The organism is Halomicrobium urmianum, assembly GCF_020217425.1.
Lineage (GTDB): Archaea > Halobacteriota > Halobacteria > Halobacteriales > Haloarculaceae > Halomicrobium > Halomicrobium urmianum.
Genome location: NZ_CP084090.1, coordinates 2,440,827 through 2,667,146 on the forward strand (window position 1 = coordinate 2,440,827; position 226,320 = coordinate 2,667,146).

Below are 226,320 nucleotides of genomic sequence, written 5' to 3' on the forward strand. Positions count from 1 at the left end.
GTTCCGAGGGTCTCGACGGCCTCGGCCTCCAGTTCGGCGACCCGCTCGTACGTGCCGGGGTCGCCCGGGTTGGTGGCGAGGAACCGCTCCGCGGCCTCGCGGGCCGCCGGGTGCGGTTCGGTACACATCGAGGAGAGGACCCGCTCGAACTCCTGGGGCTCGGCCCGCTGCATTCGTTCACGAACTCGTCCCGGATTCGTTTATCCGTTGCGCTCCGGCCGGACGCGCTGTTCTGGACGAACGATCGGGATAAATATCGCAGTACGGCGCTCGAACGCAACAGTGAAACGACCGAGTCCCCCTGGATCGGGTATGCCTGGTATCGCCGTCACCATCGGACTGCTGCTCGTCAATCTCGGGCTCCTCGGGGCGGTCTTCGCGTTCGGTCGGACGGACGGCCTGGCGTCGTCCGATCGGTGTTACGTCTGCTCGACGGCCGACCCGGGGACGGCAGTGAGCGGCGTGCCGGTCTGTCCTGCCTGCAGGGACGAGTACTTCGCCGCCGTGGCCTGATCCCGGTGTCCGTCGGCAGCGAAACGGGGCAGCGGCCTATTCCCGAACCGATTCGAGCAGGAGTCGCTGCTCGACGCGCTTGACCTCCTGCTGGACGTCGCGGACGGCGTCGACGTTGGCCGAGATGGAGGTGACGCCCTCGTCGACGAGGAACTGGACCATCTCCGGCTTCGAGCCGGCCTGGCCGCAGATGCTCGTGGCCACGTCGTGGTCGTTGCAGACGTCGATGGTCCGCTCGATGAGGTCCAGCACGGCCGGGTGCAGTTCGTCGAAACGGCCGGCGACCCGCTCGTTGTTCCGGTCGACGGCGAGGGTGTACTGCGTGAGGTCGTTCGTTCCGAACGAGGCGAAGTCGATGCCCGTCTCGCACAGCTCCTCGACGCCGAGCGCACTGGCGGGCGTCTCGACCATGACGCCCCAGGTCCGCTTGTCGGGGTCGATGCCCGCCTCTTCCATGAGCGACTTCGCGCGGACGACGTCCTCCGCGTCGGTGACCAGCGGGAGCATCAGCTCGACGTTGTCGTAGCCCATGTCGTAGAGCTTCCGGACGGCCGACAGCTCCAGTCGGAACGGGTCGGGCTGGTCGAGGCTCCGCCTGATCCCCCGGTAGCCCAGCATGGGGTTGTGCTCGTCGGGCTCGTCGGCGCCGCCGTCGAGCTGGCGGAACTCGTCGGTCGGGGCGTCCAGCGTCCGGACGCGGACCGGCCGCGGGTAGAACGCCTCGGCGACCTCCCGGATGCCGTCGACGAGCTCCTCGACGTAGGCGTCCTCGCCGTGGTCCTCGACGTAGCGCCGCGGCGTCTTGCCCGTCGAGAGCACCATGTGCTCGATGCGCAGGAGACCGACGCCGTCGGCCCCGGTGGCCGCCGCCCGCTCGGCCGCCTCCGGGATGGAGACGTTGACCTTGATCTCCGTGCCCGTCATGGGCTTGGGGGTCGGCGACGGTCCGGCGGCCGCGCCGGCCCCGGCGTCGGCGGCCGTCTGGTCCGTCGCTGCGTCGTCCCCGGTCGCCGGATCGGACTCGCCGCCGGCCGCCTCGTCGCCGGCCCGGACCGTGCCGGTGTCGCCGTCGACGGTGACCCGCTGGCCGTCGCGCAGGCGGTCCGAAGCGCCGTCGGTTCCAACGACGGCGGGGACGCCCAGTTCTCGGGAGACGATGGCGGCGTGGCTGGTCATCCCGCCCTCGTCGGTGACGATGGCGGCGGCCCGCTTCATCGCCGGTACCATGTCCGGGGTCGTCATCTCCGTGACGATGACGTCGCCCCCTTCGACCTTGTCCAGCTGGTCGAGCTTCCGGACGAGCCTGACCGTGCCCGTCGCGGCGTTGGGGCTGGCGCCGACGCCGGACGCGAGGACGCCCGTCTCCCCCTGGGCGGTCATCGCGCCGCCGTCTGCCACGCCGCCCGCCTCGCCATCTGCCGCGCCGTCGGCGTCGGCCGCGACGGCGTCGTCGATGGTCGTGATCGGCCGGGACTGGAGGAGGTAGACCCGGGGGTCGTCACCGCCCTCGCTCGCGGGGTCGCCGGTGATGGCCCACTCGACGTCCTGGGGTTCGCCGTAGTGGTCCTCGACGCGCTCGCCGACGGCGAGCAGGCGGTCCAGCAGGTCCTCGGTGAGGACGCGCTCCTCGCGGCGGTCGTCCGGGACGGCCCGTTCGACCGTCTCGCCGCCGTCGCGGACGAACTTCGTCTTCTTGTCGGCGACAGTCACCTCGGCGACCTCGCCGGCCTGGCGGTCGACGACGTAGTTGTCCGGTGAGACGGACCCGGAGACGACGCCCTCGCCCAGCCCCCAGGCGGCCTCGATGACGGCCTGCGGCGCGCCGGTCGAGGGATGGCTCGTGAACATCACGCCGCTCGCGTCCGCGTCGACCATCGCCTGAACGACGACGGCGACGTCGACCGTGTGGTGGTCGAACCCCTGCTCCGCCCGGTAGTAGATGGCCCGCTGGGTGAACAGCGACGCCCAGCACTCCCGGACGCGGTCCAGCAGGTCGGCCCGCTCGACGTTGAGGAACGTCTCCTGCTGACCGGCGAAGGAGGCGTCGGGGAGGTCCTCCGCGGTGGCCGACGAGCGGACGGCGACGGCCTCGTGATCGAGGTCCTCGTGCGCCGAGAGAATCTCCTCGCGTACCGACTCCGGGAGGTCAGTGCCGGTGATCAGTTCCCGGGCGCGCTCGGCGGCCTCGGCCAGCGCCTGGGAGTCCTCGGGATCGACGTCGACCGCGTCGAACAGTTCCTCGTCGATCCCGGTGGACTCGACGAACGTGCGGTAGGTGTCGGCGGTGACCACGAAGGCCGGCGGGACCGGCAGGCCCGCGCCGGCGAGTTCGCCGAGCGAGGCCGCCTTGCCACCGACGGACGCGAGGTCGTCGGCCGTGATGTCTTCGAGCCAGCGTACTGGCATGCAACCCGACGTTCACGCACCGACAGCAAGCCCGTGTCGGTTCCGGCACTTTCGGGTGGGGAGTAACTCGGATTCGAGTACTCTATCTCGAAACGAACGGCGAAAACTGGACGGGCTTGAGCCGGTCACGCGACGACGATGTCGTCGTCGTCGTTCTCCGGGACCGTGATCTCCCCGTCCATCGCGGTGACCGCGCGGCCGCCGACCCGGACGTCGTGGCCGTCGGTCTCGACGCGGACCGTGCCCGGGCGGTCCAGCAGGTGGCCCTGCTCGACGGCGATCTCGTCGAACTCGCCGTCGAGCGCGCCGTGGCGCCGGAGGTAGGCCCCGCAGGCGCCCGCTCCCGTCCCCGTGACCGGGTCCTCCGGGATGCCCGCCAGCGGAGCGAACGCCCGCGCGTGCAGCGTCGACTCGCGGTCGAGGGCGTCGAAGGTGAAGGCGTACAGCCCCCTGGCGTCGGCCCGCTCGCAGAGGTCGGCGATCGCCCCCTGGTCCGGGCTCGCGTCGCGCAGGTGCTCGAAGTAGTTGACGGGCACTACCAGGAAGGGAAAGCCCGTCGACGCCCGGGCCAGCGGGAGGTCGGCCCCGACGTCCCGCAGGGCCGCCACGTCGATCCCCAGCGCGTCGGCCGCGTCGGCGTGGTCGACGTCGACGGCCGCCACCTCCGCCGCGGCCTGCTCCATCCAGACCTCGTCGTCCTCGCCGACGTCGACGGCCAGGTCACCCGCGGCCGTCTGCGCGGTGTGCGTCCCGGCGTCGATCTCGCCCCGCTCGAAGAGGGCCGCGTAGGTCGCAATCGTCGCGTGGCCGCAGAGATCGACCTCCTCCTCGGGCGTGAAGTAGCGGACCTCGCGGCCCTCGCCCTCGTCGCCCGGCCGGACGAACGCCGTCTCGCTGGCACCCAGTTCGCTCGCGACCGCGCGCATCTGGTCCTCGGTCAGCCCGGCCGCGTCGGGAACCACGCCGGCGGGGTTGCCCGAGAGCGGCTCGTCGGCGAAGGCGTCCACCAGCAGCGCCCGTCGTGTCTCCATGCCCGCCCGTTCGGTCACTCCCGGGAAAACGCTTTCCCGGCGCGGCCCACCTCCTCCGTCCCAGAAGACACGTCTATCTGACACGCCGTGAGGCGTTCCGGAAACGTTGTATCCCGGGCGCGTTCAGACCTCGGCGTGTCGCTGCTGAGCATCTTCGCCTCGTCCATCCTCCCAGTGGTCGCGATGGCCGCGACGGGCTACGCCCTCGCGCGGATCACCGACGTCGAGGCGGACGCGCTGAACACGGTCACGGTGTACGTCCTCGCGCCGGCGCTGGTCGTCCACAGCCTGACCACGTCGGCGCTGGGCGGTGGGACCATCGTCCGGGTCGTCGGCGTCGTCGGCGCGTTCACGCTCGCGATGCTCGTCGTCTCGGAGGGGTTCGGTCGCCTCTCCGGGCGCTCCGAGCCGCTGCTGGGCGCGTTCGTCCTCGTAACGATTTTCCCGAACACCGGCAACTACGGCATCCCGCTGGCCGACTTCGCCTTCGGCCCGGAGGGCCGGAGCACGGCCGTCCTCGTCACGGCGCTACAGGGGGTCATGTTGTACACGCTCGGGATCTACGTCGCCGCGCGCGGCGGCGAGGGCGACGCGCTGTCGAGCATGCGCCGCGTGTTCAGCGTCCCGCTGGTGTACGCCGTCGTCGTCGCGCTGGCGGCCCGCTGGCTCGGCCTCGTCCCGCCGACGGAGGGGACGCTGATGTCGACGCTGGAACTGCTGGGCAACGCCTCCATCCCGATCATGCTGCTCATCCTCGGGATTCAACTGGCCAACGCAGACGTGAGCGGCGCCCTCCGGCCCGTCGCCGGCGCGTCGGCCATGCGGCTCCTGATCGCCCCCGTCGTCGCGCTGGCCGTGACGCTGGGAACGGCCTCCCTGATCGGCTTCGAGAATCAAGTCGTCGCGCGCGTGGTCGTCCTCTTGCTGGGGACGCCCACCGGCGTGACTCCGATCATCCTCGTCGGCGCCTTCAGTAGCATCGGCGCTGACGACGGCCTCTCGCCCAGTGCGTTCGTCAGCGCGACCGTGCTCGTGACGACCGTCGCCAGCGTCGTCACGGTGACGGCGCTGGTCGCTCTCCTCCAGTCCGGAGCCGTCCTCTAGAAGAGCGTTTTCAGCGGCCGCTCCCGACTCGCCCCGTCCGCGCTCCGCCGACGGTCACCGGCGGTGACTGCGGCCGTCGTCGCGGACGTACTGGAGCGCCTCCAGAAACTGCTCCGTGTCCATCCGGTCCCGCCGTTCCTCCAGGCGCTCCCGGAACTTTGTCGGAGTCATGCCTATGGCCAGATATGTAATGAACGATCATAATAGTTTCGCGGACGTGCGTCCAGCGGGTGGGCCGGGCCGACGCCTCTCCGGTCGGTGACACCGCTATCGCGTCCGGTCCGTTGGCAGAAGCCGCTGCCGGCGCACACCGGAGTCCGTCAGTCCGCGACGGCCTCGTCGGAGCCCGTCGCCGCGTCGGGGTTCCGGATCCACAGGTCGCCGAACAGGTCGTCCTGACGGAGTTCGACGCGGCCGCGGTGGGCCAGAAAGAGCAGGCCGAGGAACGTCTCGACGCGCGACCCGCCGACCTCCTCGACTTCGCGGTACAGCACCTCGTCGCGGCCGGCGTCGAACTGCTCGCGGACCGCCGCCATGACGTCGTCGACGATGGCGTCCATGTCCTCGCCGTGGGTGTTGGCGGTCACCTCGTCGGCCGTCGGCTCGTCGTCCATCCGCAGGTCGTCGGCCCCGCGGTAGTCCAGCTCCTGTGTCCCCCGCCGGAAGCCCGAGGGAGAGTCGCTGGTGTCGTAGCTCCGGGACTCCTTCCACCAGGAGTCGCGCTCGGCCTCCCGGAGGTCGTGAACCAGTTCGTCCAGCGTCTGGGGCATCCCGCGGGCGCGCTTGCGCTCCAGCCGCCGGTCCATCTCCCGGTCGAGCGCGGAGAAGGGGTCGGGCTGGTCCAGCGACTCCTCGCCCCGCATCGCCGCCTCCCAGGGCTCTTCGGGCTCCTCCTCGTCCTCGTCGTCGCCGAGCATCGCGTCGCTCTTCATCCGGATCAGCACCGACGCGTAGAACAGCGCCCGACCGGACGTCTGGAGGTCCGACTCGTCGATGACCTCGAGGAACTTGTCGGTGACCTGCACCACGTCGATGTCCCACGGATCGATCTCGCCCTCCTCGGCCAGCTGGACGAGGACCTCGACGGGTTCGACCTCCTCGTCGCCGTCCGCGTCGTCAGCGGCTTCGGCGGCTGCGGGCGTCTCGCCGTTCTCAGAGGAGTCGTCGGAGCCTGAATCAGCCGACGCGTCGTCGCCGAACAGGTCGCCGGCGTCGGATTCTCCGGGCGGGTCGCGATCCTCGTGGCCTGCGATGTTCAGAGGAATGTTGTCGCCAGATTCCCCATCGTCCCGCTCGCGGGTCGCTTCGCTCCCCGCTCGCGTTTCCGAGGGCTCCGGCTCACTCCGTTCGCGGGTCGTGCCTCCCCGCTCACTATCCGAGGCCTCACTACGCTCGGCCTCGCTCTCGCCGGACCCCTCGCTATCTCGCGGGTCGCTCCGCTCCCCGCTCGATGTTGTCGAGCCCCCCTCGTCCCGTTGGTCCTCGGGCGACTCGCTAGTCATCAGCGGCCACCTCCGGCTCACCCGAATCGCCCGACAGGTCGATCCCGGTGACCGCGGAGACGTTGTCGTTCTGCATGGTGACGCCGATGGCCCGCTCGGAGCGGTCCAGCATGGCCGAGCGGTGGGAGACGACGACGAACTGGGCCTCGCCGGCGAGTTCGTCGACCATCTCGCCGACGAGCTCGGCGTTCGCGGCGTCGAGGAAGGCGTCGACCTCGTCCAGCGCGTAGAACGGTGCCGGGTTGTGCCGCTGGATGGCGAAGATGAAGGCCAGCGCCGTCAGGGACTTCTCTCCGCCGGACATGGCGTCGAGCCGCTGGATCGGCTTGTCGCCGGGCTGGGCCTTCATCGTCAGCCCGCCGTCGAAGGGGTCCTCCTCGTCCTCCAGGTGGAGGTGGCCGGAGCCGTCCGAGAGGCGCTCGAAGATGTCCTGGAAGTGGGCGTCGATGGCCTCGTAGGCCTCCATGAAGGTGTCCTTCTTCCGCTGCTCGTAGCTGTCGATCCGGTCGCGGATGCCGTCAGCCTCCTCCTCCAGGGTGGCCTTCTTGTCCTCGAGGTCGGCGAGGTCGTCGGCCACGGCGTCGTACTCGTCGATGGCCCGCATGTTCACGGGTTCGAGCGTCTCCATCTCCGCCTCGAGGCGACCGATCTCGGACTCGACCTCGTGGTGGTCCGGGATCTCCTCGGGGTCGTAGTCGCCGACCTCGGCCTCCAGTTCGTCGATCTCCCAGTCGAGGCGCTCGTACTCCTCGCGCAGGTCGTCGAGGTCGCGCTCGACCTCGTCGACTTCGGACTGCTGCTCGTCGCGGGCCGCCTTCGCCGCCTTCAGCTCCTCGCGGCGGTCCTCGCGCTCGCTCTTGAGGTCGGCCAGTTCCTCCTCGAGCTCGGCGACCTCCGCTTCCTTCTCGGTCTTCTTCTCCCGCTGGGCCTCGATCTCGTCCTCGAGCTCGGCCATCTGCTCTTGGGCCTCGGCCTTGCGGTTCTGCGCGTCCTCGATGTCCTCGTGGAGCTCCTCGATGGCCTCCTCGGCGTACTGCTTCTCCAGTTGCAGTTCGTTGAGGTCGGCGTCGAGGTCGTCCTCGCGGTCCTCCAGACCGTCGATCTCGGCCTTCAGCGAGTCGGCCTGCTCGGTCAGGTCCGGCAGCTCGGAGTCGGCGACCTCGGCCTCCAGCTCGTCGATGTCCGACTGCAGCGCGTCGATCTCGTCGTCTTTCTCGGCGATCTCGGCCTCCAGCTCGTCCATCTCGTCGGAGACCTCCTCGCGCTCGGCCTCGATCTCCGCCAGTTCCGCTTCGAGTCGTTCAACCTTCTCCTCGGCGTCCTCGATGGCCGACCGCTTGCGCCCCATCGCGCTCTGGATCTCGCGGACCTGGTCTGCGGCGTCGGTCTGCCGGTCGCGGGCGTCGTCCAGGCGCTCCTCGACGTCGCGCAGCTCCTCGCGGAGGTCGGCGCGTTCGTCCTCCAGGTCGTTGATCCGCTGGGCCACGCGTTCGAGCTTGCCCTGGCCGCCGGAGAAGGAGTAGCGCGTCCCAGACGAGGACCCGCCGGTCATGGCGCCGGACTTCTCGACGAGGTCGCCGTCGAGGGTCACCATCCGGCAGTCGCCCATGAGGTCCCGGGCGGTGCTCATGTCGTCGACGACCAGCGTGTCGCCCAGCACGTAGGCGAACACGCCCGCGTACCGGGAGTCGAAGTCCACCAGGTTGTACGCGAAGTCGATCACGCCCTCGTGGCTCGGCAGCGACGGCAGCGACCGCTGGTGCATCTCCGTGATGGGCAGGAACGTGGCGCGGCCGGCGTTGCGCGACTTGAGGTACTCGATGCCCCGCTGGCCGACGCTGTCGTCGTCCACGACGACGTGGGCCAGCCGGCCGCCGGCGGCGGTCTCCGCGGCGGTGGCGTACTCGGCGTCGACGGCGCCCAGCTGGCCCACGGTGCCGTGGACGCCGTCCATGTCCGCGTTGAGGACGGTCGTCACCGCGCGGCCGTACGAGGAGTCGCCGTCCTGCCCGGCCTTGGCCTCCAGCTCGGCGTACTCCTGCTGGAGGCCCGAGATCTCGTCCTCGAGGTCGTCGATATCGGCCTGTAGCTCGCGCCTCTCCTCCTTGAGGTCCTCGACGACGTCGGTGATCGTCGCCTTGTTCTTCTTCGCCTTCTCCTGCTCGATCTCGAGGTCGTCGATATCGGCCTCCAGTTCGGGAATCTCGGCCTCGGCCTCCTCGATGGCCTCCCGCTTCTCGCGCTGCTCGTTGGAGCGCCGGCGGGCCTCGTCGAGCAGACGGTCCTGCTCGCGCTGGAGGTCGTTCTTCTCCGATTTGAGCGTCTCGAGGCGATCGCGCTTGTCCTCGAGTTCCTCCTTGACCTCCTCGAACTCCTCGCCGACCTCGTCGATGCGCTCCTGGACTTCCGCCAGGTCGGCCTCCTTTCCCTGGATCTCGGCCCTGACGTTGGACTTCTCGACCTTGGTCTCGCGGATGTCCGACTCCAGGCCGTCGATGGTCTCCTGCTTGCGGTCGACCTGGACGAACGCCTGCCGGCGCTCGTTCTCGGCGTCCTCGACCTGCTCCTCGGCGGCCGCGACCTTGTCTTCGAGCCGGCTGATCTCGCCTTTGATCTCCTCGATCTCGCGCTTGATGGCCAGCTGCTCGTCCTCGCCCTTGCGCTCGATCTCGGCGTTGAGGTCCTCCAGGTCCTCCTCCAGGCGGACGACCTTGCCCTGGCGCTCGTCGAGTTCGACCTGTAGCTCCTCGAGCTCGTCCTCGAGGTCGTCGATATCGGCCTGCACCTCGTCGCGCTCCTCGCGCTTGTCCTCGAGTTCGGCGGCCTTGCGGTAGCCCTCGTACTCCTCCTTCTGTTCGCGCAGCTCCTGATATTCGAGGGCGGTCTCGCGCTCGTCCTCCAGTTGATCGAGGCGGGTCTGTTTCTCCTCGATGCGCAGTTCCGCCTCGTCGATGCGCTGCTGGACGACCTCCAGTTCGTCGAAGGCGTCGGCCTTCTTGGCGTCGAACTGCGCGACGCCGGCAATCTCGTCGATGATCTCCCGGCGGGAGCCGGGCGTCATGTTGATGATCTCGGTGACGTCGCCCTGCATGACGACGTTGTACCCCTCCGGCGTGACGCCGGCCTGGGCCAGCAGGTCCTGGATGTCCGAGAGGTTGACCGAGCGGCCGTTGATGTAGTAGTACGAGTAGTAGTTGTCCTCGGTCTGCTTGACCCGGCGGCGGATCGAGATCTCGTCGACGTCGCCGACGTCCTCGCTGCCGGCGGCGTTGACGACCTGCGACCGCTCGAGGGTCCGGTCGGCGTTGTCGAGTATCACCTCGACGACGGCCTCCCGCTCGCCGCCCACGTCGGTCTCCTCGTCGGCGTGGCCGGGGTTGTAGATGAGGTCGGTCAGCTTCTCTGCGCGGATGCCCGAGGTGCGAGCGAGCCCCAGCGCGAAGAGCACGGAGTCGATGATGTTCGACTTCCCCGACCCGTTCGGCCCGGTGACCACAGTGAAGTCCTCGTAGAAGGGGATGCGAGTCTTCCGGCCGAAGCTCTTGAAGTTGTCGAGGACGAGCTCTTTGATGTGCATGGGGCGCTCGTGGAGGGAGCGCTACGCGACGATGATGTCGTCGTCGGCGTCGCTCTCCTCCGTGTCGTCTCCTTTCTGGGTTCCCGCCGGCTTAGACCCTTCGGCTTCCGACGGCGAGGGCTCGACGATGTCCGAGCCGGTGTCCTCGTCGGTATCGCCGGCGCCGCTCTCGAACCCGAGGTCGTCGTCGACCGCGTCCTCCATCTCGCGGAGGCGGACCTTGCACTCGACGAGTTCGTCGGTCAGCCCCTCGATGGAGGCTTCGAGTTCCTTGACGCGCGCTTCGAGCTCCTCGACGCGGTTGCCGCACATACTGTACGAGGCCGGCTCCTGTCACTTAACCCTACGTCAGACATCGGAAGGTTTTCTGATAGGTGCGCCGGGCGGAGAGACGACTGCGACCGGACTCGTCTCGGAGGAATCGGCCGAGAGAGACGACGCTACCGGTGATACGTCTCGGCGAGGTAGGCGGCGATCCGGTCGACGGTCTCCGGATCGAACATCCAGACGCCAGTCCACTCGTTCGGTCCACTCTCCTCGGCCACGAGCGCGGCCTTCACGTCGGGCGGGCAGTCCGCGTTGACGACGAACCACGTGCGTCGAATCTCCTCAGCGTCGTTCGCGTGGACGTGTGCGTCTCCCGGTAGATCCGGTACCGCGTCCGGAACGCCGTAGAGGTGCACGTCGACGCCCGCCTCGACCAGTCGCTCGTAGACGCGCCGCGTCCCCCGCTCGTCGTCGATCCGCGAGAGGGACTGGAACCCCGCGTGAATCGTGCTCCCGGCCGACCGGTGGGCGAGCGCCTCGACGTGGCGCGACAGCTCGATCAACAGCATCTTCTGCTTGCCCGCAACGGTGAACGTCGTCCCGTGCAGGCCCGCCAGCACGTCGGGCGTGTCCACCTCGTCGAGCGACCGGGTGCCCGTCACGTACAGGTCCGAGTTGACCATCAGGACGCTGTCCCCCACGTCCGCGATAGTCGAGACGGCCAAGCGCTGCTCGTCCGCGTCGCCTTCCAGGAGCACGAAGTTCGCCGGGCCGCACTCTGGCGGTTCTGCCTCTCGGACGGTCACGTCGGGCGCGTCGACCATCCGCTTCAGCATCCGGACGACGGGCTCGGGTTCGTCGCGGTTGACGACCGTCAGCGTGGGCTCCCGGGTGCCGATCTCGTCGATGACCTCCGACAGTGTCACGGGCGCGCTTGGCGGCGGTCACTGATATACCCGTCTCCGATCTCACACGTCTGGTAGTGAAGGGGTCAGTGGCGGACGAACGGACGGTGACGGGATCGGGTGTTACGAACTGGCGGTGTCACCCTCGTCGTCGCTGTCCGACGGATCGTACCGCGACTGCGCGGCCGCGACCAGCCCGCCCACAAGCGCTCCGAGGGGGACCGTGAGGGCGCCCAGGAGCGCGATGCCGACCGCCGAGTAGGCGGCGATCTGGAGGACGTCCGACGACCGCGGGCCCCAGGCCCGGAACGGGCGCGCGCCCCACAGCAGCAAGAGCGACCAGTACGTGACGTGGGTCACCAGCCCCGTGAACCCGCCGGCCAGGAGGCCGCGGCGGACGGTGCTCCCCTCGTCGGTCGTCGCGACCCACCAGACCGCGGTCCCGGTGAGGAACGCCGCAACGGCCAGGAACGGTGGAACGACGCCCGGGAGCAGCAGTCCGAACAGCGCCGCCGCCGCTGCCATCGCGGTGCCGGCGACGAGCGACCAGCGAACGCGCGCCCGTTGCAGCGTAGTCACGGTGAGTCGTAGCTCCCGGTTCGGTATCGTGTTTCGGGTTCCCGGTCAGGTCGTTCCGGACCACGGGAACAGCGGCGAGTCGAACGACTCGAGGACGGTCTCCGCGGAGAGGGCGTCGCCGTCCTCGGCGTGCGCGATCGTCGGATGCGACTGCGGCGTGATCCCGGGGGTGTCCGCGTCCCAGTTCTCCTCGTACGCCCCGGGCAAGTGCGGCGAGAACGGTTCGTGCCCGGTCGCCAGCGTCGACTGATTGACCCAGGGGACGAACCGCTCCAGGTTCATGTTCTGGTTGCGGACCCAGTTGCCGTCTTCGACCGTCCTCGTCAGATCGAGGCCGTCGCCGCGGACGAATCCGTTGTCCATTCCGTCCGGTTCCCGCTTCCCGTTCACGTACAGGAAGTGCTGCGGATAGGGGCTCGAGTCCCACACGCGCGCGGCGACGGCCCCGTCGGCCGTGACGATCAGGTCGAGGAACGTGTACATCGTGGGCGGCGTCTGGACGAACGAGGGCACGTCCTCGGGCCCGGAGTCGGGGAACTCCCGCTGGAAGCGGACGGGGTCCCGGTAGAACAGTTCGTTGAGCTTCCTGATGTACGAGTCCTGTCCGCCCACGATGGCCGAGACGCGCACGCCCTCCACGCGCTCCCCGTCGGGACTCTCGACGGAGACGCGGTTCAGGTCCTCGCTCCGGGGCGCGTAGCCGTCCCCGTCCTCCACGACGTCGCCGTCGTACCGTATCACGTGAGCCCGTGCCTTCTCCCGCCCGTCGAACCAGGACCAGAAGTCGCTCGGCGGCCGCTCGATCAGCGTCCGCATCGCGTTCCCCTCGCCGTGTTCCGTCTCTCCTTCGACGCAGACGTAGGACGGTTCCTCCTCGTCGAGGGCGACGTCGACGGACTCCCAGTCGTCGATCGTTCGCCCGTCGCTCGACCTGAAGGACACCGCCAGGCGGTTCTTCATCCGGTAGGCCCTGAACTCCTCGCCGGGGTACTCGGGGAACGTCTTGGTGACGGCCAGCGCCTCGTCGAGGTCCGTCGGGAGGTCCGACCGCTGGTCCCCGAGGAACCACGCGTCGAGGCCCATCCCCCAGTAGTCCGGCATGGCGCTGTCGAGATCGTCGGTCTCGCCCTCGGGACAGCCGTCGCGATGGTCCGTGCAGGCGTCGCCGCTCCACTCGGAACTGCCCTCGCCGTCGCCGGGAATGAGCGTCAGCGTCGTCGCCGATCCGGACACGGTCCCGCGCTCGCGTTCGGCTGATTCGGGCGCGCTCACGCCCACTCACCCCCGAACCGGTAGACCGTCTCGCCGATCACCTGTCGCGTCTCCTCACCGGGGTGGGTCTCGTACGCGTACGGGACCGTCGACCCGTCCTCGAACACGAACTCGCCCGTCTCGCCGTGCTCGTCCCGGTCGATCACGTTCGTCCGCCGGTACGGCCCGCGGGACCGCTTGAGGGACTCCCACTGGCCAGCCATCCGGACGACTTCGGTCCGCTCCCGGTCGTCGCTGAGGTGGACGTCGTCGAACACGACCGACTCCTCGAAGCCGGGTCCCGAATCGCGACCCCGGGGACTCGTCTCCGGCGGCCGCCCCTCGGGATACCAGACGATTTCGAGGCGCTTCGCGCTGGCTCGCTTCGCCTCGTCGACGGCGCTCGTGTCCCAGGTGAGCACGCTGGAGACGTGCGGCGGGACGGTGATCTCCTCCGACTCCACGACGGGCGCGCCGCGGTCCCGGCTATCGGGTTTACGGCCAGCACGCCCGTCGCCGCCGGAACGGCCGTCGCCTGCACGTCCGTCGCCGCCGGTACGCCTCTCGTGGTCGGAACTCCCGCCGCCGGACCGCCCTTCCCGAGAGTAGCGCAGTCGGAACCGGAAAGTGACGCTCGAACCCGCGTCGGCGACGCGGCCGGGCGTGACCCCCGCGAAGAGGTACGGGTACTCGACGAGGTCGCTGTCGGCCACGCGCCGCTCGTTGGCGATCATCGGAACGACGTCGCCGTTCGCCGTCACCTGCAGCGCGCGCTCGCCGCTCCTGACGGCCGTCGGCCGCGATGCCCGGCCGACGCGTTCCAGCGTCGCCCCGCCGTTCGTCCGCCAGCCGTCGAGCCCCGACTCGAAGTCGCCCAGCACGGTGACCTCGCCGGCGTCCGCGCTCGCACTCGCCGGGAGCGCGCTCCCGAGCAGCGTCCCGATACCGGTCGCTCCGATCCCTCGCAGTACGTCCCGTCGCGTGCTCGACACATCTTGTTCCCCGTTATCTACCATTCTCTCGTCGTATCGATACGTCCCTCAATAAAGGAACGGGGGAGCGCCCGACGTCCTCGACCGCCCGTCAGCGGGGAGGGAGGGCCAGCACGCCCCGACGGGGGTCGTTACCCTTTAGCCGGCGGCTCCCGAATCCCGGTCCAATGAGCCAGCGAGCCCAGCAGGACGCGGACCTCGAGACGGTCATCGGCCTGGAGGTCCACGTCCAGCTCGAGACGGAGACGAAGATCTTCTGCGGGTGCTCGACGGAGTCCGCGGCGGAGCCCAACACGAACACCTGCCCGGTGTGCCTGGGCCTGCCCGGCGCCCTCCCGGTGGTCAACGAGGCGGCCGTCGAGGCCGCGGTGAAGGTGGGGAAGGCCATCGACGCCGACATTCCGGCGGAGACGACCTTCCACCGGAAGAACTACTACTACCCGGACCTGCCGAAGAACTTCCAGATCACCCAGTACGACGCGCCGATCTGTCAGGACGGGCAACTGGAGTTCGCCCACGAGGGGCAGCGCCGCAGCGTCGGCATCCGCCGCGCCCATCTGGAAGAGGATCCCGGCTCGATCAAGCACGTCCGCGAGGGCACCGGGCCGCTCGAATCGAGGACCTGCTCGATCGACCGCGCGGACTACACCCTGATCGACTACAACCGCGCCGGCACGCCCCTGATGGAGGTCGTCACCCGGCCGGACTTCCGCGACCCCGGCGAGGTGCGGGCCTTCCTGGAGAAACTGGAGGAGGTCCTGGAGTACCTCGGCGTGTTCGACCCCGCGCGAGACGGCAGCCTCCGCATCGACGCGAACCTCTCGCTGGTCGACGCCGCCGACGTGAACGAGGACGGCAGCATCGACGAGGACGTGCTGGCGGACGCCAACCGCACCGAGGTCAAGAACATCTCCAGCCACAGGGGCGCGGAGGACGCGCTCGCCTACGAGGCCTCCCGGCAGAAGAAGCTGATCCAGTCCGGCCGCGAGGTCGAGCAGGAGACCCGCCACTTCAACGAGACCCACGGCAACACCGTCGGGATGCGCTCGAAGGAGGAGGAGAAGGACTACCGCTACTTCCGCGAGGCCGACCTCCCGCCCCTGCAGGTCTCCGACTGGAAGCAGGAGATCGCCATCCCCGAGCTGCCCGACGCCCGCCGCGAGCGCTTCGTCGAGGAGTACGGCCTCAGCGAGGAGGCCGCGTCGAAGCTCACCAGCACCAAGCAGGTCGCCGACTTCTTCGAGGACGTCGCCGAGCGCTTCGACGCCGACCTCGCGGCCACCTGGGTCGCCGACGAGCTACTGGGCGAGCTCAACTACCGCGACATGCGGATCACGGACGTCTCGGACCGCTTCGACGAGGTGACCCGCCTCGTCGAACTCGTCGCCGAGGACGAGATCACGGCCAAGAACGCCCGCGAGACCGTCCTCCGGGACATGCTCGACGAGGGCGACGCGCCCGACGACGTCGTCGAGCGCGAGGACCTCGGCAAGACCAGCGGCGACGAGGTCCAGCAGGCCGTCGTGGCCGCCATCGACGAGAACCCCGACGCCGTCGAGGACTTCCACGACGGCGAGGGCGGCGCCATCAACTTCCTGGTGGGGCAGGTCATGCAGAAGACCGGCGGTTCGGCGGACCCCGGCGAGGTCAACGGCCTGCTGCGCGAGGAACTCGAAGGGTAGCCGCGGTCACGACAGTCGTTTTCGCCGGATTTCTCCGCGGGGAATCGCCCGCCGCTCTGGAAGACGGAGTACCGATCCCGTCCGGTTCCCGCTCAGAAGAAGAGCAGTCGGACCGTCCAGAGCGCCCCCATGCCGACGGCGATCGTCGCGAAGACGTCCTCCGTGCGCCACGCGACCACGCCGGCGAGCGCCCCGGCGAACAGTCTGTCGACTGCGAGCGTTCCCGACGCCGGATCGACGGCGACGATCGACGGCAGGACGAGCGCCGCGAGGACGGCGGGCGGGACGTACCGGAGGACGCGGCGGACGCGCGGCGGGATCTCGTCCAGCCGGCCGAACAGCGCGATGAAGGAGAACCGGATGGCGAACGTCACCGCGGCGATCGCGGCGATCGCGCCCACGACGGCGGGATCGGAGTAGCTAGTCGGCATCGGCACCTCCCAGCGTCTCCGTCCCGACGCCGGCGACGACGCCCAGCGACGCGCCCACGAGTAGTCCGACGTCCAGCGGGAGACCCCCGCTCACGGTAGCGGCCGGCCCGCCTACGACGGCCGCGACGGCGGTCGGCCGGTCCTCGACGGCCGACGTCGTGAGCGCGAGGAAGACGAGCGGGACCGTGAAGTCGAGGGCGAGCGCGTCGGGGACCTCCGCCCCGAGAACCACGCCGGCGACGGTCGTCACCTGCCAGATCACCCAGAGCGTGACGGCGGCCCCGAGGTAGTAAGCGCGCCGGTCGATCGACTCGTCGGTCCGAAACGCGGCGATCGAGAGCGCGTAGGCGGGATCGGTGAGGAGGAAGGCGAGACCGGCCCGCCACCGCATCGAGAACGCCCGGAAGTAGGTGGCGATCGAGGCCGAGTACATCAGCATCCGCAGGTTGACGACCCCCGCCGTCACGACGACCACGGCGAGCGGAGCGTCCGACGCCAGCAGGTCCAGCGCGGCCAGTTGCGATGCGCCCGCGAAGACGACGGCGGACATGCCGACGGCCTGCACGAGGTCCAGGCCGGCGTTCGCGGCGGCGATCCCGACGACGAAGCCGAAGGGGATCATCCCGAGCAACAGCGGGGCGACGTCGCGAACGCCTCGGCGCAGGTCGGCAGCGTCCATGCCCGGGGTTGGGCGGGCGGTTCTAATACCGTCTTCGGCGGTGCCCTACTCAGCCGTCCGCTCTCGCGCGTCCGGGTCTGCGCTGAGCAGGACCGCGAACACCGCCACGGCGGTCAGTTCGACCGTCTTGATGACCCCCTCGATCGGTTCGGTCACGTAGTGATCGTAGATAGTGTACAGCACGGACCCGCCGTGGCTGTGACCCGAGTCCGTCTCGGGGGCCGGGAGGTCGGCGAACAGCGCCCCGTGGCCCGTCTCGTGCCAGACGACCCAGGCGAGGAAGGACAGTATCATCAGCGCGAGGCCGGCCTGGTAGGCCCGACGCAGGGAGACCACGTCCCTCGTGACGAGGTACGGGCCGGCCAGCACCGCGACGGCGAACGCGACGAACAGGAACGGCCGGGGATCCGGCGGGATGCCCTGCCCGGCCAGCGCGGCCGTCGCCTGCAGGTAGACCAGCATGCGCGGGAACCCCCACCAGAGGTGGTAGGCCGCGGTGGCGAAGACCAGCGCCGCGGCGGCCCCTCGGAGCCAGCGGACGGTGCGGTCGTCCATACGCCGAGAATACGACGGAGCACGTATGAGTGCGTCGAAGCGCTCTCGCGACCACACAGACAGCAGCGGAGACGTTCGGCACACGGCCGTCGGCAGCAGCGGGCAGACGAGTCGAAGGCCGACGTCGCGGCGATCCAGTCGCCTGAAGCGCCGGGACCGACATCCGTGCGTTTGCCTCACTCCACCGGCCGGGCTTCGGGGAACTGATAGCGCCCGTCGAGAACCGGCTCGCGTGGCCGGTAGAGTCGGACGATGTACTGCCAGTCCTCCGGCGTGTAGATGAAGTTCGGCTGGTCGGTGTCGCCGCCGAAGTGGATGGTGACGCTGCCGTCGTCGTCCCGCTCGGCGGTCACGTTGCTGATCGAGTACGCCTCGTACTCGTTCGGCTCGAGTAACCAGTCGCTATTGTAGACGGTGACCGGCCAGAACCCGTCGACGGGGACGCTGTTCGGATCGTCGATGGTGAGCGTGTACGGCGTTTCACCGTCGTTCTGTTCGGGATAGCGCATCACGAGCAACGCCTCCGACGGTTCCGGAATTCCACCCGGTCCAAACGCCACGGAGCCGACGTAATGCTTGACGGGGTCGACTTCGTCGACGTCGCCGTAGACGCCTGCCAAGTCATCCATCGTTTCCCCGACTGTGACGAGCGCTTCGCGGAGTTCTCCGAGCGATTCTCGGTCCCAGTTGGGAACCTCGAACGTTCCTGACGATTGTTGGCTTACCGTCGTCGCGTCCTGTAGTCGATGGGCCTCCTCCATATCGTCTGGATCGCTACGGTCCACGAACGTACGCATGAGGGCACTGACGTACCGGGTTCCGACCTCGTCCTGCGTCAACGTGTACTCGCCAGAATCGTAGAGAACTCCCTTCACGTACTGGTCTTGGTTGGTGAGAACGATCGACTAGTATCGGTCACCGGTGTCTGGTTTCGTGATGGTGAGCGGTTCGGTGAGGTCGAATATACCCCACGAATACAGCGCGTCAGCAATCGGGGCCTTGGGTTGGGTTTGTTGCTCCTCGGCGGGTGGGAAATCACGGTAGTGCTCGAACGCGCCTAGTCCATCGCTTTCGACATGTGACTCGAAGTAGGTGTCCGTCTGGGCGCGAACGACGTTCTCCCACGTCACCGGAATCGACTCGTCATCGTCTATCGTCCCGGTTTCACTCTGGTGGTCGTCTCCGGGGAGTCCTTGCTGGCAGTGACGCTGCCAACACCGAGTGCAAGTAATCCTGCGAGGCCCGCCCCGCGAAGCGCGGTTCGGCGGGTCGCCCGTAGCAGTTCGGCGTTGGATTCAGCTGTCGTATCGTGTGTATCGTCGCTCATGACTATCGATTATCTCTTTGATTGGAATCTGTTCGCACGAACCTGCGGCATGCCGAGGATGCAGCAGGCCACCTCTCCGGTTGAAGACGATGGTTGCACTCATCACTCCTCCACGGGGGTGACCTCCGGCATATCGTAGGAGCCGTCGACCAACGACCAGCGGGGGCCGTAGAACCGGGCTGCGAAGCGCATGCCCCCTTCGGGGGCCGGCAGCCAGTTCCTCATCTGCTCGGGAGCGGCCGGTCGCTCGTGCTGGACGTAGATGACGAGTTCGCCGCTTTCAGTGTGCAACTGGCCCGATTCGAGCATGTAGCTGTTGATGGTGTAGCGGTCAAGTTCGTTGTCGACGAAGTAGCCCTGCGCGTCGTAGATGGGAATCGACCAGAACTCGGTGACCGGCGGGAGGTCGTCGAGGTCGAACGTGATGGTGTATCGCTCCGACCCGTCGAGTTGCTCGCCGTTCGCGTCGGTGAATCGGAGCGCGCCGACGTGGGAGCTGGGCGAGTCGGGGCCCGCATAGCCGAAGTCGGCCAGGATGGCCCGCTTCAGCCAGTCGGTCCTGAAGTCCCCCGTCGGCGCAAAGATCTGCCAGCCGTTCATGTCGATCAGGCTCTCCTGAGCAGCGCCTCTTACGCGCTCGAACCCGCTCTCGAATCCGGTGGTCAGCGCCTCTTGCACGTCGGTATCGAGGCTAGACCAGTCGAACTCCATTCCAGGGCCGATGCCGACCCGTTCCAACCGGTCGAGCATCGCGGCCTCCTTGCGAGAATCGTCGATGAGCGACAGGCTCGGGTCGTTCAGGACGAGGTCAAGCAGGGTGAAGAAGTCCGCTGCGGTCTGGGTTTCGACCTGCCTGGTCGTGAGTTCCTCCATCCGCGGGAATGTCTCGTAGTCGCCGGCGGCGACCGGCCTCTCCGACCGAGGGACCCCAGAGTAGCCGTTTTCGAGCCACTGGCTGAGCGGGGTGATAGTGGTCTGCTCGTGGAGGTCGTTGATGTGAGCTATTTCGGATTCGTCCGTTTGATCTTTTAGCGCGTACCGGACGATGATGAACAGACTCTTCGTCTCTGCCTGAGCGACGTCGGTCGCAGGGAACTCGCTCGGAATCTCGCCGTCGTAGCCGTCCGGTAGTATCAGGTACGACCGCGCGTCGGTGCCGTTGAACTGGTTCCCGGCGTAGAGGGGAAAGATGCCGTACTGATTCATCAACTGCAGGGAGAAGTACCGGTCGGTGACCTCGGGCATCTCGATGACGACGGGTTCGTCCTGGAGGTCGAGGAACCCCGCACCGTACAGGGTGGTGGCGTTCGGGGTGACGATAGCCGTGAAGTCGGCCGTTATCGGTCGGCCCTCGTTGGGACGGTGGAACCGATTGACGCCCGCGAAGTCGTCGCTGTCCTCGTTCTGCGTGAAGTTGAAGCGGGTCTCGTAGAAGATGACCTGCTGGAGGCCGTAGCGGTACGCGTCTTCTGCGATCGATGCCACTTCGGTATCCGTACCGGCGTCCTGACTCTTTTTGGACTCCCGATCGGCGGCGACTGTCCGCGTCACCGGTGGTCCGCCGAGCGCGAGTGCTGCGATTCCGCCTCTCCGGAGCGTCTGTCGGCGTGTCAGTCGATCCATGTTATCGATCCCGTGTTGTGGCCTCGTCCCACTGCTTCGATCTACGTTAGGCTGCCCGGAGTCACATTGTTATGAACCGTTCCCGGGGCCGTATTCTGGTCTTTCCACGGAGGGATTGACGCTGACTGGCCGCGGTGGGCGGTGATCGATATTCCGCTCCTCCCCACCACGGCAGTACGCTCTCCGAATACTCGGTAGCGTGTCCGTTGTGAGCGAGTGTCCGTGTCGAACCCGTCGGCAAACCCTCCAGTTGAGCCGCTCGCCCGGAGGACGAGAGTCAACTGCAGTCTACCGGAACGGTCGTGCGGGACGGGCACCCGCTGTCCAGCACGGCTGGTGAACCCCTCCATCGATCGAGGAGTCTAACAGCGCCAAACCCTTCGTTTTCGCGACTGCGAGAGCGGAGTTCGCTCGAACGACGCTACTCACTCCGTCGCGGTGCTCGCGTCTCCCGGGAGATTTCGGTGTCCTCACCGCCGTCGCGCCTGCAGCGCATCCGACCGTGAGAGAGGGAGGGAAAAGCCGGGAATCCTAGTGGCCCACCGCACGCCCGCGCACACGAGCGAACGCGCCCGCCCGCAAGTGCCCGCGAGCGTCCGCACACCCGCGCTATCCGCCGATTTCGCGCCGAAAGGCTTTAGGAGCGAGTCGGACCTATCTGGGGGTGATGACCGAACGGACGGGTGATGAGCCGTGGAACTGATCATCACCGAGAAGGAGAACGCGGCCCGGCGCATCGCCGAGATCCTCAGCGAGGGGACCGCGGAGGCCGAGCGACGCAACGGCGTCAACGTCTACCGCTGGGGCGGCAAGCGCTGCGTCGGCCTGTCGGGCCACGTCGTCGGCGTCGACTTCCCGCCGGAGTACGCCAACTGGCGGGACGTCGAGCCGGTGGAACTGGTCGACGCCGACGTGACCAAGGAGCCGACCCAGGAGAACATCGTCGCGACGCTGCGCGAGCAGGCGCGCAAGGCGGAGTCGGTCACCATCGCGACCGACTACGACCGCGAGGGCGAGCTCATCGGCAAGGAGGCCTACGAGCTGGTCCGCGAGGAGACCGACGCGCCCGTGGATCGGGTGCGGTTCTCCTCGATCACCGAGCGCGAGGTGCGGGAGGCCTTCGCCGACCCCGACGAGATCGACTTCGACCTCGCGGCGGCCGGCGAGGCCCGCCAGACGATCGACCTGGTGTGGGGCGCCGCGCTCACGCGCTTTCTCTCGCTGTCGGCGCGGCAACTGGGCGACGACTTCATCTCCGTCGGCCGGGTGCAGTCGCCGACGCTGAAGCTCATCGTCGACCGCGAGCGGGAGATCCAGGCGTTCGAGCCCGACGACTACTGGGAGATCTTCGCGGACCTGACCAAGGACGGAACGGCCTTCGAGGCCCAGTACTTCTACGACGACGACGGCAGCGAGGCCGAGCGCGTCTGGGACGAGGACGCCGCCGACGCGGCCTTCGAGGACCTGCGGAGCGCCGACAGAGCGACCGTCACCTCCGTCCGCCGGCGGACCCGCACCGACGCGCCGCCGGAGCCGTTCAACACCACGGCCTTCATCTCCGCCGCGGGGTCGCTGGGCTACTCCGCCCAGCGCGCCATGTCGCTGGCCGAGGAGCTGTACACCGCCGGCTACATCACCTACCCGCGGACCGACAACACCGTCTACCCGGAGGACCTCGACCCCGAGGCGCTGCTGGACTCGTTCGTCGGCAGCCGCCAGTTCGGCGACGACGCCGAGGCGCTGCTGGAGCAGGAGGAGGTCGTCCCCACCGAGGGCGACGAGGAGACGACCGACCACCCGCCGATCCACCCGACCGGCGAACTTCCCTCCAGCAACGAACTGGACGAGGACGCCGCGGAGGTGTTCGAACTCGTGGTGCGGCGGTTCTTCGCGACCGTGGCCGAGCCCGCGACTTGGGCGCACCTGCGCGTCGTCGCGGAGGCCGAGGGCCGGACGATGAAGGCCAACGGCAAGCGCCTCCTCGAGGAGGGGTACCACGCCGTCTACCCCTACTCCAGCGCGGACGAGACGTTCGTCCCCGAGGTCGAGGAGGGCGAGGACCTCGCCATGAGCGACGTCGAACTCGAGGCCAAGCAGACCCAGCCGCCGCGCCGGTACGGCCAGTCGCGACTCATCCGCAAGATGGAGGAGATGGGGCTGGGGACGAAGGCGACCCGCCACAACACCATCGAGAAGCTCTACGACCGCGGGTACATCGAGGGCGACCCGCCCCGGCCGACCGCGCTGGCCGACGCCGTCGTCGAGGCCGCCGAGGAGTACGCCGATCGCGTCGTCAGCGAGGAGATGACCGCCCAGCTGGAGCGGGACATGACCGCCATCGCCGAGGGCGAGGAGACCCTCGACGAGGTCACCGACGAGTCCCGCGAGATGTTAGAGCGGGTGTTCGAGGAGCTGCGGGCCTCCCGCGAGGAGATCGGCGACTTCCTCCAGGAGTCGCTGAAGGCCGACAAGACCCTCGGCCCCTGCCCCGACTGCGGCGAGGACCTCCTCGTACGCAGCTCCCGCCACGGCTCCTATTTCGTCGGCTGCGACGGCTTCCCGGACTGCCGGTACACGCTCCCGCTGCCCTCGACCGGCGAGCCCCTCGTGCTGGACGAGGTCTGCGACGAGCACGACATGCACCACGTCAAGATGCTCGCCGGCCGGGACACCTTCGTCCACGGCTGCCCACGCTGCGAGGCCGAGAAGGCCGACGAGACCGACGACGAGGTGATCGGGACCTGTCCCGAATGCGGTGAAGAGCACGGCGGGGAACTCGCCATCAAGCGCCTCCGCTCGGGCTCCCGACTGGTCGGCTGTACGCGCTACCCCGACTGCGACTACTCGCTGCCGCTCCCGCGCAACGGCGACGTCGTCGTCACCGACGAGGTCTGCGACGAGCACGACCTGCCCGCGCTGGAGATCCACGACGAGGAGGACGACGACGACCCGTGGGAACTGGGCTGTCCCATCTGCAACTACGCCGAGTATCAGGCCCGCAACGCCGTCGACGACCTCGAGGACCTCTCCGGCATCGGCTCCGCCACCGCCGAGAAACTCGAAGCCGTCGGCGTCGAGGACCCCGAGGACCTGACCGAGGTCGACCCCGGCGACGTCGCCGCCAACGTCCAGGGCGTCAGCGCCGACCAGATCGAGGACTGGCAGGCGGAACTCGCCGACTGAGCTGAACTCTTTTCCGGGGACGTCTGTTGCCACTCCGGCACATCTTCAGTTGAGAACCAGTGGTGGTGACAGCATCAGTTGTTCCTAGAACCCGATGTGTGAGGTAGAGCTCGGGCCGTCGTCCTCGTCGTCGCCCGCCTCGCGCTCGCCCTCGTGCAGGAAGTCGTAGTCGCCGTCGACGAGGTAGACGGTCCCTTCGTCCGTCTCGATGTCGACGTCGGGCAGGGTGGTGTCCGCGGCCGGACCGTTGTCGCAGTAACCCGAGCAGCCGTCGAACAGGGACCCGTGGCGGGGGCAGATGATCTTGCCGTCGCGCATCGCCGCCCCGCGACCCGTATCCAGGCGCTGGTTCTGGTGGGTACAGCGGTTGAGCCACGCCTCGACGCCGTCCTCGCAGGGCACCAGCAGCGCCTCCTCGGCGTCGCCGCGCTCGTTCGTCGCAGTGAACAGCCACGACCCCTCCTCGCGGACCGTCTCGACGCTCGTGAGTTCCGTGCGGCCGGCCATACCCGTTGCAAGCGCCGTCCCGGACAAAGAGCTTCCGTCGGGTTCGAGCAGACCGTTGCCCGCTATCGTACTTCTGAGTATGATACTCTAGAGTATCATTCTCGCAGTTCCCGACCTCGCCAGGGTGCGAACTGGAGACCCCGAACGGCGGATCCATCATCGGTCGACAGGGATTCGACGCCCGAATTCTCGACGTATAGGCGCTCAACGACCATTATAATTGATATCGGTGTCGAAAATATTTGCGTTCTGGTAGGTCGTAGTGTAGAGTAGACACCGCCCGGTCGCGACCGCGCCGTCGAACGTCGTCGCGGCCGCGCGGGCACCTCCCACCATGTCCGTAGAGACCCCATCCGCACAGGCACAGACCGGAGCCGTCGACCGCGTGGTCGCCGCGGCGGCCAGCGAGGACGAGGCCGCCGTGCTGAGCGAGACCGTCAGCGCCGTCGCCCCCGGCGCGACCGTCCACGCGCTGTACGTCGTCGACACCGCCGCAGAGATGGACCACTTCGACCCGGTCGTCGAGCGCGCCGAGCGCCGCGGCGAGGCCGCCGTCGACGCGCTGGCCGAGGCGCTGGCACCCGACCACGACGTGGTCCGGCACTTCCGCTACGGCGGGCCGGGCGAGGAGATCACCGCCTACGCCGCCGACCACGACGCCGACATGGTCGTGGTCGGCAATTACCGGCGGACCGGACTGGACCAGCTGAAACACGGGGCCAGCGTCGTGGGGACGGTTCGGCGGCGCGCCGACGTACCCGTGCTGGCCGTTCCCGTTGGAAGTGACAGTACAGAAGAGCAGAAACGTTCTCTTACACGCTCTCAGCGTCGGACGACCTTTTTGCTTCGACCATCTCGCTCTACAGTGACATCTGGGAGAACAGTCAGCCACTGAACGACTGTACTCGCCCGACGCTGGACACTCGATTCAGAGAGCGTCGTCTCCGAAGCCATAATCCCACGGACGTCGTCGTAGCCCAGTTCGCCGTTTTCACCGAGATCCGCGTAAATTCGCTGCACGATCTCGACGTTTCGAATCGCGTCCGCCAGGAGTGCCGTCGCTGAGGTCTCGTCCCCACTGTCGTGGAGCGCTAGATACTCGACGCCGCCTCTCGTCAGTCCCCAGCGCCGAACCTCGCGATTGTCTACGATTTTCGGTGTATCTTTGTGAACAAATCCCAGTAGCCAGCCCGCTGTGCCGTACAGGTCAGCGTGACGGGCAGCGAACGATTCGCCGAGTTCAGTATTGACGTAGGACGTGATCTTCTCTTTCGACCCGTCCGTGGCATCGATAGCCCGAAGGAAGAGCCGGAGCGTCTCGAAGCTATTGGCTAGCGGGACTTCGTTAGACGGGACCACGTCCTCCTGTTCTGGTTTCTCGAACGCCTGCCAGAATTCCGGCGCTGTTTCCAGGCCGGCACTCGTCTCCGTGATCCCGATACCGCTGTCCACCATGATCCCAGCGAGCGTTCCGCCATCTACGAGACAAAGTTGAGCGTCATCGGCCTCCTCAACCGCTGGGCCGGTAAAAGAACTCGACGTGATGTACGTGCCAATTTGGTGGTCGCCGCGTGCGAGAGCCCCTCGAAATCTCTGTAGCGAACCGAGTCCAACGGTGTTTCCCTCCGAATATTGCTTGACCTGCACACCGAGCCACGCTCGGATAATTCCCTCATCGATAATCCCCTCGATGTCGATCCCCTCGTCTTGCCGGAACGCGGTGACCTCCAGAGACTCCGTGTCCAGACGACGAACCAGAACCATCTTGCAGAGAACTTCGAACTGGTCCGGCGACACCTCGTAGATCCGGTCCTGGAGGTGATCGTGCATCGCGGCTGCCTGCATAGCGCACGCGTCAATACGCGGCCGCATAAGCGTTCGTCTGAACTCCGGCCGGACCGCAATCGCGCTGCAAGTGCTTGGCTACCCTTCCGAAGCGGTTATACGCCCCCGCCAGAGTCACTCCGTTATGAGCACGTGGGCGGACTGGGATCACGTCGTGAAGATCGACCCGGACAAGAGCCTGGTCGAGGGCGAGACGTTCGAGGACGTCTGCGAGACCGGGACGGACGCGCTGGAGATCGGCGGGACGCTGGACGTCACCAGCGAGAAGATGGAGCGGGTGATCGACGCCTGCGCGAAGTACGACGTCCCGCTGTACCAGGAACCGTCCAACCCCTCGGTCGTCGTGGAGGACGAGGCCGTGGACGGCTACCTCGTCCCGACCGTCCTCAACGCCGGCGACCTCGCCTGGACGACGGGCTTCCACAAGGAGTGGGTCAAGACCAGCGACGTCGACTGGGACCGGACGACGACGGAGGCGTACGTCATCCTCAACCCCGACTGCAGCGCCGCCCAGCTGACCCAGGCCGACACCGATCAGGACGCCGACGACGTGGCGGCCTACGCCGAGATGGCCGAGCAGATGCTGGGCCAGGAGATCGTCTACGTCGAGTACTCGGGTACGCTGGGCGACCCCGAGAAGGTCCGGGCCGCCCACGAGGCGCTGGAGGAGTCGACCCTGTTCTACGGCGGCGGCATCCGCGACTACGAGTCCGCCCGCCAGATGGGCGAGGTCTCGGACGTCGTCGTGGTCGGTGACCTCGTCCACGACGAGGGCGTCAACGCCGTCCGCGAGACCGTCGAGGGGGCGGCCGACGCGGCGGCGACGGCCGAGCGCTGAGCAGCCCCGTTCGTCACAACGGCGGACGAGCAGTTTCCGTCTGACGCACTCCACCAGAGGTGTGCGCGGATAATTTTACCTACATTTGGACAGAACCATCCTCTAGAGACCGGGCACTGGGGTCGGGGGTCGGCCGTGCGCTCGGCGAGGACAATGACGCGCGAGACCGGAGACAGATCGCGAACGGGGGAATCGGAGACGAACGGCGGGGGGACGCCACACCGCACGGGGCGGCGGGCGTTCCTGAAGGCCGGACTGGTCGGCCTGGGCACCGTCGCCGCGGGCGGCCGGGCCGTCGGCCGCGCGGCGGCCGTCGCGAAGGACGACTACAACCTGGCCCACGCGCTCCAGCAGTCGCTGTACTTCTTCGACGCGAACGAGTGTACACCTACTACGGCGAGGGCGACGAATCGGTCGAGGGCTTCCCGCCGGACGAGGAGCCCATCGACCCCTACTTCGTCGAGGCCCGGGTCGAGACCGACTCCTCCGAGATCGCCGAGATCGAGGCCTTCGTCGACAACGTCGCGATCCACCCGCCGCGCTTCGAGGACGGCCTGAGCGTCCGGTACTACTTCGACGCGAGCGGCATCGACGAGCCGGAGGGACTGACGGTGGACGTCTACTACGACCAGACCGACGCGCAACCCGGACAGGCCGCTGAGGTCGTCGGGCCGGGACCCTACGACGAGTCCGGGGACGTCTACTACGTCGAGTTCGACTACTCGGGGATCCAGATCGCCGGCTAATACGGACTGACCGTCGCGCTCAGCGACTACGCGAACGCCAGCCTCGACGCCAGTAGCGACTGGAGCTTCCAGGGGCTCGACGACGAGCGCGCGAAGACGGAGTACGTGCCGGTCTACGTCGACGGCGAACTCGCGTTCGGCCGCGAACCCGGCGGTGACGCGCCCGACGAGACCGCACCCGCACCTCCGACGCCGCTCTCGGTGACCGGCATCGGCCCGACCGCGATCGGTCTCTCCTGGAGCGCGGTCACCGACGACGGCTCCGGCATCGAGCACTACGCCATCTCCGGCGACGGAATCCAGCGGACCACCGTGCCCGCGGGCACGACCTCGACGACGCTGGAGATGCTCTCGCCGGCGACCGACTACGAGGTCGCCGTCCGGGCCGTCGATGGCGCCGGCAACGGCTCCGAGCTGGCGACGGGGTCCGCGACGACCGCCACAGTCGAGGACGGCCCCGACCCGCTCGACGGGACCGAGCCGACCGACCCCGACGAAGACGGCGTCTACGAGGACCTCAACGGCAACGGCGAGACCGACTACTCCGACGTCGTGCGCTACTTCGACGAGATCGACGGCGAGTACTTCGCGGAGAACGCCGAGTACTTCGACTTCAACGGCAACGGCGAGGCCGACTACAGCGACCTCGTCGCCCTGTTCCAGGCGGTGTAGGCGGGACGACGGTGGGGGAGACCGGACGCGGACCGCGTTCGGAGCCCGGTTGCGACCTGGCCGCCGTTCCGCCCCGTCAGAACACGAACCGCTCGACGATTCGGCGGAGGGGTCCGGGCCGTTCCGATTCCCGGGGCTGGATCTGGATCGCGGTGCAGTCGACGGTGTCGACGATCCGGTCGGCGGGGCGGCCGAACAGGCGGCCCCGGAGCCGGCCGCCGTCGGTGCCGATGACCAGCACGTCGGCGGGGTCGGTCAGGTCGACGAAGTCGCTCGCCCGGTCGTCGGACTCGACGACCGATCGCTCGACCGGGACCGAGCACAGCCCCTCCAGCTCCGCCAGGTACTCGTCGATCGTCGCCCGCTGGGCCTCGGTCGCGTCGGCGTCGACCCGGTAGACGAGGTCGATCGGCGAGCCCGTCTCGCTGGCCAGCGCGTTCGCGACGGCGATCTTCTGGGGGTCGAAGGGCCCCCGGTCGGCGACGACCGAGACTGACTCGACCTCGGCGAGGTCCCGTTCCTCGACGAGCAGGACGTCGCAGGGCGCGTTCCGGGTGATCCACTCAGTGGTCGATCCGAACAGGGAGGCGTACAGCGGTTCGTCGGTCCGCTCGACGACGAGGAAGTCGGCGTCCTCGTGGGCGGCGAAGTTGACGACGGCGTGTTTCGTGTCGTGGCTGACGATCTCCCCGTAGTGGACGGGAACGTCGAACTCCTCGGTGAGGTCCGCCGTCCGGCGCTCGAACTCGACGTCGGCGGCCGACTGCACCTCGGAGGCGTGTTCCAGCGGCTCCTGGTCTGGCACTTCGTCGAACTGGACGACGGTGACAGAGCCGTCGTTCTCGCGGGCGATGTCGGCCGCGATCCGCAGGAGCGACCGCTCGCGGGCCTCGCTCGTGTCCTCGGTGATCGCGACCAGCACCTCGTATCCGTCGACGTCCTCGAACAGCGACCGGGTGCGCTCGACGGCCTGCCGGCCGACCGAGCGGCGGACGACGTCCGTGGCGGCCCCCTCACGCTCGACGCGGTCGCGGGCGTAGTAGAAGTACCACAGGACGGAGCCGACGGTGATGACGGCCGCCCCCACGAGCGGGACGGTCCCCATGAAGCCGATCAGCAGCAGGCCGCCGAGGATGCCGAGGATCTGCGTCCACGGGTACAGCGGCGACTCGAAGCTCGGATCGTAGTCGGCCGCCCCCTCGCGGAAGGCGATCACGGCACCGTTGACCAGCGCGAACACGACGATCTGGAAGGCGCTGGCCAGTTTGGCGATGTCGGAGACGGGGACGAAGGCGATCAGGAAGAGCATGACCGCGCCCGTGAGCGTGATGGCCCGCGCGGGCGTCCCGAACCGGTCGTGGACCTCGGTCAGCGACTCCGGGGCGAGGGCGTCGCGGGCCATCGCGAAGGGGTACCGCGACGAGGAGAGGATGCCGGCGTTGGCCGTGCTGATCAGCGCCAGCACCGCGGCCAGGATGATGGCGACGACGCCCGGCCACGCCAGCGCCGCCTCCGCCGCGTCGATCATCGGGACCGACTCGCTGAGGCCGCCGGGCTCGGTCACGCCGACCATCACGACGACGATCAGCACGTACAGCAGCGTCGTGACACCCAGCGACGCGAGGATCCCCAGCGGGAGGTTGCGGTCCGGGTTCTCGACCTCCTCGGCGACGCTGGCCACCTTGGTCACGCCGGCGTAGGAGACGAACACGAAGCCCGTCGCCGCCAGCAGGCCGGTCGGCCCCTCCGCGAAGAAGTTCCCGTAGCTCGCTGCGTTCGTCGCCGGGAGGCCGCCGACCACGAACCACGCCATCGCCGCGAGCATGACGACGACGATGCCGACCTGCAGGCGGCCGGTCTGCTTGGCGCCGACGATGTTCACGACGATCAACAGCGCCGCCAGCGCCAGCGCGACGGGCGTCTCCGGCAGGTCCGTCAGGTACAGCAGGTAGGGGATCCCGCCGACCAGCGCCAGCGCGCCCTTGAAAGAGAGCGAGAACCAGGTGCCGACGCCGGCGATCGTGCCCAGAAGCGGCCCCATCCCGCGCTCGATGTAGATGTACGTCCCCCCGGCCTCTGGCATCGCAGTGGCCATCTCCGACTTCGAGAGCGCCGCCGGGAGCACGAGCAGGCCGGCCAGCAGGTACGCCACGATGACGGCCGGGCCCGCCATCTTCAGGGCCAGCCCCGGGAGGATGAAGATGCCGCTCCCGATCATCGCGCCGATCGAGATGGCGATCACCGCCGGCAGGCCGAGGTCCCGTTCGAGTTCCTTCCCCATCGTTACCTCCGCCGCCGGCGGTCGCCGTCGCTACCGGGTCGCTCCGGTGGTCCGATTCCGCCGGCGGCTCCGTCGAGAGGTGTCGTATAGCAGGTCATGGTGGGTGGAGCGTCGGTCGCGGACAGTCGAGTCCGGCGACGCCCGGACGCCGAGCGGTGGCCGTCGATCGCCGTTGGCCGTCCAGTGGTCGCCGCTGCCCGTCGCTATCTGAACTCTTCTTCCGGAACGGGATAAAGAGTGCTATTGTAGTCCGGATCCGGAAATGAACGAATGGTATATTCCTGTATCGGAAGTATAGCTAGTCGGCCTCGCCCTCGGCGTCGACCTCGGTCGCCGTCGGGCCGAACAGGTGGAGGGGCTGCTCGTACTCGTTGCGGATCAGGTCCTCGTCGACGACTTCGAGGCCGACGTCGTTGAGCTCTCGCCCGATGCGGCTGAGGTCGTTGCCGTCGACCCCGACGACCTCGACCTGCACGTTCTCCGCCCCGGTCATCACCTCCCGGACGGCGACGACGCCGGGCACCTCCAGGGCGCGCCTGGCGATCTCCTCGCGCTCGTGGATCGGCGCGGTGCAGACGATCAGGGTGTGTAACTGGTAGCCAGCGGCCTCGTAGTTGACCTGCGCGCCGTACCCCTCGATGATGCCCGCCTCCTCCAAGCGCTCGATCCGGTTGCGGACGGTCCGCGGCGAGACGTCCGCCGACTCGGCCACGTCGCTGGCGGCCGTCTTGCGCGAGTTGTGCTGGAGCGCGTGGAGGATGCGCCTGTCCAGGTCGTCTATCGGACGGTCGACCATACCGGCCGGCTTCGTCATCCCCCCACCTAAGCGTACTGTCGGCCGCTGGCCCGGCCGGCGGGCTCGAAAGACTGTTCTTAAGTCACGTCCTCCAGAACGGACGCCCATGGACGAGCGAACCTACACCGCGGACGCCGAGCCCGGCAAGACAGTCACCGTGGCCGGCTGGGTCCACGAGATCCGGGACCTCGGCGGCATCGCCTTCCTGATCCTCCGGGACAAGTCCGGGAAGATTCAGGTCAAGTTCGAGAAGGACGAGATGGACGAGGACCTCGTGGAGACGGGGCTGAACGTCCACCGGGAGTCCGTGCTCACCGTCACTGGCGACGTCGAGGAGGAGCCCCGCGCGCCCACCGGCGTCGAGGTCACGCCCGACTCGCTGGAGGTCGTCTCCGAGGCCGACCCCGAACTGCCGCTCGACCCCTCCGGCAAGGTCGACGCGGAACTCTCAACGCGGCTGGACAACCGCACGCTGGACCTCCGCAAGGACGAGGTCAAGGCTATCTTCGAGATCCGCGCCGAGGTCCTGCGCGCCGTCCGCGAGCAGTTCCGCGAGCTGGGCTGCACGGAGATCAACACGCCGAAGATCGTCGCTACCGGCACCGAAGGCGGCACGGAGCTGTTCCCGATCACCTACTTCGGCCAGGAGGCCTTCATGAACCAGAGCCCCCAGCTGTTCAAGCAGCTGATGGTCGGCTCCGGCCTGGAGCGGGTGTTCGAGATCGGCCCGATCTTCCGCGCCGAGGAGCACAACACGCCGCGGCACCTCAACGAGGCCACCTCCATCGACTTCGAGTCGGCCTTCTACGACCACGAGGACGCCATGGACGCCTGCGAGTCGGTCGTCCGCGCCGCCTACGAGGTCGTCGAGGCAAACTGCCAGGAGCAGCTGGAAGCCCTCGACCTGCAGGACGACTTTTCGGCCCCCGCCGAGAGCTTCCCCCGGCTCACCTACGAGGAGGCCATCGACCGCATCAACGCCACCGGCGAACTCGACGAGCCGCTCGTGTGGGGCGACGACCTCTCCACCGAGGCCGAGCACGCCCTCGGCCAGGACGTCGGCCAGCACTACTTCATCACCGACTGGCCCAGCGAGATCAAGCCCTTCTACATCATGGACAAGGACGACGAGGTCTCCACCGGCTTCGACATGATGCACCCCGAGATGGAGCTGGTCTCCGGCGGCCAGCGTGAGCACCGCCACGACCAGCTCGTCCAGGGCTTCGAACAGCAGGGCCTGGACCCCGAGGCCTTCGAGTACTACACCAAGATGTTCAAGTACGGCATGCCGCCCCACGCCGGCTGGGGCCTCGGCGGCGAGCGCCTCATCATGACGATGCTCGGCCTCGGCAACATCCGCGAGGCGGTGCTGTTCCCGCGAGACCGACAGCGACTCAGTCCGTAGGACTGGTCGCTGGCCGTCGAGCGGGAGCTCGGGAGAGCTTTGCTCTCTCGGTGTTCCCGCGGGATCGCCAGCGTTTGTCGCCGTAAGCGACAAACCTTGGAGCCAGCGAGACGAGCGGTGCGTGGTTCGAGCGGAGCGAGAACCACGAGTGCGAACGGCGAAGCCGTGAGCGGAGCCAGTCTCGCAGGACCGCCAGCGTCTGAGCCCGCAGGCGAGGACTCCGACACTGCGATTCGCACGGACCGCGACCGAACCTTCTTTCTCCCGTCGCTGCGACGCGCCGAGCGAGCCGCCCTGGCTCCCTGATACCATGGACATCGAAGACTTCGCCTCCGAGAACGAACCGACCGAGACCGACGCGCCCTTCGAACTGGAGAACAGCTACACCCTTGACGTGGACGTCGACGGGACCGTCCTGGCCAAGGCCGGGTCGATGGTCGCCTACACGGGCGATCTGTCCTTCACCGGCAAGGCCTCCGCGGAGGGCGGGATCACCGGCTTCCTCAAGGAGGCCGCAACCGGCGAGGGAACGCCCGTGATGACCGTCGAGGGCGACGGCCACGTCTACCTCGCGGACCGCCAGAAGAAGGTGCAGGTCCTCGAACTCGACGCCGACGACGCCATCACGGTCAACGGCGAGGACGTCCTGGCCTTCGAGTCGGACCTCTCCTACGAGATCAGCACCATCGACAGCCTCGCGGGCTCCTTCGCCGGCGGCCTCACCAACGTCTACCTCGAGGGCCCGGGGTACGTCGCGCTGACCACCCACGGCGACCCGCTGGTGCTGGAGCCGCCCGTCTCCACCGACCCCAGCGCCACGGTCGCCTGGAGCGGGACGTCGCCGGACGTCGAGGTCAACAAGAACCTCTCGGACATGATCGGCCAGGAGTCCGGCGAGCGATTCCAGATGAACTTCGACGGCGACGGCGGCTTCGTCGTCGTCCAGCCCTACGAGGAACACGGCGGGGCCTGACTCCCTGCCGGAACCGCCGCGGACAGTCGCGCCAGTCCTTTCTTCCTGCCCGGCCAACCGCGAGTGATGGAGTGGACGGTGTACAACTTCGAGTGCGCCGACGCGGACGCGCGGGAGTCACTGCTCGAGTGGTTCGAGGCGACCAGCCCGGTCGAGATTCCCGAAGACGACGACAGCGTCCATGGCGTGCTCACCGACGCCGGCGGCGAGGAGATCAGGGCGGATCTGGCGTGGATCGCCGAGTACGTCTACGTCCTGACGAATCCGCGGGTCGACGGCCTGCTCGACGACTCCGCCGACCGCTGGGAGCGGGCCGTCGTCGCCGAGTTCGACAGCACGACCGAGACCTGTGAGGAAGCGACGCTGTACCGCAGCGAGGGCGGTGAGGCCGTCGAACAGGCCCGCTACGAGGGCGTCGAGGAACTGGGCGGGCAGGGGATGGTCTACCGCTTCGCCATGGACCACCAGTTCCGCTTCCGGGCGTTCGCGCACGCGCCGCCGGCCCCCACGATCACGAAGCACTTCGGCGCGTTCGACGCCGTCGTCGGACTGGGCTGGGGCAGCGACGGGACGGACGTCTTCGAGCGCGAAACCGGCGTCTCACCGACGGCGCAGGGCGTGGCGTTCCTGGAGGACGACCCGGTTCTCGACGAGGGCGAGTTCTACGAGGCGGACGGTTCGAGGTGAGTCCACCGTTCAGTCACTCGGCGACTTCTCCCACTGCCCGCTCCCGGAGTTCGCCGGTCATGTGGAGGCCGTGCTGGTCGATCCGGCGGACGATGCGCTTGGCCTGGCTGGGCTTGAGGTACTTGTCCTCGATGGTCGCCCGGACGACGACGCCGAAGCTACTGGAGACCTCGGCGCCCAGGCCCTGTGCCAGCCGGCGGACGGTGCGGTCCTGCGAGAGGACGGCGACGGCCGTCCGGTCCTCGGGGTCGCGGTGGGCGAGCACGCCGGCGATCACGGCGACGCTGGCTCCCAGCGGGCGGCCGAGCAGCGAGCGGGCTTGCTCGGCGTGCTCCCCGTCCGCGGTCGTCTCGACGTCGCCGGCGTCGAGGTATCCTTCGAGGTTCGTCGCCGCGGGCTCGACGTCCACGGCGTCGGCGACGGCCTCGGGGATCACCACGTCGCCGTCGAACGCGTCCAGCAGCGAGAGCTCCCCCACCTGGCCGAGGTCGTACAGCGTCGTCGGGCCGACGTAGATGCGCGTCATAGTTCAGTCGCGGTGTCGGCGTCGATCTCCAGATCGGAGAGGTCCAGTTGCGTCGTGAGGTTGCGCTCGCGGGCCACGTCCAGCCACTCGGCGATCGAGAGATCGGCGATCTCGGCCGCCTCCGCCGCGGAGACGTCGCCCGACTGGTACCGCTCGACGGCGACCCGCACCCGCAGCGTCTCCAGGCCCTCCCGCAGGGCCTTCCGGATGGTGGTCGATCGGTCCTCCGAGAGCATGTCCGCGACCGCGTCCAGTTCCTCCTTCTCCTCGGCCGGCAGCCGCGCGCTGATCGTCGGCATGTGTGCGTCCGATTACGGCGTCACACATAAGCGCACCGGGGGACCGTCCGGGCGACGTGTCGGGACCGTCAGCGCTTAATCGCCGCGGCGGCAGGAGTGAGCCATGACCGAGGCCACGGCGTTCGTCCCGGGACACGTCACCGGCTTCTTCACCGCGGAACCGGCCGAGGACCCGATCGAGGCGGGCTCGCGCGGGGGCGGCCTCGCGCTGGGAGACGGCGTGAGGGTGACCGTCAGCCCCGCCGACGAGCGGTCGGTCCGGCTGAACGGCGAGGCGATCGAGGTCGGCGCCGTCGAGCGCGTCCTCTCGGCGCTCGACGCGACCGTCGCGGTCCGGGCGGAGACGGACCTGCCGCTCGGATCGGGGTTCGGCGTCTCCGGGGCGACGGCGCTGGGCGCGGCCCTCGCGGCCAACGCCGCGCTCGATCGGGGCCTCTCGGAGAACGAACTCGTCGCCGTCGCCCACGGCGCCGAGGTCCAGGCCGGGACCGGACTGGGCGACGTGGTCGCGCAGGCCCGCGGCGGCGTCCCGCTCCGGCTCGAGCCCGGCGGACCGGAGTACAACTACGTCGACGCCGTGCCCGCCCGCGGGCGCGTCGAGTACCTCGTCCGCGGCGAACTCGATACGGAGGACGTCATCACCGGCGACACGGAAGAGCTGACCGCGGCCGGCGAGCGGGCGCTCTCGCGGGTAGTCCGCGAGCCCACGATGGACGGGTTCATGCGCGCCTCGCGGCGGTTCGCCCGCGAGGCCGATCTGCTGACGCCCGCGGTCCGCTCGGTCGTCGAGGACGTCATCGAGGCCGGCGGCGACGCCTCGATGGCGATGCTCGGCGAGACCGTCTTCGCGCTCGGCACGGGGCTGACCGACGCCGGCTACGACGCCGGCGTCACCGAGATCCACCCCGGCGGCGCGACGCTGGAACCGTGAGAATCGGAGGGGTCGTCAGTCGTCCGCCTCGTCGCCGACCGCGCCGGCGGGCGTCGACCCGACGCTCGCGCGGAGGTCGGCCTCGATGGCCTCCAGCGAGCGGCCCTTCGTCTCCGGGACGTACCGGTAACTGAAGACCAGTGCGACGACGCTGCAGGCGCCGAACAGCCAGAAGGTCCACGACTGGCCGACGCTGGACCGCAGCATCGGGAAGGCCAGCGAGACGATCAGGTTCGCCAGCCAGTTGGCGACGGTCACCAGCCCCATCGCGCTGCCCCGGACGGACAGCGGGTAGATCTCCGAGGCCAGCAGCCAGAACACCGGTCCGAGGCCGATGGCGAAGAAGGCGACGAACAGCATCAGGCTACCCGTGGCGGCCCAGCCGAGAACGCCGTCGAAGCCCGGAAGGTAGAAGACGGCGCCGAGGATCCCCAGGGTCGCGACCATGCCGCCGATGCCGACCAGAAGCAGCGCGCGGCGGCCGACGCGGTCGATCAGCGCGATGGCGACGATCGTCATGATCACGTTGACGGCGCCGATGCCGACCGTCGCGAGGATCGAGGTGACGTCGCCGAAGCCGGTCGACTCGAGGACGGTCGGCGCGTAGTACATGACGGCGTTGATGCCGGTCACCTGCTGGAAGACGGCGAGCCCGAGGCCGACGATCAGAGCCGGGCGGAGCCACGACTCGAACAGGTCGCTCAGTCCCGTCCCGGACTGCTTTGCGACCGTCTCCTCGATCTCCGCGAGTTCCTCCTCGACGCCGCTCTGGCGAGTGCGCCGGAGGACCGCCCGGGCCTCGTCCTCGCGCCCGCGCTCGTAGAGCCAGCGGGGGCTCTCGGGCATCTTGGCCATTCCGACGGCGAGGACGACGGCCGGGACCATCCCGGCACCGAGCATCCACCGCCAGGCGCCCGCGCCGGCGAAGGCGTAGTTGACGAAGTACGACGCCAGGATGCCCACGGTAACCATCAGCTGGTTCAGCGACGTGAGCGCGCCGCGGATCCGCGGCGGTGCGATCTCCGAGATGTACAGCGGCCCAACGATCGACGCGAACCCGATGGCGAGCCCGTCGATCAGCCGCCCTGCGACGAGCACGGGGACGTTCGGGGCGACGGCCATCAGGAACGACCCGACGAAGAACACGCCCGCGCCCAGCAGGATCAGCCGCCGGCGACCGAGGCGGTCGGACAGGCGACCGCCGACGGCCGCCCCGAGTGCCGCTCCCGCCATCGCGCCGCTGACGACGATTCCCTCCACCAGCGGGGACATGGTGAACGTGTCCTGAATGTAGAGGAACGCGCCGGAGATGATTCCGGTGTCGAACCCGAACAGGAGCCCGTTGAGCGCCGCCAGCGCCGCGGCGAGGTAGATGAACCGCCCACCCTCGCCGTCGACGAGACGGCGTACGTCTGCCATTGACATAGTTGCGAACGGGATAATTCTATCTAACGTTGGTAAAGAAGGGTTACGGTTTTGTTGTGGATAATCTTTGCTAGAAAATAGCCGGACGGCGCCGTGGTCGTGGGTGATAGAATGAGATAGTTAGCGGCGGTCGAACGAGAGAGTTGACGGCACGGGTCGGAACGATTCCGGCGCTCTGTCCGGGCGCGACTGGACTACCCGGACGCCGAGACGGACACGTTCGCCGACGCTTCGGCCGTTCCGCCCTCGCCGACGTTCACGGCCTCGACGGTTACGTCGTTTCCAACGTTAACTGCTCCTGAGGTCGCGTTCTCCCCGACGGTAACGTCGTCGGAGGTCGCGACGCCGGCGTCGCCGGCGTCGGCCGTCACGTCGCCGCCGGTCGAGGCGTCGATCGTGACGCTGCTCGTCGCGTCGTCCGAGGTGGCCTCGAGGTCGACGGACGCACTACCGTCCGTCGCAGTCACGTAGAGGTCGTTGACGGCGACGCCGTCAGCGACGGACTCGTCCGCCGAGGTTCGCAGCGCGGCGTCGGTGACGGTGCCGCTGACGGTCGTCCCGTCGATCCTGACGGTCTCGAGGACGTTGCCGGTTGACTCGTTCGTCGCGTGGATCGCCCACGCCGAGTTGCCGGTCAGCGTCACGTTCCGGTACTCGCCCTCGCTGGCGTCGTCGAGGTTGATCCCCGCCGGCTCGGCGTACGGGGCCGGGACCTCGGCGAGGGACTCCGGCACGTCGCCGGTCGTGTTCGCCACCGTGCTGTCCGTTACGGCGACGCGGTCGGAGCCGAACACGCCGAGACCGGTGTGGGCGCTGTCGGTGACCGTGGCGTTGCGGACCTGGCTGTCGTTCGAGACGAGCAGTTCGATCCCGACCGGGGAGCCCGAGACCGTGGCCCCGTCGATCGTCAGCCCCGGCGCGTACACCGCACCGACGGCGTTGACGCCGTTCGACTCCGCGGTGACGTTCGTGACGTCGCTCTCTGTCACGTTCACCGCCCAGAGCCCCCACTGGTTGTCGACCAGTCGGCTGTCCGCTGCGGTCACGTTCGTCGAGTCGAAGACGTCCATCCCGTCGGCGTTGGCCTCCGCGGTGACGTTCTCCATCCGAACGTCGGAGACGCCGTCCAGATAGACGCCGAAGTATAGCCCCGTGACGGTGACGTCGCGGACAGTGACGTTCTCCGAACCGGCGGCGGCGACGCCGACGTTCGCCCACCGCTCGTCCGTGGCTACCGGGTAGTTCGCCAGCACCTCCGCGACGAGCGTCTCGTCGGCGGCCGTCTCGTTCTCGCTGAAGACGACCGACGGGGCCAGCGAGGCCGCCCGGAAAGCGGCGACGTCGCTCTCGTTCTGGCCGCCAGCGATCGCGTGTCCGTTCCCGTCCAGGACGACGTCGTCGGACGCGATCTCGATGCAGGTCCCGTTCGCGCCCTCGAGATCCGCGGCGAGGACGTAACTGCCCGGTTCAGTGATCGTCGTGCAGGCGTCGATCTCCGTCGGGCCCTGGGCGGCCTCCGTCTCCTGCGCTGCGGCCGCGCCCGTCGCCGCCCACCCGAGGCCGACGACCGACGCGACCAGCAGCACCGATGCGACGACTGTAGCTACCCGCGTGCTGTCTCGTGGCATGCCCGGATCCACCGACGGCGACGCCTTTGCTATGACGCGGATAGTCGGCGACAACGACCGGTTACCGATCCGCCCCGGGCGCGGCGGGCGGGTTCGGTCGGTCGACGGGCGGGCGGAACCTCCGGCACTGGCGATTTCGGGGAGTTCCCCGGCGTTCCGAGCACGACCCGCTAACGCCGACGTAAACGACGCGCTATCCGGATCAAATCGGCGATTGAATGCGGGGTGAGCCGGTCGGCAGGTCCGGTCCGGCACGGTTCTCCACGATCGTCGCGGATAGCGGGCCGTTTTTTACCCCTCGCGCGGAGGTGAGACCATGAGCGACGTGGACGTTCCGGAGAGTCACCCTCGCTACGAGTCGCTGCTGACGCGACACCGGATCGAGGCGGGGGTCGAGAAGGGCATCACGTCCCGGCAGGGGCTGATCGCCCAGGGCCGGGGTGAGGCCTTCGACTACCTACTGGGGGAGGAGACCGTCGAGAGCGCCGACCGGGCGGCGCGAGCCGCGGCGGCGCACCTGCTGCTGGCCGACCACCCAGTAATCTCGGTCAACGGCAACGCGGCCGCGCTGGTGCCCGGGGAACTGGTCGAACTGGCCGACGCGACCGGCGCCGACCTCGAGGTTAACCTGTTCAACCGCACCGAGGAGCGCATGGAGGCCATCGCCGACCACCTCCGCGAGCACGGCGCCGAGGACGTGAAGGGACTCGCCGCGGACGGGCGCATCCCCGGCCTCGACCACGAGCGCGCGACGGTCGACGCCGACGGCATCGGCGACGCCGACGTGGTCGTGGTCCCGCTCGAGGACGGCGACCGCGCCGAGGCGCTGGCCGAGATGGGCAAGACAGAGGTCGTGATCGACCTGAACCCGATGTCGCGGTCGGCGCGGAGCGCCGCCGTCCCCATCGTGGACAACATCGTCCGGGCCGTCCCGAACGTGACCGAACACGCCCGCGACCTGGCGGGCGATACTGCCGCCCAGCGCGACGCCGTCGAGGCCTTCGACGCCGAGGACGCGCTCGCGGCCGCCGAGCGAGCCATCAGAGAATCATGAGCCTGCCGCCGTACGTCTACGCCGACCGTCGCCTGCCCGACGCCGACGAGGTCCGCGCGGCGCTCCGGCGGCGCGACCTGACGAAGTTCGGCGGCGACGAGCGACTGGAGCGGCTCCACCGCGTGTTCTACCCCGTCTTCCGCGTCGAGTACGAGTACGAGACCGGCCGCGGGAAGCTCTTCGGGACGGACACCAAGCAGGCGGTCGCGCTGCTGGACGGCCTGTGGGACGACAACGACGAGCCCCTCTCGCAGTACGCCGGGGGCACCGACGACGTCGTCCGCCGGGCCACCGACGACTACGACTTCGGGACGGACCACCCCGGGCTGGGGCGGTCGGTGCTCCTGCAGTTCCAGGTGCCCACCGAGGAGGCCGAGTCGCTGCTCCCCCGCCGGATCACGGAGTACCGCGAGCAGTCCGGCGACGCCGCGAACGTCTTCCACCGGAAGCTCCGGGAGTCCTACGGGCTACCGGCCGACTTCGACCCCGCGGGCTTCGAGGACGTCGTCGACGTCGAGCGGTTCTACCTCCCGTTCTGGCTGGCCGAGTACCACTCGCCCCACAGCGACGACGTCGTGATGCTCTCGCTGCGCGACCCCGATCAGGACGAGGCGGCGTTCCACCGGGACGCCTGGCTCGCCGAGTTCGTCAGCGCCGACCCGCGGCGGCTCGCCGAGTACGGCTACGAGGTCGACCGCGACCGGATCGAACAGAACATCCGGGAACGCATCGGCGGCGGGGACGGTGACGAGCGCGGGGGCGGTGAGGCCGTCGAGGACGGCAGGCGCGACCGGGATCGGTCGGCCGACGACGGGGCACCGACGATAAACCTCGAGTCACCCGACGACGGCGGCGTCGTCCAGCCCGACGGCGTCGACATGGAGGCCGAGGGGCTGGTCGAGCCGAGCCCGGAGCGGAGCTTCGCCGACGTCGGTGGCATGAGCGGCCTGAAGGAGACGCTCAACCACAAGGTCGTCCGGCCGCTGGAGGACCCCGACGCCTTCGAGGAGTACGGCATCGGCGTCGTCAACGGCGTCCTGCTGCACGGCCCGCCGGGCTGTGGCAAGACCCACGTCGCCGGCGCGCTCGCCGGCGAGGTCGACCGCGCGTTCGTGGAGGTGTCGCCCGCCGACGTCACGAGCAAGTACATGGGCGAGCCCGCCCAGAAGGTGAAAGACCTGTTCGCCATCGCGCGGGCCAACGCGCCCTGCGTCCTCTTCATCGACGAGATCGACGGTATCGCCGGCTCCCGTGACGGCGACGAGAACATGAACGCCAGCGAGCAGCAGCTGGTCAACCAACTCCTGACCGAACTGGAGGGCATCGCCGACGAGGACGTCGTCGTCGTCGGCGCGACGAACCTCGTCGAGGACGTCGATGACGCCATCCGCCGCTCGGGCCGGTTCGACGAGCGCGTCGAGGTGCCCCCGCCGGACGCCGCGGCCCGCCGGGAGATCCTCCGGATCCACCTCGCCGGGCGGCCCACGGCCGGGGACCTCGAACTCGATCCCGTCGTGGAGGCGACCGCGGGCTACGCCGCCAGCGACCTCGAACTGATCGCCGAGGACGCCGCCCGGAAGGCGCTCCGCGAGGACGCCCCCATCGGGACCGACCACCTGCGCCGGGCCGCCGAGGAGACGGAGACGAGCATCGAGGATTGGGTCGACCCGGCCGAACTCGCCGGCGAGGATGGCGTCGTCCAGCCCGAGGGCGTCGACCTCCGGGCGAACTCGCTGGTCGACCCCGACCCCGACCGGGACTTCGCGGACGTCGGTGGGATGGCCGACCTGAAAGAGCGCCTCCGGGAGACGGTGCTCGACCCGATCGACAACGCCGAGACCTACGAGGAGTACGGCATCGACGTGCTCTCGGGCCTGCTGCTCTACGGCCCGCCGGGCTGTGGCAAGACCCACCTCGCCGGGGCGCTCGCGGGGGAGCTGGGCCACAGCTTCGTCGAGGTGTCGCCGGCCGACGTGGCCAGCAAGTGGATGGGCGAGCCCGCCCAGAACGTCGCCGAAATCTTCGAGGTCGCGCGGGCGAACGCCCCCTGCATCCTCTTCTTCGACGAAATCGACGGCATCGCGGGCTCGCGCCGCGGCGGGATGAACACCAGCGAGCAGCAGCTTGTCAACCAGCTCCTGACCGAACTGGAGGGGGCGGCCGACGACGACGTGGTCGTCGTGGGCGCGACCAACTTCGTCGAGGACGTCGACGACGCCATCCGCCGCTCGGGCCGGTTCGACGAGCGCGTCGAGGTGCCCCCGCCGGACGCCACGGCCCGTCGCCAGATCCTGGAGCTCCACCTCCGGGACCGGCCCGTCTCCGACGACATCGACTGGGACGCCGTCGTCGAACCAACCGCGGGCTACGCGGCCAGCGACCTCGAACTGCTGGCCGAGGACGCCGCCCGTAACGCGCTGCGAGACGGCTCGCCCGTCGGCCAGGTACACCTCGAGGCCGCAGTCCGAGAGACGCAGTCCAGCGTCGAGAACTGGGACGGCAAGGAACGGTACGCGACGGCCGACGGGACGAGCGACCTCGGCGTCGGCAGGTAGCGAACGACACCGGAAGCCGACCGCAGCCCTACGCCAAGTCGCCCCCCACCGCCGCGTCGACCCGCTCGACGAACTCCGGCGAGCGCGCGACCGCGGCCCCCCGTTCGACGTCCTCGTGGATCGGCCGGTCGGCCGTCAACTCGAGGACGACCTCCCTGATCGCCGCGTAGGCCTCGCCGGTGCCGCTGCCCAGCGCGAGGTCGTCGTCGACGAACTCGGCGGCTTGGGCGCCGCACACCAGTTCGACGCCGACGACGGTCTCGACGTTCCGCAGCGCCGTTCGGGCGTGAAAGGCCGACTGCGCGCTCATGCTGACGTGGTCCTCCTGGCTGCCGCTGACGGGCGTGTTGTCCGCGGAGGGGCGGCCGAGCGACCGGCACTCGTTGACCATCGCCGCCGCGGTGTACTGGGCGAGCATGTACCCCGACATGAGCCCGCTCTCCGGGGTGAGGAAGGGCGGGAGGTGCGGCTCCTGGATATTGGGGTTGAGCATCCGATCGACCCGCCGCTCCGAGATGGCCCCGAGTTCGGTCAGCGCGCTCGTCAGGTAGTCTAGCTTGAGCGCCAGCACCTCGCCGTGGAAGTTCCCACCGGAGAGGACGCCCACGCGGTCGGTCCCCGAGGCGCGCTCGTCGACGCGGTCGCGCTCGAACAGCAGCGGGTTGTCCGTCGCGCTGTTGAGTTCCGTCTCGACGCTCTCCCGGAGGTGGTCGACCGCCTCTCGGACCGGACCGTGGACCTGCGGGAGACACCGGAACGAGTAGGCGTCCTGCACGCGGTCGCAGTTGCGGTGCGACTCGACGACGTCCGAGTCGGCGGTCAGTCGGCGGACGTTGCCCGCGCTGGCGGCCTGTCCCTCGTGCGGGCGAACCTCGGTGATGGCCGGGTGCGAGGGGACCGTCGAGCCCATCGTCACCTCCGTCGAGAGCGCGCCGGCGACGTCCGCCGCACTCACGAGCCGCTCGGCGTCGACCACCAGCAGCGCTGCCAGACCGACGGTCAGTTGCGTCCCGTTGATCAGCGCCAGCCCCTCCTTGGCGCGGAGCCGGAGGGGGTCGAGGTCGACGCGCCCCAGCGCTTCCGCACCGGAGACGCGCTCGGCGTCCCCGTCACCGTTCGCCTCGTCTCCGCCACCGTCCACGTCCGCTTCCCCCTCGCCGAGCAGGACGAGCGACGTGTGCGCCAGCGGGGAGAGGTCGCCGCTCGCGCCGAGGCTCCCCCGGGACTTGACGACGGGGTGGACGCCGCGGTTCAGCATCGTCACGAGGTGGTCGACGACCGTCTCCCGCACGCCGGAGTGGCCCTTCAGGAGGGCGTTGACGCGGGTGACCATCATCGCCCGGACGGCCTCCCGCGGCAACTCCCGGCCCGCGCCCGCGGCGTGGCTGCGGACGAGGTTGGTCTGGAGTTCGTCGACGTCCTCCGGCGGGATGCGCTCGTCGACCAGTTCGCCGAAGCCGGTGTTGACGCCGTAGACGGCGTCGCCGGTCTCCGTGATGTCGTCGACCCACTCGCGGGCGCGGCGGACGGCCTCGCGGGCCGCCTCCGCGACGGCTACCTCGGCGTCCTCGCGGGCGACGGCCGCCACCGCCTCGGGCGTCAGGGACTCGCCGTCGAGGGTGACCGGGTCAGGCACACCGATCACCTCCGCGGACGACCGGGCGGCCGCGCCTGAGAACTGTCTCGACGCGGTCCACGCCGTAGCTGTAGGGCACGTGGACGTGCGTCGGCGCGTCGAGGACAACGAGGTCGGCCGGGGAGCCCTCCCGCAGCGTCCCCAGTCCCTCGCGGTCGACTGACTCCGCGCCGGTCGCCGTCGCGGCGACGACGGCCTCGGCGGGCGTCAGCCCCATCTCGACGCAGGCCAGCGCGACGTTGAGGGGGACGCTCTCGGCGTAGCAGTTCGGGTTGAAGTCCGTCGCGACGGCGGGCGCGACGCCGGCGTCGACGAACGCCCGGGCGTCCGCGTAGTCCTCGCCGAGGCCGAAGGCGGTGGCCGGCAGGAGGACGGGCGTGACGCCGGCGTCGCGCAGGGCCTCGATATCGTCGTCGGTGGCGTGCAGCAGGTGGTCGGCGCTGGCCGCGCCGAGGTCCGCCGCGAGTTGCGCGCCCCCGATGCGGGAGAGCTCCTCGGCGTGGACCTTCGGCGTCAGTCCCCGCTCGGCGCCCGCCTCCAGCACGCGCCGGGACTGGTCGACGGAGAAGGCTCCCTCCTCGCAGAAGACGTCGCAGAACTCGGCGATCCCCTGGTCCGCGACGGCGGGCAACTGGTCGTCGACCACGCGCTCGACGTAGTCGTCCGCGTCGACGTCGTCCGGGACGGCGTGGGCGCCCATGAACGTCGGGACGACGTCGACGGGGTGGCGCTGGTTGGCGCGGTCGACGACGTCCAGCATCCGGAGTTCGGTCTCCCGGTCCAGCCCGTAGCCGGACTTCACCTCGACCGTCGTGGTCCCGCGCTCGAGCATCGAATCGAGGCGGTCGAGCAGGTTCGCCAGCAGCCGCTCGGCGGGGGCCTCGCGGGTCGCCCGGACGGTCCGGAGGATCCCGCCGCCCTCGGCCATGATCTCCCCGTAGCTCTTGCCCCGCAGTTTCGCGGCGAACTCGTCGGCGCGGTCGCCGGCGAACAGGGCGTGGGTGTGGCCGTCGACGAAGCCGGGCAGCACGGCCCGGCCGCCGGCGTCCACCGCGTGGACGGCGTTCTCCGGCGGGTACTCGGCGGTGACTTCGCCGGTCGGACCGACCGCTGCCACCGCTCCGTCCTCGACCGCGAGGGCGCCGTCCGCGACTGTCTCCAGTTCCCCGTCCCGGACAACGGCCACCTCGTTCGCGTCGTGGACGACCGCGGTCAGTTCGCTCACCGCGCCACCTCCAGCCCCGCCAGCGCGTGGGCGACGACGCGAGCGCCCGCGGCCGCGGTCAGGTCCCCGTCCTCCAGCGGCGGGGCGCACTCGACCACCTCGAAGCCGGCCACGCGGTCGTCGGCGGTGGCGTGGCGGACCATCGCGAAGAGGTCCCGCGTCGGCACGCCGCCCGGGGTCGGCGCGCTCACGCCCGGCGCCGCCGTCGCATCGAGGACGTCCAGGTCGACGCTGACGTAGATCGCGTCGACGCCGGCCATCGCCCGCAGCGCCGCCTCGGCGGCCTCGATCGGATCGTCGGCCACGTCCCCGGACGGGACGATCAGCCCCCCGCGCTCCCGGACGTACTCGACGTAGGGCGTACTCGTCTCGAAGTTGCGGGCCCCGACCACGGCGAAGGCGTCGAGGCCGTCCTCGTGCAGTTGCCGGTAGGGCGTGCCGCTGGTGGGGCCGTCCCGCAGCTCTCGGCAGTCGAGGTGGGCGTCGAAGCTGATCGCGCCCACCGACCCCCGTTCCAGCAGCGGGGCGGCGTTGGCGTAGGTCAGCGAGTTGTCCCCGCCGAGGAAGACGGGGACGGCCCCCGTATCGTAGACGCTGTCGGCCAGGTCGGCGACGGCGTCCTGCACCGTCGCCGGGTCCTCGTCGATGATGGAGACGTCGCCCAGGTCCGCTAGCGGGCCGACGGGCCCGGCGGCGAGGTGGTGGGTCGTGACGCCCGCCAGTTCCTCGCGGACGGCGGCGGGTCCCTCCCTCGCCCCCTGGCGACCGATCACCGCGCCGTCGTAGGGCTCGCCGACGAGGGCGGCGTCGTAGTCGCCCGCCTCGTCCAGCGTGGCGGGTTCCACGACGTCGCCGAACTGCTCGTCGTTCGGGTCGTCCGACGTGCCGCTCCAGTCGGGGGCGTCGGTGAGTCCCGTCATCGTTCGTCCATGGGAACGTCGACGCCAGACTCGCGCGCCTCATCGATGGCTTCCTCGTAGCCGGCGTCGGCGTGGCGGATCACGCCCGTTCCGGGATCGGTCGTGAACACGCGGCGGGCCGTCTCCGCGGCGAGGTCCGACCCGTCGAGGACGACGTGGTTGTTGGCGTGCAGTGCGTTGCCGATGCCGACGCCGCCGCCGTCGTGGACGCTGACGACGTCCGCGCCCGCCGCGCAGTTGAGCAGGGCGTTCAGGATCGGCCAGTCCGCGATCGCGTCGGAGCCGTCCTTCATGGCCTCGGTCTCGCGGTTCGGCGAGGCGACGCTGCCCGCGTCGAGGTGATCGCGCGTGACGACGATCGGTGCCGCGATCTCCCCCTCCGCGACGAGGTCGTTGATCGCCAGGGCGAAGCGGGCGCGCTCGGTGAGTCCGTCGGGGTCGTCGGCCGATCGATATCCCAGCCAGCACACCCGCGACGGCAGCCCCTGGAACTGGACGCGCTCCTGTGCGAGGTCGATCCAGCGGTGCAGCGCCTCCTTCTCGGGAAACAGCTCCGTGACGGCCTCGTCGGTCCGGTGGATGTCATCGGGGTCGCCGGAGAGCGCCAGCCAGCGGAACGGACCCTTCCCGCGGCAGAACTGGGGGCGAATGTACGCTGGCACGAAGCCCGGGAAGTCGAAGGCCTCGTCCACCCCCCTGTGCTCCTTCACCTGTCCGCGGATGTTGTTGCCGTACTCGAAGGCCACCGCGCCGAGCTCTTGCAGTTCGAGGATGGCGTCGACGTGGCGCTCCATCGTGTCCAGGCTCTCCTGCACGTACCGCTCGGGGTCCTCCTCGCGGAGTTCGTCGGCCTCGTCGACGGCGTACCCGCTCGGGTAGTACCCCTCCAGTTCGTCGTGGGCGCTCGTCTGGTCGGTGAGGACGTCGGGGACGAACCCGCGCTCCAGCATCGCCTCCAGCATGTCGGCGGCGTTGACATGGACGCCGACGCTGTACGGTTCTCCGGCCTCCGCAGCCTCCCGCGCCCGCTCGATGGCCTCGCCGACGTCGTCGGCCTTCTCTTGGCAGTATCCCGTCTCGATGCGCCGGTCGATGCGCGCCTCGTCGACGTCGGCGGCGATGCAGACGCCCTCGTTCATCGTCACCGCCAGCGGCTGTGCGCCGCCCATGCCGCCGAGCCCGCCCGTGGCGACGATCCGGCCCTCGAGGGTCCCCTCGTACTCCTGCCGGGCCAGCTCGGCCAGCGTCTCGTAGGTGCCCTGGATGATCCCCTGCGTGCCGATGTACGCCCACGACCCGGCCGTCATCTGGCCGTACATGATCAGCCCCTTCGCCTCCAGTTCGTGGAAGTGGTCCCAGTCGTCCCACTTCCCGACCAGATTGGAGTTGGCGATCAGGACCCTGGGTGCCCGCTCGTGTGTCCGGAAGCGGCCGACGGGCTTGCCGCTCTGGACGAGCAGCGTCTCCTCGTTCCCGAGGTCCCGCAGCTCGCCGAGGATGGCGTCGTAGGCGTCCCAGGAGCGGGCAGCCCTGCCCGTCCCGCCGTAGACGATCAGCTCTTCCGGCTTCTCGGCGACCTCCGGATCGAGGTTGTTGTTGAGCAGGCGGAGGGCGGCCTCCTGGCGCCAGCCCTCGCACTCCAGATCGGTCCCGGTCGGCGCGCCCTGGTACTCCCGCCACTGCTCGCTGGGCTCGCCGACCGACTGGTCGCTCGCCGTCGGTACGTCTGTCATTGAAGAAACATCTGTGGGCCAGTGCCAAGACGTTGGCGCCCCGTATGGACCGTCGGCTTCGGGGGGAACGGGAGCGATCTACTGCGAGCGACCTCGTCTCCGCTTTGTCGATTGGTACGTGCCAACATACGACGCTTCTATGTGTCGAGGGGACGAAGGTCGACGTGCCATGGAGAAGAACGTCGGTGGATACGACCGCATCGCTCGGCTCGTGGTGGGACCGATACTCCTGCTCGTCGCCGTAGCCGTCCTCGCTGGCGTCGTCACAGTGACGGGACTGCTGGGCGCAGCCCTGATCGTTGGCGCCCTGCTGGTCGGCCTCGTCCTGCTCGTCACGGGGTTCACGCAGCGGTGTCCGCTCAACGACGTGCTGGGAATCGACACCTACCGGGGTCGCCAAGACGAACCGGGCGAGGACGTCGACGTCGGCCGGGCCCAGTGATCCGGGGGCCCGACTCGACGCCCGCAGGTCACGCCGAAGCTCCCTCGACCAGTTCGACCGCCAGTTCCGCCGCCTCCGTCGCCGTCTCGCCGAGGACGTAGGTCACGGGCTCGATGCCGAATGCGCCCTCGTGGTAGCAGACCCGCGCGGGACGGCCGCGCTCGCGGAAGCGTTCTCGGAGGCGCTCGTCGCGGTCCTCGTAGCCGGCGTCAAACGCCAGCGGGTCGATCCCCCGGTCCCGGGCCGCGTCGAGCAGCGCGTCCGACGTGGCGAGGTTCAGCGCTCCCCTGACGTCGGGGTCGACGGCCATCGCGGCGAGAATCGTCGTGGCCACGCGCTGGGACGCGCCGAACTCCGGGTCCGCGGGGACCAGCACGCGCGAGTTCACCGCCTGGAGGCGTCCGGGCACGGCCGCCACGTCCGTCGCGTCCTCGGCGTCCGGGACCGCCGTGCCCACGTTCGTCCCGACGTTGGGGACGTGATCGATCGTCGCGGGAGCGTCCGCCAGCCGACGGGAGGCCCGCCGGACCGCGTCCAGCGCCTCGCGCTCGGCCAGCACGGCGCCGTCCGCGCCGCGGACGCAGAGGTCACAGCCCAGCCCTTCCAGCGCGGGCATCTCCTCCTCGTGGACCGCGCAGATCGGGCCGCGGTCCTCGAAGGCCCGGATCAGCTCTAGCAGCTCCGCGAGCGCCTCGTAGCCGCCCGTCGACCCGGACGCGAACCCGTCGGCGATCCGCTCGACGGTCCGCCGCAGGCGCTCGTCCCCGCTGAACCGCTCCTCCAGGTCGGGGTCGCCGCTGACGTACGTGCTCACCGCGGCCTGGGTCACGCCGAGGTGGGCGGCGATCTCCCGCTGGGTGAGACCCCGCTCGGCCAGGGCTCGCGCCAGCACGGCCCGCGCCGTCGGCAGGAACCGCTCGACAACGATCTCGCTCGGGAGCCGCAGCGACATGGCGGCGTCTTCGGCCAGCCCGGTCAAAAGTCCACCGCGCCGTGCCCGTGAGGCCCAGAGCGGCCGAACGTCCGGGATTCGGCCCTCGAACAACCGGATTCGACAGGCAGAGTATAACGAAAGTGGTTTACCACCTGGTGCTATTACCAGCTAATATGAGCCAGGACGGCTTCGATCAGTTCAGCGACGTCGGTGAGGCGGAAGTCACGCGGGCAATCGGCCAGGAGTGGACCGAGGAGTTCATGGACTTCTCCGACTCGGACGTCATCATCGTCGGCGGCGGCCCCTCCGGTCTGATGGCCGCAAAGGAACTGTCCGAGCGCGGCGTCCAGACGATGGTCGTCGAGAAGAACAACTACCTCGGCGGGGGCTTCTGGCTGGGCGGCTTCCTGATGAACAAGGTCACCGTGCGCGACCCGGCCCAGCAGGTCCTCGACGAGCTCGACGTCGACTACAAGCAGTCCAAGGACAGCGAGGGCCTCTACGTCGCCAACGGCCCGGAGGCCTGTTCCGGCCTCATCAAGGCCGCCTGCGACGCCGGCGCCAAGATGCAGAACATGACGGAGTTCACCGACATCGTCATCCGCGAGGATCACAAGGTCGGCGGCATCGTCATGAACTGGACGCCGGTCCACGCGCTGCCCCGCGAAATCACCTGCGTCGACCCCATCGCCGTCGAGGCCGACCTCGTCATCGACGCGACCGGCCACGACGCGATGGCGGTCAAGAAGCTCGACGAGCGCGGCGTCCTGAACGCGCCCGGCCTCGAGGACGAGGCCAGCGGCATGGACCAGACCGGCGACGACTCCTACGGCGCCCCCGGCCACGACTCGCCCGGCCACGACTCCATGTGGGTCGGCGAGAGCGAGGACGCCGTCGTCGAGCACACCGGCCTCGCCCACGACGGCCTCGTCGTCACCGGCATGGCCACCGCGACCACCTACGGCCTCCCGCGCATGGGCCCGACCTTCGGCGCTATGCTCGTCTCCGGCAAGCGCGCCGCCCAGGAGGCCATCGACGAACTCGGCGTCGACGCCGACCCCGTCGACGTGACCTCCCGCGACGCGTCGCCCGCCGACGACTGACACGAGATCGCGAACGGAGTGAGCGACCTCGGCTTGAGCGAGCGGGAGTGAGCGAAGCGATCCGTGAGCCGCGAGGATCGTCTAACGGACTCCCAGTTTCGTCGGCGTGACCTGAATCGAGAGGACCGCCGGGGGTCCAGGTCCGATCACGGCCATCCGTTCGGCAACGCTTCTTCGTGCTCCCGTAGCATCCGGAGGGCCGGCCGAATTTCGTCGAACGCCGGCCCTTTCTCGAGCGATTGCGCCTCTTGCTTCCACTCGACGTACCCGTTCTCCTCCAGTTTCGGAACGTGAGTGTGGAGGAGACGGACGGACTGTTCCTCCGCTTCGCACGATTGAACCAGTTCCTCGATCGGGACTGGGTCCTCGCGTTCGAGGAGTGCAGTCAACAGTCGCCGGCGCTCTCGGACGGCTATCGCGTCGAAGAAATCGTCTCGCGCACCCATCTTACCTGTGGGTAAGCCACCAACCGCCCATTAGGTCACTGCGTGTGCACTGACGCACACAGTGGAAAGTCGTATATAATAGTATTGGCCAAACGGTACTCATGAACAGTCGTCAATCTGGTTCGAGTGGGTCCCGGGTCGACTCGGGTCGTGACTGCTCCGATACCGGTGCGGAAGTCGAATGAACGGGAGCGGCGACGGCGATGGGTCACCGCCGCAAGTCATCGATTTTCTCGCGGCTTCGGAGCACCGGATAGAGACGCTCCGTGTGCTCGTCGAGCAGGGAACCGTGACCCGTCGGGACGTGCGCTCGGAGGTCGACGCCTCTCGGTCGACCGTGCGTCGAACGCTCGAGGGATTCCTCGAACGCGGCTGGGTCGAATCGACGACGGACGGGTATCGCATCACCCCGGCCGGCGAACTGATGGTCGACGTCTTCGGCCAGTTCGTCGAACGCGTCGAGCGCGTCGAGACGTACACGCCACTGCTTCGGTGGCTACCGCCGTCGGCGCTGGACGTGGACCTGGCGTGGCTGGAAGGCGGTACCCTGACGGTGGCGACCGAGGCGGATCCGTACGCCCCTGCACAGACACAGACCGAGACCGTCCGGACCGCGGAGCGGTTCCGCGGCTTCCTCCCCGCCATCGAACGCGACGGAACGGAACTCGTCCACGACCGAATCACGGCCGGAGAGCTCACCGCCAGTATCGTCGTCTCCCCGGCAGTCAGCGAGACCGTCCGCTCGGACCCCTTCGAGGAGCTGTTGCGGGAGCAGCTCGCGACCGGTCGCCTCGACGTCTTCGTCTCGCCGGATCCCCTCCCGTACTACCTCGGACTCCCGGACGAGGACGGCGTCGAGATCGGCGGGATGGACGACGACGGGATCCCGCGGGCGCTCCTCCAGTCGACGAACGACGACTTGCGCCGGTGGGGAGAGGAGACTTTCGAGTCCGCCAGGGCGGACGCCGAGCGGCTCACCGAAGGGGATCTGTGACGGTTCCGCGGCCGACCCCGCTGTCGAGATCGACAGTGACGAGACCGACACCGGCGTAGCCGCCAGTAGCAGCGGCGACCGCCCTGGCCTCGTAGATCCCGAGAGCTTCGTCCGCTCGTGGTACTCGCGGGCGTCGACCACGCTGAACGTTCTCACACCACAGGGCCTTGCGGGTACGGAAGGCGGCCCGTCGAGCGATCGGTCAGAAACGCAGAAGACGAGGCGACCGCCAGGCGTCCTATAGCTTGAAGTCGTTCTCGTCGTCGTTCCCTTCCTCGGCGGCCTCCTCGAAGGCCTCCGGCGGCTGGCCGGCCTCGTCGACCACCTCGTCGGAGACGATCAGCGGGCAGTCCACTCGCAGCGAGATGGCGATGCCGTCGGAGGGGCGAGCGTCGAACACCATCTCCTTGCGGCGGTCTCCCAGGTACTGCTCGGTGTCGATCTTCGCGTAGAAGGTGCCGTCCGCGAGGTCGTCGATGCGGACGCGGTCGACGGCCGCGCCGAACTCGGCGATCATCTCCACCATCAGGTCGTGGGTCAGCGGCCGCTCGAAGGGCTCCCCCTCGATGGCCAGCTGCATCGACTGGGCCTGGTCCGAGCTGACGAAGATGGGGATCACCTCGTCGCGGGCCCGCAGCAGGACGACCGGCGCGCCGGATCCCTCCTCGCCGACGCCGATCCCGACGCCTTCCACCGTGGCCTCGTGTTCCATATCCAACGATTAGGCACCCGGGTATGAAAAGCCCACCCGTCGCCCGGAACGGCCGCGTCCGGTTGGGCTGGCGAGACTACGAGTGCGAACAGCCGGAGAGACCCGGCTGGCCGTTCGAATTCAGAGAATCACTTTCACCGTGCGCGGCCAACAGCTACGGTCTTCGAGCCCCAAGCCCGCCGCGTGACAGACGAGTACGTCGTCGCCGTCAAGCCGTCTGCGCGCAAGCGCTCGCGGGCGGTCGGTGAGTGGGTCAATCGCGAGGGGCCCTGGCGGGCCTTCCCGACGAAGGCGCTCGCTCGCGAGTGGGCGCGGGAGTGCTCCCGCCCCGACGCGCCGGTGTGGCTTCAGGACGCGCCGCCGTGGGACGACGGTCCCGCCGACGGCTACCTCGTCGGCGGCCGGCGCGCGCCGGCGACCGGATCTGCCGACACCCGCCAGCGCCCGCTGGACGACGTCGGCGACCGCGCTTAGCCCGATTAAACCGGATTAAATCGGCCCCGAGATCGCCCAATTCGGCTTAACTCGAGAGAATCCGGATTTTCGGTTTTCCCCCTTCAAGGTGGTCCGGTCCAGTAGCATTGGGTGCAGCATGACGCTCAAAACCATCGCGGGCGCCGTCCTCGCCGTGCTCGTCCTCACGGGCACGGCGGCGGCGCTCCCCGGCGCAGCTCCCGCACAGGCCGACGATCACGCGAACGCCACGGCCGCCGACGACGCGGCCGCAGCGGCCGAAGCGAACGAGTCCGACGACGTGAACGCGCGCCCCGACCACGCGAACGCGCGCCCCGACGACGCCGACCGCCGCGGCCCGCCGTCCGACCTCCCCGATCAGGTGCCTGACTTCGTGGGCGAGGTCCACGACCTGATCAACCAGAAGCTCGCCGGCGACCTGACCGGCTCGCTCGGCGAGCAGATCAGTGCGGTCACGCCCGACGACGAGGGTGACGGCAACGCCACCGACGCCGGCGACGCCCCTGCCGGGAACGCTACCGACGCCCCCGCCAGGAACGCCACGCCGGCCTGACCGGTAGTCCGTCCACGCGCCCCCTGACGCCGTTCCCCTCCGCCGCGTAGCTCCCACCCCCTCACGCCGCTGACGCCGTTCCCCTCCACCGGGACGCCGCTGTTCCCGGCTGGTTCTCCCGGGTCGTACAGAACGCGACGCTTTTGGCGCTGGCGCACCGATCGTGAGCCATGAGCGAGCGCGAGGGACGGATCGACGTCGGGGACCTCCGGGAGGGCGACAACCACCTGAACCGCAGGCGTGCGGCGCTGTACGTTGCCCCGTTCATCGCGCTCGGGCTGTTCGACCTCGTGTTGCTCCTGGGGTGGGGGCTCGACCCGCTGTGGGCGTTCATGATCCTCCCGCCCATCCTGTTCATCTCCGTGCTGGCGTGGATCGCGTTCCGGACCGGCCTCGCCTGACGACGCGGAAGCTGGCCGCTATCGAGCACATCGAGCGCCGCCGAGAGCGGCGGCGTCGGGACGAGAACGCGACCTATTCGAACAGTTCGTCGACGGCGGCGCGGGCCGCCATCGCCGCGTCGTCGGCCACGCGGTCCTCGTCCTGGCGGCTGTCCGGCGCGTTCACGTAGACGTCGACGTCGAGCACGCCGTCCTCGAAGCTGACCGTCACGTCGAGATCGTCGACGTCACCCCGGTCGAGCCGCGAGAAAACGACGTCCTCGGCCGCGTCGGCGGCCGCCGCGACCGCTTCGTCGGGCGACGGCTCGCCCGCGGTCGATCCGTCGGTCGGCATTTACGCGCCGCCGGCGCCCGGACCGGGAGCGCCGCCCGGACCGCCGCCGCCGAGCATCTGCTGGAGTTCGCCCTGCAGGTCCTCGAACTGCTCGCGGACTCGCTCCTCCTGCTTTTCGAGGGTCTCGACGCGGACTTCCAGGCTGTCGACCTTCTCCTCGAGGTCCTCCTTGGCCTCGCCGTACTCGGTCTTCACGAGGAGTTCGCCGACCTCGCGGTACATGGTGGCGTCCTCGTCGATGTCGTCGAGCTCCTCCAGCGCCGTCTCGGACTCCTGGAGCTGCGTCTCGGCCTGCTGCTTCTGCGTCGCGACCTGCTGTGCCGTCTCCTGAAGGTCCTGCAGTTCCTCCAGCTTCTCCTGTGCTTCGGGCGGCAGATTACCCTGCATAGTGCCAACCTTGAGGGCCTGACTGAAAAACCCACGCTTCTGGCTTCGGTTCGGAAGCACGCTCGAAATCGCGCGCTCGCGCCGGCTATTCCGGGTACAGCTCCTTCTCGCGGTCGATGCCCTCGATTCGGGCGACGTCCTCGTCGTCCAAGTCGAGGGCGGCCGCCGCGAGGTTCGCCCGGAGGTGCTCCTCGGAGCTGGCCTTCGGGATGGTGACGACGCCGTCGATCCCGCAGAGCCACGCGACGCTGACCGCCGCCGGCGAGACGCCGTGCTTCTCCGCGATCTCTCCCAGCGCGGTGTCGTCGAAGACGTCGCCGCCGATCAGTGGGGAGTAGGCCACGAGGGGGTAGCCGTGCTCGCGTGCCTCGTCGAGGGCGCCGGGCTCCCGATAGTAGGGGTGGAACTCTACCTGGTTGGCCGCGATGGGCTCGTCGAGGTGCTCGCGTGCCGTCGCGAGCTGATCGGGCGTGAAGTTCGAGACGCCGATCTCGCGGGCGAGCCCGTCCTCGCGGACCGCGTCCAGCGCCGGCAGCGTCTCGCCCGGCTCGTAGTCGCCGCGCGGGCGGTGGACGTACAGGAGGTCGACGTAGTCGAGGCCGAGGCGGTCGAGGCTCGCTTCGGTGCCCTCGCGGACGTCCTCGGCGGCGAGACTGTCGATCCAGAGCTTCGTCGCGACGGTGACGTCCTCGCGGTCCACGTCGCTCGCTGCGAGTCCCTCTCCGACGACGGCCTCGTTGCCGTATATCTGCGCGGTGTCGAGGTGGCGATACCCCATCTCCAGCGCGGTCGTGATCGTCTCGGGCTCTTCGATGCCCATCGTCCCGAGACCGACCTGTGGAAGGTCCATGGACCGGACCACGGCGCACTGATAGTTGTGTCTGCTGGTGTCTCCGCGAGCACGGCGAGCGGAGGGTCAGTAGACGGTGAGACTCCAGCGCGCTACCCCGGTCAGACCGGCGCGGCGTCGCCGGCCCGCTCGGCGACGGCGACGAGCCGCTGCCAGGTGTTCAGGCCGGCGCGAAGCGCCGTCAGGTCCTCGGCCTCGACCGTGACGGTGACGGCGTCGCCGTCGCGCTCCAGCGTGGCCCGGGTGCGGTCGCCGGCAATCGCGCCCACCTCAGGTCGGACGCTGGCGGCGACCCGGCGCGCCCGCTGGGCGTCGTCGTACGCGAAGGAGAGAACCGCCTCGTGGTTCACGCTACTGTACGCCGACTTCCTTGACGTCCCGCGAGCGCTCCTTGAGGAGCACCCGGTGTCCGCAGTAGGGGCAGCGGACGCCGCCGTACTCGTCGAGCGTCACGTCGCGCTTGCAGCGTGAACACTTGTAGCTCATTCGTCGTCGTCCTCGGCGAGGGCGGCGCGGATCGATCGGGTGACGGTCTTTCCGCCGGGGGTCTGCGGGCGGTACGTGCCGCCGGTGTACTTGTAGCCGCAGTAGCCACACTCCCAGATACCGGTGCCCTGGCGCTCGACGCGCTCCTCGCCGCAGTTGGGGCAGTCGTGCTCGTCGCGCATGTCGTCCTCGATCTCGGCGACGCGGCGGCGAGCGACGCGCCCGTAGCGGGCGCCGAAGCGGCCGGCGCTGCCGGTGCGTCCCTTCTGTTCGGCCATAGTACCGTACCATCCGGCGTTGCGGGGTAAAAAGGCTACGAGTTGGGGTCGGTCCGCTCAGTCGCGCAGGTCGGCCTCCGCCAGCGCGTCGTTGAGGTCCGCGCGGACGTGCTCGCCCAGCTCCCGGTCGCCGGCCGTCGTGACGATGCGGTTCTCCTGGACGCTGGAGCCGTCCCGGATCAGCAGGCGGACGTTGCCGTGCTCGTCGGCGCGTGTGGCCTTCGCCCGGACGCCCGTCCGAGAGCCCGACCCGCCGGCGTCGATGGGGCCGGGGATGACCTTCTTGACGTGGGGGTGGGCCGCCGCGGTCCTGATCGCGCGCTGGCCCTCGCGACCCCCCACCAGCGTCGAATGCGAGCCCCCGAGTTTCTCCTCCGGCGCGGCCTCGACCACCTCCAGCGCAGGTTCGCCGCGGCGTTCGATGACCCGCTCGACGGGGTCCTCGCCCTCGACGCGGTAGAAGGGGTAGTGCAACTGCCCGCGGACGGCGTCGACCACCGCTCGGTCGCCCGTGACGTACACCTCCTCCGGACGCTTCCGACGGACGTCGTCGGCGATCAGGCCCGCGAAGTTCCGCAGTTCGATCACGCCGTCCTCGCCGCCCTCCTCCGGCGTGGTCGTGATGGTGCGAGCACCGACCACGTCGCCGTCGGCGATGGCGGTCACGGTCGCCCGCTCGCGGTCGAGTTCCAGCACCGCCGTGTCGGCGTTGCGCGACCGACAGACCAGGCAGTAGTCGCCCGGTCGGTCCAGCGGCGACGCGCACTGCCGACAGTCCATGTCCGGTGGTTCGTGAGGAAGCCCAAAAGTCGCGCGGTCGCTGCCGCTCTTACGTGTCGCTTCGCCGCGTGCTTCCCGACAGAAGACTGAGTATGAGGGCAACAGAAGCCGCTCTCATGCAGGGAACGCCCGACCCCGTCCTCGGGAGCGACCTCGCGACCCTCCTCGTCGCCGCGGCCGCTGGGACCGTCGTCGCGATCCTCCCGCTGCACAGCGCCCTCCGCGAGCGCGACTCGCGTCGCCTGGCGCTGGCGGGGGGTGCCGCCTACGCCCTCCTCTGTCTGACCGCCTGGGCCGGCGTGCGGTTCGTCGCCGACGCCTTCGTCGAGTCGATGGTCGCGGACCCGCTGACGCTGGTTGGATTCCTGGCCCTCGCCGCGGTCGTCCTCGGCCTGCAGGCCGCCGTGCCGGTGTACCTCCACGCGCGCTACGCCCTGCTGTCGCCGCTGGTCGCCCTCTTCGGACTGACGACGCTGGTGCTGTACGCCTTCCTGCGCGTCCGCGGCGAGTCGGAGCCGCTCGTCCTGTACGCCCTCTTCTTCGGCCCGGTACTGATCGCCGGCCTGCTCGCCGTCGCGCTCGCGGAGGTCGGCGTCAGGCGCGGACTCGCCGTGGTCGCCGGCGACTCGTGACGCCCAGTCGGGGAGCAAAATTCGCATGTGCATGATCGAATAAATGGGGCGTGCAAGGGACGTCCAATCCGGTCCTCGGGACCGGCGAAGCGATGGTCGCAGCGGGCCTCGCCGTCGCGGCCGTCGTCACGGGCCTCTCGCTCGCGGTGGTCCTCCGCGCCGACGACTCGGATCCGGAGCGGTTCGCCGTCGGCGGCGGAACCCTGTACGCGGTGGTCGGTCTCGGCACCTGGGCCGCGCCGCGATACGTCGCCGACGCGTTCGTGGTGTCGCCCGCCGAGAACCCGCTCGGGACGCTCCTGCTCGTCGGCCTCACCGGCGCGGTTCTCTGGACCGAGGGCGCAGTGGCGACGTACGCCGCCCTGCGCTATCGCCTGCGTTCGGGCTGGGGTTGCCTGTTCGGGACGCTGGCGCTCACGGCGATGTACTTCCAGGGGATCAACGGCGAGGCGGCGGCGATTCTCTTCTACGCCGTCCTCGCCGGTCCGATACTGCTCGGCGCGTCCGTCGCCGTCCCGCTCGCCGAACTCGGGGTCCGGCGCGTGCTGGCGGCAGACGACGGAGGCGAATAGGTCCGTATCGACACGTCCTCGACGGGAGCGCTCGCCGCGCCTGGGCCGCGCTCGGGTGACCTACAGCGCCTCGGGGTCGCGCTTGAGGTACTCCCGCAGGAGGACGGTCGCGTAACTCCCCTTCGGCAGCGAGAACTCGAAGGTGACGGCGTCGCCGTCGCGCTCAACGCCGAGGTCGGTCCGCACGAGAATCGCCCGGCGCGTCCCCTCGGAGTGCCACTCGCCGGGCAGGTCGAAGTCAGCGGGCTCGACCCCGGCCTCGTCCAGTACGTCGCGTTCGATCTCGCCGGGCTCGCCGTCGGCGAGTTCGGTCTCCGTCCCGACCAGCGGGACCGTGACGAACGCACGCCCACGTTCGCAGTGGCGCTCGACGGTCCGCAGGCGATCCTCGCTCACGCGCTGGGTGCGGTCCGGATCGGGCAGCGGAAGGCCCTCGGGAGCGTCTCGATCGGAGAAACAGACCACGTCGCCCTCGACGGGCCGGTCGAAGGGGAGGTCTCGCTCCAGGCGCTCCGAGAGGATCCGGTTGAAGAGGTACGATTGCGCGGCGTTGACGAACAGCGTCTGGAGGTTCGACGGGAGCTCCTCGAGCGCCGCCCGGAAGTCTTCGGCGTCGTCGCCGCCGTTGTCCACCAGTCGATGGCAGATCGACCGCTCGTAGCCAAGCGAGCGCGGCAGCCGGTCGAGCGCGCCCTGCCAGTCTCGGGTCTCGTCTATGTACGCCCGCGCCTCCCGCGTCCGCTCGGGCTCTCGTTCGTGGGGGTTCCCGACGTAGGCCATCACCGCACCCTCCCAGTCCTCGCGGAGGATCGCCAGTCCGACCTCGTGGGTGACCGGCCGGCGGCTGCCGAAACGCTGCTGGCCGAAGTAGTTGGGGACGCCGACGGTCGCCTCTGTCGAACCCTCCCCGTCCGCGAAGTCGTCCACGTCGCCACCAGCGAACGCCCGCAGGTCGTCGGTGACGGCCGCCACGGCGTCGGGACGGTCCGTCTCCCGCACCGTTATCTCGAAGCCGTTGCCGGCGAGGTCGCCGAACAGGACCGGGCGGCCGGCGCGGCCGATCACCTCGATGTCGGCGCCGTCGATCTCCGGCAGGTCGTCCGGATCGACGTCTTTCACGGAGAACAGCTGGGTCGTCACCGCGCGCTTGTCCTTGGTCCCGGCCCAGGAGACGCGCTCGCGCGAGATGCCCAGCCGATCCGACAGCGTCGACGCGAAGTCGTTGGTGTCCCAGTTGCACAGCGTGACTCGACAGACGAGGTGCGGGTAGGCACCGACGTCGGCGTCGACCGGTTCGGCGTCGAACGCCTCCAGTTCGGTCACGCGGAAGTCCGCGGGCCGGTCGCGGAGGCGGCCGCCGATTCCCTCAGCGTCGCTGACGTAGTGGTCGATCCCGACCGCCCGCTCGATGGGGTGGGCCTCGCGCATCCGGACGGAGGGTCGGCCGGGCCGGTCAAAGCGTTGGCGTTCCGCGGAGCGACGGCGGAGCGACGGCAGTCCGACCGCGGAGCGACGGCGGAGCAGCGGCTACCGGATCGAGCGAAAAGAGAGAACGAAACGAAGCGACCGCGTCAGGCCGCGGACTCGTAGTCGTCGAACCGGTCGATGGTGACGCCGTCGGCGGTGACCTCGGCGATGACGACGCCGTTGCCGGAGCCGGTGTCGCGCTCGGCGGCGGCCTCGACGGCGCTGACGGCGAGTTCTCGCGCGTCCTCGACGCTCATCTCGGGGTCGTACTGGCCCTCGATGGTACCCGTGGCGACCATCGTCCCGGAGCCGGTGACGGTGTAGTCGTCCTCGAGGACGCCGCCGGCGGGGTCGATACTGAACACGTGGCTCCCCTCCTCGTCGACGCCGCCGAGGATGGGGTTGATGGCGAAGAACGGGCCGCCGCGGGCGAAGTTGCCCGCAAGCGTCGCCAGCGCCTCGATGGACATCGGCTCGCCGCGGCGGACCTCGTAGAGGTCCGATTCGGAGCGCAGCGTCCGGATGAACGACTGGGCGCCGCCGACGCTCCCCACGAGCGTCAGCGCAGCGGTCTCGTGGATCTGCTCGACCTTCTGGACGTTCTTGTTGGAGACGAAGCGGCCGCCCAGCGAGGCGCGTCGGTCCGTCGCGATGACGACGCCGTCCTCGGTGCTGATGCCGACGGTCGTGGTACCGGTCTTGACGACCGTCTCGTCGTCGGCGTCGGTCGGCCCTTCCTGGACGTCCTCGAACGAGCCGAGTTCCGGCTCGTAGGGGTCCTCGGTGAATTCACTCATCGTCCTCACCTCCGGTGTCCTCGAACTCGTCGACGCGGTCGGCGACGTCGCTCTCGTCGAGCGAGCGGAACTGCTCGGTCTCGACGTCGACCGTGGCGATGTCGACGCCCGACGCGTCGAGGCCTTCGTCGCTGACGGAGTCCAGCGACCGGAGCGCGAGGTCGATGCCGCTCTCCAGATCCATCTCCTCCTCGTAGTTCTCCTCGAGGAACGACTGGATCTCGTCGCGGTCGCCGCCGATGGCGACGGCCTGCCACTCGTAGGGCGTGCCGGAGGGGTCGGTCTCGAAGAGGCGGGGCTCGCCGTCCTCGATGCCGCCGACCAGCAGCGCGACGCCGAACGGGCGCGCGCCGCCCGTCTGGGTGTACTGCTGGATGTAGTCCGTAATCTCCTTGGTCAGCGGCTCGACGCCGATGCGCTGACCGTACCGGAGCTGCTCGACCTGGGCCTGGCGGCGCGCGAGGTCGATCAGCTGGCGGGCGTCGGCCACGTGGCCGGCGCTGGCGATGCCGACGTGGTCGTCGGCCTTGTGAATCTTCTCGATGCTCTCGCGTTCGAGCAGCGGCGACCGCGCGTGCCGGTCGGCGGCGAGCACCACGCCGTCGGCGGTCCGCACGCCGACGCTCGCGGTGCCTCGCTTGACGGCCTCGCGGGCGTACTCGACCTGATAGAGACGTCCGTCCGGGGAGAAGATAGTGATCCCGCGGTCGTACGCCTGCTGTTGGTTCTGACCTTGCATTCTTTCGTTCACCTTGGGTTAGCGTTTGCCTTTTATAGGCCTTCTGTTCCGCGCAGCCCGCCTGTCGGGCTCAGTACAGCGACAGGTCGCCCGTGACCGCGTCGACGCGGTCGTCGGCGGCGGGCCCGACGGCCAGCGCGGAGACGGTGCCCGGGTCCAGCTCGGTGTGGCCGGCGTCCCGGACGACCGCGTGCGGCAGGCCCTCCCGCTCGGCCGAATCGGCCAGGCGGAACAGCTCCTCCTCGCCCGACGCCTTGAGGACGACCTTCTTCTGGCCCTGCCCCTTCCACTCGGAGCGAGCGCCGTCGACGGCGTCCTCGTAGGCCATGAGCGAGGCGTGGGCGACCTGTGCCGCCAGTTTCCCCTCGCCCATTCCCAGGTCGGCTCGGGCGACGATGGCCTGCTTCATACCGGATGCGGGGCCTCCACGGATAAAGGCGTGCCCCCACCTGCGCTATTCGCCGGCACTGCCTACCCCGGCCCACCGGGGCAGTCCGGAACGCTTTCGGTTTCCCCTGCCCGTGCTGGGGGTATGATCCTCTCGGACGCGGACATCCTGCGGCGACTCGAGGCGGGCGACCTCGTGATCGAACCGCTCGACGACCCCGACATCCAGGTCCAGCCGGCCAGCGTCGACCTCCGCCTCGGCCGGGACTTCCTCGAGTTCCAGCACGCCAACATCCCCTGCATCCACCCCAACAGCGAGAAGGAGACCGAGGAGTACACCGACCTCGTCACCGTCGAGGAGGACGGCGAGTTCATCCTCCACCCCGGTGACTTCGTGCTCGGGACGACCCGCGAGCGCGTGGAGATCCCCCCGGACCTGATCGCCCACGTCGAGGGCCGCTCTTCATTGGGTAGGCTTGCCGTGGTAGTGCATGCCACAGCAGGTCTGTGCGATCCCGGATTCCAGGGCCGCATCACCCTCGAACTGTCGAATCTCGGGACCGCCCCCGTCGCGCTCACCCCCGGCATGCGCATCTCACAGCTCACCTTCACCGAGCTCAAGACGCCCGCCGAACGGCCCTACGGCGAGGAGCGCGGCTCGAAGTATCAGGACCAGAGCGGGCCGCAGGCCTCGAAGATTGAGGGAGACAGAGAATTCGGCGGGGACCAGTAGATGATCGGTCGCGTTCACGGGGGCGGTGATCGCTGATGCGCTTCGTCGAGGAGATCGTCGTCGACGAGTTCCTCCCGACCTACCGGTCGCTGCTGGCCGACGCGCTCCGCGAGCGGGGGCTCACGCAGTCGGAGGTCGCGGACCTGCTCGGGATCAGCCAGAGCGCGGTCTCGAAGTACGTCCACGGCGACGTCGAGCGCAACGAGCGGTTCCTGAACGACGACGACCTGCGTGACCTGGTCGACCGCGTCGCCGAGGGGCTGGCCAGCGGCGAGATGCGGCCCGTTCAGGCGCTGGTCGAGTCGGAGGTGCTGATCAGGGAGATGGAGCGCGGCGGTCCCCTCGCGCAACTCCACGAGGAGGCCGTGCCCGCGCTGGCCGAGCTCGAGGGCGAGTACGCGGTCCACGACCCCGACAGCGACCTCCGCGAGGCCGAGCAGGTGCTGGCCTCGGTGCGGCGGGGGCTGCGCGTGCTGGAGAACACGAGCGGCTTCGCGACGCTGATCCCCGCGGTCGGATCGAACCTCGCCGAGGCCCTCTCGGACGCCGGCGGCGTCGAGGACGTGGCCGCCGTCCCCGGCCGCATCGTCGACGTCAAGGGGCGAGCGACGATCCCCGCCGAGCCGGAGTTCGGCGTCAGCGAGCACGTGGCTAACGTCCTGCTCGCCGCGCGGGCGGCCGGCAGCGACGCGCGGGCGACGCTGAACGTGGCCTACGACGAGGACCTGCTTGCGGAGCTGGACGCCGCGGGCTACGAGACGGTGGAGTTCGAGGGACAGGCCGACCTGGCGGACGCGCCCGACGGGGACGGGCCGGACGACCTCGACGCGGCCGTCGCAGCGGCGCTGGCGGACGCGCCCGACGCCGACGTGCTCTACCACACTGGCGGGTTCGGCGTCGAACCGATCGTCTACCTGCTCGGCCCCGACGCGCCGACCGTGGCCGGGATGGTCCGGGACGTCGCGTGACGGACGCGCGGCGGTTCTACGCCCGCTGGGCCCGGCTCTACGACGCGCTCGCCCGCCTCCCCGGCGTCCGGTCCTGGCGGGCGGCCGCCGTCAACGCGCTCGCACTGTCGCCCGGAGACGCCGTCGTCGAGATGGGCTGCGGCACGGGCGCGAACCTCCCGCACGCGCGGCGGGCAGTCCGACCGGAGGGTCGCGTGATCGGTCTCGACGCGACCCGGGCGATGCTGGAGCGAGCGCGCGGACGCGGCGACGCCGACCTGCTCCAGGCCGACGCCGTACGCCCGCCGATCGCCGTCCCGGTCGACGGCCTGCTGGCGACGTTCGTCGCGGGGATGTTCGCCGACCCCGCCGCCGTCGTCGACCGGTGGTGCGACCTCGTTCGGCCCGGCGGACGCGCGGCCTTCCTGCACTTCGCGCCCAGCGATCGGGCGTGGGCCCGCCCGCCGAACGCCGCCTACCGCGCGTTCGTCTGGCTCTCGTCGACGGACAAGCAGCGCCCGGGCGAGGTGGCGACCGGCCACCAGCGCCGCGTCGACGCGGCCCACGACCGGCTGCGCGAGCGCGCGGTCGACTACCGGGAGCGGCGGCTGGCCGGCGGCTACCTCCGGCTCGCCAGCGGGCGGATCGAGTGATACGGACTGTTGTATAGTAGAAATTGAAACTAGTTACACATCGAGGGGCACCCGGGGTGCCCCTCGAGTGTGTCAGTGCGTTCAATTTCTACGATAGCTGTGTTCCCGGTCGACCGTCCGACTGCGGACGGTCGTACCGGTGGGTAACTACAACAGCCCGCGTGGGTCACGCGTCCGTCGACCGGTACAGTTCGGCGTGCTCGGGACAGAACTCGGGCTCGCGGAGCTGCGCGCGGACGAGCCCCGGCTGGCGGTGGGGGTTCGCGAGCCGGCAGTCCTCGTCCTCGCAGAAGCCCTCGCCCGTGGCGAGGTAGTGGTACGCGCCGAGGACGTACCCCTTCAGCGCCTCCGTCGTCCGGGGGTCGGCGGCGACGAGGAACTCGCCCTCGACCTCCTCCTCCAGCACCTCCCGCGGCGGCGCGTCCCCGGAGAGCATGGCGTGTTTCTGCTGCTCCCTGTAGTACTGCTCGGGCTTGGCCGGCGCCTCGTAGAGCCCCGGGACGGAGACGAGGGCGGGCTGGCCCAGAACACTGACGCGCTTGTGCCAGCGGCCGTCGTGGTCGCCCCACGTGCCGACTACCCGGTCTAGCAGCGGGACGTGGAGGTGGTCGAGTCCGCGCTCTCCGCCGGGAATCCGTTGCCGGAGCGCATCCTGTACCTGCAGGCCGTCGTAGATGATGCCGCCGGCGCGCTCGGGGTTCTCCAGGGCGCGTTCCTCGTAGCGCACGATTCCCACCATCGTGTTGCCCGTCTCCCGCTCGTACGGCGAGAGGATGCGGGCCTCGGCGAACGCCTCCGGGAGGTCGTCGTCTCCGAACTCTGAGAGGAAGCGGTCCCGCACCGACACCGTCGCGTCCACCCGCTCCTGGAGCCACTCGGCGACGTCGTCGGCGTCCGCCACCGTCGTCGGTGCGCGGTAGAGCGTGACCCGATCGACCATACAATCTAGTGGTACCGTCGAGTGATACGAATTGTGGTTTCCGGCGGCAGCTGGTGTCGTCAGTGAACGTCCAGTGATATCGCATCTTACACCACGGTTATTTTATACGTCAGCGAATTTATGTGTTCACCATAGCCCAGATATGAACGAGAAATTCGAGGTCGACCGGGAGTTCCTGTTCCTCGGTCGGACGTTCGAGGAGTACCAGGACCTGTTCGAACTGGAACCGGCCGACCTCCGTCGGGGACCGATCCTCGACTGCCCCGGGGGCCCGTCGTCGTTCACCGCCGTCGCGTCGGCGCTCGGGGCGTCCGTGACGGCGGTGGATCCGATGTACGAGCGGTCGCTCGACGAACTCGAGGCGGAGTGTTCCGAGTCCGTCGACCGGAACATGGAGCAGGTCCGCGAGAAGCGCGACCTGTTCGACTTCGACTACTACGGGAGCGTGGAGAACCGGGGTCGCTTCCTCCGCGCCGCGACGGAGCGGTTCCTCTCGGACTACGAGCGCAGCCCGGACCGCTCCGTCGCGGCGGGGCTGCCGGACCCCCCCTTCGCGGACGACGAGTTCGCGCTCTCCCTCTCGGGGAACCTGCTGTTCCTCTACGACGACCGCCTCGACGAGACGTTCCACGTCGCCGCGGCGCGAGAACTCGCACGCGTCACGGGGGACGAACTCCGCGTCTTCCCGCTGGCGTCGCTGGATCTGGAGCGGTCCGGGCTCGTCGAGCCGGTCGTTGACGCGCTCCGCGGGGACGGCCGCGACGTCCGCTTCGAACCGGTCGACTACGACCTGCGGCCGGCAGCCGAGGAGATGCTCGTCGTCTCGCCGCGCTCGGCGGAGTGGCCTGCCGGAGCGGGCCGCGAGCTTTTCGCTGATCAACGCGCAGCCGTCCGGCCGGCGATGGGCTACGGAGCCGCGCCCTTCGACCACGACGGCGTGCCCGTGACGACGACGAGCCTCGACGCCGCCGCGCGAGCATCGACGCCGCGTTCGCCCGCCGGTCCCAAGTGACGCTGATCAGCAGCGAGCGACCCGGAAGCGACCGATTCCGAGCCGAGTGGCTATAGATATAGCTATCGCCCGCGGGCGTCGCTATCAGCGTAGCCACAACCCGCTTGAGGATACAACCGGTACGGGCGCATATCGAGATGAGTCAGGACACGCAGATTTACCGGCTGTCGGAGGGCGAATCGCTGAGCCAGGCCGTGGTACACACGCTCGCCCACGCGTGCGACGTCGAGCCGACGGACCTCGACGCGCGCCTGTTCGACGCCGTCGATCCGGACGCCCTCGACGACCTCTTCGCACCGGCGGACGACGCGAGCGACCGCTCCGGGTCGGTCACCTTCGAGATCGCCGGCTGCCGCGTCGAGATAGACGGGGCCAGCCGCGTCCTCGTCACGCCCATCGAGGAGGCGTCCACGGCTCCCGGGGTCACCGCGTAGGCCGCAGTCACGGACGCGCTCGTAGATTCCAGCCCCAGAACGCTCTGCGCAGCCGCGCCACCGACTGATGGCCGCACGCTCGCGACCGTCACTTCTGGCAGAACGCCCTTCCGGCAGAACGTCGCCGTTTCGCCGCGGCCCCGACCGCGAGGAACGCGGTACGGCGTCGCGACGCGCTCGCCGTCAGTCGTCGGCCACGACCGTCTCGCCCTCGTCCGCGACCAGGCGGTCGATGGCGTCGACCATCGCCCGGACGGACGCCCGGGTGATGTCGGAGTCGCTGGCGGTTACCGTCACGGTGCGGTCGCCGCGGGACATCTCCACCTCGACGGTGACGACGGCGTCGGTGCCGCCGGTGATGGCGTCGACGTGGTAGGACTCGAGGTGGGTGTCGGCGACGCCGCCCAGCGCCGCCTGGACGGCGTTGAGCGCGGCGTCGACCGGTCCGGACCCGGTCTCGGCCTCTTCGCGCTCCTCGCCGTCGACAGTGAGGCGGATGCTGGCGGTGGGCGTGCCGCCGCCGGCGACCGTCGTCAGGTCCGCCAGTTCGACGCGGCGCTCGCGATCGTCGCCGCTGACGTCCTCGGCGATGGTCAGCAGGTCGGCGTCGGTCACGCGCTTGCCGCGGTCGCCGATCTCCTTGACGCGGCGGAACACCTCGTCCAGCTCCTCCTCGCTGACCTCGATGTCGTGCTCGTCGAGGGCGGCCGCGACGCCGGCCCGGCCGGCGTGCTTGCCCAGCGCGAGGCGCCGTTCCCGACCCACCTTCTCGGGCGGGTAGGGCTCGTACATCGCGTCGTCCTTGAGCGTGCCGTCGGTGTGGATGCCGGACTCGTGGGTGAAGGCGTTCTCGCCCACGACGGCCTTGTTCGGCGGCAGCGGGATGCCCGTCGTGTTGGCCACGAGCTTGGCCAGCTCGTACACCTCGGTCAGCTCCATCGTCTCGACGCCGTAGCCGTGGTCGAGCGCGATGGCGACCTCCTCGAGGGCGACGTTACCGGCCCGCTCGCCGATGCCGTTGACCGTGCCGTGGACCATGTCCGCGCCCGCGGCCAGGGAGGCCAGGGCGTTGGTCACGGCCAGCCCGAGGTCGTCGTGGGTGTGCGTGCTCACCGGTCCCAGCTCCGAGAGCCGGGAGACGGCCTCGACCGCGCGGTCGGGCGTCGCGTGGCCGACCGTGTCCGCGAAGCAGATGCGGTCGGCGCCCGCGTCCAGGGCCGCCCCGAGTAACTCCTCGAGGTAGTCCAGGTCCGCGCGCGAGCCGTCCTCGCCGATGACCTCGACCCACAGGTCGTGCTCCTTGGCGTACTCGACCAGGTCGACGGTCGTCTCTACGTTCTCCTCGCGCGACGTGCCGACCTTGCCCTCGACGTGCCGGTCGCTGGCGGGGACGACGAGGTTGATCCCGTCGACGCCGCAGTCCAGCGCCAGGTCGATGTCCCGCTCGAGGCCGCGGCAGAAGCTCGTCACGGTGGCGTCGATGTCCAAGTCCGTGACCCGGGAGATGGTCTCGCGTTCGCCGGGACCGGTGCAGGCGCTCCCGGCCTCGATCACGTCGACGTCCGCGGCGTCGAGCCGCCGGGCGATTCGCGCCTTCTCCTCGGGGGAGAGGGACACACCCGGGGCTTGCTCGCCGTCGCGGAGCGTCGTGTCGAGAAACTGTACGTCGTCGACGTCGGAGAGGTCCTCCAGTAACGGATGACCGCCGAACAGGCTCGTCTCTGTCACGGTTTCGTCGGGAGTGTTACGCTCGCGGGAGAATTTCACGGCCAGCCGCCGTGTGGCGACTTCCTCTATCCTCCGTGTCGTGGTCCGACATGGGTATCGAGACTGTCGCCCCCACCGCTGATTAATCTGTTGGGTTCGGTCAGTAGTTGGGTCGGACGGCGAACCGACGCGTCACGCCCGCCCGAACGGACCGCCGCCGTCCCCTCGAAACGAAGTGTTGAACACCCGTCAACACCACTGTAGAGGCACTAATCGTCGATGGCTGACGACACGCTCCCCCGGGTTCTGGGCGCCCACCGACTCTCGAAGCGCCAGCGCCTCGTGGTCCTGTTCGGCACGTCTCTCACGATCTTCGTGCTCCTCCTGACGATCGGCTACAACTTCGGGATGGCCCGCTACGAGGGCGTCGACCAGGACTTCTTCCACTCGCTCCGCGTCGTCGTCGAGACGCTGACGACGACCGGGTTCGGCTCGGACGCCGACGACTGGACGACGAGCGTGATGGAACTCTACGTCACGTTCATCCAGGTGGCGGGCATCGCAATCGGCTTCTTCACGCTCAGGGTGCTCGTGATCCCGCTCTGGAAGCGGACGCCGACGGTGCTTGACGAGCGGCTGACGCCCAAGGACGACCACGTCGTCGTCTGCGAGTACCAGCGGGACAGCGACGTCCTCCTGGACGAGCTCGAGCGCCTCGACGTCGAGTACGTCCTGATCGACTCCGACCGCGAGGAGGCCAAGGAGCTCTCCGACGCGGGGTACCAGGTCATCGGTGGCGACCCGGAGGACGAGGACACGCTGCGGCGAGCGTCGATCGGATCCGCCGCGCTCGTCGTCGCCGACGCGGGGCGGCGGAACGTCAGCATCCTGCTCAGCGCGCGGGAGCTGAACCCGGACGTGCGCACCGTCTGCCTGATCGACTCGGCGGAGCAGCGGCGGGCGCTCGAACAGATCGGGATCGACCGCGTCGTGTCGCCCGCCGCGGTCGTCGGCGGCCGCCTGGCCCGACTGGCCGCGAGGCCCGTCGGCCGGACCGTCGCCGGGGACGACGATGCCGGTTCCGAGAACGTCACCGGCAGCACCGGCGTCAGGCTCGACGACGAGACGGTCCTGACCGAGCTGATCGTCCACCGATCGAGCCCGCTCCGCGACCGGCGTCTGCGGGACACCGCGCTGGAGAGCCACCCGGAGCTCGAGGTGGTCGGCGGCTGGTTCGACGGCCGCTTCCGCTTCCCGCCGGACCCGGACGACCGGCTCACGGCCAACGCCGTCGTCGTCCTCTTCGGACCCGAAGCCGCCGTCGACGAGGTCAGGAGCGAGGGCACCGGTGCCGGTCCCCGCCGCCACCACCCTCGCGTCGTCGTCGCCGGGCTGGGCGAGGGCGGAACCGCCGCCGTCGACGCTCTCCCCGCCGGCACCGACGTCACGACCGTTGACGTCGACGACGGGCCCGACGTCGACGTGGTCGGCGACGTCAGTGACCCCGACACCCTCGCGGCAGCGGGACTGACGGAGGCGACGGCGCTTCTGGTCACCGTCGACGACGACGCCACCGCGCTGCTCGCCGTCGCCCTCGCGCGCACGTTGACGGACGAGATCGAGATCTTCGCGCGTGTCACCGACGCGGACAAGGTGAACAACGCCTACGAGGCCGGCGCGGACTACGTCCTCTCCACCCAGGAGGTCAGCGCCCGCCTGCTCGCCAGCGACGTCTACGGGGAGCGCGTCCTCGACCCGACCAGCCAGATCCGCACCGTCCGCGTCGACGGGGCGTCGTTCGCCGGCGACACGGTGGGCGAGGTCAACGCCGCCCACCGGGATCGGTTCCGCCTGGTCGGCGTCCGCCGCGACGGCGCGTTCCTGAGCGACGACGCGGTGACCGTCGGCGGCGACGACGTCGCCGTCGTCGTCGGGGCGGACGAGGCCATCCAGCGCTTCGAGCGCGAACAGGCCTGATACGGGCGGCTGTAGTTCGGTGCCCGTACTCACTCACCGCTCCCGTCAGCGTCGCTCTCCACCACGACGACATCGCCGGCCGAAACGCCCTCGGCGGCCCCGGCGGGGAGTTCGATCACCGTGTCGGCTTTCGCGGCGCCGACGCCCGTCCAGGGGGCGAGCCGCTCCACCTTTCGGACCTCGCCGTCCGCCAGCCAGAGGACGTCGAGCGGCGCCCCGACGAACAGCATGTGGATCAGTCGCCACCCCTCGGCGCCGAACCACTGCGACAGCGGCCAGCCCGGCGGCTCGAACCGGAACACGAGCGCGAAGTCATCGGGGACCGAGGAGCGGAACATCAGTCCCCGCGCCTGCTCGAGGGCGGAGTCGGCGAACTCGACGTCGCCGGCGAGGAGCCGCTCGTCACCCTCGGTCGGCCTGTGCACGACACGCATAGAGGGCGATTCCTTCGAGGACGCAAAAGCGGTTCGGCCGCGGGATTCAAGCCCGTCCAGCGCCGACGCCGGCCCATGGAGAAGGCGCCCGGTGGGACGTCCGTCGGCGTGGACGACCCCTACGAACACGTCGACCACTGCGACTTCGTCACCGACGAGGGGCAGTGCCGGTGGGCCGTCGAGCACGGCCGCCACGACCCCGAGTTCGCCGACGCGCGCAGCGCCGAGGAGTTCCGGTGCCCGGTCGTCTCGCCGTCGGACGGCGAACCGGATCCGGACGCCGAGGACGGTCCACGGCGCGGCGACGGCGAGGACCTGCCGGGCGAGTGGCGCTGGTCGGACTGCCCGCACTTCCGGTGTCGCCAGCACGACCGGGAGTGCGCCCGCTGCGGCCTGGCGGAGCGCCGGATGGCCCACTCCGACGAGCGGCCACTGCTGGAGGAACACCACCTCTCGTACAGCCGCGACAGCGGGGTGGGCGAGGTTCCGACCGGAGGGAGGAACCTCGAACACGAAAGCGGGAGTGAGCGAAGCGACCGACACGCGAGCCGCGAGGGCGAGGGAGAGGGAGAGACCGCCCACGAGATAACGGTCTACCTTTGTCGGTGGTGTCACGCGAAGGTTCACGGGTCGTGGGCGCGCATCGACGACGACGCCAACCCCGACCCGGAGGCCGTCGCGGAGAAGGAGGGCCGGCGCTCCCGGGAACTGGACGAGCTGGGCTTCGAGTCGGCCGCCGAGCGGTTCGATGACGGGTCGGACTGATCTGCCCTCACCGCAGTCAGTCGCGACGTTTCAAGGGATATATAGGCCGGCCCGGCCTTCCAGTCGGTAATGACCCGGATCGACGTCGTGGACAACCACGGCCAGTTCACGCACCTGGAGCAGCGGGCGCTGCGTGACATCGGCGTGGACGTCTCGATCATCGACAACGACACGCCGCCGGAGGAGATCGACGCCGACGGACTCGTCCTCTCCGGCGGCCCCGACAGGGACCGGATCGGCAACTGCGCCGAGTACCTCGACCTGGACGTCCCAGTGCTCGGCATCTGCCTTGGGATGCAGGTGATGGCTGACGTGCAGGGCGGCGAGGTCGGCGGCGGCGACTACGGCGGCTACGCGGACGTGACCGTCGACATCCACGACGACGAGGACCCGCTCGTGGGCTCGCTGGCGCCCGAGACGCGTGTCTGGGCCAGCCACGCCGACGAGGTCAAGGAGGTCCCCGAGGGCTACGAGGTCACGGCCAGTTCCGACGTCTGCGACGTCGAGGCGATGAGCAACGGTGAGGACCGCTTCGGCGTCCAGTGGCACCCCGAAGTGGCCCACACCGAGGAGGGCGAGGAGGTCTTCGAGAACTTCCTGTCGATCTGCGAGCGACGGAACGAGTAGTTTTAACCCCTTCGACGGGGTTGGGTACGTAAAATGACGGCGACGCAGGGGAACCTGGCGAGCCTGTCGCGGTTCATCTTTCGGGCGCCGCACTGGTACGCCAGCCTGACCTTCGCCCTGGTGATCGCCGCGGTCACCGGGGTGGCCGCCTTCGACTCCCGATTCGTGCTCGAGGACGCGTGGCAGGGCGTGTTCTTCGTGGGTATCCCGACCGTCGTTGCGAGCTTCGCCACGCCGTACGTCGACCGCTACTTCGGCGGCGGACTCACCCACAACCGCTCGTCGCTGCTCGCGGTGTTCTGCGAGCTCGTGGTGATCGCGTTCCTGATCGTCGCCGGCGTCGTCGCCGTGCTGACCTCGCTCAGCCAGGAGTTCGTCCTCGATGCGCTGCTGGTGGCGCTGGCCTCCATCTTCGCGCTGCGCCTGCTGGTCGTCGTCGCCGTCTCCAGACACCCGCTGCCGGTCGCAGTCGTCCCGGCGAGCGTCCAGACAGTCACGGCCGCCGCCCTGCTGGGGATCTACTCCGGCGCGACGTCGGTCATGCTCGACAACCCGACGCTGCGCCGGATGCTCTCCCGACCGGAGCAGGCACCAAGCGCGCTCCACGAGGTCGCGCTGCTGGACTTCGGGCTGCTGGCGTTCATGTGCGGCCTGTACGCCCTCACGGTCTGGCTGTACCTGACGGTCCTCGATCACCCCTGGCGCTCCAGCATGGGCGTCTCGATGCTGGACTTCCTGGGGGGTTTCCTCGGCCACATCGCGGAGGGCTCCCGCGAACTGGAGGACTTCTTCGAGAAGCTCGGCGAGGACGCCATCGTGCCGGTGACGGTGTTCTCGGTCCGCCGGCCCGGCGGGGAGGAGAAGGCCCGCTTCGTACTGCCGATGATCCACCCCGGCCCGATGGGCGAGATCGGCGGCGGCAACCTCCCCGAGCGGGTCGCCCTGGAGGCCGACGGGCTAGCCTTCCCGCCCCACGCCACCGCCGGCCACGACTTCAACCTCGTCACCGAGCGCGAGGTCGACGACATCCTCTCCGCCGCCGAGACGGCCTACCAGCGACTCGAGTACAGCTCCGACGCCACGCCCAGCGTCCGCGTCGACGAGGGCAGCGCCACGCTGACCGGCCAGGCGTTCGGCTCGAACGCCTTCCTCGCGGCGACGTTCTCGCCGGAGTGCGCCGACGACGTCGACTACGCCGTCGGGCTCTCCGCCGCCGCCGAGGCCCGCACGGAGGAGGTCGACGAGGTCATGCTCGCCGACGCGCACAACTGCAACGACGGCCTCGAGGGGGAGGACCTCGGCCACGTCGTCCCCGGCAGCCAGCGTTCCTTCGACATGATCTACGGCGCCGGCCGCGTCGGCGACCTGCTCTCGGAGGCCGACCGCGGCAGCCTGCGCTGCGGCGTCGCCTGGGACGAGACCCCCTGGGAACCCCTGGACGGCATCGGCCCCCTGGGCATCCGCGTCGCCGTGTTCGAGGTCTCCGAATCCGAGGACTCGCAGGCTCGTCAGGCTGCGAAGCAGTCTGACGGTGTGAACGGTCAGACCACCGCGTACGTCCTGATCGACGGCAACAACATGGAGCCGGGCCTGCGCGAGGACGTCGTCGACGCCGTCGACGCCGTCGACCGCATGGAGGTGCTGACCACCGACACCCACGTCGTCAACACCGTCGAGGCCGAGAACCAGGTCGGCGACGCGATTCCCCACGAGGAGCTGATCGCCCTGATCGACCAGCTCACCGAGCAGGCCGTCGCCGACCTCGAACCCGTCGAGGCCGGCATGGAGAGCGAGACGGCCGAGGTCACCGTCTTCGGCAACGACCGCACCGAGACCCTCGCCTCCACCGCCAACGCCGTCGTCTCGCTGGGGGGCGCGCTCGCCGCCGCCTTCATCGCCGGCGTCCTCGCGATCAGCGGGCTGGTGTTCTTCCTGACCGGCGGGTAGCAGTCGGATCGTCACCGAACGCTCCGTCGCCCGGCACAAGATATTCACTCCCGAGAGCCCGAACGTATACGTGAACAGGACACTCATTGCGATTGTCACTGTCGCGCTGGTCGCCCTGGCCGGCTGCGCCGCGCAATCGGGCACCGAACGGACCGGCACGAACGGGAGCGTCGAGACCGGGATCAGGACGACGGACAACGCCACCGGAGCAACGAACGTCACCCACTGGATCGGCGCCGAGGTCGACAACGCGACCGGCGGGGAGGAACTGTCCGCCATCGGGGCCGCCTACCCCGGCGAGCACTTCGCCGTCGCCGGTGCCGAACCCGAGGAGATCCGGCTGGGCGTCGACACGAACGGCGACGGCGAGCCCGACCGGACGTTCAACGAGAGCCACGTCAGCGCCGTCAACAACACCGAGAGTTCCTTCGACGTCACGCTGGACACTGACTACACCCTCCAGTCGGGCGACGTCGTGACGGTGGCCTATCCCGCCGTCGACCACCCAGACGAGGCCGGCGAGTACACCGTCGCGGTGCGACTGAACGACCGACAGACCAGCAACCAGACGGTCGTCGTCGCGGACGATTCGGAGTAACGGCGCTCGCGACCGACGCTTTCCCCACCGATGCGATCCGACTGAGACACTGACGTCACCCTCGCCATCACGTAACAGCCAGTATATCAATCATTATTTAATTTCTACTTCGCTGTATTTTTATGCGCCCTCGCTGGGCGTGAAAGCGACCATGTAATCTGACGAACTGGTTTCGCGACGAGCGTTCGTGGGCACGATCGCCGCTGCGACGACTACTGGCCTCGCCGGATGCACCGGGGGCGGCCCCGCCAGCGGAACGGCGACCGACGGTACCGACGTGGCGACCGAGGCCAGTGATACTGCGACAGACGCGAACGCGACGGACACGGCGACAGAGACGCCGACCGACGCCGACGAAACGGCGACCGAATACGAGGGGACGGAGCCCGAGGAGACGACGGAGTCCGACGGCACCGAGACGGAGACGTACGACTATCGGAACGGCGTCGGAGCCGACGCCGGCGTCTCGTTCTCGGTGCCCGAGGACGGCGCGGAGCTGACCGGCACCGCCGCCCAGTGGGACGCGTCCGCCGAGGGCGTCACCATCGAGGAGGCCGGCGAGGTCTCCGAGGGCGCGGGCCACTACCACGTGGTCGTCGACGCCGACCCCGTCACTCCCGGGGAGACCATCCCGAGCGACGACGCGCACGTCCACTACGGGAGCGGGCAGACCGACGGCGTCCTCGAACTGGAACCCGGCGAGCACACGCTCCACTCCAGGTCGGCGACGGCGAGCACGTGGCGATGGACCTCGTCGACGCCGTCGACGTCACGGTCGCCGACGAGGCGACCCTGTGCCTGGAGACGAGCGTCGACGGCAACGTCGTCGACTGGGACGTCACCGCGGAGAACTACACCGTCCAGTCCGCGGAAGAGGGCATCGAATCCAGCGCCGGTCACCTCCACGCCGTCGTCGACGCCGACCCCGTCGCAGTCGGTGACGTCGTCCCGGACGACGCCCGCCACGTCCACTTCGACGACGGCTCCACCAGCGGCAGCCTCGACCTCGCGGAGCAACTGGGTGACGAGTACGAGGCCGGCGAACACACGATCCGCTTCCAGGTAGGGACCGCGAGCGACCGGGCGACGGCGCTCCGGGCCGAGGCGACCGTCGAGACCGAGTGACGGTGCCGGCGGCTATGCCGACACGCCCCGGACGAACTCCAGGACTCGCGACTCGACGCGGTCGGGTTCCAGCCTGAGATCGACGGTGACCTCCATCGAGATGGCGTCCGACAGCGCGACGGTCTCGCCGTCGACGTAGTTCTCCGCGGGGTAGACGCCGCCGCCGGCGAGGATCGATCCGTCCGACTTCCACCGCCCGGCGACGCCCTCGATCGGCAGCGTCCCGCCGCCGAACGTGAACTGCTCGGCGTCGCTGTGGGGAATCTCGACGCCGTCGACGGTCACCTCCGGGATCGGGTACTCGCCGCGGACCACCGTGACCTCCTCGACCGGCGCGTCCGGGACGCTCCGTGTGCCAGCCTCGCCGACGTTCCGGACGCCGAACTCGTCCATCGCGTCGGCCAGGTTCTCCCGGACGGCGGCGTCGATCTCGTCGCTCAGGAACCCCGTCGCCGCCGACAGCGTCGACGGGAAGACGTCCACGCGGGCCGCGAAGGCGACCGCGAACGGTCGATCGATCTCGCCGAAGGTGGCCTCGGCCACGCGGCCCCTGAGCCGCGCGTCCTCGTAGCGGCGCACGTGGCCGACCGCCGCGTAGTCGACCGGCCCGGCCGACCCCGTCCGCAGCAGCCGCGGCTCGGCGTCCGGCGTGACCAGTTCCCAGCGGTCGCCCGTCTCCACCGACGGGGGCGGCACCTCCCGATCCGAAGCCTCCCCGACGTCGGCGTCCGACGTGCTACTGCACCCGGCGAGGGCGACCGTCCCGGCCGAACCCAGCGTCGCCAGCAACTCGCGACGTCGCATCCACCCGTCCGTCCCACTCGCGTCCATGGACGTGGATATCGCGGCCCGCACTCAAATACTTTCGAGTCCCCGGAGCGGCGGCTGTGGCCGGATTACGAACAGTCCGAGAAATCGGCCCGCAGGGAGACGAGCCGACTTGCAGTCAGCAATCCCATGTTCCGGCAACCAGTGTGTGCTGTGAGCTATAGTAGAAATTGAACGCACTGACACACTCGAGATGTGTGAATAGTTTCAATTTCTACTATACCAGCGTTGGTTCCTGTCGGAACCAGGCGCGACTACGTTTTCACCAGATATAACGGCTAGACTCCGTTTTTGCGGTAAGTTCTCCTTTACGAACTCCTCTTTAGCACCGTAACACCACAGCGGGTTCGCTGACAATTGCTCCGAACGTGACCGCCGGATCGGGTTTGTTATCGTCGGGTTGACATCCTCCTGCGCCTGAAGACGCGGGAATCCCACGGCACAGCACCGCTGGATTGGGATATTAGGGTTTGCAGTCCACCACCTCTGTCCGAGGTTGGAATCCTCGGGAGAGGTCATAAAGGTAGACTCCGGGCTGTGCCAACCAGCCGGTACTCCTATCTTCGTCCAAACTGGCTGAAGACTCGGAGTTACTTTGGTTGATGTTGAGACGGATGTTCTCCGCCCCGTTCACGTCAGCGTTGAACGCATCATCGTGTTCCTTGCACACGTACAGGCCGCGCTCAGCACGCTGATTATCGTCTTTTCTACCGCAGACGCAACACGTCTTGCTCGTGTCGCGCTCATCCACTTCTACGACTTCGATACCCTCGACTTTCGCCTTGTATTCGAGGATGTTCGAGAACCTGTCGAACGCCCACCCGTGCAGGTCGAGGTTGCCGTGCTTGCCCCAGTTCTTTGAGTCACCGTTCTCGTCCTCTCGAACACCTGCGAGCTTTCCGATGTTGATTCGGCCCACACCACGTTCAACGCACTTCTCTACGATGTGTTTGGCGAGGCTGTGGAAGAAGTGGGTTCGGCGCTCCGACCACTTCGCGTGGAGACGAGTGGCCCGTTCGCCCCCCGAGTCGTCGCACTTGGCGATTTCCTTCGGGAAGTAGTAGCCGTCCTGTTTGAGGCGGTTGCCGGGGTACAGGTCGGCTTGCTCGGTGCTGTACGCGACTGCCGCGAAGCTGCAGATTCCGAGGTCAACACCAGCCGACTCGTTACCCGGCGCGTCGGGAGTCTCCACTTTGTGTTTACACACTAAGTGCAGTTCCCAGCGCCCTGTCGCCTTGTCGTAGACGGCCCTGACCTGTTGTAGGTTCTCGACGGTGACGCCGGGGCGAGTTTCGTATTCGACAAGGATGTATTCCCATGCTCGCGGGTGTTCTTTGTGATTCGCGCCTTTTGAGAGTCGCACACGGTTGTTCTTCGTGTCGTGACGGATGCCTTTCTGCTTCTATGTCACCGTGCTACGAGGGTGTTCTTCGTGGACGCGGTGGCCGTCTTGGTCGTAGTAGTTTTTCTTGCGGTAGCCGGGCGGATTCGCACGAGAATCGTCCTTGCGCTTTTGTTTCCACGAATTGAAGGCTTCAGCGAGTCCCTCCAGAACGCGCTGACTGGATTGACTGTGCAATCCCTTGTATTTTGAATGAGTCTTCAACTCGCGTTTCAAGTCCGAGTCGTCAGGAATCTCGCCTGTTTCGTCCCACTGTTCTCTGGAGTGGTAATTCGCCACGTTCCAGAGTTTCGACGCACTCCACCCGTGTCGGTCGAGCATCTCCTCTACCTGTGAGTGGTTGAGGATTTTCGCTCGGTAGGTGCGGTGGATGTGCATCGTGGAACGCTTCCATAACTGGTTATGTAGCGTTCTGTTGTGAAAGTTGGATTCGAGCGTGGAATATCCTGCCGAGCGTTTGTACGGTGGATAGTGTAGACGTTGTCGGATTCATCCCGCGCCTAAAGGCGCGGATATTCTCCTTGCTCTGTATAACTGCCAGCTACTGCGCCGATGCCGGGCTCGCGGCCGTCGCGATTGTCGCGTCGTTCGCTCCTGTCACGTCTGCCGCGGTGCGACCCGGACTGTCTCGGTGTGTTCAAACATCCACGTGTGGTTTCTCGACGCACAGACCGCTCGCTTCGCTCGCGGTGTCGTGCGTCGATGAGAACACCGAAAACCGGTGGTTCTCGAGCTTTCACTCACTTCGTTCCTGAAAATGCCGGAAGACTGCGTCTTTCGATTTCTCACTCGTTCACTCGTGAGAACGCCGAGGAGGAGATTTGAACTCCTGTGTCCTGAACGGACAGTTGCTCTCGAAGCAACCGCCTTGGCCGGGCTAGGCTACCTCGGCTCGGTCCAACGTTGGCGGATGGACTTGTTATCCGTTTCGATTCGCGACGGGTGTGGTATAGCGGACAGGGTGCGGGCCGGCACGCGCCCGCGCCGGCCGGCGCTCCGCCTTAAATACAGTAGAAATTGAGACTATTTTCACATCGAGGGGCACCCGGGGTGGCCATCGAGCGTGTCAGTGCGTTCAATTTCTACTATAGTTATGTCTCCCGTAGGGGGAACCGACCGACCCAACGCATATTACGCGGCCGGTCGTTGCCGGACTATGGACGTCGACGAGGCCAGCGAGGTGTGCGAGCGCGTTCTCGACGAGGTCGCGGGGGCCGTCATCGCCGAGCGCGAGTTCTTCGAGACGGTGATGCTGGGCGTCGTGGCCCGCGGACACGTCCTCCTCGAGGACGTGCCGGGGACGGGCAAGACGCTGACCGCGCGGACGATGGCCGACGCGCTCGGCCTCTCCTTCTCCCGCGTCCAGTTCACCCCGGACCTGCTGCCGGCCGACATCACGGGCACGCACGTCTTCGACGAGAGCGAGCGGGACTTCGAGTTCAACGAGGGTCCCATCTTCGCGAACGTCGTCCTCGCGGACGAGATCAACCGCGCGCCGCCGAAGACGCAGTCGGCGCTGCTGGAGGCGATGGAGGAGGGCCAGGTGACCGTCGACGGCGACACCTACGACCTGCCCGAACCGTTCTTCGTCATCGCGACGCAGAACCCCGTCGAGATGGAGGGGACCTTCGAGCTCCCGGAGGCCCAGGTCGACCGCTTCCTGGCGAAGACCTCCATCGGCTACCCGGACGAGGACGGCGAGTTCGAGCTGCTGCAGCGCCGGGCCGGCCGCGACGCCCAGAGTCCCACGGTGGAGACGGTGCTGTCGCCGGCGGAGGTCGACGACCTGCGCGCGCTGCCGGAGTCGATCACCGTCGAGGACGACGTGCTCCGGTACGTCTCGAACGTTGCACGCTCGACGCGGGAGCACCGCAACGTCGACGTGGGCGTCTCGCCGCGCGGCACCCAGCGGCTGTTCGAGGCCGCTCGCGCCCGCGCGGTCCTGCGCGGCCGCTCGTTCGTCACGCCCGACGACGTCAAGGGCGTGGCCCAGCAGGTCCTCGCCCACCGGCTCGTGCTGACGCCGGAGGCGCGCGTCGAGGACGTCTCCGAGGCGGCGATCGTCGAGAGCGTTCTCGAGTCGGTGCCCGTCCCGACGGTCGCGCACTGACGGGGCTCGTATCCGCTTTTCAGAGGGCGTCTCGTAGCCGGTCGGGGTCCGAAGACGCCCGACCGGCACGGCGTGGGATTCGGACGAAACCGAATCCAGTGGTACTACGACACTCCCTCTCAGTCCAGCAGCAGCGCGAACAGCAGCGCCGCCGCCAGCAGTAGCGCCACGGCGACCGTCGGCTGGCCGCTACCCGCCATGCGATAGACGCCGAGGCCGACGGCGGCCACGAGCGCGGCGACGCCCGCGGTCGCGCCCGTGTGGACGAGCACGGCCCGGCGCATCCGCGCCCGGGAGCCGACCTGGCGACCGAGTTCGAGGGCGTTCTCGCCGGCGTCCCAGGCGACGACGGTGGCGCCCGTGGCGACGAGCATCGCGGCGGGCGGGGCCCCGGCGCTGCCGGCCAGCAGGACGCCGCTGAACAGCGCCAGCGCCCCGAGGCGGTGGACCCGACCGGCGCCGCGTGCGACCCCGACCGGCATCGCGACCAGGCCGACCGCGCCCAGGACCGCGGCCGTGGCGGTGACGGCGCTGGCGGCGACGGCGACCAGCGCGGCGGCCGCGGTGAGCCACGCCGACAGGGAGGCGGGCCGCGGGTCGAAGGCCTCTGCGGCGCTCATCGCGACCACCGCCGTCTCGTCCGCGCGATCGCGCGTTCGAGCCGCTCGTCGGAGCCCCAGTCGACGACGGGGACGCCCCGCCGCCGGAGGTCCGTCACGTTCAGCGCCCGGTCGACGGCCGCCAGCTGGTGGCCCGCCGTGTCGTCGGCCGTCGGGTCCGGGCTGATCACGGTCGTCCGGTAGCCGCGGGCGTCCAGGCTCACGACGAGGTCGGCCAGCAGGTCGTCGGAAAGCGGGGAGAAGAGGATCACCTGCGCGTCGCCGGGGAGACGCCGCCGGAGCGACTGGAGCGTCGCGTAGACGTTGGTCTCCCGGTCCGGGGCGACCGGGGACAGCGCCGGGTGGGTCGCCAGGGTCCGCCGGACGCGCACGCGGTGGCGGTCGCCGCTGCCGGGCGGGAGCCAGCAGTCCGTCGGCGCGAGAGCGGCGAGCCCGACGCTGTGGCCCTCGTTCGTCAGCGAGACGTACGCTTGCCCCGCGGCGTCGACGGACCGCTCGACGGCCGAGCGGTCGTAGGGGTCGGGCGCCCGGTAAGCCCGGGCCCGGGCGTCGACGACGAGAGCGACGGTGACCGAGCGTTCGACGCGGTACTCGACGGTGGTGAACTCGCCGGTCCGGGCGGTGCGGTTCCAGTCGATGCGATTCAGCGGGTCGCCCGGTCGGTACTCCCGGGTGGCGTGGAATTCGATCCCGGGACCGCCGGCGTCGGTGGCCTGTCGGCCGGTGTACGGCGAGGTCTGGGCCCGTAGCGGAACGTCGACGCCCCTCGCCGGGAGGTCGGGTTCGCACGTGATCCGAGTCTCCGCGTCGACCCGCCCCAGCCGCTCCGTCGCACCGCTGGCGTCCCGCGCGACGACGGCCATCGGCTCGAAGGTCGCCGCGCCTCGCCGCGCCCGGACGGCGTAGGTGAACGTCGCCTCCTCGCCGGGCCGCAGCGCGGTCGCGTGGCGGGGCGATCCCTCGGCGACGCTGAGGTAGGGCGGGACGCCGTCCACGACCCGCAGATCGGGGACGAACTGGTCGGACTCGTTGCACAGCGTGACCGTGACGGCGACGTCCTCGCCGACGTCGGGGCCGCTCTCGTCGACGGTCCGCTCCAGCGTCAGGTCGACGGGCGGCGGCGACGTCAGTCGGCCGTACCCCGCGAAGGCGAGGCCGAAGGCGCTCGCCAGCAGCAGGCCGGGCTGGCCGGTCAGCACGCCCAGCCCGAGCGCGAGCAGGGCGAAGGACGCGATGCCGTACCAGCGGCGCGTCTGTCGGTCCTCGGTCTCGCCCGGCGCCACCGCCGTCTCGGTCCGATCCTCCGTCGCGGCTGCGAGGTGGTCGGCGGCGGTCGGGGCGTCGAACGCCATCAGTCCTCACCCCGCGTCGACGCGATGCGCGCGATCTCCGCGGCCGCGCGGCGAGCGCGCCGCCTGAACGGGCCCTCGCCCCACAGCGTCCCGGCCACGGACTCGGTCACCGATCCGCCCGTGCCGTCGACGGTAGCGAAGAAGTCGGCGGCCAGCCGATCGTCCGTCCAGGTGCCGTCGACGAGGCGCTCGTTCGCCGCCTCCTCCGAGAGCCCGCGGTACCGCACGAGGACGTCCACGGCGGCCTCGCGGAGCCGGTCGCGGACCCGCAGCGCCCGGCGGTTGCCTCCAGACGTGACGACGTCGGGGACCCGCGCGAGCGACGCGTCGAAGTCGCTGCCGGGCACCTCGACCGGGCGGCCGCGCTCGCGCTCCGGCAGCGCCGCCCCCCGCGGCTCGTGGCGGAGCCACTGCCAGGACCGGATCAGACCGGCGAGGACGGCCACGCCGCCGAGGATCGACGGGAGGTTCTCCGGCGCGCTCGCGACCGCCCGGAGGCCCGGCACGAACGCCAGCGCGAGCCCGAGCACCGCGGCCGCCACCGCGACGGCCAGCGACAGCCGGCGCATCAGGCGTCCTCACCCCCGTCGTCGAGCCGCTCAAGCGCCCGCCGGGCGCGCTCGACGCGCTCCTTGGTCGGCGGTCGGCCGCCGTAGCGGACCTCCTCGAACGTCTCGGTCAGCGTCCCGACGGCGTCGTGGTCGAACCCCTCGCGGACGGCACGCCGAGCGACCTCTGCAGGCGTCTCGGTCCGCTCCGGCGACTCCTTGACCGCCGCGGCCAGCCGGTGCCAGGCCCGGTAGACCGGGTTCGACGCCGGAACGTCGTCGAACCCCGCGGCCCGCGTCGGTGCCGAGGCGAAGCGGTCACGGTCGCCGTCGTCCGCCGCGGCGTCGACGTCGGCCGCCGAGCCGGCCCCGTCGCGTCGCGCACGGACCAAGACCGCGAACGCGACCGTCGCGAGGACGGCAACGCCAGCGAGCAGGAGCGCCGGCGGGACGCCGGTCCCCGTCGGATCGGCACCCGCGCTCTCGGTGGTCCCGCCGCCGCCCACCTCGCTGGGAGCGCCAGCGATCGACGGGTCGCCCCCGCGGGAGAGCCACGCGAAGAGGGCGGCCAGGGCCAGCGCGGCGGCGTACAGGACCGCGCCGCCGAGCGTCGACCCCGCGATGGTGAGCAGCCGCTTCAGTTCCTCGACGTCGCCGATCAGGACCAGAAAGGCGGCGTAGGCGAGCGTCGCGAGCGAGCCCAGGCCCAGCACGATCAGAAAGAAGTGTTCCAGCACCCAGCCCGGCAGTCCCGGCTGTAACTCCGCTCCGACGGGATTGAAACCGCCGATAGAGCCGTCGCCGCTGCCGGCACCGGTCCCTTCCCCTTCGCCGGTGCCCTCGCCACCGCTACCGACGTTGGTCGCGGCCGACCCGTCCATCGTCGCCGCCGCGGCCGAGACGGCGAGCACGCCGAGGAGGACCACCAGGGCTGGTCGCAACCGTTCCACGTCCATATCCGAACGGCGGACGCGCAGCCAATTAAACGTGTGTCCGTCTCACGCGCCGACACCGGCGCACACCGGCCGGTCACTCGTCCCGGAGCCGTTCGAGGGCGTCCAGCGCGCGGCGCTCGCGGTCCGGCGTCGCGGTCCGCCCCTCGTAGCGGACCTCGCGGAACAGGGCCGTCAGTTCCGCGACGGCGCGCTCGTCCAGCCCGCGCTCGCGGGCCGCCGCCGCCACCTCGGTCACCGTGACCGTCCGCCCCGTCGCGCCGGCGGCTTCGGCAAGCCCGCACCAGGCCCGGTACACGTCGTTGCCGGCCGCAGCGTCCTCGAAGGGGACGGCGACCCGCGGTTCTCCGTCGACGGTCCCGCCGGCACCCCGCGGCCGCGAACCGGGCTGCGCCGCCGACGGCGACGGGCCCGATCGCGACCGTCCCGACAGCGATGCCCCGAGAACGGCGACGGTGAGCAGGAGTCCGACGACGACCAGCGGGAGGGGGACGTCCACCGGCGCGATCCGCTCGACGTCTCCCGAGGCGGCGTCGAGGCCGCCCGCGTCGGTGCCGGTGCCGGCGAACCCGCCGCCCCCGTTTCCGACGAACAGCGAGAGGAGATAGACCAGCACGAGGAAGACCGCGATCAGCGCCGCGATGCCGAGCAGGTCAGTCAGAGCGCCCCGCAGCGCCGCCAGCAGCGATCGGACGCCCTCCTGCCAGACGACGACCGCCGCGTAGACCGCGGGGCCGACGACGGCGAGCAACATCACGAGACTCGTGAATCGCTCGACGACGGCGGTGAACGGCGACGGGCCGCCCGGCTCCGCCTCCCCGAAGTTCAGCGCGACCGCCGTCCCGTTCCCCGAACCCAGGCCGGAGCCGTTGCCGGCGCCGACGCCGGCCGCGGAGTCGCTGCTCGCGCCCGACGCCTCGCCGCCCGTCCCGTCCAGAGAGGCGGCGGCCGCTCCGACGACGAGGACCGCGAGCACCACCGCGACGGCGAGCAGGGGCCGCGATCCGGTCATTGCGTCGCCGTACGGATCGCGCGACTATAGACGTACGGCCGGAACGAGACGTCACCGCCGCGCTCCCGCCGTCGCTACCGCTCGTCCGGGAGGTCGATCTCCAGCGCGCCCAGCACGGGCTCGAACCGGGAGGTCACCTCGCCGTACTCCGTCGCCGGGTCGCTGCCGTCGACGATGCCGGCGCCGCCGTACAGCGACAGCGACCGGTCGCGCGCCAGCCCCGAGCGGATGGCGACGGCGACGGTGCCGTCGCCGTCGGCGTCGACCCAGCCCACGGGCGCGGCGTACCAGCCGCGGTCGAACGGTTCGACGTCGCGGATGACGTCGGCTGCCGGTTCCGGCGGGAAGCCCCCGACGGCTGGCGTGGGGTGGAGCCGCCGCGCCAGGTCGAGGACGTGGGCGTCGCCGTCGACGGTCGCCGAGATGGGCCGCCGGAGGTGCTGGAGGTTGGCGATGCGCTTGATCTCGGGGTCGGCGACGCTCACGCTCTCGGCGACGGGCCGCAGGGCGTCAGCGATGGCGTCGGCGACGATGCGGTTCTCCTGCTGGTACTTCTCGTCACCCCGCATCGCGTCGGCCAGGCTGGCGTCCTCCAGGTCCGACTCGCCGCGCTCGGTGGTCCCGGCCAGTGCTTCCGTCTCGACGCGGCCGTCCCGCAGCGCGACCAGCGTCTCCGGCGTCGCGCCGAAGAAGGCGGTCCCCGGCCCCGGTGCGGCGCAGAACGCCGCACAGTTGGGATACGTCTCCCGGAGGCGGCCGAGCACGCGCGCGACCGGGACCGGACGGTCCAGGCCGACCGTCAGCTCCTGGGCGAGGACGACCTTCTCCAGGCCGTCACGCCGGATGCGCTCGATGGTCTCGTCGACGGTCCGCTCCCACTCGGCCCGCGACATCGCCCAGTCGAAGCCGGTCGCGCCCGGCAGCGCTCCCCCGCCGCCGTCGGCCGCCGCCAGCCGGTGCTGCCATCGATCGAGGCGCTCCGGCAGGGCGTCGCGCTCGTCCGCCGGGACGGTGACGGTCAGCCACGTCTCGTCGTCGGACACCACCTGCGCCTCAGGGACGGCGAACCGGGCGTCGGGAAAGCCCGCCCAGGTGTCGCCCTCGTCCTCTCCGGCGAAGAAGCCGAGACCGCCGTAGGCCCGCGGCCTGGCGATCTCGGGGACGTCCCCGTCCGATTCGAGGGCGGCAAACAGTTCCGCCAGCCCTGCCTGCGCGTCGGCGAAGCGCTCCGGCCCCGCGGCCTCGACGGTCGCCGCTGCACCCAGAGCCAGCGCGTCGGGCTCCGAGGGGTGCAGCCAGCAGACGCGCTCGTCGGCGGCGGCCGACACCCTCGGTAGCGACCCGACGTCGACCCGGCGAGCGGCGTACGCGTACTGTCCGGTCTCCCCCGGCGACGAGTCCGCTCCGGCCGCATCCTGCCGCTTCATCGCTCGAAACCAAGGAATGCCCACATATATGTGCCTCGTTTGGCCGCGCCCGCCGCGCGTTCGTCGTCCGGAACGGCCCCGAATCCGCTCCACTCTCGGCACGGCCCGAGTCCGCCCCGCCCTCTACTCGGTCCGGGTCCCATCCCGCGACGCTCCGGCACGCCGCTTCCGCTGGCGACGGCGGTGACCGGGTCAGCCGCTTTCCGCCGACCGAACCATACGAAAAGAGTAATATATCCATATTTTATCATTCTCGACAGCCGTCGGACCAACCGGTGCGAGCGATCGGCTGCTATTCCGGCGGTTCCTGGCCGCTCCCTACGTTCAGGTCCGGTCGTATCGATCAGTGCTCCGGGGTCGGAACCCCACTGCGGCGATGGGCCGATCGAGCCCCTCCGGACGCCCCACCGATTTCGCACAGTCCTCTCTGGCGGCGTCTACTCCGATCTTTACCGGTCGGTGGTCGGGCGCTGGCAGGCTGGACCGTCCCTGTACCGAATCAGATAAAAAGTTTGACTATTCTGGTAATAGATTCGTTTTCGTATATAAAACTTGGTCGGCGAGTCCGATCGGATCCCGGAGCAGGGGCCGGTCGGCCGGTCAGTGGGAACCTACATTAATCAGCGCCCTGTAGGAATCGGTCATGACTGGACGGCGGAGCAAGGTGGAGCGACTCATCGAGGAGCACGATCTGACGGGACTCGGGGACGAACTCGTCGACCGATGGACGGCCACGGGGGACGAACGGATGAGCCTCCGGGACCTGGCGCGACACTTCAACGTCCGCCTCCTGGCCGCGACGATGGAGGCGGCAGGGGTGAGCACCATCGAGGGCGACCCGGAGAGCGTCTACGACGCGCTGACCGACGACGACGTCTCCGCCGGCCGGCGGACCGAGGTCCGAAGCCGACTCGAACGGGCCGGCGTCGACGTCGAGGAACTGGAGCGATCCTTCGTCACCTACCAGGCGATTCGCTCCTACGTCAAGGACGTCCGCGGCGCCGAACAGGCCACGCCCGACGACGAGGAGCGCATCGAATCGGCACGGACGGCCATCCAGCGCCTCGTCAGCCGAACCACCGCCGTCGCCGAGGAGAAGCTCGAACGCCTCCGGGACGCCGACCTCATCACGCTCGGCGACTTCCGCCTGATCGTCGACGTCCAGGTCTACTGTCGCGACTGCGGTACCCAGCGTGGCGTCGCCGACCTCATCTCCGAGGGCGGCTGCGACTGCGAGGACTAGAAAACGGACTTTCTGTATCCTGCGAACCGTGTTCTTGGACAGTATAGAACAACCAGAAAGCCCCGGCTGGCTGAACTCGGGGGTGGTTCGAGAGACGGCAACGCCGTCTCTCGTCATCACGAAAGACTTTCGAACGACCTCGCTGCGCGCCTCGGTCGCTTCGCTCCCTGCGGTGCTTGCGTCGTCCGCCGTCGTTCAGCCAGCCGCCCCTTTCAGGTTGTTCACAGGTCCGGTAGCAGTCCCAGTCGGAGCGACGCCAGCAAACGGAAAGAAGCGGTTTCCTAGCCGCCGATGTCGGTGATGCGCGTGTGCTCGACTTCGAGGGCCTCGGCGTCCTCGGGGAGGAGGGCGACGACGAGGTAGTCGACGTAGGACTCGAAGTACTCCAGCAGGCGGGAGATGCGGTCGGAATCGATCGGCTCCAGGGCGTCCAGCACCATTAGCGGGACCTCCTCGTGGAGATCGTGGACGAGGTAGCCCGCCAGCGCGAACACGAGGCCGGTCACCTCGCGCTCGGACTCGGAGAGGTGGTCGACGGTGTCTTCGTAGGCGACGCCGCCGTCGGTCGAGCGGATCACGTGCAGTTCGAAGCTGTTGCGCTCGACCTTGCGTCGGCCCTCGCGGACCTCACGCTCGACGATTTCGATCCAGATGCGGTCGATGTTCTCGTAGTCGAGGATGCCAAGCACCTCCTCCATGTGGTCGTTGAACTCCTCGACGGCATTCTCCTCGATGCGGTCGATCCTGGTCCGGAGGTCGACCAGCTCGTCCTGGATCTCTTCGCGTCGCTCCTCGAGGTCGTCCTGGCGGTCAAGTTCGGACTCGATCTGCTCGATCTCCGCGACGACCTCGTCTCGGTCGCCCTCCAGCTGGCCGAGTTCGTATTCGAGGTCGTTGGCCTCGCGGTGCAGTTCCAGGACCTCCTCGTAGGTGTCGGACTCGAGGTCCTCGACCTCGCCCTCCAGTCGCTCGACCTCGTCGGTGAGGTCCTCCTTGCGCCCGGTCAGGCGGTCGATGGCGTCCTCGGTGGACTCGATCTCCCGCTCGGTGCGGGCGAGGCGGTTCTGGATCTGGTCGCGGTTACGCTGCGCGCGCTCGTACTCGGCCTTGCGGTCGGTGTACTCGTCGAGCTCGTCTTCGATGTCGTCGACGGAGTCGACCTTGTCCCGTCGGAGATCGCGCAGTCGCTCGACGGTGTCCTCGATTCGGTCGATGGACACCTCGGAGCCACAGGTCCAGCAGACGGTCCGGGTGTCGTCCTCCAGCAGCTGGTCGGTGACCGACGAGGTGCCGCCGTCGGTAGTGGTCCGGACGGCCGGGTGGGTCCCGTCCTGGGCCTCGTCGATCATCTTCTCGTTGAACCGGATCGTGTTCTGGAGTTCGCTGATCTCGGCGTCGAGGTCCTGCTTGCGCGAGCGCAGATCGGCGATGTGCTCCTCGACGTCCTCGGGGTCGACGTCCGGCGCCTCGAGGTCGTCATCACGCTCTTCCAGCTCGCGGCGCTCCTCGCGCAGCGAGTCGAGCCGGTCGCGCTTGGTCTCGATCTCGTAGCGGACGTCCTCCAGATCCGAGCGGACGTCTCGCAGTTCAGCGAGCCTGTCTTCGAGTTCGTCGCGCTCCTCGCGCTGGTCCTCGACGGAGGCGTCGACGTCCTCGATCTCGGACTCGACGGACTCCAGTTCCTCGCGGGTCTCCTCGATCTCGGACTCCAGCTCCGACTTCCGCTGTTCGAGGTCGGGCAGCTGCCGCTTCAGCGACTCCAGTTCGTCGAGGTCGGCGTCGACCTGATCCCGCTCGTTCTGGAGGCGCTGTATCTCGTTCTGGATGGCCTCCGTGTCGACGGGCCGCATGATGAGCTCCCGGAGGTCCACGTCCCGCTCGACCGACCGCCGCGCCTCGTTGGATCGCAGGAGGAAGGCGAACAGGTCGGCCAGTTCGGGGTCGTCCAGATAGGGATCGCCGCTCGTCGTCACGCCGGTGCCGGTCCGCTCGAGGTACCGGTCGTACGTCTCGTCGTCGATCTCGAGATCGACGTGCGCCTCGTCGGCGTCGCCCTTGATCGAAGCCTCGTCGCTACCGAAGACCGTCATCAGCGCGCGCAGTAGCGACGTCTTGTTCGACGCGTTGGGCCCCGCCAGCACCGTCACGCCGGGGGGTATCTCCACCCTCGCCTCGTCGATACCCCCGACGTTCTCGACGTCAACTGTGGCCGAACTCATACCTGTATTCAGCAGTGTCGATCACTAATAGGTTCTGCTTTCAATCCGACCCTTCGAATCCCACAATATAACGCAAGTACGCCTGTTACTGAATTGGCGCTATTCGCGAGACGGCGGCGGTGGGCGTGGTCGACGCGATCCAGGTCGTTCACGGTATCCATCGGGGCCCACCAGAGACGACCCGGTGGACGCAAGCGCATCCGGGAGGTCTCCGAAGGTATCCCCGACGAGTTCGGGCTGGCGATGGACGCCAACACCACCTTCGACTACTGCGGCGGCATCACCCCCTCCGACGCCGTTGCGACGCTCTGTGAGGCCTACAACAAGCGGTTCGTTCCCCACGTCTTCGGGCCGGTCGTCAACTACTCCGCCAGCCTGCACGTCGCGGCCGCCCACGCCTCCTGCGACCTCATCGAGTTCGCCGTCTACGCCGACGACATCGACGACCCCGGACGCTACGTCGCTAGCCCCTACATCGCCAACCAGGAGGACGTCTACGTTCAGGACGGCGGCGTCATCGAACCGCCCGAGACACCCGGCCTCGGCCTCGAAGTGGACGAGGCGTTGCTCGAGGACTACCGCACCGCCTAGACCCGTCGGTCAGAACGCCGCGTAGTAGCCGTCTGGACGGAACGAATCGATTGAGGCGAACACGGGGAGAACAGTCGTGGGAACAGATCGACCGCTCGACCGGTCGACGGCGGACCTACTCGTACCGGTCCTCGGCGTCGTTGAGCGCCGTCCAGTACTTGACGAGCGTCGCGGCGTGGCCCTCGTCCTCGCCGGCGCGGCGCGTCGCCGCCTTGTAGGCCTCGTGGACGACGCCGTTCAGTGGCAGTGCGGTGTCGTTCTCCCGCGCGAACTCGCGGGCGTAGCCGAGATCCTTGTGCCAGATGGCCAGTCCGCCCAGCCCCTCGATGTCCTGGCTGAAGTCGCCAGTGAAGTACTGCTCCCAGATGTCCATCCCGAAGAAGTCGTTGAACAGCTCGGGGTCGACGCCGTTGTCTCGCGCGTACTCGACGATCTCCGCGTCCAGCGCCGCGTGGCCGGCGTAGCGCATCTGCAGTCCGAGCTTCAACACCGTGCCCTCCGGGATCGGCCCGACCCGCGTGTGGTCGTCACAGAGTGTGTCCAGCAGGTCAGCGGCGGCCTCGTAGCGCTCCTCGGTGCCGCCGATCATCATGTGGTAGCCCTCCCGGGGCGCCGCGCTGGTGATCGGCGCCTCGACGAAGTCGGCACCGGCTTCGTCACACATCTCCTCGGCGACCTCGGAGGTCTCCGGGCGAGTCGTGGTCACGTCGACGACCAGCTGGCCGTCGCCGAGCGCGTCCAGGAGGCCGTCGTCGCCCTCCAGCGTCGCCTCGACCTCGGGCGTGCCCGGGAGTGCCATGACCACCGCGTCCGTCTCGCCGGCGACCTCGGCCGGGCTGTCGGCCGCTGTGGCCCCCCGCTGGCCCGCGTGGTCGACCTTCTCGTCGTCGACGTCGAACACCGTCACGTCGTAGCCGTCGGCCAGCAGTCGGTCCAGAAACTCGCTGCCGATGTAGCCGACGCCGATGATACCGATAGCTCGCATGAACAGGCGGGACTGGCGGTCGGAGTCCACATAAGTGTTGGCGCCGGCGCACCGGTCGTGTTTAGTTAAGCGTGAAAAGTGAGGCGGACGGACTTCTTGGTGTCCATGCCAGAAATCAGCTGTCTCAGCGGTAGTAGCGGGTGGATCGATTTTATTCTGTGGAGTGCGAGCGGACACCCGAACCAGCGATTGCGCTGGATGTTCAATCGCACGTTACAGGTCTTTCGCTGTCGAATACCGTCGAGTTACTCGCCAGTCTGGATGTCACTGATCGCGGAAAGCGATCCACGATTGGGTGCAGCAAGCCGATTGGCAGCCCGAATCGGGGACGTCTTCGGATCAGATTGCGCTGGACGAAACCGTGATTCGGATCGACGATCAACGAACCTGGCTGTACGCTGTCCTCGGAACGCCTCTGGCGTTCTGATGGGCGGTTCGAGAGACGGCCTTGCCATCTCTCGTCATCCCGAAAGGCGAAGGCTTCTGGGCGACTGCGCAAGAGCTTCGCTTTGCGAACGCTGGCGATCCTGCCACGAATGAGTCGCTTCAGATCCAGTTCTTTTCGACGACGACCACCGCTCTCGCCGAGATATTTCCCCGTGGCTCCAACAGAATTGTAATATCGAAACAGCTTGATTTCTCGCCGGTGGTGCCCAGCACCTCCAAACCGCACTGCAGCGAGCGGACCTCCGATTTCAGATATCTCGCCACGGAAGTCGGAACGCTATCGAACTGCTCTGTCGAGAACGAAAGCGCCGAATCTCGCCGTTCTCAAACTGCTTCGGCCACGCACAACCGGAAACAGTCGAAAACTGGCCTCATAATTTCGCTCGCTGGCACAACGTTTTAAGCTAAACCGACCCGTGGCGTGGTGCCGGAGTGACGACCGGTCACCAGGGGGTTTCTTATCGGATTCTGCCCATTGTCTCACCATGGAACGCGCACTCGTAGTGCTGAACGGAGCGGACGGCGAGCAGGAACTGGTCGAGCGGGCCCTCCGACTCGCGGACGGGGTCGGTGCAACCGTCGAGTTCTTCGCGGTGTTCACCCCCGACGAGTACGAGGAGGCCGTTGAGACGCTGGATTCCATCGCCGACGTAGAGCAGACGGGGTACGACGTCGACGCCGCCTTCGGACTCGTTCGTCCGGTCATCGAGGAGGGGATCGAATCGACCGGGGCCGACGTCGACTACGAACTGTCCGGCGAAGTCGCCGAGGGAACCGGCCGTGCCGACGCCGTACTCGGCGCGCTGGCCGACCGCGACTGCGATCACGTCTTCGTCGCCGGCCAGGAGCGGTCGCCGACCGGGAAGGCAGTGTTCGGCGACGCCGTCCAGTCGGTCCTCCTCAACGCAGCCGTGCCCGTGACGACGCTGCTGAACTGACACGGACTGCCATCGCTGTTCTCCGCGTCGATCGCCCGTAGTCGAGTGACCACGCCGGTACTGGACGACAGTCCGACCTCGACGGCCGATTACCCGACCGCCCGCCTCGTTCTATGGTGTCGAACGCCTGGCCGTCGTCCAAACGGCAGGTCTGTCGGCTTGGATCACCGGTGCCGCCTCCGTTCGAGCTCGTTGAATCGACCGTGAATCGGCGTCTCACCCCGACGATGCGCGCTGAGAACGCTCGACGGACTCGTCGTTTGCCAGCCACCGGTCCGTCGCGTTCAACCGCCGACCGAGCTCGTCCACGCGCCCGCACCGTCAGATTCGTCACCCGCCGACGGGTGTTCGATGACGTCGACGCGAACGCCGGAGAGCGGCGGTCGCGCGGCCGCCGTCGTCAGTCCCCGCCGCGAACGGTCCCGTCGGCGTCGACGCCGTCGACGCGCTCGCGGCCGCCGTAGGTCGTCGCGACGAACTCGGCACTGACGGTCTCGCCGGGCGCGAGCGAGTCGAGCGTAGCGTTCTCGCGCTGTGCCTCCGGATACGAGTGGCCCGGATACGCCGTCGTCGGCTCCAGGCCGGCCGTGTAGTTGCGCCCCCAGAACGGCGACTCGTCGTGTCCGCCGAAGGACTGCCAGTACCACAGCGTCTCGAAGGGGTCGCCCGACCAGCGCAGCGCGAACCCGAGGTCCAGTTCGGGGTTCGTCACGGCGTACCACGGTTCGTCGAACTCCAGCAGGAACGCCTGATCGTGGATCTTCGCGTCGGTCGGCGGGAACTCGCTCAGGTCGACGGGGTCGCCGTCGACGCCGTCCGCGAGCGGCCACTCGAACTCCCGATCGCCGAGCAGGCGGTTGGTGTCGTGGTCCTCGCCGTAGGCGTCGACGTAGCCCCGCCCGGCGGACGTGTCGAGGCGCGCGTCGGGCCCGATCAGCGGCCGCCCGAGCGCGACGTGTTGCTGCCAGGCGTACTCGAGTTCGACCTCGCCCTCGTTGGTGACGGACTCGCTGATCTCCAGGCGCGACGCGTCGGCGGGCAGCGTCAGGTCGCGCTCGACCGAGAACGGATACCGTCGCAGCTCGGTCGTCAGCGTGAGCGTCACCGCCTCGTCGTCGTCGCGAGTCACCTCGGCATCCCACGGGAGCAATGCCGACTCCCCGTGGTGGTCGTACCTGCTGCCGGCGATGTCCATCCCGCCACCGGCGACGGGGAGGTTCACCTGCCAGCCCCCGGGGTAGTGCTCGTTCCAGGTCGTCTCGGTCGACGGGACGACGCGGTCGCTCGGTGGGTCCCAGGGATAGTCGGCGTGGTAGAGGACGTCGACGTCGGTGCGCCTGTCCCGGAACTCCAGAATATCCCCGCCCTTGCCAGGCAGGACGAGGACCCGAAGGTTGCGGTTCTCCAGCAGGGCGGCGTCGACGCCCCGGTACCGGAACTCGGTCGAGACGCGCGGTCGGTCGTTCCAGAATCCCATACGGTTCGTTCAGCCGCGGATCACAAACGAGTACCGCTCCCGGCAGCGGACTCCGGGACCCGGCCGTCATCTGGACGTGCACGTCTCGGGACCGCGAACGGGTCTCAGTTTCGATAACAACTGTACACCTGTGATTCGAGGCCTCTGACTACGCGAACACCGGCCGGGCAGACTCAGATATCGGATCCGCGTCCCGGTCGAAAATGCCGGGACGGCGAGCCGATACCGCGGAACACGGACGTGAACTAGTCCGATCAGACCGCCGGTTCGTCCCACGTTAATGAACGACTGTTTCTCATTCCGGGATCTGTTCGGGTCAGTGACGAGTTCGTCTGCTCCCTGTGAGTTCGGGACCGAGACGAGCGCGTCGACGCGCCCCGATCGGACGGACCGACGCGCAGCACTGTCGAACGCGAAACGGAGCCGCTGGCCCGAAAACGGAAGGGGTGGGCCGGCTGGCCGAGGCCCGCAGGTACCATGACAGACCGAGACCGTCGCGTGTCGACGGGTCCGGCTCCGGCCCGGTTCTCGTCCGGGCAGAGGTGGGACAGACTCATTGACAGCGCTTCTCGGCGGCTCCGACCGTTGTTTCAGCACTATCGATAATAAAGTTTATTGCTCCGGCAGCCGGGGCAGGGGTCCGCTTCGATCGACACTGAAACGGGGCGACCGCGCGCCGCCGAACCGGGCGGGCGAATCCGTAGACGAAACACTTTTGCAGCGGTGGGTGAAGGACGGATACGTCACATGAGCTACGAGCAGCTATCGGACCCGAACGCGGAATACACGATGCGGGACCTCTCCTCGGAGACGATGGGGATTTCTGACTCGCGGGGGGACCGCGACGTGGAGATCACCGACGTCCAGTCGACCATCGTCGACGGCAACTACCCGTGGACGATCGTCCGCGTGTACACGGACGCGGGCCCCGTCGGTACCGGTGAAGCCTACTGGGGCGGCGCGCTCCCGGAGATCATCGAGCGCCTGAAGCCGTTCGTCGTCGGGGAGAACCCCCTCGACATCGACCGGCTGTACGAGCACATGATCCAGAAGATGTCGGGCGAGGGCTCCATCGCCGGCAAGGACGTGGCGGCCATCTCCGGCATCGAACTCGCGCTCCACGACGTCGCCGGCAAGATCCTGGGCGTCCCGGCCTACCAGCTGCTGGGCGGCAAGTACCGGGACGACGTGCGGATGTACTGCGACTGCCACACCGAGGACGAGGCCGACCCCGACGCCTGCGCCGAGGAGGCCGAGCGCGTCGTCAGCGAACTCGGCTACGACGCCCTGAAGTTCGACCTCGACGTCCCCTCGGGCCACGAGCGCGACCGCGCCAACCGCCACCTGAACAAGGGCGAGATCGACCACAAGGCCGAGATCGTCGAGAAGGTGACCGAGCAGGTCGGCGACCGCGCGGAGGTCGCCTTCGACTGCCACTGGGCCTTCGCCTCCGGCAGCGCCAAGCGCCTCACGCGCGCCATCGAGGACTACGACGTCTGGTGGCTCGAGGACCCCGTCCCGCCGGAGAACCAGGACGTCCAGGCCGAGGTCACCCGCGACACCGCCACGCCCATCGCCACCGGCGAGAACGTCTACCGGACCCATGGGCAGCGCCAGCTGCTCGAGGACGAGGGCGTCGACATCATCGCGCCCGACGTCCCGAAGGTCGGCGGGATGCTCGAGACCAAGAAGATCGCGACGCTCGCAGACATGTACTACCTCCCCGTCGCGATGCACAACGTCTCCTCGCCCATCGGGACCACCGCGTCGGTCCACGTCGGCACGGCTATCCCCAACGCCATGGCCGTCGAGTACCACTCCTACGAGCTCGGCTGGTGGGAGGACCTGGTCGAGGAGGACAACCTCATCGAAGAGGGCTACTTCAACGTCCCCGAGAAGCCCGGCCTCGGCGTCACGCTCGACCTCGACACGGTTCAGGAGCACCTGGCCGACGGGTTCGAGATGTTCGATGAAGCGTAGCTTCGTCGGGCTCGAAAACCTCTGATTTTCGGCGTTCGACGAGGCATAAGCCTCGTCAGGCTCGCTGAGCCTCGCTCAGCAGCGTTCGACGAGGCGTAGCGAAGCGAAGTCTCGTCGGGCTCGGAAGACGAGCGGAGCGAGTCTTCCGGTGTTCGACGAGGACTAATTCGTACGAGGTGCCGTCTTATCGGCGGGGGTCGCGGATTCTTCCGACCGGGGCAGACGTGCCGAAAGTCCCGGCGTCTGCGACCGGTGCTCCGTTCCGACTTCCGTTCGATATCGTGGAACGACCCTGTTGTAGCCATTCACCACATGCACGAGCCGCTTCCTGGCGGTTGAATCGACTATTGCCGTCCGGCGTCCATTTCTCATTGTAGAAGGCGGTCGGACCGTTGCCGATGGCCCGAATCTTATATTGACCCGCAGAGATGGCGACTCCATGGGTATCGATGACCTTTCGGCGGCCGGCGTCGTCGGCGCTGGCGAGATGGGGCCCGGCATCGCACTGACGCTGGCTCGGCACGGTGTCGACGTGACTCTCGTCGACCAGTCGGAGGCGGCGCTCGAGGACGCCCGCGACGAGCTGGAGCACGTCACCGACCTCCTCGTCGACCGGGACGTCGCCACCGAGTCGGCGACGGGCGAGGCGCTGGACCGGATCCGGACGGCGACCGAGCTGAGTGACCTGGCCGGCGTCGACTACGTGACCGAGGCCGTCACCGAGGACCTCGACGTCAAGCGTGAGGTGTTTGCCGACCTCGACGAGGTCTGCGACGAGGACGTCGTCCTGGCGAGCAACACCTCGAGTATCGACATCGACGACATCGCTGCGGCCACGTCCCGACCGGAGCGAGTCCTCGTGACCCACTGGATGAACCCGCCGTGGGTCGTCCCCGTCGTGGAAGTCGTCCTCGGAGACCGGACGAGTGACGACACCGAGTCGTTCGTGGTGGACCTTCTGGAGGACGTCGGTCGGAGCCCGGTCGTGCTGAACGAGGTCGTGCCGGGCTATCTCATCAACCGGATGAACTTCGCGCTCGCCCGCGAGGCGCTGCACCTGATGGAGCGTGGCGTCGTCGAGAAGGAGGACGTCGACACGCTGTTCACCGACGCGTTCGGACCCCGCTACACCCTGATGGGGCCGATCGAGATGCTCGACCTCTTCGGCCACGACACGAACCTCGCCATCAGCGAGTACCTCTTCCCGGACCTGTGCGACGACGACGAACCCTCGTCGCTCGTCGAGGACCTGGTCGAGCGGGGCGACCTGGGCATGAAGACGGGCCGCGGGTTCTACGACTACGGCGACGAGAGGCAGGACGTCGAATCCATCGACCGGGCGCTGCTCGACCGGTACCGGGAGCTCGGCCGGTACGAGTGAGGAGACGGCCCGGCACGCCATCACTGGGCCGTCCAGCCGCCGTCGACCGTCAGTACCGACCCGGTGACGAACGAGCTCGCGTCGGCCGCGAGGTAGACTGCCGGACCGACGACCTCCTCGGGCTCCCCGAACCGCTCCAGCATGTGCCCGTCGCGCATCGCCTCGTACCACTCGCGGTCCGCCATCGCCTCTCGGACGAGCGGCGTCTTCATGTACCCCGGGGCGAGGGCGTTGACGCGGACGTCGGGCGCCCACTCGGCGGCCAGGACCTTCGTCAACTGGATCACGCCCCCCTTGCTCGCCGAGTAGGCCGACTGGTCCGGGCCGCCGTCGATCCCGCGGATCGAGGCCATGTTGATCACGCTCCCGCCGCCCCGTTCGACGAGCGGGACGCCGAGCGTCTTCGCGGCGAGGAACACTCCGGTCAGGTTCAGCTCGATCACCTCCCGCCACTCGGTTTCGGACAGCTCCGTCACCGGCTTCCGGACGTTCATTCCGGGAACGTTGCACAGCACCTCGTAGGAGCCGTGCTCGTCCAGGACGCGGTCCCGGAGGGCCGCCAGAGACCCGGCGTCGGTGACGTCGACGTACTCGCCGGACGCCGACCCGTCGGTCGCGTCGGCGACCTCGCTGGCGCCGGCCTCGTCGACGTCGGCACAGACCACCGTCGCGCCCCGGGCCGCGTAGCCGAGCGCGATCGCGCGGCCGAGGCCCGACGCCGCGCCGGTGACGATCGCGGTCTTCCCGCTCAGGTCGAACATCGACTCCGGATCCACGACCCAGTCCTCGGTGTCGCCTGTCATGCCCCCGCGTTCTCGACCGAGCGAGTAAAGCGTTCTCCCGGTGGCGGGACGTCCGAGTGTCCGACGTTCACGCTCGATACCGCTCCGGCGCGTCGGCGTCGTACTCGCAGTAGTGGTTCCTCGACCCACGCCCGGGCGTAGCCGAAGGGGTCGCCGGGCTCCGACCGCAGGGCGACCGTCTCGACCGATCGGAGGCTCGTTCCGGTCGTGCGACGTCCGTCGCGACAGCGGGCGCCAGCCGTCCACCAGTGACCGCAGTCGCCAGCTACGGGGCGACGAGCTGGATCGGATGGCGCGTCTCCGTCGCGAGCAGGGCCTCCAGCTGGTCCGTACAGGAGGTGCCGCTGGCGACGACGGTCCGATCCGTGTCCTCGAACTGATCGGCCAGCGACTCGCCGACGTCCACGCTCAGCTCATAGTACTCGGACTTGTACCCGAAGCTCCCGGCCATCCCACAGCACTCGACGTCCGAGGTGAGTACGTCGTAGCCGAGGTCCTCGAGGACGGCGACGGTGTGGGCCTCCAGCCCGAGCGTGCGCTGCTGGCAGTGGCTGTGGTACGCGACGCCGCTGCCGTCGCCGGCGGTCAGCGCGTCCGGGTCGGCACCGTTCTCCAGCAGGCCGTAGACGTACTGGAACACCTCGTAGCTGCCCTCGTCGAGTCGCTCGTACTCGTCGGCGGGGAGGAGCTTCTCGTACTCGCGGCGGAACATCGCGAGCGCGCTGGGCTCGACGACGACCACGTCCCGGCCCGCGTCCAGGTGCGCCCCGAGGTCGGCGGCGAGGTGCTCGGCCTTGCTCCGGGCCGTCGCGATCATCCCCTGAGAGAGGGGCGCGCGGCCGGAGCCGCCGACGTCGGGCACGGTCACCGCACAGCCCAGCGCCTCCAGCGTCCTGACCGCTGCTTTGCCCCGCTCGGGCTGGACGTAGTTGGTGTACACGTCCGGGTAGAGGACGACCCGCCGCTCGGGGTCGGCGACGGTCGTCCGCCCATCGGCCCACTCGACGAGCGTCTCCCGCTCGAAGGCGGGCAGTTCCCGGCGGACGTCGATGCCAAGCCCGGCGTCGAGCGCACGCCGGACGGCCGTCAGCGACGCGACGGCGTTCGAGACCGGGGCCGTCGCGCTCCCCAGTTTCGCGACCGTCTCGAAGTTGCCGAAGAAGCGCTTTCGCAGCGGCGTCCCGCTCTCCTCCTCGTCGGGCACCAGCCCGTCGACGAGTTTGTCCTCGATCTCGGGGTCCTTCCCGCGGTTGATCCGGTCGCGGACGACGGTGTTGATCCAGGGGATGTCGATCTTGACCGGACAGGCGTCGACGCAGCGCGAGCAGCCGGTACAGAGGTCGTTGAACTCCGCGGCCGCGTCCAGCCCCTCGACGCCGGCCTCCCAGCCGGTCGCGATGCCGCCGGTATAGGTCTCGCCGCCGAAGGCGTGGCCGCCGACCGACTGGAAGTTCGCGCAGGAGTTGGCGCAGGCGCCACACCGGATGCAGTACAGCGTCTCGCGCAGGTCGTCGTCCTCCCGCATCTCCGTCCGCCCGTTGTCGATCAGCACGAGGTGGAAGTCCCGCTCGGCGTCGCTCCCGCCGAAGCCCGGCTCGTCGGGCCGATCGAAGTCCACCGCCGGCGTCTCGACCGGCGGCGACAGCAGCGAGAGGTACTGGGGAATCGCCTGGCCGGTGGCCGACCGTGCGATCAGTTCGGCGAAGGGATGGAGCTCCTCGACGGAGGGGATTATCTTCTCGATACCGGCGACGGCGACGTGCGTGTCGGGCACGCTCGCGCACTTGCGCGCGTTGCCCTCGTTGGTGACCAGCGCGATGGAGCCGCTCTCCGCGAGCACGAAGTTCGCGCCCGTGATCCCGACGTCGGCGGCCTCGATGCGCTCGCCCAAGAACTCGCGGGCGAAGGCCGTCAGCGCCTGGGCCGAGTCCAGCGACTCGTCGGGGTCGAAGCGCTCCTCGAACAGGGCCGTGATCTCCTCGCGGGACTTGTGCAGCGACGGCCCGACGATGTGAGAGGGGCTCTCCTCGGCCACCTGGATCACGAACTCGCCGAGGTCGGTCTCCCAGACGTCGAGTCCGCTCGCCTCGAGCGCCTCGTTGAGGTCGATCTCCTCGGTCGTCATCGACTTCGACTTGACGACGCGCTCGGCGTCGGCGTCTGCCGCCACCTCGGCGACGTACTCGCGGGCGTCGGCGGCGTCGTCCGCGACGTAGACGGTGCCACCGTTGTGCTCGACCGACGCGCGGGTCCGCTCGATCAGGTCCGGCAGGCGATCGATGGCGTCCTCCTTGATCTCGCGGGCGCGCGTCCGGTAGCGCTCGTGGCGCTCGCTCCCGACGTCGTCGATCTGGGCGTAGCGCTCCTCGTTGAACAGGCGGGTGTTCGCCTTGATCTGGTCGCCCTCTGCGGCCAGCAGGTGCCTGATCCGGTCTGCGTCGGCTCCCGTCTCACTCATCGTCCACCAGGAGGACGTGGATCGCTTCGGGCCCGTGGACGCCCTGGACGAGTGCACCCATGTCGCCGGTCGCGCTGGGGCCGGTCTCGAAGACGAGCGAGTCCCGGCCGGCGTCGAACTCGTCGGCGAGCCAGGCGAACGCCGACCGCAGGTCCGGACGGACGTCCGACGACCGGAGGACGACGACGTGGTACTCCGGGAACAGCGCCGTCAGTTCGTCGCCCCCGGCGCGGGACTCGACCGCGACCGTGCCGAGTGAGGCGATGCCCAGCCGGGAGCCGGTGACGCCCGTCCGCGCCTCGCGCAGTTCTCGAGGCGACGGATCGAGCGCCACCGGGTGGTCGGCCAGCGACAGGTCCTCGAAGGGCAGTGGCGCCCCGACCGCCGGTTCCTCGACCGCGTCGGCCAGCGCCGCGTCGAACCCGTCCGGCTCGACGACCGACGACGTCGCGTCGACGCGGTGCAACGACCGCTCGAACTCCCGTATGGGGCTCGTGCTCATACCGGTCACAGGGTGGCCCCCTTCATAAAACTCGCCGTGAGGCGCAGGGGACTCCCGCCGGCCGTCCGCTTCCTGCGCGTGAACTCACGCCGACTGTCGCAAGTCAGTACCGGTACGACCGCCCAGTATGGGACCGTCGAACCGGAACACGGCTACAGCAGTCGGTATCAGTCGTTCAGGTAGACCGTCTTGGTCTTGGTGTAGAAGTCGACGGCCGCGTCGCCCTGCTCGCGGTAGGTGTTCGTGGAGGTGCGCTTGACGCCCCCGAAGGGCACGTGCAGCTCCAGACCGGTGGACTTCTCGTTGACCTTGACGACGCCGCTCTCGATGCGGTCGACGAACTCGTTGGCCTGGGCGAGGTCGTCGGTGACGACGCTCGCGGAGAGGCCGTACTCGCTGTCGTTGGCCAGTTCGACGGCGTGGTCGAAGTCCTCGGCCTCCGTCACGGCCAGCACCGGACCGAACACCTCCTCGCGGAAGAGGCGCATGTCGGGCTCGACGTCGGAGAAGACGGCGGGCGTGACGAAGTAGCCGTTGTCGAGGTCGCCCTCGAGGCGTTCGCCGCCGGTCTGGTGGGTGGCGCCCTCCGTCTTGGCGACGTCGACGTACTCGAGCGTGCTCTCGAGTTCGCCCTCGTTGACGTGCGGGCCCATGCCGGGGTCCTCGAGGCCCGGGCCGACGTCGATGGCCTCGGCGCGCTCGGTGATCCGCTCGACGAACTCGTCGTAGAGGTCCGTGTGGACGATGGCCCGCGAGGTCGCGGTACAGGCCTGACCAGTGACGCCGAAGGCACCGGCCTCGACGATGTCGAGGGCCTGCTCGAGGTCGGCGCTGGACGTGATGATGGCCGGGTTCTTGCCGCCCATCTCCGCCTGCACGCGCTTGACGTCCTCGGTGGCCGCGTCGTAGACGTGGTGGCCGACCTCGGAGCTACCCGTGAAGGAGACGACGTCGACGTCCTCGTGGGTGGAGAAGACGTCGCCGACCTCGCTGCCGGGGCCGGTGACGACGTTGACGACGCCGTCGGGGATGCCGGCTTCGTCGAGCGCGCGGACGATCTCGACGGCGGGGCCCGGCGCGGCGCTGGCGGGCTTGATGACGACGGTGTTGCCGGTCGCCAGGGCGGGCGCGATCTTCCAGGCCGGGATCGCGATGGGGTAGTTCCAGGGGGTGATCAGACCGGCGACGCCCTGGGGTTCCTTCCGGGTGGAGATGTGGCGGCGACCGCCGCTGGCGCCCTTGATCGTGCCGCCGAAGTCCATCGCCTTCTCCGCGTAGTAGTAGAAGATGTCGATGGCACGCTGGACCTCGGGAGCGGCCTCGGAACGGGTCTTCCCCTCCTCGCGGACGAGCAGTTCGGTCAGCTCGTCCTTGCGGTCCTCGATGATCCCCGCGGCCTCGCGGAGGATCGAGCCGCGCTCGGGCGCGGGCGTGCCGGCCCACGAGTCGGCCGCCTCGTCGGCGGCGGCGACGGCCTCCTCCGCGTCCGCGGCGGAGGACTGCTGGTAGCTGTTGACAACTGTCGTCGTGTCTGCGGGATTGTGGACGTCGATCGTCTCGTCCGTCTCGGCGTCCGTCCACTCGCCCCCAACGTAATTCCTGTTGGTATCGGGCATACACTGAACAGTGCCCGTTCAGCACACTTTGTTCTATCGACTGGCGGTCGAGCGGCCGCTTTCGTCGGGAGACTCGCTTCGCTCGACGCCCGAGCCCAGCCTCACGTCGTTCGCGTGGCCGCCTGTTCGTCGATGACGGTCGCTTCCGCGCGCGCTGGCGGCCAGCGGCTGAACCCGCATGTATTTACCTGACGGTCCGCATCGTACGCCCATGTCAACGGACGCCGAGGATCCGCTCGACGAAGTCGACACGGAGTCGGTCACCTCCGACGACGTGACCGAGGCGGAGGTCCACGAAGCGCTCTCGTCGGCCAGTCCGGTCACGCGCCGGCGGGGCGTCGAGGTCTGTGAGTCGTTCGCGGAGTCGGACGTCGACGCCGTGCGACCGTATCTCGACGACCTGGCGGCACTGGTGGGCGGCGACAACTCGGGTATCGCGCTACGGGCGATCAGCGTGCTCGACACCGTCGCCGACGCGGAGCCGGCGGCGCTCGAAGGACGGGTCGCCTCGCTGGCCGCCGTCGCCGACGACGACATCGTGGACGTCCAGCTCACCGCCGGCGTCGCGCTCGGGAAGGTCGTCGTCGAGCGGGCCGACCTCGTCGCGCCGTTCGTCGAGCGACTGATCGCGGGGGTCCGGGAGACGGAGCTCGACGAGGGGATTCCGGAGGTCCCCGACGCGGTGGACGACAGGGCGACCCGGCAGACAATCCGGGAGCACGAAGAGCAGGAGCGCAGCCGCCGCCTCTCCGCCCGGCGGACGCTGAGCAACGTCGTCGTCGCCGTCACCCAGGAGACGCCGGACGAGGCCGTCGACGCTGTCGGCGACCTGGTCACCCTCCTCGACGACAGGGACCCGGAGGTCGCCGGCTGCGCCGTCGACGCGCTGGGCGAGCTGGCCGAACCGCACCCCGAGGCGGTCGCGCCCGTCAGCGAGGCGTTGCTGGACTGCCTCGACCACGATCGGTCCTCCGTCCGGGCGCGGGCGATCCGCGCGCTCGGCCGACTCGGCGACGACGACGCCGTCCCGACGCTCCGCGCGATGGCCGAGGAGGACGACGACGAGAACGTGCGCGAACTGGCGGCCGAAACCGCGGACTACCTCGCAGACGCCGCCTGACGCAGGGACGCGGTCGACGACCGGACTTCCGGGAGCATCGTGGCGCGGGCTACAGTAGAAATTGAAACTATTCACACATCGAGTGTGTCAGTGCGTTCAATTTCTACTATAGTCGTCCATCGCTCGCTTCGTGCAGTACCAGTAGCTCCCGCCGAAAAAGGCCAGCCCGCCGCCGACGAGGACGATGTCGATGACCAGCAGCGGGAACGACTCGTCGCCGGGGCCGACGTACAGCGCGGAGAGGCCCAGGAGGAGGCCGCAGACGATCAGGAGACCGATAGCCATCTTCATCCGCTCCCGATTCGCACAGAGCAGGTCCAGCAGCCACGACGACGTCGACATGATACTGCGGTGGTCGACGGCCATCAAAAATCCAGCGGTGAGCGCCGTGAACGAGCCACCGGCGACTGCGACCGGGCCCTCACCGGCGGCGACCGGCCGTCAGGGCTCGGGGACGCGTCCCTGCTCGTCGGGGACCCCCGAACAGTCGCGGAAGCGCTCGGTGAGGACGTCGCGCCACCGCTCGGCCTGGGCGACCTGCTCCTCGAAGCGCTCGGCGACGTGGCGGTGGCGGCGCTCGTCCACCCGTCCCTCGAGGGCGGCCCATCGGTCGCGGAGCCGCCGCACCTCGTCGACGCCGTCGTAGCAGTTGTCGTAGAGGCGCTGGACCACGGTCGTCCCGTCGTCGAGTTCGTAGTCCCACGGGAGGTGGTGGAAGAAGAGGAGATACTTCTCGGGACAGGTCTCGGGCGACTCGTACCGCTCGGCGACGGGGTCGCGGTACTGCGCGGCGTAGCCACTTCCGGTCGAGGTGCGATCGACGCCGATCCCGTCCTCGCTCGCGCCGTGGTAGCCGGGCCACTCCTCCAGCGACGGGTAGTAGTGGTTCTCCAGGTACTCCTCCCCGTTGTGCATCATGTGCATGAGTCCCAGGCCGCCGGTCTCGTAGTCGATGCAGGCCTCCAACGAGTCGTGGAGGATCTCGACGACGGTCTCGACGACCTCCTCGTCGGCCCCGAATGTCTGCTCGGCCCACTCGGTCGTGACCGCCTCGGCGTCGCAGTCCGGGTTCCACGCCGCCCGGCCGAAGGCGTACAGGTTCGCCTGCGCGAGGTAGTGGCCCGTCCAGCTGTGGTCCTCGCCGACGTTCCCGACGCCGACGACGCCCTCGCCGGGGTCGCGGAAGAATGACTTCACGGGCGTGCCCGCACCGCCCGCGTGCGTGTCGAAGTCGAACACCTCCGTCCACATCGGGAGGTGGTAGGTGGCGTGAACGCCCTGGCCCGTGTACTCCTGGGTGATCTGGAGTTCGAGGCCGAGGTCGGTCTCTGGCATCGCGCCGAACAGCGTCGAGACGGGCTCTCTGGGCTGGAAATCGATCGGGCCGTTCTTGATCTGGACGGTGACGTTGTCGGCGAACTCGCCGTCCAGCGGCTCGAAGGTGTCGTAGGCCTGGACCGCCCGGTCCTCGTGGGAGCCGTAGACGAACGCGCGCCACCAGACGCGGCCGCCGTGGGGGTCCAGCGCCTGGGCGATGGCGTTCGCGCCGTCGACGTGGTCGCGGTCGTAGTCGTACGGTCCCGGCTGTCCCTCGGAGTCCGCCTTCACGAGGAAGCCGCCGAAGTCCGGGAGCAGGTCGTACACCTCGTCGGCCTTCTCGCGCCACCACGCCCGCACGTCCTCGTCGAGCGGGTCGGCGGTGTCGAGGTCGCCCACCAGCATCGGGGCGGCGAAGTTGACCGACAGGTACGTCCGGATCCCGTAGCGCCGGAACACCGACGCGAGGCTCGTGAGGTCTTCGAGCCGACGGGATTCCAGCAGTCGCCAGCCGTCGAACTCCTGAGCGGCTTCGGTCGTGGTCCCCCGCGGGTAGTAGTCGGTGTTGACGTTGTTGACGACGATGCCGTTGATGCCAATGGAGGCCAGCAGGCGGGCGTAGTCCTCGTAACGATCGCGCAGATCGGGCAGGCGGTCGAAGTCGAAGATGGACTCGCCGCCGTAACCGCGCTCGACCGTCCCCCGGAACGGCGTGTCCCACTGGTTGAGCAGCCGATTGGGGGTCGCCGGCTCCTCGCGCACGTCGAGGTCGTCGACGGGTTCGCCGGTGGCCATCAGGCGGAGGAGGTGGAACGTTCCGTACACCAGTCCCCGGTCCGTCGGTGCGGTCACGACGAGGCAGTCCTGCCCCTCCCACTCGACCGACCGGAGGAGATAGCCGCCGTCGACGAGGTCTTCGACCGCCTCGGCCGGGACCGACTCGGCGATCATCGCCATGTCGTCGGGGGTGCCCACGGCGAGGAACCCCTCCGCGGTCGTCGGCGGGTGCTGCCAGAGGTGGACGTCCTCGCCGAGCAGGCCGGGGACGGCGCGCCGGAGTTCGTCCCGCACCGCGCTGCACTCCGGCGACTTCTCCGCGACGTACGCGTGTCTGCATCGGCGCCGGTACGCGTCCCGGAGCGCGTCGTCCGCGACGCGCTCGTATCGGAGCCAGCAGTCGTCGTACTGCTCTGTTGGCATGTGGTCAGGCAGAACGGCCGCGATACAAAACCTCACTGATCCCCATAGGTGGATTATATATATGATGGTTTGTGAGGATTTGTTCCGACGCGACCATCGAGACCGGAGATAAACGGCCGTATCTTCTCGATATCGGGGCCAACCTCCGTCTTCTGATAACGGGCGGAATATTATATGTTCCCCACTACACACTGAGTTTCCTGTGCCGGGTCAGACGGGGGTAGCGGCCCCAGAAACCCCAAGTACGATACTTGTACGACAGTCATTCACAATATTTATAATCCACTATAGTTACTATTGGGACGTTATGTCATCCGACAGTGAACGGGACAGGTATGACGACGCGATCAGTCGTCGGAAGATGCTCACAGTCGCCGGCGCGTCCGGCATGGCCGCGCTGGCCGGCTGCGGCGGAGACGGCTCCGGGGACGGTTCCGGCGACGGCTCCGACAACGCGACGGACGGATCGACCGGCGACGGGACCGAGGGCGGTAGCCAGGTCCACGACGTGGAGTTCCACAACGCGTACACGGGCAACCCGGCAGACCTGCACTTCAACACCTCGGGGACGCAGAACTACGCCTGGCCGGCCGGGCGGGCGGTGTTCGCGCCGTTCCTGAAGTACTCGTTCACCGACAGCGAGTTCCTGCTGGGCGCGCTCGAGGACCTCGAGATCGGGGGGGAGGAGGTCACGCTGACGTTCCGCGAGGACCTGACGTGGGACAACGGCGACGACTGGACCACCGAGGACCTCGACGTGCAACTGCAGCTGGCCGAGAAGACCGGCACCTCGCTGTGGGGGTACGTCGACGACTACGAGATCGTCGACGAGCGCACCGCCACCCTCCAGCTCTCCGGCCCGACCAACCCGGAGATCATCCAGTTCGAGCTGACGAACTTCTTCGTCGACACGAAGAAAGAGACCCACGAGGAGTTCCTCGACGCAGACGAGGCCGAGTTCCTCCAGTGGGCGTGGGAGGACCCGGTCGCCAGCGGCATGTGGTCGTTCGTCAGCAAGGACCAGCAGGCCTTCGAGTTCGAGCGCAACCCCGAGTTCTACAACGCCGACAACGTCAACTTCCAGAGCTACTACCTGGACAGCTACGGTGGCAACAACGCTCAGCACCAGGCGCTGATCTCCGCCTCGGAGGTGGACGCCGCGACGAGCCTGTTCACGCCGCCGGAGATCGCCGAGCAGTTCCCGGACCACGTCGTCGAGGTCAACATCCCGGCCAAGTGGGGCTACGGGGTCGTGTTCAACCACGACGATCCGCACTTCGGCCAGCGCGAGGTTCGCCAGGCCGTCGCTCACGCCATCAACCGCCAGGCGCTGGTCGACAACGCCGGCCCGCGGTCGAAGTTCGTGACGCCCACGCCCTGTGGGATCGCCCCGCAGGACCAGGAGAGCTGGCTCGGTGACTGGTTCGGCGACTTCGAGACCTACAGTCCCGAATCGAAAGACACCGAGACGGCCGCCCAGCTGATGGAGGAGGCCGGCTACTCCAAGAACAACGGCACCTGGCAGGACGAGGACGGCAACACGGTCGGCGGGGACTACTACTCGCCGGCCGGCTGGACCGACTGGACGACAATGACGGAGACGGTCGTCAGCCAGCTCAACGACTTCGGCTTCGACTTCTCGGTCAACACCCAGCCGACTAACGACTGGTTCAGCAACTACTCCGAGTCCAACTTCACGATGGGGAGTATGTACTGGCTGCCGGGCGGGTCGCGCTCGGCGTTCCCGTACTTCCCGCTGTACTACCAGCTGTGGGCCACCGACATCGGCGGCGGCCACAACTACCGCGAGAAGGCCGACTCCGAACAGACCATCCCCGGCCGCGACGGCGGCGAGATGACGCTCAACCCGCTGCAGACCACCGAGAACATCGCCAAGCAGCCCAGCCGGGATGACGCGCGCCAGTACGTCCAGCAGGCCGCCTGGCACAACCACATCGAACTGCCCTTCCTGGGGCTGGTCTCCAAGTACGAGCAGTCCTGGACCACTAACGACGAGTGGACGGTGGCCGAGGAAGGCTCTACTAACCGTCGGGTCAAGTGGCCGCCGTACTGGTGGGTCCACGAGGGCGACCTGCAGTACGACGGATAGCGCGACGACCTATCCCGTCATCTTTTAAAAATGAACTACTACCTAAGACGGACATTACGGATCCCGTTGACGATCCTGGCAGTGGCAACGCTCACGTTCGGTCTCATTCGACTGCTGCCCGGCGGTCCGTTCACCCAGCTGCGGATCCAGCTCATTCGGCAGGGCGTTCCGGTCGAGCAGGTGAACGCCCGAATCGAGGAGCTGCAGAGCATCAGGCCGGACGCGCCGCTCTGGCAGCAGTACATCGACTACATCATTGGGGTGGTACAGCTCGACCTCGGTCGGTCGATTTCGCTCGAACAGCCGGTCGTAGAGGTGCTCGCGCGGGCGCTACCGTGGACTGTGTTCCTCGTCGTGACCTCCACGATCCTGATGTTCGTCATCGGCGTGCTGATCGGGGCAGTGCAGGCGTACTGGGAAGGCTCGAAGTTCGACAAGATCATGTCGAGCGGCTCGATCTTCCTGATGTCGGTGCCGTACTACATCTTCGCCGTGCTGGCCCTGTTCGTGCTGGCGTTCCAGCTCGGCTGGTTCCCGACCGGGAACGCCGCAGCGCGGAGCGTCGAAGCGGGCTTCACGATCGAGTACATCACGAGCGTCCTGCACCACGCCGCGCTGCCGATCGCCGCCTTCACCATCGGTGGGATCGGGTCGACCGCACTCAACATGCGCGGGAACGGCATTCAGGTGCTCGGCGAGGAGTACGTCGAGGTCGCCCGGCTCCGCGGCCTGTCGAACTCCCGCATCTCCACCCGGTACGTCGCCAAGAACGCGATCCTGCCGATGTACACCGGGCTCCTCCTGCAGATCGGCTTCCGCCTCGGCGGTACCGTCGTGCTGGAGGAGATCTTCTCGTACCCCGGGCTGGGGTACTACCTGATCGAGGCCGTAAACGCGAACGACTATCCCCTGATGATGGGATGCTTCCTCATCATCACGGTGACGCTCGTCGTCGCCGTCTACGTGGCCGACATGACCTACGGACTGATCGATCCGCGCATCAGCGCAGGTGATTCCGATGGGTACTGACACCGACGCAGGGACGAGCGGCGTCGACTGGCGGTCAGAGGCGACCGACGCCGACATGACCCGCCGCGACCGGCTCGAGGAGCTGTACGAGCGGATGATCTACGAGCCGGCCGTCGTCGCCTGGTCCGACTGGCGGACCCGGGTCGGCGTCCTCATCCTCAGCGTCTACCTGCTGATGGGGCTGGTCGAGGTGCTGGGCCTCTACCGGAACCCCAGCCCGAACCAGGCCGACGCGCTCCTGAAACCGTTCCAAAACATGGCTTACCCCCTCGGGACGACCCGGTCGGGGGTCGACCTGCTGGCGCTGATCATCGACTCCACGCCGTTCATCCTGCTGATGGTGCTCGCGGGCGGCGTCTGGGCGACCGGCCTCGCCGTCGTCGTCGGCACCGTCTCGGGCTACAAGGGCGGCACGGTCGACAGCGTCATCACGTCGATCTCCGACTTCTTCATGGCGATCCCGGGGCTACCGCTGGTCATCGTACTGGCGATTACGCTCAGTCCGGAGAACCCGATCCTGCTGGGCGTGATCCTCACAATCAACTACTGGGCCGGCCTGGGTCGGTCGATCCGATCACAGGTCCTCTCGATTCGGGAGAACAGCTACGTCGAGGCGTCGCGGACGATGGGGACCAGCACGTCGCGGATCATCCTCAAGGACGTGCTGCCGAACATCATGCCGTACGTGATGGTCAACTTCGTGCTGGCCGCGCGGTACACCATCTTCGCGTCCGTGGGGCTGTACTTCATCGGCGTCCTGCCCTACACCGGACAGAACTGGGGCGTCACGCTGAACAACGCGTACAACCAGGGCGGCCTGTTCACGCTGGACGCGTTCCACTGGCTGCTCGTCCCCATCATCGCGATCGTGGGACTGGCCTTCGGGCTCATCCTGGTGAGTCAGGGCATGGACCGGATCTTCAATCCCCGGGTCCGGACCCGCCTCACCGGTGAATCCAAGTCAGTCGAGGAAGGGGAAGACGACGCGACGACAACGGGGATGATCTAAATGGCTACGGAACGCTCAACCGCGAATCGCGCCACGGTGGACAGCAACGTCGAGGATCCGATCCTCGAGATAGAGAACACGAACGTCACCTTCAACGACGGACAGACCTACGTCCTCGACGACGCCAACGTCACTATCGATCGCCACGAGGTGCTGGGCATCGTCGGCGAGAGCGGCAGCGGCAAGTCGATGTTCGCGTCCGCGCTGCTCGATGCCGTCCCCGACCCGGGCGTGCTCAGCGGGCAGATCACCTACCACCCGACCGACGGCGACCCCGTCGACGTGCTGGAGCTGAGCGACGAGGAGCTCCGCCAGTTCCGCTGGGAGGAGATCTCGATGGTCTTCCAGGGGGCGATGAGCTCGTTCAACCCCACGATGAAGATCGGGGCCCACTTCAAGGAGACGCTGAAGGCCCACGACAAGAGCGTCGACGAGGGGATCGAGTTCGCCCACGAGCTTCTGGAGAACCTGTACCTCGAGCCGGAACGGGTGCTGGACGCGTATCCCCACGAGCTGTCCGGCGGCATGCAGCAGCGCGCGCTGATCGCGCTGAGCATGGTGCTGGACCCCGAGGTGCTCGTGATGGACGAGCCGACTGCAGCGCTCGACCTGCTGATGCAGCGGTCGATCCTACAGTTGCTCAACGACCTCCAGGAGACGTACGACCTCACGATCATCTTCATCACGCACGACCTGCCGCTGGTCGCGTCGCTGGCCGACCGGATGGCCATCATCTACGCGTTCCAGTTCGCGGAGATCGGTCCGCGGGACGAGATCATCACCAACTCGGCGCACCCGTACACGCGGAAACTGCTGAACGCGACCCCGAACCTCGACGCACCGCTGAAGGAGATGCAGCCCATCGAGGGCGAGGGGCCCGCGCCGATCAACGTCCCGTCGGGCTGTCGGTTCCACCCGCGGTGTCCGCTCGCGACCGAGGAGTGTCGGACCGACGACCCGCCGCTGATCTCACACGGCGACGACGACCCCACCCATCGCGCGGCCTGCCACCACTGGGAGGAGGCACGCGAGGAGATCCCGCTCAACTTCGACGACGGTGAACTCGACTTCGACAACGTCATCGAGCCGTCCGAACGGGCGCGCACGCCCGCCTCGGAGCGGGACGGCGACGCACTGCTCTCGCTCAACGACGTGGAGGTCCACTTCACCGAGGAGCAGGGGCTCATGGATCGGTTCACCGGCGAACCGGACGTCGTGAAAGCCGTCGACGGTATCGACCTCGACATCGAGGAGCAGGACCTCGTCTGTCTGCTCGGCGAGTCGGGCTGTGGCAAGACGACGCTGGGCAAGACGATGATCGGCCTGCAGAAGCCCACCGGCGGTTCCATCGAGTTCCGCGGTCAGGACATCTGGGACGCCAAGAAGGGCAGGGGGGACGTGGAGATCTCCCACGAGGAGATCCGGCAGTCGCTGCAGATCATCCATCAGGACCCGGGCAGCGCGCTCAACCCGAACCGCCGGGTCGTCAACATCCTCTCGGAGCCGCTCCGGCACACGCACCCGAACATCGGCCAGAACGAGCGCCGCAGTCGGATGCGGTCGCTGCTGGAGCGCGTCGGGATGTCGCCGGCCGACGACTTCCTCGACCGGTATCCCCACCAGCTCTCCGGCGGCGAGAAGCAGCGCGTCGCGCTCGCGCGGGCGCTGCTGATGAACCCGGAGGCCATCCTCGCCGACGAGGCCATCTCCGCGGTCGACGTGTCGCTGCGCATCGAGATCATGGACCTGATGCTCGAACTCCAGGAGGAGTTCGAGACGTCGTTCCTGTTCATCTCGCACGACCTCTCGAACGCGCGGTACTTCGCCGAGCACGGCGACGGCCGGATCGCGGTGATGTACCTCGGCGAGATCGTCGAGATCGGGTCGGCGGAGCGGCTCATCCAGGACCCGCGCCATCCCTACACGGAGGTGCTGCGCTGGGCGACGCCGAACCTCGACCTCGACGCGATGGAGGCGTCGGAACCGCCGCTTCGCGAGATCGACGTTCCGGACCCGGTGGACCCGCCGTCGGGCTGCCGGTTCCACACGCGGTGTCCCGTCGCGCGTGAGGCCTGCCGGAAGGACAAGCCCGAGCTGATGGACGTCGACGGCGGCGACGGCCACGCGGCGTGCTTCCGCGAGGACCCGAACCACGAGTACTGGGACAGCGAACCTCTCGAGGGCGCGGTCGAGGACCCCGAGGAACTCACGTAACGGTTTCCCGGTGCCGACCGGGCCCGTCGTGGGCCCCGTTCTCCGCAGTCAGCGAAAACACTATTACGCCGCGAGCGGGTACTCCGGACCGATGACACGCTACGAGCCGGCCTGCGAGGACGGGACGCTCGTCCTGGTCGCCGACGACGTCGACGACCGGCTGGAGGTCGGACCGGTCGACGACGTGGTCGACGCGGTCGGCGGCGACACTCACGCCATCGAGTACGACCAGAAGCAGCGCAAGCAGCCGTGGCTCGACACCGACGACGGGACGCTCGAAATCGACGTCCGCGACGCGGTGACGCGGCTGAACCACACGCCGGAGTTCGTCTCGGAGCTCCGGGAGTACGACATGGGCGAGGACCGCTACGGGCTCCCGACGCGGACGGTCAAGTTCGCCGACCGCTTCGTGGACATCCTCGAACAGCAGGGTCGCACAGACGCTGAGTAACCCGTCGACCCGCTCGACCGTCCCGCGCTGGCGAGGTAGGGAGTTTATATCTGTCACTCAACTTGCGAATTCTATGGACGACGCACTTGTCGTGCTCGACGACCGCGAGGACAGCGGCGAACTGCTGCGAGAGGCCGGCGCCTACGCGTCCGGTGCCGACGCCGATCTCGTGCTATACGTCCCGCTGAGCGAGGGGGAGTTCGGCGACGTGGTGTCGGCGCTCGACGAGATCGGCCGCGTCGAGAACAAGGACTACAGCGACGAGGAGGCGATGGGTATCGCCCGCCAGCACGCCGCCGAGACGGCCGAGGACGCGCTCGAGGGCTTCGACGTGGAGTGGACGATCGTCGCCGACCGCTCGGAGGAGGTGGCGTCCGAGCGCGTGATCGAGGTCGCCGAGGAACACGGGTGCGACCACGTGTTCACCCTCGGCAGCCAGCGGTCCCCGACCGGCAAGGCCGTCTTCGGCGACGAGACGCAGCGCCTCATCCTGAACTTCTGCGGGTACGTCACCGTCAAAATGGAGTGACGCTGGCTGCCGTGCCTGCGACCCGGCCGTCGCCCCCGACGTCGACGTCCGGAACTGGCGGGCGGCCGGACGAGGCCCTCGACGGACCGCGTTCTGCCCGTTCGGGTCGCACGAATCGATCAGTCCAGTAACGACTGCGAGGAGAGGCGCGGTGGCGGGGACGCGGTCGGTCAGGTAGTCAGCGGCTGGCGCGAGGTCTCGGGGAGGTCACTCGTCGCCGTTGTCGCTGCTGTTGCCTTTTCTGTTCCCGTTACCCTTTCCGTTTCCGTTGCCGTTCCCGGGCTTGCACTGGTGTCTGTCCCGCCCTGGCGGCGTGAGTTCGACGGTCACCGTGTCGGCGTCGTCGTCGACGGTGACGGTCGTCTCGGCAGAGAGTCCGCCCTTTTCGACGGAGATCTCGTAGGTGCCCTTGAAGCCTCGGGTCGCGTAGACGCCCGCGTCGTCGGTCTCGCCGGACTCCTCGGTCCACCACTCGTCGTAGACGAGTTCCAGGAACGTCTCGCCATGCTCCCGCAGCGTCCAGTCGGAGTCGTAGTACGCGCCGGTCGGTCGCCAGTGGTCGTCGGCCCAGAAGCCCCACGACACGACGCCCTTGACGAGTTCCTTGCTGAACGCCACCGTCAGGAAGTCGTGGAGGTAGTCCCGCTGGACCGCCACGTCCTGGGCGTTCCGGCGGTCGAAGATTTCGATGTCGAACTCGGTGACGAGCATCGGGAGCCCGAACTCGGCGAACTGGTCGTACCCTGCGATCATGTCCTCGATGTCCAGTAGCTGGTTCCACTGCTGCTGGTGGTGGCCCATGAACCCGATCGCGTCGATGGAGTAGTCGTTATCGACGAGGTGCTGGATGTACTCGTAGTAGGCCTGGCGCTGCCACTGGCCGCCGATGGCACCCATCTCGTTCGTGTGCAGTTCGGCGTCCGTGGTGTCGTCGGCAGTCGTCCACCACTCGTCGACAGCGTCCCAGCCGAGGTTCTCGTCGTCGCGGTAGTTTGACTGCCAGATCGGGTGGTTGTGCATGTCCCACTCGGTGACGTCGCCATCGAACTCCGCGGCGTGGTCCGCGATCTTCTCGGCGACGACCTGGCGCTTCTCGTCGGCCGAGAGCTCGGGATCGACGTTCATCCCGCCGCCGCCGTCGGTCTGGTTCTCCTCTCACAGGAGGTAGTGGCCGCGGGTGGGGACGTCGTGGTCGGCGAGCCAGTCGAGCGTGGCTCGCGTGTCCTCGTTGCTGATGTCCCACTCGCCCTCCCAGGCGGGGTGCTTCAGGGCGTTCTCGACGACGGCCTTGTTGAAGTTCTCGAAGAACGTCTCGCGGTAGATCCGGTCGTCCTCGCTGTCGCCCATAACGTGCTCGACCGAGACGGCGCTGCCGAAGTCGAACTCGTGTTCGACCATCTCGACGTCGACCGAGGCTCCCTGCATGGGCTGACCACCGGGATTGACCACCTCGACCTCGACGTCCGTCTTCCGGACCTCCTCGATGCGCTCCTGGGCCGCCTCGCGCCACTCGGCGTCCTCGTCACGGCCCGCGTAGTCGTACGGCGGCAGGGTCCCGAGTCCGACGTCGGCGTCGCTGTAGTCGATCAGGGCGACGCCACCGATCTCGAGGGTCTGGTCAGCGTAGCCGGTCCAGAACTCCAGCGCCGGGGCCGCGTCGCCGTCCGGAACGGAGCCGATCTCGATCGGGAAGAACCAGCGCAGCCACTCCCCCGTCGGGTCGACGTCGGCGCCGCGCTGCACAAAGTTCTCGCCGTCGCCGTAGCGGAACGCCGCCCGCGCCTCGGCGTCGGCGTCGTCGCTGCGGACCCACGCGACCCCGAGCAGGCGGTCGCCGGACGCGAAGTCGGCGTCCTCGATCGGCCCGCGATAGGCGGTCGCCGCGGGGTCGCCGGCCGACACCGCCAGCCGTTCGGCCCGCGCGAAGGGGACGGCGTCCGAGTCGACGCTGAACTCGGTCGCCGAACCGTCGCCCTGCAGCGAGAACGCCTCGACGGCGTCGGCCTCCGTCTCGCCGTAGACGTAGCTTCCCTCGGGGAGCTGTCTGGCCTGGCGGTCCGACGCGGTGAGCTCGGCACGGAGCGCCTCGCGATAGCCGTCCTCCGACTGGGCGCTGACCGAGCCGGTCGCAGACGATCCGATGGCCGCTGCGGCGCCGAACGCGCCGATGGTCTTGAAGAACGTACGCCGTCTGGTCCGAACGTGCGAAGAGTCGTCTAACATGACGTCGTCTCGCTCCGTCGTTACGTTCCCAATGGTGCGATATAATAATGGTGGCTGGATCACGAATTATAATGCGGCTATCGTTGATACTAACAGCGTTAGCTCGGATTGAACCGGGATTCCGCCGCGATGGACAGACGTGTCGCGCAACCTCTAAGGCGAGGCTTTCCGATTACGGGGTATGGACACCGCGCTCATGCTCCCGCCGCACCCCGATAAACGGTGGACGATGGCCAGACAGCTGGGTCTCTCGACGGGCGTGGTCCGCTTCTGGGGCGAGGAGGAGTGGTGGACGTACGACTCGCTACTGCAGGCGCGCAACCGCTTCGCCGACCACGGCCTGTCGCTGGAGGTGGTCGAGGACCGGCCGCCGATGACGGACACCGTCCTGGGCAGGGAGGGGCGCGACGAGGAGATCGAGACGGTCAAGCAACTGCTGCGGAACATGGGGACAGTCGGCATCGACACCTACAGCTGGGTGTGGACGGAGAACCCCGTCGGGGTGGTCCGGACCTCGGACGAGGTCCCCCTGCGGGGGGACACCCGGACCACCGCGTACGACCACGAACAGTCGGAGCGGGGGCCGGAGTACCCCGTCGACGTGACGGAGGCGGAGCTGTGGGACAACCTCGAATACTTCCTCGACGAGGTCGTGCCCGTCGCGGAGGAGGCGGGCGTGAACCTCGCGCTGCACCCGGACGACCCGCCGGTCGATTCGGTCAGGGGCGTCCCGCGACTGGTCAACTCCGTCGAGAACGTCCAGCGGATCCTCGACCTGTACGACAGTCCGAACCACGGCCTCACCTTCTGTCAGGGCAACTTCTCGGCGATGGGCGCCGACGTGCCCGCGGCGATCCGGCAGTTCGGCGACCGCATCCACTTCGTCCACTTCCGCGACGTCGAGGGGTCGTCTGAGGAGTTCGTCGAGACGTGGCACGACGAGGGGCAGACGGACATGCTGGCCGCGATGGACGTCTACCGCGAGGTCGGCTTCGACGGACCGATCCGGCCCGACCACGTGCCGCGGATGCTGGACGAGGGCCACCGCGACGACGCGCAGGCCGGCTACACCGACATGGGGCGACTGTTCGCCGTCGGATACATGCGCGGGCTCATGGAGCAGGTCGGGCCGGAGTAGTCGAACCCGGCTCAGTGGCTGAACTCGCCAGTAATTTTATTGTGAACACCGGGCGGTGATGTGCATGGTCGAGAAGGACCAGACGTCACGCGGACTCGTCGACAGGCGATCGCCGGAGCGTCGGGCGTCGCGGGGCTCGCCGGCTGTAGCGGGGACGGGTCGTCGGACGCGACGGCCACCGACACGGCGACGCCCACCGACACGCCGACGCCGACTGACATGCCGACCGAGACGCCGACCGAAACCGAGGTCGACGTCGACACCGCGACGCCGGTCGAACGGGGCGACGGGCCACTCGCCCGGCCGCCGGAGCTGACCGGCGAGGACGTGTCCCGGCCGACCGGCGAGCCCGGGAACCTCAGAGTGCTCGACTGGGCCGGCTTCGAGAGCGCCGTCACCTACTCGTTCGACGACAGCCAGCCCTCGCACCTCAGCCACTACGACGCCCTGGAGTCGACCGGCGTCAACACGACGTTCTACCTCTCGAAGAACGTCACCGCGGGGAGCACCACGGGACAGTGGACCGACGTGGCCGCGGACGGACACGAGATCGGGAACCACACGGTGAGCCACCCGCACAACGACCTCACCGGGAGCAGCTTCGGGGACCCGCTCGACAGCATGGACGCCGAGATCAGCCAGTGCTCGGAGTACATCACCGGCGAACTCGGTCAGGAGGGCGTCTGGACGATGGCGTCGCCGTTCGGCGAGAGCGGCTGGACCCAGGCCGCCAGGTCCAATGGACTGTTCCTGAACCGCGGAGTCGGCGGCGGAGCCGTCGCGCCGGGCCCCGGCGCAGACCCCTACAACCTGCCCTGCTACATGGCCGAGGAGGGCGACACGGCCGACACGTTCAACGGGCTCGTCGACGAGGCGCGCTCGAACGGGGAGTGGCTCGTCTTCCTGTTCCACTCGATCACCCCCACCGATCAGGAGTGGTTCGCGCCGGTCGGCGTCGACGAGATCATCGGCAGCGTCGAGCACGCGAAGTCCTACGACGACGTGTGGATCGACACGGTCGCCAACGTCGGCGCGTACTGGCGGGGCCAGCAGCTGTTCGAGTCGGTGACGCCCAACGAGTCCGGCGACAGGACGGTCTGGGAGTGGGAGCTACCGGACGCGTTCCCCGAAGGCCAGCACCTGCGGGACCGTGGACGGCGGCGTCCTCGAACAGGGCGGCGAGACGCTGGACTGGCACACGAAGGGGTACTACGAGGTGTCCCTCGACGAGGGGTCGCTGACGCTGCACCACTAGGAGTCGAGCGCCCCCGTCGACGCCGCCCCGGCAGCCTGAACGACCCGATTGCCTCGCGGTCTTCACCTGCCGGCTGGCGATATTGTTAAGTGCCGAGCAGCGCCAGGTAGTGCCATGCGCTATTACAGAGTGGCTACGGACGGGAACGCCCATCTCGTCGCCGAGGACGACGCCGGAGCGTTCGACCTGACCGCGGCCAACGAGCGGATCGACTCGTTCACGACGCTGGCCCGCTGTGCCGACGTGGCGGGGACGTCCATCGACGACCTCGCGCGCCGACATCGCGAGGACGCCCCGTCGGTCGACCTGACGGCGGCGGACGTCCGCGCCCCCGCGCGCCCACCCGAGGTGTGGGCCGCCGGCGTCACCTACGAGATCAGCGAGGAGGCCCGCGAGGAGGAGAGCAACACGCCGGACCTCTACATGGAGGTCTACCGCAGCGAGCGCCCCGAACTGTTCCTCAAGTCGACGCCCTCCCGGACGGTCGGCCCGGGCGAGGCGGTCGGCGTCCGCGGCGATTCCGACTGGGACGTCCCCGAACCCGAACTGGGCGTGGTCGTCTACGACGGCGACGTCGTCGGCTACACCATCGGCAACGACGTCAGCAGCCGCGAGATCGAAGGCGACAACCCGCTGTACCTCCCGCAGGCGAAAATCTACGACCGCAGTTGCTCGATCGGCCCCTGCATCGCCTCGACCGAGTCCATCGACGACCCCCACGACCTCACCATGACCATGACCATCGAACGCGACGGCGAGGTCGTCTACGAGCAAAGCGCCGACACCGGCGACATGGTCCACAGCTGCGAGGAACTGGTCTCCTACCTCGAGCGCCACAACGAACTGCCCGAACTGACCGTCCTGCTGACCGGCACCGCGCTCGTCCCCGAGGACTACACCATGCACCCCGGCGACGAGGTCCTCATCGAAATCGAAGACGTCGGCACCCTCACCAACGGCGTCGTCGACGTCTGAACGGAACCGGGAGACGCAGCGGTGCCGGCCGGTCGCGCGCGAGCGGCGTTCTCGACGTCTCGCAACTGGTATTTCCCGACCGCGCTGACGCCACAGGACCGGGGTTTCGAGACCGTTCTGATCGCCTCAGACGCCACTTCACGGGCGGTCTGGCACCGAGCGGCGGTGCGAGCGAGAAGCGGTCGTGACTGAAACGACCCGTTCATCTATCCCGAATACTTATTTGCCGGTGTGTCATTAGGGCTCCCATGGGAACCACGGCGAGAAATCCGGTGAAATCCGTCGAAACGACGTTCACCATTGTACAGGCGCTGAAGGAACTCGACGGGGCCGGGGTGACAGAGCTGGCGGACTACCTCGACCTGCCGAAGAGTTCCGTCCACAACTACCTGAGCACGCTAGAACAGGAGGAGTACGTGTTCAAGGACGGGACCGAGTACCACGTCGGGATCCGGTTTCTGGACTACGGGGCCTACGCCCGCAATCAGATGGACATCTTCGAGGTGGCCAAGCCCGAACTGGAGCGGTTGGCCTCTGAGACCGGCGAACTCGCTAACCTGCTGGTCGAGCAACACGGGATCGGCTCGTACCTCTACCGGACGCGTGGCGAGATGGCCGTCCAGGTGGAGGGCCACGTCGGCACCCGCGCGCCGCTGCACGCCACCGGCCTCGGCAAGGCCATCCTCGCGCACCTCAACGAGGAACGCGTCCACGAGATCCTCGACGAGCACGGCATGCCGCCCTCGACGCCGAACACGATCACCGACCGCGACGAACTGTTCGCGGAGTTCGAGCAGATCAGGGAGGAGGGCGTCGCGTTCGACGACGAGGAGCGCCTGAGCGGGCTCCGCTGCGTCGCCGCGCCAGTCCACCACGAGGGGGAAATCCACGGCGCCATCAGCGTCTCCGGCCCCACCAACCGCCTCCGCGGCGAGCGCTTCCGGGAGGAACTTCCTAACAAGGTGCTGGAGGTCCAGAACGTCATCGAACTCAACATCACCTACTCGTAGGCCCCTCGGCACGGCGGACGAACTGCGATTCGGTTCCCGACGAGCTGTTCTACAATCACGAACAGATACGCGCGACCAACGCCGCCGGTGACTCCCGTCGATCGGGTTCCGACGGGGGGACCGAGTTACGTATAGTGACGGAGGTAACGGTAGTACTCTCGTTACTTTTCGGGAGCTGCGGGATGGTCATTCCGTTCCACGATGGAGAACCATTTACCGACAGTTCCCGGAGTCGGCCCGGACAGTTGCTCAGAGCGTACTAGGACCGATACGTGAGCGACCGTCGTCCGCGTCGGACCCGCCGAAGTCGTGGCTGTTCGCGACGGCGCCGTGCGACACCAGCCTGATCGGCAGACATATAACCGACACGTTCGATCGGATCGTATCCCAGATGACCGCAGAGACGCAGTCGTCCGTCACACTGCACAACGTGGCGGAAACGGAGCCCGCCGACTGGACCACCGACGGTGATCGACTGTGTCGCGTTCCCGCCTCGGTCCGGGCCGACCTGAACGGCGAAGCGCGCGAACCGGTACGCCACCCGACCCATAGCGAAATCCGGTTCGTCCCGGAGAGCGAGAGCGACGAGATCGAGGTCACGCTGTCCGCGGCCGACCGAACGCGGGCCCGGATCTTCTGGGGCTCGTTCCGGCCCTGGCAGGCCATCGAGATCGATTCGACGCCCGAGACGCTCTCCCTCAGCGTTCCGGACCGACTGCGGAGCCTCGACGGGAGCGTCGACGGGGGCGCTTCGATCGGCGCATCTGCCGGATCGCGTTCGAGCGGTTCACGCCGGTCGCGCTACACGACGTCGCCGGCGACTGCCGACCGCCCGAACCCGCCGAACTCCCCGACCGGCGCTACCTCGCCTACGGCACCTCCATCACCGAGGGGGCGAAGGCCTCGGCGGCGCACCTGAGTTACGTGTCGCGCGTCGCCCGCGACTGCGGCCTCGACGCGCTGAACCTCGCCTGTTCCGGGTCGGCGTACTGCGAGCCCGCGATGGCGGACTACGTCGCGGACCGCGAGGACTGGGACGTCGCGACGTTCGCCCTCTCGGTCAACATGGCGAACGCGGGGTTCCCGCCGGCGGAGTTCCGCGAGCGCGCCGACTACTTCGTCGACACCGTCGCCCGGGCGCACCCGGAGAAGCCGATCGTCTGCGTCACGCTGTTCCCGTACTACGCGGACGTGACGGACGAGGGCGACGCCGACGTCGCGGCGGCCTACCGGGACGCCCTGCGCTCCGTCGTCGACGACTCGCCGCACGACAACCTCTCCCTCGTCGCCGGGACGGACCTGCTGTCGGCCTCGGACTTGACCTGGGACGTCCTCCACCCCAGCGACGGCGGCATGGAGTCTATCGGGGACGGACTGGCCCGGCACCTGGAGACGCGACTCGACTGAAATCGTCGGGCAGTCCGCGACGGGCCGAGTCAGTCGAACCGCGGCCAGATTCGAGACGGCCTGAACCGCGCGTCAGTCTTCGAGTGCGCCTTTCACCCCGTCGTAGGCCGGCTTCTCGTCGTACCGGTCGTCGAACAGCAGCGGGTCGCCGGTGAACCGCTCGCCGAAGTCCCTGAAGCTCCGCAGCCAGGTGCTGGCGTCGTGGACGCCCCACGTGACGACTGTGTCACAGCCCGCGTCGCGACAGGCCGCGACGACGTCGCCGTAGAACTCCGCCTGGTCCTCGTCGGGGTTCTCGGACACGTCGTCGACGTGGAACGCGACGTCCATCTCGGTGATCTGGACGTCCAGCCCGAGGTCCCGGAACCGCCGGACGTTCTCCGCGACGGAGCCCGGATCGGGGTGGTCGCCGAGCGCGTGCATCTGGAGGCCGACCCCGTCGATCGGCACCCCGTCGTCGAGCAGCCCCTCGACCATGTCGTAGACGGCGTCGGACTTCTCGTTGATCCCGTCCGCGCCGTAGTCGTTGTAGTAGAGGTCCGCGTCGGTGACCTCGTTCGCCCAGCGGAACGCGTCGGCGAGGTACTCCTCGCCCAGCGCGTCGTACCACACGGTGTCGCGCATCGACCCGTCGTCCGCGACGGCCTCGTTGACCACGTCCCAGGCGTCAATCTTCGACCGGTAGCGACCGGCGACCGTGTGGACGTGGTCGCGCAGGAACGTCCGGAGCTGATCGCCGGTGTAGTCCCACGCCTGGAACCAGTCGGGCTTCTGGTTGTGCCACACGAGCGTGTGCCCGCGGACGTACATGTCGTGCTCGACGCCGAAGTCGACGACGGCGTCGGCGTCGCCGAAGTCGTAGGTGTCCCGCGACGGTCGGAGCGGCCCCATCTTCAGGGCGTTCTCCGGAGTGATCGCGTTGAACTCGCTCTTGGCGGTCCGCAGGTAACTCGGGTCGCTGCGGAGCGCGTCGGGATCGATCGCGGCACCGATTCGGAAGTCGCTGGCGTCGGCCGCCGTGCGAAGCGTCGCCTCGTCTGACATCGTCTCGGAGGGCGTGAACAGTAACTATAAAACATGTGGCTCCGGTGGCGAGTGCCGGCGCGTCGCACCCGTAGTTTTATAGTCGATTCGGCGGGAACGTGAGCGTATGCCCTTCCTCGACGAGGATTACCTGCTCGAGACGGACGCCGCGCGAGAACTGTACGACGCGATCGCCGACCGCCCGATCGTCGATCCCCACACGCACGCGGACGTCGCCGAGATCGTCGAGAACGACGGCTGGAACGACGTCTGGGAGGTCGAGGCCGCCACGGACCACTACGTCTGGGCGCTGATGCGCAACTGCGGCGTCGACGAGGAACTGATCACCGGCGACGCCGACAACCGGGAGAAGTGGACGACGCTCGCGGAGGCCTTCCCGCAGTTCGCCGGCAACCCCACCTACGAGTGGGTCCACCTCGATCTCAGGCGACGGTTCGGAATCGAGAAGACGATCTCCGCCGAAACGGCCGACGAGATCTGGGAGGAGACGAAGGCCCAGCTCGCCGGGGACGACATGCGACCCCAGGAGCTGCTCGCCGAGATGAACGTCGAGGTCGTCGGTAGCACCGACGATCCGACGGACGACCTCTCGTACCACGAGCGCGCCGCCGACGAGGTCGATGGGGTCGAGCTCGTGCCTACCTGGCGCGCGGACCGGGCGGTCAAGGTCGACCGGCCCGAGTGGACCGACTTCGTCGCCGAACTCGCCGAGGCGATCGAGGTCGACACGGGCGACTTCGACGGGTTCCTCGCCGCGCTGGAGGCCTCCCACGACTACTTCGACGAGCGCGGCTGCCGCGCCTGCGACCTCGGGATCGAACAGCCCGTCACCCGGCCAGTCAGTGACGAGCGCGCCCGCGACGTCTTCGAGCGGGCGCTGGCCGGGGCCTCACTCTCCGAACGCGAGGCCGGGGACTTCCAGGCCTACCTCACCGAGTACATCGGCGAACTGAACGCCGAGAAGGGGTGGGTCACGCAGTTGCACGTCGGCCCCGTCCGCAACTACCGCGACTCGCTGTTCGAGCGGCTCGGTCCGGCCGCCGGCGGGGACGTCTCGACGGGGGACGTGGACCTCGTGAAGCCGCTGGAGCACTTCTGCAACCGGTTCGACGACGAGATGGACGTCGTCCTCTACGTGATCGATCCGACCCACTACCCGTCGGTCGCGACGATGGCGCGGGTGTTCCCGAACGTGACGGTCGGCCCGGCCTGGTGGTTCAACGACAGCCCGTTCGGGATGGAGCAGCAACTTGAGTACGTCGGCACCGTCGAGCTGCTCTCCCAGCACGCCGGGATGGTCAGCGACTCGCGGAAGCTCCTCTCCTACGGCTCGCGCTTCGAGATGTTCCGCCGCTCGCTGGCCAACGTCGTCGGGACGCAGGTCGAGCGCGGCCAGGTGCCGATGGACGTGGCGCGAGACCTCGTCGAGGGCCTCGCGTACGACCGGCCAAAAGAGCTGTACGGGTTCTGAGCCTGCCGGCACTGGGACCGGCAACGGAGCCGAGCTGACTTCAGTCCGCGGAGTAGGCGTCCGCTTCCGCGAGGACGGTCGACTCCGCGAGGTCCCACTCGTCCAGATAGTCCTCCTGTGCGGCGACCAGTTCCGCGAACAGCTCACGGGCCTCCTCGGTCTGGAGGGTCCGCACCTGCTGGTCGATGAGGAAGCCCTGGAACGCGGCGTCGACGTCGCCGTCGCGGGACGCCTCGATGACGGTCTCGATGGTGTCGACGTGACCGCTGATGAGGGCGCGAACCGGCCGCGGGAAGCCGCCCGCCGCCATCGGCTTGACCTCGTTGGCGCGGACCACGGCGTTCGTCTCGACGACGGCCTCGCTCTGGAGGTCCGACACCTGGCCGACGTTCGGGAGGTTGACGTTCGTGACGTACTCGTCCTCCCCGACCAGCCCCCGGAGGATGTCGACAAACACCTCGTCGGACTCGGTCAGCTCGAACTCCTTCTCGCCGTCCAGCCAGGCCTCGACGTCGGTCGTCTGTTCGGACTCCGCCGGCGTCCAGTGCTTCGCCCGGTAGTCGCTGCCGGTGCGCTTGACGCCCCAGCGGTTGAGCCCCTCCTGGCCGCCCTGGATGAACCAGGTCGCGTACTCGACGAGGTGGCGGTCGCCCGCCGCGGGCAGGACGCCGAACCGCCGGAACAGCTCCCAGGTCACCTGCCAGTTGTCGACGAACACGCTCTCGTCCGCGAGGTCGTCCCAGGAGAACTCCCGGTGGGCCCGCTCGCTGTCGACCAGGTCCTCCAGGAGGGGCCAGAGGTCGACCCCCTTGCAGCGGGCCTCGTCGACCCACGTGAAGTGGTTGATCCCCTTGACGTTGACCGAGACGTCCGAGCGCTCGGCGTCCACGTCGAGCTTCTCGCTCGCGATGTCGGCGAGGTGGCTCCGGGTGCCCAGCACCTCGTGACAGAGGCCGAGCGCGTTGACGTCGGGGTACTCGTCGTACAGCGCCCGCGTCACGAAGTGGACGGGGTTCGTGTAGTTGAACACCCACGCGCCGGGGCAGTGCTCGCGGATCGCGGCCGCGAACTCCCGGTAGAGAGGGACCGTCCGCATCGCGCGGAAGATGCCGCCCGGACCGATCGTGGCCGAGACGGCGCCGTAGATGCCGTACTCCTTCGGGATGTCGAGGTCGTGGACGAACGTCTCCGCGGGGTCGTACTGCGTCGAGAGGACGACGACGTCGGCACCGGACAGCGCCGTCTCGAGGGAGTCGGTCGCCTCGTAGGACCACTCCGTCGAGGGCTCGACGTCGGCCTCGCCGTGGACCCAGTTGCCGAACTCCGCGTTCCGCTCGGCGCTCTCGACGTACTCGTCGTAGAGTCGGACCTCGCCGTGCAGGTCGGACTGGGCGAGGTCCCGGATGAGGTTCGGCGCCCACTGGCGACTGCCGCCGCCGACGTAGGCTATCGTGACGTCGTCGGCGTCGATTGCACTGTCCGATCGCACTGCTGCTGGCGCTTGCTGCGACATGGTCCCTAGGGTGTCATCCACTGGCATAAAGGTCGTGGTGGAAGCAACCTATCGCACGTGATGCGGTCGCTGACAGCGGGAACGTGGCCCGCGACCGACCGGTGGAGCGACGCGGGCCCCGAAGCGCGGCCGCGCCGGGTCACGTCCTCACTGCGCGCTGTCGTCGTAGCCGCCGTCGACCCTGACGATCTCGCCGGTCGTGAACGAGGCGGCGTCGCCGGCCAGGTACACCGCGGCGCCCGTGATTTCGTCGGGCGTCGCGACGCGGTCCATCGGCGTCCGGCCGTCGACCTGCTCGCGGAACGCGGAGCCGTCCTCCATCTTCGGCCCGGCCAGCTCGGTCTTGACGAAGCCCGGCGCGATGGCGTTGACGCGGACCTCCGGGGCGAGGTCGGCCGCCGCCGCGCGCGTCAGGCCGTTCAGGCCGCTCTTGGCGGCGCAGTATCCCGGCCGCTCCTCGCGGGCCTGGTCGGCCGACATCGACGAGATGTTGACGATGCTCCCCTCGTCCATGCCGCGCCCGAACACCTGACACGCGCGGAAGACGCCGGTGAGACAGACGTCGACGTCGCGCTCGAAGTCCTCCTCCGGCATCTCAGTGACCGACGCCTGCGCGACACTCCCGGCGGAGTTGACGAGGACGTCGACGTCGCCCATCGCCTCGACCGCCGCGTCGTAGAGGTCCTCGACGGACCCGTAGTCGCGGACGTCGCAGGTGACCTCCGTCGTCTCCGCGCCGCGCTCCCGCAGTTCCGCGGCCGTCTCGGCTACCTTGTCCTCGCTCCGGCTCGACGCGACGACGTCCGCGCCCTCGTCGGCGAACGCGAGGGCGATGGCCCGTCCGATCCCGCTCGTCCCGCCGATGACCACCGCGGATTTGTCCGCGACGGTGACGGCGTCGCCTGAGGTTTCGCTCATGTACGAGCGATGGCTCTCTCGGGACGCACGTCAGGTTTACGCTTGGGGTAGCGGTCGGTCGGAGTGGCGCTCACAGTGGTCCTCCGGACCGGGAACGAAAGGTTTCCACGGATAGTGGATTTTATCCGGATCGGCGCGGAAGGAGCCAGCATGAAACCCGACGCGTCGGACGACGGTGGCAAGCGGGTCGGCGCCGTTCAGCGCTCGTTCGCCATTCTGGACGTCCTCCGGCGGTCCGGAACACTCCGCATCAACGATGTTGCAGACGAACTGGACATCCCCACGAGCACGGCGCACGTCCACCTGAAGACGCTCGAGTCGGTCGGCTACGTGGTGAAGACCGACGACGGGTACAGGCGGGGGCTCCGGTTCCTGCGCGACGGCGTCGCAGTCCGCGACCGGTACGACGTCCACGGGATGGCCAGACCCGAACTGGACGAGATCGCGGCCGAGACGGGCGAGGTGGCCAACCTTGGCGCCGAGGAGGACGGGCGGCGCGTGATCCTGTACCAGGCCGAGGGGAGCGACGCCGTCTACGACGACGCGCCGATCGGCGAGTTCACGAGGATGCACTGGACGGCACTGGGGAAGGCCATCCTCGCGGAACGCTCCGGGGAGTACGTCGACGAGTACCTCGACGCGTACGGACTCCCGGCGGCGACTGAGAACACGATCACGGACGCCGAAGCGTTCCGAGAGGAACTCGCGACCGTCCACGACAGGGGGTACGCGGTCGAAGACGAAGAGCGCCGCGAGGGGATCCGGTCCGTCGCCGTTCCAATAATCGTGGACGGGTCCGTCGTCGGGGCCATCTCGCTCTCGGGACCCCGCGAGCGGTTCGACGACGATCGAATCCGGGACGCGCTGGTACCGACGCTACGCGACACGTCGAACGTCGTCGAGGTCAGGTGCACCTACGAGTGACCGCGGATATCGGCGTCACTCGCATTCGCTAATCGGTTTCGTCCGTTCGACGCGCCCGGCAGTCGGCCGCCCCACCACGTCCCCCGATCGATCTGCCGTCCACTGTGCGTGGAATTACGCCCAGCCACCGCACAGTTCCGGCATCACGTAATGCCGGTACGACCGTTATACTAAACGGCCAGCGTCGAGTCCGGAACGGCCGGTCGTGATCAGTCCGTGGCCGCGAGTCGGTCTGTCTCGGCCCGTTCGAACCGGTACGCCGCCGCGGTTGGACGAGGACGAACAGCTGCAACGGGCCCCACGATCCGATATTTCCAGAGATGAAAGAGACAGATGCATATACTATCATGAATCATAACGGAGTAGATATAGATTCGCTACCGACACGAATCAGGGCTCTGGCAGTCGGGCGCCGGGCCGGCGAGACCGAAACCGGCCACGACGAGCCCAGCTTGTTCCTATGTGTCCTTTATCAGGGCGATTCTTCGCTCTCACGGATAGAGATACTGTCTCCCTTTTTTCTATAATTATATCTTATATAAATATTTTATTTATATGAATTATTAAATAATTAGATAGAGTATACAACTGACCAAGAATGTTTCCCTGCGACTAGTTATCGCGCTGTCTCCGTTCTGTAGCCGCACAGAGATCGGACCGTCGACGCGTATGTGACAATATCAATTATATCACAGTAAAAGTATACGTCTGCCGTTCGAGTGTGAATCTCCGGCAGGACCGGCGACACAGGTACCGCCCCGCGTTCTCCCGCGACGCCGGTCGCTGCCGCGCCGTTCGGGCCGAAGAGCTAAGACCGGGGCAGGGCAAATCGCTTCTATGCGAGCGATAGCAAAGACGGCTCGAGAGGCGGGTGCACTCGAGGTCGTCGAGCGCCCGATGCCCGAGCCCGGCGCGGAGGAGGTACTGGTCGAGGTCGACTACGCGGGCCTGTGCGGCAGCGACGGCGGGATCTACGAGTTCGAGAGCGCGTTCGAGCGGATGGACCTGCCGACCGTCATCGGTCACGAGTACACCGGCCGCGTCGTCGAGGCCGGCGCGGACGTCACCGGCTTCGCCGTCGGTGACAGAGTCGTCGAGCGGCCGATCCGGCCGTGCGGGGAGTGCTACCAGTGCCGGATCGGCGAGGAGAACGTCTGCCAGAACGCCGTGATCACCGGCGTCGACCACGACGGGGCCTTCGCAGGGTACATCGCCGCGCCGGCGCGGTACTTCCACCCCGTTCCCGACGACGTCGACCCGCGCCACGCCGCGACGACCGAGCCGATCAGCATCGGCGCTCGCGCGGTCGTCGAGAACTCGCGGGTCGGCGCCGGCGACCGCGTCCTCGTCGAAGGACCGGGCCCGATCGGGCTGTTCACCGCCCAGATCGCCGACGCGCAGGGCGGCGAGGTGGTCGTCTCCGGCGTCGGCCCGGACGCCGACTACCGCCTGCCGCTGGCCGAGGAACTGGGCTTCGAGACGCTGAACGTCGCCGCCGACGACCGCGAGGCCGTCCGCGAGGAACTGACCGACGGCATCGGCTACGACGTGGTCTTCGACACCACCGGACACCCCTCCGGGCTCACCACGGCCGTCGACGAAGTCCGGAAAGGCGGCCAGATCGTCCTCGTCGGCCAGACCGGCGAGACGACCATGGAGTACTCGCCGCTGGTCCGCGCCGAAATCGACCTCCAGTGCTCCTACGCCTCGACCTACGAGGACTTCGAGCGGTCGCTGCGGATGCTCCAATCGGGCGAGGTCGACCCCGAACCGATGCTCGACGAGCGGTTCTCCCTCGAGGAGGCCGACGAGGCCTTCGAGACGTTCCTCGCCGGCGACACCTGCAAGGTCCTGTTCGATCCCGCCGAGTTCCGCGACTGACCGGCCCACTCCCGCTGTCAGTCGACGCGGTGCTCGGGCCCCTCGCCAGAGAGGATCGCAGCGAGGTCATCGGCGACGATTCGCGAACCGTTGAGGACCGCGTCCCGCGTCGAACCCGCGGTGTGGGGGGAGAGCCAGGCGTTCTCCAGCGAGAGCAGCGGGTGGTCCTCGGGCAGGGGCTCCTCCTCGAAGACGTCGAGCGCGGCGCCGCCGACGTCGCCCGCTTCGAGCGCGTCGACGAGCGCGTCGGTGTCGACGAGGCCCCCGCGGGCCGTGTTGACCAGCAGCGCGTCGTCGTCCATCGCCTCGAGGGCGTCGGCGTCGATCAGGTGGTGCGTCTCCTCCGAGAGGCGCACGTGCAGGGTCACGAGGTCGGCGTTCGCGAGCGTCTCCTCGAAGCCGGCGGGCGTCGCGCCCAGGTCCTTGATATCGCCGTCGTCGACGTACGGGTCGTGCCCGAGGACCTCGGGACCGAACCCGGACCAGCGCTCGACGACGTTGCGCCCGACGTTCCCCAGGCCGATCACGCCGACGGTGAGCGAACGCACGTCGCGCGGGAGGCCCGCGGGATCGAACTCCAGGGCCCACTCGCCCCGGCCGGTCGTCTCGACGAAATGGGGGATCCGGCGGTGGGCCGCTAGGCCGAAAGCGACGGCGTAGTCCGCGACCGCGTCCGCGTTGCGCCCGGGCGCGTGCAGCACGGTCACGCCGTGCTCCGCGGCCGCCTCGACGTCGAGGTTCTCGACGCCGCCCCGTGCCGCGGCGACCACTTCAAGGTCCTCGCCGGCTTCGATCACCGCCCGCGAGACGGGCGCCTTGTGCACGACCAGGAACTCGACGCCAGCGACGTTCTCGACGATGGCGCTCGCGTCGTAGTCGCTGGGGCCCCGCTCCTCCATGTCCATCGTCACGTCGCGGAAGTCGGCCCCGGAGAGGTCCGCCCGCCAGTCCATCCGCTCGACGGTCACCCCCCGGTCCTGGAGGTGACCGGCGGATTCGTACATCGCCTCGCTGGGCTGCTGGGGATCGCCGCACAGCAGGCACCGTTTCGCTGAGTCAGTCATCTGTCGTCTCCGTTTCGGCCGCCGCGGTTAAGCGTTTCCACGTGGGGCGAATCGCCGCGAGGGTGTCCTCGAAGACCGCCCGGCGGTCCCGGTACACCGAGGCGGCCGCCGGGTCCGGTTCGTGGCGACGCGCGACGGACACCATCGCGTCGACAGCGGTCGCGTGGTCGGGGTGGACGTTCGCTGCGAGGGCCGCACAGACGGCGGCACCGCGGGCCCCGACCTCCTCGCCCGCCGGGACCAGCAGCGGGTCGTCGACGGCGGCGGCGAAGACGTCGCTCCAGACCGCGCTGCGGGCCCCGCCGCCGCCCAGGCGGACGTCGGAGAGCCCGCCGTCCGGCGCCAGTTCGTCGAGGCGGGCGCTCTGGCCGATGGCGACCCCCTCGTAGACGGCCCGGAGCATGTGCGCCTTCGTGTGGTCCGTCGTGAGGCCGTAGAAGCCGCCCCTGTCGGTCGGATCGTCGGTCGAGCCGTCCAGATACGGGTGGAAGAGCAGCCCCTCGGCACCGGCGGGAACGCCCTCGACCACGCGGTCGTACACGTCGTACTCGCCGATTCCCTCGCGCTCGGCCCGGCGTCGCCACTCGTCGCCGACCTCGTCGGTGAACCAGTCGAGACAGACGGCGGCCGATCGCAGGCCCTTGTACCGCAGGTAACCGTCCGCGAGGAACCGGCGCGTCAGCCCCGGCGGCGCCCCGTCGTCCACGCCGGTCAGGGGGTCGTCGAGGACGACGATGCTCTGGCCCCACGTCCCGACGATGAGGACGCCCTGGCCGCCCTCGTGCGCGCCCGTCCCGAGCGCCGTCGCTCCGACGTCGTGGAGCCCCGAGGCGACCGGGGTCCCCGGTTTCAGGCCGGTCTCCTCGGCAGCGGCCTCGGTCACGCGCCCGCACGACCGCCAGCTGGGCACGACGTCCGGGAGGAGGCCGGGCGAGGCGCGCAGGCCGAGCGCGTCGAAGACTCCGCGGTCGTACCCGTCGTCCCCGGGGCCGTAGAAGACGCTCGCTTCCATCTCGTCAGTGCAGGCCCGCCCGGTGAGGCGGTACTTCAGGTAGTCCTTGCAGAACAGCAGCGTCTCGGCCCGGTCGACCGCGTCCGGCTCGTGCCGGTCGAGCCAGCCCAGCAGGCTGAGCGGGTCGGCGGCGAAGGGGGGGTATCCCAGACGCTCGCGCATCCGGTCGGCCGTGCCGTCCGCCTCCCACTCCTCGACCAGATCCGCGGCCCGGCTGTCCGTCGACTTGATCGCGGGCCGGACCTGCTCGCCGTCCCCGCCGAGCAGGTAGAGCCCGTGGCCGTGGCCGGCGACCCCGACCGCGGCGACGTCGGCGGCGGGGTCTGGGGCGTCGCCGATCGCCGCACGGATCGCGCCGGCGACGGTCGCCCACAGGTCGTCGAGGTCGACCTCGCGCCGCCCCGGCCCGGGCCGGTCCGTCGGGGTCTCGCGACTGGCCTGCCCGACCACCTCGCCGCCGGGCGTGAACAGGACGGCCGTCGTGGTCGTGAGGCCGGCGTCGACCCCCAGCAGCAGCGTCATCGGTCCCCGTCGGCGGAGCGGCTCCGGCCGGCGCTCCCGGACACCGCGGCGAGCTCGCCGTACACGTCGGCGATCCGCTCGCGGATCTCCCCGCCGACCACGCGCGGGTCGAACCGGCGCTTGTCGGGCGCCCAGTCGGCGTCGGCGAAGAAGGTCGCTCTGTCGTCTTCGACGCCCTCGGGCGGCAGGATCGCGTCGGCCTCGTCGCGGTAGAACTCGCAGGCAGTGCGCGCGTACTCGTACTGGTAGCGGGTGTTGGTGTTGAGCTTGCAGACGCCCGTCTCCATCAGGGCCGATACCTGCTCGGGCGTCAGCCCGGAGGAGCCGTGGACCACGAGCGGTACGTCGAAGCCGCGCTCGCGGAGGGCAGCGTCGATGTCGGCCGCCAGGTCCACCCGGAGGTCGAGGTCGACGCCAGCGGAGACCCCGTGTTCGGTCCCGATAGAGACGGCCAGCAGGTCACAGCCCGTGCGGTCGACGAACTCGACGGCTTCCTCGGGATCGGTGTAGAACGCCTCGTCGGTCGTTTCGCCGCTCTCCGTCCCGCTGATCGTGCCGAGTTCCGCCTCGACGAGGACGTCCTCGCCGGCCAGTCGGTCGACTGCCGCGCGCGTCCGCTCGACGTTCCCCTCGAAGGCCCGGTCGGAGGCGTCGACCATCAGCGACGACGGGTTGGCTTCCTCGACGGCGGCGTCGATCATCGCCTCGTCCTCGGCGGCCACGTGGTCGACGTTCAGGAAGACCCCCACGTCGACCCCCTCGCTCAGCGCGCGGAGGTGGGCGTCGAGGGCACGCATTCCCGCCCGGACGTCGCCGTTCCCGACGTACTCGGTCGTGTCGCGCTTGACCTGGAGCACGATGTCCGAGTCGGCGGCGGCCGCCCCGTTCACGAGCCCAGTCATGATGTCGAGGTGCGTGACGTTGCTCGCGACGAACCCGTACCCGTCGCGCTTCGCCCCGGCGTACACGTCGGCGAGTTCCTCGCCCCTGAAGTACGGCATAGCCCCCGGTTCGGCGCACCCGGTCAAAAGGTTTGTCGCCGGCGCCGCTGGGTAGCCCGTACGACTCGCCCGGGCACCGGGTACCAACGATTAAGCACTAGCCCCGATACACCGGACCCATGGCACCCGGCACGGAACCGACGGACTCGAAGTACAGGGGACTCGTCGACGACATGCGCGGCGGAGTGGGATGGCGCGACCTCCGAACCCCCGACGCGCGCCGTGCGGACGAGCGCGACGTCGAGATCACCGACGTCCGCTGCGTCGTCGTCGAAGGCAACTTCCCGTGGAACCTGATCGCAGTGGAGACCGACGCCGGGGAGTACGGCCTCGGCGAGGCGTTTCCCGGCCCCGCGTCGGAGTACGTGGCGTTCCTCCGGCCGGGACTGGTCGGGGAGAACCCCTTCGACGTCGACAGGCTCGTCGAACACATGACGCAGTTGCTGTCGGGCCTGGGCGGGTCGCTGGGATACTCGCAGGCCGCGGTCAGCGGAATCGAGACGGCCCTGATAGACGTCGTCGGGAAGCTCACCGGGCTTCCGGCCTACCAGCTCATGGGCGGGAAGTACCGCGACGCGGTGCGGATCTACTGCGACTGTCACGCCGGCGACGCGCCCGACGCGGACCCCCGGGAGATCTATTCACCCGAGTCCTACGCAGCCGTCGCCCGCGAGGTAGTCGACGAGGGGTTCGACGCGCTGAAGTTCGACCTCGACGTTCGGACCGAGGCGGCGGACACCGCCACGCGCCGCCTGTCCAACGACGCCGTCGAGCACAAGGTCGAGGTCGTTCGGGCGGTTCGGGACGCGATCGGATCGAGCCCCGCCCTGGGGTTCGACCTCCACTGGAACTTCTCCGTCGAGACGGCAGAGCGGATCGCCCGGGGCGTCGAGGACGCCGACCTGGCCTGGCTCGAAGACCCCGTCCCGCCGGAGAACGTCGACGCGCACCGGGCGGTGACCGATTCGACGTCGACGCCGATCCTGGCGGGCGAGAACATCACGCGCGTGGAGGGCTTCCTCCCCTTCCTCACCGAGCAGGCCGTCGACGTGATAGCGCCGGACCTGCAGAAGGCTGGCGGGCTCTTCGAGTTCCGGAAGATCGCCACGGTCGCGGACGCCTTCGACGTCCCGGTCGCCCCGCACAACATCTCGAGTCCGATCGGGACGATGGCGAGCGTCCACGCCTGTGCGACCGTCCCGAACGCCTTCGCCCTGGAGTACCACGCCCGCGAGGTCGACTGGTGGGACGACCTGCACGGCCGCGACGAGCCGCTGATCCGGGACGGAGAGATTCAGGTGCCCGAGGAGCCCGGTCTGGGGATCGACCTCGATCCGGACGTCGTCCGCGAGCACGCCGCGCCCGGCGAGTCCGGACTCGGACTCGAAGAGTGAGCGGGGGAGCCGGCACGAAGCTTTAACCCACCGACATCTCTAATGGGTTGCATGGCCGCCGAGAGAGAGACAGACGACGGTGTCGCCCTGAACGACGTCGATCGGGGCGAGTGGACGATGCGCGACGAGGACGCGCGGTGGTACGTGCGGGGAGCGGTCGACGCGACGGTGTCCCTGGTCGAGTCGACGTTCGGTCCGGACGGGATGGAGAAGCTCGTCGCCACCGAGGACACGCAGAACCAGCAGGAACTGGTGAGAGTGGACGACGCGGGTCGCCTGCTCGACGCCATCGAGCGCGGAGACGGCTTCGCCCATCCTGTCGCGGCCCTGCTCGTCGACGGCGTCGACGGGATGCGCAGCGGCCTGCGCGACGGGACGACCGCAGCGGTGCTGCTGGCCGGGGCGTTCATGGACGAGGGCTTCGAGCTGATCGATCGGGGGCTCGCACCCAGTAGCGTCGTCGTCGGGTACGGCATCGCCCGCGCCCGCACCGGGCAGGTACTGGACGACCTCGCCCGGCCGGTCGACGCCGGCGACCGCGGGACCCTCGCGGACGTGGCCGCCACGACGATGACGACGAACCTCGATCCGGCGGTGCGGCGTCGTCTCGCCGACCGGATCGGCGAGACGGTCACGCGGCTGGCCGACGAGCGCGACGACGGGTGGATCGACACGGACGACGCGAGGGTGCTCGCCCGGCCGGGTGCCGAGGCGGGCGTCTACGACGGACTGATGCTCTCGCGACCGGACGACGCCGGCGCGAACGGCCTGGGCGTCACCGAGCCGATCGAGGACGCGACGGTCGCGATCCTCGACGCGGAGATCGACTTCGAGGAGACCGCGAGCGTGCTGGACGGCGGCGACGGCGTGCAGCTCTCCTCCCCCGACGCGGCCCGGCGGTACCGGTCGGAACTCGAAACGCGGATCGATTCGACGGCCGAGGCGCTGGTCGACCGCGGGGTCGACGTGCTGGTCTGCATGGAGAAACTCGACGAGTCGATCGTCCGGCCGTTCGAGTCGGCCGGGCTCGCCGTCGTCGACAAGGCGAAGTACCCGAAGGAGGACGTCTATCGGCTCGCCCGCGCGACCGGCGGGACGACCGTCTCGGACCTGCGCGACCTGACCGACGACCGCCTGGGCCAGGCCGACCGCGTCGGCCAGCGACGGGTCGGCGACGAGGTCTGGACGGCGTTCGAGGGGTGTCCGGGCCCCGTCTACACCCTCGTCGCCGACGGGGGGACGGCCGGGGAGGCGGAGCGCCGGCGGGAGGCCGTCGAGGACGCTCTCGAGACGGCGGCCGTCGCCGCGATGGACGGACAGGTCCTCCCCGGCGCGGGTGCGCCGTCGATGGCCGTGGCGGCCGCGGTCCGCGACGGGGCGGCCGAGGTCAGCGGTCGCGAGCAGCTCGCCGTCGAGGCCTTCGCCGACGCCGTCGAGCGGCTCCCGGCGACGCTCGCGCGCAACGCTGGACACGACCCGGTCGCCTCGCTGACCGAACTGCGGTCGGCCCACGCCGCCGGTCGCGCGGCGGCCGGCGTCGACCCGGAGACGGGCGAACCCGTCGACGCGTGGGAGGCGGGCGTCGTCGAGCCCCGCCGGGTGTTCTCGCAGGCCGTCGAGACGGCCGCCGCGGTCACCGAGCGGCTGCTGACGATCGACGCCGTGCTGTACCCGAACGTCCGGCTCCCGGGCTACACGCCGCGGCCCGAGCGGAACTGATCGGACGGGCCGAGACGGTCGCGGCCGGCGCCGTCAGAGTTCTCCCTCCCTGATCGGGACGTCGTCCGGCGGGTCCGGCTCCTCGTCACCGAGGTCGGTCGCGTCGAGCCGCTCGTCGATCCTGATCAGCTGGACCGCGAGGTCCGTCGCGGCCGAGAACACCTCGCGCTTGAGCGAGAGCGGCTCGACGATCGGGTCCGCCCCGAGCACGTCCGTCGCCTCACCGGCGAGCGCGTCGATTCCGACGGCGTCGCGCCCCTCGCTGCGGGCGACGCGCAGGCGGATTACCGCGCGTCCCGCGTCGAGCCCCGCGGTCGCGGCCAGTGCCCGGGGAACGGCCGTCATCGCTCGGCCGAAGCCCTCGGTGGCGAGCTGGTGGCGGCCGCCTATCGACCGGGCCGCTTCGTCGACGGCCCGGGCAGCCGTCGCCTCGACGGCGCCCCCGCCGGGCACGACGCGTCCGTCCCCGACCGCGGCGGCCGTGGCCGCGACGGCGGCGTCGACGGAGTTCTCGAACGCCGTGGCGCTCCGGGGGTCCGGCGCGCGGCAGAACACGGTGTAGGTCGGCTCGCCTGCGTCGGATTTGACGACGGTGACGTCAGACCCGGCTTTCCGCTGGACGGAGACGGTTCCCGTCCCCAGCGCGTCCTCGGTGACCTGCTCGAGCGTGGGGACGACGGTCGCGCCCGTGGCGCGCGCGATTCCCGCGAGTTCGTCCGCGTCCACGCGCTGGACGCCGAGGATGCCCCGCGCCGCGAGTTCTGCCTGGACCCGCTCGTTGATGGCGCGCTCGGTGATCACCGCACTGCACCCGGCGTCCAGCACCGCCTGAAGCCGCTCCCCGAACGCGTCGGACTCGTACTCGGCGACGGCCTCCCTGTCCTCGAAGGAGTCGGCGTCGAGGACGACGCGCCGGGTGACCCGGCCCGTCTGGCTCCCGACGTGGGGGACGTCGACGGTCGAGGACAGGACCGCGACGCCGCCGTCGGCCGAGCGCGGCATCGCGTCGAGGACCGGGCCGCGCTCGAGCACGGTCCCGCGGACGAGGTCCGTCTCGGCGGTCGCACCGCCGGTCTTCGAGACCACGCGGACGGCCTGGCTCGCTTCGGACCCGGCGTCCTCGACGGCCTCGGCGATCAGGTCGGCCACGGTTCGTCGGGTCTGGGGGGTGCGCGTGCCCGTCAGCGCCGTCCTGGCCACGGCCGCCGATCCGAACGCCGACAGCGGTCGGGCGTCGCGTTCGACTGCGTCGAGCGCGACGTCCAGTCCCTCGCGGTACCCTCGCTCTACGGCCGTCGGGTGCAGCCCCTCCTCCGCGAGCCGATCGGCCTCGCGGAGCAAGGCCCCGGCGAGCGTGACGACGGTACCCGTCCCGTCGCCGTAGCGCTCCCCGAAGCCCGACGCGGCCGTCTCGAGCAGCGTCACCGCGGGATCAGTGACGTCCAGCCGGTCGAGCAACTCGGTCGACGAAGCGGTCGCCGTGACGGTGCCGTCCGCCTGTATCAGGAGCTTGTTCGCGCCGAACGGTCCGAGCGCGGTCGAGACGACGTCGCAGACGCGCTGCACCCCGCTAGCGAGCTCTTCGTGTGTCACACTACGACGTGGTCCCCCCGGGGTAAATAAGTATCGAGCGTCCTAGACGAATTTTGCAACTGCCGGCGCCGTAAAATTGGTGATTAATTATTTATGTTAGCGAACGTCAATTTCTGTCGCATGCCAACTAGTGACAAGAGTGGCGAATCCATGAACGATCCCGTGGCGGAGGAGGACGGCGAGACGTCGCGCCGTGACTTCGTCAGGATGACGACCGGAGCCGCCAGCGTGGGTGCGCTGGGCGCCCTCGCGGGCTGCGGTGGCGACGGCGGCGACGGCGACGGTGGCGGTGGCGGCGACGGCGGCGACGGTGACGGCGGTGGCGACACCGCGACCGAGGGCGACGGGGGTGGCGACGGCGGTGGGAGCGACACCACCAGCATCACCTTCATCTCCGCGAACGCCGTGGAGAACGGCGACATCCAGGAGCACTTCCAGTCGTCGATGGAGGACTTCTCGTCGAAGAACGAGGGGTACGAGGCCGACCTGCAGACCGCGTCGTACGGCGACATCCAGAACACGATCACGTCGGCCGTCTCGGCCGGGAACGTCCCGGCGCTCGCCGAGAGCGGTGGCCTCGGCATCCAGTACCTCAAGGACGGGCGGCTGGCCGACCACCAGTCGTTCTTCGAGGAGAGCGACACGCTCCCCGACGGGCTCACGTCCGCGGGTCAGCAGGTCTCGGCGTTCCGCGATTACTGGTGGTCGCTCGGGGCGATCCGCAACACCAACAGCAACCTCGGCATCCGACCGAAGACCTTCTCGCAGGCCGGCGTCGAGAACCCGCTAGAGGACCTCAAGACCTGGAGCCAGTTCTACGAGGTCCTCCAGCGGATCGACGAGAACCAGGACATCATCGCCTACGAGGAGACGGGCGTCCCGGGCGACCTCGAGTCCTACTGGGGCTACGCCCGCACGGCGTACACGGAGGGTACCGACCCGTGGATCCGCGGCGACGGCACCGACCCCGACGTCGTCATCGCCAACGAGGACATGGAGGAGGACCGCCAGAAGACCGACGGCTGGATCAAGGGCTGCGTCCAGCTGGCGAACCAGTTCAGCAGCGACGAGGCCGCGACCCGGGGCGACGAGGACATCCCGTCGCTGATGCTCAGCGGCCGGGTCGCCTCGTTCACGTACGCCTTGCCGACGGCCAACCGCTGGTACTCGGTCAGCGAGGACGCCCAGATCGGCTGGAACGGCGGCGACGGCGACTTCATGCTGCTACCGAACCCCCAGCTTGACGAGGGGTTCGGCGAGATGATCGGCAACGAGGACCTCGCCGGCCACTCCGGCCAGCACGGCGGCCACGTCTGGGCGCTTGAGCAGGCCCACACTATCTTCGCGGACGTCAGCGACGAGGAGCAGGAGGGCGCCTGGGCCCTCGGACAGTACCTGCTCGAGGACGACGATTTCGTCCTCCCCGCGTGGGGCGAACACTACGAGGCCATCCCCGGCATGGACTCCAAACTGGACACGCTCAGGGACGAGTACGACCTGCCGCAGAACTTCGAGCAGGCGCTGCAGAACATGGTCGACTACGGCGACCAGTACAGCAACACCGGCGGTCCCTGGAACGTCTGGCCCAGCGACCCGATCCGCTGGACGGACATCAACGAGACCATCAGTCAGGCCATCGCCGGCCAGCACAGCGTCGACGAGACGCCGTCGCTCGTCCGCGACCGGGTGATGACCCGCCTCGAGGAGGAGAACCAGGGCGAGGTCCCGTCCTGAGCGCGGGGGAGCGAGCCGCCGTCCGCGGGCCCGCCGCTCGGTCGGCGCCGTCGCTCGCCTCCCGCCGCTCGACCGCGCCCGCCCGCCGCGGTCCGTTACGGTCCAGTCTATCCTGTGGTTCGTCAACATATGGCAAAGATTTATTCTGCAGGCATCAGTTCTCCCAATCAGACTATGGCCCAAGAGCAAGCCCGCTCTCGCGAGGAGATACGCGAGGAGTACGGGCTCGACGAGCGGACGATCACGGATCGACTCAGGGAGAACTGGGCCGGGTACGTGTTCATCCTGCCGACGTTCCTCGCGTTCACGGCCCTGTTCTACTACCCGATCTTTCGCGGAGTAACGATGACAGTCACCAACACGCAACTCGGCGAGCCCGGCGAGTTCGTCGGGCTCGCGAACTACCAGTGGCTGGTGACGAACGACCTGTTCGTCTACGCGTTCGGGTGGACCATCGTCTTCGTGGCCGGGACCACGTTCCTCCAGCTCGCCCTCGGGCTGCTCGCCGCGCTCCTGCTGAACGAACTGAAAGACGCGGTGAAGGACTGGATCGGCGCCGTGATCATGTCGCCGTACTTCTCGGCGCCGCTGGCCGGCGGCGTGATCTGGATGTGGTTCCTGGACAACGACTTCGGGTTCCTGCCGAAGTTGTTCGCGATATTCGGGGTAGACACGCCGTCGTTCCTCGCGACGGGACTCTGGCCGTTCGTCTCGCTGATCATCGCCCAGACCTGGCACGACTACGCGTACTCGGCCATCATCTACGCCGCGGCCCTCTCGAGCATCCCGAAAGAACAGTACGAGGCGGCGGCCCAGTCGGGTGCGAACCGTCTCCAGCGGTTCCGCGACGTGACGGTGCCGCGTCTGCTGATTCCAACTATCGTCATCCTGGCGCTGCGGACGGCGTGGAACATCGCCGAGTTCGACCAGCCGTTCGCGCTGACCGGCGGCGGCCCGGGGACGAGGACGATGCTGCTCAGCATCCTGACCTACCGCGTGGCCTTCGTCAACAACAACTTCGCGCGGGCCTACACGATCGGGATGGCGATGGTGCTGCTGTCCATGACGGCCGCGCTGATCTACGTGAAGGCCATCGACCAAGAGGAGGACCTCTACGTCTGAGGTGAGCAGGTATGCTCAACGAAAACAAACGAGCCAAACTGCTGTTGTACGCCGGTATCGCCGCGTTCACCCTGTGGGCGGTCGTCCCGTACTACTGGGTGATCCGGACGTCGATCCTGACCAACATCGCGGCGATCAGCCCCGACACCGGATTCATCCCGGACATCAGCCTGCTCACGCTCGATTCGTACCTCGCGATCTGGGACCGGTTCGCCTTCCAGACGTACTTCGGCAACAGTATCATCGTCTCTATCGCAGCGACGATCATCTCGCTGTTCTTCGCCATTCCGGGCGCATACGCCTTCGCGCGGCTGGACTTCCCCGGCCGACAGGCGCTGTTCTACACCGCCGTGTTCACCATCATGTTCCCCTGGATCGTGCTGACGATCCCGGTGTACGAGGTGTTCTTCTTCCTCGATCTGGTGAACACCCTCACGGGCATCATCATCGCGCTCTCGATCTTCGTGTTGCCACAGAATATCTGGCTGCTCCAGGGCTTTTTCCGGCAGGGCATCCCGGAGAACATCGAGGAGGCGGCGCTGATCGACGGCCACAACGAACTGACCGCCTTCCTGCGGATCGTGCTCCCGCTGAGCCTCCCCGCGGTCGCCGCGGCGGCGCTGTTCGCCTTCCTGACGGCCTGGAACAACTTCCTGTGGGTGTTCGTCCTGACGACCGACGAGGCGAACCGGACCGCGACCGTCGCCATCTACTACATCCTCGGAAGCGACGTGCTCCGGGAGTGGAACGTGCTGATGGCGTCGCTCGTGCTGCTCGTCGCACCGCCAGTGATCTTCTACGGCCTGTCCCGGCGCTACGTCGGCGCGGGCCTCGGCGGCTCCCCGGGAGGCGGATGACCGGATTGTTACGCCGATCTCGGAGCGAACAGAGCACTAATGAATATATGACGGCGCAACGAAGGAAACCTCAATGATAAACCATGGCACGACTCGAACTCGATAACGTCACGAAGGTGTTCGACACGCAAGCGGAGACGATCGTCGCGGTCGAGGAGCTAGACCTGGACATCAAGGACGGCGAGTTCATCGTCGTCGTCGGCCCGTCCGGTTGCGGCAAGTCGACCACGCTCCGGATGATCGCCGGCCTCGAGACGGTCACCCAGGGCGAGATCAGACTCGGCGGCGAGCGGATCAACGAGAAGGCGCCGAAGGACCGCGACATCGCGATGGTGTTCCAGTCCTACGCGCTGTACCCGCACAAGACCGTCCGCCAGAACATGGCCTACGGCCTGCACTTGAGTACCGACCTCGACGACGAGGAGATCGACCGCCGCGTCGAGAACGCCGCCGAGATGATGGGCATCGAGGACCTCCTCGAGAAGAAGCCCTCCTCGCTGTCCGGCGGGCAGCAACAGCGCGTCGCGACGGGTCGGGCCATCGTCCGCGAACCGTCCCTGTTCCTGTTCGACGAGCCGCTATCGAACCTCGACGCGAAGCTCCGCAAGCACATGCGCACCGAACTCGCGCGCATCCACTCCGAGGTCGGCATCACGACGGTGTACGTGACCCACGATCAGGAGGAGGCGATGACGATGGCCGATCGTATCGTCATCCTGAACCACGGCGAGCTCCAGCAGGTGGGCGAACCCAAGGAGGTCTACCACGAGCCCGTCAACCAGTTCGTCGCCGACTTCATCGGCAGCCCCAGCATGAACTTCCGGGACGTCGAACTGGAGCGCGACACCGACGGGGCCGGCACGCTCGTCGGCGACGGTTTCAGCTACGCGGTCAGCAGCCGCTTCCTCGAGCAGCTCGACCCCTCGAAGACGGACATGGTCCTCGGCGTCAGGCCCGAGGACGTCCGCATCGACGCCGAGGCGCCGCCGGGAAAGCGCATCGAGGCCACCGTCGACGTGGTCGAAGTGGTCGGCTCGGACAACTTCATCTACCTCGACGTCGCCGGACGGGAGTTCAGGGCGCGCGCCCCGACGGAAGTCGAACCGACGGAGGACGAGACGGTCGCTCTCACGTTCGACGAGGACGACGTCCACCTGTTCGACGCGAGGACCGACGAGGCGCTCGCCCACGGCTACCCGGACGTCGACGTGACCACGGCGGTCGAACAGTCGGACACGACAGCCGACTGAGGCCCCGGAACGCTTTTGCGCGCTCTCCTCGCCATTCGAACGCGTGTCACACGATATCGCACTGATCCCCGGGGACGGCATCGGCACCGAGGTCGTGTCGGCGACGCGACCGCTGCTCGACCGCGCCGCGGACCTCGAAGACGCCTCCCTGTCGTACACCGGGTTCGACTGGGGGAGCCAGCGCTACCTCGACGAGGGGGCGATGATGCCCGACGACGGTATCGAGCGGCTTCGGGCCCACGACGCCGTCTTCCTCGGTGCCGTCGGCCACCCGGACGTCCCCGACCACGTGACCCTCCGCGGGCTCATGCTGCCGATACGGAAGCGGCTGAACCAGCAGGTCTGCAAGCGGCCGTCGGTGCTCTACGACGGCGTCGAGAGCCCGCTCCGGGGCTACGAGGGCGTCTCCGCGAGCGATGCGAGCGGAGGCTCGTCGGACCAGCGGGCCGATGGTGGCGACATCGACTTCGTCGTCTTCCGCGAGAACACCGAGGGCGAGTACGCCGACGTCGGCGGTCGCGAGCACCGCGGCTTCGACCACGAGCTCGCCGTCCAGAGCGCGGTGTTCACCCGCGAGGGGACCGAGACGGTCGTCCGAGCGGCGTTCGAGGCCGCTGCCGAGCGCGAGAGAACACTGACCAACGTGACCAAGTCCAACGCCCAGGCCTACGGCATGGTCCTGTGGGACGAAGTCGTCGCGGACGTGAGCGAGGAGTTCCCCGACGTCAAGGTGGAGCGCCTGCTCGTGGACGCCGCCGCGATGGACTTCGTCCGACGACCGGAGGCGTTCGACGTCGTGGTCGCCTCGAACCTCTTCGGCGACGTCCTCACCGACCTGGGCGCCATCGTCACCGGGAGCATGGGACTGGCGCCGTCGGCGAACCTCTGCGTCGACGGCGACGCGCCGTCGATGTTCGAACCGGTCCACGGGAGCGCGCCGGACATCGCCGGAGAGGGGATCGCAAACCCCCTCGCGACGGTCCTCTCGGGCGCCATGCTGTTCGAACACCTTGGCGAGACGGGGGCGGCGACGCGGCTCCGGACGGCCGTCCGGGAACAGCTGGCCGATCCCGACGCCCCCCGGACGCCGGACCTCGGCGGGGACGCGGGTACGGACGCGGTCGTCGCCGACCTCCGCGACCGACTGTAGACCATGACCGGCCCGCCCCGCGACGAGTTCGTCGACCACGTTCGGCGGCTCGACCGCGGGGCGCTGACCGAACTGGTCGCCGACGTCTACGACGCGCGCGACTGGCGGGTGGACGACACCGGCGACGGACGCCTTCTCGTTCGGGCCGCGCAGGGCGACCGCGTCGAACGGCTGACGATCCGCGTCGCGGAGTCGCTCCCTGCAGACCCCGGGGACGCCGACGTGGTCGTCGTGGGCGACGTCCTCGACGGCGAGCGACTGGGCGACGGGGCGCGCGTGATCGACGCGCCGGCCCTCCACCGGATGGCGCTGTACGCCGTCGACCGCGACCGCCTGTCGGACCTCCTGGCCGATCACTTCGGGCCGGAAGCGTTCGCCGAGCGGGAGCGACACCCCGGGCGCTGGATGCCTTCGACGCCGCGGATGCCGTCGATGCCGCGGCCGCGCCTGCCGGAGGGGCGCGCAGGCGCCACGGCGGTCGCACTCGGCGTCGTCGTCCTCGGCCTGCTCGGCCTGGCGCTGGCGTCTTCGGTCGGCCACGACAGATCGGCGGACGTCGGAATCGGGGTCGAACAGACGGTCACCCCCGCGCCCGTAGCGGAGACGGTCACCGAGACGACGCCGTCGGTCGCGAGCCCGTGTCCGCCGCCGCCGACGGACGTTCACCCGGCGGTCCTTCGCCCCGCACCGGTCGACGCGGCCGTCAGCACCGGCCTCGAGGGGTGGTCGATCGAGGGGGCCATCAACGTGAGCTACTTCCACGGGCCGAACGAACTCGAGGTCTCCGCCCGGCCGGAGCACCGCCACAAGGCGACCTATCGGAGCCCTCGGGAGACGGCGATCGGACTGTTTCTGGACCGATGGCTGGACCGGGCGACGGCGACCGACGCCGGGCCCGCGCTGGCGGAGGCCTACGGAACCGCGCTCGTCTGGGGACGGTACACCGTCACCGCGACTGTCTACGAACGATCCGCGTCCGAATCGACTGTCAGCGCCGAGGCGTACACGCTCTTCTCGCACGTCATCAACCCCGACGCTGGCCAGCTCGGCGTCCAGTGCGTGCACCACGCCGCCGTCGAGTCCGGAGACTGACGATCGACCGATCGTCCGCAACCGGGCCCTCTGACGGCGAAGCGATCCATCGAAGACCCGTCGACGGGGCCGCACCGCTCGCCGACGAGCACGAACAGGGTGGCGCAAACGTGGCGGGCGCCCCCGACCCAGCGGGAGCGACCCCCGGACAGAGCGCCGCGCGTGAACGCTGCCGTCCGGCGAACTTCTGTCGGAGCGACGTCGCTGATCGGCGGCCGTCTTCGCCGCGACCTTTGCCCGTTAGAACAGCTATCACATCCCTCTGGATTGCATGTGGTGCTATAAATGAATTCAATATTTGATAACAATTGTTCATGTTTCACTCTGGGGCCGTGGCGACGTTCGATGTAGTAACTGAAGTACCGCTGTTATAGACAGTCAACGTCTCGGTAGTATGTCCCACATTATCAAACACTATTCTTCCGGGAGTGAAACCGGACGATTGACGCGTGAGCCGCGTCAGATACGTTGGTACGTTCCACTATCTGATCGACGGAATGGCGTGCGTCCGGTCGACGTCTCTCGAATACTCTTCGACAAGTACTATTCGGTAATTCTGAAATACACTCTTTCGTGTCTCCGGCCCGTCGAAGTCCCTGTCCACCGCCGAGCCGCCGAAAGAGGCGTGGAACGAATCGGACTCTCCTCGATCGGTCGTTTCGAAAGACGGAACGAGCAGCGGTGTCGGGGCGGGCTCACGACGACCCGCGGAAGCGACGGTCGACGACCGCGGAGTCGGATCAGGCCGACGCCCCGCCGCTCGCCCGGAGCCGTTCGCTGACGCGCCTGATCTCGGCCGTCTCGTCGAGGTCGCCCCGGTCGGCTCGCTCCTCGAGGGCGTCCGCCACGGAGCGCTCCGCCTCGACCAGCCGGCGTTCGATGCGGTCGGCCCGGTCGCGCTGGTCTGCCGTCGGCGATCCGCTGCGGACCGTCTCCAGAAGCGCCCGGGCGTCGCGCGAGACCGCCAGCGCCTGTCGTCCCTGTTCGACCACGCGGTCGGTGTCGTTCTCCACCCACCGGACCTCCTGCGACCCCTCGTCGACGACGTCCACGATGAAGGCGGCCTTCGAGAGCCTGGTCTCGGTCCCGGAGGTGCCGGGGTCGACGTCCCCCTGGGCGTCGATTCCCACCAGCACCATCCGCTCGGCCGGGTTGTACGCGTCGGCCGTGTACGCCGCGGCGCCGACGGAGTTGAACCCGACCAGGAGGACCGCGAAGACGAGGACGCCGAGGAACGCCCGCGGCGCACCGCGGACCGGTTCGGTCCCCCGGAACGGGTTGTCCCGCGTCCGCTCGAAGGAGAGCGACTGGCTCTCGCTCACGAGGGCCGCGAGGGCGCTGGTCTGCTCGGAGGCGCCGGTGACGACGACTCGACCGGCGCCGGTGATTCGGACGAAGGAGTTGTGGAAGCCGCCGTGCAGTACCGACAGGCCCGGCCCCTCGTCGAACGCCTCGCGCTCCACCTCGTCGAACCGCTCGTCGTCGCCGAGGGCCGCCCGTATCGACTCCAGGCAGTCGACGGCGTCGTCGACGACTCCCTCCGAGACGAAGATCGACCCCTGTTCCGCGCTGAAGCCCTCGTCCACGTCGGCGAATCGCCGCCGCAGCGACCTGACGGCCCCCTTGAGCCAGGCGAAGGCGGCGGGGAGGCCGGCGCCGACGACGCCGACGAACAGGGCCGTGGCGAACCGGAGCGGCGTCCCGCCGTAGTGGACCGTCGCCCAGAGCGCGACCGCGACGACCAGCCCACCGCCGCCCCGGGAGAGTGCGCGAAGCTTGTTCATGTTAGCCGAAGAAGGCCCGTTTGAGCCGGTCGACGATCCCGGACTGGCGGGCGCGGCTCTCCGCCTCACAGACGGGCCCCAGTTTCCGTTCGAGGTCGTCCCGGTTCTCGAACCGGTCGACGTCCGCGTCGTGGAGGAGCTCGGACAGCATCATGGAGTTCCCCGTCTCGTCGATGACGACGTTCTCCATGGGCATGTTCCGCTCCAGCCGCCCCGCGCTCACCGGATACGACCACCCGGACTCGACGATAAGTTCGTGCACGGCGTCGGGTCCGTACGTCATATCCCTCAGCATGGTTGCCTCACTGATAAATACACCGGCGGTGACAGCCGGGCCTCGCGCGGCGCGGAAGGACAGGTTTAACAGCCCGCTCCGCCGGACCGGTACCCATGGAACCCGTCTCTGTCGGCGTGCTCGGCTGCGGAACGATCAGCGACGCGTACCTCTCCGGGAACGACCGCTTCGACGCCTTCGAGGTCACGGCCTGCGCGGACCTCGACGTGGACCGCACTGCGGACGCGGCCGAGGAGTACGGCCTGCGGGCGCGAACCGTCGACGAACTGGCGGTCGACGACGACGTCGAGGCCGTGGTCAACCTGACGCCGCCGGGGGCCCACGCGGAGACCTGCCGCCGGCTCCTGGAGGCCGGCAAGCACGTCTACGTCGAGAAGCCGCTGGCGACGACGACGGACGAGGCGACGGCCATCATCGACGCCGCCGACGAGGCCGACCGCCTGATCGGCTCCGCGCCCGACACCTTCCTCGGGGCGGGCCTCCAGACCTGCCGGCGGCTGATCGACGACGGTCGGATCGGGGAGCCCGTCGGCGCGACCGCGGTCTGGACCTCAGGCGGGCACGAGTCCTGGCACCCGAACCCGGACTTCTACTACAAGGAGGGTGCCGGCCCCCTGTTCGACATGGGCCCGTACTACGTGACCGCGCTCGTCTCGCTGCTGGGTCCGGCCAGTCGCGTGACGGGATCCGTGACGCGGGCGTCCGACGAGCGGACGATCACGAGCGAGCCCCGCCACGGCGAAACCATCGACGTCGAGGTGCCGACCCACGAGTCGGGGATCGTCGAGTTCGAGGACGGGACGACCGCGAACCTGCTCACGAGCTTCGACGCCCCGGGCGGATCGACGCTCCCGTCACCGGCGTTCGAGATCTACGGGACGGAGGGGACGCTCGCGCTGCCCGACCCCAACCACTTCGAGGGGCCGGTCCGGGTCCGGAACGCGGGCGGCGAGGCCTTCGAGACGGTCGAACTGAGCCACCGGTACACGGCGGGCCGGGGGGCCGGCGTCGCCGACCTGGCCCGGGCGATCCGCGGTGACTGGGCCCACCGGACGAGCGGGGACCTCGCGCGCCACGTCCTCTCGGTGCTGTCGGGGATCCGCCGGTCCTCGGAGACGGGCGAACACGTCGCGATCGATCCGGACTGCCGGCGCCCCGAGCCGCTGCCGGCGGCATTCCCGGACGACCGGTCGGAGTGACCGCGGTTCCCGGGATCCGTGACCGTCGGCGTCGCAGCGCGTTCCGGGAGCGATAGCTTCTTGCCACCGCCGCCGGTGGACGGGTATATGGTAGTACGTTCCGTTTTCGCGATCGGTGGCGACCGCTTCCCGTTCCACCGCTTCGAGGACCGCGGTCCCGAGATCGCCGCGGCGGTGGACGGCGTCGCCGACGTGACGCTGACGACCGACAGGGACGACCTCGTCGACCTCGCGGGGTACGACGCCGTCCTGGACTACACGACCGACAGCACGCTGACCGACGAGCAGCGCGACGGCCTGCTGTCGTTCGTCGCGGACGGCGGCGGATACGTCGGCCTCCACTGCGCCGCCGACCTCACCAGCACGGCCGCCGACGATCCGGGCGAACTCATCGGCTCCCGGGACGAACCGTTCCCCGAGCTCAGGGACCTCGTCGGCGGCCACTTCCTGACCCATCCCGAACAGACGCGGTTCGACGTGCGCGTCGTCGACCACTACCATCCGATCACGGCCGACCTGGACGACGTCACCGTCTGGGACGAGCCGTACGTCGTCGACGTCGACGACGACGTGCGCGTGCTCGCGCGGGTGGACCATCCGGACCACGCCGACGTGCCCGTCGCGTGGACGAAACCCTACGGTGACGGACGGGTATTCTACTGCTCGCTCGGCCACGGGACCCCTGCCGTGACGAACGAAGGCGTCCGGGCGTTGCTCCGGAACGGCGTCCAGTGGGCCGCGGGGGACTGACCGGACCGCCGATGAGAATCCCTGCATCGGCCTCGCGCGAGTACGCGGACGCACGCGCGGCCCGGAGTATCGCGAGGCACTCTGCCGATCCGGACCCCTGAGAGACACCCTACATAACAACTGTACGGCCGTTAGTATCTCCGGAGACGGCCACGTCGTTCACGCATCGTGTACGGTACGGACGGGAGAACGCCGCCAGAGCGGTGCCAATCGCGGCGGAGTCGTCGCGGCTGAACGCGCGGACGGGACAGCGAGACTCCCCCCGCAGTGTTACTAACGTACCTAATTACAGTAGAAATTGAAACTATTTACACATCGAGGGGCACCCCGGGTGCCCCTTCGAGTGTGTCAGTGCGTTCAGTTTCTACTACAGGTCCAGTGGCGACCGCGAACATAACCAATTAGAGACAGTTGCCATCGCACAGTCGGACGTGACGACGCCGGCTATACGGGCGACGGGTCCGAAGCGGCGGTCTCGACCGGGCGTTCACGGATGGAAAACGGCCCGGGATCGACCAGTCACCGGGAAAGCAGGTCGTTTTCGATCGATTTGGCGGCGCTGGTGACCAGCCCGGTGACGTCTTCCTCCAGGCGCTTGCCGGACATGTGGTAGTCGCTGCCGGTCACGCTGACGGCGCCGACGGGCTCGCCGTCCCGGCCGATGACCGGCGACGCGACGCACTGGTGGCCCACCTGGAACTCCTCCCGGTCGAAGGCGACGCGCCTGTCGCGGACCGATCGCAGCTCCCGCTCCAGCTCCCGGCGGTCGGTGATCGTCTTGTCTGTGTACTCCGACAGCCCGGAACTGTCGAGCACGTCCGCCCGCTCCTCGTCGGGCAGGAAGGCGAGGATGGCCTTGCCGCCGGCGGTCGCGTGCAGCGGCGCCACTTCCCCCTCGGCGATACCGGTCGGCATGTCTTCGGTCGGCTCGATCCGGAGGGCGTACACGCCGCGGTCGTTCTCGTGAGCGATGAAGTTCGCGATGTGGCCGGTCGTGTCCGTGAGGCCCCGCACGACGGGCCGGATGAGCTCCAGCGGCAGTCGCTTGCGGGCGCGGACGCCGAGGCTCAGGAACCGGTTACTGAGGTAGTAGCCGTCGTCCTCCCGGACGAGGTAGCCCAGGTCCGCTAGCGTCTGGAGGTGCTTGTGAACCGCCCCCTTCGACAGGTCCAGGTCGCGGGCCAGCTGGCTCACCCCGGATCCGGGTTCGTCCCGGATGGCCTCCACGATCCGGAAGCTCGTTTCCGTCGTCGAAACCCGGTACGCGTTCTCGGTCATACCAGGGAGTAAGCGTCGGGAGCGGTAAAACTGTTTGCACACTGTGAACGGTTAGCAAATGCGCCGACTGCCAGCGGCCGAGCGACGACGCCGGCAGCGCACGCGGGGAACGCGTCGCCGAACGCCCGCGGTAGGCGGAATTATTATGTAGGTGTTCGTCAAAGTTAGCGACGATGCGACCGACGATAGAATCATCAGCCAGCCGTACGGCGCAGTCTCACCAGCGCTCCGCATGACACGTCGACACCCGCTCGACACCCCTGTCTATCCAAAATATGAGTTCTGATACGTCCCGCGGTCCAGAGCAGAGCCGCATCGCCGATTACGAACTGTTCGAGGTTCCGCCGCGGTGGCTGTTCCTCCGGGTAGAGACGGCCGACGGGACGGTGGGCTGGGGCGAGCCCGTCGTGGAGGGCCGCGCGAAGACCGTCCGGGCCGCCGTCGAGGAGTTGATGGACAACTACCTGCTGGGCGAGGACCCGGCGGACATCGAGGACCACTGGCAGACGATGTACCGCGGCGGGTTCTACCGCGGCGGGCCGGTGCTCATGTCGGCCATCGCGGGCGTCGACCAGGCGCTGTGGGACATCAAGGGCAAGCAGATGGGTGCCCCCGTCCACGAACTGCTCGGCGGTAACGCGCGGAACCGCGTCCGCGTCTACCAGTGGATCGGCGGCGACCGCCCCAGCGAGGTCGCCGACGAGGCCCGCCAGAAGGTCGATGCGGGCTTCACCGCCCTCAAGATGAACGCGACAGAGGAGATGGAACGCGTCGACGACCCCGCAACGGTCCAGGCGGCGGTCGACAGGCTCCGGGAGGTCCGCGAAGCGGTGGGCGACGAGGTCGACGTCGGCGTCGACTTCCACGGCCGCGTGACCAAACCCATGGCCAAGCGCCTCGCCGCCGCGCTGGAGCCCTACGAGCCGATGTTCCTCGAGGAACCCGTCCTCCCCGGACACAACGACGCGCTCCCCGACATCGCGGCGAAGACGAGCATCCCGATCGCCACCGGCGAGCGGATGTACTCCCGGTGGGACTTCAAGCAGGTCTTCGAGAACGGCGCGGTGGACGTGATCCAGCCCGACCTCTCCCACGCTGGCGGCATCACCGAGGTCAACAAGATCGCGTCCATGGCCGAGGCCTACGACGTGGCGCTGGCGCCCCACTGCCCGCTCGGACCCGTCGCGCTCGCGTCCTGCATCCAGGTCGACGCCTGCTCGCCCAACGCGCTCATTCAGGAGCAGAGCCTCAACATCCACTACAACGACACGGGCGACGTGCTGGACTACCTCGCCGACCCGTCCGTGTTCGAGTACCGCGACGGCTACGTCCAGATCCCGGAGGAGCCGGGGCTGGGCATCGAGATCAACGAGGAACACGTCCGCCGGCAGGCCGAGAAGACCGTCGACTGGCACAACCCCGTCTGGCGCCACGAGGACGGCAGCGTCGCCGAGTGGTAGCGGCGAGCTGACGCGTCCCCGTTGATCGGTATCCTTTACCACTACCCCGCTGAATCACTGGTGTATGCCTTCGAGCGACCCGACAGCGAACGCCGTACCGAACAGACACGAAGACAGCGTCGTGATCGTCACCGGTTCGACCCGCGGCATCGGCGAGGGCGTCGCCCGGCGGTTCGCCGCCGAGGGAGCCTCGGTCGTCGTCACCGGCCGCTCGACCGACGACGGCGAGGCGGTCGCCGAGGACATCCGGTCGGCCGGTGGCGAGGCGACGTTCGTCAGGGCGGACATGCGCGACCCCGCAGAGATCGAGGCCCTCATCGAGCACGCCGCCGACGAGTACGGCCGGATCGACGTCCTCGTCAACAACGCGGGCGTCCAGACCGAGACGACCGCGACGGACGCGACGATGGACGACTGGGCGTTCGTCCTCGAGACGGACTTCCGGTCGTTCTGGCTCTGTGCGAAACACGCCGTCGAGCACATGCCCGAGGGCGGGACCGTCCTGAACACGTCCTCGAACCACGCGTTCCTGACGATGCCCGGTATCTTCCCCTACAACGCCGTAAAGGCGGGGATCAACGGCATGACCCGGGCGATGGCGCTGGACCTCGGTCCGGAGGGGATCACCGTCAACACGATCAACCCCGGCTGGATCGAGATCGAGCGGACGCGGGCGGAACTCGGCGACGACTACGAGTACACCGAGGACATCCATCCCGTGGGCCGTCTCGGCACGCCCGCAGACGTGGCCGGGCTCGCCGCGTTCCTGGCCAGCGACGACGCGACGTTCATCACCGGCGAGAGCGTCCTGATCGACGGCGGCCGGTCGCAGGTGATGCAGGACGACGTGTTCCTCGATTATCGGCGCGGGGAGGAGTGACGGAGATGGGGCAGTGAGACGGAGCGACCGTCGCGATCAGTCCGCGACGTACGGCCGGAGTTCGACCTCGAACTCGTGGGCCTCCTCGGGGTCGACCCGGTACTGCTCCAGCGTCGGCGGGCCGCAGCTACCGGTGCCGAGACCGCAGTGGGTGTAGTCCAGCGACACCGAGACCTCGTCCCGCCGCGGGACCTCGTGGACGTGGTCGGCGGCCTCCAGGTCGTCGGTGGCGTAGCGGTGGGCGGTGACGTCGAGCAGCGAGTCGCCGGTCACGTACAGGCCGACGCCGCGCTGGTCGGTGAACGCCACCCAGCGGACGTCCGTCCGGTTGCCGTTCGCCTGCGGCCTGACGTAGGGCGTGTGCAGGTCCGACACGTCGCGCTCGTACCGGCCGACGAGCGAGGACTGCTTGCTGTCGACGTAGGACTCGCCGGGGCCGCGCCCGTACCAGGTGACCCGGTCGAAGTCGTCCGGCAGCGTCAAGTCGAGGCCGACGCGCGGCAGCGACGGGAGGACGGAGAGGTCGCCCTCGGGCTCGATCCGCGTCTCGACCGCGACGGCGCCGGTGTCGCGGACAGTGTACACCTGTTCCGCTCGGAAGCCGTGATCGAAGATGGGCGGCGCGAGGCGGCCCTCGACCGTGATTTCCACGCGCTCCTCGCCGCTGACATCGTAGTCGACGGCGTCAGCGCGGAACCGGAGGTCGTCGAGTTCGTGCTCGCGCCAGAGCTGCGAGAAGCCGACGGTGCGGACGTCCATCGGATCGACGCGACCGTCACCGAGGGCGGCCTCGGTCATCGCCGAGAGGAAGGTTCGCGACAGCGGGAGGCCCCTGTCGTTGTCCGTCGGCGCGCGCCAGAGGCCTATCTCGGGACCGTCGGTGAGCAGGTCGCGGCCGCGGTAGGTGAAGGAGTCGACGACGCCGTACGTGTCGTCGAAGACCAGCTCGAAGTGGGCGTTCGAGACGACGATCCCCTCTTCTGTCGCCTCGCAGGAGAGGGGCGCAGACTCCGCCGACGGTACCGCAGGCTCGCCGCCGGTCGGAAGTTCGAACTGCCCGGTCGCGACGGTGTGTCCGGCCGGCGCCCACCGGGTCTCGCCCGCGAGCGACGTCTCGACCGTCAGCACGTACTCGGCGTCGCCGTCGAGTTCGTCTGGGTCGACGGGGGCCTCGACGACCGCGCTCTCGCCGGGCGCGACCGCCGGCAGGTCGAGCGTCCCGCTCTCGACGACCCGACCGTCGGCCTCGACGCGCCAGTCGGCCCGGAGGTGGTCGAGCGAGCGGAAGTCGTAGCGGTTCTCGACGGCCACCTCGGCCCGCCCGGGGTCGCCCGCCGATAGAGCGACTGGCTCGATGACTTTCCTGTACTCGACCAGACCCGGCGAGGGCGTGCGGTCGGGCAGCACGAGGCCGTTGATGTTGAAGTTCGCGTCGTTGGGCTCGTCGCCGAAGTCCCCGCCGTAGGCGAACCACTCCTCGCCGTCATCGGTCGTCTGTCGGAGGCCCTGATCGAGCCAGTCCCAGACGAACCCGCCCTGCAGGCGGTCGTGCTCGTAGAACAGGTCCCAGTACTCGGCGAGGTTGCCGGGCCCGTTGCCCATGGCGTGGGCGTACTCGCAGAGGATGACGGGGTGCTCGTACTCGTCCTCGGCGGCCCACGCCTCGAGCTGGTCCCAGGGCGGGTACATCGGTCCGACGACGTCCGACACCTCCTGCTCCTCGTCGGGCTCGTAGTGGATCGGCCGGGTCGGGTCCCGCTCGCGGGTCTCCTCGGCCATCGCGACGTGGTTCGACCCGAAGTCCGACTCGTTGCCCAGCGACCAGATCACGACGCTCGGGTGGTTCTTGTCGCGCTCGAGCATCCGGACCATCCGGTCGACGTAGGTGGCCTCCCACTCCGGCGCGTCGCTGAGGTGGGGCGTATCGGGTGCCAACTCCATCCCGTGACACTCGAGGTCGGTCTCGTCGACGACGTAGAGCCCGTACTCGTCACAGAGGTCGTAGAAGCGGGAGTCGTTAGGGTAGTGGGCGGTCCGGACGGCGTTGACGTTGTGCCGCTTCATCAGCTCGACGTCTTCCCGCATCGTCTCGACGGGGACGTTGCGCCCCCGGTCGGGGTGGAAGTCGTGGCGGTTCACGCCGCGGATCGTTACGGCCTCGCCGTTGACGAGGAACTGCCCGTCCTCGATGGCGACCTCGCGGAAGCCGACCGTCTCTGCGACGGTCTCGGTGACCTCGCCGCCCTCGTCCCGCAGGGAGACGACCAGGTCGTAGCAGTCCGGCGTCTCGGCGGTCCACAGGTCCGGTGCCTCGACGTCCGTCTCGAGGGTGACCGTCGTCGTCTCGCCGACGTCGACCCCGGCCGTCGCCTCGAACTCGGCAACGGTCGCACCGTCCGGGTCCCGGAGTTCGGCGTCCAGGGTCGCCGTCTCCGCGGCGTCGCCCGCGTTGGCGAGGTCGACGTCCGCCCGGAGGTGACCGTCTGCGTACTCGTCGTCGAGGTCGGTGCGGACGTCGACGTCCGCGACGTGGGTCTCCGGGACCGCGTAAGCGTAGGTGTCCCGGAAGATCCCGCTGAGCCACCACATGTCCTGGTCCTCGAGGTAGCTCCCGTTGGACCACTTGTAGACGCGCACGGCGACCGTGTTCTCGCCGGGTTCGACGTGCTCGCTGACGTCGAACTCCGACGGGAGGCGGGCGCCCTCGCTGTATCCCACGCGCTCCCCGTTCACCCAGAGATGAAACGCCGAGTCGACGCCCTCGAAGTGGAGGCGGACCTGCCGATCCGTCCAGTCCTCGTCGACATGGAACGTCCGCCGGTAGGAGGCCGTCGGGTTCTCGGTCGGCACGTTCGGCGGATCCACCGGGAACGGGTAGACGACGTTCGTGTAGTGGGGGTCGCCGTACCCGGCCGCCTGCCAGTTCAGCGGCACCTCGATGTCGTCCCAGTCGCCGATGTCGAACGCCGGGTCGGCGAACCCCTCGGGCGCGTCCGAGGGCGTCGGCACCAGGTCGAACCGCCACTGGCCGTTCAGCGACGTGATCCACGGCGACGCGGCCCGGTCGCTGGCGACTGCGCCCTGTCGGTCGGGATACGGGAGGACGTCCGTGTGCGGTTCGAGCCGGTTCCGGCCGATCGTCTCGGGGTCGGTCCAGTCGTCCATGGGACGTGAGACCAAGCAGCGGGAGTTCAGTCTTTCGGACGGACACGCCCACTGCCAGGGCTAGTTTTATGGTAGCGTGTGACAACTCCCGGAGTATGCCCGACGTGGCGTTCATCGGAGCCGGTAGTATCGTGTTCGCACGGAACCTCATGGGTGACATCCTCTCCTATCCCGAACTGCAGGGGAGCACGCTCACCCTGATGGACATCGACGAGGAACGGCTGAATCGGACTGCGACGGCCGGTCGGGAGATGATAGAGCACAACGACGTCGAGGCGACCATCGAAACGACGACCGATCGCCGCGAGGCTCTGGAGGGGGCCGACTACGTGCTCAACATGATTCACGTCGGCGGGACGGAGCCCTTCGAGAACGAGATCAGGATCCCGCAGGAGTACGGAGTCAACCAGGCCGTCGGCGATACGCTCGGGCCTGGCGGAGTGTTCCGCTTCCTCCGGACCGCTCCCGTGATGCTGGATCTCGCTCGCGACATGGAGGAGCTGTGTCCCGACGCGCTCCTGCTGAACTACACGAATCCGATGGCGATGCTGTGCTGGGCCGTCGACGAAGCGACTGACGTCGACGTGATCGGACTCTGTCACAGCGTCCAGCACACCGCCGAAGCCATCGCAGACTACGCGGGCGTGCCCGAGGACGAACTGGAGTACTGGGTCGCCGGCATCAATCACATGGCGTGGTTCCTCGAAGCGGAGCACGACGGCGAGAGCATCTATCCAGACCTCCACGAGGCTGCGAACGATCCGGAGACCTACAGACGCGATAACGTCCGGTTCGACGTCCTCGATCACTTCGGGTACTTCGTCACCGAGTCGAGCAACCACATGTCGGAGTACGTGCCGTACTTCCGGACCGACGAGGAGACCATCGAAGAGTACACGGTCGAGGAGGAGTTCGACGAGTACTTCGTCGACTGGATGGGGACGGGCGACTACTTCGAGCACTGGTGTGACTACCAGCAGGAGGCCCGCGAGATGTCGACCGACGAAATCGACCCCGAAATAGAGCGCTCCGAGGAGTACGGCTCGCGGATCATCCACTCGATGGAGACGGGCGAACGCCGCCGGATGAACGTCAACGTCCGCAACGACACGAGCGCGGTCGCGAACCTCGGCGAAGACGCCTGCGTTGAGGTACCCTGCCTCGTCGACGACCGGGGTGTTCGTCCCTGTTCCGTCGGCGAACTGCCGCCCCAGCTAGCTGCACTCGACAGATCGAATATCGCCGTTCAGCGGCTCGCAGTGACGGCGGCCCTGGAACGCGATCAGGAGGCACTTCGGCAGGCGATCAAACTCGACCCGCTCACCGCAGCGTCGTGCACGCTCGACGAGATCGACGACATGGTCGACGACCTGCTCGCGGCGAACGCCGACTACCTCCCGGACGAACTGGTCGAGTCAGATCGAGTCGCCGCCCGGACGTCGTAGGCGGGACCGATCACGCCGTTTCAGTCGCCGATCCGAACGTCCGATGCTGCAGCGTGTGGGCAATGCGGTCGACGCCCACGCTTCGGGGTGCCACGTAGAAAAGATTTATCAGCCCCATACAACATAATCGACTATGGGCGAGTTAGACATTCGTTCCCTCACCAAGGTGTTTCAGGACGACAGTGGCGAGATCGTAGCCGTCGACGACCTCGACGCCGAAATCGATGACGGGGAGTTCATCGTCCTCGTCGGCCCGTCCGGCTGCGGGAAATCGACGACGCTCCGCTGCATCGCCGGCCTCGAGAATCCGACGAGCGGCGAGCTCGTCCTCGATGGAGAGGACGTGACTGACAAGAAGCCCAAGGCGCGGGACATGGCGATGGTGTTCCAGAACTACGCGCTGTACCCCCACATGACGGCCCGCGAGAACATGGCCTTCGGGCTGAAGATGACGACCGACCTCTCGAAGGAGGAGATCAACGAGCGCGTCACGGACGCCGCCGAAATGATGGGCATCGAGGAACTGCTCGAGAGCAAGCCTGACGAGCTCTCCGGCGGGCAGCAACAGCGCGTCGCGCTCGGACGGGCCATCGTCCGTGAACCGGAGGTCTTCCTGATGGACGAGCCGCTGTCGAACCTGGACGCGAAGCTCCGGACGGCCATGCGGACGGAACTGCAGGAGATCCAGCAGGAATTCGACGTGACGACCATCTACGTCACCCACGACCAGACCGAGGCGATGACGATGGGTGATCGGATCGCCGTCCTGAACGACGGTCAGCTCCAGCAGATCGGGACGCCCCTGGAGTGCTACCACGAGCCGGCCAACCAGTTCGTCGCCGGCTTCATCGGTTCGCCCTCGATGAACTTCTTCGACGTCGAACTAGACACCTCGGACGGGGTCCCTGCCCTCGTCCACGACGGGTTCAGGTACGAACTCGATGAGGACGTCTACGCCGACATCGAAGGGGAGGGCGACCGGTTCACGCTCGGTATTCGCCCGGAGGACATCGAGACCGTTCCGGAGGACACGCCCAACGCCATCTCGGTGCCGGTCGAGGTAACTGAGCCCCTCGGCGACGTCACGTACACGTACCTCGACATCGCGGGCGAACAGTACACGGCGACCCTCGAGGGCGACATCGTCATCGACCCCGGCTACGAGATCAACGTGGGGTTCCCGCAGGACCGGATCCACATCTTCGACGGCCGGACGGGCCAGGCACTGCGCAACCGCGAGCCGCCGGAAGAGGTCGACATGGAGTCGCTAGCTGCTCTCTCCGACGGCCAGGGCGTCGGAGTCAGTGCCGAGTAGACGCCCGTAACCGAGGGGGGGGCGTGCTGATACTGGTTCGCCGCTCTGGATTCTGTCCGGTATTCGAACGCTCAGACCCGGAACGATACCGACGCGAGCAGCGACCGTTCGAGATCGGCGCGGCGGAGCGTCGCTGGTCGCAGTTATAGTAGAAATTGAACGCACTGACACACTCGAGGGGCACCCCGGTGCCCCTCGATGTGCAAATGGGTTCAATTCCTGCGTAACGGAAGAAACGAAACCGCGACTGGTCCGTCGCTACTCGAGGTCGGGTATGTACTCCGCGTTGGCCTCGATCAGCTCCTCGGTCATCTCGTGGATCTCGTCCAGCGTCAGTTCGGCGGCGGACAGCGGGTCGAGCTTGATGGCCTGGTGAATCTTCTCGCGGTCGTTCTCGAGCGCGCCTTCGACGACGAGCCGATGGACGGCCGCGTGCTGGCGCGGGTAGGCGGCGACCTGCGTCGGTAGTTCGCCGACCGAGCAGGGCCGGACCCCGGTACCGTCGACCAGTACGGGCACCTCGACGCAGACGTCTTCGGGCAGGTTCTCGATGGCGTCGCTCTCGTTGGAGACGTTGAGGTTCATTCGGCGAGGGGTGTCGGTCTCCATCGAGTGGATCAACCGCGATGCGTACTCCTCGGAGCGCTCCGCGCCGACTTCGTCCAGATCGACGTCGAGGTCGGGGTCGTCTCGCTCCTCGGATCGCTCCTTCCAGCCCTCGAGGTAGGTGGCAGTGGGCATCCGCTCGGCGTAGTCGGTACCGGTCATCGACTCGATGGTCTCCTCGTCGGTCCGGAAGTACGGCACGTACTCCGACATGTGATGCGAGGACTCCGTCGGGAAGTAGCCGAAGTGCTTCATCATCTCGAAGCGGACAGTGTCCCGCTCGTAGGTGTCGGGGTCCTCGGCGGCCTCCCGAAGTTCGGGATAGATGCTCTCGCCGTCGTGCTCCGCTTCGAGGAACCACGCGACGTGGTTGATGCCGGCGACCCAGTACTCCAGTTCGTCCTCGGGCACGCCCGCGTAGTCTGCGATGGCCTCCGCCGTGTGAGGGACGCTGTGACACAGGCCGACGACGTCGACGTCAGTGGCCTCGTACATCGTCTGGCAGAGGATCGACATCGGATTCGTGTAGTTCAGCAGGAGCGCGTCGGGACACAGCTCCTCCATGTCCTCGGCGATGTCCAGCATCACCGGGATGGTCCGAAGCCCGCGGAAGATGCCGCCCGGCCCGATGGTGTCGCCGATGGCCTGCTTCACCCCGTACTCTTCGGGGATGCGGATCTCGTTCTCGAAGGGCTCCGTCCCGCCGACGTTGATCATGTTGAGCACGTAATCGGCGTCCTCGAGCGCGGCCCGTCGATCGGTGGTCGCCTCGACCGTCGCGTCCAGGCCTTCGTTCTCGACCATCGCCTCCGCGACGTCCGCGGTCTGTCCCAGACGGTGCTCGTCGACATCCATCAGCGAGATCGTGCTGTCCGATAGCTCGTCGAACGAGAGGACGTCCCCGACGATAGTCGTCGCGAACACCATACTACCGGCCCCTATGAGCGTTATCTTCGGCATACAGCTACGTAGCGCAGCGGTACACTAATAAAGCTATTCCCCACGGGGGACGCTGGTGCTGGGGGCTCTCTACAACCGGGGAAAGACTTTTTGTACCTCAACCAAAACAAGGCACCGAGTATCATGACTCAAGATGATAGTTCGGGCCTTAGTCGACGTAGCATTTTGAAAGGCGTCGGAACTGCGACTGGTGTGACGGCGCTGTCGGGGTGTCTCGGCGGTAATGGAGGCGGCGGTGACGGCGGAAACAGTACCGGCGGGGATGGTAATAGTGGCAACGTTCCCGAGATTCTCTTCTGGATCGGGTCGGCCGATCCAGAGAGTCCTGGCGGGAAGTTCCGGGACTGGTACCACTCCTCGTTCGAGGAGAACCACGATGCGAAGCTGACGATCTCGACGTTCTCGTACATGGACCGCCGCCAGAAGTTCCTTACCGGCGGTCGTCAGGGGGAACCCGACTACATCGAAGGGGTCCTGAGTCACATCAGTGAGTTTCAGAAAGCCGGTCTCCTCGAACCACTGACCGAACAGGCGAAGAACCTCGATTACTGGGACGGGTTCATCGAGGGAGCGAAAGACGCTGTGACGTACGACGGCGAGGTCTGGGGTCTTCCGTCGACCGGGAACGGGCGTGCGCTCGTCTATCGGAACGACGTCTTCGAGGAGCTGGGGCTGGAACCGCCGGAGACCGTAGAGGAGTTCCATCAGGCCGGTCGAACCATCAACGAGGAGATGGACGACATGTGGGCGTTCCACAACTGCACCAAGGAGGGATCTGTCCGGGCGTTCCAGGAGTGGATATCTCACGTCTATCAGCACGAGGACAATCTCTACCAGGTAAAGGACGGATCGTGGGAGCTGGTCCCGAGCGCAGAGACGCTCGGTACGATCTTCAAAAACTGGTACGCCGAGGTCTACGCGTCCGACGACCCTGTCGGAAACCCCGATTCGCTGGGGACGGGCTGGCAGGTGAACGACTACGGGTACCTGAACGGAGACTACGCGATGATCGAATGTGGGCCCTGGGTCCTCGAGATGGTCAGCGACGACGAGATCGACGACAGCGACGCCGCCAAAAAACGCATACAGGAGAACACCACGATCAAGCACCTCCCGCATGCGGAGAACGCGAGCAGAGGGACCTACCTCGAGGTCAAGTCGCTGATGGTGAACAAACACTCGTCGAACACGGAAATGGCGTTCCAGGCCGCCGAACACCGTACTAATCTCGAGGCATTCGAGAAGATGAAGGAGAACGGAATGAATCTCGCAACGCCGATGCACACCGAGATCAGTACGACGATCGAGAACGATAACCTCGCTGCGTTCGGCGACGTCATCGAAACCGCTCGTCCGCTGGCGAAGATCAAGTGGGGATCCGTTCGGACTGCGTTCTACGAGGAGATGCAGGCGGTCGCCTACGGAGACAAAGACCCGATGACCGCCGGCGAGGATTTCCACCAGAAACTGGACGACATCACCAGCGACCTCTCCACGTAGGATGGCGACCGAAACACCCACTTCGCGCGGTCTGGGCCGCTACCAGAAGACGTTCGTCGAGTTCGTCAAGGAGACCTGGCTGGGCTACGCGTTCGTCGTGCCGACGACGCTACTGCTCGGACTGATCGTACTCTATCCGACAACGCGCGGCATCCTGATGGCGTTTCAGGAGATGTCGCTGTTGCAACCTAACCAGGCCACCTGGACCGGACTCGAGAACTTCGGGGAGATGTTCGGTTCATCGTCCTTCTGGCAGGCGTTCACTAACACGGTGGTTCTGACCGTGGCCGCGGTGTCGCTGGAGTACATTCTAGGGCTCGGGCTCGCGCTCGTCCTCAAACAGAAGCTTCCGGGAATCAAGTTGTTCCGGAACTTCTCGATGGTGACCTGGGTGCTGCCGATCGTGGTGATGTCGATCATCTACCGGTTTATGATGCAACCGGACTACGGGCTCGTCAACGTCGTCCTGTCGACGTTTGGCGTCGAGACGAAGTACTGGTTCGGATCGAAGACGTGGGCGTTTCCACTCATCGTGGTAATGCACGTGTGGCGGAACGCGCCTTTCTTCGCCATCGCACTCATGGCGAGCATGCAGTCGATTCCGAACTCCCTCTACGAGGCAGCGGAACTCGACGGCGCCAGTAAGCTTCAGCAGTTCCGTTACATCACGCTGCCGAACATCTCGTACGTCTCGATGATCATGATCGTCCTCCACGTCATCTTCACTGTCAACGACTTCGAGATAATCTTCCTGACGACGGGAGGCGGTCCGGTCGGTTCGACTAACGTGCTCGCGACCCACGTCTACGAACTGGCCTTCAACGAGTACACGCTGGGATACGCGGCGAGCATCGGACTCACAATGCTAGTGCTACTCATGATGTTCACTGTCATCTACGTCAAACTGGAGGAGATCGAGTGATGACTGCAAACGCGCCTGACAGCGACGGAGGGATCCGATAATGGCGACGAAGGAATCACAGAACATCGTCAAGCGATTTGACGCGTGGCTCGACGACGACATGACGCCGCAGCGGGCGGTAATCAGCTATGCCGTTCTCTTTATGTACTTCATGTTCCTGCTGTTCCCGATCCTCTACATCGTCGTCGCGACGTTCACCGGTCCGAGTTCGCTGTACTCGTCGAACATAATTCCAGATCTGAGTGCCGTTACGCTAGAGAACTACGTGGCCGTCCTCTCGAGGGGAGACTTCATCCGGTACGCGCAGAACTCGATCATCATCGCCGTGTCGACGACGATTCTCACGCTCACGATGGGGTCCTTCGCAGCGTACTCCCTCAGCCGGTTCGAGTACCCCGGCAGAAAGCCGCTCCTGCTGGGATATCTCGTCACTCAGATGTTCCCGTGGGTTCTGTTGCTCATCCCCTTCTTCCTCCTGATGTTCAACCTCGGGCTAATCGACTCGTACTTCGGGATCATCCTCGCCCACACCGCCTTCGCGTTGCCGTTCGCGACGTGGTTGCTCAAGGGGTACTTCGACGACATCCCGGAGTCGCTCGCCGACGCTGGCAAGATGGACGGCTGCTCGGAGCTGCAGGTGTTGCGCTACGTGATGTTGCCTCTGGCGAAGCCCGGTCTTACCGTCGCCGGGTTCTACACGTTCGTGCTCTCCTGGAACGACTACCTCGCCGTATCAGTCCTCACGCAAACGGCAGCCGTCCGAACGCTCCCCTTCGGACTCCAGCTGTTCCAGTCGCAGAACCAGGTGAACTGGGGACTCACTCTCACGGCCGCGACGCTGACGATGCTCCCGGTGATCGTCCTCTTCGCGCTGGTCCAGGAGAAGGTCATCGAAGGACTGGCAAGCGGCGGTATGAAAGGGTCCTGACTGCGATCCCTCGTCCGTCTCTCTCTCCCGTCGGCGCGCCCTCATACGAAACGCTGTCCTGCTGATACCACCGACCGAGCAGTTGCGTCCCCGTGTCTGACCCAGCCTGTCCCGACCACTGTCACCTCCGTCACGGGTAACGCCTTCCTTGCGGGCTCCACTGAGAGAAGCAGTGGGACAGTCAGCTACTCGGGGCTGACACGGAACATCGCGACGTCGTGCGGGCCGACGGTCGCGGTGATCGACCCGCTGGTCGTCCACTCGTCGTCACTCCAGACGTCCGAGACGCGATACCGTTCCGCGTCGACCGGGACGTCGACGGTTTCGACGGTCGTTGCGATCTCAGCCGTGTGCTCTCCGCGATTGAACAGTATCAGCGCACACTCGTCACCGGCGAGTCGCTTGCTCCAGACCTCCTTGTTCTCGACGGCGCCGTCGCGCGTCCCCTGAATCCCGAGCGGATCCTGATTGATCGCGATCGCCGCCTCGTTGGTCAGGATCTCCCTGGTGGCGTCGTCCATCTCGGCGAGGTCGTTACCGGCCATCAGCGGCGCGGAGAACAGACACCAGAAGCTGAAGTGCGTCCGCTCCTCGGCCTCGGTCAGCTCGCGGTCGACGTCCGCCTCCTCGTGCTGGGCCTGACCCGATTCCGGCCCGTTACCGACCTGTAGCATGTCCGGATCGTTCCAGCCGCCTGGACCGTTCTGGTGTGCGATATCTCGATCGTTCATCTGGTCGATAATGTCGACGATTCCGAGGCCGAACTCGTCGGAGTCAGTACTCCATCGAACGACGATGTCACCCGTCGTCCGCCAGAGGTGAGCGCCGACGTTGCGACCCCACTGCCACGGCTGGTTCTGTCCCCACTCGCAGACGCTGTAGACGATGTCCCGATCGACGGCCACCAGCGCCTGTCCCATCGCAGCGTACCGGCTGATGGCGTCCCGTCCGCGATGGTCGCCGCAGTTGTCGTATTTCAGGTAGTCGACGCCCCAGTCCGCGAACTGTTCTGCGTGAGCCCGTTCGTGGCCGAGACTCGCGGCATACCCCTGGCAGGTGACGTCACCTGCCGAGGAGTAGATGCCAAATTTGAGGCCCTTCTCGTGGACGTAGTCCGCGAGCGCTTCGATTCCGCTCGGAAAGTCCTCGGAGTTCGGTTCGAGCCGACCGTCTTCGTCCAGTTCCGCTTCCATCCAACAATCGTCGACGACGAGGTACTCGTAGCCGATATCGCGCAGTCCGGTGTCCACAAGCAGGTCCGCTGCGTCGCGAACGTCGTCCTCAGTGACGCCACAGCTGAAGGCGTTCCACGAGTTCCACCCCATGGGTGGTGTCGTCGCTAATCTACTAGCCGGGTTCGTCATACTCACACACGCTTTCGCCGGTGCATATAGGTTTGGGTGCGAAGTGAGACGATGTCGTCGCGGACATCGAGTGGACGTGGACGGCGTCGGCGGTCATCGTCCGGAGTTACTCGCAGAGCGTTCTCACCCCCCTCGCGCTCTTCGGGTGGTCGGTGATGTACATCGCCGCGGTCGCTGGTTTCCAGCATCTCACGGGCTTTCGCGTCCAGGGCAAAGGCCGGGTGCAATCCGCGATCGAGCGCCAGCGGCTTCTCGCCCAGGAAGCGCTCGAAGAAGTCCATGAGCTCGTCGCCCTCGACGAGCTCCTCCAGGTTCGGGTAGTGCGTCCACGACGCAGTGCTCACGTCGAACGCCTCGCCGAAGTACTCCGGGTGAACGACGCCGTCCTCGACGGGTTCGTCAGGATCGAACAGCCCCTCGTCGGCCGGGCGCTCGAGCACGTCTCGCCGCGCGTCCCGCACGAGGTCGGATCGCGGACTCGCGGATAAAGAAGTAGCCGACTTCACGCAACCGATCCCGCAGTGCGGCCTCGTCGTCCAGCACGTCGTTGTTCTTCGGGGGCTATTCGGTCCGGGGCGACGACACGGTGAGCCGTCCGGATCCCGATCCGAACGTGCCGAATCTGACTGATCACCCAGATCGTTCACAGTACGAGTACGGTTTCTCATCCCGATCGCGAAAATAACAACGTTACTGATGTTATATCACTACCCAAAGCACCTCATATACTCACTTGCTGTACACGTTATACGAACGGATGTGGCCCGTTCGCTTCGTCGGGACCGCATGTCATCCTCGACTGGCAGGGCGGTGTCACCGGTACCTCTTCTGCCCGCGGCGTTCTACGGCTCCATTCGAAATCACGGAGGTACCTCTGTTATTTATTTCGGGTCTGCCGACCCAGTAGCAGTCCGCGCTGTCGATGTCGTCTGGACTGCTTCAGGGCGATGCCCGTTTTTCCAGTCATACTGGACGCCGTTTCCTATTAGACTGCTAGCCGGTCCCGCGCGAACGACGTTTCTGCCGCGGCGTCCAGGTCTGTCGTGTCCGGAGAGAACAGGTTCTCCCGAATGCTACGACCAGCATTCCCTGCGTCGGAGATCGTTTTGTATTACTACGAAAGATCCCACAGTAGCGAACGGCAGGAGGCACGAGCGACGCGTGAACCGGCTGTTATCTGAATCAACGAGTGATTTCGCCGATCCGATCCAGCATTACAGGATTGCCGCGATACGGCGAGGAGAGCACTCGGCCCTCGTCACCACTCTCGAAGAATCCTCGTGAAGGGCCGCTGCTGGCTGGTACCGCTCTGCGTTCGCATCTAGGTGTAGTTGATGTTTAGCTCGATCACGTTCGCCGCGCTCTCGAGCTTCTCCGGCAGTTCCGAGCGGTACCGTTCGTCCTGGAATCGGCTGGTCGGACCAGAAATGCTGATCGCCCCCTTCACCTCGCCGTCCTTGTCGACGATCGGCGTGGCGACGCACCGGAGCCCGACGAGACGGGCCTCGTCGTCGAAGGCGATCTCCTCCTCGCGCACGCGGTCCAGTTCTGCGAAGAGCTCTTCCCGATCCGTGATCGTGTTCTCCGTCGTCTTCGGGAGCCCGTGTCTGTCGATTATCTCTTCGACCCGTTCGCGCGGGAGGTGAGCGAGTATCGCCTGACCGAGTGCGGTGTTGTGAAGGTGGACCCTGTGGCCGATGTAGGAGTCCGACGTGACTGCCTGTTCCCCGTTGGCCCGATGGAGGTAGATCCCCCGCCCGTGTTCCTCGACGAGCAAGTTCGTCATCTCGCCGGTCTCCTCGGCGAGTTTCGTTACCTCCTCCTTTGCTGCTTGGTAGATCTGTTGCTGGTGTCGCGCGTAACCGGCGAGATCCAGCAGTCGCAGTCCGACGCGGTACGCGTCCCCCTCCTTGACGACGTATCCGTCGTGTTCGAGGGTCTTCAGGTAGTTGTGGATGCTGCTCTTCGAGAGGGGGAACTCGTCAGTCAGTTCGTTTACGGTGACTTCGTCCCGGGCTTTGATCTCCTCGAGTATCCGGAACGTCGTCCGCGTCGTCTTCACCATCGCGGTGTCGGATTCCGATCCCATAGCATCCCGGAGGAGCTTAGTCATAATAAATCCCCGTCCAGTAATTCTGACTAGTGGCGCGTTTCGAGACCCCGGCTTCAGCATCGTACGAGGAATCACCAAGCACAATCTTGATAACACTACCTGCAAAATTCACCGCCCGAGTCAACCATGAGCTATCGAGCGGGCATCATCGGAACTGGTGGTATCGCGGGAATGGGCATCCTCGGGATGCACGACGAGGAGGCAATCGGTAACGAGAAGATCGAGGCCAGCCACGCCGGCGGCTACGCCGCCACCGACGACGTCGAACTGGTCGCGGTCGCCGACGTCGACGAGGAGAAACTGGCCACGTTCGGCGAGGCCTGGGACGTTCCGTCCGAGCGCCGCTACGTCGGCCACGAGGCCATGATGGAGGCGGAGGACCTGGACGTCGTCTCGGTCTGTACGCCCTCGTTCTTGCATCACCGTCACGTCGTCGATGCGGCGGAGTCGGCCGCCGATCCGGACGTGATCTGGTGCGAGAAACCCATCGCTTCCTCCGTGTCCGACGCCGAGGAGATGATCGACGCCTGTGACGGGACCGACACCGAACTGGTCGTCAATCACTCGTTCCGGTTCACGGACAAGCTTCGACAGCTCAGAAGGCTGGTCGTCGAGGAGGACCTGCTGGGCGAAGTCCACTCCGTCGCCACCCAGTTCCGGATGGAACTGCTGCGCAACTCGACGCACCTGCTGGACACGCTCGTCTACCTGCTCGACGCCCGTGCCGAGACCGTCAGCGGCCACATCACCGGCGAGAACGAGGCCGTCGACTCGCTGGACGCCGAGGCGGACGTCGACGACGCCGGCGGTGGCGGGTTCGTCGTCATGGATGACGGTACCTTCACCACCGTCGACTGCACCATCCCGCGCGACGACTCCTCGATGACGCTGAACTTCGTCGGCAGCGAGGGCAAACTCTACATGAACAACGACGACGGCGAGTGGCGCTACTGGTCGCTCGAGGCCGGCGACCACGTCGAACAGTCGCTGCCGGGCATCGACGGTTCGTGGACCTGGGACGACGACTACCAGGGCTCGTTCGCCAACGCCGCCGAACACGTCGAAGCGCTGCTCGAGGGCGACGCCGAGAACCGCTCGACCGGCGAGGAGGCCAAACGCTCTCTCGAGATCATCGTCGCCTTCTACGTCTCCCACTACACCGGCTCGCAGGTCTCGATCCCGCTCGACCGCCCGCTCCGGGACGTAGAGATCACCTCCTGGTGAGTGTCGACTCGTCGCGGTGGGACGCACCGGCCTCGACTGCCCGTCGGTAGTCCGTCGAGTGGCGCGGGTCGGGGCGAGTCGTCCCGCCGTCGACGCGGCTGCTCGGGCGGATCGCGGTCTGGGACAAAACCGAAACCGCGTAGGAGAACGGTATTCGCAGGTGCCGTGAGGCCCGTTACTCGTATGTGTGGACGCTCCCGGTGGCGTTGTCCTCGATGTAGTCCCAGTCGTAGTCGACGCCGAGGCCGGGTTCGTCGGGGACCTCGACCTGCCCGTCGTCGTCGATCGCGTCGATCTCGTCGCGGTAGTCGCCGGCGTAGACCGGCGGCGTGGTGTTGGGCGCGTCGGGGTGGACCAGCGCCATCTCGTAGTAGTTCGCGTTTCGGATCGCGGCGATGCAGTGCCGCTGGGCGGGGCCGGGGGCGTGGAACTCCACGTCGAGGCCGAACCCTTCGGCGACCTTCGCGCGCTTCATCGCGCCGGTGATGCCGGCGTCGTACTCGGGATCGGCGCGCAGGAAGTCGGTCGCCTCGTTCGCGACGAAGTCTGTCGCCGGCTCCACCCCCCTGACGTGCTCGGTCTGGAGGATCGGGGTGTCGAGCTGCTGGCGGAGTTTCCGGTGGGCGTGCTGGCTGATGCCGCCGTCGCGGTAGGGGTCCTCGTACCAGAAGAAGCCCTCCTCGTCGAGAGCCCTGCCGAGCTTGAGCGCGTCGGCGAACGTCTCCAGTTCGCAGGCGGGGTCGTGCATCAGATCCATCTCGTCGCCGACGCGCTCGCCGACGGCGTGGACGGCTTCGACCTCCCGGTCGAGGTCACGCGACCCCTCGCTCCCGCCCCAGCCGTGGACTTTGAACGCTTGGTACCCCATGTCGAGACACTCCTCGGCGAAGTCGGCGAACGCTTCGGGGGTGTCGAGCCCGCCGTTCTCGTCGCCGTGGTATGTCGAGGCGTACGCCGGGAACTTCGTGCGGTAGGTACCAAGCAACTCGTGGATGGGAGCGTCGTAGTACTTGCCGGCGAAGTCCCACAGGGCGATGTCGATCGGGCCCATCCCCATGCGGTCGTACTTGCGCAACGCGCGCTTGATCTCAGACCAGTGTTTCTCGCGTTCAAGCGGGTTCTTCCCGACCAGGTAGTCGGCGAACATGTTGATCTGCGCCGCGCCCGGCGAGTTGCCGCCGACGTACTCGCCCGTGATCCCCTCGTCGGTGTGGATCTTCAGTCCGAACAGCTTGCGCTCCGTGACTTCACCGGGTTCGTAAACCAGGTTGAAGCCGTGCTGGTCGGTACCGACGTCGGGGATCTCGTAGCTGAACTCCGTGCTCTCGATCCGGGTGATCTCCGGTACCATATCAGTGGCGACTGATAGCATTGTATTAAAACTCCCTGTATCAACGGCAGCAGTTGATTGCCGACCGTGCATTGTTCCGGTCCCTGACCAGAGGGTTAATTTCTACGTCACATGTGCGACTTTCTAGGGAACATTAATTATCCTCTCTGGCTAAACGTCGCATGGATATGATTGACGAGGAGCGGCGACGAGCACTCAGAACCATCGGTGCAGCAGGTATGATCGGTCTCGCCGGGTGTTCCGGTGACGGCGGCGACGGCGATGGGGGATCCGACGGCGGGTCCAACGGATCGACGGAAGGCGGTAGCGACGGCGGTGACGGCGGCAGCGGCGACGCGGTGTCGTTCTGGAACCTCCACGTCCAGGGCGCACCCAAGGAGGCCGGCGCTGACATCGTCTCCACGTTCGAGGAGGACACCGGTATCACCGTCGAGCAGACGAAGTACGAGAACACGCCGTACAAGTCGGCGATTACGAACGCACTCGGGACCAGCAACGCCCCCGACGTGTTCTACGTCTGGACTGGACCGAACCGGCTCGGCCGGTACGTCGAGAACGGGAGCGTGATGCCACTCGACGACCACTTCTCCGACGACGAGCTCAGCGCGTTCGTCCCCGACGCGATCCGGGGTGCCAGGTACGAACAGGGCGACATCCTCTCGTGGCGGTCCGAGGACGGGAGCCTGTTCGCGATGCCGCACAACCTCTCCGGAATCGTAATCTGGTACAACAAGAAGGTCCTCCAGGACGCAGGCGTCGATCCGAGCACGCTGCAACACTCGACGGACACGACCTGGCAGGAGTTCCTCGACGTCTGCCAGACGGTCAAGGACGCCGGGTACACGCCGATCCAATGTGGTAACCGGAACCGGTGGACAATCGGCCACTGGATGTCCGCGTTCATGATCAAGTCCGCCGGCGTCGACGGCTACCTCGACGCGGCGTTCGGACTCAACGACCGGTCGCTGGACGACGACGCCATCGTCGAGGGGATTTCGCGGCTGAGTACGCTCTACGACGAGGAGTACTTCAACCGCGACATCAACTCGCTGAACAACAACGAGGCGGCCTCGCTGTTCTTCAACGACCAGGCCGCGTTCTGGCATCAGGGGACCTGGGCGCAGGAGCAGATCAGCGCCCAGGCCCCGGAGGGATTCGGCGGGATCCCCGATCACATGGACTACATGTGGTTCCCGTACTTCCCGGAACTGTACGAGAACGGGAACAACGAACGCGTCAGCGTTGTTCCGAACGCCTCCTACGCCGTGAGCGCACGGACCGAACAGCGCGGCGAGCAACACCTGGAGAATGCCATCGAGTTCCTGAAATACTGGAACAGCAAGGAGGCCCAGACGACCTGGTTCGAACAGACCGGTCAGCTCGTCACGCGCCCGAGTGTGTACGACGATATCGAGCTGGACGCCGCTCAGGAGACGATCACGAGCACGCTCGACGCCATCGACGCCGCGGACGCCGTCGCGACCGTGTTCGACGTGGCCTTCCTGCCCGAGACCAGCGAGACGCTACTCTCCGGAAGCCAACAGCTGTTCACCGACCGATCCGCTCAGTCGCTTCTGGAGGACGCACAGGAGACCAACGAGGAAGCGCTCTCGGAATTTCAGTGAGGAATGAGCACGAAAACGTCGCTAGAAGGCGTCCGAAATAGTGCCTCTTCAGCGTGGGGGACGATGAGAGACGTCGCCGAGGAGCGCCCGCACTGGCTGTTCCTGCTTCCGGCGATGTTGATCTACATCCCCTTCCTCGTGGTTCCGGCGCTGGGCATCTTCGGGCTCAGCGGCTTCCAGTGGTCCGGTATCGGCGACATGACGTTCGTCGGCGGCGAGAACTTCGCGAGCGCAGCCGGCGACAGCGTCGTGTGGACCGCGCTGATCAACAACTTCGAGGTCGGCTTCTGGAGCATCGTTCTGCAGGCAGGCATCGGCCTCCTGCTTGCGCTTGCGATCAACCGGTACTCTGATCGCCTCCGTCAGTTCTTCCAGGTGTCGTTCCTGCTGCCGATGACGCTGATGTCCGTCGCCGTCTCGCTGGTCTGGTCATACATGTACAATCCCTCCTACGGGGTGCTGTCGTCGCTGCTGCAGGCGGTCGGGAGCGACTGGAACCCGCTGTGGCTCGGCGATCCGGGCATCGCGTTGCTGGCGGTCATCTTCGTCGCGACCTGGCAGTGGACCGGTTTCCGGACCATCCTCTGGCTCGCCGGACTGGACAGCATCGACGAGAGCGTGCTGGAGGCGGCACGGATGGACGGGGCCGGCCCTGTCCAGCGATTCGTGTACATCACGCTCCCGCTGCTCAAGCCGGTCGCTATCTTCATCATGATCTACACCATCATCGGCTCGATGAACTCCTTCGTCTACTTCTGGGTGATGACCCAGGGCGGTCCCGGACACGCGACCGAGGTGATGGTGACCTGGATCTACAAGAACGCTTTCCTGCAGTCGAACTTCGGACAGGCCGCCGCGATCAGTGTCCTCCTCTTCGTGATCGTGCTCGTCCTCTCGCTACTCAACCTCCGGCTCGGTGACCGCGAGGCGGGAGGTGCCGGCCAATGAGTACGAAGGCCTCCGAGCCGCTGCGGGAGACTCTCGCGGAGCTCGGGGATAAGCTCACGCTGTTAGTGCTGTTCGTCGCCGCCGGCGTGTTCCTGTTCCCGATGCTTCTGATCGGCCTGACGAGCTTCAAGTCCCGCAGCGAGATCTTCACCAATCCGCTCTCGCTGCCCGAGCAGATTCGGTTCGAGAACTACCTCAACGCGTGGACGACCGGCGGGTTCGAGCACTACTTCGTGAACAGCGTCATCGTCGTCGGGATCAGCCTCGTGTTGATCCTGATACTGTCGAGTCTGGCGGCCTACGCGCTGGTGCAGTTCGACTTCCCGGCCGACGACCTGACGTTCGTCTTCTTCCTGGCCGGGTTCATGATCCCACCGCAAGTCCTGCTGGTGCCGCTGTACACGGTGATGAACGCGCTGGGGCTTCTCAACACCTACTTCAGCCTCATCTTCGCGTACGTGGCCTTCGGACTGCCGTTCTCGATCTTCCTGCTCCGGCAGTTCTTCGTGACGATTCCCGACACGTACGCCGAGGCCGCTCGGATGGACGGCTGCACGGAGTTCCAGGTGTTCCTCCGGGTGTACCTCCCGCTGTCGGCCCCGGCGCTGGCGGCGGTCGCCATCTACCAGTTCGTCTTCCTCTGGAACGAATTCCTCTACGCCATCATCTTCATCACCGACGACGGCCTCCGGACGCTCCCGGCGGGCCTGATGGCTTTCCAGGGGCAGTACTCGGGCGACTGGGCGCAGTTGTTCGCCGGAATCGTCATCGCGGTCGCGCCGACCGTGATCTTTTTCCTGCTGTTCCAGCGACAGTTCCTCCGTGGCATCTCGATGGGGGCCACGAAGGGATAGCCCTCGTCGGCTCGATTCCGCTCCCTGCAGTCCCGGCCGACCGCAACGGCTATTGGTACCTCACCACATACTCTGGCCGTGACTATCACGGTTCCAGATTACCTCGACGGATACGAACAGCAGTACGACGAGCACCCACGGCAGGCCGCACGTGAGTGGTTCGCCGACGCGAACTACGGCCTGTTCCTCCACTACGGCCTGTACTCTCTCCTGGGTAACCACGAGTGGGTCCAGTACCACGAGCGAATCGAACCCGCCGACTACGCCCGGCTCCAGCACCACTTCACCGCCGAGGGCTTCGACGCCGAGGCGATCGTCGAATTCGCCAGCGACTGCGGAATGAACTACGTCAACCTCACGGCGCGCCACCACGAGGGTTTCTGTCTCTTCGACAGCGACTACACGACGTACAAATCGACGGAAGCGCCGGCCGGTCGGGACCTGGTGGCTGAACTGGCCGAGGCCTGTCAGGACGCGGGGCTTGGCCTCTTCCTGTACTACTCGCACGGGTACGACTGGCACCATCCCCACGCCCCCAACCGGGACGAGTGGGGCGATCCAGTACGGCCGGCCTACGACGAACAGCCCGGCTGTTACGCAGATTCGGGACACGATCTGGACGTCTACCTCGACTACGTCGAATCACAGATCGAGGAACTGCTCACCGGCTACGGTCCGATCGCCGGAATCTGGCTCGATCCGTCGTATCTCCCGCAGCGAGATCCAGCGGCCTTCGCCGACGCCTTCCGGCTTGAAGCGCTCTACGAGGTCATCCGCGACTGTCAACCACAGACTCTGATCAGCTACAAGGAGGGCGTCACCGGTACGGAGGACTTCGTCACGCCCGAACACGAGACCGCCGAGTCCGACGTGCTCGGCGAGGTCTGTACGACGATGATCCCCGGAGAACAGTATCGGGACGAGATGGCGGGGCAGTGGGGCTACGGCGGCGACGGTGACGAGAGCCAGCAGCAGGTCTCTACGTCGTGGGGATACGCGAAAGCGGCCGAGGGGATGCACCGCGACGCCGACGAGGTGTGGCGGAAGCTCGAAGCGACCCTCTCTGACGACTACAACCTCCTCCTCAACGTCGGCCCGCTCCCGGACGGGCGACTGGAGCCGGAGGATGTCGAGACGCTCCGCTCGGTCGGTGACCGGATCGAACGCGAGGGGTTCCCCGCCTGACGAGACGGCGCTCTCACCGGTGCATTCTTGGGAACGCCCGCTGTGGGTCACGGTATGGTCGGCCACACCGCTTACGACTATAGCGGCGAATCGGCAATCGTAACGGGTTCGACGAAAGGGATCGGTCGCGGCATCGCCGAAGGACTCGCCGACGCGGGCGCGAACGTGATCGTCAACTCCCGGACCGAGGAGGACGTGACGGCGGTCGCCGCGGACCTCGACGAGCGCAGCGAGGGCGACGTGATCGGCATCACCGCCGACATGGCCAACCCCGAGGAGATCGATCACCTCGTCGAGTCCGCGATCGACGCGTTCGGCGAGATCGACCTGCTCGTGAACAATGCGGCCGTCTGGCCCCGCGAGGCGTCGCTGGTCGAGTCCTCGATCGAGGACTGGGACTTCGCGATGAACGTGAACGTCCGTGCCCAGTACTACGCCTCGAAACTCGTCGCAGTCCACATGATCGAGGAGGGGATCGAGGGAGCCATCGTCAACCACACGAGCCAGACTGGTGACCGCCGGACCGGTCGACGCGGCCTCTACGGCGTCTCGAAGACGTCGATCAACGGCCTCACCTGGCGGATGGCCCACGAACTCGCCGAACACGGCATCCGGATGAACGCCATCTCGACGGACCTCACCGAGACCTATCAGGTGCGGCGCGAGGCGGAGATGGCCGCAGAGGACGACCCCGACAGGACGGTCGGGGACGTGCTCGACGAGTGGGGTGCGGCCCGCCCGCTCGGTCGAATGGGCCAGCCCGAAGACCTCGCGAACGCAGTCATGTACCTCGCCAGCGACAAGGCGTCCTACGTCGTCGGGACGATACTGCGAGTCAGCGGCGGCGGCAACCTGGAGTGATTCGATGCGATTCGTCGACACGCACACCCACGCGTGGGGCACCGATACCGACGAACTCCCCTGGCAGGCCGAGGTGCTGCCGCCCGGCTGGGACGGGCCGTACACGGCCAGAGACCTGATCGCCGACATGGACGCGGCCGGCGTCGACGAGAGCGTCATCGTGACCACCCCGCTGTACGGGCGGGGCGTGCGCGCCAACGAGTACACGATGCGGGCCATCGAGGCGTTCCCCGACCGGCTGTGGGGCGTCGGCCTGATGGACTTCTTTCGGGACGACCCCGAGCAGGTGCGGACCGACCTCGAGCGCGTCGTCGGCCACGAGCGGATGCTGGGCGTCCGGATGCACGCCTGTCTGGAGTACGCCGAGTATCCGACGGAACTGAACCGGACGGGAGACTGGATCCTCGACGACGAACTCGATCCGGTCTGGGAAGCGGCCGCCGACCTCGACACGAGCGTCTTCGTCTTCCCCAAGGCCGAGCAGCTGTCGATGATCGCCGAGATCGCCGACGCCCACCCCGACGTCCAGCTCGTCGTCGACCACATGGCGTTCCCCGACGAGACGACCGATCCGAACGAGTCCCCCTGGACGGACTTCGAGGCCGTGGCAGAGCGCGACAACGTCGCCGTCAAGGTGAGCTCGCTCCCGCGGTCGGCCGAAACGGCGTGGCCCTACGAGGACCTGCACGGCTACGTCCGGAATCTGATCGAGTGGTTCGGTCCCGAACGGCTCATGCTCGGCTCCGACTACCCCTGGATGGACGACTGGGCGGGCTACGAGGACTGTCTCTCGTGGGTCGAGGAAGCGCCGTTCCTCTCGGCACGCGACCTCTCGTACCTGTCTCACCGGGCGTTCGAACGCGTCCACGAGCCGTAGGCGCGTGGACCGGGGGTGGTTCGATGACCACGGACGCAACCTTCTTTAGCGATTCACCCCTTGCCGTTCGTATGTCACCCGATACCGAGCGAGCGGTGTACGTCCAGCGTATCGATCCCGAGTACAAAGAGGAGTACCTCGAAGCCCACGAAGATGTCCCCGAAGGCGTCTCCGACGCGATGCATCGCGGCGGCGTCACCGAGTTCGAACTATATGTTCGTGACGACCTCGCGGTCTGTATCCTCGAAGCCGAAGACATCGAGGCCTACCTCGATGAGGTCGACGGCGACGAGGCCGTCGAGGAGTGGGAGCGCCACGTCGCCCGGTTCAAGCGCGAGGGCGTCGACGTCGACGACGAGGACGAACCGATCCCGTTCATGGAGCGCATTTGGACGCTCGAAGAGGATGCGGGCGAGTAACGCGTGACAAGATTTATCACCAAAAGTAGCGAGTGATTCCCTATGGGCGACCTCGAGATTCAGAACCTGACGAAGCGGTTCAACGACGGCTCCGAAGGGGAAATCGTCGCTGTCGACGACGTGTCGATCTCCGTCGAAGACGGCGAGTTCCTCGTCCTCGTCGGCCCGTCCGGTTGCGGCAAGTCGACCACCCTCCGCTGTGTCGCCGGTCTCGAATCCGTGACCGAGGGGACGATCACCCTTGACGGGGTGGATATCACCCACCAGCGCTCGCGCAACCGCGACATCGCGATGGTGTTCCAGAACTACGCGCTGTATCCTCACATGACCGCCCGGAAGAACATGGGGTTCGGTCTCAAGATGGGGACAGACATGGACAGCGACGAGATCGAAGAGCGCATCGAACGGACCGCGGAAATGATGGGCATCGAGGAGCTGTTGGACAAGAAACCGGGAGATCTGTCCGGCGGGCAGCAACAGCGCGTCTCACTGGGCCGTGCGATCGTTCGCAACCCTGAGCTATTCCTCATGGACGAGCCGCTGTCGAACCTGGACGCGAAACTGCGCACCCAGATGCGAACCGAATTGCAGAACCTGCAGTCCGACCTCGACGTGACGACGGTCTACGTCACCCACGACCAGACCGAGGCGATGACGATGGGCGACCGGATCGCCGTCCTCAACGACGGGGAACTCCAGCAGATCGGGACGCCGCTGGAGTGCTATCACCTCCCGGCCAATCGCTTCGTCGCGGGCTTCATCGGTTCGCCCTCGATGAACTTCTTCGAGGTCACGCAGGATCGAGACGCCGGGACGCTGGTCCACGAAGAGTTCGAGTACGCACTCGACAGCACGACTGCCGAGGAGATAGCGAGCGGTGCGGACAATCTAACACTGGGGATTCGTCCGGAAGACATTCAGCTGGCTGCCGACGAGGACGAAAACGCTCTTTCGGTCGAGGTCGACGTGGTCGAACCACTCGGTGACCAGTCGTTCGTCTACTTTACAGTCGGCGGCCAGACGTTCACCGCAAGCGTAGACGGTGAAGAGTACATCCGGGAAGGGACGACGATGGACGTCGTTTTCCCCGAGGATCGCATCCACGTCTTCGACGGGGCCTCCGGCGAGGCGATCATGAACCGCGATCCACCCGAAGCAGCCGAGGCCGAAGCCGCCGAGTTCCAGGACTCGACGTCGTTCGCGGCCGGCCAGAGCGACGACTGATCGCGATCACCGCTGCGGCCGTGGAATCGACGGTCGGCGTGACCTGCCCGTCTGCTCCGTAGACGGGGTTCTCCTGCCGGACCGGCAATGGCGCGGCGGAGGGACTCGAAGAACCACTCTGGGCCGTGCGCGTCCGAACAGGACAGCATCGACGTCTGTCGTGAGACGTCGCGCCCGGCGACGAGACACGTCGCCGGCGTAGCGAGCGTCGAAGGGGCGACGCTGCTGTGCTCCGAAAGTGGATCGGCCCCGCCCCCTCACTGTTCGAGTGGGGCGACGCCCGTACCTCGGGCGCGTGGGTCTCCCGTCGTTATCGGGGGTTGTCGACGCCGGTGAGCCGGATCGCGTATCCGTGGTCGTGATCCGGTTCGGCCGGGAGCGACACGGTCAGCATGTCGCCGTCGAGGCTGTTCTCGCAGGCCTGCGCACCCTCGTCGGTCAGTAGCTCGGCGTCGGGTGCCGCGGCGAGTTCGACGTGGGCTGGCACGGACAGTTCGAGCTCGTCGCCGGGCCAGTCGAGGGCGGTGGCGTAGAGGTCGCCGTCGCAGTGCGTGTAGCGGACTTCGACAGCACTGCTCTCATCTTCGGCGACGGCCCACGGTCGCGAGCCGAAGATCGCCTCGCCGTTGACGTCGATCCAGTCGCCGAGCGCCCGGAGTCGGTCTTTCTGTATCTCCGGGATGGTGCCGTCGGCCTTCGGCCCGACGTTGATGAGGAGGTTGCCGTTCTTCGAGACAATGTCGACGAACGAGTGGACCAGTTCCTCGGCCGAGAGGTGGTCGTCCTCGTCCTCAGCGGCGTTGTAGCCGAAGGAGTGACCGATCCCGCGATTCCCTTCCCAGGGCTCTGCGCGAATATCGTCGAAGGTGGCGTACTCCGGCGTGACGAAGTCGCCGTGGTACTCCTCGGTCCCCCGGTTCTCCGGATCGATGGTCGGGCCGATGGCGTCGGTGGAGGCGCGGTCGTTGACGGCGACGTCCTTGCCGCGCTCGTCGGCGCGGTTGTAGTAGTCTGCGATCAACTCCTTGGCGTTCAAGTGATCGCCCTCGGCCTTGGGCACGTCGAACCAGAGCAGGTCGGGGTCGTACTTGCGGATCAGTTCCCTGTGCTTGGCGTTCATGAAGTCGACGTACTCCGGTCCCGGGCCGCCCGCGTCTTCGATTGGTCCGCCCTTCTCGAAGTCGGGGTGGCCGAACTGGCCCTCGAAGCCGGGCTGGTAGTAGTTGTAGTTGGCGTGGTAGGAGGCGGCGAACTTGAGACCGTACTCGCGCACCGCGTCGGCGAGGTCGCCGACGAGGTCGCGTTCGGGTCCCATCTCGGCGGCGTTGTACTTCGCGTAGTGGCTGTCCCACAGCGGGAACCCGTCGTGATGCTCGCCGGTGAGGACGACGTAGCCCGCGCCCACGTCCTCGAAGAAGGACGCCCACTCGTCGGGGTCAAACTCCTCGGCGTCCCACTCGTCGACGAAGTCGGCGTACTCGACGTCCTCGCCGTAGGTCTCCTCGTGGTACTCCCTGGTGGGCGACTCCTCTTCGTACATGTAGTAGGGGTACCACTCGGCGTACGGCGAGGCCGTTTCCCCACCGATGTCGGCGTCGGTCGGTGCCCACGCCGGCACGGAGTAGACGCCCCAGTGGATGAAGATACCTAACTTCGCATCGCGGAACCACTCAGGTAGTGCATGCGAGTCTAGCGACTCCCACGTCGGATCGTATCCCGGCATGTGCGAATCGTCACCACGGTCGATAAAGTAGCTTTTGCCCGGGTGTCGAATCGCTGGCGAGCCCAACGGTCAAGTCACGGGGGACAGAACTCGTGCGCATGTTCGACGTTCACGTGACAAAGTGGGCAGTGTTTCCCGACGAGGATCCCGATACGTTCCCCGAGTTGGTGGCGAAGGCGAACGCTGACGGAATCGGTTATCTCCCCTGGCGCGAGACTGCGGTCGACGAGCTCGTCGCAGCCTGTGACGAGCACGACGTGCAGTGGGTGAGCACCGCGGCGGGGGGTGCCGCCGGCAACACCGGACGCGAGGGACCGGCGATGACCGATCCGGACTGTCGCGAGGCGGCCGTCGACGCGATCACCGAGACCTGCGATCGAGTCGGCGAGTACGTCGACAACGTCGTCGTCACCGTCGGACCGGAGCAGGACTGCGTCGACGAAGCGGTCCAGCAACGCGCGGTCGTCGAGGCGCTGCGCGAGGCCGCGCCAGCGGCGGCCGAGGCAGACGTGACTCTCGTCGTCGAACCGCTGAACGTCCGCGTCGACCACCCGGGGTATTTTCTGACGACGACCGATCGTGGAATCGAGGTCGTCGACGCCGTCGACCACGAGCACGTGCGACTCCTGTACGACGTCTACCACCAGCAGATCACCGAGGGCGACGTGGTCGCTCGCATCCGCGAACATCACGACCGGATCGGGATGTACCACGCGGCAGGCGTCCCGGGGCGGACCGAACTCGGACCCGACGAGCTCGACTGGGCGACGGTCTTCGCAGCCATCGCCGACACTGGCTACGAGGGGACGGTCGGACTGGAGTACGTTCCGCAGGGTGACGCCGTGCAGACCGTGTGCGACGCCGTCGCGATCCGCGATCGCGTGGAGGGGTGACCTACTGTTTTATATCCGCTTCCGCCGAATTCGGAGTCGTGCCCGATACTGACATGGAGTACACGACGCTCGGAGAGACTGGACTGGAAGTATCGAGACTCTGTCTCGGGACGATGAACTTCGGTAGCGGCTGGCGACCGACCTACCAAGACGACTGGACGATCGACGAGGAGGCCAGTCGTACGGTGATCGACCGCGCCATCGAGCACGGAATCAACTTCATCGACACGGCCAACATCTACTCGACGGGTGACAGCGAGCGCATCGTCGGCAACGCTATCGAGGACTACGACCGCGACGAACTCGTCGTCGCGACGAAGGTGTACGGCCAGATGCACACCGGTCCGAACGGACAGGGACTCTCGCGCAAGCACGTCCTCGATCAGGCGCAGGCGAGCCTCGACCGACTCGGGACCGACTACATCGACCTCTACCAGATCCACCGCTGGGACGACCAGACGCCCATCGAGGAGACGCTGTCGGCGCTGGATCACCTCGTCGACGAGGGCGTAGTCCGATACGTCGGCGCGAGTTCGATGGCCGGCTGGCAGTTCATGAAGGCGCTGAAGACGAGTGACGTGGAACACTACGAACGGTTCGTCTCGATGCAGCCGGAGTACAGCCTCGTCCGCCGCCACGAGGAGGAGAACGTCCTGCCAGTCTGTGCCGAGGAGGGAATCGGCGTCGTGCCGTGGTCGCCGCTGTACCGCGGCTTCCTGACGGGGAAGTACGAGCGAGACGACGAACCGCCGGAGGGGTCGCGGATGGCCGAGGAGGACGTCACTCCCGCCGAGGAGTTCGACGAGGACCAGTGGGCGGTGCTAGACGCGGTGCGCGACATCGCCGACGAGCACGACGCCTCACCGGTCCAGATCAGCATCTCGTGGCTGCTCCACAAGGACGTGGTCACCGCGCCCATCGTCGGCCCGAAGACGGTCGACCAGCTCGACGAGAACGTCGGCGCGCTGGACGTCGAACTTTCGGACGACGAGATCGAACGGCTGGAAGCACCGATCGATCCCGCGTGGTCGGCCGACCTGCTGTAGCTACTGCTCGCGCGGATTGTCGACGTCGGCCAGCCGAAGCGTGTAGGCGTGGTCGTGGTCCGGCTCCGCAGACAGCGAGACGGTCAAGGTCCCGCCGTCGAGGGTGCTCTCGCAGACTTGCGCTCCCTCGGCAGTCAGCAGTTCGACGTCGGGAGCCGCGTCGAGGTCGACGTGAGTCGGGACCGACAGTTCGAGCTCGCCGCCGGGCCAGTCGAGGGCGGTGGCGTAGAGATCACCGTCGCGGTGGGTGTATCGCACGTCGACCGCGCTGGCCTCGTCCTCGGCGACGGCCCACGGTCGCGAGCCGAAGATCGCCTCGCCGTTCGTGTCGAGCCACTCGCCCAGCCCGGCGAGCGGCGTCCGCTGGAGGTCCGGGATGGTGCCGTCGGCCTTCGGCCCGACGTTGATGAGGAGGTTGCCGTTCTTCGAGACGATGTCGACGAACGAGTGGACCAGTTCCTCGGCCGAGAGGTGGTCGTCCTCGTCCTCGACGGCGTTGTAGCCGAAGGAGTGACCGATCCCGCGGCAACTCTCCCACTTGCGGTCCTGAATCTCGTCGAAGGAGGTGTACTCCGGCGTGACGAAGTCGCCGTGGTACTCCTCGTTGTCCCGGCGGTTCCCCTCGATGTCGATGGTCGGGCCGATGGCGTCGGTGGAGGCGCGGTCGTTGACGGCGACGTCCTTGCCGCGCTCGTCGGCGCGGTTGTAGTAGTCCGCGATCAGTTCCTGGGCGTGGACGTGATCGCCCTCGGCCTTGGGCACGTCGAACCAGAGCAGGTCGGGGTCGTACTTGCGGATCAGTTCCCTGTGCTTGGCGTTCATGAAGTCGACGTACTCCGATCCCGGGCCGCCCTGCTCCTCGGCCGGTCCGCCCTTCTCGAAGTCGGGGTGGCCGAACTGGCCCTCGAAGCCGGGCTGGTAGTAGTTGTAGTTGGCGTGGTAGGAGGCGGCGAACTTGAGACCGTACTCGCGCACCGCGTCGGCGAGGTCGCCGACGAGGTCGCGTTCGGGTCCCATCTCGGCGGCGTTGTACTTCGCGTAGTGGCTGTCCCACAGCGGGAACCCGTCGTGGTGCTCGCCGGTGAGGACGACGTAGCCCGCACCCACGTCCTCGAAGAAGGACGCCCACTCGTCGGGGTCGAACTCCTCGGCGTCCCACTCGTCGACGAAGTCGGCGTACTCGACGTCCTCGCCGTAGGTCTCCTCGTGGTACTCCCTGGTGGGCGACTCCTCTTCGTACATGTAGTAGGGGTACCACTCGGCGTACGGCGAGGCCGTTTCCCCACCGATGTCGGCGTCGGTCGGTGCCCACGCCGGCACGGAGTAGACGCCCCAGTGGATGAAGATGCCCAGTTTCGCGTCGTGGTACCACTCCGGAACCGGATGCTGGTCTAACGACTCCCACGATGGCTCGTACTCTGCCATGGAGTGGCAGTCACACCCACACCACTAATAACTTGAGTATCCGAGGACACTGGCCGTGAACCGGTCTCCAAGAGAAACAGTAAAGGGTCCCGTTTGCGACTTCCACCTATGCGCATTGGCCGCTTCGAAGCCGAGGACGAAACGCGTATCGGCGTGTTCACGGACGATCAGGTTCGCGACGTGACGAGCGAGTTCGAGGACTTCCAGGACGCGCTGTCGCGACCGCACGACGCCGACGGGGTCGACGGCGAGACGTTCGACCGCGACGAGATCACGTTCAAGCCGCCGACGACCGACCGGAACACCGTCTTCTGCGCGGCGCTCAACTACGAGGCCCACGCCGAGGAGTCGAACATCGACGTTCCGGAACGGCCGCTGGTGTTCATGAAGCTCGCGCGAACGCTCGTCGGTCACGGCGAGCCGATCTCTTATCACACCCGCGTGACCCAGGAGATCGACTACGAGGCCGAACTCGCCGCGGTGATCGGAGAGCCCGCTCGGCACGTCGACCCCGAGGAGGCCCTGGACCACGTCGCCGGGTACACCATCCTCAACGACACCTCGGCGCGCGACCTCCAGCTCTCGCTACAGGTCGGCGACGACGAGATGCTCGACTGGTTCTCGGGCAAGACGATGCAGCGGACGACGCCCGTCGGACCGTCGGTCGTCGTCGACGAGATCGACGATCCACAGGACCTGGCCATCGCCTCTCGGGTCGACGGCGAAACGATGCAGAGCGACAACACGGGCATGATGATCCGGAGCGTCGCCGACCTCGTCTCGTTCGTCTCCTCGCGCGTCCGCCTCGAACCCGGCGACGTCGTGGCGACGGGAACGCCCGAGGGCGTCGGTGCCTTCCAGGACATCAAGCTCGAACCGGGCGAGACTGTCGAGGTCGAAATCGAAGACGTCGGGACGCTCGTCAACACCGTCGAGGAAGCCGACGACTGAGAGGCCACCGCCGGGCGGACCACTGGGGATCTGTCGGGAGGGACTGTTAACCATTATAGTCGTTCCCGACAAACAGGGCGATATGGAGACCCGCCCGCTCGGCGAGACCGGTCACGAAAGCACCGTCATGACGTTCGGCGCGATCGCGCTCAACTGGCTCGAACAGGAGGGCGCGAACCAGATGGTCGAACACGTCCTCGACTACGGCGTCAACCACTTCGACGTCGCGCCGACGTACGGCGACGCCGAACTCAAACTGGGACCGAAGCTCCGCCAGCACCGCGAGGACATCTTCCTCGGATGCAAGACCCAGGAACGGAGCTACGAGGGCGCGTGGCGGAAGCTCGAACGGTCGCTGGACCGGCTCGGCGTCGAGAAGATCGACCTCTATCAGGTCCACGGCCTCGAATACGACGAGGAGCTCGACCAGATCACCAGCGACGACGGCGCACTGGAGGCGTTCCGTGAGGCCAGAGACGAGGGCCTGATCGACCACGTCGGGCTCACCAGCCACGGCGAGCCGGCCCTCATCCTCGACGCGATCGACCGGATCGACGACCTGGAGACGCTGATGTTCCCGCTCAACCCGGTCGTCGCGGGAGCGGACGACGAGCAGAATTACGAGACGGTGCTGCAGCGGGCCGAGGAAGAGGACATCGGTACCCTCGGTATCAAGGCGTTCGCCGACGGCTCGTGGCCCGACACCGACGAACTGCCGGAGGCGGATCGCCCGTTCGCGAACTGGTACCGCCCGGTCTGCTCGCCCGACGAGATCAGCGAACGCTTCGACTTTGCCGCCTCACGGGGCCTGACCAGCGTCGTCAGCGCCGGCGATCCGAAGCTCGTCACGATGATCCTCGAGGCCGCGGCCGGCTACGAGGGAATGGACGAGGCCGCCCAGCGGTCGCTGATCGAACGGTCGCGCCACGAGGACAGCCCGGTCCCCGAACAGCTCCACCACTGATCGGCAGGGGCATGGAGGTCCCGCGAACGGTCACGGCCGCGCTGGAAGACCGCCCGGTCCCCGGTGCCCGCTGCCTCGAGGCCGGTGCGGGCGTCGGGAACACGACCGCCGGGCTGCTCGACGCCGGTGCGAGCGCCGTCTACGCCGTGACGAACGACCGCGAGCACGCTGCCACGACGCGGGAGCGCGTCAGTGCTGACGGACGACGGGAGACCGACGTCGCGGACCGGCTGGCCGCCGTCGAGGCCGACCTCCGTGCGATTCCGCTATCGGACGCGTCCGTCGACCTTATCACCGCTCACGGCCTCTGTAACGTCCTCGATCCGGCAGCGCTGTCGGCAGTCGCCGACGAGTTCCGACGCGTGGCGGCCCCGGGCTGCCACCTCGTGGTCGACGACTACGATCCGCTACCCGAGGATGCCGGCGTTCGGGAGCTGTTCGCGATGGAGAACGCCGCTTCGGAAATGGCGTCCGGCGGTCCGGCGCTGACCTTCTATCCGGCGTCGTTCCTCCGGCGGTTCTTCGCGGGCGACGGGTGGCAGTTCGATCGGGAACGAACGCTTCTCGAGCCCGTACCCTGGACGACCAGTCACCTGTCCGCCCATGCTCAGGAGGTGACGTCGTTCGCCGCGGAGTGTGCGGACGACGTCGGGAGGTCGCTGACGACGAGAGCGGACCAGCTCGCGACCGAAATCGGCACCGAGTCAGCGGGACGGATGTACAGCCTCGCATTCCGATTGCCCGAGTGACCGCGTGTCTGGACCGACAGCTCCCGCGCTCCTCTCGACGACGTAGCCGTTCCGCACTAGCGTCTCGACGCGGTAGCAGGCGGTCGCTTTCGGTCGGCCCGCGAGGCGAGGTCCGTCACGCTGCGCCGACCGTGGCGCTCGGTCTGTTCGAGGTCCGGAGAGCGGTTTCCACGGCGTCGACAGGCACCTTGCACTCGTCCAGCCGTCAGTCCGAGGGCTGATTAGTCCGTCAACCGCGTTCGAACAGATCGCTGTTCATCCGGTCGATTCGGCCCCGGCTCGACACTTGCGCAGTCCGTATCGCCCGCCGTCCGCCGGTGCGGATCCGCTCAGCTCGCTGTTTCCTCGTTTCGACCGGGCTGCTCGCACTCTACAAAATCCAGACCAGTCCAGTTTCTACCACCGCTGAGGAGGCTGATCTCTGACAGAGACCCACGAAATCCGTCCGCCTCCCCCTTCATCCGTACCTGAACGCGACCGCTGTCGCCGGTCGCAGTCGTACACAATGGTCACACGGGCGAGCAGGATTGGGGGAATCAACACTTCATATAGTATTATATATTTCTTTCATATTTCTCTTCTATCGCTGACCCGGACCAGGGATACACCGAGGGCGCCGATGTTCCGAAGCCGGTGATCTAATCGATCGAAATCGATATCTGCCTTCAGTCCGGACGCTGGACGATGGAATCTACGGTATTCTCTGTCGAGAGAGCAATAGAGAACTGGGAGATAGAGTCGCTGCTACGAGGAGTATCAGCACATTCGATCTGAAGCTCGGGGCACCGAGTCGCGATAGATCTCTGCCACCGACATACTTCGATACCTATACTTCTCGTTGTATTAATACACTCTGATACTTACTACCGAGAAACCTACGTTCCGATGCACCGGAACTCGGGGCGGATTCGCGCGGTCGGAGAGCACGTCGTCGGGGACCGCGAACCGAAATCGGTGATCGGTACCGATCCGAAACGGCTGCGTCGACCCTTCGTCGGAATTGCGTCAATCTCCCGCGTACGACAGTTCGCCGTGACGCGGGAGCCAGACGGAGGGCCACCTCGCCTGTGCGACGGGCGCATCGGCGTCGGGAACGTCCCAGTTCTCACCGCCGAGGAACGACTGTTCGAGCTTCTCGATCACGGGGATGATCGGCAGTTCGACGTTGGTCACCCACGCCTGCTCGGTGACGATCTCCTGAATCAGCTCTTCGTCCGTGGTCTGAGAGAGTTCCTCGAGGCGATCGCTCGGATTGACCGTCATCTCGTTACCGTCCATGTCAGGGACGGTCACGTCCGCGTTCTCCCCGCCCTGCGTCGAGTTCGCCGGCGGATAATTGATCGTGAGGCCGTCGACGTTCTCGACGAGCTGGTGGTACAGGGAGAAGTACGCGAACGCCGCCTGCCCGCCGCCGGGCAGCCAGCTGCCGGCGGCCAGAACGAAGTCGCCGTTCGGCCAGACCGAGCCGAGGATCGAGTCGAAGCTCCGGCTGTCCGTTCTGGCCTGGAAACCGAACTCACTGAGCTGGTCTACGGCAGTCTCTGCGGCCGTGACCCAGTCGGTCCAGCCGGTCGGAACGGTGACCGGCAGTTCGACGGCGTTGCCGTTCTCGTCGACCCACGTGTTACCGTCCTGTTCGTAGCCCGCCTCCTCGAGGACCGCGGCGGCCTCGTCGTGCATGGACTCGTCGACGCCGTAGGACTCGAACTCGTCCATCGCGTCGCCGAGCCAGCGTTCCTGATCGTCCGTGGGGATGCCGACCGAAACCGCCGGCGCCGTCTTGAGCGTGTCACCGACGTTGTCCACGATGGCCTGGCGGTTGATGACGTAAGAGATCGCCTGTCGGACCGCGCGGTCGCCGGCGTGTTCGTGGGCGTGATTCGGCGCGAGGCCGAAGCCCCACTTCGCCGCCATCGTGACGTGTTCTATCACGTCGGGGATCTGCTCGACGACTTCCGGCGGCGTGAACATCGAGTACGCGGCGTCGATGTCCAGATTGATCAGCGCTTGGTGGGTCTGCTGGTTGCCGTCGATGTACTGGAAGACGTAGTTGCTGAAGTTGATGTTCTCCGCGTCGGGGTGGTCCTCCCGGCGAGACAGCTGGAACTGCTGCTGACCGGCGCTGTCGAGCGTCCACGGCCCGCTGGCGACGACGTCCTGGTAGGCGAAGTCCTGGAACTGGCGCGTGGCCTCGTCCTCGTCGCCGCTCTCGTAGGCCTCGAGGTGCTCGCCGAAGATGTCCGCCTTCTGGTGGACGAAGCTCTGTTCGAGGACGTCGAACTCGACGATCGTCGGATTCACGCTCTCCGGGATGTTCAGCACGACCGTCCGTTCGTCCGGGGTGTCGATGCTCTCCGTGTACCCCCACATGGACTCGTTCGTGAGCTGGTTGAGCCTGAGCTGGACGGCGATGTCCTCTGACGTGACCGGGTCGCCGTTCTCCCAGGTCAGCCCCTCCCTGATGGTCATCTCGAACGTGTCGCCGGCGTACTCCCAGTCCGTGATCGCGTAGGGGACGAGCTCGCCCTCCGCGTAATTGAACTTCGCGAAGGCGTCGAACAGGTTGTAGTGAGTGATCGACGAGACGCTGTTCGGGTTCTGCAGGTTGAACTGGACGTTCGTGGGAACCTGATTCGTGATATTACGGTACGTCGCGTCGTAGACTTCAGCGGAGCCTCCGTCACCCCCGCCTTCGCCGTCCGACCCGTCGGAACCGTCCGACCCGCTACTGCCGTCACTACCGTCGCTGCTATCCCCGCCGTCTTCGTCACCGCCGCACCCTGCGAGCGCGGCGACGCCTGATACGCCAGTCAACTCGACGAAGCGACGACGACTGAGTACGTCGCCGTAACTGCTGGAATCCTTTGCCATGTTCCAACGAACCACACTAAGTCTTCCATCATAAATCTTTGCAGTTTTTCCAGCTTAATCGGCGCGTACCATAATCTCTCTCCACCTGTGGTGCATATATTTGCAAATATTCTCCCGGTGGCTAGCTACACTCCGTGGAGTCGTGGACCGTATAGTAGAAATTGAAACTACACACATCGAGGGGTACCCCGGGTGCCGCTCGAGTGTGTCATCGCGTTCAATTTCTACTATAGCTATGTGGTCAGACAGACGAATGCATCAGCGCTATCGGACACCCCTCATTGTGGCTTGTTAATGATTATAGTAGCACTATAAGTAATTTGGCACATGTAACCCTAACTACTGTTGTGGGATCGTGGAGATGTTTGGCCCGAATTCGTCTGTGATACCGAATCACCGATCGAGTGAGTCTAGGACGTGAGCGATCGCACGAGTCGAGTGGACCCCCGATCGACGGAACATAAACTTATCATAACACCATCCAATGTGGGGACATGCGAGTCGCTACTGCAACAGTAAGCCACGAAACAAATACGTTTTCGAACACAGCCACGACACTCGACGACTTCGAGATAGCGACGGGCGAGGAACTCCTGTCTTCCTTCGATGGAGCGCGGTCGCTGGCCGGCATCGTGGAAACGCTACGTACCGAGGGCGTCGAGGTAGTGCCGACGGTAGGGGCTGCTACGATCCCGTCTGGAACGATCACGGCAGACGCGTTCGACAGGATCCAGACCGAACTGATCGGCCGACTCGACTCCGACGTAGACGGCGTCTGTCTGGATCTCCACGGGTCGATGTACGTCGACGGCGAACCCGATCCGGAAGGTCAGTTGCTCGCGTCCGTTCGCGAAATAGTGGGGCCCGACGTGCCAGTCGTGGCCGCGCTGGACATGCACGCCACCATCACCCGGCGGATGGTCGACGCGCTCGACGGCGTCGCGGGCTATCGGACCGCTCCCCACACGGACGTCGTCGAGACGGGCGAGCGGGCGGCGGACCTGCTGCTCGCCGCTCTTGACGGAGACGCGACCCTCGTCCTCGGGTGGGAGCGGCTCCCGATGCTTCTGGCCGGCGAGCGATCGGAGACCGAGGCCGAGCCGATGACGACCCTGATCGACCGGCTCCGGACGACCGACGAGCGCGACGGGATCTACGACGCCAACTACTTCCTCGGGTTCCCGTGGGCCGACTCGCCGCACGGCGGCTGCCACGCCCTCGTCACGGGCGACGCCGACGCCGGGGACGCCGTCGACGAGGTGACGACCAACCTCGCCGCGGCCTTCTGGGAGCGACGCGAGGCGTTCGACTTCACGACGGAGGCCCATCGGCCCGAGCAGGCACTGGACGCGGCTGCGGGCGAGTCCGACCGACCGGTCGTGATCGCCGAGACGGGGGACATCCCCGGCGCCGGGGGGAGCGAGGACCTGACCGACTTCCTCTCGCTCGTGCTGGCCCGGGACGACCTCGGCACGCCGGTGCTGGCCGTCGTCGCCGACGCGGACAGTACCGACGCGTGCGTTCGCGCCGGCGAGGGCGAACCGGTCGACCTCTCGCTGGGCCGCCGCTACGATGACGGGGCGCCCCTCGAAGCGTCCGGCACCGTCCGCGCTCTCCACGAGCGCGACGGCACGCACACCGCGCGCGTCGAACTCGACGGCGGCGAGGTGATCGTCGCGGACGAACGGACCAACCTCCACCGCGACCCCTCGTTCTTCGATGCGCTCGGGATCGATCCGCACGACCGCGAGGTGATCGCCCTCAAGAGCGGCTACCTCAGCCCGGCCTGGAAGGAGGTCGCCGCCCGTCGGCTGTTCGCCCTCACCGCCGGCGACACCAACCAGTTGCTGGAGGACCTGCCGTACGAGCGGGTCCCCCGGCCGATCTATCCCGTCGATCAGGACACGGAGTGGTCGGCGTGAACGCCGCGATCTGGGCGCACCCGTGGGACGTCGTCGACGAGGGACCCGAACGGGTTGCGCAGCGACTGACTGACCTGGGGATCGACGAGGTCAACCTCGCGACGGCGATGCACTCCGTCCAGACGCTGAACCCGCACAACCCCGATCGAAAGACGTTCTTCGCCGACGCGAGCGTCTACTTCCAGCCAGAAGAGGGACGCTACGGGGAGATCACGCCAGACGTCAACTCGACGATGGGCGATCGGGACTGGCTGGCCGAAATCGCCGACGGCTTCGACGACACGCCGATCGCGCTCAACTCCTGGTCGGCCACGTTCCACAGCAGTTCGCTCGGTCGGCAGCATCCCGACGCGACGATCGAATCGCCGTTCGGCGACTCGCTGATCTGGGGGCTCTGTCCGTCGAGCCCGGCGGTACAGGAGTACGGCCGCGCGCTGACGGGCGACCTGACCGACCGGGGCGTCTTCGACGCCGTCGAGATGGAACTCGCGGACTACCAGTACGGCACCGGGTACGGCTGGCACCACCAGGAGTGGTTCACCCGGATGGGGCCGCTGGGCGAGTTCCTCTTCGGGCTGTGTTTCTGCGAGCACTGTCGGAGCCGCGCAACTGACGCCGGCGTCGACGTCGAGCGCGCTCGGGAAAGCGCACGCGACGGGCTCACCGACCGCTTCGAGGGCAGGGTCGCCCACGACACTGACGTGGGGGGCTGGCTGAAAGCTCATCCCGCCGTCGACGCTTACGCCGACGTCCGCTGCGACACGCTCGCCGCCCTCTACGACGACCTCTCCGACGTCGTCTCCCCGTCGGACTTCGGCTACTACTTCAAGATGGGCGGGCTGGGCGACGACCGGATGGGCGTCGAGCACTCGTGGAAACACGGGATCGATCTCTCGTCGCTGGGCGACCTGATCGACGAAGCGACGGTGCTGGCCTATCACCGGGATCCCACCGTCGTGCGCGACGACGTCAACGCCACTCGGACGCTCCTGGACGCGCCGGTCCGCGCCGGCATCCTCGCAGGTCACCCGATCGTCCACGACCGCGAGACGCTCCTCGCACAGACCCGGGCGGCCGTCGACGCCGGTGCGGACGCGCTCTCCTTCTACGGCTACGGCGTCGTCCCCGAGCGGAACCTCGACTGGATCGGCGACGCGCTGGCCGCGATCGAGTGACGCGGTGAACCGCCCCGGAGTCAAGCGGTTCGAGAGACCGGATGTCTCTCCTCGTCCCGGACGACCTCGAGGCACTCGGTCCGCTCCGCCCGCGGACTACGACGGGAGCGCGGCCGGCGCCGTCACTCCCCGGAGTACCGGAGTTCGCCGGTCCGCGGGAGCCAGACGGAGGGCCACTTGATCTTGTTGACCTCTGCGTCGGGATCGGGCGTCTCCCAGTTCTCGCCGCCGACGAACGACTGCTCCAGCTTCTCGACGACCGGGATCTGCGGCAGGTCGACGTTGGTGAGCCACGCGAGTTCGGTCACGATCTCCTGGGACCGCTCCACGTCGGTCGACTGCGACAGCTCCTCGAGGAGGGCGTTCGGATTGACCGTCGTCTCCCCGCCGTCCACGTCCGGGACGGTCACGCTCGCGTTCGAACCGCCGGCCCCCTGGCCGGCCGGCGCGTAGTTGAAGCTGATCCCGCTGTTGTGCTGGTTGAGCTGGTGAGAGAGCGAGAAGTAGGCGAAGGCTGCGCGGCCGCCACCGGGGAGCCAGCTCGCCCCGGTCAGCGTGAAGTTCCCGTTCGGCCAGACCGAACTGGCGATCGCGTCGTAGCTCCGGCTGTCGACGGACGCCTCGAAGCCGAACTCGGTGAGCTGGTCGACGATGGTCTCCGCCATGGTGACGAAGTCGCTCCAGCCGGACGGGACGGTGACGGGCAGCTGGACGGCGTTGCCGTCCGAGTCGACCCACGTCCCGCCGTCCTTCGCGTAGCCGGCCGCCTCCAGAACCGCGGCCGCCTCGTCGTGCATCGACTCGTCGACGCCGTAGGTGTTGAAGTCGTCCACAGCGTCGCCGAGCCAGCGCTCCTGGTCGTCGACGGGGATGCCGACCGGGACCGGCGGCACCTTCTTCAGCGCCTCGCCGACGTTCCTGACGACGGCCTTGCGGTCGACGACGTACTGGATGGCCTGCCGGACCGCGCGGTCGCCGGTGTGCTCGTGGTCGTGGTTCGGGATCAGCCCGAAGCCCCACTTGCCCGGGACGGTGACGTGCTCGATGTCGTCGGGCACGTGCTCGATGTCGTCGGGCACCTGCTCGACGACGCTGGGCGGCGTGAAGACGCTCCACGCGGAGTCGAGGTCCTGGTTGATCAGGGCCTGGTGGACCTGCTGATTGCCGTCGATGTTCCGGAAGACGTACTCGCTGAAGTTGACGTTCTCCGCGTCGGGGTGATCCTCGCGTCGCGACATGCGGAACCGTTGCTGGTTGGCCTCCTCCAGCGACCAGGGACCGCTCGCGACGACGTCCTGGTAGGCGAAGTTCTGGTAGTCGCTTGCGGGCTGCTCCTGTGCGTCGTCGTCGAGAAAGCCCTCGAAGACGTCCGCCTTCGTGTGAACGTACGTGTCCTCGAGGACGTCGAACTCGACGATGGTCGGATTGACGTCCCCGGCGAGGTTGACGACCACGGTCCGGTCGTCCGGCGTCTCGACGCTCTCGGCGTAGTCCCACAGCGGCGTGCTGACGATCTCTCCGAGCCGGAGCTGGGTGGCGACGTCCTCGGCCGTGACGGGGTCGCCGTCGTCCCAGGTGAGCCCCTCGTGGACGGCCATCTCGAAGGTGTCGCCCGTGAACTCCCAGTCGGCGATCGCGTAGGGTTCGAGGGTCCCCCGCGCGTAGTTGAACTTCGCGAAGGCGTCGAACAGGTTGTAGTGCGCGACGGACGACCGGTTGGTCGGGTTCCGTCGGTTGAACTGGACGTTCGACGGGACCTGGTCGGTGAAGTTCACGTGGGTCGCGTCGTGGACCTCCATCGGGCCCTCGTCGCCGGCGTCGGTGTCGGTATCGCTCTCGGTGCTCTCGGACCCGCTCTCGGTGTCCGTCGCGTCGGCGTCGCCGCTCCCCTCGCCGCCGTCCTCGCTACAGCCTGCGAGCGCTGCTGCACCCGACGCGCCCGTCAGCTCCACGAACCGACGGCGACTGATTGACATCCTCCCCGCCCTGAAGGGCGAGGATTCCCGCGTGGGGCATCGGGCCGTTCCCAAGCCCCCGAGGGCAACTTCCTCCCACGAAGGGAGTACCGGGTTCGTGCGACTCCACGTCAGGACGGTGAGCGCGTGGTGACACCGACTCGTAGCGAGTCGCCCTGCTTGTGGCGCTCCCCACGCCCAGTCCACGCGGACTGTGCGAACGCGGGGATTCACGTCCCTCGTTTCGAGGGGCGCGACACGGGCCGTGCCATCGACCGTACTCCGCCACGCCGAATCGTGGCGAAGTGCAACCGCGAACGGAGCGTGTTTTGGTTAAGCCGTCACCCCCTCCCGTACACGAGCGTTACCGCCCGATTCCAGCGGGGCTACGGGTTCTGTGAGGACGGCGAACGAGTCTCAACCACGTACTCCCCACCTCGTCGTGAACCGAAGTGGTGGGCGTGGAACCGTCCGTGTCGGCGGGAAGCGACCCCGAGTCTTCCAATTGATACTTTACGCGATTGGCTTGGACTACGGCACGATGCCGGGTTACTTGATAATGTCGGTTGTAGAGGGTTTGTCGGATTCATCCCCGCGCTGAAGCACGGGGCTTTCTCCTTGCACTCCCGTAACTCCCCATATACCTCGGATTTATCTACCATAATCCACCGTAGCGAAGAAGTCCGCCAGGAACACTTAGATATACCGGGAGATTCGCGTCTGGTTACGCGACCCCCGCCGCACGTCGACGCGAGGCGGCCTGACGGCGGTCGCACAGCGTCGACGCACCTGATCGAAAGGAGATCGAAGCGCAGCGGCAGTGACGCAGGAGCAGCGGTAGTCGCGGCGAACGCGTGTCCGCGTCGAGAACGCAGGTTGATCAGGCGGTCTGCTCGGAGGCGTCGAGCAGTTCCTTGTATCGCTTGCGGATGGTGACCTCGGAGATGTCGGTCACCTCGCTGACCTCGGCCTGGGTGACCTCGTCGTTGCACAGCAGCGGGGCCGCGTAGACGGCCGCCGCGGCGAGGCCGACCGGGCTCTTGCCGACGTGGATCTGCTCCGCCTTGCCGGCGCGGAGCAGGTCGCGAGCGCGGCGCTCGGCCTCGTCCGAGAGGTCGAGGTCCGAGGCGAACCGGGCGACGTAGCTCTCGGGGTCGGCCGGCTCGATCTCCAGACCGAGTTCGCGGACCACGTAGCGGTAGGTTCGCTTGAACTCCATCTCGTCGATCCGGCTGACGGTCACGACCTTGTCGATGCTGCGCGGGGTCTCGGCCTGGCGGGCCGCGGCGTAGACCGCCGCCGACGCGACGCCCTCGATCGATCGGCCGGGCAGCAGCCCCTCCTCGAGGGCGCGGCGGTAGATGACCGACGCGGTCTCGCGGACGCTCTCCGAGAGGCCCAGCGCCGATCCCATCCGCTCGATTTCGCCCAGCGCCTGCTTGAGGTTGCGCTCCTGGTGGTCGCGGGTACGGAACCGCTCGTCCCAGGTGCGCAGGCGCTGCATCTTCTTGCGCTGCTGGCTCGACAGCGAGTTGCCGTAGGCGTCCTTGTTCTGCCAGCCGATGTTGGTCGACAGCCCCTTGTCGTGCATCAGGTTGGTCGTCGGCGACCCGACGCGGCTCTTCTCGTCGCGCTCCGAGGAGTCGAACGCGCGCCACTCCGGCCCGCGGTCGATGTCGTCCTCCTCGACGACCAGGCCACACTCCTCGCAGACTGTCTCGCCGTGGGCCTCGTCGGTGGCGAGCGAACCGCCACACTCGGGGCAGACGTCCTGGGACTCGTCGCGCTCCCGCTGCTGGTCCGTCTCGCTTTCCCCCTGCGCCCTCGGGGTGGTTACGCGGGTCTGTTCGTCCGTGGTGTGGATACGTGTTTCTGTCATGGTGATGGTCCTGCGATGGAGGGCAGGTTCGCGAGCGGACCGCCGGCCGAGGGTAACTCGGAAGAAGGCCGGCAGTCACTCTTCCTAACCACACGTAAGGCCGAAAGGCACTTAAACATTTCGTGTGCAGTGATGCCACGAATCGACAGACGGCGTCCGGATTCGGGCGCATCCAGTCGCGATGCCGGCGACTCCGAGGGCCGTTCAGGTACCATCAATCGATCGGTCGCGGCGGGACGACAAACAAACGCTTATCGGACTCAGGGCGGTGAGTCTAATCAAATGAGTCACGCAGAGCTGTCCGAGAGTCAACGCCGGATACTCACCGCCCTCGTGAACGACTTCCAGCAGACCGACGAGCCCGTCAAGGCCCAGCGCATCGCGGAGACGATCGACCGCGACGCCGGTTCGATCCGCAACCAGATGCAGAGCCTGAAGACCCTGCAACTGGTCGAGGGAGTTCCGGGCCCGGCCGGTGGCTACCGCCCCACCGAGAACGCCTTCGCCGTCCTCGACCGCGACCGCCTCGACGACCGCGCGACCGTCACGCTCTCGGGGAGCTACGACCGGATCGACGTCACCGTCGACGAGATCGACTTCACGAACGTTCAGCACCCCGAGACGTGTACCGCTCACGTCCACCTCCAGCAGTCCGCCGAGGGCCTCGAGGTCGGCGACCCGGTCGCGATCGGTCCCACGCCGAACTCGAACCTCGTCATCGCCGGCGAACTCGAAGTGATCAACGAGACCGCCGACGAACTCGTCGTCGACGTCGCCGTCGCGGAAGCGCCCCTCGTCGAGGAGTAGCCGGTCGTCGTCGCCACTCACCTTACGTTCCCAACACTAATTGGTCGGCCCCGTCTCTGACGAGACAGATGTCGAGAAGCGAGACCGTCCTGGAGGCGGCACAGGCGGGCGCCGCCGTCGCGATGGACCACTACCGGTCGGCGCTGACCGTCGAGACGAAGGACTCGAAGACGGACTACGTCTCCGAGGGCGACGTCGAGGCCCAGCGGGAAGTCGTCGAGGTGATCCGCTCGTCGTACCCGGACGCGACGATCGTCGGCGAAGAGGAGGACGAACTGAAGACCGTCCCGGAGGACGGGAACGCCTGGATAATCGACCCGATCGACGGCACGACCAACTTCGTCCACGAGATTCCCCTGTGGACCACCTCCGTCGGACTCGTGCGAGACGGGACCCTCACGGCCGGCGTCTCGGTCGCCCCCGCGCTGGATCACGTCTTCTACGCGGACGAGTCCACCGTCAGGCGGGACGACGAAGCGATCTCGACCAGCGACACGACCGACCTCGAGGCGTTCTCCGTCGCGCCGATCCTCCGGTACGGGCCCGGCCGCGAGGAGGCGTTCGGCTCGCTGCTCACCTCGGTGCTCGTCGAGTTCGGCGACCTCCGGCGGCTGGGCTGCGCCCAGATCACGCTGGCGTTCGTCGCCGCCGGATCGCTCGACGCCGCGGTCTCCGCCCTATCGAACCCGAGCGCGTGGGACACCGTCGCCGGCGTCCACATGATCGAACGGGCCGGCGGTACGGTGACGGACATCCACGGCGATCCCTGGGAGCCCGGCTGCGAGGGCATCGTCGCGACGAACGGCGAAGTCCACGACGAGGTCCTCGACTGCATCGGCCCGGCGCTGGAGGCGTACTGACGCGACCGGAGCGGTGGACCGGGCCGCGATCCGACAGTCAGGCCCGCCCGCGCCGGACGCCGTCGAGGTACGTCATCGCCTCGGCGTCGCTGACCTGGCCGAACTCCCGGTAGAACTGCCCGACGGCCCTGAAGTGCGGCGGCGTCTCGACGGCGATCACCTCCTGGCCCTCTGCCTGGAGTTCCTCGACCGTCGTCGGCGATCCGACCGGCACCGCGAGCACGACGCGCGCCGCGCCGGCCGCGCGGACCTGTCGGAGACACGCTCGCGCCGTCGCGCCCGTGGCGATCCCGTCGTCGACGACGACCACGTGCTGCCCCGCGAGCGCGGGCGGCGCTCGTTCGCCCCGGTAGTGCTGTGCTTTCCCAGCGGCCGCCCGCGTCTCCCGCCGGCGCTGGCGCTCGACGTAGTTCCGAGCGACCCCGAGGCGCTCGATCAGGTCGTGGTTGAGCCAGGCGCTGCCGTCGGCGGCCGCCGCGCCGATGGCCAGTTCCGGGTTCCGCGGCGCACCGATCTTGGACGCGACGACGATGTCCAGCGGCGCGTCGAGCCTGTCCGCGACCGGCCGCGCGACCGGGAGCCCGCCGCGCGGGATTCCGAGGACCACGTCCGCGTGCACGTCCTCCCGGTCGAGCAGCGCCGCGAGTTGCCGGCCCGCGTCCGTTCGGTTGCTAAATGGCATCGTCTCAGTCCGTACGTCCCGGACGTACAACGGCGTAGTTACCAGATTCTCGCGAGATTCCTGAAGGCGGCCGGACCGCTACGTCGGCGGGCGGAGCCGGTAGTATCGGCAGTTGAGAGCGAACACGTGTCCCTCCCGCACGTCCCCAGGCCGGCGTAGGTGATCATCCCGGAGACCAGCGGGAGCAGGAACGTCAGGTCCAGCAGCAGGCTGGTCTCCATCGAGATCTGGGCCCGGTCCGAGGAGATGGCGATGGTGAGGCAGGAGACCACCCCGCCCGTCCCGACGGACGCCCAGAACGGGTTCTCGAACGGCCGTCGCCGCCGTCGTCTCCGGACGGGGTCCGACGGCTCGGCCGTCTTCCCGTCGGGTGACGCGTCCCTTTTCCTCCTCGACAGCGTACGCCCGCCGTGGTAGCGAAGCTGTTCCTCGCGACGGTGACCGGCCTGTTCGCCGGTTCGCTGTTCCGGTTTCTCGAAGTACCCATTCCGGCGCCGCCCAACCTCCCCGGCGTGCTCGGCATCGTCGGCATTTACCTCGGGTACAAGCTCGTCGAGTGGGCCGACGTCAGCGTCAGCCTGCTGGACGCGCTGAACCGGCTCGTGTGATGAGAGCCGCTCTCGCACCAACGACGGGACTGGGAGCAAGAGGTACCTGCGAGGAGTGCGTGCTGATACACACGGACGACTGCGGTCCGGCCCGGACTGCCACCGAGCCGACCCCGATTATTTCCGTTATCGCCATCTGATTTCCAGTTAAGATTATTTAGCGACGGGTGTCCAGCATCATACCATGCGAACGGCCCTAGCAGTCTGCGTCGCTACGATGTTGCTTTTGAGTGGGTGCAGTGGAATTTTCGGTAGCCAGAGCGGTCCGTCCGGAGCGGAAACGCCCACGGCCAGTCCGATAGAAGCCGAGACAGAGACCACCGTGCAGGACGGTGGAACGGCCGAGACTGCAACGGCCACCGCGACCGGGGCAGGAGAAACGCCGGAGCGAGACGTCGCGGCGGTGTTGCTCGATCGGGGCGACATCTCCGCCGGCTACGTCCTCATGGGGGAACTCCACCGGACGGGAGAGAACCGCTCCGATGACGTGGTCGACCGATCCGTGAGTGAGTGGCACCGGCGGACGTTCCAGCAGAACGAGTCAGTGGACGGCCCGCTCCTCGTGACGTCCAGTGCCCGGCGCTACGAGACGGTGGACGATGCGCAGGCGGGGCTGCAGCGGAGGGCTAACCCGTCCGCCGAGCTGAACGCGTCTGTCCGTCGCACGACGCCGTCGTCGGGGACGGAGATTACGGTCGTGACGTTCCGCTCCGACAGCGGCACCTACGGCGTCACCGCGCTGTACCGCACGGACGAGGTGCTGCTGACCGTCCAGACGTTCGGGACGGACCGATACCACGAGGCGATGACCGAGGAGCTGCTGTTGAAGATGATCGGGTACGCGTCCTGAACGGGGGCCCCGCGACGGTCGGCGTCACCCGTTCGAGACGGCGTCGAAGTCCTGCTTGAACTGGTCGCTCGTCCGGTCGAAGGTCTCGACGTCGTAGCCCTTCCGCTGGATGGCTTCGCGGGCCGAGTCGCCCTCGTTGGCCGCGCGCTCGTAGGTCTTCGTCGCCGTCGCATCGGGCACGTACATCGACCCCGTGACGTCGTCGCTCGCTTCGACCGTGAGGTCCGTCCCCTCGGCGAACTCGTCGGTCCGGCCCGTCACGTCGCCCAGCCGCTGGCTGAGCTGGGACGTCTTGGAGACGGCCGTCCCCGGGTTCCCGCCGCTGTAGACCTCGTAGATCCGTTCGACGGTCACGGTGTCGCCCTGCTTGGCGACGACCATCGCGTCGACGTCGCCCGACTGCACGGCGCTGGACTCGAATCCCTGCAGGACGTACGTACCGTCTTCCAGGTCTTCTAACTGGTTGAAGCTCTTCGCGACGCGCGCGTTCTCTGCCTTCGCGAGCCGCTTGCTGGCGGTCACCTCCGCCAGGTCGCCGGCGTTCTCGACGTCGTCCAGCTTTGCGCCGTCGACACGCCGGGAGACGTCGGCGGACTCGTCGGCGTATCTGAGCGACTCCGCCGCGTCCTGGAGGTCCTCGGGGTCGCGCCCGGATTTGACGTACTGGCGGACCGTCTCACGGGAGAGGCCGTATTCGTCGAGCAGGGTCCGCGCCGAGTCCGCGATCCGCCCGACGTTGCGCTCGTTTTTCATGAGCCGCTCGATCGCCTCCGTGCTGAGTCCGAGCGTCTCGTCGAGGTACGTACCCGGCGTCCCGTCGTAGAGCCGGTTGACAGCCCGGACGCGGTTGCCCCGGAACTGGTCGATCCGACCCAGGATCCGCTGCAACTGGAGGCGCTCGCCGAGGCTCCCGGCGCGTCGCAGCTTCGATATCTTGGGCATCGCGGAGCCGACGTCGCCGGCCAGGGGGATGATGCCGAACGCGGCCAGGGCCGCCTCGCCGCCCTGGCCGGTGTCGAGCGCGACGAGGAAGTCGCGGACGTCGCCGGCCGCGACGAATCCGGAGGCGATCCAGCCGGCGGTGTACTCGGACTTGTCGTCGACGCCCTCGGGCCAGCACCCGAGGCCGCAGAGCGCGCCCAGGGCGAACGACGAGGGGTCCTGCACGGGCTCGTCGTTCTCGATCCGGACGTGGTAGCTGTCGACGCCCTCCTCGACGATGATCGGGTAGCGGCCGAGCGTGTCGCCGCTGGCGCGGACGACCGCCGTCGTCGAGCCGGTCGCCAGCTCCTCGTCGAAGGCGAACTCGCCGTCGTCGTCGGTCCGGGCCGTGTGGCCGTCGATCTCGACGGTGACGTCCCGGAGGACCGTCCCGTCGAACAGCGTCACTTTCCCTGAGACGGAGGCGGCGTCACCGACCGTGATCGAGACCTCCTCGGTCGCTGCGGCGTCGTATTCGACGACGCGCGAGACGCGGGCCTCGGTCCCCGGATAGACCGTCACGGAGTAGGTTCCGCTGGAGAGGCCCGCAAACCGCACGGTACCGTCCTGCCCGGCGACCTTCGACCGCCCGCCGTCGGCGTTGATGCCGACGACGGTCCCCGGGACTGGTTCTCCGCTGGCGTCGGTGGCCTCGACGACCAGCGCGTCGCCGGTCTCGACGGTCAGCGCGTCCTCGATGACCGAGCGGGCGTAGAGGTACTTCTCGGTGTCGGCCCCCCGGACAGTGACCCGCAGGTCGTAGCTGCCGGCGTTCAGGTACTCGGGGACGGGCAGGTCACGCTCGACGGTGGTCGTCGCCTCCGCGAGTACGTCCGTGGTCTGCTCGTCCAGGGTCTGCCACCCGTCCTCGGTCCGGACCTCGTAGACGAGCCGCACGTACCGCTTCTCGTCGTCGCGGGAGGTGACCCGCGTCGTCGCCGGGAGGTCGTCGAGGGGTTCGTGGGCCCCGTCCGCGACGTCGAAGTGACGGACGCCGATCTGCTCCTCGGGCTCCCTGACCTCGAAGAGTCCGCTCCGCCGGGCGGTCGCGACGCTCTCCCCGACGTCCGAGTCGACGACCTCGACTGCGACGTCGTACGCGCCCGGCTCGACCGGGTTCGGATCGCGTGCCTCGGTCGTCCAGGAGACCTCGGCCGTGCCGCTCTCGCCCGGTGCCAGCGTGAGTCGATCGCCGCGCGTGACCGTCGTTCCGGGGCCGTCCCCGTGCTCGATCCGGTAGCGTACCTCGTAGGTCTCCTCGGTCGCGCCGCGGTTCTCGACGGTCGCCTCGAGGAGCACCTGGTCACCGGGCTCGTACTCGGGATTCGAACTCGCTACCCCGGTCAGCTCGGCCCCGCCGTCGCCGACGCGGAAGATCGGCTCGGCGCGTTCAGCGTCGAGCGCCCGGTCACTGGTCCGGTTCGCGAAGACGATCGCCTCGTGAGCGTAGGCGCCCACTGGAGCGTCCACGGGCAAGTCGGTCTCGAACCGAAGGACGTCAGTTTCACCCGGGCCGACGGTGACGGTCCGCTCCGTCTCGTCCAGAGGACCGCCGTCCGGTCCGTCGAACGCACTCCGGACGAGGAACGTGTGTTCGATCGGGCCGTCGTTGTCGACCCTGACGTCCACGACTGCGGTATCGCCCGCGGCGTAGGTCTCCGACCGGCTCTCGACGGCGGCGATCCGGGCGTCCACGTCACCGGGACCCAGCACCTCGAAAGCTCCCCGTCGGCGTTCGTCGTCCAACCGCGTCCGGAGGTCGTCGCGATCGCTCTCTTTCCAGACCGCCGCGTACCCGTCGTACTCCCCGCCCGGCGCGTCGTCCTCGACCCGCCACGACAGGGAGACGGTCCGCCGCTCGCCCGGTGCCAGCGTCACTGTCCGACCCGTCGAGGCGTCGCCGTCGTACTCCTCACCGTCCGGTCCGATCGCCGAGTAGCCCACGAAGAAGGTGTGGTGGGACGCCCCGGTGTTCTCGACGACGGCCCTGGCGTCGACCGATTCGCCCGCGGCGAACTCGCCGCGTTCGACATCGAAGTCGACGATCCGGGCGCCCGCGTCGTCGACGACCTCGAACACGTCGCTGCCGCTGACGTCGTCCAGCCGCGTCCGGAGGTCGTCGCGGTCGCTCTCCTGCCACGCGCTCAGCCTGACGCCGTACGATCCCGTCGGCGCGCCGTCCTCGACCGTCAACTCGAGGTCCACAACGCGCTGCTCGCCCGGCGCCAGCGTCACCGTCTTCCCGGTCGTCTCGTCGTTGTCGTACAGCTCGCCGTCCGGCCCGACCACGGAGTAGCCCACGAAGTACGTGTGGTCGACGTTGCCCGTGTTCTCGACCGTCGCCGTCGCGTCGACCGTCTCGCCGGGCGTGAACTCCCCGCCCCCCACGCTCGCGTCGACGATCTCGGCGTCGACCTCCGGCGGCTCCGCGACGCCGAAGGCGTCGGACCGGCGCGCGGCGTCCAGTCGCGTCCGCAAGTTGTCACGGTCGCTCTCCTTCCAGACCGCCGCGTACCCGTCATACTCGCCCGCAGGCGCGTCGCTCTCGACGTCCCACTCAAGCGACACCGTGTGCCGCTCGCCCGGCGCCAGCGTCACGGTCCGACCCGTCGAGGCGTCGTTGTCGTACAGCTCGCCGTCCGGCCCGACCACGGAGTAGCCCACGAAGTACGTGTGGTCGACGTTGCCCGTGTTCTCGACCGTCGCCGTCGCGTCGACCGTCTCGCCGGCTCGATGCTCTCCGGAATCGACGTCGAATCCGACGAGCCGCGCGTCGACCTCCGTCGGCTCCGCGACGCCGAAGGCGTCGGACCGTCGCGCACTGTCGAGGCGCGTCCGGAGGTCGTCGCGGTCGCTCTCCTCCCACACCGCGACGAACCCGTCGTACTCGCCCGCCGGCGCGTCGCTCTCGACAGTCCACGAGAGCGACACCGTGCGCCGCTCGCCCGGCGCCAGCGTCACCGTCTTCCCGGTCGTCTCGTCGTTGTCGTACAGCTCGCCGTCCGGCCCGACCACGGAGTAGCCCACGAAGTACGTGTGGTCGACGTTGCCCGTGTTCTCGACCGTCGCCGTCGCGTCGACCGTCTCGCCGTCGTCGAACTCCCCGGCGTCGACGTCGACTCCGCCGATCTGCGCGTCGATCGTCTCCTCTGCCACGCGGAATCCGTCGGATCGGCGCGCGTCGTCGAGGCGGGTCCGCAGGTCGTCGCGGTCGCTCTCTTTCCACAGCGCCGCGTACCCGTCGTAGTAGCCCGCAGGCGCGTCGCTCTCGACCGCCCACTCCAGCGAAACGGTCGTCCGCTCGCCGGGCGCCAGCGTCACTGTCCGCCCGGTCGTCCCGTCGTTCTCGCGGTAGGTCCCGTCTGGGTCCACGGCCGCGTAGCCGACGAAGAACGTGTGAGTCGTCGTGCCCGTGTTCTCGACCGTCGCCGTCGCCGCGACCGATTCTCCCGCAGTGAACTCGCCCGATTGCTGTCGGAAGTCGACGATGCGCCCGTCGACCGACGCCGCACTGACGCTCGGTGCTGTCCCACCGGTCTGTTCGGCGTCGGCGACCGTCGCTCCACCCGCTACCTGACCCGCCGAAACCGCGCCCGCGACCGGGGCGGTGGCCAGTAACACCGCCATCGCGACCGCGAGGCCGGCCCGAGTAACCTCTCCGTTCATACCCATCTAGACTGTTGCATTTGCAATAGCTCCTGTGATTAAATGGTAAGTATTCGCAAACATAGCTGGGAGTATCAGCCACTCTCCTTTGAGGATGGGATCCTGCGCCGTATCACTGTGGTACGATTCGCACCGGGCGTCGCTACCGGCGCGCGCCGGAAGAGATAGAGCAGCTACCCACGACGGAGCGTCTCGGTCGATGTCCAGTCACTCGACACAACCGGCAGGGATACGTGTCGATCTACCTCCGGTATCCTCCCCACTACTCTGGTGATCCAGTGCCTTGACTACGTGTCAATTCGGTATCTTGCCATGGGAGATGATACCGTAAGCCGTCGTCGGATCCTGCAGTCCAGTGTCGTGGCAGGACTGGCAGGCCTCACTGGCCGTCAGGCGACCCGAACAGCGAGCGCCGCTGCTACACAGGCTGGACAGACGTCGCAGGGAGAGGAGTGCCCTCGTTCCGATTGTATCCACTCGACGCTCGGCTACACCGGCATCTCGACCGGCGAGGCAATCGAGATACCGGACGGCCTGCGGCCGGATCACGAGGTCGAGTTGGTGACGCGACCGCGCGAACGGGGCGGCGGTGAGGCCGCCACTGTCCCCGAGTCCTTCTTCGAACCGGTCGGGTTGGCAATCGAGTCGGGGGATATCGTGCAGTTCACGCCGACGTCACCCGGCCACACGGTGACGGCGTATCACCCGCAGCGCGGACGACAGCGTCGGATCCCGGAAAACGCATCGCCGTTTTCCTCGTCAGTGCTCGGGACTGATGCGGTCTGGCTGTATCGCTTCGACGAACCGGGCGTGTACGACCTTCGGTGCACGGCGCACGAACTGTTCGGCATGGCGATGCGAATCGTCGTCGGTGGAGGGGAACCGGACCTCGGTGAGACGGGAGACGGCAATCGCCGACCGCCCGCCCTGACCGCTGGGCTGGTGCTGGACGACGACGCGGTCGCTCCCGAACGGATCGTCGAGGAGGGGACGGTCAGCTGGAACGCCCTCGACGACGCGAGCAAACAGCTCCTGGTCGAGTTCCAGCAGCCGGCGGAACCGGACGCGGCCTCCGAGGACGGCGAGAGATCAGCGTCGGGGGCGGACGGTGACGCAGTCGTGGAGATCGTCGACCACGAGCTGGTCGTCGAGGAAGGCGAGTTCGGCGACGAGGTCTACGTCGCGGCGACCGTCGAGAACACGGGCGCCGCACCGTCGGGGACGATCGAGCTCACCGCCGACTGGTACGACGCCAGCGGCGACTACATGGACAACGACAGCGCGTTTCTCCAGTCGCTCGGAGCCGGAGAAGCGTGGGCCGCGCGCGTACCCTACCTCGGCACGAACCCCGGCGACGTCGATAGCTACCAGTTCGACGGCGAGTACGACGCCGAGACGCCGCCGATGAACCCCGACGGACTGACCCTCCGGGGGAGCGAGATGAACGTCGGCGACGGCGAGGTCGTGATACGTGGCGAGGTCGTGAACGAGCGCGGAGCGGACGTGTCGTACATCGAAGCGACCGGCAAGGTTTACGACGCCGACGGCGTCCTTCTCGGGGACGAATACACGAACGTCACTGACGTACCCGCCGGGGAAACGTGGACCTTCGAGACGACGTGGCTCACCGATCGAGCGGGGGAAGCCGTCGACTTCGACGTCTGGGTGACTGATACAGCCGTCTGAGCAGCGGGCCGTCGAGACACTTCACCTCGACATTACTGTTTCTCCGCGGTTACTCGAATCCGTACGGGAACTCACCCCCCGCGTCGATCCCAGGCAGTGCCGCAGAGCACGTGTCGCCGTTCGCAACTGATGGTCCACCTCAGTCGATTACGGCCGACGTAGACGGTATCGTCGGTGATCTATTCGATCCGTTGACTGGTCTGGTTCTCCACCACGCCCGGGTTCTGGACCCCGTGTTCACGCTCTAATCGACGGGGCCCGAGGGGCGTGGGGTGCGAGGTTCACGCGCGGTACTCCAGTGCCTCGTTCGATCGTTCGAGGATCGCTTCCGGATCGAGGTCGCAGTCCCGCCAGGCGGGGAGCCAGTCGTCGTCTCCGGGCCGGCGGACGGACCCGGCGTACTCGTCGACCTGCGCGCGCTCGTCGCCGCGGTCGTAGTCGAGCCCGTTGAAACCGGCGTCGACGGCGTAGCGGTCGATGGCCCGCTCGGCCTCGCGGCGGTAGCGCTCGCCGAGGGCGTCGTAGTCGACGGCGACGTCGCGATCTTCGAGGACGCGGACGAGCGCCTGTCCGACCTCGTCGCACATGTCGCCCAGCCCCGACGGCCCCGCGACGGCGCGGTGGTCGTGCTCGTGGGTGCCGAGGTCGACCTGAGCGCTGCCGTCGAAGCCGACGGCGTCGTACGCGTCGCCGAGCGTGCCGACCTCCAGACCCCACCCCGGCTGGGCGCGCAGGGACCGGACGACGTCGCTCGTCGCCGCGAACTCCCCCGACAGCGCGTAGCGGAAGGCGAGCAGGTAGTCGACCACGGGGTCGTCGACCAGCCCGTCCAGCGCGCGCAGCAGCGGTCGGACGAAGAGTCGGAACAGGCGGCCGTAGAGGCGGTCGTTCTCGACGCGGGCGTAGTAGCCCTTGGCGAACCCGTACCCCTCGGAGAGTGGGTACAGCAGCCGCGGGACGTGGCTGGCCGAGTACGTTGTCGCGTCGGCGTCGTGGACGGCGACGAACTCCCGGCGCGCGGCCAGCCCCAGCGCGAGCCACACGTCCCGGCCCTTGCCGGCCGCGCCGTCCAGCCCGGCCTCCGCGAGGTGGTCCTCCACGGCGGGGGCGTTACACCACAGGAGGGTCGCGTCGACGTCGAAGTCGTCGATCCACGCGGCGACGTCGCCGACGCGGTCCTCGCCGGCCCGCAGCGCCACGTACACGTCAGCCGGGTCGACCGCCGCCAGCGTCGAGAGGACCCGCTCGGCGGCCAGGGTCGCGTGGTCCCGCGCGGTCATCGGGACGACCACCGCCGCGCGATCGGTCGGTGCCGGCGGGTCGGCTCCGCCGTAGTCGTGGAGCGTCGCGATCCGCTCCTGGACGTACTCCATCTGGCTCCGAGTTGGCGTCGACCGGGAAAACGCTGCCGTCTGCGCTCGGCGGCGGTCCGTCGGCAGGTGCCGGTCGCCGTCTCCGGGTCGTCGGTCCGCGGCCGCGAGCTTTTTTCCGTTCGGGCACGGACCACCGTCCATGGAGTCTGTACGCAAGGGGCTACGATCGGGGGACCTGGAGAAGGACAACTACGGCCGACTGACATGCGTCGACTGCGGCGAGGAACTGGCGACCCAGAACGACCCCGACGAGGTGGGGAAGGTCCGGGCCTGTCCGGAGTGCGACAGCGAGTGGCAGGAGATCTAGCTCGCCGCGGTCCCGCAGGCGGCCCGATTATTCGAAGACCGCGTCGAAGGCGCTGGCGCCCAGCGGCTCGTACGTCCCGGCAGCGACGTTTTCCGCGACGTGCTCCGGCGAGCCCATGCCGACGAGCGAGGACGTCACGCCCGGTGCCGACCGCGCGAAGTTGATCGCCCGCTGGGCGCTGGTCTCCCCGTCCAGCCGGGCCGCCACTTCGTCTGGGAGGCCCTCTGCGAGCCGACCCTGGAGCATCGAGGCGCTCGTGAACACGTCCAGTCCGGCCTCGTGGGCGAACCACAGCGCCGACTGCGGACCGTCGGGCCCCTCGTGGGCCTCGACGGTGAAGGCGTCGGCCATCTGCACGTTGAACGGGAGCTGGACGGCCCGGAAGCTCGTAGCCTCCGTGTCGGCCCGATCCGAGGCGGCGCGCGCCCGGCTGACCACCTCGGGCAGCGAGAGGTAGCTGTCGTGGCCCTTCGGTACGCGGAAGGCCTCCCACGTCGCGACGCCGTAGTGGCGCAGGTCGCCCGCCGCCACGCGCTCCTCTAGCCTGACGAACGCGTCCTCCAGCCGGTCGTACACCGCCTCGCGGGAGCGGTCCGCGAGTTGCGTCTCCGGGTTGTGGACGTAGTACAGGTCGATCGCGTCGAGTCCGAGGTTCTCCAGCGACCGGTCGAGTTGGTCGTCGAGGAAGTCCGGCGCGATGCAGTGCTGCCCGCGCGCCAGGTCCTCGCGGTCGACGATTCCGGGTTCGACGTACTCCTCCAGCACGTACTGTCCCGGATCGTCCGGTCGCTCGCCGTCGAAGGGGACGAACCCGCCCTTCGTGGCGACGAGGACGGCCTCGCGGTCCACGTCGGCGGCCTCGACGGCGTCGCCGACGACCCGCTCGGAGCGCTGGTGGCGGTAGTTGATCGCCGTGTCGACGACGTTGCTCCCCGACTCCAGCGCCTCGACGATCGCCTCGTGATATCGGTCGTCCTGTTCGTCGGTCGGGTCGCCGAGGTACGTGCCGACGCCGACGCTGGAGACGACGCAGTCCGCGAACCGCCGGAAGTAGGTGCGGGCGAACTCCTCGTGGTCGTCGCGGTACGCCCACGTCGCCGACTGGGTTGCCATGGGTCCGGCTACGCGGCGCGGGTCAAAAAAGGCGTCAGATCGCGCGTCTCCGTCGTCGGGTCACACGTCGCCCGTCATCGCGTCGAACAGGCGGCGCTTGAACTCCTCGCGCGGGACGCCCTCGCTGGGGCCGATTCCCTCCATGTGTTCGATGGACACCTGCCCGCCGCCCATCCGGGCGTGGCCGCCGGCCGAGGCCATCGGGATGTCCTCGACGGCCGCCTCCAGCGCCTTGCCCATGTGGACACGGTCGTCCCGGGACCGGCCGGAGAGGTGGAGCTGCCCCTCGCGCTCGCCGAGGACGACGACCGCCGTCACGCCCTCCAGGCGCGTCAGCTCGTCGGCGGCCTGCGGGATGGCGTCCGCGTTCGACACCTCGCCGACGTCGCTGACGGCGAACGCGTTGCGGACCTCGCGGCGAGTGATCGCGCGGGCCTTGACGTCTAAGACCTCCTCGTCGACCTGCGGGTTGGCGATCCGGTCGAGCGTGTCCTCGTCGATGCCGTCGTAGAGGTACTCCGCGGCGCGGAACTCCGCGGCCGTGCAGCCCTTGGTGAGCTGTTTGGTGTCCGACTGGATCCCGTACAGCAGTCCGGTGGCGACGCTGGGAGCGACCGATTCGCCCGCTCCCTCGCCGCCGTCCGTCTCGACGTCGGGATCGGCGAACTCCCAGCCCAGCGAGTCGAAGTACTCCGCGAAGATGGTCGCGCAGGCCCCGTAGTCGGTACGGACGTCGGTGAAATCGTCGCCCTCGCCGCTGCCGGGGTGGTGGTCGACGACGGCGACGGGGTCGATTCCCTCCGCGCCGGGGAACCCGCGGGGCTCGTTGTGATCGACGAGCACGACGTCATCGCTCGCGAGTTCCTCCACGGATTCGATCCGGTCGAAGTCCAGATCGAGCACCGTCTGGAAGGCGCGGTTCTCCTGATGGCGGATCTGCCCGGGGTACTGGAGGGTCGCGTCGGTACCGGCCCGCTGGGCCATTTCGCCGACGGCCAGCGCCGACGACATCGCGTCCGGGTCCGGGTTCGGGTGCATCAGCACCGCGACCGCGTCCCTGGACTGCAGCACCTGTTCCAGCCGTCTGGCGGGTGGCGTCCGCAGCCGATCGACCGTCCACCACAGCCCGAGCAGGAGGACGATCGCACCGACGACGACGGCCGCGACGAGCAGCGGGGACTCCTCGAGCACGGCTGTCACCGCGTCGGGGACGCCCTCGACGCCACCCTGGGCCCAAAGCGGCATACGCGGGGCCTTTCACCGCCATCGGATAAGAAGGTTCCCCACGAATCGCGCGGTAACACGCCGATGGAGGGCGAAAAATAACGGTACGCGGGATGAGAACTACGTTCTATCCAGATGCGCCTCGATCGCTTCCAGATAGCCTTCGCGATACGTCGGATAGCGGAACTCGTAGCCCAGTTCGCGCAGGTAGTCGTTCGAGCAGCGCTTGCTCGTCCGTATCCGGCGCTTCGCCGTCTCGGAGAGGTCGTCGTCCGCCAGCCGCTCGGCCGTCGTCCGCTTCGGTGGTGCCGGCTCGCCGCACTGTGCGGCCAGCCAGTCGGCGAAGGCCCACTTGTCGACCGGCTCGTCGTCGACGACGAGGACGGCCTCACCGCGCGCCAGGTCCCCCTCCAGGAGGTGGGCCACGGTCCCGGCCGCGTCGTCGCGGTGGACCATGTTCAGGTAGCCCTCCGTCACCGGCCCGCCGAGGTACCGCTCTAGCCGATATCGGTCCGGGCCGTACAGGCCCGCGAATCGCGCGACCGTCCCGTCGATACCCCGGTCGTCGGCCGTCAGCGCCGTCGCCTCCGCTTCGGCGAGGACGCGCGTCTTCGCCGTCGTGGGATCGAGCGACGTCGACTCGTCGACCCAGTCGCCGCCGTGATCGCCGTAGACGCCCGTACTCGACGTGTAGACGAGCCGGTCCGGTGGCGACTCGCGGCGGGCGAAGTGATCGATTACCGTCTCCAGCCCGTCGACGTACACCCCACGGGCCGCCTCGGCGCCGCGGCCGCCGGAGCTGGCCGCGAACACGAGGGCGTCCGCGTCCGGGACCGCCGACAGCGAGTCCGGTTCGGTCACGTCCGCCTGCACGGCATCGCCGCCGGCGCCCTCGACGGCGGCGAGCCCCTCGTCGGAGCGACGGACGCCGACGACGTCGTGTCCGGTCGCGGTCAGCTGCCGGCACAGCTCCAGGCCGACGTAGCCACAGCCCAGGATGGCGACGCGCATCCTACTTGCGCTCCTCGATGGCCTGGTGGAGCCGCGCGTACTCCGCGAGGGTGATCGGGTGCCGGCCCTCGATCTTCTGCTGGATCGCCTTGGGGTTCATCTCCCCGTCGATGGCCGACCCGAGCGTCTCGACGTCCAGAACGGCGGTCGTCATCCCCATCAGCAGGACGTCGCGCGCCTCCGCCGCGACGGCGTCGGCCGGCGGCCGGTCCTCGTCCAGCGCGAGGACCGCCGCCGCCTCCTCAAGGGTCACCTCCGGCGACTCGCCCGCCGCCAGCGCCTCGACGGTCTCCCGGTCGAGGTCCGTCTCGGCGACGACCGCGTCGACGCCGACGGCCTCGACGGTGGACGACAGCTCCGACTCGTAGGCCTTCCGCAGGGACTCGGGCGTTCGCTCGCCCGCGTCCGGGAACTCGCCTCGTAGCATGGCCGGCCATAGCGGGGCCGGCTATAAGTCTCCGTCTCTCCGTGCCGATTTCGCCGACCGGTTCGACGCCCCGCCGCCCGCGTCCGGCCACCCCGCGGACCGCTCGTCGCGGACGCCGTCGACGTCGCCGACGCCGGTGCGGCCGGGCGGCACCACGACCGCGACGGCCGTCGACGCCTCGAAGCGGACACGAGTCGACCGGCCCAGCCGCTCGCGATCGCCGTCGTCGTCGACGTCCAGACGGACCGAGTCGCCGTCGCGAGCGTAGACCGTGTCGGCACCCGGCGTCGTCGGACGGCCGCGGTCCGCGCGGATCCCGAAGCGCGCGTACTCGCCCCGCACCTGGACGTGCCAGAGGTTCGTCGTCGCCACCCACGGGTACGCGGGCGGAGCGAGGGGCAGGCCCGCCGGGAGCCTGTCCACCGACTCGTTGGCCAGCCGCCCGGTGACGCGGTCGACCGTCTCGTTGGCGACCCGCTCCGCGGCCCCGTCGGCCGCCGACTGGACCGCGCGACGCGTCTCGTTGATCGCTGCCGTCTGCGGTCTGGCCGCGCTCTCGCGGAGCGCCTCGCGGCGCGTCTCCTCCAGCCGCAGGCGGAGTCGGTCGGCCGCGGCGTCGCTCAGCCCGCCCTCGGCGGCGGCCGTCGTAGCTATCGCCGCGGACGCGGACCCGTTCGACAGCGCCAGCGCTCGCGCCGGAAGGGAGTCACACTCGGCCGTCGCGCCGGCGACGATGGCCCGGCGTTCCGCAGGGCCGGCCCCCACTCCGCTGGCGGCCAGTCGACCTCGAAGGCGGCGCTCGACGTGGGCGTTCGCGTCCGCGACCGCCGTCGCCAGATCGGTTCTGGGACCGCCGCCGTTCTCACCGAGCGTCGCGTTCGCCGCTCGCAGCGTCCGCGCCGCGGTCGAGAGCCGCACACCTTCACTCCCGCCGAAGACCGCGTCGACGACCGCTCCCGATGCCTCGCCGTACGGGAGCGCGAAGGCGTTGCGGTTGCGCGCCACCAGCGGATGTCCCTTTCCCTCGATCGCCGACACCTGCTCGTGGTTCAGTTCGGCCAGCGTCAGGTACGACGGCGCCGCGTCCACCCCGAGGCGAACGTCGTCTCCTGGCCCGTCGACGGCAGGCTGGCGCGTCGCGGGCGGCCGCCGCGTCGCCCGCATCCCGGCCGCCAGCGCCCGCGCCGAGACGTCCCGCATCCCGGTGAGCGTCGAGGCGAATCCATCGGCCCGGTCGTCCCGCGCCGCTGCACGTTCTTCGAGGCGCTCCACGACGCGGTCGAGGTAGCGCGCCCGTGCTGCAGCGCGGGCCTTCGCCGCCGCGCTGTCGTAGCGTTCCGGCGCGTCGACGAGCGCCGAACGCCGCTCTCGCACCCGCTCGGCGAGTTCGCGTGCAGGCTCGGCCTCGAACGTCCCCAGGCGACCCCGCTCGACCGTCACCGAGACGTTCCGGATCGCCTCGCGGAGGCCGATCAGGTCCTCGTAGATCCAGTCACTGATCCCCGCGGGTCGCTCGACGTCGATCCGGACGGGCTCCCCGTCGAGCGATCCGCGGGCCGCCCGTCGCGCGACGGCGTCGCGGCCGCCCCGCGTCTGGACGAGCCTGTCGACTGCCCGTCTGCGGACGTCCGCGAGGTTCGGCCCCTCTAGCGGCCCGGCGCCGCGCTCGTGGGCCGTCGTGATCGGTCCCGGCGGCGCGCCGTCCGCGGTCGCGTGCCGGCCGACGACTGCGACCGACACGGTGTGCCGCCCGCTCGCGCTCGTCGCCGTCGTCCGCGTCTCGTTGCCGCGCTGCCAGGTCCGTGTCCGCGTCCGCTCGACCGCCACCGTCCGCCCGAACGCGTCGAGGCGATGCCAGCCGTCTGGCGCCGCGGGCGGGCCGGGGCTCGCGTCGGTGGCCGACCGACTCACTTCCCGGCCAACGTCGACCAGGGTCCAGTTCTCCCCCGGCCGCTGGGGTCGCGCCGGCCGCGGTGCGCTGTCGCCGTCAACCCGGGCGACGAGGCGCGCGTCGGCCGCGTACACCGACGCGACCGCCGATTCGATGCCGCCGCCGTCCAGCAGGTCGAGCGTCGCGCGCTCGGCTGTCGTCCCGACGGTGACCGTTTTCGCCGTCTCCGGTCCCGGCCCGGACGGCGGATCGAGGCCGCTGATCCGCTCTGGCGGCGGTTCGGTGGGCGGGTCGAGCATCGCATCGGTGACCTGCGTACCGGTCCCCGTCGCGGCGAGCGCGTCGCGGGCGCCCGTCCGGGCCACTGCCATCGCCAGCGTCCGCCGACCGTTCGCGTCGCTGGTCCCGATCGTCCGGCGCTGGAGGTCCAGCAGCGCGGCGTTGGTGGCGACCGAGACGTGCCGGTTCGAGACGACGTTCTCCACGTCGAGGCCGCCGTACTGGGCGTACCCGCGCGCCCAGGCGACGGCGTACAGCTGTGCGGTCATCTGCCGTGAGAGGCCCGACTCCGTCACCGGCGCCGCCAGCCGCCGCTGGTAGGCGGCGACCCGATCGTGCAGCGCCAGCGCGGGCGTCGCGACGACCATCTCCGGGGACACGTCTCGCCGGGCGACCGCGCGACCGTGGCGTCTGGCGGTCAGCGTGACGTTCTCGACGCGGACCCGCATCGCCGTCCCGTTCTCGCCGGCCCGCTCGATCTGCACTCGGCGCTTCGCGGCCCGCAGCGCGGAGGCGTTCGGCGTCGCCGGCAGCGACGCGGTCACGCCCACTCCGTCCCGCCGGTAGCCGACCCGCGAGAGCCGCTCGCGCGCCGCGAGGTAGACACGCAGCCTGAGTGCGTCCCGGAACGTTCCGCTCTCGCTGAGCACGCGCCCGGCGGAGGTGTTCGCGGGGTCGATCACCGGATTCCGGGCCGCCGCCTCGCCCGCCGCCAGCGCGCCGGCCCGAACTGCGGTCTGCGTCTCCGCCGCCGCCCGTTCGAGTCCCGTCGCGACGGCGGGTTCGGTGGGCGGTTCCCGCGGGCCCATCGAAGTCGCGAGCGTAGCGCTGGACACGAGCAGGAGGGCCGCCACGAGCGAGAACGGCACCCGCGCCCGCTCGTCGTCGATCACGCTGACCACGTCCTGACGACGATGCGGACCCGCCCCGTCGAGGCGTCCCGGGCGGCCGCCTCCGGTGAATCGTAGCGCGCCCGCAGGTCCCGCTCGAACCGGTCGGTCAGCCCCGCAGCGAGGCGGTCGTTCATCTCCTCGACGCTCCGCTCTCTCACGCCCGGCGGTTCGGCGTCGAGCAGTCGGGCCGTTCGCCGGTAGCGGCGCGCCGTCAGCGCGTCGGCGGGGGCGTCGCCCCGGAGCGCCAGCCGCGTCTCGTCCGGCGAGAAGAGCCCGCTGACGACGGCGTCCGCCACGGCGCGGGCGACGCCGCGGAATCCGTCGGCGTCCGCTGCTCGCCCGTTCCCGGTCTCGACCGACGGCACGCCGCTCGGAGCCGTCAGCGCGGCCGCCGCGACGTCCGCGTCCGCCGGCGGTCGCGGACCGGTCCGGACGGTCCCCGACAGCGGCGCGCCGGGATAGGGCTCCCAGGCGGCTCGGACCGCCGCGCGCGCGTCGCGGTCCCCCGTCCGGTTCCGGACGAGGCCGGTCGCGGCACGCACGTAGCCCCGGCGCGCCGGGAGGAGTCGCTCTCCGTCGACCGTCGCGTTCGCGACGGCGGCCCGCGCGAGCAGCGACGCGAGAGTCCCGCGTGCCGTGCGTCGGAGCGCCGCGTCGTCGACCTCGACGGCCACGCCCTCGGCGGACTGCTCGGGAGTGAGCGCGTAGTCGGCCCCGGCCGTGTTCGTCACGACGACGCGCGCCTGCTCGTCGGCGTGGTTCCTCGGGGATGGCTCCGCGACCGCACCCGTCCCCGCCGTCAGCGTCGCGACGGCGCCGCCGATCAGCAGCAGCGCGACCGTCGCGTCGACGACGGTACTGATCGCCCTCATCGCCACACCGCCACGCGGAGCCGTCCCGGTTCGACCGTCGCCGGCGAGACGCGGACGCCGAGTCGCTCCTCGGTCTCGTCGGCGTCCGGTGGAACGGTCGGCCCGCTCGACCAGCGCCGGCCCCCGACGGCCAGCGTGACGTTCGTCCGATACCCGGCCGGGCCCGCCTCGTGGCTTCCCGGGACTCGTTCCGGGCGCGCCACGCCCGCGGGCGCGATTTCGTGGTCGACCCGTTCGAGGGCCGCGGGCGCCGTCGACCGGTCGCGCTCGCCCGGCAGCGTCGCGTCGAGGACGCCCGCGTATAGGGACAGTCCGACCCCGACGGTCGCCACGGCGACGATCGCAGCCAGCGGCTCCGTCTGCCCCCTACCCGACGAGCGTGACATCGATCTCCCTCCACGAGACCCGTCGGATCGAGACGCGGTCGGGCGCCGGCCGCCAGTCCGGTTCGGCGTCGCGGGCGGTCCGCGTCGCGTCCCCGAAAGCGTCCCGGGATTCGAAGACCGCAGCCGGCCCCTCGCCCGCAAGCACCGCTGCGAGCCGGTCGTCTGAGCGGACGGGAGTGACTGGGCCGTAGGCGAACGCGGCCGCTGCCCGTCCGTCGTCGTCCCGCAGCTGTATCTGCTGGGGACCGACACGTCACTCGCTGGCGTCGGGGAGGGCGCGGACGCCGCTGCTCCCCGGCGGGCCGGCCGCCACTCGATCGATTGCGTCGGCCGCCGCGGCGGCGTCCGGCGGCGTCCCCGACGGCAGCGCAGCGACGGTTCCCAGGGCGGTGACGCTCGCTGCCGCGACGCCGAGCCACACGTACCACGCGTCGACTGGCACGTCGAACATGGCGGACCTGGTCCCGTCATCGCACTTGAATCTCCGGGCGCCGCTGCCTCAGACGGCCAGCCCCGCACCGGCCAGCGCCGTCAGGTACGTCGCCGTAGCGGCGAGCAACGCCAGGCCGGCCCGGTATCCCACCAGCGCGCGGTCGAACCCGAGCGTGAGCCCGGTGGCTAGCGCCGTCAACAGCGCGGCCAGCAGCAGGACGTAGGCGCCGACCGCCAGTCCGAGGCCGGCCGCGTTGGCGTCGGCGACCAGCGACCCGTCGTCCCCCAGCGCGCCGGCGAGGGCCACCGTCGCACCGCCGACCAGCGGTCCGAAGACGGCCGCCGTGTTCGACAGCGTGTCCGTCACCTGCGCGACTTCCCGATGGGCCTCCCGCTCGACCGCGGCGACCTCCTCGAGGTGCTCGCCGGTCGCGACGAGCGCGTCGCCGGCCGGTCGCCCCTCGTCGGCCGCCATCGCGAGCGTGGCCGCCGCTCCCTGAATCCGCCTGCTCGGGAGGTCAGCGACCGCCGCGTCGAGCGCCGCCCGGACGCCGACTCCGAGGCGCCGCTGCCGGGCCGCGGCGTCGGCGAGGACGGTGCCGGTCTCCTCGGGGAGTTCCTCGGCGACGGCGGGAAGCGCCCGCTCGACGGACTCACCGCGCCGGACGCGGCGACCGGTGAGCGCGAGCGCGTCCGCCAGCCCCGCCTCGACGGCGCTGGTCCGCTCCCGGACCGCGACGGTCGGCCGATAGGCCGCGACGAGCGCTAGCCCGGTTCCACAACCGACGGCCGCCAGCGGCGGCGTCCAGGCGGGCAACAGGCGGGCAGCCAGTATCCACGCTGCCGCGGTGCCGCCGATTCCCGCGACGGGGATCGGCCACCGACGCGAGCGGACGTCCGGGTGCGAGCGATCGACCGACGGAGGCGGGAAGGCTACGGGCCGGCGCGCGAGCAGCCACCCGCAGGCGGCCAGCATCCCGGCTGGTAGCAGAACGTCGTACGCGATCACGATGGCGGGAAGCGACGCCGGGAACCCGGCCGCCCGGACGGCGGGCAACAGCGACGCCAGCGCCAGCGGGAGCAAGACGCCGAACGCGTACAGCGCGGTCACCGGCCCGCGGATTCCGGCGGCGAACTCGGACAGGCGCTCCCGGGTCCCCTCCAGGACGGCCGACCGCGCGCGTTCCAGGGACCGCTCGCGGCGCTCGCCCGCGGCCCGGCCGGCACTCTCGACGAGCGAGCAGGCCCGCCGGAGTTCCGGGAACCACGGTTCCCACTCCCGCGCGAACGCGTCGAGCCCCGTCCCCGGTCCGCCCCTCGCCCGGCGGACGTGGCCGCGCAGGTTCCGGGCGAGCGGTCCCGTCGCGGTACCGGCCGCGAAGGCCGCGGCCCGCTCCGGCGAGGGAGTGATCCGCATCCGCAGCGTGGCCCGCGTGACGAGGGCGGGCGCCGCGCCCAGCGCGCGCGAGCGCTTCGCGCCAGCCAGCAGCCGCGGCAGCGCTGGCCCGCCGACGGCGACGAGCACTGCGAGGCCGAGTGAGACCGCTGCGGCGACGGGTGCCCCGAGGACCGGGAGGACAGTGCCGAGTACTGTGCCGGTCGCCGCGACGGCGAGCGAGGCGCCGTAGGCGGCGGACGCGAGGGTCGCGGCGTCGATCGACCAGTCGAGGAAGCCGAGCGACCGGGCCAGGTCCGGGTCGGGGTCGACCGTCGCCGGCCAGAGCCGGGCGGACGACTGGACGAGTCGGGAGCCCGCGTTCGCGTCGGACGTCGGTTCCCTCATCGCTCCGGTGCGGTCGCGACGCTCTGACCGCCACTGGCGCTCGCCCCGGCGCTGGTCCGGAAGCGGTCAGCTCGCACCTCGACGGCGTCGAGGACGTCGGCGTAGCGCTCGCCGCCCTCGCGCAGCGACGCGATCAGCCCGCTGTTGCCGCGCTCGACGCGTCCGGTCGGTGCCAGCCGCTCGTTCTCGCGCCTCAGGAGCGGCGCGAAGCGGACGCCGTCGTCGCCGTCGATCACCTCCTCGACCGCTGCGACGCGCCGGTCGTGGCCGTCGGGCGGGGCCATCGTCACCACGAGGTCGGTGGCCGCGAAGGCCGACTCGGCGACGCCGAGGTCGGCGACGACGCGCTCCCGGACGGCCTCGCCGCCGTCGCCGTGGACGGTCCCGAGGACCGCGCTGGCGTTCGCGCCCACGCGCATCGCCTCGTACAGGACGCTCGCCTCCTCGCCCCGGACCTCGCCGACGACGAGCGCGCCCTCGCCCAACCTGAGTGCGGTCCGGAGCGCCTCCGCCGGATCGAGCCCGGGGCCGTCCCCGCTGGCGGTCAGCATCGACTGGACGTCCCGACCCTCTGCCTGTAGCGCCTCGACGGGTAGCTCCGGGGTGTCCTCGATGACGAGCGTCCGAACCGCTCTGGGAAGTTCTCGCAGGAGCGCGCCCAGGGTGGTCGTCTTGCCGGCGCCGCGGGGCCCGGCAATCAGCGTCGCGGTACCGCGCTCGACGGCGACCGAGAGCAGGGCGGCGCCCCGCGACGTGATCGTCCCGGTCTCGACGAGTCGCCGGAGCGTCCACGCCTCGCGGTCGTGCGCGCGGAAGGCGAAGGTCACGCCGTCGGTGACGGGGTCGGTCGTGCCGGCGACGCGGACGCGCCGGCCGTTCACGGTGATCTCCGCGTCCAGCGTCGGGTCGACCTGCGAGAAAGCGCGACCGCTCTCCAGGCGGAACTGCGAGGCCAGCGCGTCGGCGCCACGCTCGCTCAGCCTGACGTTCGTGGCCGCGAGTTCGCCGTCGACGCGGACCCGCAAGGGCGTCCCGGCGACGGGCGCCGTCGCGAACACGTCGCTGACGCGTTCGTCCGAGAACAGGTCCACCAGAACGCCGTAGTCGGCCGTGTGCTTCTCCAGCACGGCGCCGAGGCGGTCGACGGGGTCGTCCTCGCCGGCGACTGCACGGACCGCTCTCCGCGCCGCGCCGGTCCCGCTCTCGGTCCCGTCGGCCAGTCGCTCCCGCGCGCGTTCGAGCGCCCCGAGCGCCTCGTCTGACAGCGTCGAGACGGAGGGTTCGACGTGGTAGACCGGGAGGTCGTCGGGGCGTTCGTAGCGGCGAACGGTGCCATCGGTCGAGAGGGTACTCCGATCGACGAGGCGTCCGTCAGGCGGCGGATCGACGGCGACGCGCGCGTGGCCGACGGTCGCTCCGACGTACGGCCGCAGGTCGGCGACGCTATCGAACCGCTCGACGGACAGCGCCAGCCCGCTCTCGGCCGCCGCGTCGGCGACGGGGCCGGCCCGTCCGACGGCCTCCCGCGCCGCGGTGACCGGTTCGTGACGCGCCCGCTCGGCGAGTCGCTCGTCCAGCGGCGCGACGCGCTCGACGAACCGACCGGCGGCGGCGAGCAGACCGGCGTCGCCGTCGAGGTACGTCCGCTCCGCGCCGCCGCGACGCACGAGGACCCGCTCGACGTCGGCGTCGGCCGCGTCGATCACCGTCGCCCGGCAGTCCGCGGCCTCGGCCAGGCGCCCCTCGCCGGGGCAGCCGTCGGCGTCGACGACGAGTCCGCTTCCCTCGCGGCGCAGCGAACAGCGACAGTCCGGATCGGCGCGGTCGGATCGGAACCAGTCTCGCATGCGCGAGGATGGCCTCGTCTTCACTGGTAAAGGCCGGGACGTGCACGGACCGGGGCGGACCGCTCGCCCAGCGGTCGCGGCCGGGCTGGTTCGCCCTCGCCGCCGGTGCGGCTCACGGTCACGACGGGGTCCGCCGGCGTCCCGTCGAGTCGGAGGACGACCTCGTGGCGCCCGGGTCCGAACGTCAGCGGGGCGTCGGCGGTGGGCCGCAGCGGGCCGGCGAGCGTCCGCCGCCGCGTCCCGTCCGGGCGGTCCCAGGTGGCGACGGTTCCCCGGTTCGGCCGCCACTGGAGGGTCAGTCGCCGGACGCCGGCGTCGGACCAGGTGCTTCGGGGAACCGTGATCGAGACGACGCGACGAGCGCCGGCGCCCGCGATCGGGTCGTCCGCGGCCGCGAGCCGGTCGGCCGCGGCCTCGACGGTCGACAGCTGGTCCGCGACAGTGGCGTCGGTCGCCGCCCTCCGGGCGTGATCGATCGCCGGCGACGCCGCACCGACGAGCGCAGCGGCGAGGACGACGGCCAGCACCGCCCGGTACATCAGACGTAGTCCCGGATGCGCGCGAGGAGGCCGCCGCTTGCCGCGTCGTCCGCGTCGGTGTCCGAACCCATCCTGTCGCCGGACACGGGATCGTCGCCGGCCTCGAACCGGCCGCCGTCGACGGCGACGGCGGTTCGCTCACCGCTGCAGGCGCTGTCGAATCCGTCCCCGTCCACGGGCCAGTCCTGCGTCGCGTCCGCTCCGGAGCGCCGTGGCGACCGTGGGTTCCGCTCGCAATTGGCGGACGGCCCGTCGGTCCGATGTTCCCGTCCGCCGGACCCGCGCCCGCCCGCGTCTGCCTGCTCGATCCGATCCTCCAGGTCCTCGACGGCGGCCAGTGCGGCGTCGGCCCGCTCGGCCACGTCGTCGTTGACGGCCCGGACGTTGCCGACGTAGCCGCGTAGCGCCTGCGTGGCCGCCTCCAGTTCGGCGATACGGTCGTTCGAGTCGGCGAGGTCGCCTTCCAGTTCTGTGATCCGCTGCTGCCGGTCGCCGGCCGCCCGGAGCGCGTCGAGGTCGTGTTCGCCATCGGCGAGCGTCCGTTCGACCGCGCTGAGCCGCCGATCGAGTGCGTCGAGGTCGGGCATACGCCGGAGTGGTCCCCTCACTTTATTTGAATCCCCGGCCGGGGGAAACGCTGATTACCCGTCCTCTATAGCCAACTGGTATGAAAGTCGTCCTGATCGGGGTCGGCCAGGCCGGGGGGAAGATTACCCAGGCCCTCGCCGAGTTCGATTACGACATGGGATTCGAGGCGGTGCAGGGCGCGCTGGCGGTCAACACCGCCCAGGCGGACCTCCGGGAGCTCGACATCGACACGCAACTCATCGGTCAGGACCGCGTGAAGGGCCACGGGGTCGGCGGCGACAACGAGCTCGCCGCCCAGATCATGGAGGAGAACGCCACCGAGGTGATGAACGAACTGGACGGGCGCATCTCGACCGGCGCCGAGGCCATCGTCGTCACGGCCGGGCTCGGCGGCGGCACCGGATCGGGCGGCGCACCGATGCTCGCCCGCGAGCTCAAGCGGATCTACGACGTTCCCGTCTACGTGCTGGGCGTCCTCCCCGGACGCGACGAGGGCGGCATCTACCAGGCCAACGCGGGCCGCTCGCTGAAGACCTGCGTCCGCGAGGCCGATTCCCTGCTGCTGGTCGACAACGACGCCTGGAAGGCCAGCGAGGACAGCCTGTCGGCCGGCTTCGATCGCATCAACGACGCCATCGCCCAGCGGTTCGGCCTCCTCTTCGCCTCCGGCGAGGCGGTCGACGGCGTCGGCGAGAGCGTCGTCGACTCCTCGGAGATTATCAACACCCTCCGCTCCGGCGGCATCGCCTCCATCGGCTACGCCTCTGCCCCGGCCGCCGAAGACCCCGGCGAGAACGTCAACGTGATCACCAGCGTCACCCGTAACGCCCTCCTCACCAGCATGAGCCTCCCGGACGCCATCGACGCCGACTCTGGCCTGCTCGTCGTCGCCGGTCGGCCCGACCGTATCTCCCGCAAAGGTGTCGAGCGCGCCCGCAAGTGGCTCGAGGAGGAGACCGGCAGCCTCGAGGTCCGCGGCGGTGACTTCCCCATCGACAGCGGCAAGGTCGCCTCGCTGGTCCTGCTGGGCGGCGTCGAGCGCTCGAACCGCGTCGACGAGTTCATGGAGCGGGCCACCGCTGCCAGGGAGGGGATGGCCGAGACGACCGACCCCCTCGAGGGCTTCGAGTCCGACGATCTCGACGACCTGATGTGACCGCCGGGCCGGCACGCGAGTTCGCTGCCGGTCTCCCGCTCACAGCCGCGAACTGAGCCCGGTCGCCGCCCGGTTCGTTGCGCTCCGCTCGCTGGTTCTATCGTCACCTGTCGCCCCAGCCGTCGCTGTCGTTCCACTCGTCGTCGCCCCAGCCTCCGTCGTCCCAGTCCTCCCCGTCGCTGTCGTCGCCAGCGCCTGTCCCCCCGTCGTCGCTCCCGTCGGTCCAGCCGTCGCCATCGCCCCACTCGTCGTCGCCCGCGTCGCTTTCGCTCCGGTCGTCGCTGTTCTCGTCGTCGCCCCCAGTCGTCGCTGCTCGATTCCTCGTCGCCGTCCCAGCCGTCGCCCCAGTCCGGACCGTCTGATTCGTCGGTCGCGCCGTCGGCGGCTTCGGTCGCAGTCGCGGTGTCCGCCTCGGCCGTCGACTGATCGGCGCCCTCCGTCGCGACTGACTCGTCGCCGGACTCGGTTCCCCCGTCCGTTCCGTTCGCGTCCGTCTTCCCGTCGTCCGTCGGGCTGGCGGGAGTGACGGTAGCGGTCTCCTGATCGTCCGCCGGGGTGGGCGTCGCGTTGGCGTCGTTCGGTTCGGTGGCTCCGCCGTCCGTCCCCTCGCCGTCGGTTCCGTAGCCGTCGCTCCACTCGTCGCCCCACTCGCCGGTCTGGTCGTCCCCGTTGCCCCCGTTTCGGCTGTCCTCGTCCCAGCCGTCGTCGCCCCAGCCGTCCTCGTCGAACCCGTCGCCGCCTTCGTCGGCCGTCTCGTCGGTCGCGTCCCCGTCGGGTTCGGTCGCTCTCTGGTCGGACTCGGTCGCGTTCTCGGCAGAGTCGCCCCCGGATTCGGTCGCAGTCGGGACCCAGGCGTCGCCTCCGCTGCCGTCGTCGCTCCCGCCGTCCGCATCGCCGCCGCCCCACTCGTCGGCGTCACCCCACTCCTCGCCGTCGCCGTCTGCGTCGCCTCCCCAGTCCCAGTCACTGCCGTCGTCCTCACTCTCGATCTCCTCCGAGTCGTTTCAGCTCCAGTCCTCGTCGGTCTCCTTGGAGTCGTTCCAACTCCAGTCGCTCTCAGAGTCGTCAGACTCGTTCCAGTCGGACTCCCAGTCGCTGTCGGACTCGTTCCACTCGGTGTCGTCACCGGCGTCCCAGTCCTGGGCGCTCGCGACGCCCGCGCCCATGGAGAGGGACACGACCACGGCGAGGATCGCTGTCAGGCGAACTGTGCGACGCGTTGCGGATGCCACAGTTGATTTCGCGGACATTGCACCCGGACAAATCGGCGGAGGTGTGATATAAACCGAATACGCTGGGGGTGAGTCCGCGTCGATTGCCGCCGTTTTCGCCGATTTGATCACCGCCACTGCCCGTGAACGGCCCCCTGTCTTTATTACTCCGTAGTTAGTTGGAATAAAATTCTGATCAGCCTGCCGTCGGGCGGATGTTCGATTCGGTGGTCCGTAGCCTCGGCGAATAGCTTCGAAGAGAGGGCCTGGTCCTGGACTGACCCGGCAGGACGCCGACGTCGATAGCGTCTCCGGGTCAGTTCGACGCGTCGCCGGTCAGACGAGGCTGCTGCCGTCGAACTCGGCGCGCTCGTAGTCGACGTCCATCAGGTCGAGAATCGTCGGCGCGATGTCGTAGAGGTCGACGTCGTCGATGCGAGCGCCGGGTTCGTCGACGAGCAGCGTGGCGTTGTCGAAGCTGTGCATGCCGTTGCGCGGCCCCATCCCGAAGACGTCCTCGGAATCCTTGAAGCCGGCCTTGAGGTCGAACCCGTGGTTCGGGACGACGACCAGGTCGGGCGCGATGTCGTCGTGGTCGCCGCGGAAGGCGTCCTCCTTGGTGACGACGCGGTCGGCCACCTTGTTGCCGTTCGGACCCTCCAGGGCCTCCAGTTCGGCCTTGAGCTCGTCACGGACCTGCTCGTACTCGTCCTGGGGGACGCTGCCGCGGGGCTCGCGGCCCTCGAGGTTGATGTAGAAGCGACCGGGGATCAGCGAGTAGGCGCGGGTGTCCTCAGCGATGTCGCCGAGGTTCTCGTGGTCGTCGTCCTCGTAGGAGAGCCACCCCTCCTGCTCGAGCCACTCGTTGAAGTGGACCTCGTATTCGAGCGTGGTGAAGCCGTGGTCGGAGGCGACCATCATCGTGACGTCGTCCGGCAGCATTTCACGGAGTCGGCCGAGGTAGTCGTCGACCTTCTCGTAGAACTCCAGGAACGCCTCCCTGTTTTCCCCGTCTTGCTCGTAGTCCCTGAACAGGAAGTGGTTCACCCGGTCGGTGGTCATGAAGACGCCGAAGAAGAGGTCCCAGTCGTCCTCCTGGACGTACTTCTGGAACGCCTCGAACCGCTTGTCGATCGTCTCGTGGGCGTCCTCGATGAACTCCGACTTGTCGTCCTGGTGGCCGAGTTTGGCGTTGACGTCGATGCGGTAGTCGATGCCGTCAAGGTAGTCGGCGAGCTCGTCGGGATAGGCGGCGTCGTCGACGCCAGGCGAGAGGAACCCGGAGACCATCCGCTGGACGTTGCGCTGCGGCGGGAAGGTGACGGGGACGTTCAGCACGGTGGCGTCGCGCCCGTCGTCGACGACGCGGTCCCAGACGCGGGTCGCCTGGACGTCGCGACCCATCGGGACGTAGGTGTCGTAGGAGCCGACCTCCCGGTCCTGGAAGCCGTAGACGCCCGTCTCGCCGGGGTTGACGCCCGTCGTGAGCGACGGCCAGCAGGCGGACGACTCCGGGGGCACGATGCTGTCGATCGGTCCGGCGCTGCCCTCGTCAGCCAGCGCGGTCAGGTTCGGGAACCGATCCGGATTGTCCTCGATCAGACTGTACGGTACCCCGTCGATGCCGAAGAAGGCGACGCGGGGACCCTCGTCGCCGCGAAGACGGTCGAACAGACCCATACGTTCACTTCAGCGTTCTGGGACAAGAAGCTTCTTTTCGCGGACGACCGCGGTGTTCGTCTGAGAAGCCGGCAATTATAGCGGCCCCGCTATCGCACAGCCGACAGGACGACGCGTATCAGCCGTCGTCAGTCTCGGTTCTGTCCGCGTCCCCGTCGTCTCCCTCGAAGTTCGCCGGAACGACCGTCAGGTGGTCCACGCCGAGGGGCTGTCGTCTCGTAGCCATCACGGGTGCACCTAGCCACTGCACAGTAAAGTAATTACCCATGCTCATAACTAATCGGAAATACTGGCCGCGATTACCAGGAGGTATAGGCACCGCTGTCGGCGAGAGCGACGTGAAAAAGTACTGCTCGTCGGGGGCCGTTCCGAGCAAGTAGTCGCTACTCGAACTCCTGCTCGTAGAGGTCCATCGCGTGCTCGATGGCGTCCTTGGCGGACTGCTTGTCCTCCCAGCCCTGCGTCTCGACTTCCTTGCCCTCCTCGAGGTTCTTGTAGGTCGCGAAGAACTCGTCGATCTCGTCGAGTTGCTGCTGGGGGATGTCCTCGAGGTCCTCGATGTGATCGTATCGGGGATCCTCGGTGGGGACGGCGATGACCTTGTCGTCCTGCTCGCCGTCGTCGTCCATCTTCATGAGCGCGACCGGGCGCGCCTCGATGATGCAACCGGGGAACGTCTGGTCCTCGACGAGAACGAGCACGTCGAAGGGGTCCTCGTCGTCGTAGTAGGACTGCGGGATGAACCCGTAGTCGCTGGGGTAGTGGACGTTGCTGTGGAGGACCCGGTCGAGGACGACGCCGGGCACGTCCTTGTCGTACTCGTACTTGTTGCGCTCGCCCTTCAGGCACTCGACGACCGCGTAGATCTCTTCGGGCGAGTTCGGACCGGTTTCGAGGTCTTCCCAGAGGTTCGTCATCAACGGCGAGTGGACGGGGCGGCCAAAAAGTACTTTCGTAATCACACCTGTAATCAGAATCGATTACGTACCGATTAACCCGGGCTGTAGTGGCGGAATAATTATTGACAACACCAGTGATTCCGAATTTTTCCGATATCACGAATCTCGGGCCGTCGCCGTCCCGTCTAGCGGATATTCGGCGACGTGCGTCGCAGTTAACAAGTGTTAAATAGCTTGGTGACATTCAACTAACCATGTCAGAGGCGCAAGCCATCACAAGCAGTCCGGGCATCGCACGAGAACTCACGGCCTTCCAGCAGAACATCCTCGTTATCCTCTCCGAGGAACCCCGTTACGGTCTGGCTATCAAGCGCGAGCTCGAGGAGTACTACGACGACGAGGTCAACCACGGCCGGCTCTACCCCAACCTCGACGACCTCGTCGAGCTGGGCCTCGTCGAGAAGAGCGAGCTCGACAAGCGGACCAACCAGTACGCGCTGACGGAGGAGGGCAAGCAGGCGGTCCTCGATCAGCTCTCGTGGGTCTTCGGCAAGTTCGTCACCGACGAGAGCCGCGCCGAGGAGCTGCGCGACCTCGTCGCCGCGCACGAGTAAGGGACGGTTACTCCAGCGGACACGCGGTTTCACTTTTCTCGAAGGCCAGCCGGATAGAGTCGTCAACGCGCTCGCGCTGGCGGTCGGTCGGCCAGGCGTTCCGGACGAAGTACTCGTCGAGAAACTCCTCGAGTTCGTCGCGCGTCAGGTCGGGAATCGGCTTCGCGTAGTGGTTGTCCGCGAAGTCCGCGAGCGCGCGCACGTTCGCCTCGTGGACCGGCCCCTCTCGGGCCGCGGCGGCGACGATCTCGTCGTTGTGCTCCGCGACGGCCTCGTAGTCGCCCTCGCCCGGACCGGAGAGCGGCCGCTCGACGCCGCGGTCGACGTCGTCGATCCGCTCCGGCCGGACGGTGTCGCCCTCGACCCAGTCGTCGGGATAACAGACGAGCACCGCGCCGTCGTCGTCCTCGCGCTCGCGAGTCACGTAGTCGTACTCGGCTACCATCTCGTCGCGTTTCTCGCGGTAAGCCGTAC

General features: G+C 68.2%; 199 protein-coding genes, 1 tRNA gene and 5 pseudogenes (2 of these 205 running past the window's edge). 99 read left to right on the forward strand and 106 right to left on the reverse strand.

Going from position 1 to position 226,320, the window contains the following annotated elements; translation table 11 throughout:
- Positions 1-173: the beginning of a tyrosine decarboxylase MfnA gene (gene mfnA / locus LCY71_RS12200; RefSeq protein ID WP_225333419.1), read on the reverse strand. Its footprint begins 877 nt before the window's first position; the window shows 173 of its 1,050 coding nt (coding positions 1-173); the start codon lies at positions 171-173; its stop codon lies beyond the left edge, outside the window.
- Between the two features lie 139 nt (positions 174-312).
- Here mfnA and LCY71_RS12205 point away from each other — a divergent pair, with 139 nt between their 5' ends.
- Complete coding sequence (locus LCY71_RS12205; RefSeq protein ID WP_225333420.1) at positions 313-513, forward strand: hypothetical protein; 201 nt, start codon at positions 313-315, stop codon at positions 511-513.
- Between the two features lie 36 nt (positions 514-549).
- Here the strand turns inward: LCY71_RS12205 and ppsA are convergent, their stop codons facing one another.
- Entirely contained in the window at positions 550-2,919 is a 2,370-nt protein-coding gene (ppsA, locus tag LCY71_RS12210; protein ID WP_225333421.1) for a phosphoenolpyruvate synthase, read from the reverse strand.
- Positions 2,920-3,044: 125 nt separating this feature from the next.
- Positions 3,045-3,950: a PhzF family phenazine biosynthesis protein gene (locus tag LCY71_RS12215; protein ID WP_225333422.1), complete on the reverse strand. Its 906-nt coding sequence runs from the start codon at positions 3,948-3,950 to the stop codon at positions 3,045-3,047.
- Between the two features lie 135 nt (positions 3,951-4,085).
- Between LCY71_RS12215 and LCY71_RS12220 the strand changes: the two genes are divergently transcribed.
- A complete protein-coding gene (locus tag LCY71_RS12220) occupies positions 4,086-5,054 on the forward strand; it encodes an AEC family transporter (RefSeq protein ID WP_225333423.1) in 969 nt (322 codons plus the stop codon).
- A 320-nt stretch (positions 5,055-5,374) separates the two neighbouring features.
- Here LCY71_RS12220 and LCY71_RS12225 read toward each other — a convergent pair whose 3' ends face one another.
- The 7 genes from LCY71_RS12225 to LCY71_RS12255 form a co-directional block, all read right to left on the reverse strand.
- Positions 5,375-6,556, reverse strand: a complete 1,182-nt coding sequence (locus LCY71_RS12225; RefSeq protein WP_225333424.1) for a segregation and condensation protein A — start codon at positions 6,554-6,556, stop codon at positions 5,375-5,377.
- Positions 6,549-10,133: a chromosome segregation protein SMC gene (gene smc / locus LCY71_RS12230; protein WP_225333425.1), complete on the reverse strand. Its 3,585-nt coding sequence runs from the start codon at positions 10,131-10,133 to the stop codon at positions 6,549-6,551. Before smc ends, LCY71_RS12225 begins: the two co-directional genes overlap by 8 nt.
- 21 nt (positions 10,134-10,154) lie before the next feature.
- On the reverse strand, positions 10,155-10,445 hold the full coding sequence (locus LCY71_RS12235; RefSeq protein WP_225333426.1) for a DUF7518 family protein: 291 nt from the start codon (positions 10,443-10,445) through the stop codon (positions 10,155-10,157).
- A gap of 128 nt (positions 10,446-10,573) precedes the next feature.
- Positions 10,574-11,326 (reverse strand): DICT sensory domain-containing protein, encoded by a 753-nt coding sequence (locus tag LCY71_RS12240; protein WP_225333427.1) that lies wholly within the window; start codon positions 11,324-11,326, stop codon positions 10,574-10,576.
- Positions 11,327-11,428: 102 nt separating this feature from the next.
- The gene (locus LCY71_RS12245) at positions 11,429-11,884 is read right to left on the reverse strand and encodes a hypothetical protein (protein WP_225333428.1); all 456 of its coding nucleotides are present in this window, start codon (positions 11,882-11,884) and stop codon (positions 11,429-11,431) included.
- A gap of 45 nt (positions 11,885-11,929) precedes the next feature.
- A complete protein-coding gene (locus tag LCY71_RS12250; RefSeq protein ID WP_225333429.1) occupies positions 11,930-13,156 on the reverse strand; it encodes a hypothetical protein in 1,227 nt (408 codons plus the stop codon).
- The gene (locus tag LCY71_RS12255) at positions 13,153-14,151 is read right to left on the reverse strand and encodes a hypothetical protein (RefSeq protein WP_225333430.1); all 999 of its coding nucleotides are present in this window, start codon (positions 14,149-14,151) and stop codon (positions 13,153-13,155) included. The genes LCY71_RS12250 and LCY71_RS12255 overlap by 4 nt, the downstream gene beginning before the upstream one ends.
- A 143-nt stretch (positions 14,152-14,294) precedes the next feature.
- Here LCY71_RS12255 and gatB point away from each other — a divergent pair, with 143 nt between their 5' ends.
- Entirely contained in the window at positions 14,295-15,809 is a 1,515-nt protein-coding gene (gatB, locus tag LCY71_RS12260) for an Asp-tRNA(Asn)/Glu-tRNA(Gln) amidotransferase subunit GatB (RefSeq protein WP_225333431.1), read from the forward strand.
- A 92-nt stretch (positions 15,810-15,901) separates the two neighbouring features.
- Here the strand turns inward: gatB and LCY71_RS12265 are convergent, their stop codons facing one another.
- The 6 genes from LCY71_RS12265 to LCY71_RS12290 form a co-directional block, all read right to left on the reverse strand.
- Positions 15,902-16,240: an AzlD domain-containing protein gene (locus tag LCY71_RS12265; RefSeq protein WP_225333432.1), complete on the reverse strand. Its 339-nt coding sequence runs from the start codon at positions 16,238-16,240 to the stop codon at positions 15,902-15,904.
- Positions 16,230-16,919 (reverse strand): AzlC family ABC transporter permease, encoded by a 690-nt coding sequence (locus LCY71_RS12270; RefSeq protein WP_225333433.1) that lies wholly within the window; start codon positions 16,917-16,919, stop codon positions 16,230-16,232. The genes LCY71_RS12265 and LCY71_RS12270 overlap by 11 nt, the downstream gene beginning before the upstream one ends.
- A 45-nt stretch (positions 16,920-16,964) precedes the next feature.
- Positions 16,965-17,474, reverse strand: a complete 510-nt coding sequence (locus LCY71_RS12275; protein ID WP_225333434.1) for a hypothetical protein — start codon at positions 17,472-17,474, stop codon at positions 16,965-16,967.
- Positions 17,475-17,650: 176 nt separating this feature from the next.
- Positions 17,651-18,103: a DUF1214 domain-containing protein gene (locus LCY71_RS12280; RefSeq protein WP_225333435.1), complete on the reverse strand. Its 453-nt coding sequence runs from the start codon at positions 18,101-18,103 to the stop codon at positions 17,651-17,653.
- 276 nt (positions 18,104-18,379) lie between these two features.
- Positions 18,380-18,604, reverse strand: coding sequence for a DUF1254 domain-containing protein (locus tag LCY71_RS12285; RefSeq protein ID WP_225333436.1), 225 nt, complete (start codon positions 18,602-18,604; stop codon positions 18,380-18,382).
- Between the two features lie 299 nt (positions 18,605-18,903).
- On the reverse strand, positions 18,904-20,352 hold the full coding sequence (locus tag LCY71_RS12290; RefSeq protein WP_225333437.1) for a DUF1254 domain-containing protein: 1,449 nt from the start codon (positions 20,350-20,352) through the stop codon (positions 18,904-18,906).
- A 765-nt stretch (positions 20,353-21,117) separates the two neighbouring features.
- Between LCY71_RS12290 and LCY71_RS12295 the strand changes: the two genes are divergently transcribed.
- On the forward strand, positions 21,118-23,607 hold the full coding sequence (locus LCY71_RS12295; protein ID WP_225333438.1) for a DNA topoisomerase I: 2,490 nt from the start codon (positions 21,118-21,120) through the stop codon (positions 23,605-23,607).
- Between the two features lie 84 nt (positions 23,608-23,691).
- Here the strand turns inward: LCY71_RS12295 and LCY71_RS12300 are convergent, their stop codons facing one another.
- Positions 23,692-24,114: a Rieske (2Fe-2S) protein gene (locus tag LCY71_RS12300; protein ID WP_225333439.1), complete on the reverse strand. Its 423-nt coding sequence runs from the start codon at positions 24,112-24,114 to the stop codon at positions 23,692-23,694.
- A 334-nt stretch (positions 24,115-24,448) separates the two neighbouring features.
- On the opposite strand from LCY71_RS12300, the gene LCY71_RS12305 reads away from it, so the two are divergent.
- Positions 24,449-25,009 carry a universal stress protein gene (locus LCY71_RS12305; RefSeq protein WP_225333440.1) on the forward strand — a complete coding sequence of 187 codons (561 nt, stop codon included), beginning with the start codon at positions 24,449-24,451 and terminating at the stop codon, positions 25,007-25,009.
- Here the strand turns inward: LCY71_RS12305 and LCY71_RS12310 are convergent.
- Positions 24,937-25,959, reverse strand: coding sequence for a restriction endonuclease (locus LCY71_RS12310; protein ID WP_225333441.1), 1,023 nt, complete (start codon positions 25,957-25,959; stop codon positions 24,937-24,939). The genes LCY71_RS12305 and LCY71_RS12310 overlap by 73 nt on opposite strands.
- A gap of 124 nt (positions 25,960-26,083) precedes the next feature.
- Between LCY71_RS12310 and LCY71_RS12315 the strand changes: the two genes are divergently transcribed.
- The 3 genes from LCY71_RS12315 to LCY71_RS12325 all read left to right on the forward strand — a co-directional run bounded on the left by LCY71_RS12315 (position 26,084) and on the right by LCY71_RS12325 (position 28,215).
- The gene (locus LCY71_RS12315) at positions 26,084-26,797 is read left to right on the forward strand and encodes a phosphoglycerol geranylgeranyltransferase (RefSeq protein WP_225333442.1); all 714 of its coding nucleotides are present in this window, start codon (positions 26,084-26,086) and stop codon (positions 26,795-26,797) included.
- Between the two features lie 380 nt (positions 26,798-27,177).
- Complete coding sequence (locus LCY71_RS12320) at positions 27,178-27,543, forward strand: cellulose binding domain-containing protein (RefSeq protein ID WP_225333443.1); 366 nt, start codon at positions 27,178-27,180, stop codon at positions 27,541-27,543.
- A 105-nt stretch (positions 27,544-27,648) separates the two neighbouring features.
- Complete coding sequence (locus tag LCY71_RS12325; RefSeq protein ID WP_225333444.1) at positions 27,649-28,215, forward strand: fibronectin type III domain-containing protein; 567 nt, start codon at positions 27,649-27,651, stop codon at positions 28,213-28,215.
- Positions 28,216-28,291: 76 nt separating this feature from the next.
- Here the strand turns inward: LCY71_RS12325 and LCY71_RS12330 are convergent, their stop codons facing one another.
- Together LCY71_RS12330 and LCY71_RS12335 are read right to left on the reverse strand one after the other, a co-directional pair.
- Complete coding sequence (locus LCY71_RS12330; RefSeq protein WP_225333445.1) at positions 28,292-30,496, reverse strand: universal stress protein; 2,205 nt, start codon at positions 30,494-30,496, stop codon at positions 28,292-28,294.
- A gap of 298 nt (positions 30,497-30,794) precedes the next feature.
- On the reverse strand, positions 30,795-31,292 hold the full coding sequence (locus tag LCY71_RS12335; RefSeq protein ID WP_225333446.1) for an Lrp/AsnC family transcriptional regulator: 498 nt from the start codon (positions 31,290-31,292) through the stop codon (positions 30,795-30,797).
- 106 nt (positions 31,293-31,398) lie between these two features.
- On the opposite strand from LCY71_RS12335, the gene aspS reads away from it, so the two are divergent.
- The 3 genes from aspS to LCY71_RS12350 all read left to right on the forward strand — a co-directional run bounded on the left by aspS (position 31,399) and on the right by LCY71_RS12350 (position 34,357).
- A complete protein-coding gene (gene aspS, locus LCY71_RS12340; RefSeq protein ID WP_225333447.1) occupies positions 31,399-32,697 on the forward strand; it encodes an aspartate--tRNA(Asn) ligase in 1,299 nt (432 codons plus the stop codon).
- A gap of 310 nt (positions 32,698-33,007) precedes the next feature.
- A complete protein-coding gene (locus LCY71_RS12345; RefSeq protein ID WP_225333448.1) occupies positions 33,008-33,670 on the forward strand; it encodes an AIM24 family protein in 663 nt (220 codons plus the stop codon).
- 66 nt (positions 33,671-33,736) lie between these two features.
- On the forward strand, positions 33,737-34,357 hold the full coding sequence (locus tag LCY71_RS12350) for a hypothetical protein (RefSeq protein WP_225333449.1): 621 nt from the start codon (positions 33,737-33,739) through the stop codon (positions 34,355-34,357).
- 13 nt (positions 34,358-34,370) lie between these two features.
- On the opposite strand, the gene LCY71_RS12355 is transcribed toward LCY71_RS12350, so the two are convergent.
- Together LCY71_RS12355 and LCY71_RS12360 are read right to left on the reverse strand one after the other, a co-directional pair.
- Complete coding sequence (locus tag LCY71_RS12355; protein WP_225333450.1) at positions 34,371-34,883, reverse strand: PIN domain-containing protein; 513 nt, start codon at positions 34,881-34,883, stop codon at positions 34,371-34,373.
- Complete coding sequence (locus tag LCY71_RS12360) at positions 34,880-35,182, reverse strand: UPF0175 family protein (RefSeq protein WP_225333451.1); 303 nt, start codon at positions 35,180-35,182, stop codon at positions 34,880-34,882. The genes LCY71_RS12355 and LCY71_RS12360 overlap by 4 nt, the downstream gene beginning before the upstream one ends.
- A gap of 103 nt (positions 35,183-35,285) precedes the next feature.
- Between LCY71_RS12360 and LCY71_RS12365 the strand changes: the two genes are divergently transcribed.
- Positions 35,286-36,113 (forward strand): pantoate kinase, encoded by an 828-nt coding sequence (locus tag LCY71_RS12365; protein ID WP_225333452.1) that lies wholly within the window; start codon positions 35,286-35,288, stop codon positions 36,111-36,113.
- Positions 36,114-36,128: 15 nt separating this feature from the next.
- Here the strand turns inward: LCY71_RS12365 and LCY71_RS12370 are convergent, their stop codons facing one another.
- Together LCY71_RS12370 and LCY71_RS12375 are read right to left on the reverse strand one after the other, a co-directional pair.
- On the reverse strand, positions 36,129-37,538 hold the full coding sequence (locus LCY71_RS12370; protein WP_225333453.1) for a sugar porter family MFS transporter: 1,410 nt from the start codon (positions 37,536-37,538) through the stop codon (positions 36,129-36,131).
- Between the two features lie 194 nt (positions 37,539-37,732).
- Complete coding sequence (locus LCY71_RS12375; protein ID WP_225333454.1) at positions 37,733-39,166, reverse strand: right-handed parallel beta-helix repeat-containing protein; 1,434 nt, start codon at positions 39,164-39,166, stop codon at positions 37,733-37,735.
- Between the two features lie 316 nt (positions 39,167-39,482).
- On the opposite strand from LCY71_RS12375, the gene LCY71_RS12380 reads away from it, so the two are divergent.
- The gene (locus LCY71_RS12380; RefSeq protein WP_225333455.1) at positions 39,483-40,220 is read left to right on the forward strand and encodes a 4-phosphopantoate--beta-alanine ligase; all 738 of its coding nucleotides are present in this window, start codon (positions 39,483-39,485) and stop codon (positions 40,218-40,220) included.
- Positions 40,217-42,775 carry an AAA family ATPase gene (locus tag LCY71_RS12385; RefSeq protein ID WP_225333456.1) on the forward strand — a complete coding sequence of 853 codons (2,559 nt, stop codon included), beginning with the start codon at positions 40,217-40,219 and terminating at the stop codon, positions 42,773-42,775. The genes LCY71_RS12380 and LCY71_RS12385 overlap by 4 nt, the downstream gene beginning before the upstream one ends.
- A 28-nt stretch (positions 42,776-42,803) precedes the next feature.
- Here the strand turns inward: LCY71_RS12385 and hutH are convergent, their stop codons facing one another.
- From hutH to hutU, 4 genes are read right to left on the reverse strand one after another with little or no spacing between them, the layout of a single operon-like run.
- Positions 42,804-44,411, reverse strand: a complete 1,608-nt coding sequence (gene hutH, locus LCY71_RS12390) for a histidine ammonia-lyase (RefSeq protein ID WP_225333457.1) — start codon at positions 44,409-44,411, stop codon at positions 42,804-42,806.
- Positions 44,404-45,636 carry an imidazolonepropionase gene (gene hutI, locus LCY71_RS12395; protein ID WP_225333458.1) on the reverse strand — a complete coding sequence of 411 codons (1,233 nt, stop codon included), beginning with the start codon at positions 45,634-45,636 and terminating at the stop codon, positions 44,404-44,406. The genes hutH and hutI overlap by 8 nt, the downstream gene beginning before the upstream one ends.
- Entirely contained in the window at positions 45,633-46,556 is a 924-nt protein-coding gene (gene hutG, locus LCY71_RS12400) for a formimidoylglutamase (protein WP_225333459.1), read from the reverse strand. The genes hutI and hutG overlap by 4 nt, the downstream gene beginning before the upstream one ends.
- The gene (gene hutU, locus LCY71_RS12405) at positions 46,553-48,289 is read right to left on the reverse strand and encodes a urocanate hydratase (RefSeq protein ID WP_225333460.1); all 1,737 of its coding nucleotides are present in this window, start codon (positions 48,287-48,289) and stop codon (positions 46,553-46,555) included. The genes hutG and hutU overlap by 4 nt, the downstream gene beginning before the upstream one ends.
- 169 nt (positions 48,290-48,458) lie before the next feature.
- On the opposite strand from hutU, the gene LCY71_RS12410 reads away from it, so the two are divergent.
- Complete coding sequence (locus tag LCY71_RS12410; RefSeq protein WP_225333461.1) at positions 48,459-48,731, forward strand: YgaP family membrane protein; 273 nt, start codon at positions 48,459-48,461, stop codon at positions 48,729-48,731.
- A 28-nt stretch (positions 48,732-48,759) separates the two neighbouring features.
- Here the strand turns inward: LCY71_RS12410 and LCY71_RS12415 are convergent, their stop codons facing one another.
- On the reverse strand, positions 48,760-49,683 hold the full coding sequence (locus tag LCY71_RS12415) for a thiamine-phosphate synthase family protein (RefSeq protein ID WP_225333462.1): 924 nt from the start codon (positions 49,681-49,683) through the stop codon (positions 48,760-48,762).
- A 155-nt stretch (positions 49,684-49,838) separates the two neighbouring features.
- Between LCY71_RS12415 and LCY71_RS12420 the strand changes: the two genes are divergently transcribed.
- On the forward strand, positions 49,839-50,768 hold the full coding sequence (locus LCY71_RS12420; RefSeq protein ID WP_225333463.1) for a sulfide-dependent adenosine diphosphate thiazole synthase: 930 nt from the start codon (positions 49,839-49,841) through the stop codon (positions 50,766-50,768).
- A 146-nt stretch (positions 50,769-50,914) separates the two neighbouring features.
- On the opposite strand, the gene LCY71_RS12425 is transcribed toward LCY71_RS12420, so the two are convergent.
- Entirely contained in the window at positions 50,915-51,214 is a 300-nt protein-coding gene (locus LCY71_RS12425) for a DUF7344 domain-containing protein (protein WP_444542721.1), read from the reverse strand.
- 181 nt (positions 51,215-51,395) lie between these two features.
- Here LCY71_RS12425 and LCY71_RS12430 point away from each other — a divergent pair, with 181 nt between their 5' ends.
- Entirely contained in the window at positions 51,396-52,208 is an 813-nt protein-coding gene (locus LCY71_RS12430; protein ID WP_225333465.1) for a helix-turn-helix transcriptional regulator, read from the forward strand.
- Between the two features lie 238 nt (positions 52,209-52,446).
- Here LCY71_RS12430 and LCY71_RS12435 read toward each other — a convergent pair whose 3' ends face one another.
- Positions 52,447-52,920, reverse strand: a complete 474-nt coding sequence (locus LCY71_RS12435) for a bifunctional nuclease family protein (RefSeq protein WP_225333466.1) — start codon at positions 52,918-52,920, stop codon at positions 52,447-52,449.
- Between the two features lie 183 nt (positions 52,921-53,103).
- Between LCY71_RS12435 and LCY71_RS12440 the strand changes: the two genes are divergently transcribed.
- The 3 genes from LCY71_RS12440 (at position 53,104) to LCY71_RS12450 (ending at position 54,348) form a co-directional block, all read left to right on the forward strand.
- A complete protein-coding gene (locus LCY71_RS12440) occupies positions 53,104-53,394 on the forward strand; it encodes a DUF8081 domain-containing protein (protein ID WP_225333467.1) in 291 nt (96 codons plus the stop codon).
- Between the two features lie 118 nt (positions 53,395-53,512).
- Positions 53,513-53,947, forward strand: a complete 435-nt coding sequence (locus LCY71_RS12445) for a hypothetical protein (RefSeq protein WP_225333468.1) — start codon at positions 53,513-53,515, stop codon at positions 53,945-53,947.
- Between the two features lie 170 nt (positions 53,948-54,117).
- On the forward strand, positions 54,118-54,348 hold the full coding sequence (locus LCY71_RS12450; protein WP_225333469.1) for a DUF8142 family protein: 231 nt from the start codon (positions 54,118-54,120) through the stop codon (positions 54,346-54,348).
- 73 nt (positions 54,349-54,421) lie between these two features.
- Here LCY71_RS12450 and LCY71_RS12455 read toward each other — a convergent pair whose 3' ends face one another.
- The 7 genes from LCY71_RS12455 to LCY71_RS12485 form a co-directional block, all read right to left on the reverse strand.
- Positions 54,422-54,682, reverse strand: coding sequence for a DUF3194 domain-containing protein (locus LCY71_RS12455; protein ID WP_225333470.1), 261 nt, complete (start codon positions 54,680-54,682; stop codon positions 54,422-54,424).
- Complete coding sequence (locus LCY71_RS12460; RefSeq protein WP_225333471.1) at positions 54,683-55,069, reverse strand: prefoldin subunit beta; 387 nt, start codon at positions 55,067-55,069, stop codon at positions 54,683-54,685. It lies immediately after the preceding gene.
- Between the two features lie 85 nt (positions 55,070-55,154).
- On the reverse strand, positions 55,155-55,919 hold the full coding sequence (locus tag LCY71_RS12465) for an aldo/keto reductase (protein ID WP_225333472.1): 765 nt from the start codon (positions 55,917-55,919) through the stop codon (positions 55,155-55,157).
- A gap of 101 nt (positions 55,920-56,020) precedes the next feature.
- Entirely contained in the window at positions 56,021-56,269 is a 249-nt protein-coding gene (locus tag LCY71_RS12470) for a KEOPS complex subunit Pcc1 (RefSeq protein WP_225333473.1), read from the reverse strand.
- Position 56,270: 1 nt separating this feature from the next.
- Entirely contained in the window at positions 56,271-56,405 is a 135-nt protein-coding gene (locus tag LCY71_RS12475; protein ID WP_225333474.1) for a DNA-directed RNA polymerase subunit P, read from the reverse strand.
- On the reverse strand, positions 56,402-56,683 hold the full coding sequence (locus tag LCY71_RS12480) for a 50S ribosomal protein L37ae (protein WP_225333475.1): 282 nt from the start codon (positions 56,681-56,683) through the stop codon (positions 56,402-56,404). Before LCY71_RS12480 ends, LCY71_RS12475 begins: the two co-directional genes overlap by 4 nt.
- Before the next feature lie 57 nt (positions 56,684-56,740).
- Entirely contained in the window at positions 56,741-57,463 is a 723-nt protein-coding gene (locus LCY71_RS12485; protein WP_225333476.1) for a DUF2103 domain-containing protein, read from the reverse strand.
- A 92-nt stretch (positions 57,464-57,555) separates the two neighbouring features.
- Between LCY71_RS12485 and LCY71_RS12490 the strand changes: the two genes are divergently transcribed.
- Together LCY71_RS12490 and LCY71_RS12495 are read left to right on the forward strand one after the other, a co-directional pair.
- The gene (locus LCY71_RS12490; RefSeq protein WP_225333477.1) at positions 57,556-58,095 is read left to right on the forward strand and encodes a hypothetical protein; all 540 of its coding nucleotides are present in this window, start codon (positions 57,556-57,558) and stop codon (positions 58,093-58,095) included.
- Between the two features lie 50 nt (positions 58,096-58,145).
- Complete coding sequence (locus LCY71_RS12495; RefSeq protein WP_225333478.1) at positions 58,146-58,667, forward strand: hypothetical protein; 522 nt, start codon at positions 58,146-58,148, stop codon at positions 58,665-58,667.
- A 60-nt stretch (positions 58,668-58,727) separates the two neighbouring features.
- Here LCY71_RS12495 and truD read toward each other — a convergent pair whose 3' ends face one another.
- From truD to pth2, 4 genes are all read right to left on the reverse strand, one after another.
- Entirely contained in the window at positions 58,728-60,095 is a 1,368-nt protein-coding gene (gene truD / locus LCY71_RS12500; RefSeq protein ID WP_225333479.1) for a tRNA pseudouridine(13) synthase TruD, read from the reverse strand.
- A 143-nt stretch (positions 60,096-60,238) separates the two neighbouring features.
- Positions 60,239-60,931: an archaeal proteasome endopeptidase complex subunit beta gene (gene psmB / locus LCY71_RS12505; protein ID WP_225333480.1), complete on the reverse strand. Its 693-nt coding sequence runs from the start codon at positions 60,929-60,931 to the stop codon at positions 60,239-60,241.
- Positions 60,924-61,670 carry an archaeal proteasome endopeptidase complex subunit alpha gene (gene psmA, locus LCY71_RS12510; RefSeq protein ID WP_225333481.1) on the reverse strand — a complete coding sequence of 249 codons (747 nt, stop codon included), beginning with the start codon at positions 61,668-61,670 and terminating at the stop codon, positions 60,924-60,926. Before psmA ends, psmB begins: the two co-directional genes overlap by 8 nt.
- 70 nt (positions 61,671-61,740) lie before the next feature.
- Positions 61,741-62,079 carry a peptidyl-tRNA hydrolase Pth2 gene (pth2, locus tag LCY71_RS12515; RefSeq protein ID WP_225333482.1) on the reverse strand — a complete coding sequence of 113 codons (339 nt, stop codon included), beginning with the start codon at positions 62,077-62,079 and terminating at the stop codon, positions 61,741-61,743.
- Between the two features lie 123 nt (positions 62,080-62,202).
- Here pth2 and dcd point away from each other — a divergent pair, with 123 nt between their 5' ends.
- From dcd to LCY71_RS12530, 3 genes are read left to right on the forward strand one after another with little or no spacing between them, the layout of a single operon-like run.
- Positions 62,203-62,790, forward strand: a complete 588-nt coding sequence (gene dcd, locus LCY71_RS12520; protein ID WP_225333483.1) for a dCTP deaminase — start codon at positions 62,203-62,205, stop codon at positions 62,788-62,790.
- Positions 62,791-62,825: 35 nt separating this feature from the next.
- Positions 62,826-63,758 (forward strand): thiamine-phosphate synthase family protein, encoded by a 933-nt coding sequence (locus tag LCY71_RS12525; RefSeq protein ID WP_225333484.1) that lies wholly within the window; start codon positions 62,826-62,828, stop codon positions 63,756-63,758.
- A complete protein-coding gene (locus LCY71_RS12530; protein WP_225333485.1) occupies positions 63,755-64,390 on the forward strand; it encodes a class I SAM-dependent methyltransferase in 636 nt (211 codons plus the stop codon). Before LCY71_RS12525 ends, LCY71_RS12530 begins: the two co-directional genes overlap by 4 nt.
- Positions 64,391-64,556: 166 nt before the next feature.
- On the opposite strand, the gene LCY71_RS12535 is transcribed toward LCY71_RS12530, so the two are convergent.
- The gene (locus LCY71_RS12535) at positions 64,557-65,330 is read right to left on the reverse strand and encodes a DUF7001 family protein (protein ID WP_225333486.1); all 774 of its coding nucleotides are present in this window, start codon (positions 65,328-65,330) and stop codon (positions 64,557-64,559) included.
- A gap of 142 nt (positions 65,331-65,472) precedes the next feature.
- Between LCY71_RS12535 and LCY71_RS12540 the strand changes: the two genes are divergently transcribed.
- Both LCY71_RS12540 and LCY71_RS12545 read left to right on the forward strand, forming a co-directional pair.
- Entirely contained in the window at positions 65,473-66,342 is an 870-nt protein-coding gene (locus LCY71_RS12540) for a class I SAM-dependent methyltransferase (RefSeq protein WP_225333487.1), read from the forward strand.
- 137 nt (positions 66,343-66,479) lie between these two features.
- On the forward strand, positions 66,480-66,776 hold the full coding sequence (locus tag LCY71_RS12545; RefSeq protein ID WP_225333488.1) for a HalOD1 output domain-containing protein: 297 nt from the start codon (positions 66,480-66,482) through the stop codon (positions 66,774-66,776).
- A gap of 183 nt (positions 66,777-66,959) precedes the next feature.
- Here the strand turns inward: LCY71_RS12545 and LCY71_RS12550 are convergent, their stop codons facing one another.
- Positions 66,960-68,468, reverse strand: a complete 1,509-nt coding sequence (locus LCY71_RS12550) for a (R)-citramalate synthase (protein ID WP_225335915.1) — start codon at positions 68,466-68,468, stop codon at positions 66,960-66,962.
- Positions 68,469-68,762: 294 nt separating this feature from the next.
- On the opposite strand from LCY71_RS12550, the gene LCY71_RS12555 reads away from it, so the two are divergent.
- Positions 68,763-70,460, forward strand: a complete 1,698-nt coding sequence (locus tag LCY71_RS12555) for an NAD-binding protein (RefSeq protein WP_225333489.1) — start codon at positions 68,763-68,765, stop codon at positions 70,458-70,460.
- 29 nt (positions 70,461-70,489) lie between these two features.
- On the opposite strand, the gene LCY71_RS12560 is transcribed toward LCY71_RS12555, so the two are convergent.
- Positions 70,490-70,894 (reverse strand): DUF192 domain-containing protein, encoded by a 405-nt coding sequence (locus LCY71_RS12560; protein WP_225333490.1) that lies wholly within the window; start codon positions 70,892-70,894, stop codon positions 70,490-70,492.
- A 75-nt stretch (positions 70,895-70,969) separates the two neighbouring features.
- Between LCY71_RS12560 and LCY71_RS12565 the strand changes: the two genes are divergently transcribed.
- From LCY71_RS12565 to LCY71_RS12590, 6 genes and pseudogenes are all read left to right on the forward strand, one after another.
- A complete protein-coding gene (locus LCY71_RS12565; RefSeq protein ID WP_225333491.1) occupies positions 70,970-71,659 on the forward strand; it encodes a DUF7097 family protein in 690 nt (229 codons plus the stop codon).
- Positions 71,660-71,728: 69 nt separating this feature from the next.
- Positions 71,729-72,286 (forward strand): GMP synthase subunit A, encoded by a 558-nt coding sequence (locus tag LCY71_RS12570; RefSeq protein ID WP_225333492.1) that lies wholly within the window; start codon positions 71,729-71,731, stop codon positions 72,284-72,286.
- Positions 72,287-72,319: 33 nt separating this feature from the next.
- The gene (locus LCY71_RS12575) at positions 72,320-74,233 is read left to right on the forward strand and encodes a DUF2070 family protein (RefSeq protein WP_225333493.1); all 1,914 of its coding nucleotides are present in this window, start codon (positions 72,320-72,322) and stop codon (positions 74,231-74,233) included.
- Positions 74,234-74,303: 70 nt separating this feature from the next.
- Entirely contained in the window at positions 74,304-74,831 is a 528-nt protein-coding gene (locus LCY71_RS12580) for a hypothetical protein (RefSeq protein WP_225333494.1), read from the forward strand.
- Between the two features lie 589 nt (positions 74,832-75,420).
- A pseudogene (locus LCY71_RS21465) lies at positions 75,421-75,489 on the forward strand (hypothetical protein); the annotation flags it as partial.
- Between the two features lie 86 nt (positions 75,490-75,575).
- Positions 75,576-75,956: a DUF4399 domain-containing protein gene (locus LCY71_RS12590; protein ID WP_225333495.1), complete on the forward strand. Its 381-nt coding sequence runs from the start codon at positions 75,576-75,578 to the stop codon at positions 75,954-75,956.
- 12 nt (positions 75,957-75,968) lie between these two features.
- Here the strand turns inward: LCY71_RS12590 and LCY71_RS12595 are convergent, their stop codons facing one another.
- The 3 genes and pseudogenes from LCY71_RS12595 to LCY71_RS12605 all read right to left on the reverse strand — a co-directional run bounded on the left by LCY71_RS12595 (position 75,969) and on the right by LCY71_RS12605 (position 79,078).
- Positions 75,969-76,787: a DUF6517 family protein gene (locus LCY71_RS12595; RefSeq protein ID WP_225333496.1), complete on the reverse strand. Its 819-nt coding sequence runs from the start codon at positions 76,785-76,787 to the stop codon at positions 75,969-75,971.
- 460 nt (positions 76,788-77,247) lie between these two features.
- Positions 77,248-78,564 (reverse strand): annotated as a pseudogene (locus LCY71_RS12600) (RNA-guided endonuclease InsQ/TnpB family protein).
- Between the two features lie 428 nt (positions 78,565-78,992).
- Positions 78,993-79,078, reverse strand: a tRNA-Ser gene (locus LCY71_RS12605).
- Between the two features lie 264 nt (positions 79,079-79,342).
- Here LCY71_RS12605 and LCY71_RS12610 point away from each other — a divergent pair.
- Entirely contained in the window at positions 79,343-80,296 is a 954-nt protein-coding gene (locus LCY71_RS12610; protein ID WP_225333497.1) for an AAA family ATPase, read from the forward strand.
- A gap of 119 nt (positions 80,297-80,415) precedes the next feature.
- Here the strand turns inward: LCY71_RS12610 and LCY71_RS12615 are convergent, their stop codons facing one another.
- The 6 genes from LCY71_RS12615 to LCY71_RS12640 all read right to left on the reverse strand — a co-directional run bounded on the left by LCY71_RS12615 (position 80,416) and on the right by LCY71_RS12640 (position 86,208).
- Positions 80,416-80,916, reverse strand: a complete 501-nt coding sequence (locus LCY71_RS12615) for a DUF7519 family protein (RefSeq protein WP_225333498.1) — start codon at positions 80,914-80,916, stop codon at positions 80,416-80,418.
- Positions 80,913-82,268, reverse strand: a complete 1,356-nt coding sequence (locus tag LCY71_RS12620; protein WP_225333499.1) for a DUF58 domain-containing protein — start codon at positions 82,266-82,268, stop codon at positions 80,913-80,915. The genes LCY71_RS12615 and LCY71_RS12620 overlap by 4 nt, the downstream gene beginning before the upstream one ends.
- Positions 82,268-82,837: a DUF7269 family protein gene (locus LCY71_RS12625; protein ID WP_225333500.1), complete on the reverse strand. Its 570-nt coding sequence runs from the start codon at positions 82,835-82,837 to the stop codon at positions 82,268-82,270. The genes LCY71_RS12620 and LCY71_RS12625 overlap by 1 nt, the downstream gene beginning before the upstream one ends.
- Positions 82,837-83,772, reverse strand: coding sequence for a DUF4129 domain-containing protein (locus LCY71_RS12630; RefSeq protein ID WP_225333501.1), 936 nt, complete (start codon positions 83,770-83,772; stop codon positions 82,837-82,839). Before LCY71_RS12630 ends, LCY71_RS12625 begins: the two co-directional genes overlap by 1 nt.
- Positions 83,773-83,845: 73 nt before the next feature.
- Positions 83,846-84,781 carry a DUF4129 domain-containing protein gene (locus tag LCY71_RS12635; protein WP_225333502.1) on the reverse strand — a complete coding sequence of 312 codons (936 nt, stop codon included), beginning with the start codon at positions 84,779-84,781 and terminating at the stop codon, positions 83,846-83,848.
- 74 nt (positions 84,782-84,855) lie between these two features.
- Positions 84,856-86,208, reverse strand: a complete 1,353-nt coding sequence (locus LCY71_RS12640; protein WP_225333503.1) for an isochorismate synthase — start codon at positions 86,206-86,208, stop codon at positions 84,856-84,858.
- Between the two features lie 643 nt (positions 86,209-86,851).
- On the opposite strand from LCY71_RS12640, the gene rdfA reads away from it, so the two are divergent.
- Positions 86,852-87,451 carry a rod-determining factor RdfA gene (gene rdfA / locus LCY71_RS12645; RefSeq protein WP_225333504.1) on the forward strand — a complete coding sequence of 200 codons (600 nt, stop codon included), beginning with the start codon at positions 86,852-86,854 and terminating at the stop codon, positions 87,449-87,451.
- Positions 87,452-87,732: 281 nt separating this feature from the next.
- Here rdfA and LCY71_RS12650 read toward each other — a convergent pair whose 3' ends face one another.
- The gene (locus tag LCY71_RS12650; protein WP_225333505.1) at positions 87,733-89,670 is read right to left on the reverse strand and encodes an archaea-specific SMC-related protein; all 1,938 of its coding nucleotides are present in this window, start codon (positions 89,668-89,670) and stop codon (positions 87,733-87,735) included.
- A gap of 243 nt (positions 89,671-89,913) precedes the next feature.
- Here LCY71_RS12650 and LCY71_RS12655 point away from each other — a divergent pair, with 243 nt between their 5' ends.
- Positions 89,914-90,261, forward strand: coding sequence for an enolase C-terminal domain-like protein (locus tag LCY71_RS12655; RefSeq protein ID WP_225333506.1), 348 nt, complete (start codon positions 89,914-89,916; stop codon positions 90,259-90,261).
- 115 nt (positions 90,262-90,376) lie between these two features.
- On the opposite strand, the gene LCY71_RS12660 is transcribed toward LCY71_RS12655, so the two are convergent.
- Positions 90,377-91,276 (reverse strand): NAD(P)-dependent oxidoreductase, encoded by a 900-nt coding sequence (locus tag LCY71_RS12660; protein ID WP_225333507.1) that lies wholly within the window; start codon positions 91,274-91,276, stop codon positions 90,377-90,379.
- Positions 91,277-91,351: 75 nt separating this feature from the next.
- On the opposite strand from LCY71_RS12660, the pseudogene LCY71_RS21720 reads away from it, so the two are divergent.
- From LCY71_RS21720 to LCY71_RS12670, 3 genes and pseudogenes are all read left to right on the forward strand, one after another.
- Positions 91,352-91,646: pseudogene (locus LCY71_RS21720) on the forward strand (transposase domain-containing protein); the annotation flags it as partial.
- Positions 91,647-91,763: 117 nt separating this feature from the next.
- Positions 91,764-92,101: pseudogene (locus LCY71_RS21725) on the forward strand (transposase family protein); the annotation flags it as partial.
- 77 nt (positions 92,102-92,178) lie between these two features.
- Positions 92,179-92,631 carry a universal stress protein gene (locus LCY71_RS12670; RefSeq protein WP_225333508.1) on the forward strand — a complete coding sequence of 151 codons (453 nt, stop codon included), beginning with the start codon at positions 92,179-92,181 and terminating at the stop codon, positions 92,629-92,631.
- A 400-nt stretch (positions 92,632-93,031) separates the two neighbouring features.
- On the opposite strand, the gene LCY71_RS12675 is transcribed toward LCY71_RS12670, so the two are convergent.
- Positions 93,032-94,108 (reverse strand): aldose 1-epimerase, encoded by a 1,077-nt coding sequence (locus tag LCY71_RS12675; protein ID WP_225333509.1) that lies wholly within the window; start codon positions 94,106-94,108, stop codon positions 93,032-93,034.
- Between the two features lie 747 nt (positions 94,109-94,855).
- On the opposite strand from LCY71_RS12675, the gene LCY71_RS12680 reads away from it, so the two are divergent.
- Both LCY71_RS12680 and LCY71_RS12685 read left to right on the forward strand, forming a co-directional pair.
- Positions 94,856-96,088 carry a mandelate racemase/muconate lactonizing enzyme family protein gene (locus LCY71_RS12680; RefSeq protein WP_225333510.1) on the forward strand — a complete coding sequence of 411 codons (1,233 nt, stop codon included), beginning with the start codon at positions 94,856-94,858 and terminating at the stop codon, positions 96,086-96,088.
- Positions 96,089-96,527: 439 nt separating this feature from the next.
- Entirely contained in the window at positions 96,528-97,469 is a 942-nt protein-coding gene (locus LCY71_RS12685) for a 3-hydroxyacyl-CoA dehydrogenase family protein (protein WP_225333511.1), read from the forward strand.
- Between the two features lie 20 nt (positions 97,470-97,489).
- Here the strand turns inward: LCY71_RS12685 and LCY71_RS12690 are convergent, their stop codons facing one another.
- From LCY71_RS12690 to xacF, 4 genes are all read right to left on the reverse strand, one after another.
- Complete coding sequence (locus LCY71_RS12690) at positions 97,490-98,272, reverse strand: SDR family NAD(P)-dependent oxidoreductase (protein WP_225333512.1); 783 nt, start codon at positions 98,270-98,272, stop codon at positions 97,490-97,492.
- 265 nt (positions 98,273-98,537) lie between these two features.
- Positions 98,538-100,730, reverse strand: a complete 2,193-nt coding sequence (locus LCY71_RS12695) for an LUD domain-containing protein (RefSeq protein ID WP_225333513.1) — start codon at positions 100,728-100,730, stop codon at positions 98,538-98,540.
- On the reverse strand, positions 100,723-101,232 hold the full coding sequence (locus LCY71_RS12700) for an LUD domain-containing protein (protein WP_225333514.1): 510 nt from the start codon (positions 101,230-101,232) through the stop codon (positions 100,723-100,725). Before LCY71_RS12700 ends, LCY71_RS12695 begins: the two co-directional genes overlap by 8 nt.
- 167 nt (positions 101,233-101,399) lie before the next feature.
- Entirely contained in the window at positions 101,400-102,848 is a 1,449-nt protein-coding gene (xacF, locus tag LCY71_RS12705; RefSeq protein ID WP_225333515.1) for a 2,5-dioxovalerate dehydrogenase, read from the reverse strand.
- Between the two features lie 211 nt (positions 102,849-103,059).
- Between xacF and LCY71_RS12710 the strand changes: the two genes are divergently transcribed.
- Complete coding sequence (locus tag LCY71_RS12710) at positions 103,060-103,968, forward strand: HEAT repeat domain-containing protein (protein WP_225333516.1); 909 nt, start codon at positions 103,060-103,062, stop codon at positions 103,966-103,968.
- A gap of 96 nt (positions 103,969-104,064) precedes the next feature.
- Here the strand turns inward: LCY71_RS12710 and LCY71_RS12715 are convergent, their stop codons facing one another.
- Together LCY71_RS12715 and LCY71_RS12720 are read right to left on the reverse strand one after the other, a co-directional pair.
- Positions 104,065-104,310 carry a hypothetical protein gene (locus LCY71_RS12715; protein WP_225333517.1) on the reverse strand — a complete coding sequence of 82 codons (246 nt, stop codon included), beginning with the start codon at positions 104,308-104,310 and terminating at the stop codon, positions 104,065-104,067.
- Positions 104,311-104,409: 99 nt separating this feature from the next.
- Entirely contained in the window at positions 104,410-106,485 is a 2,076-nt protein-coding gene (locus tag LCY71_RS12720) for an alpha-glucuronidase family glycosyl hydrolase (RefSeq protein WP_225333518.1), read from the reverse strand.
- Positions 106,486-106,846: 361 nt separating this feature from the next.
- On the opposite strand from LCY71_RS12720, the gene LCY71_RS12725 reads away from it, so the two are divergent.
- The 6 genes from LCY71_RS12725 to LCY71_RS12750 all read left to right on the forward strand — a co-directional run bounded on the left by LCY71_RS12725 (position 106,847) and on the right by LCY71_RS12750 (position 113,827).
- Entirely contained in the window at positions 106,847-108,595 is a 1,749-nt protein-coding gene (locus tag LCY71_RS12725) for an ABC transporter substrate-binding protein (RefSeq protein WP_373325169.1), read from the forward strand.
- Positions 108,596-108,625: 30 nt separating this feature from the next.
- Entirely contained in the window at positions 108,626-109,624 is a 999-nt protein-coding gene (locus LCY71_RS12730; RefSeq protein WP_373325133.1) for an ABC transporter permease, read from the forward strand.
- Positions 109,614-110,633 carry an ABC transporter permease gene (locus tag LCY71_RS12735; protein WP_225333521.1) on the forward strand — a complete coding sequence of 340 codons (1,020 nt, stop codon included), beginning with the start codon at positions 109,614-109,616 and terminating at the stop codon, positions 110,631-110,633. The genes LCY71_RS12730 and LCY71_RS12735 overlap by 11 nt, the downstream gene beginning before the upstream one ends.
- A complete protein-coding gene (locus tag LCY71_RS12740; RefSeq protein ID WP_225333522.1) occupies positions 110,634-112,847 on the forward strand; it encodes an ABC transporter ATP-binding protein in 2,214 nt (737 codons plus the stop codon).
- Between the two features lie 91 nt (positions 112,848-112,938).
- Positions 112,939-113,298, forward strand: a complete 360-nt coding sequence (locus tag LCY71_RS12745) for a hypothetical protein (RefSeq protein WP_225333523.1) — start codon at positions 112,939-112,941, stop codon at positions 113,296-113,298.
- Positions 113,299-113,371: 73 nt separating this feature from the next.
- Positions 113,372-113,827 (forward strand): universal stress protein, encoded by a 456-nt coding sequence (locus LCY71_RS12750; RefSeq protein WP_225333524.1) that lies wholly within the window; start codon positions 113,372-113,374, stop codon positions 113,825-113,827.
- A gap of 207 nt (positions 113,828-114,034) precedes the next feature.
- On the opposite strand, the gene LCY71_RS12755 is transcribed toward LCY71_RS12750, so the two are convergent.
- Both LCY71_RS12755 and LCY71_RS12760 read right to left on the reverse strand, forming a co-directional pair.
- Positions 114,035-114,952 carry an endo-1,4-beta-xylanase gene (locus tag LCY71_RS12755; protein ID WP_225333525.1) on the reverse strand — a complete coding sequence of 306 codons (918 nt, stop codon included), beginning with the start codon at positions 114,950-114,952 and terminating at the stop codon, positions 114,035-114,037.
- Between the two features lie 30 nt (positions 114,953-114,982).
- A complete protein-coding gene (locus tag LCY71_RS12760; RefSeq protein WP_225333526.1) occupies positions 114,983-116,050 on the reverse strand; it encodes a hypothetical protein in 1,068 nt (355 codons plus the stop codon).
- Positions 116,051-116,231: 181 nt separating this feature from the next.
- Between LCY71_RS12760 and LCY71_RS12765 the strand changes: the two genes are divergently transcribed.
- The 6 genes from LCY71_RS12765 to LCY71_RS21610 all read left to right on the forward strand — a co-directional run bounded on the left by LCY71_RS12765 (position 116,232) and on the right by LCY71_RS21610 (position 121,835).
- Complete coding sequence (locus LCY71_RS12765; protein ID WP_225333527.1) at positions 116,232-117,188, forward strand: mannonate dehydratase; 957 nt, start codon at positions 116,232-116,234, stop codon at positions 117,186-117,188.
- A 60-nt stretch (positions 117,189-117,248) separates the two neighbouring features.
- Complete coding sequence (locus LCY71_RS12770) at positions 117,249-118,532, forward strand: polysaccharide deacetylase family protein (RefSeq protein WP_225333528.1); 1,284 nt, start codon at positions 117,249-117,251, stop codon at positions 118,530-118,532.
- A 25-nt stretch (positions 118,533-118,557) separates the two neighbouring features.
- Entirely contained in the window at positions 118,558-119,418 is an 861-nt protein-coding gene (locus tag LCY71_RS12775; protein ID WP_225333529.1) for a fumarylacetoacetate hydrolase family protein, read from the forward strand.
- Positions 119,419-119,666: 248 nt separating this feature from the next.
- Positions 119,667-120,428: an IclR family transcriptional regulator gene (locus LCY71_RS12780; RefSeq protein ID WP_225333530.1), complete on the forward strand. Its 762-nt coding sequence runs from the start codon at positions 119,667-119,669 to the stop codon at positions 120,426-120,428.
- 391 nt (positions 120,429-120,819) lie between these two features.
- On the forward strand, positions 120,820-121,347 hold the full coding sequence (locus LCY71_RS21605; protein ID WP_308444676.1) for a hypothetical protein: 528 nt from the start codon (positions 120,820-120,822) through the stop codon (positions 121,345-121,347).
- Between the two features lie 5 nt (positions 121,348-121,352).
- Entirely contained in the window at positions 121,353-121,835 is a 483-nt protein-coding gene (locus tag LCY71_RS21610; RefSeq protein WP_373325134.1) for a GDSL-type esterase/lipase family protein, read from the forward strand.
- A gap of 72 nt (positions 121,836-121,907) precedes the next feature.
- Here the strand turns inward: LCY71_RS21610 and LCY71_RS12790 are convergent, their stop codons facing one another.
- Positions 121,908-122,879, reverse strand: a complete 972-nt coding sequence (locus LCY71_RS12790) for an endo-1,4-beta-xylanase (protein WP_225333531.1) — start codon at positions 122,877-122,879, stop codon at positions 121,908-121,910.
- Positions 122,880-122,985: 106 nt separating this feature from the next.
- Between LCY71_RS12790 and uxaC the strand changes: the two genes are divergently transcribed.
- Positions 122,986-124,350: a glucuronate isomerase gene (gene uxaC / locus LCY71_RS12795; RefSeq protein ID WP_225333532.1), complete on the forward strand. Its 1,365-nt coding sequence runs from the start codon at positions 122,986-122,988 to the stop codon at positions 124,348-124,350.
- 40 nt (positions 124,351-124,390) lie between these two features.
- On the opposite strand, the gene LCY71_RS12800 is transcribed toward uxaC, so the two are convergent.
- Both LCY71_RS12800 and LCY71_RS12805 read right to left on the reverse strand, forming a co-directional pair.
- On the reverse strand, positions 124,391-125,863 hold the full coding sequence (locus tag LCY71_RS12800; RefSeq protein ID WP_225333533.1) for a family 4 glycosyl hydrolase: 1,473 nt from the start codon (positions 125,861-125,863) through the stop codon (positions 124,391-124,393).
- A gap of 147 nt (positions 125,864-126,010) precedes the next feature.
- The gene (locus tag LCY71_RS12805) at positions 126,011-126,781 is read right to left on the reverse strand and encodes an SDR family NAD(P)-dependent oxidoreductase (RefSeq protein WP_225333534.1); all 771 of its coding nucleotides are present in this window, start codon (positions 126,779-126,781) and stop codon (positions 126,011-126,013) included.
- 150 nt (positions 126,782-126,931) lie between these two features.
- On the opposite strand from LCY71_RS12805, the gene LCY71_RS12810 reads away from it, so the two are divergent.
- Both LCY71_RS12810 and LCY71_RS12815 read left to right on the forward strand, forming a co-directional pair.
- Complete coding sequence (locus LCY71_RS12810; RefSeq protein ID WP_225333535.1) at positions 126,932-127,705, forward strand: IclR family transcriptional regulator; 774 nt, start codon at positions 126,932-126,934, stop codon at positions 127,703-127,705.
- Positions 127,706-128,542: 837 nt separating this feature from the next.
- Positions 128,543-129,586, forward strand: coding sequence for a zinc-dependent alcohol dehydrogenase (locus LCY71_RS12815; protein ID WP_225333536.1), 1,044 nt, complete (start codon positions 128,543-128,545; stop codon positions 129,584-129,586).
- Positions 129,587-129,603: 17 nt separating this feature from the next.
- Here the strand turns inward: LCY71_RS12815 and LCY71_RS12820 are convergent, their stop codons facing one another.
- Genes LCY71_RS12820 through fba form a run of 3 tightly spaced genes read right to left on the reverse strand, consistent with a single transcriptional unit; the run spans position 129,604 to position 133,185 of the window.
- Complete coding sequence (locus LCY71_RS12820) at positions 129,604-130,650, reverse strand: NAD(P)-dependent oxidoreductase (RefSeq protein WP_225333537.1); 1,047 nt, start codon at positions 130,648-130,650, stop codon at positions 129,604-129,606.
- A complete protein-coding gene (locus LCY71_RS12825; RefSeq protein WP_225333538.1) occupies positions 130,643-132,184 on the reverse strand; it encodes an FGGY-family carbohydrate kinase in 1,542 nt (513 codons plus the stop codon). Before LCY71_RS12825 ends, LCY71_RS12820 begins: the two co-directional genes overlap by 8 nt.
- Positions 132,181-133,185, reverse strand: coding sequence for a class II fructose-bisphosphate aldolase (gene fba / locus LCY71_RS12830; RefSeq protein ID WP_225333539.1), 1,005 nt, complete (start codon positions 133,183-133,185; stop codon positions 132,181-132,183). Before fba ends, LCY71_RS12825 begins: the two co-directional genes overlap by 4 nt.
- Before the next feature lie 119 nt (positions 133,186-133,304).
- Here fba and LCY71_RS12835 point away from each other — a divergent pair, with 119 nt between their 5' ends.
- On the forward strand, positions 133,305-134,579 hold the full coding sequence (locus LCY71_RS12835; protein WP_225333540.1) for a mandelate racemase/muconate lactonizing enzyme family protein: 1,275 nt from the start codon (positions 133,305-133,307) through the stop codon (positions 134,577-134,579).
- Positions 134,580-134,630: 51 nt separating this feature from the next.
- Positions 134,631-136,298, forward strand: coding sequence for a TCP-1/cpn60 chaperonin family protein (locus LCY71_RS12840; protein ID WP_225333541.1), 1,668 nt, complete (start codon positions 134,631-134,633; stop codon positions 136,296-136,298).
- A 33-nt stretch (positions 136,299-136,331) separates the two neighbouring features.
- Here the strand turns inward: LCY71_RS12840 and LCY71_RS12845 are convergent, their stop codons facing one another.
- On the reverse strand, positions 136,332-137,891 hold the full coding sequence (locus LCY71_RS12845) for a TCP-1/cpn60 chaperonin family protein (RefSeq protein WP_225333542.1): 1,560 nt from the start codon (positions 137,889-137,891) through the stop codon (positions 136,332-136,334).
- A gap of 120 nt (positions 137,892-138,011) precedes the next feature.
- Here LCY71_RS12845 and LCY71_RS12850 point away from each other — a divergent pair, with 120 nt between their 5' ends.
- From LCY71_RS12850 to LCY71_RS12875, 6 genes are all read left to right on the forward strand, one after another.
- Positions 138,012-139,625: an extracellular solute-binding protein gene (locus LCY71_RS12850; protein WP_225333543.1), complete on the forward strand. Its 1,614-nt coding sequence runs from the start codon at positions 138,012-138,014 to the stop codon at positions 139,623-139,625.
- A 174-nt stretch (positions 139,626-139,799) separates the two neighbouring features.
- Entirely contained in the window at positions 139,800-140,747 is a 948-nt protein-coding gene (locus LCY71_RS12855) for a carbohydrate ABC transporter permease (protein ID WP_225333544.1), read from the forward strand.
- Positions 140,748-140,758: 11 nt separating this feature from the next.
- Positions 140,759-141,604: a carbohydrate ABC transporter permease gene (locus tag LCY71_RS12860; RefSeq protein WP_225333545.1), complete on the forward strand. Its 846-nt coding sequence runs from the start codon at positions 140,759-140,761 to the stop codon at positions 141,602-141,604.
- Positions 141,605-141,687: 83 nt separating this feature from the next.
- On the forward strand, positions 141,688-142,854 hold the full coding sequence (locus tag LCY71_RS12865; RefSeq protein WP_225333546.1) for an ABC transporter ATP-binding protein: 1,167 nt from the start codon (positions 141,688-141,690) through the stop codon (positions 142,852-142,854).
- Between the two features lie 43 nt (positions 142,855-142,897).
- The gene (locus LCY71_RS12870) at positions 142,898-144,004 is read left to right on the forward strand and encodes an isocitrate/isopropylmalate dehydrogenase family protein (protein WP_225333547.1); all 1,107 of its coding nucleotides are present in this window, start codon (positions 142,898-142,900) and stop codon (positions 144,002-144,004) included.
- A 3-nt stretch (positions 144,005-144,007) separates the two neighbouring features.
- Complete coding sequence (locus LCY71_RS12875; protein WP_225333548.1) at positions 144,008-145,096, forward strand: hypothetical protein; 1,089 nt, start codon at positions 144,008-144,010, stop codon at positions 145,094-145,096.
- 740 nt (positions 145,097-145,836) lie between these two features.
- Here the strand turns inward: LCY71_RS12875 and LCY71_RS12880 are convergent.
- Positions 145,837-146,880, reverse strand: coding sequence for a hypothetical protein (locus LCY71_RS12880; RefSeq protein ID WP_225333549.1), 1,044 nt, complete (start codon positions 146,878-146,880; stop codon positions 145,837-145,839).
- A gap of 1 nt (position 146,881) precedes the next feature.
- The gene (locus tag LCY71_RS12885) at positions 146,882-147,163 is read right to left on the reverse strand and encodes a hypothetical protein (RefSeq protein ID WP_225333550.1); all 282 of its coding nucleotides are present in this window, start codon (positions 147,161-147,163) and stop codon (positions 146,882-146,884) included.
- A 107-nt stretch (positions 147,164-147,270) separates the two neighbouring features.
- Here LCY71_RS12885 and LCY71_RS12890 point away from each other — a divergent pair, with 107 nt between their 5' ends.
- Together LCY71_RS12890 and LCY71_RS12895 are read left to right on the forward strand one after the other, a co-directional pair.
- Entirely contained in the window at positions 147,271-148,374 is a 1,104-nt protein-coding gene (locus LCY71_RS12890) for a Gfo/Idh/MocA family protein (RefSeq protein ID WP_225333551.1), read from the forward strand.
- 87 nt (positions 148,375-148,461) lie between these two features.
- The gene (locus LCY71_RS12895; protein WP_225333552.1) at positions 148,462-149,124 is read left to right on the forward strand and encodes a ThuA domain-containing protein; all 663 of its coding nucleotides are present in this window, start codon (positions 148,462-148,464) and stop codon (positions 149,122-149,124) included.
- 519 nt (positions 149,125-149,643) lie between these two features.
- Here the strand turns inward: LCY71_RS12895 and LCY71_RS12900 are convergent.
- Positions 149,644-150,402 carry an IclR family transcriptional regulator gene (locus tag LCY71_RS12900; RefSeq protein ID WP_225333553.1) on the reverse strand — a complete coding sequence of 253 codons (759 nt, stop codon included), beginning with the start codon at positions 150,400-150,402 and terminating at the stop codon, positions 149,644-149,646.
- Between the two features lie 275 nt (positions 150,403-150,677).
- Between LCY71_RS12900 and dgoD the strand changes: the two genes are divergently transcribed.
- Positions 150,678-151,862: a galactonate dehydratase gene (gene dgoD / locus LCY71_RS12905; protein WP_225333554.1), complete on the forward strand. Its 1,185-nt coding sequence runs from the start codon at positions 150,678-150,680 to the stop codon at positions 151,860-151,862.
- Between the two features lie 64 nt (positions 151,863-151,926).
- On the forward strand, positions 151,927-152,742 hold the full coding sequence (locus tag LCY71_RS12910) for an SDR family NAD(P)-dependent oxidoreductase (protein ID WP_225333555.1): 816 nt from the start codon (positions 151,927-151,929) through the stop codon (positions 152,740-152,742).
- A gap of 36 nt (positions 152,743-152,778) precedes the next feature.
- Here the strand turns inward: LCY71_RS12910 and lacZ are convergent, their stop codons facing one another.
- Positions 152,779-155,907 (reverse strand): beta-galactosidase, LacZ type, encoded by a 3,129-nt coding sequence (gene lacZ / locus LCY71_RS12915; protein WP_225333556.1) that lies wholly within the window; start codon positions 155,905-155,907, stop codon positions 152,779-152,781.
- Positions 155,908-156,002: 95 nt separating this feature from the next.
- On the opposite strand from lacZ, the gene LCY71_RS12920 reads away from it, so the two are divergent.
- Entirely contained in the window at positions 156,003-157,352 is a 1,350-nt protein-coding gene (locus LCY71_RS12920; RefSeq protein WP_225333557.1) for an alpha-glucosidase/alpha-galactosidase, read from the forward strand.
- Positions 157,353-157,485: 133 nt separating this feature from the next.
- On the forward strand, positions 157,486-158,667 hold the full coding sequence (locus LCY71_RS12925) for an ABC transporter ATP-binding protein (protein ID WP_225333558.1): 1,182 nt from the start codon (positions 157,486-157,488) through the stop codon (positions 158,665-158,667).
- 258 nt (positions 158,668-158,925) lie between these two features.
- On the opposite strand, the gene melA is transcribed toward LCY71_RS12925, so the two are convergent.
- A complete protein-coding gene (gene melA / locus LCY71_RS12930) occupies positions 158,926-160,233 on the reverse strand; it encodes an alpha-galactosidase (RefSeq protein WP_225333559.1) in 1,308 nt (435 codons plus the stop codon).
- Positions 160,234-160,425: 192 nt separating this feature from the next.
- Here melA and LCY71_RS12935 point away from each other — a divergent pair, with 192 nt between their 5' ends.
- Genes LCY71_RS12935 through LCY71_RS12945 form a run of 3 tightly spaced genes read left to right on the forward strand, consistent with a single transcriptional unit; the run spans position 160,426 to position 163,583 of the window.
- Positions 160,426-161,733 (forward strand): sugar ABC transporter substrate-binding protein, encoded by a 1,308-nt coding sequence (locus LCY71_RS12935; protein WP_225333560.1) that lies wholly within the window; start codon positions 160,426-160,428, stop codon positions 161,731-161,733.
- Position 161,734: 1 nt separating this feature from the next.
- Positions 161,735-162,655, forward strand: coding sequence for a carbohydrate ABC transporter permease (locus tag LCY71_RS12940; protein WP_225333561.1), 921 nt, complete (start codon positions 161,735-161,737; stop codon positions 162,653-162,655).
- Positions 162,656-162,695: 40 nt separating this feature from the next.
- Positions 162,696-163,583 carry a carbohydrate ABC transporter permease gene (locus LCY71_RS12945; protein ID WP_225333562.1) on the forward strand — a complete coding sequence of 296 codons (888 nt, stop codon included), beginning with the start codon at positions 162,696-162,698 and terminating at the stop codon, positions 163,581-163,583.
- A 185-nt stretch (positions 163,584-163,768) separates the two neighbouring features.
- Here the strand turns inward: LCY71_RS12945 and LCY71_RS12950 are convergent, their stop codons facing one another.
- The 3 genes from LCY71_RS12950 to LCY71_RS12960 all read right to left on the reverse strand — a co-directional run bounded on the left by LCY71_RS12950 (position 163,769) and on the right by LCY71_RS12960 (position 167,036).
- Entirely contained in the window at positions 163,769-164,908 is a 1,140-nt protein-coding gene (locus LCY71_RS12950; RefSeq protein WP_263654100.1) for a glycoside hydrolase family 27 protein, read from the reverse strand.
- Positions 164,909-164,949: 41 nt separating this feature from the next.
- The gene (locus LCY71_RS12955) at positions 164,950-165,408 is read right to left on the reverse strand and encodes a hypothetical protein (RefSeq protein WP_225333564.1); all 459 of its coding nucleotides are present in this window, start codon (positions 165,406-165,408) and stop codon (positions 164,950-164,952) included.
- Positions 165,409-166,268: 860 nt separating this feature from the next.
- Positions 166,269-167,036: an IclR family transcriptional regulator gene (locus LCY71_RS12960; RefSeq protein WP_225333565.1), complete on the reverse strand. Its 768-nt coding sequence runs from the start codon at positions 167,034-167,036 to the stop codon at positions 166,269-166,271.
- Positions 167,037-167,186: 150 nt separating this feature from the next.
- On the opposite strand from LCY71_RS12960, the gene LCY71_RS12965 reads away from it, so the two are divergent.
- Positions 167,187-168,284 carry a Gfo/Idh/MocA family protein gene (locus tag LCY71_RS12965; RefSeq protein WP_225333566.1) on the forward strand — a complete coding sequence of 366 codons (1,098 nt, stop codon included), beginning with the start codon at positions 167,187-167,189 and terminating at the stop codon, positions 168,282-168,284.
- Between the two features lie 175 nt (positions 168,285-168,459).
- Here LCY71_RS12965 and LCY71_RS12970 read toward each other — a convergent pair whose 3' ends face one another.
- Positions 168,460-169,635 (reverse strand): mandelate racemase family protein, encoded by a 1,176-nt coding sequence (locus LCY71_RS12970; protein ID WP_225333567.1) that lies wholly within the window; start codon positions 169,633-169,635, stop codon positions 168,460-168,462.
- A gap of 218 nt (positions 169,636-169,853) precedes the next feature.
- Here LCY71_RS12970 and LCY71_RS12975 point away from each other — a divergent pair, with 218 nt between their 5' ends.
- The 8 genes from LCY71_RS12975 (at position 169,854) to LCY71_RS13010 (ending at position 177,628) form a co-directional block, all read left to right on the forward strand.
- Positions 169,854-171,260 carry an ABC transporter substrate-binding protein gene (locus LCY71_RS12975; RefSeq protein WP_225333568.1) on the forward strand — a complete coding sequence of 469 codons (1,407 nt, stop codon included), beginning with the start codon at positions 169,854-169,856 and terminating at the stop codon, positions 171,258-171,260.
- Positions 171,261-171,323: 63 nt separating this feature from the next.
- On the forward strand, positions 171,324-172,208 hold the full coding sequence (locus LCY71_RS12980; RefSeq protein ID WP_225333569.1) for a carbohydrate ABC transporter permease: 885 nt from the start codon (positions 171,324-171,326) through the stop codon (positions 172,206-172,208).
- Positions 172,205-173,062 (forward strand): carbohydrate ABC transporter permease, encoded by an 858-nt coding sequence (locus LCY71_RS12985; RefSeq protein ID WP_225333570.1) that lies wholly within the window; start codon positions 172,205-172,207, stop codon positions 173,060-173,062. The genes LCY71_RS12980 and LCY71_RS12985 overlap by 4 nt, the downstream gene beginning before the upstream one ends.
- Before the next feature lie 78 nt (positions 173,063-173,140).
- Positions 173,141-174,247, forward strand: coding sequence for an alpha-L-fucosidase (locus tag LCY71_RS12990; protein WP_225333571.1), 1,107 nt, complete (start codon positions 173,141-173,143; stop codon positions 174,245-174,247).
- 54 nt (positions 174,248-174,301) lie between these two features.
- Positions 174,302-175,108 carry an SDR family NAD(P)-dependent oxidoreductase gene (locus tag LCY71_RS12995; RefSeq protein WP_225333572.1) on the forward strand — a complete coding sequence of 269 codons (807 nt, stop codon included), beginning with the start codon at positions 174,302-174,304 and terminating at the stop codon, positions 175,106-175,108.
- Positions 175,109-175,112: 4 nt separating this feature from the next.
- Complete coding sequence (locus tag LCY71_RS13000; RefSeq protein WP_225333573.1) at positions 175,113-175,985, forward strand: amidohydrolase family protein; 873 nt, start codon at positions 175,113-175,115, stop codon at positions 175,983-175,985.
- Positions 175,986-176,056: 71 nt separating this feature from the next.
- On the forward strand, positions 176,057-176,404 hold the full coding sequence (locus LCY71_RS13005; protein ID WP_225333574.1) for an L-rhamnose mutarotase: 348 nt from the start codon (positions 176,057-176,059) through the stop codon (positions 176,402-176,404).
- Positions 176,405-176,446: 42 nt separating this feature from the next.
- Complete coding sequence (locus LCY71_RS13010; RefSeq protein ID WP_225333575.1) at positions 176,447-177,628, forward strand: ABC transporter ATP-binding protein; 1,182 nt, start codon at positions 176,447-176,449, stop codon at positions 177,626-177,628.
- Between the two features lie 310 nt (positions 177,629-177,938).
- Here LCY71_RS13010 and LCY71_RS13015 read toward each other — a convergent pair whose 3' ends face one another.
- On the reverse strand, positions 177,939-179,351 hold the full coding sequence (locus tag LCY71_RS13015; RefSeq protein ID WP_225333576.1) for an alpha-L-fucosidase: 1,413 nt from the start codon (positions 179,349-179,351) through the stop codon (positions 177,939-177,941).
- 98 nt (positions 179,352-179,449) lie between these two features.
- Here LCY71_RS13015 and LCY71_RS13020 point away from each other — a divergent pair, with 98 nt between their 5' ends.
- A complete protein-coding gene (locus LCY71_RS13020) occupies positions 179,450-180,244 on the forward strand; it encodes a TIM barrel protein (protein WP_225333577.1) in 795 nt (264 codons plus the stop codon).
- A gap of 53 nt (positions 180,245-180,297) precedes the next feature.
- Positions 180,298-181,290 (forward strand): aldo/keto reductase, encoded by a 993-nt coding sequence (locus tag LCY71_RS13025; RefSeq protein ID WP_225335916.1) that lies wholly within the window; start codon positions 180,298-180,300, stop codon positions 181,288-181,290.
- On the opposite strand, the gene LCY71_RS13030 is transcribed toward LCY71_RS13025, so the two are convergent.
- Entirely contained in the window at positions 181,291-182,715 is a 1,425-nt protein-coding gene (locus LCY71_RS13030) for an alpha-L-fucosidase (protein ID WP_225333578.1), read from the reverse strand.
- A 108-nt stretch (positions 182,716-182,823) separates the two neighbouring features.
- On the opposite strand from LCY71_RS13030, the gene LCY71_RS13035 reads away from it, so the two are divergent.
- The 3 genes from LCY71_RS13035 to LCY71_RS13045 all read left to right on the forward strand — a co-directional run bounded on the left by LCY71_RS13035 (position 182,824) and on the right by LCY71_RS13045 (position 185,379).
- Positions 182,824-183,666, forward strand: coding sequence for a fumarylacetoacetate hydrolase family protein (locus tag LCY71_RS13035; RefSeq protein WP_225333579.1), 843 nt, complete (start codon positions 182,824-182,826; stop codon positions 183,664-183,666).
- A gap of 82 nt (positions 183,667-183,748) precedes the next feature.
- Positions 183,749-184,630 carry an aldo/keto reductase gene (locus LCY71_RS13040; protein ID WP_225333580.1) on the forward strand — a complete coding sequence of 294 codons (882 nt, stop codon included), beginning with the start codon at positions 183,749-183,751 and terminating at the stop codon, positions 184,628-184,630.
- An 11-nt stretch (positions 184,631-184,641) separates the two neighbouring features.
- A complete protein-coding gene (locus LCY71_RS13045) occupies positions 184,642-185,379 on the forward strand; it encodes a class I SAM-dependent methyltransferase (RefSeq protein ID WP_225333581.1) in 738 nt (245 codons plus the stop codon).
- Between the two features lie 1,005 nt (positions 185,380-186,384).
- Here the strand turns inward: LCY71_RS13045 and LCY71_RS13050 are convergent.
- Positions 186,385-188,250, reverse strand: a complete 1,866-nt coding sequence (locus tag LCY71_RS13050) for an ABC transporter substrate-binding protein (protein ID WP_225333582.1) — start codon at positions 188,248-188,250, stop codon at positions 186,385-186,387.
- 494 nt (positions 188,251-188,744) lie between these two features.
- Between LCY71_RS13050 and LCY71_RS13055 the strand changes: the two genes are divergently transcribed.
- Both LCY71_RS13055 and LCY71_RS13060 read left to right on the forward strand, forming a co-directional pair.
- The gene (locus tag LCY71_RS13055) at positions 188,745-190,172 is read left to right on the forward strand and encodes a M81 family metallopeptidase (RefSeq protein WP_225333583.1); all 1,428 of its coding nucleotides are present in this window, start codon (positions 188,745-188,747) and stop codon (positions 190,170-190,172) included.
- Positions 190,169-191,347, forward strand: coding sequence for a hypothetical protein (locus LCY71_RS13060; protein ID WP_225333584.1), 1,179 nt, complete (start codon positions 190,169-190,171; stop codon positions 191,345-191,347). Before LCY71_RS13055 ends, LCY71_RS13060 begins: the two co-directional genes overlap by 4 nt.
- Before the next feature lie 122 nt (positions 191,348-191,469).
- On the opposite strand, the gene LCY71_RS13065 is transcribed toward LCY71_RS13060, so the two are convergent.
- Positions 191,470-193,299 carry an ABC transporter substrate-binding protein gene (locus LCY71_RS13065; protein ID WP_225333585.1) on the reverse strand — a complete coding sequence of 610 codons (1,830 nt, stop codon included), beginning with the start codon at positions 193,297-193,299 and terminating at the stop codon, positions 191,470-191,472.
- Between the two features lie 883 nt (positions 193,300-194,182).
- The gene (locus LCY71_RS13070; protein WP_225333586.1) at positions 194,183-195,181 is read right to left on the reverse strand and encodes a transcription initiation factor IIB; all 999 of its coding nucleotides are present in this window, start codon (positions 195,179-195,181) and stop codon (positions 194,183-194,185) included.
- Positions 195,182-195,463: 282 nt separating this feature from the next.
- Here LCY71_RS13070 and LCY71_RS13075 point away from each other — a divergent pair, with 282 nt between their 5' ends.
- Both LCY71_RS13075 and LCY71_RS13080 read left to right on the forward strand, forming a co-directional pair.
- On the forward strand, positions 195,464-195,988 hold the full coding sequence (locus LCY71_RS13075) for an HTH domain-containing protein (RefSeq protein WP_225333587.1): 525 nt from the start codon (positions 195,464-195,466) through the stop codon (positions 195,986-195,988).
- A gap of 68 nt (positions 195,989-196,056) precedes the next feature.
- Positions 196,057-196,848, forward strand: coding sequence for an inositol monophosphatase family protein (locus tag LCY71_RS13080; RefSeq protein WP_225333588.1), 792 nt, complete (start codon positions 196,057-196,059; stop codon positions 196,846-196,848).
- A 37-nt stretch (positions 196,849-196,885) separates the two neighbouring features.
- Here the strand turns inward: LCY71_RS13080 and LCY71_RS13085 are convergent, their stop codons facing one another.
- Both LCY71_RS13085 and LCY71_RS13090 read right to left on the reverse strand, forming a co-directional pair.
- Complete coding sequence (locus LCY71_RS13085) at positions 196,886-197,530, reverse strand: phosphoribosyltransferase (RefSeq protein WP_225333589.1); 645 nt, start codon at positions 197,528-197,530, stop codon at positions 196,886-196,888.
- A 38-nt stretch (positions 197,531-197,568) separates the two neighbouring features.
- A complete protein-coding gene (locus LCY71_RS13090; RefSeq protein ID WP_225333590.1) occupies positions 197,569-197,802 on the reverse strand; it encodes a hypothetical protein in 234 nt (77 codons plus the stop codon).
- 138 nt (positions 197,803-197,940) lie between these two features.
- On the opposite strand from LCY71_RS13090, the gene LCY71_RS13095 reads away from it, so the two are divergent.
- Positions 197,941-198,138 (forward strand): XapX domain-containing protein, encoded by a 198-nt coding sequence (locus LCY71_RS13095; protein WP_225333591.1) that lies wholly within the window; start codon positions 197,941-197,943, stop codon positions 198,136-198,138.
- Between the two features lie 322 nt (positions 198,139-198,460).
- Entirely contained in the window at positions 198,461-198,988 is a 528-nt protein-coding gene (locus LCY71_RS13100) for a hypothetical protein (RefSeq protein ID WP_225333592.1), read from the forward strand.
- A gap of 24 nt (positions 198,989-199,012) precedes the next feature.
- Here LCY71_RS13100 and LCY71_RS13105 read toward each other — a convergent pair whose 3' ends face one another.
- Entirely contained in the window at positions 199,013-203,635 is a 4,623-nt protein-coding gene (locus LCY71_RS13105; protein ID WP_225333593.1) for an NEW3 domain-containing protein, read from the reverse strand.
- A 312-nt stretch (positions 203,636-203,947) separates the two neighbouring features.
- Between LCY71_RS13105 and LCY71_RS13110 the strand changes: the two genes are divergently transcribed.
- Entirely contained in the window at positions 203,948-205,321 is a 1,374-nt protein-coding gene (locus LCY71_RS13110; RefSeq protein ID WP_225333594.1) for an FxLYD domain-containing protein, read from the forward strand.
- A 281-nt stretch (positions 205,322-205,602) separates the two neighbouring features.
- On the opposite strand, the gene LCY71_RS13115 is transcribed toward LCY71_RS13110, so the two are convergent.
- Positions 205,603-206,694, reverse strand: coding sequence for a glycosyltransferase family protein (locus tag LCY71_RS13115; protein WP_225333595.1), 1,092 nt, complete (start codon positions 206,692-206,694; stop codon positions 205,603-205,605).
- 139 nt (positions 206,695-206,833) lie between these two features.
- Here LCY71_RS13115 and LCY71_RS13120 point away from each other — a divergent pair, with 139 nt between their 5' ends.
- Positions 206,834-207,001 carry an HVO_0758 family zinc finger protein gene (locus LCY71_RS13120; RefSeq protein WP_225333596.1) on the forward strand — a complete coding sequence of 56 codons (168 nt, stop codon included), beginning with the start codon at positions 206,834-206,836 and terminating at the stop codon, positions 206,999-207,001.
- A 27-nt stretch (positions 207,002-207,028) separates the two neighbouring features.
- Here the strand turns inward: LCY71_RS13120 and LCY71_RS13125 are convergent, their stop codons facing one another.
- From LCY71_RS13125 to LCY71_RS13180, 12 genes and pseudogenes are all read right to left on the reverse strand, one after another.
- Positions 207,029-208,114 carry an aldo/keto reductase gene (locus tag LCY71_RS13125; protein ID WP_225333597.1) on the reverse strand — a complete coding sequence of 362 codons (1,086 nt, stop codon included), beginning with the start codon at positions 208,112-208,114 and terminating at the stop codon, positions 207,029-207,031.
- A 60-nt stretch (positions 208,115-208,174) separates the two neighbouring features.
- Complete coding sequence (locus tag LCY71_RS13130) at positions 208,175-209,359, reverse strand: DHH family phosphoesterase (RefSeq protein ID WP_225333598.1); 1,185 nt, start codon at positions 209,357-209,359, stop codon at positions 208,175-208,177.
- A 99-nt stretch (positions 209,360-209,458) separates the two neighbouring features.
- Positions 209,459-210,349 (reverse strand): SDR family oxidoreductase, encoded by an 891-nt coding sequence (locus LCY71_RS13135; RefSeq protein ID WP_225333599.1) that lies wholly within the window; start codon positions 210,347-210,349, stop codon positions 209,459-209,461.
- Between the two features lies 1 nt (position 210,350).
- The gene (locus LCY71_RS13140; protein WP_225333600.1) at positions 210,351-210,776 is read right to left on the reverse strand and encodes a DUF5791 family protein; all 426 of its coding nucleotides are present in this window, start codon (positions 210,774-210,776) and stop codon (positions 210,351-210,353) included.
- 21 nt (positions 210,777-210,797) lie between these two features.
- Positions 210,798-213,848: a DUF7286 family protein gene (locus LCY71_RS13145; RefSeq protein WP_225333601.1), complete on the reverse strand. Its 3,051-nt coding sequence runs from the start codon at positions 213,846-213,848 to the stop codon at positions 210,798-210,800.
- Positions 213,836-214,711, reverse strand: a complete 876-nt coding sequence (locus LCY71_RS13150) for a DUF7284 family protein (protein WP_225333602.1) — start codon at positions 214,709-214,711, stop codon at positions 213,836-213,838. Before LCY71_RS13150 ends, LCY71_RS13145 begins: the two co-directional genes overlap by 13 nt.
- Positions 214,708-215,097, reverse strand: a complete 390-nt coding sequence (locus LCY71_RS13155; RefSeq protein ID WP_225333603.1) for a DUF7285 family protein — start codon at positions 215,095-215,097, stop codon at positions 214,708-214,710. Before LCY71_RS13155 ends, LCY71_RS13150 begins: the two co-directional genes overlap by 4 nt.
- A pseudogene (locus LCY71_RS21825) lies at positions 215,078-215,548 on the reverse strand (DUF7283 family protein). Before LCY71_RS21825 ends, LCY71_RS13155 begins: the two are co-directional and overlap by 20 nt.
- Before the next feature lie 48 nt (positions 215,549-215,596).
- Positions 215,597-217,312 carry a hypothetical protein gene (locus tag LCY71_RS13165; protein ID WP_225333605.1) on the reverse strand — a complete coding sequence of 572 codons (1,716 nt, stop codon included), beginning with the start codon at positions 217,310-217,312 and terminating at the stop codon, positions 215,597-215,599.
- A complete protein-coding gene (locus LCY71_RS13170; protein ID WP_225333606.1) occupies positions 217,309-219,159 on the reverse strand; it encodes an ATPase, T2SS/T4P/T4SS family in 1,851 nt (616 codons plus the stop codon). The genes LCY71_RS13165 and LCY71_RS13170 overlap by 4 nt, the downstream gene beginning before the upstream one ends.
- Positions 219,160-219,179: 20 nt before the next feature.
- Positions 219,180-219,698, reverse strand: coding sequence for a DUF7311 family protein (locus LCY71_RS13175; RefSeq protein WP_225333607.1), 519 nt, complete (start codon positions 219,696-219,698; stop codon positions 219,180-219,182).
- Positions 219,698-220,285 carry a DUF7310 family coiled-coil domain-containing protein gene (locus LCY71_RS13180; protein WP_225333608.1) on the reverse strand — a complete coding sequence of 196 codons (588 nt, stop codon included), beginning with the start codon at positions 220,283-220,285 and terminating at the stop codon, positions 219,698-219,700. The genes LCY71_RS13175 and LCY71_RS13180 overlap by 1 nt, the downstream gene beginning before the upstream one ends.
- Before the next feature lie 80 nt (positions 220,286-220,365).
- Between LCY71_RS13180 and LCY71_RS13185 the strand changes: the two genes are divergently transcribed.
- Positions 220,366-221,442 carry a tubulin/FtsZ family protein gene (locus LCY71_RS13185; RefSeq protein WP_225333609.1) on the forward strand — a complete coding sequence of 359 codons (1,077 nt, stop codon included), beginning with the start codon at positions 220,366-220,368 and terminating at the stop codon, positions 221,440-221,442.
- Positions 221,443-222,446: 1,004 nt separating this feature from the next.
- Here LCY71_RS13185 and LCY71_RS13190 read toward each other — a convergent pair.
- The 3 genes from LCY71_RS13190 to LCY71_RS13200 all read right to left on the reverse strand — a co-directional run bounded on the left by LCY71_RS13190 (position 222,447) and on the right by LCY71_RS13200 (position 225,250).
- Positions 222,447-222,674 carry a hypothetical protein gene (locus tag LCY71_RS13190; protein ID WP_225333610.1) on the reverse strand — a complete coding sequence of 76 codons (228 nt, stop codon included), beginning with the start codon at positions 222,672-222,674 and terminating at the stop codon, positions 222,447-222,449.
- 315 nt (positions 222,675-222,989) lie between these two features.
- Complete coding sequence (locus LCY71_RS13195) at positions 222,990-224,333, reverse strand: alkaline phosphatase family protein (RefSeq protein WP_225333611.1); 1,344 nt, start codon at positions 224,331-224,333, stop codon at positions 222,990-222,992.
- Between the two features lie 383 nt (positions 224,334-224,716).
- Positions 224,717-225,250, reverse strand: a complete 534-nt coding sequence (locus LCY71_RS13200; protein ID WP_225333612.1) for an inorganic diphosphatase — start codon at positions 225,248-225,250, stop codon at positions 224,717-224,719.
- A gap of 236 nt (positions 225,251-225,486) precedes the next feature.
- Here LCY71_RS13200 and LCY71_RS13205 point away from each other — a divergent pair, with 236 nt between their 5' ends.
- Positions 225,487-225,846 (forward strand): PadR family transcriptional regulator, encoded by a 360-nt coding sequence (locus tag LCY71_RS13205; RefSeq protein ID WP_225333613.1) that lies wholly within the window; start codon positions 225,487-225,489, stop codon positions 225,844-225,846.
- Between the two features lie 7 nt (positions 225,847-225,853).
- On the opposite strand, the gene LCY71_RS13210 is transcribed toward LCY71_RS13205, so the two are convergent.
- On the reverse strand, positions 225,854-226,320 hold the 3' portion of the coding sequence (locus LCY71_RS13210) for a DUF7108 domain-containing protein (protein WP_225333614.1). The gene runs 82 nt beyond the window's last position; only the last 467 of its 549 coding nucleotides appear in the window; its start codon lies off the right edge, out of view; it ends in the stop codon at positions 225,854-225,856.

Excerpts from the sequence above, each read along its gene's own strand:
- LCY71_RS12270 (WP_225333433.1), bottom strand. The coding sequence starts at position 16,919 with ATGGACGCTGCCGACCTGCGCCGAGGCGTTCGCGACGTCGCCCCGCTG.
- LCY71_RS12640 (WP_225333503.1), bottom strand. The coding sequence starts at position 86,208 with ATGAAGCGGCAGGATGCGGCCGGAGCGGACTCGTCGCCGGGGGAGACC.
- LCY71_RS21605 (WP_308444676.1), top strand. The coding sequence starts at position 120,820 with ATGACCGCAGAGACGCAGTCGTCCGTCACACTGCACAACGTGGCGGAA.
- LCY71_RS12815 (WP_225333536.1), top strand. The coding sequence starts at position 128,543 with ATGCGAGCGATAGCAAAGACGGCTCGAGAGGCGGGTGCACTCGAGGTC.
- LCY71_RS12760 (WP_225333526.1), bottom strand. The coding sequence starts at position 116,050 with ATGTTAGACGACTCTTCGCACGTTCGGACCAGACGGCGTACGTTCTTC.
- LCY71_RS13020 (WP_225333577.1), top strand. The coding sequence starts at position 179,450 with ATGTTCGACGTTCACGTGACAAAGTGGGCAGTGTTTCCCGACGAGGAT.
- LCY71_RS12305 (WP_225333440.1), top strand. The coding sequence starts at position 24,449 with ATGTCCGTAGAGACCCCATCCGCACAGGCACAGACCGGAGCCGTCGAC.
- LCY71_RS12625 (WP_225333500.1), bottom strand. The coding sequence starts at position 82,837 with ATGCGCCGGCTGTCGCTGGCCGTCGCGGTGGCGGCCGCGGTGCTCGGG.
- LCY71_RS12525 (WP_225333484.1), top strand. The coding sequence starts at position 62,826 with ATGCGCTTCGTCGAGGAGATCGTCGTCGACGAGTTCCTCCCGACCTAC.
- LCY71_RS13180 (WP_225333608.1), bottom strand. The coding sequence starts at position 220,285 with ATGCCCGACCTCGACGCACTCGATCGGCGGCTCAGCGCGGTCGAACGG.
- LCY71_RS12720 (WP_225333518.1), bottom strand. The coding sequence starts at position 106,485 with ATGCCAACAGAGCAGTACGACGACTGCTGGCTCCGATACGAGCGCGTC.
- LCY71_RS12545 (WP_225333488.1), top strand. The coding sequence starts at position 66,480 with ATGAGTCAGGACACGCAGATTTACCGGCTGTCGGAGGGCGAATCGCTG.
- LCY71_RS12890 (WP_225333551.1), top strand. The coding sequence starts at position 147,271 with ATGGAACCCGTCTCTGTCGGCGTGCTCGGCTGCGGAACGATCAGCGAC.
- LCY71_RS13195 (WP_225333611.1), bottom strand. The coding sequence starts at position 224,333 with ATGGGTCTGTTCGACCGTCTTCGCGGCGACGAGGGTCCCCGCGTCGCC.
- dgoD (WP_225333554.1), top strand. The coding sequence starts at position 150,678 with ATGAGTTCTGATACGTCCCGCGGTCCAGAGCAGAGCCGCATCGCCGAT.
- LCY71_RS12570 (WP_225333492.1), top strand. The coding sequence starts at position 71,729 with ATGACCCGGATCGACGTCGTGGACAACCACGGCCAGTTCACGCACCTG.
- LCY71_RS13125 (WP_225333597.1), bottom strand. The coding sequence starts at position 208,114 with ATGGCAACCCAGTCGGCGACGTGGGCGTACCGCGACGACCACGAGGAG.
- LCY71_RS12415 (WP_225333462.1), bottom strand. The coding sequence starts at position 49,683 with ATGTCGCTGCGGCTCCCGAGCGAGATCGTTGTCGAGCGGTTCCTGCCG.
- LCY71_RS12215 (WP_225333422.1), bottom strand. The coding sequence starts at position 3,950 with ATGGAGACACGACGGGCGCTGCTGGTGGACGCCTTCGCCGACGAGCCG.
- fba (WP_225333539.1), bottom strand. The coding sequence starts at position 133,185 with ATGCCGTACTTCAGGGGCGAGGAACTCGCCGACGTGTACGCCGGGGCG.
- LCY71_RS12450 (WP_225333469.1), top strand. The coding sequence starts at position 54,118 with ATGAGCGAGCGCGAGGGACGGATCGACGTCGGGGACCTCCGGGAGGGC.
- LCY71_RS12825 (WP_225333538.1), bottom strand. The coding sequence starts at position 132,184 with ATGACGCTGCTGCTGGGGGTCGACGCCGGCCTCACGACCACGACGGCC.
- LCY71_RS12335 (WP_225333446.1), bottom strand. The coding sequence starts at position 31,292 with ATGGTCGACCGTCCGATAGACGACCTGGACAGGCGCATCCTCCACGCG.
- LCY71_RS12615 (WP_225333498.1), bottom strand. The coding sequence starts at position 80,916 with ATGAGCGCCGCAGAGGCCTTCGACCCGCGGCCCGCCTCCCTGTCGGCG.
- LCY71_RS13050 (WP_225333582.1), bottom strand. The coding sequence starts at position 188,250 with ATGGCAAAGGATTCCAGCAGTTACGGCGACGTACTCAGTCGTCGTCGC.
- melA (WP_225333559.1), bottom strand. The coding sequence starts at position 160,233 with ATGCCGAAGATAACGCTCATAGGGGCCGGTAGTATGGTGTTCGCGACG.
- LCY71_RS12425 (WP_444542721.1), bottom strand. The coding sequence starts at position 51,214 with ATGGGTGCGCGAGACGATTTCTTCGACGCGATAGCCGTCCGAGAGCGC.
- xacF (WP_225333515.1), bottom strand. The coding sequence starts at position 102,848 with ATGCCCGATACCAACAGGAATTACGTTGGGGGCGAGTGGACGGACGCC.
- LCY71_RS12735 (WP_225333521.1), top strand. The coding sequence starts at position 109,614 with ATGGGTACTGACACCGACGCAGGGACGAGCGGCGTCGACTGGCGGTCA.
- LCY71_RS13170 (WP_225333606.1), bottom strand. The coding sequence starts at position 219,159 with ATGCGAGACTGGTTCCGATCCGACCGCGCCGATCCGGACTGTCGCTGT.
- LCY71_RS12950 (WP_263654100.1), bottom strand. The coding sequence starts at position 164,908 with ATGGGGTGGAACTCGTGGAACGCCTTCAGCTGTGGCGTCACTGAGGAC.
- LCY71_RS12350 (WP_225333449.1), top strand. The coding sequence starts at position 33,737 with ATGGAGTGGACGGTGTACAACTTCGAGTGCGCCGACGCGGACGCGCGG.
- LCY71_RS12745 (WP_225333523.1), top strand. The coding sequence starts at position 112,939 with ATGACACGCTACGAGCCGGCCTGCGAGGACGGGACGCTCGTCCTGGTC.
- LCY71_RS12985 (WP_225333570.1), top strand. The coding sequence starts at position 172,205 with ATGAGTACGAAGGCCTCCGAGCCGCTGCGGGAGACTCTCGCGGAGCTC.
- LCY71_RS12540 (WP_225333487.1), top strand. The coding sequence starts at position 65,473 with ATGAACGAGAAATTCGAGGTCGACCGGGAGTTCCTGTTCCTCGGTCGG.
- LCY71_RS12255 (WP_225333430.1), bottom strand. The coding sequence starts at position 14,151 with ATGGTAGATAACGGGGAACAAGATGTGTCGAGCACGCGACGGGACGTA.
- LCY71_RS12880 (WP_225333549.1), bottom strand. The coding sequence starts at position 146,880 with ATGAACAAGCTTCGCGCACTCTCCCGGGGCGGCGGTGGGCTGGTCGTC.
- LCY71_RS12235 (WP_225333426.1), bottom strand. The coding sequence starts at position 10,445 with ATGTGCGGCAACCGCGTCGAGGAGCTCGAAGCGCGCGTCAAGGAACTC.
- LCY71_RS12730 (WP_373325133.1), top strand. The coding sequence starts at position 108,626 with ATGAACTACTACCTAAGACGGACATTACGGATCCCGTTGACGATCCTG.
- LCY71_RS12535 (WP_225333486.1), bottom strand. The coding sequence starts at position 65,330 with ATGGTCGATCGGGTCACGCTCTACCGCGCACCGACGACGGTGGCGGAC.
- LCY71_RS12925 (WP_225333558.1), top strand. The coding sequence starts at position 157,486 with ATGGGCGAGTTAGACATTCGTTCCCTCACCAAGGTGTTTCAGGACGAC.
- LCY71_RS13140 (WP_225333600.1), bottom strand. The coding sequence starts at position 210,776 with ATGCTACGAGGCGAGTTCCCGGACGCGGGCGAGCGAACGCCCGAGTCC.
- ppsA (WP_225333421.1), bottom strand. The coding sequence starts at position 2,919 with ATGCCAGTACGCTGGCTCGAAGACATCACGGCCGACGACCTCGCGTCC.
- pth2 (WP_225333482.1), bottom strand. The coding sequence starts at position 62,079 with ATGAAGCAGGCCATCGTCGCCCGAGCCGACCTGGGAATGGGCGAGGGG.
- LCY71_RS12885 (WP_225333550.1), bottom strand. The coding sequence starts at position 147,163 with ATGACGTACGGACCCGACGCCGTGCACGAACTTATCGTCGAGTCCGGG.
- aspS (WP_225333447.1), top strand. The coding sequence starts at position 31,399 with ATGGACGAGCGAACCTACACCGCGGACGCCGAGCCCGGCAAGACAGTC.
- LCY71_RS12380 (WP_225333455.1), top strand. The coding sequence starts at position 39,483 with ATGAGCGACGTGGACGTTCCGGAGAGTCACCCTCGCTACGAGTCGCTG.
- LCY71_RS12385 (WP_225333456.1), top strand. The coding sequence starts at position 40,217 with ATGAGCCTGCCGCCGTACGTCTACGCCGACCGTCGCCTGCCCGACGCC.
- LCY71_RS12375 (WP_225333454.1), bottom strand. The coding sequence starts at position 39,166 with ATGCCACGAGACAGCACGCGGGTAGCTACAGTCGTCGCATCGGTGCTG.
- LCY71_RS12710 (WP_225333516.1), top strand. The coding sequence starts at position 103,060 with ATGTCAACGGACGCCGAGGATCCGCTCGACGAAGTCGACACGGAGTCG.
- LCY71_RS13120 (WP_225333596.1), top strand. The coding sequence starts at position 206,834 with ATGGAGTCTGTACGCAAGGGGCTACGATCGGGGGACCTGGAGAAGGAC.
- LCY71_RS13175 (WP_225333607.1), bottom strand. The coding sequence starts at position 219,698 with ATGTACCGGGCGGTGCTGGCCGTCGTCCTCGCCGCTGCGCTCGTCGGT.
- LCY71_RS12420 (WP_225333463.1), top strand. The coding sequence starts at position 49,839 with ATGAGCCAGGACGGCTTCGATCAGTTCAGCGACGTCGGTGAGGCGGAA.
- LCY71_RS12715 (WP_225333517.1), bottom strand. The coding sequence starts at position 104,310 with ATGTCGACGTCGTCGTGGCTGCTGGACCTGCTCTGTGCGAATCGGGAG.
- LCY71_RS12980 (WP_225333569.1), top strand. The coding sequence starts at position 171,324 with ATGAGAGACGTCGCCGAGGAGCGCCCGCACTGGCTGTTCCTGCTTCCG.
- LCY71_RS13035 (WP_225333579.1), top strand. The coding sequence starts at position 182,824 with ATGCGCATTGGCCGCTTCGAAGCCGAGGACGAAACGCGTATCGGCGTG.
- LCY71_RS12490 (WP_225333477.1), top strand. The coding sequence starts at position 57,556 with ATGAGGGCAACAGAAGCCGCTCTCATGCAGGGAACGCCCGACCCCGTC.
- LCY71_RS12465 (WP_225333472.1), bottom strand. The coding sequence starts at position 55,919 with ATGGACCTTCCACAGGTCGGTCTCGGGACGATGGGCATCGAAGAGCCC.
- LCY71_RS12225 (WP_225333424.1), bottom strand. The coding sequence starts at position 6,556 with ATGACTAGCGAGTCGCCCGAGGACCAACGGGACGAGGGGGGCTCGACA.
- LCY71_RS12300 (WP_225333439.1), bottom strand. The coding sequence starts at position 24,114 with ATGGCCGGCCGCACGGAACTCACGAGCGTCGAGACGGTCCGCGAGGAG.
- LCY71_RS12895 (WP_225333552.1), top strand. The coding sequence starts at position 148,462 with ATGGTAGTACGTTCCGTTTTCGCGATCGGTGGCGACCGCTTCCCGTTC.
- LCY71_RS12970 (WP_225333567.1), bottom strand. The coding sequence starts at position 169,635 with ATGGTACCGGAGATCACCCGGATCGAGAGCACGGAGTTCAGCTACGAG.
- LCY71_RS12445 (WP_225333468.1), top strand. The coding sequence starts at position 53,513 with ATGACGCTCAAAACCATCGCGGGCGCCGTCCTCGCCGTGCTCGTCCTC.
- LCY71_RS13000 (WP_225333573.1), top strand. The coding sequence starts at position 175,113 with ATGCGATTCGTCGACACGCACACCCACGCGTGGGGCACCGATACCGAC.
- LCY71_RS12700 (WP_225333514.1), bottom strand. The coding sequence starts at position 101,232 with ATGAGCACGAGCCCCATACGGGAGTTCGAGCGGTCGTTGCACCGCGTC.
- LCY71_RS12975 (WP_225333568.1), top strand. The coding sequence starts at position 169,854 with ATGATCGGTCTCGCCGGGTGTTCCGGTGACGGCGGCGACGGCGATGGG.
- LCY71_RS12850 (WP_225333543.1), top strand. The coding sequence starts at position 138,012 with ATGCCAACTAGTGACAAGAGTGGCGAATCCATGAACGATCCCGTGGCG.
- LCY71_RS12315 (WP_225333442.1), top strand. The coding sequence starts at position 26,084 with ATGAGCACGTGGGCGGACTGGGATCACGTCGTGAAGATCGACCCGGAC.
- LCY71_RS13085 (WP_225333589.1), bottom strand. The coding sequence starts at position 197,530 with ATGCCATTTAGCAACCGAACGGACGCGGGCCGGCAACTCGCGGCGCTG.
- LCY71_RS12435 (WP_225333466.1), bottom strand. The coding sequence starts at position 52,920 with ATGGAACACGAGGCCACGGTGGAAGGCGTCGGGATCGGCGTCGGCGAG.
- LCY71_RS12860 (WP_225333545.1), top strand. The coding sequence starts at position 140,759 with ATGCTCAACGAAAACAAACGAGCCAAACTGCTGTTGTACGCCGGTATC.
- psmA (WP_225333481.1), bottom strand. The coding sequence starts at position 61,670 with ATGCAAGGTCAGAACCAACAGCAGGCGTACGACCGCGGGATCACTATC.
- LCY71_RS13155 (WP_225333603.1), bottom strand. The coding sequence starts at position 215,097 with ATGTCACGCTCGTCGGGTAGGGGGCAGACGGAGCCGCTGGCTGCGATC.
- LCY71_RS12460 (WP_225333471.1), bottom strand. The coding sequence starts at position 55,069 with ATGCAGGGTAATCTGCCGCCCGAAGCACAGGAGAAGCTGGAGGAACTG.
- LCY71_RS12455 (WP_225333470.1), bottom strand. The coding sequence starts at position 54,682 with ATGCCGACCGACGGATCGACCGCGGGCGAGCCGTCGCCCGACGAAGCG.
- LCY71_RS12635 (WP_225333502.1), bottom strand. The coding sequence starts at position 84,781 with ATGACCGGATCGCGGCCCCTGCTCGCCGTCGCGGTGGTGCTCGCGGTC.
- LCY71_RS12790 (WP_225333531.1), bottom strand. The coding sequence starts at position 122,879 with ATGTCAGACGAGGCGACGCTTCGCACGGCGGCCGACGCCAGCGACTTC.
- LCY71_RS12835 (WP_225333540.1), top strand. The coding sequence starts at position 133,305 with ATGGCACCCGGCACGGAACCGACGGACTCGAAGTACAGGGGACTCGTC.
- LCY71_RS13055 (WP_225333583.1), top strand. The coding sequence starts at position 188,745 with ATGCGAGTCGCTACTGCAACAGTAAGCCACGAAACAAATACGTTTTCG.
- LCY71_RS13075 (WP_225333587.1), top strand. The coding sequence starts at position 195,464 with ATGAGTCACGCAGAGCTGTCCGAGAGTCAACGCCGGATACTCACCGCC.
- LCY71_RS12365 (WP_225333452.1), top strand. The coding sequence starts at position 35,286 with ATGACCGAGGCCACGGCGTTCGTCCCGGGACACGTCACCGGCTTCTTC.
- LCY71_RS13105 (WP_225333593.1), bottom strand. The coding sequence starts at position 203,635 with ATGAACGGAGAGGTTACTCGGGCCGGCCTCGCGGTCGCGATGGCGGTG.
- LCY71_RS12695 (WP_225333513.1), bottom strand. The coding sequence starts at position 100,730 with ATGAGTGAGACGGGAGCCGACGCAGACCGGATCAGGCACCTGCTGGCC.
- LCY71_RS12750 (WP_225333524.1), top strand. The coding sequence starts at position 113,372 with ATGGACGACGCACTTGTCGTGCTCGACGACCGCGAGGACAGCGGCGAA.
- LCY71_RS12430 (WP_225333465.1), top strand. The coding sequence starts at position 51,396 with ATGAACGGGAGCGGCGACGGCGATGGGTCACCGCCGCAAGTCATCGAT.
- LCY71_RS12310 (WP_225333441.1), bottom strand. The coding sequence starts at position 25,959 with ATGCAGGCAGCCGCGATGCACGATCACCTCCAGGACCGGATCTACGAG.
- LCY71_RS12345 (WP_225333448.1), top strand. The coding sequence starts at position 33,008 with ATGGACATCGAAGACTTCGCCTCCGAGAACGAACCGACCGAGACCGAC.
- LCY71_RS12910 (WP_225333555.1), top strand. The coding sequence starts at position 151,927 with ATGCCTTCGAGCGACCCGACAGCGAACGCCGTACCGAACAGACACGAA.
- LCY71_RS13130 (WP_225333598.1), bottom strand. The coding sequence starts at position 209,359 with ATGCCGCTTTGGGCCCAGGGTGGCGTCGAGGGCGTCCCCGACGCGGTG.
- LCY71_RS13010 (WP_225333575.1), top strand. The coding sequence starts at position 176,447 with ATGGGCGACCTCGAGATTCAGAACCTGACGAAGCGGTTCAACGACGGC.
- LCY71_RS13040 (WP_225333580.1), top strand. The coding sequence starts at position 183,749 with ATGGAGACCCGCCCGCTCGGCGAGACCGGTCACGAAAGCACCGTCATG.
- LCY71_RS12875 (WP_225333548.1), top strand. The coding sequence starts at position 144,008 with ATGACCGGCCCGCCCCGCGACGAGTTCGTCGACCACGTTCGGCGGCTC.
- LCY71_RS12725 (WP_373325169.1), top strand. The coding sequence starts at position 106,847 with ATGCTCACAGTCGCCGGCGCGTCCGGCATGGCCGCGCTGGCCGGCTGC.
- LCY71_RS12370 (WP_225333453.1), bottom strand. The coding sequence starts at position 37,538 with ATGTCAATGGCAGACGTACGCCGTCTCGTCGACGGCGAGGGTGGGCGG.
- LCY71_RS12565 (WP_225333491.1), top strand. The coding sequence starts at position 70,970 with ATGGAGAAGGCGCCCGGTGGGACGTCCGTCGGCGTGGACGACCCCTAC.
- LCY71_RS13205 (WP_225333613.1), top strand. The coding sequence starts at position 225,487 with ATGTCAGAGGCGCAAGCCATCACAAGCAGTCCGGGCATCGCACGAGAA.
- LCY71_RS13165 (WP_225333605.1), bottom strand. The coding sequence starts at position 217,312 with ATGAGGGAACCGACGTCCGACGCGAACGCGGGCTCCCGACTCGTCCAG.
- LCY71_RS12740 (WP_225333522.1), top strand. The coding sequence starts at position 110,634 with ATGGCTACGGAACGCTCAACCGCGAATCGCGCCACGGTGGACAGCAAC.
- LCY71_RS12810 (WP_225333535.1), top strand. The coding sequence starts at position 126,932 with ATGAAACCCGACGCGTCGGACGACGGTGGCAAGCGGGTCGGCGCCGTT.
- rdfA (WP_225333504.1), top strand. The coding sequence starts at position 86,852 with ATGACTGGACGGCGGAGCAAGGTGGAGCGACTCATCGAGGAGCACGAT.
- LCY71_RS12650 (WP_225333505.1), bottom strand. The coding sequence starts at position 89,670 with ATGAGTTCGGCCACAGTTGACGTCGAGAACGTCGGGGGTATCGACGAG.
- LCY71_RS13070 (WP_225333586.1), bottom strand. The coding sequence starts at position 195,181 with ATGACAGAAACACGTATCCACACCACGGACGAACAGACCCGCGTAACC.
- LCY71_RS12820 (WP_225333537.1), bottom strand. The coding sequence starts at position 130,650 with ATGACTGACTCAGCGAAACGGTGCCTGCTGTGCGGCGATCCCCAGCAG.
- LCY71_RS13005 (WP_225333574.1), top strand. The coding sequence starts at position 176,057 with ATGTCACCCGATACCGAGCGAGCGGTGTACGTCCAGCGTATCGATCCC.
- LCY71_RS12900 (WP_225333553.1), bottom strand. The coding sequence starts at position 150,402 with ATGACCGAGAACGCGTACCGGGTTTCGACGACGGAAACGAGCTTCCGG.
- LCY71_RS13080 (WP_225333588.1), top strand. The coding sequence starts at position 196,057 with ATGTCGAGAAGCGAGACCGTCCTGGAGGCGGCACAGGCGGGCGCCGCC.
- LCY71_RS12475 (WP_225333474.1), bottom strand. The coding sequence starts at position 56,405 with ATGAGCTACAAGTGTTCACGCTGCAAGCGCGACGTGACGCTCGACGAG.
- LCY71_RS12690 (WP_225333512.1), bottom strand. The coding sequence starts at position 98,272 with ATGACAGGCGACACCGAGGACTGGGTCGTGGATCCGGAGTCGATGTTC.
- LCY71_RS12620 (WP_225333499.1), bottom strand. The coding sequence starts at position 82,268 with ATGGCGTTCGACGCCCCGACCGCCGCCGACCACCTCGCAGCCGCGACG.
- LCY71_RS12595 (WP_225333496.1), bottom strand. The coding sequence starts at position 76,787 with ATGGACGCGAGTGGGACGGACGGGTGGATGCGACGTCGCGAGTTGCTG.
- LCY71_RS12610 (WP_225333497.1), top strand. The coding sequence starts at position 79,343 with ATGGACGTCGACGAGGCCAGCGAGGTGTGCGAGCGCGTTCTCGACGAG.
- LCY71_RS12355 (WP_225333450.1), bottom strand. The coding sequence starts at position 34,883 with ATGACGCGCATCTACGTCGGCCCGACGACGCTGTACGACCTCGGCCAG.
- LCY71_RS12280 (WP_225333435.1), bottom strand. The coding sequence starts at position 18,103 with ATGGATGACTTGGCAGGCGTCTACGGCGACGTCGACGAAGTCGACCCC.
- LCY71_RS12655 (WP_225333506.1), top strand. The coding sequence starts at position 89,914 with ATGGACGCCAACACCACCTTCGACTACTGCGGCGGCATCACCCCCTCC.
- LCY71_RS12960 (WP_225333565.1), bottom strand. The coding sequence starts at position 167,036 with ATGGGATCGGAATCCGACACCGCGATGGTGAAGACGACGCGGACGACG.
- LCY71_RS12485 (WP_225333476.1), bottom strand. The coding sequence starts at position 57,463 with ATGGACTGTCGGCAGTGCGCGTCGCCGCTGGACCGACCGGGCGACTAC.
- smc (WP_225333425.1), bottom strand. The coding sequence starts at position 10,133 with ATGCACATCAAAGAGCTCGTCCTCGACAACTTCAAGAGCTTCGGCCGG.
- LCY71_RS12800 (WP_225333533.1), bottom strand. The coding sequence starts at position 125,863 with ATGTCGCAGCAAGCGCCAGCAGCAGTGCGATCGGACAGTGCAATCGAC.
- LCY71_RS12410 (WP_225333461.1), top strand. The coding sequence starts at position 48,459 with ATGGAGAAGAACGTCGGTGGATACGACCGCATCGCTCGGCTCGTGGTG.
- LCY71_RS12630 (WP_225333501.1), bottom strand. The coding sequence starts at position 83,772 with ATGGACGTGGAACGGTTGCGACCAGCCCTGGTGGTCCTCCTCGGCGTG.
- LCY71_RS13110 (WP_225333594.1), top strand. The coding sequence starts at position 203,948 with ATGGGAGATGATACCGTAAGCCGTCGTCGGATCCTGCAGTCCAGTGTC.
- LCY71_RS12685 (WP_225333511.1), top strand. The coding sequence starts at position 96,528 with ATGGGTATCGATGACCTTTCGGCGGCCGGCGTCGTCGGCGCTGGCGAG.
- LCY71_RS13030 (WP_225333578.1), bottom strand. The coding sequence starts at position 182,715 with ATGGCAGAGTACGAGCCATCGTGGGAGTCGTTAGACCAGCATCCGGTT.
- LCY71_RS13015 (WP_225333576.1), bottom strand. The coding sequence starts at position 179,351 with ATGCCGGGATACGATCCGACGTGGGAGTCGCTAGACTCGCATGCACTA.
- LCY71_RS12965 (WP_225333566.1), top strand. The coding sequence starts at position 167,187 with ATGAGCTATCGAGCGGGCATCATCGGAACTGGTGGTATCGCGGGAATG.
- LCY71_RS12575 (WP_225333493.1), top strand. The coding sequence starts at position 72,320 with ATGACGGCGACGCAGGGGAACCTGGCGAGCCTGTCGCGGTTCATCTTT.
- lacZ (WP_225333556.1), bottom strand. The coding sequence starts at position 155,907 with ATGGACGACTGGACCGACCCCGAGACGATCGGCCGGAACCGGCTCGAA.
- LCY71_RS12920 (WP_225333557.1), top strand. The coding sequence starts at position 156,003 with ATGCCCGACGTGGCGTTCATCGGAGCCGGTAGTATCGTGTTCGCACGG.
- hutG (WP_225333459.1), bottom strand. The coding sequence starts at position 46,556 with ATGACGGGACTCACCGACGCCCCCGACTGGAGCGGCACGTCGGACGAC.
- LCY71_RS12995 (WP_225333572.1), top strand. The coding sequence starts at position 174,302 with ATGGTCGGCCACACCGCTTACGACTATAGCGGCGAATCGGCAATCGTA.
- truD (WP_225333479.1), bottom strand. The coding sequence starts at position 60,095 with ATGCGCGAGGCCCACCCCATCGAGCGGGCGGTCGGGATCGACCACTAC.
- LCY71_RS12590 (WP_225333495.1), top strand. The coding sequence starts at position 75,576 with ATGGACCTCGTCGACGCCGTCGACGTCACGGTCGCCGACGAGGCGACC.
- LCY71_RS12555 (WP_225333489.1), top strand. The coding sequence starts at position 68,763 with ATGGCTGACGACACGCTCCCCCGGGTTCTGGGCGCCCACCGACTCTCG.
- LCY71_RS12275 (WP_225333434.1), bottom strand. The coding sequence starts at position 17,474 with ATGGACGACCGCACCGTCCGCTGGCTCCGAGGGGCCGCCGCGGCGCTG.
- uxaC (WP_225333532.1), top strand. The coding sequence starts at position 122,986 with ATGCCCTTCCTCGACGAGGATTACCTGCTCGAGACGGACGCCGCGCGA.
- LCY71_RS12560 (WP_225333490.1), bottom strand. The coding sequence starts at position 70,894 with ATGCGTGTCGTGCACAGGCCGACCGAGGGTGACGAGCGGCTCCTCGCC.
- dcd (WP_225333483.1), top strand. The coding sequence starts at position 62,203 with ATGATCCTCTCGGACGCGGACATCCTGCGGCGACTCGAGGCGGGCGAC.
- LCY71_RS12680 (WP_225333510.1), top strand. The coding sequence starts at position 94,856 with ATGAGCTACGAGCAGCTATCGGACCCGAACGCGGAATACACGATGCGG.
- LCY71_RS12265 (WP_225333432.1), bottom strand. The coding sequence starts at position 16,240 with ATGCCGACTAGCTACTCCGATCCCGCCGTCGTGGGCGCGATCGCCGCG.
- LCY71_RS12775 (WP_225333529.1), top strand. The coding sequence starts at position 118,558 with ATGCGCTATTACAGAGTGGCTACGGACGGGAACGCCCATCTCGTCGCC.
- LCY71_RS12805 (WP_225333534.1), bottom strand. The coding sequence starts at position 126,781 with ATGAGCGAAACCTCAGGCGACGCCGTCACCGTCGCGGACAAATCCGCG.
- LCY71_RS12480 (WP_225333475.1), bottom strand. The coding sequence starts at position 56,683 with ATGGCCGAACAGAAGGGACGCACCGGCAGCGCCGGCCGCTTCGGCGCC.
- gatB (WP_225333431.1), top strand. The coding sequence starts at position 14,295 with ATGAGCCAGCGAGCCCAGCAGGACGCGGACCTCGAGACGGTCATCGGC.
- LCY71_RS12780 (WP_225333530.1), top strand. The coding sequence starts at position 119,667 with ATGGGAACCACGGCGAGAAATCCGGTGAAATCCGTCGAAACGACGTTC.
- LCY71_RS12675 (WP_225333509.1), bottom strand. The coding sequence starts at position 94,108 with ATGGGATTCTGGAACGACCGACCGCGCGTCTCGACCGAGTTCCGGTAC.
- LCY71_RS13200 (WP_225333612.1), bottom strand. The coding sequence starts at position 225,250 with ATGACGAACCTCTGGGAAGACCTCGAAACCGGTCCGAACTCGCCCGAA.
- LCY71_RS13045 (WP_225333581.1), top strand. The coding sequence starts at position 184,642 with ATGGAGGTCCCGCGAACGGTCACGGCCGCGCTGGAAGACCGCCCGGTC.
- LCY71_RS13150 (WP_225333602.1), bottom strand. The coding sequence starts at position 214,711 with ATGAGGGCGATCAGTACCGTCGTCGACGCGACGGTCGCGCTGCTGCTG.
- LCY71_RS12840 (WP_225333541.1), top strand. The coding sequence starts at position 134,631 with ATGGCCGCCGAGAGAGAGACAGACGACGGTGTCGCCCTGAACGACGTC.
- psmB (WP_225333480.1), bottom strand. The coding sequence starts at position 60,931 with ATGAGTGAATTCACCGAGGACCCCTACGAGCCGGAACTCGGCTCGTTC.
- LCY71_RS13185 (WP_225333609.1), top strand. The coding sequence starts at position 220,366 with ATGAAAGTCGTCCTGATCGGGGTCGGCCAGGCCGGGGGGAAGATTACC.
- LCY71_RS12330 (WP_225333445.1), bottom strand. The coding sequence starts at position 30,496 with ATGGGGAAGGAACTCGAACGGGACCTCGGCCTGCCGGCGGTGATCGCC.
- LCY71_RS12755 (WP_225333525.1), bottom strand. The coding sequence starts at position 114,952 with ATGAACGTCGATCCCGAGCTCTCGGCCGACGAGAAGCGCCAGGTCGTC.
- LCY71_RS12855 (WP_225333544.1), top strand. The coding sequence starts at position 139,800 with ATGGCCCAAGAGCAAGCCCGCTCTCGCGAGGAGATACGCGAGGAGTAC.
- LCY71_RS13115 (WP_225333595.1), bottom strand. The coding sequence starts at position 206,694 with ATGGAGTACGTCCAGGAGCGGATCGCGACGCTCCACGACTACGGCGGA.
- LCY71_RS12360 (WP_225333451.1), bottom strand. The coding sequence starts at position 35,182 with ATGCCGACGATCAGCGCGCGGCTGCCGGCCGAGGAGAAGGAGGAACTG.
- LCY71_RS12945 (WP_225333562.1), top strand. The coding sequence starts at position 162,696 with ATGGCGACGAAGGAATCACAGAACATCGTCAAGCGATTTGACGCGTGG.
- LCY71_RS12205 (WP_225333420.1), top strand. The coding sequence starts at position 313 with ATGCCTGGTATCGCCGTCACCATCGGACTGCTGCTCGTCAATCTCGGG.
- LCY71_RS12765 (WP_225333527.1), top strand. The coding sequence starts at position 116,232 with ATGGACACCGCGCTCATGCTCCCGCCGCACCCCGATAAACGGTGGACG.
- LCY71_RS12670 (WP_225333508.1), top strand. The coding sequence starts at position 92,179 with ATGGAACGCGCACTCGTAGTGCTGAACGGAGCGGACGGCGAGCAGGAA.
- hutU (WP_225333460.1), bottom strand. The coding sequence starts at position 48,289 with ATGACAGACGTACCGACGGCGAGCGACCAGTCGGTCGGCGAGCCCAGC.
- LCY71_RS13135 (WP_225333599.1), bottom strand. The coding sequence starts at position 210,349 with ATGCGCGTCGCCATCCTGGGCTGTGGCTACGTCGGCCTGGAGCTGTGC.
- LCY71_RS12940 (WP_225333561.1), top strand. The coding sequence starts at position 161,735 with ATGGCGACCGAAACACCCACTTCGCGCGGTCTGGGCCGCTACCAGAAG.
- LCY71_RS12865 (WP_225333546.1), top strand. The coding sequence starts at position 141,688 with ATGGCACGACTCGAACTCGATAACGTCACGAAGGTGTTCGACACGCAA.
- LCY71_RS13025 (WP_225335916.1), top strand. The coding sequence starts at position 180,298 with ATGGAGTACACGACGCTCGGAGAGACTGGACTGGAAGTATCGAGACTC.